This window comes from Xanthomonas sp. NCPPB 3570 (assembly GCF_056725115.1).
The window spans coordinates 4276969-4503510 of record NZ_CM161513.1; the positions used below are offsets into that span (position 1 = coordinate 4276969).

The window sequence follows — 226542 nt, forward strand, 5'->3', positions numbered from 1 at the left end:
CATGAGCTGCTTCCGTCTCGCTCCGCTCGCCCAGGCGACCGGCATGGTGCTGCTGCTCGCGCACGCCGTGGCGCAGGCACAGCATGTCCACGCGGCCGACAGCGGCGCCGATCTCCCTGCCGCGCCCTGCGCCTGCCCGGCGTCCGCTGCCAGCATGCCCATGGCGGACGCGACAACGGCACCGCAGCCCGACGCGGCAATAGACGGTGTCGTGGACCACGCAGCCATGGGCCATGCCGCGCACGCGCCGGCCATGCACGCCGCGCCTGACACGCAGACCACGGCGGAACACGCCGACGCCATGTCGCACGAGCACATGGACCACGCCACGATGGACCACGCGGCCGCGCCGGCGTCGCAGGTCGAGCATGCGCACTCCGCACACGACGGCGTGCATCACGACCGCATGGACCATGCGACGCCCTCGGCGCCCGAACCGACAGCGACAGCGACAGCGACAGCGTGCCACTGTCCCGCGAGCGCCGACACGTCGCTGCCGCGCGAGGCGATCCCGCCGATCACCGCTGCCGACCGGGCGGCGGCGTTCCCGGTGCTGCGCGACCACGGCATGGCGCACGGCGCGGCGCGCACCGGCTACCTGCTGGTCGATCGCCTGGAGGGCTGGGACAACGCCCACGGCAGCGGCCAGGCCTGGGAAGCGCGCGGCTGGTACGGCGGCGACATCGACCGGCTGTGGCTGCGCAGCGACGGCGAACGCGAGGGCGGCCGCACCACGGCGTCCGCGCTGGAACTGGCCTACGGCCGCGCGATCTCGCCGTGGTGGGACGTGCTGATCGGCGGCAGGCAGGCGTTCGCGCCCGGCCGCGCGCGGACCTCGGCGGCGTTCGGCGTGCAGGGCATGGCGCCGTACAAGTTTGAGGTCTCGGCGATGCTGTACGTCGGCGCAGGCGGCCATGCCAGCCTGCACCTGGAAGGCGAATACGACGTGCTGCTGACCAACCGGCTGATCCTGCAGCCACGGCTGGAGGCGGAACTGGCCGCGCGCGACGATCCGGCGCATCGCACCGGCAGCGGCCTTGCCACCGTGGAGGGCGGACTGCGCCTGCGTTATGAGGTCACGCGGCGGTTCGCGCCGTACGTCGGCGTCGACCACGTCCGCCACTTCGGCGACACCGCCGACCTGCGCCGTGGCGACGGCGAGGCGGTGCGCGAGACGCGTTGGGTCGCGGGCCTGCGGTTCTGGTTCTGACGGTTCTGCTGTCGAGCTGCGGGCGCGCGCTCCGGCGGCAAGGACGCGCCCCCGGAGCGACACGCGGCGTCGCCAGCAGAGCGATGCGCGTCTCGCGCCAGGTGCACGCACGGCAGACACCGCAATCGGCCGTGCGTCCATAGGAGCGGCTTCAGCCGCGACGGGCTTTCCCGGGAACGCCCGCCGCGGCTGAAGCCGCTCCTACGAGATGCGGCATCGGGGGTCCGGCACAGCGCATCAGGCACCGACGGCGACGGGCGTTCGAGGCGCCTCTTCACCGCTCATGCGTGCAGCGCCGCCTGCAATGCCTCCACTTCGTGCCGTGGCGGACGCAGCGCGCCCAGCGTGCGGACCAGCTCGCGATAGCTGCGCGCGAGTTGCCCGAACAGGCTGGCGTCGCTGTCGCGGGTTTCGGCAACTTCGGCGTAGGCGCCGCGGCCCAGGTCGATGAAGTAGTCCACGCTGACCCGGCGCCGTGCCGCCACGCCGGGGAACAGCCCGGCGATCAGCAGGCAGCCGTCGCCGACCTCACGCAAGGCGTCGGCACGTGCACGCCCCACCTGCTCCTGCGCATGCAGCCACGCCAGCGCCTGGATGCGCGCCAGCAACTGCGCGTCGCGCTGGTAACGCAGCAGCACGAACACCAGATAGTGCTCGCGCGATTCGTCCAGCGGCCGGCCCAGGCGCTGCCCGGCCTCGTGCACCAGCGCCTGCCACAGCTCGGCCGGCGCCCCCTGTCTGAAAGACTCGTACATGCGTCCTCCTGCGTGGTGGGAACCCTCGCAGGAAGCTTATGCATAACCCGCGCCACACTGCTGGCAATGTCCACGCGCAAGTGCCAGCGTTCGCGTGGTGATCAGCGGCGTCATGCGGCGCTCGCACCTGCGCGCTAGGTGCCACCTCGCGCAGCGCTCGTGCCCGGATCGTTCAGGACCTGCGGCGCTTGCGGACGTCGCAGGTCGTCGGCGCAGCGCCCTGCGCCAGGATGCCGGCGAGGATCAGGTCGATCCCGGCGACGAAATCCAGACGGTCGTCGTGCGTGCGCAGCGCGGCGGCCATGCTGCGCACGAACGGATACGCGGCCGGATCGAGCCGCGACCACATGCCCGCCATCGCGTCCAGGGCCTCGCTGCGGACAAGCCCCTGGGTCAGCGCCAACTGCGTGTTGGCCGCGTTCTGCCCGCTCACGCCGAGCATGTAGTTGAGCAGCGCGGACACCGCCGCCCACTGCGCGGTGTCGGCCACACCGAGCGCACGCAACGGCTGGCCCAGGCCTTCGATGATGCGCACGATCGGCAGCTGCCCCGGCGCCTGCCACAGGGCCGACCCGATCCAGGGATGCGCATCGATCGCGTCGAACATGGCCAGGGCCAGCGCGCGGATGGCGGCCTGCGGCGTGGCGCCTGCCGGTGGCGCCGACAGGCTGCGCGCGATGACGGCGTCGCAGGCGGCGGTCAGCAGATCGCGCTTGTCGGCGATATGGCCGTACAGGGCGCCCGGTCCGGTGGCGAGCCGTTCGGACAGCGCGCGGAAGGTCAGGCCGGCTTCGCCGTCGCGATCGAGCAGGGCGATCGCCGCGTCGACGATCTGCTCGCGCGACAACGCGGCATCGCGGCGGGACGGGCTGGGGCGTGGCTTGGCCATGGCCGATCTTGACACGGATGGAACGTCATTCCAAGATGATGGAACGACGTTCCATAGCCACGTGCCGCGCGCATCGCTGCACGCACTGCTCCCTTGAGGTCCCGGATGCACACTCCCATCGCAATCATCGGTGCCGGACTGGGCGGGCTCGCGCTCGCCCGCGTGCTGCACCTCCACGGCATCGCCGCGACGCTCTACGAAGCCGAGGCATCGGCCGAGGCGCGCCCGCAGGGCGGCCTGCTCGACATCCACGCGTACAACGGCCAACTGGCGCTCAAGGACGCCGGGCTGTACGCGCAGTTCCGCGCGCTGGTGTTGCCCGGCGCGGATGCGAAACGCGTCGTCGACGCGCACGGGACGCTGCTGGTGGAGCGGCCGGACATCGCCGCCGGCAGCCGGCCGGAGGTGGATCGCGGGCAGTTGCGCCGCCTGCTGCTCAATGCGCTTCCCGCCGGTGCGGTGCGCTGGGGCCACAAGCTCGCCGGCGTGTCGCCGCTCGGCGAGGGGCGGCATCGGCTGCACTTCGGCAATGGCGCCACGGTCACCACCGACCTGCTGGTGGGTGCGGACGGCGCCTGGTCGAAGGTACGGCCCCTGCTGTCCGCTGCGGTGCCCGCCTACAGCGGCACCACCTTCGTCGAGACCTGCCTGTTGCACGCCGACACCCGGTATCCGGACAGCGCGCACCTGGTCGGCGGCGGAACGCTGATGGCGGTCGCACCGGGCAAGGGCATCCTCGTGCACCGCCATGCCGACGGCATGTTGCAGGCCTATGTGGCGCTGGTCAGGCCGGAGACATGGTTCGACGGCGTCGACGTGGCCGTGCCGGCGAGCGCGATGGCGCGCATCGCCGCGGAGTTCGCCGGCTGGGCGCCGGCGCTGACCGCGTTGATCACCGCCAGCGACACGCCGCCGGTGCTGCGTCCGATCCATGCCTTGCCGGTCGAGCATCGCTGGGAACGCGTCCCCGGCGTGACCCTGCTCGGCGACGCGGCGCACCTGATGTCGCCGTTCGCCGGCGAAGGCGCCAATCTCGCGCTCTACGATGGCGCCGAGCTGGGCAAGGCCATCGCCGCGCATCCCGGCGCGATCGACGCCGCGCTGGCCATGTACGAAGCCGAGCTGTTCGCGCGCAGCGCGCCGTTCGCCCGCGAATCGCAGCGCAACCTCGCCCTGTTCTTCGACGACACCGCGCCGCAGAGCCTGGTCGATTTCTTCAACGGCATCGCCGCCTAGCGCTCAGCGGCAGCCCGGCGCCGCGGCGGACATGGCCACGGCGCTCAGCCTGCCCATCGCTCGCGCACCGAACGCGACTGAGCGCGCTTACTCCACCGTCACCGACTTGGCCAGGTTGCGCGGCTTGTCCACGTCGGTGCCGCGCGCCAGTGCGGTGTGGTAGGCGAGCAACTGCACCGGCACGGTGTGCAGCACCGGGCTGAGCACGCCGGCGTGGCGCGGCGTGCGGATCACGTGCACGCCTTCGGATTCGTTGAAGTTGCTGTCCTGGTCGGCGAACACGAACAGTTCGCCGCCGCGCGCGCGCACTTCCTGCATGTTCGACTTCACCTTCTCCAGCAGGGTGTCGTTGGGCGCGATCACCACCACTGGCATGTCGGCGTCGACCAGCGCCAGCGGGCCGTGCTTGAGTTCGCCGGCCGGGTAGCCCTCGGCGTGGATGTAGGTGATTTCCTTGAGCTTGAGCGCGCCTTCCAGGGCAATCGGGTAATGCAGGCCGCGGCCCAGGAACAGCGCGTTGTGCTTGTCGGCGAAGCGCTCGGCCCACACCGCGATCTGCGGTTCCAGGTTGAGCACGTGCTGCACGCTGCCGGGCAGGTAGCGCAGCTGCTCCAGGTACTCGGCCTCCTGCTCGGCGCTCAGCCGCCCGCGGCGCTTGGCCAGCACGCAGGTGAGCTGGAACAGGGCCGCCAGCTGGGTGGTGAAGGCCTTGGTCGAAGCCACGCCGACCTCGGCGCCGGCGCGGGTGTAGAGCACCATCGCGCTGGCGCGCGGGATCGCGCTCTCGGGCACGTTGCAGATCGACAGGGTCTTGGCATGGCCCAGTGACTTGGCGTACTTGAGCGCCTCCATCGTGTCCAGGGTTTCGCCGGACTGGGAGATGGTCACGATCAACTGCCGCGGGTTGGCGCAGGCATCGCGGTAGCGGTACTCGCTGGCGATCTCCACGCTGCACGGCAACCCGGCGATGCCTTCGATCCAGTAGCGCGCGGTCAGGCCGGCGTAGTAGCTGGTGCCGCAGGCCAGGATCTGCACGGCGTCCACGTCGGCCAGCAGCGCCTCGGCCTTGCTGCCGAACAGCGCGGTGTCGAAGCCGCCGGCGTCGAACAGCGCCTCCAGGGTGTCGGCCAGCGCGCGCGGCTGCTCGTGGATCTCCTTCTGCATGAAGTGGCGGTACGGCCCCAGCTCCAGCGAGGCCAGCGACACGTCGGAGACGTGCGGCTCGCGCTGCACCGGCTGGTCCTGCGCGTCGTACACCTGCACGCCGTCGCGGCGCAGTTCGGCGGTATCGCCTTCTTCCAGGAAGATCACCCGGCGCGTGGCCTGGATCACCGCCGAGACGTCGGAGGCGATGAAGTTCTCACCCTCGCCCAGACCGATCAGCAGCGGGCAGCCCATGCGCGCGCACACCAGCAGGTCCGGGCGCGACTTGCTCACCGCGGCCACGGCATAGGCGCCGGTCAGTTCCTTCACCGCCGCCTGCAGCGCGCCGAGCAGGTCGCGGCCCTGCTCGATGTAGTGGTGGATCAGGTGGGCGATGACCTCGGTATCGGTCTGCGATTCGAACACGTAGCCGAGCGCGGTCAGGCGCTCGCGCTGCTGTTCGTGGTTCTCGATGATGCCGTTGTGGACCAGGGCCAGGTCGCCGTGGCTGACGTGCGGGTGCGCATTGGCCTCGGTGACGCCGCCGTGCGTGGCCCAGCGGGTGTGGCCGATGCCCAGCGGCGCGTGCAGTCCCTCGGCCTGCGCGGCGCTTTCGGTCTCGGCCACGCGGCCGGTGCGGCGCACGCGGCGCACCTGTCCGTCGGCGATGGCGGCAATACCGGCCGAGTCGTAACCCCGGTATTCCAGGCGCTTGAGCCCTTCGATCAGGACCGGGACCACATCGCGATCCGCGATCGCACCGACGATACCGCACATAGCCACGCCCTTCCCGAAAAGTCCGCCATTCTAGCCAAGTCCGCTGAATGTCTTGCCGCTGTCCGCTGCCGGACACGGTGTCCGCGAACGTGTCCGCGGACACCCGGACACCTGTCCGCGCCGGCCGCCGCCATACAATTCAACGACTTGCAGTTGGCACGCATCGTGCGATGGAGTCCCCATCCTCACCGCTGCGACCGTCCGATGATCCGTGACACCTCCGCCCAGGACCAGGTTCTCGCCCGCCCCCGCTCCGCCGCCTGGCGCCGCTGGCTGTGGCCCGGGGCGATCGCCGCGCTGGTGCTGCTGGGCATCGCCTTCGCCGCGCGCGGCTGGATCGCCGGCAGCCGCTCTTTCGACGCGCAGCGCGTGCGCATCGCCACGGTGACCCGCGGCGACCTGGTCCGCGACATCTCCGCCGACGGCCGCCTGATCGCCGCCAACAGCCCCACCCTGTACGCCATCTCCGGCGGCACCGTGACCCTGAAGGTGGTCGCCGGCGACGTGGTCAAGCAGGGCCAGGAACTGGCCGAGATCGACAGCCCGGAGCTGCGCAGCAAGCTGGCCCAGGAAGAGGCCACCCTGGCCGGCCTGGAAGCGGAGGCCGGCCGCGCCGACCTGGACGCGAGCCTGGCCCGCGCCAACGCCAGCAAGCTGATCGACCAGGCGCAGATCGAGCGGCAGGCCGCCAGCCGCGACCTGGAGCGCTACCAGCGCGGCTACGCAGGCGGCGCGGTGCCGCAGGTGGAACTGGCCAAGGCGCAGGACACGCTGAAGAAGGCCGACATCGCGATGAGCCACGCGCAGAAGGATTCCGGCCTGCAGGCGCAGGGCGCCTCGCTGGACGCGCGCAACAAGCGCCTGCTCGCCGAGCGCCAGCGCGCGGTGGTGGCCGAGGTGCAGCGCCAGGTCGACCTGCTGACCCTGCGCTCGCCGTTCGACGGCCAGGTCGGCCAGGTGCAGGTGTCGCAGCACACCAACGTCGCCGCCAACGCGCCGGTGCTGAGCGTGGTCGACCTGTCCAAGTTCGAACTGGAGATCAAGGTGCCGGAGAGCTTCGCCCGCGACCTGGCGATCGGCATGCCGGCGCAGTTGACCAGCGGTGCCGGCGAGCCGTTCGCCGGGGCGATCTCGGCGGTGTCGCCGGAAGTGGTCAACGGCGAGGTCAACGCGCGCATCCGCTTCACCGACAAGCAGCCGCCGGGCCTGCGCCAGAGCCAGCGCATGAGTGCGCGGGTGCTGCTGGATACCCGCAAGAACGTGCTCAAGCTCGAGCGCGGCCCGTTCGTCGAACAGTCCGGCGGCCGCTATGCGTACGTCATGGACGGCGACTCGGCGGTACGCCGCCCGGTCGAACTCGGCGTCACCAGCCTGGGCGAAGTCGAAGTGCGCTCGGGCCTGCAGCCGGGCGACCGGGTGGTCGTCTCCGGCAGCGATCTGTTCGGCGACGCGCCGCAGGTCACGGTGCATTAGAAGCCGGGATTGGGGAATCGGGATTGGGGATTCGCAAGCCTCTCTCGTTTTCCTTTCCTGGCCACTGATTCCGAATCCCGACATCTCCAATCCCCAATCCCCGCTCCACCACCACAGGAACTCATGCCATGCTCGAAATGCGCGCCGTCTCCAAGGTCTTCCGCACCGAACAGGTCGAGACGCATGCGTTGCGCTCGCTGGACCTGCATGTCCGCGAGGGCGAGTTCGTCGCCGTCACCGGGCCGTCGGGTTCGGGCAAGACCACCTTCCTCAACATCGCCGGCCTGCTGGAGACCTTCACCAGCGGCCAGTACCTGCTCGACGGCCAGGACGTCAGCAACCTCAACGACGATGCGCGCTCGCGCATGCGCAACCAGAAGATCGGCTTCATCTTCCAGGGCTTCAACCTGATTCCCGATCTAAACCTGTTCGACAACGTCGACGTGCCGCTGCGCTACCGCGGCATGGGCGCAGCCGAGCGCAAGCAGCGCATCGAGGAGGCGCTGAGCCGGGTCGGGCTGGGCTCGCGCATGAAGCACTATCCGTCCGAACTGTCCGGCGGCCAGCAGCAGCGCGCGGCGATCGCCCGCGCCCTGGCCGGCAGCCCGCGCCTGCTGCTGGCCGACGAACCGACCGGCAACCTCGACTCGCAGATGGCGCGCGGGGTGATGGAACTGCTGGAGGAGATCAACGCGCAGGGCTCGACCATCGTCATGGTCACCCACGATCCGGAACTGGCCGCGCGCGCGCAGCGCAACGTGCACATCGTCGACGGCCAGGCCACCGACCTGCAGCGCGACCCGGTGCTGGTGCACGGGGGCAGCGACGCCGCGGCCACGCGCTGACCGGCACGGCGACGACGCGGAGACCGGCATGCTCGGCTACTACTTCCAGCAAGCGTGGCGCAGCCTGCGCCGCAGCCCGGTGCTCACCGCGCTGATGGTGCTGTCCATCGCCGTGGGCATCGGCGCGGCGATGACCACGCTGACGGTGATGCGGTTGCTCTCCGGCGACCCCTTGCCGGGGCGCAGCCAGCAGATCTTCTTCGCGCAACTGGATCCGCGCCCCAGCAACGGCGCCAACCAGAAGCCGTACGACAAGCTCGACTACCCCTCGGCCATGGACCTGTGGAAGCGCGGGCGCGCCGATCGCCAGGCCATGGTCGCCGAGAGCGAGATCAAGCTGCGTGCGCCGGACAGCGCCGCACCGGCCTTCATGACCCAGTTGCTGATGACCCAGGCCGATTTCTTCCCGATGTTCCAGGTGCCGTTCGCCTACGGCAGCGGCTGGCGCGCACGCGAGGACGAGGACCGGGCGCGGGTGGCGGTGATCTCCTCCGACCTCAACGCCAAGCTGTTCGGCGGACGCAACAGCGTCGGCCGCACGCTGCTGGTGCGCGGCACCGCGGTGCGCATCGTCGGCGTGCTGGCGCCGTGGCGGCCGTCGCCGCTGTTCTACACCTTGGCCGGCGGCAGCTTCGCCCATGGCGATACCGCCAGCTTCTATGGGCGGACACAGGACGTGTTCATGCCGTTGTCCAGCAGCCTGGAGGTCAACGACGGCCACATCCAGCCGTGGACCTGCTTCGGCAAGCCCGACGCGAACATGGACCTGCGCAGCGCCCCGTGCGTGTGGCTGCAGTTGTGGGTGCAACTGGACACGCCAGCGAAGGTCGCCGACTACCGCCGGCTGCTGGCCGACTACGCGGCGCAGCAGCATGCCGCCGGGCGCATCGGCCGCGCCGACACCGCCCGCCTGCTGTCGCTGCCGCAATGGCTGGACCACAACCGTGTGGTCCCTGGCGACGTGCGCCTGCAGAGCTGGCTGGCGCTGGCGTTCCTGGGCCTGTGCCTGTTCAACAGCGTCGGCCTGCTGCTGGCCAAGTTCCTGCGCCGCGGCGGCGAGATCGGCGTGCGCCGCGCGCTGGGCGCCTCGCGTCGCGCGATCTTCGCGCAGTGCCTGACCGAGGCCAGCGTGATCGGCCTGGTCGGCGGCATCGGCGGTTGGCTGCTGACCCTGATCGGCCTATGGAGCGTGCGCCAGCAGCCCACCGCCTACGCCGACCTGGCGCACCTGGACCTGACCACGTTCGCCGGCACCTTCGCCCTGGCGATCGCCTGCAGCCTCGCGGCCGGCCTGTTCCCCGCCCTGCGCGCCAGCCGTATCGCGCCAGCCATGCAACTCAAGAGTCTGTAACCGGGGCCCGCGACCATGCAGATCACGCCCATCCTCAGCGCGCTGTCGCGCCATCGCATTGCGGCCACGCTGATCGCGCTGGAAGTGGCGCTGGCCTGTGCGGTGCTGTGCAACGCCTTCTTCCTGATCGGCAACCGCCTGGACCTGGTGCATCTGCGCAGCGGCATCGACGAATCCGCGCTGGGCCTGGTGACGCTGTCCGGCTGCGACGGCTGCAACGATGCCGATGTCAACGCGCGCGCGCTGGATGCGGTGCGGCGCACGCCCGGCGTGCGCGCGGCCGGCGCCATCAACACCGTGCCGTTCGCGCCGCCGGCGTTCAACAACGGGCTGTGCCTGGACCAGGACTGCACCCAGGTCGGCGGCGTGCCGCACTTCTACATGCTCAGCCCGGGCGCTGTCGCCGCGCTGGAACTGAAGCCGGACAGCGGCCGCGCGTTCGCCGACGCGGACTACCAGCCGCTCGTCAACGGCATGCCGACCGCGGCCGGCGTGTGGATCACGCGAGCGCTGGCCACACACCTGTGGCCGGGCCAGGATCCGTTGGGCAAGGAATTCTGGGCCGGCGGCCATTTCCGCGTGATCGGCACGCTGGCGCACCTGGCGCGCCCCGACCCCGGCCGCAGCGAGGATGGCGTGATCGGCAGCGACTGGTCGGTGGTACTCCCGGTGCGCGAGGCGGAGCAGTCCGGCACCTACGTGCTGCGCGCCGATCCGCGCGACCTGCCACGGGTGTTGGCGCAGGCGCGCGCAGCGGTGGCGCGTGCGGTGCCAGAGGCGGTGCTGGACAACGCCAACAGCCAACCGCTGGACGCGCTGCGCCAGACCTATTTCCAGAGCGACCGCGCGATGACCGGGCTGCTGGTCGCGATCATCGTCGCGATGCTGCTGGTGACCGCGCTGGGCATCGTCGGCCTGGCCAGCTTCTGGGTGCAGCAGCGCACCAAGCAGATCGGCATCCGCCGCGCGCTCGGCGCCACCCGCCGCGACATCCTGCGCTACTTCCAGACCGAGAACCTGCTGCTGGTCGGCGCCGGCGTGGCGCTGGGCATGCTGCTGGCCTACGGCGGCAACGTGCTGCTGATGCAGGTGTTCGAGCTGGAGCGGCTGCCGGCCAGCTACCTGCCGGTCGGCGCACTGCTGCTGTGCGCGCTGGGCCAGCTCGCCGTGCTCGGCCCGGCCCTGCGCGCCGCCGCCGTCCCGCCTGCCACCGCCACCCGCAGCGCCTGACCCGGAGCCCGCATGTTCGCTTACTACCTCCGCCTGGCGCTGCGCAGCTTCGGCCGCAACCGCATCCTCACCGCGCTGATGGTGCTGGCCGTGGCGCTGGGCATCGGCGCGTCGATGACCATGCTGACCGTGCTGCATACGCTCTCCGGCGACCCGCTGCCCGGGCGCAGCGCCACGCTGTTCCATCCGCAACTGGATCCGCGTCCGCGCAACCTGCCCAGCGCCGACCCCGAGCCGCCGGACGAACTGACCTGGCAGGACGCGACCGCGCTGTACCGGGCGCAGGCGGCGCAGGCGCAGACCATGACCAGCGCGAACTGGCTGCCGGTGCGCCAGACCGTGCCCAACAGCCCCCTGCGCATGCTCACCACGCGGGCCGCCACGGCCGACCTGTTCGGCATGTTCGGCATGCGCTTCCTGTACGGCAGCGGCTGGAGCCGGCGCGACGACAGCCAGCGCGCGCCGGTGGTGGTGCTGAGCCGCAAGCTCAACGACGCGCTGTTCGGCGGCGCGGACAGCGTCGGCAAGACCCTGACCATCGCCACCCGCCCGTTCCGGGTGATCGGGGTGATCGACGCCTGGAACGCGCAGCCGCGCTTCTACGATCTCAACTCCGGCGCGTACACGCCGCCGGAGGAACTGTACATGCCGTTCGAGACCTGGCTGGACCTGCCGCAGGACTACGGCTACGGGCCGATGCAGTGCTGGGGCAAGGATGGCGAGGCCGGCCTGCACGATCCCAAGGCCGCGCAATGCACCTGGGTGCAGTACTGGGTGCGGCTGGACACGCCCGAGCAGGTGCGGCGCTACCGCGCGGCACTGGAGGCCTACAGCGCGCAGCAGCGCCAGCTCGGCCGCTTCGAACGCGCGCCCAACACCCGCCTGCGCAGCCTGGTCGACTGGCTGGACTACAAGCGGGTGGTGCCGGCCACGGTGCGCATGCAGACCTGGATCGCCTTCGGCGTGCTGCTGGTGTGCCTGCTCAATGCGGTCGGCCTGCTGGTCGCCAAGTTCATGCGCAAGGCCGGCGAGATCGGCGTGCGCCGCGCGCTCGGTGCCAGCCGCCGCGCGGTGTTCGCGCAATGCCTGGCCGAATCGGCGCTGATCGGCTGCCTGGGCGGCCTGCTCGGCATCCCGCTGACCTGGATCGGCCTGTGGCTGGTGCGCCAGCAACCGGTGGCCTACGCGCAGCAGGCACATGCCGATCCCGCGATCCTGGGCATCGCCCTGGCCGTGGCCACGCTGTCGGCGCTGGCCGCCGGCCTGTGGCCGGCCTGGCGCGCCTCGCGCATCGCCCCCGCCCTGCAGGTGAAATCGCTATGACCCCGTTGCCTCCGGTACGCCCCATCCTGTCCGCACTGGGTAGCCATCGCGCCGCGGTGGTGCTGATGGCCCTGCAGATCGCCCTGACCCTGGCGGTGCTGTGCAACCTGGTGTTCATCATCGCCCGCACCTACCAGCGCGTGCAGACCCCGACCGGGGTGATGGAACAGGACATCGGCCTGATCCAGAGCATCAGCGTGGTCGGCGAGCCGGGCAGCATCAGCAGCGTCGGCCGCAGCCTGGACCTGTTGCAGGCGGTGCCCGGCGTGGAAGCGGCGGCGTTCGGCACGCCGCCGCTGTGGGGCCCGACGCAGGCGCAACTGTTCCTGCAACCGCAGTCCACGCAACCGGTCGCCCGTGCCCGCCTGTTCCTCGGCAGCCAGGGCCTGAACCGTACGCTGGGCATCCGCATCGTCGCCGGCCGCGACCTGCGCGATGCGGAACTCACCGGCGCCTCGGACTTGTTCGGCGCGCCGCCGGAGATCGAGCGGCGCCTGCCGGCGCTGATCACGCCCTCGCTGGCCGCCAAACTGTTCCCCGGCGCGTCGCCGCTGGGGCGCACGCTCTACACCAGCGCCTTCAACCAGCCGGTGCGCCTGGACATCGTCGGGGTGATGGCGCCGGTCCGCGGCGAGATCACCGGCCACGCCGACGATGCCGATGCGCTGCTGACCGAGATCCGCATCGGCAGCGAAGGCTGGGGCGGCGGCTACGTGATCCGCAGCAAGCCGGGGCAACTGGCGCAGGCGCTGCCGCGCGCGGCCGCGGCGATGCAGCGCGCCAACCCGACCTATGTGCAGCAGCGCGTGAGCACCATGCAGGAGCTGCGGACCGAGTACTTCAAGAGCGACAGCGCGGTGGCGCGGATGCTGCTGGCGATCATCCTGATCCTGCTCACGGTCACCGCGCTGGGCATCGGCGGGCTGGCCAGTTTCTGGGTGCAGCAGCGCACCCGGCAGATCGGCATCCGCCGCGCGCTCGGCGCCACCCGCGGCGACATCCTGCGCTACTTCCAGTTGGAAAACCTGCTGATCGTCGGCGGCGGCGCCCTGCTCGGCGCCGTGCTCGCCTACGTCATGAACCAGTGGCTGATGCAGCGCTTCGAACTGGAGCGGCTGTCCTCTCCCACCGTGCTCACCGGCATCGTCGCGGTGTGGCTGCTCGGCCAGCTCGCCGTCCTCGGCCCGGCCCTGCGCGCCGCCGCCGTCCCACCCGCCACCGCCACCCGCAGCGCCTGACCCCGGAGCTCCCATGTTCGGCTACTACGTCCGCCTCGCCTTGCGCAGCTTCCGCCGCAACACCGTCCTCACCGCACTGATGGTGCTGGCCATCGCCTTGGGCATCGGCGCCAGCATGACCACGCTGACCGTGTTCTACGTGCTCTCCGGCGACCCGATTCCCCAGAAGAGCGATCGCCTGTTCTACGTGCAGGTGGATGCGCAGCCCAAGGCCGGTTTCCAGCCGGGCGAGGAACCGGATTCGCAGAACACGCGCTTCGATGCCGAGGCGCTGCTGCGCGAGAAGCGCGCCAAGCGCCAGGCGCTGATGACCGGCGGCAGCGTCGCGATCGAACCGACCAAGAGCGGTCTGAAGCCGTTCAAGTCGGAAGTGCGCTTCACGTCGGCGGACTTCTTCCCGATGTTCGACACGCCGTTCCAGTACGGCCACGGCTGGACCGGCACCGAAGACGAGCGCCACGACCGCGTGGTGGTCATCAGCCGGAAGCTCAACGAGAAGCTGTTCGACGGCGCCGACAGCGTCGGCCGCGAACTGCGCATGGACCAGAACACCTTCCGCATCGTCGGCGTGCTCGACACCTGGGAGGTCAAGCCGCGCTTCTACGACGTCACCAACACCTATGGGTCGGACGAACAGGCCTATCTGCCGTTCTCGGTGGCGATGGATCTGAAGATGGACCGCAACGGCAGCATGAACTGCTTCGGCGACAGCAACGGCGACCAGACCGCGCTCAATGCGCCGTGCGCCTGGGTGCAGTACTGGGTGGAACTGGAGAACCCGGCGCAGGCTGCCGACTACAAGGCCTACCTGGAGAACTATTCGGCCCAGCAGCGCGCCGCCGGCCGCTTCCAGCGCCCCAACAACGTGCGCCTGCGCAACGTCATGCAGTGGCTGGACCACAACGAAGTGGTACCCGGCGACGTGCGCCTGCAGCTGTGGCTGGCGATGGGCTTCCTGCTGGTGTGCCTGCTCAACACCGTCGGCCTGCTGCTGGCCAAGTTCCTGCGCCGCAGCGGCGAGATCGGCGTGCGCCGCGCGCTCGGCGCGTCGCGTGGGGCGATCTTCGCGCAGTGCCTGGTGGAAGCCGGCGCCATCGGCCTGGCCGGCGGCGTGGCCGGTCTCGGCCTGGCCACGCTCGGCCTGTGGGCCGTGCGCCAGCAGCCGGCCAGCTACGCCAAGCTGGCGCATCTGGATCCCAGCATGCTGGCGCTGACCTTCGCGATGGCGGTGGGCGCCAGCCTGCTCGCCGGCCTGTTGCCGTCGTGGCGCGCGATCCAGGTCGCGCCCGCCCTTCAGCTCAAGTCCTGATCCTGCGCGCACTGCGCCTTCCACGCCCTCTCACAAGGTCATCGCCATGGATATCCGCCCCATCCTGTCCACCTTGCGCCGGCACAAGACCGCCGCCGCGCTGATCGTGCTGGAGATCGCCCTGGCCTGCGCGATCGTCTGCAATGCGCTGTTCCTGATCGGCAACCGCATCGAGACCCTGCACCGGCCCAGCGGCATCGCCGAGTCGGAACTGGTGACGATCTCGCTGGGCGGCATCGGCCAGCAGGTCAACGCCGCCGCGCGCACCCGCGAAGACCTGGCCGCGTTGCGCGCGGTGCCCGGCGTACGCAATGCCACGCTGCTCAACCAGGTGCCGTTCGTGCACTACTCCTGGAACACCAGCCTGTCGCTGAGCGCGGACCAGGAGCGGCCCACCCTCAATGCCGCGCAGTACATGGCCGAGGAAGGCACGCTGAAGACCCTGGGCCTGAAGCTGGTGGCCGGGCGCGATTTCGCCCCCGACGAGTACATGGATCTGGAAGCCGCGCAGACCGACAAGCGGATCCAGGAGAAAGGCACCGCCATCATCCTCAACCGCGCCACCGCGGAGAAGATGTTCCCGGGGCAGAACGCGCTGGGCAAGACCGTGTACACCGGGCCGGTGGGCGCCCGCGTGGTCGGCATCGTCGAGACCCTGGCGCGGCCCACCGCGGCCAGCGGCCTGGCCGAGATCGACTACGCGATGCTGCTGCCGTTTCGCCTGAACTACACCGACGGGCTATACGTGCTGCGGGTCACCGACCCGGCGCGGCGCCAGGAAGTGCTGAACGCGGCCACCGCGGCGCTGATGAAGGTCGACAGCAGCCGACTGGTTCTCAAGCAGCAGACCTACAGCGAGATCCGCGACGCCTACTTCCAGGGCGATCGCGCGATGGTCTGGCTGCTCGGCGCGGTCTGCGTCGCGTTGCTGATCGTCACCGCGCTGGGCATCGTCGGCCTGGCCAGCTTCTGGGTGCAGCAGCGCACCAAGCAGATCGGCATCCGCCGCGCGCTCGGCGCCACCCGCGGGCAGATCCTGCGCTACTTCCAGACCGAGAACTTCCTGCTGGCCAGTACCGGCATCGTGCTAGGCATGCTGCTGGCCTACGCGATCAATCAATGGCTGATGGGCAAATACGAGCTGCCGCGGCTGCCGCTGGCCTACCTGCCGATCGGCGCGGTGGCGCTGTGGCTACTCGGCCAGCTGGCGGTGTTCGCGCCGGCGCGCCGCGCCGCCGACGTGCCGCCGGCCGTCGCCACCCGCAGTACCTGACCCATCCCCTTGGCCGGCTCCGGCCGGCCTTTTTTCTTCAGGACGCCCGATGTTCGGCTACTACTGCAAACTGGCGCTGCACAGCTTCGGTCGCAACCGCCTGCTCACCGCCCTGATGGTGCTGGCGATCGCGGTCGGCATCGGCGCGTCGATGACCACGCTGACCGTGTTCCACGTGCTGGCGGCCGATCCCATTCCCGGCAAGAGCGCGCAGTTGTTCAACGTCGAACTCAACGTCGAACCGGACGACCGTTACGATCCGAACGACACCGACCCACAGCAACTGACCCGCCGCGATGCCGAGGCGCTGCTGCGCGACAGGCGCGGCGACCGCCAGGCGATGATGTCGGCCGGCAGCGTGACGGTGGTACCGGCGCAGCCGCAGCTGACCCCGTTCGGCGCCGAAGCGCGCTACACCAGCGCCGACTTCTTTCCGATGTTCGCGGTGCCGATGCGCTACGGCCACGCCTGGACCGCGGACGACGATGCCCGACGCGCGCGCGTCGCGGTGATTTCGCGGCGGCTCAATACCCAACTGTTCGGCGACGCCAACAGCGTCGGCCGCCAGCTCCAGCTCGGCGATGCCGTGCTGCGCGTGGTCGGGGTGATCGACGCCTGGGACATGAACCCGCGCTTCTACGACCTGACCAACACCGAGTATGGCGACAGCGAAGACGTGTTCGTGCCGTTCTCCACCGCGCGCGACCTGGACCTGGACGTCAGCGGTTCGATGTCCTGCTGGGGCGACCATGCCGGCAACAGGACCAGTGCGAACGCCCCCTGCGCCTGGATCCAGTACTGGGTGGAACTGGACAGCCCCGCCAAGCGCGCCGCCTACCTGGACGCGCTGCAGGCCTATGCGCGGCAGCAGCGCGACGCGGGCCGCTTCCGCCATCCGCCGGACATCCGCCTCAGCGACGTGATGAGCTGGCTGGACCGCAACCACGCCGTGCCCTCCGACGTGCGCCTGCAGGTGGGGCTGGCGCTGGCGTTCCTGGGCATCTGCCTGCTCAACACCGCCGGGCTGATGCTGGCCAAGTTCCTGCGCCACAGCGGCGAGATCGGCGTGCGCCGCGCGCTCGGCGCCTCGCGGCGGACGATCTTCGCCCAGCACCTGATCGAAGCGGCGGCGATCGGCCTGGCCGGCGGCGCCGGCGGCCTGCTGCTGGCCTGGATCGGCACCTGGCTGGTGCGGCAGCAGCCGGCCGACTACGCCGCGCTGGCGCACCTGGATGGCCGCATGCTGCTGCTCGCCCTGGCGATGAGCCTGGGCAGCGCGCTGCTCGCCGGCCTGCTGCCGGCCTGGCAGGCAATGCGCGTGTCCACCGCCCTGCAGCTCAAGTCGCAATGACGCGCCGCGCGCGCCCTCTCCGCCAGGAACTCCCACCGTGTCCCTCCATCCCATCCTCTCCAGTCTGCGCAAGCACCGCGTCGCCGCCAGCCTGATCGTGCTGGAGATCGCCTTCAGTTGCGCCGTGGTCTGCAACGCGCTGTTCCTGATCGATCAGCGGCTCGAGCGCATGCAGCGGGCCAGCGGCGTCGCCGAGCAGGAGCTGGTGCAACTGCGCAGCCGCAGCGTGGTCAGCGACGGCAACAGCGCGGCGCAGACCCGCGCCGACCTGGACGCGCTGCGACGCATTCCGGGTGTACGCGAGGCCAGCATCATCAACCAGGCGCTGTTCGGCGACTCGCTCGGCTACAGCGGCGTGTCGCTGCGCCCGGACCAGGAGCGCAGCACCCTGCATGCGGTGCAGTACTTTGGCGACGCGCGGCTGCTCGATACCCTGGGGCTGCATCTGGTCGCAGGGCGCCGCTTCGCGGACGACGAGTTCATCGACGACGCGCAACTGCGCGATCCGGTGACCAAGCGCATCCCGCCCTCGGTCATCCTCAGCCAGTCGCTGGCGCAACGCCTGTTCCCCGGCCAGAACGCCGTGGGCCGCACCATCTACGTCTACGGCGAACACCGGGTCGTCGGCGTGGTGCAACGCTTGGTGCAACCCCGCGAAGGAGGGAACGTCGGCCACTACGAGGACACGATGCTGTTCCCGGTGAACGTTCCCTACGATCGCGGCACCTACCTGTTGCGCGTGCGCAACCCGGCGCAGCGCGAGTCCGTGTTGCGGCAAGCCAAGGCGACGCTGTCGCAACACGGTCCACGGCGGATGGTGAAGGGCGGCAAGACCCTGCAACAAGCGCGCGCGGACTACTACCGCGACGACCAGGCGATGGCCTGGCTCCTGGTCGGCGTGTGCGTCCTGCTGCTGTTGGTCACCGCGCTGGGCATCGTCGGCCTGACCAGCTTCTGGGTGCAGCAGCGCACCAAGCAGATCGGCATCCGCCGCGCGCTCGGCGCCACCTGCACGCAGATCCTGCGGCATTTCCAGCTGGAGAACTTCCTGCTCGCCAGCGCCGGCATCGTCCTCGGCATGCTGCTGGCCTACGCCGCCAACCTGTATCTGATGAGCGCCTACGAGCTGCCGCGGCTGCCGTTGTGGTACCTGCCGGTCGGCGCGTTGGCGCTGTGGCTGCTCGGCCAGCTCGCGGTGCTGCTGCCCGCGCGCCGCGCCGCCGCGGTGCCGCCGGCGGTGGCCACGCGCAGTGCCTGAGCGAACGCGGTCACCGTCCAAACGAGGAGAAGCAGGATGCTGAACCATTATCTGCTGCTGGCCTGGCGCAGCCTGCGGCGCACGCCGATCGCCACCGCGCTGATGGTGCTGGCGATCGGCCTGGGCATCGGCGCGAGCATGACCATGCTGACGGTGCTGCACGTGATGTCGCGCGACCCGCTGCCGGACAGGAGCGATGCGCTCTACACCCCGCATCTGGATCCGTTGCCGAGGAGCTACCCGGACAACCAGGAGTGGGGCGATCCGGCCGACAACCTCACCTGGCCCGACGCCATGGCGCTGCTGCGGGCCGCACCCGCCACGCCGCAGGCGGCGATGGCCGGCGGGCAGGTCTTGCTGTGGCCGCCGCGCGCGGCGCAAGCACCACTCGACCTGAGCGGCCGCTATGCCAGCGCCGGGTTCTTCGCCCTGTTCGGCATCCCCTTGCAGCGCGGCCACGGCTGGAGCGCGGCGGACGACCAGAACCACGCCCGCGTCATCGTGCTGAGCCGCACCCTGGCCGACACCCTGTTCGGTGCGCGCGATCCGATCGGCCAGCGGGTGGCGCTCGGGGAAAAGCGCATCAGCTTCGAGGTAATCGGCGTGACCGGCGATTGGGATCCGCAACCGCTGTTTTACGCCGACCCCGGCAGCAAGGGCGGTTTCGGCCAGCGCGACGATTTCTTCCTGCCGCTGTCGACCGCGATGGAACTGGCGCTGGACGTCAACAGCAACACCAGCAGTTGGAGCAGCTTCAACGGCGACGACGCGGCGCGACGCAAGGATCCGTCGACCAGTTGGCTGCAGTTCTGGGTGCGCCTGGACACGCCGCAGCAGGTCGCCGCCTACCAGCGCCTGCTCTACGACTACGCCGCGACACAGCACGCCAGCGGCCGCTTCCAGCGCCCGCCGGAGCGGGCGCGGCTGTATGCGTTGATGGACTGGCTGCGCCACCTGCGGATGGTGCCCGACGATGTGCGCCTGCAGACGCTGCTGGCACTGGGTTTTCTGTGGATCTGCCTGGTCAACGTGATCGCCTTGCTGCTGGCGAAATTCCTGCGCCGCGGTGGCGAGATCGGCGTACGGCGCGCGCTCGGCGCCCGCCGCGGCCACGTGTTCCTGCAGTTCGGCAGCGAAGCCGCGCTGATCGGGCTACTCGGTGGCGCAGTGGGCATCGCGATCGCCGAGTTGGGTCTGTGGAGCGTGCGCCAGCGCCCGGACGACTACGCCAGGCTGGCGCGGATGGACCTGCAGATGCTGCTCGCCACCGTGGCACTGGCGGTGATCGCCGCGCTGTTGGCCGGCCTGCTGCCCGCCTGGCGGGCCAGCCGGATCGACCCCGCCCTGCAGATCAAGGACCTGACATGAATCTGCCGATCCGCCCCATCCTCTCCAGCCTGCAGCATCACCGCCTCACCGCCGCGCTGCTGGCGCTGCAGGTCGCCCTGACCTGCGCCTTCGTCGCCAACGCCGTGTTCCTGATCGGTGGGCGCATCGAACGTCTGCGGGTCTCCAGCGGCTTGCCCGAGGAAGAACTGGCGCTGATATCGGTCCGCGGCGTCCAGAGCGATGGCAATGCGCTGGCCCAGCAACAATCCGATCTGCGGGCGTTGCGCAGCATTCCCGGTGTCATCGCAGCCGCCGCGATCGGCTTCAGCCTGCCGCTGTCCGGCGGTGCCAACGACTACGGCAACTGCCCCGACCGGCAGACGCTGGACCGCGCGATGGCGCGGCAGTCGATGGACGATACAGGGTGCATCCAGGCCACGTACTACAGCGGCTCGCCCGGTTTCGTGCAGGCCATGGGCGCGCACCTGATCGCCGGCCGCGACTTCCATGCCGACGAATATTCCACTGCTACGCCGAGCGCGGTGATCGTCACCCGCGCGCTGGCGCGGCAACTGTGGCCAAGTCAACCTGCGGTCGGCAAAACGCTGTATGGCGGAGCCCAGGGCGCCGTCGTCGTCGGCGTCGTCGACGACCTGCTGCGCACGACGCTGCGCGGCGCAGCGGTCGACCATCTGGCCGCGCTGTCGCCGCAGCTGCCCGTGGGCAACCAGGTGCAGTACCTGTTGCGCAGCGCGCCGCAGGACCGCGAACGGATCCTGGCCGCGGCGGCCGACGCGCTGGCACAGGCAGGACCGCTGCGGCTGATTCCGGCCGAAGGGCGCCGCAGCTACGCCCAGCTGCGGCAGCGCTACTTCCAGCGCGATGCCACCATGATCGGCTTGCTGCTCGCGGCGACCACGGGCCTGTTGTTCGTGACCGCCCTGGGCATCGGTGGGCTGGCCAGTTTCTGGGTGCAGCAACGCACGCGCCAGATCGGCATCCGCCGCGCCATCGGCGCGACCCGTGGCGACATCCTGCGCCATTTCCAGACCGAAAACCTGCTGATCGTGAGCGCCGGCAGCGCCGCGGGCATGGTGCTGGCATTGCTGCTCAATCAAGCGCTGTTGCAGCACTACGACCTGCCACGCCTGCCGCTGGGCTACCTGCCGACCGTCGCTGCGGCGCTCCTGCTGCTCGGCCAGCTGGCGATCCTGGCGCCCGCGCGCCGCGCCGCCGCGGTGCCGCCGGCGGTGGCCACGCGCAGTGTCTGAGGCGCCGATGCACGCAGGCACGACAATCTCCACGCAGACTGCGATGATGCCGCCTGGTCCGTTTTTCTTCGCCGGCGCGCCGTTCCGCGCCCAAGGTGCACGATGCCCTGCCTGCTGATCATCGACGACAACCCCGCGGTCGCCACCGCGCTGGAAGTGCTGTTCTCCCTGCACGACATCGACACCGTCTACGCCGACAGTCCGCAGGCCGGCCTGCAGCGCCTGGGCGAAGGCGACATCGACCTGGTTTTGCAGGACATGAACTTCACCGCCGACACCACCTCCGGCGAGGAAGGCGTGGCCCTGTTCGAGGCGATCCGCACGCGCCATCCGGACCTGCCGGTGATCCTGCTGACCGCCTGGACCCAGCTCAGCAGCGCGGTGGAACTGGTCAAGGCCGGCGCCGCCGACTACCTGGCCAAGCCCTGGGACGACCGCAAGCTGCTGACCACGGTCAACAACCTGCTGGAGCTGTCGGAGACGCGACGCGAACTGGAACGCCGCCGCGACGGCGAGCGCCGCCATCGCCAGCAATTGGCGCAGCGCTACGACCTGTGCGGTGCGGTGTTCGCCGACCCCGCCAGCGAGCGCGCGATCGCCCTGGCCTGCCAGGTCGCGCGTTCAGAACTGCCGGTGCTGATCACCGGCCCCAACGGCAGCGGCAAGGAGAAGATCGCGCAGATCATCCAGGCCAACTCCTCGGTGCGGCGCGGCCCGTTCGTGGCGCTGAACTGCGGCGCGATCCCGGCCGAACTGATCGAGGCCGAACTGTTCGGCGCCGAGGCCGGCGCCTACACCGGCGCCAACAAGGTGCGCGAAGGCAAGTTCGAGGCCGCCGACGGCGGCACCCTGTTCCTCGACGAGATCGGCAACCTGTCGCTGGCCGGGCAGATGAAGCTGCTGCGCGTACTGGAGACCGGCCGCTTCGAGCGGCTGGGCTCCAACCGCGAGCGGCAGGTCAAGGTGCGGGTGATCAGCGCCACCAACGCCGACCTCATCGGCATGATCCGCGACGGAACTTTCCGCGAGGACCTGTACTACCGGCTCAACGCGGTGGAACTGTCGCTGCCGGCGCTGGCCGAGCGCCCCGGCGACATCGTGCCGCTGGCCGAGCACTTCCTGTCCGGCGACAAGCCGCTGTCGGCCGGCGCCTGCCAGGCGCTGCAGCGCCACGCCTGGCCCGGCAACGTGCGCGAACTGCGCAACGTGGTGCAGCGCGCCGAACTGCTGGCCGGCGGCGCGCAGATCGAGGCCGCCGACCTCAACCTGCCCAAGCCCGCCGCGCCGCGCACGGCCACCGCCGCCGAACCCGACCGCGAGCGCATCGTGGCGGAACTGGGCCGTGCGCACGGCGTCATCGCCCAGGCCGCCGCCGAACTGGGCATGAGCCGGCAGGCGCTGTACCGACGCATGGACCGCTACGGCATCCCGCGCGAATGAAACTGCGCCGCTCCTTCACCGCCATGCTGTTCCTGCGCCTGCTGCCGGTGCTGGCGCTGGCCGCCGCCCTGCCGTGGCTGCTGGCCTACTGGATGGATCGCGGCTGGGAAGTGGTGACGGCCTCGGCGCTGGCCCTGCTGCTGCTGATGTGGTGGACCCTGCGCCGCGCCACCGCGCCGATGCGCTCGCTGTTCCGCGCCCTGGCCGGCACCGTCAGCAGCTACCGCGACGGCGAATACAACTTCGGCGTGCACTGGCGCGGCGACGACGAACTGGGCGAGATGGTCGCCGCGCACGCGCACCTGGGCGAGATCCTGCGCGAGCAGCGCCAGGGCCTGGCGCAGCGCGAACTGATGCTCGACACCATGGTGCAGAACACCCCGGTGGCGATGCTGCTCATCGCCAAGGGCGGCGACGGCCTGCGCCGCGTGGTGTTCTCCAACCTGGCCGCGCGCAAGCTGCTGCACAGCGGCTGGAAGCTGGAAGGCCAGCGCCTGGACGACCTGCTGCTGGGCGTGCCGGGGCCGTTGCGCGAGGCGATCTCGCGCGGCGGCGACAGCCTGTTCGCCATCGAGGGCGGCGACGAGGATCCGGACGAGGAGCAGATCTACCACCTGTCGCAGCGCCGCTTCCATCTCAACGGCCGCCCGCACGAACTGCTGCTGATCCGCCTGCTCACCGCCGAACTGCGCCGCCAGGAAGTGCACACCTGGAAGAAGGTGATCCGCGTCATCAGCCACGAACTCAACAACTCGCTGGCGCCGATCGCGTCGCTGGCGCATTCCGGCGCCGAGCTGGTGCGGCGGCAGAAGGTGGAGCGGCTGGAAGAGGTGTTCGGCACCATCGAGGAGCGCGCGCGGCACCTGGAAGGCTTCATCCGCGGCTACGCGCGCTTCGCCAAGCTGCCGCAGCCGCAACTGCAGACGGTGCACTGGGCGCAGTTCCTGGCCGGGCTGCAGCAGCACATCCCGTTCGCGCTGGAACTGGAGTCGCCGGACCTGCACAGCCGGGTCGATCCGGCGCAACTGCAGCAGGCCCTGCTCAACCTGGTCAAGAACGCCCACGAGTCCCTGCCGGAAGGGCAGACGCCGGTCGACGGCGTGCGCGTGCGCGTGTCCACCCGCCCGGACTGGCTGCGCCTGGAGGTGCTGGATCGCGGCAGCGGCATGAACGAAGCGGTGCTGCACAACGCGCTGATGCCCTTCTATTCGACCAAGCGCAACGGCACCGGCCTGGGCCTGGCCCTGACCCGCGAGATCGTCGAAGCCCACGGCGGCCGCCTGTCGCTGCACAACCGTGACGAAGGCGGACTGTGCGTGACGGTGCAGTTGCCGCAGGGCGAGCGCGCCTGATTTTTTGGGGCCGGTTGGGGATTCGGGATTGGGGACCCGGTTCCCTAGGAATGCAGCGGTCGCGGCGAGCTGAGAAGCGGCGAGCCGGCCGCGAGGCTCAGTGCGACGGCAGTGGGCAGCGCATCGCCACCCGCAAATGCATCGGGAAGCCGAGCGCGGCTTCCTGTTGCCAGGTCGCGCGCAGTTGCGGCCCCCACTGCGCAGGCGGCAACTCGACGAAGCCTTCGCTGGCGTAGAACGGCGCATTCCACGGCACATCGCGCAAGGTGGTCAGCAGCATGCACCGAAAGCCCGCCTCCATCGCGGCCGCGCGCGCATGCCGCAGCAGCGCGCGGCCATGGCCGCGGCGCCCGAAACGCGGATCGACATCCATCTGTTGCACGTGAAAGCCCTCGTCCAGGCGCCCGCCGAGCAGATAGCCCACGCACTGGCCGTCCTCGTCCAGCGCCACCCACAACTGCTCGCGCACCAGTCCAGCAAGCAACGCTTCCGCGTCCAGCGCGTGCGCTGCGAACACGGCCTGCGCCGCGTGGCCCTGCAGCAGGGCGCCGGCACGCCGCTCGATCTCCTGCAGCCGCGCCAACTCCTGCGCGCGCGCCAGACGAATGCGGCCGGCCATGCCTCAGTCGCGCTTACCTGGGCGCTTCCAGCCTTCGATGGTTTCCTGGCGCACCCGCGCCACGCTCAGCTTGCCGGCCGGCGCGCTGCGGGTGATCACCGAGCCGGCACCGATGGTGGCACCGTCGCCGATCTCCAGCGGCGCCACCAGCGCGCTGTTGGAGCCGACGAACACGCCATCGCCGATCGACGTCTGCGACTTGTTCACCCCGTCGTAGTTGCAGGTGATGACGCCGGCGCCGATGTTGACGCCGCTGCCGATGGTGGCATCGCCCAGATAGGTCAGATGATTGGCCTTGCTACCGACGCCGAGCACTGCCTTCTTGGTCTCGACGAAGTTGCCGATGTGCACGCCGTCGGCCAGCACCGTGCCCGGGCGCAGGCGCGCGAACGGGCCGATCTGCACCGCGCCCTCGGTGACCACGCCTTCCAGGTCGCAATGCGCACGCACCTCGGTCCCCGGCCCCAGCACCACGTCCTTCAGCCGCACGAACGGGCCGATGCTGACGCCGTCGCCCAGTTCCACCTCGCCTTCCAGGATCACGTTGGCGTCGATGCGCACGTCGTGGCCGGCGCGCACGCGGCCGCGCTGGTCCAGGCGGTTCGGGTCGATCAGTTGCACACCCTGTTCGCACAGCGCACGCGCCGCACGCAGTTGCCAGGCGCGTTCCAGTTGCGCCAGCTGCCACGGATCGTTGGCACCCTCGGCCTCGAGCGGCTCGGCCACCAGCACCATCTCGGCCGGGGTGAACTCGGCGGCGGCGGCGGCGAACACGTCGGTCAGGTAGTACTCGCCCTGTGCGTTGTCGTTGCGCAGCTGCGCCAGCCAGCGCTTCAGCGCGGTGGATTCGGCGGTGACGATGCCGGTGTTGATGGTGCGGATGCGCCGCTGCTCGTCGTCGGCGTCCTTCTGCTCGACGATCGCTGCGACCTTGCCGGCGGCATCGCGCACGATGCGGCCGTAGCCGGTGGGATCCTCCGGTTCGGCGACCAGCACCGCGACGCGTCCCGGCGCATGCAGCAGGCGGGTCAGGGTCTCGGCACGGATCAGCGGCACGTCGCCGTACAGGACCAGCACCGTGGCCGCGTCGGGCACGGCCGCCATCGCCTGCTGCACCGCGTGACCGGTACCGAGCTGCTGCGCCTGCTCGGCCCACAGCAGGTCCGGCTGGTCGGCGAACGCCGCCAGCACTGCCTCGCCGCCGTGGCCATGGACGATGTGGATCGCATCGGGCTGCAGGTGGCGCGCGGTCTCGATCACATGCGCCAGCATCGGCCGGCCGGCGATCGGCTGCAGCACCTTGGGCTTGACCGACTTCATCCGCTTGCCCGCACCGGCGGCGAGGATCACAACGTGCAGGGGCAGGCTCATTGGTGCGGTTCCGGTGCGGGTGGACGACGAATTCTAGAGGCTGCCGGCCACGTCTGCCGTCACGATCGCGCCACACGCGGCGGGCTGCACATCGGCGCCGCAGGCGCTAGCATGCGCGATCGTCTTCTCCTGCGGATGTTCATGGGTCTCCTGCGCCAGGGTAGCCAGTTCCTGCTGATCGGCCTGCTGCAATTGCTGGTCGACTGGAGCGTGTTCGTCGCCGCCACCGCGGCCGGCATGCCCACCGTGCCGGGCAACGTGCTGGGGCGCGTCTGCGGCGCCCTGCTCGGGTTCTGGCTCAACGGCCGCATCACCTTCGCCAACGGCGACGACGCGCGCCTAGGGTGGCGGCGCTTCGGCCGCTTCATGGCCATGTGGCTGGTGCTCACCGCGCTCAGCACCTGGCTGGTGGCGTTGTGCGCGCACGGGCTGGGCCTGCGCCTGGCCTGGCTGGCCAAGCCGCTGGTCGAAGGCATGCTGGCGGTGGTGTCGTTCTTCCTGGGCCGGCAATTGGTGTATCGCTAGCATTGGCGAGCACGGCCTGGAAGGTCGGTGATGCGTGCCATCAGCCTCCGCTCCGCGGCGACGGCTGTCGGGTGGGAACCCTCTCCCATGGAAGGCGCCCCAGATGCACCCGAGCTGCTCATGGGAACGATCTCCGATTGCCTCTCATCAAGCCTTTCCGCGACGAACGCGTTGCACCGTAGGAGCGGCTTCAGCCGCGACCGGGCGTTACCGGGAGAGCTTGTCGCGGCTGAAGCCGTTCCTACGAGTGCGCCTACTACTGCATGCCGCGAACAGCGAAGTCCGGGCAGCGATCGGCTTCGACAGCCGTCGGGGCTGAAGCCCCTCCCACAAGACCTGCGGGATGCAGCGAGCCCTGTAGGAGCGACTTCAGTCGCGACGAGCGCAGCGTAGACGGCCAGTATGGTTCGGGCCTGCAGAGCGCCAGAACGGCTCCAGTGCCGCTTCGGGCGCCGCCAGCGCGCCGCTGGCGCTGGCGGCTGACGACTCAGTGGCAGAAATCGCCCAGGCTGCGCACCAGTGCGGTGCGGTGCAACTGGTCCAGCTGCCAGCGCAGCGCATAGGCCTCGGCCGCACGCGCGGTCGTGGCCGGGCAATCCGGCGCCTGGCGCACCGCGGCGCTGGCCTGCAACGCATCCAGCATCTCGCCCTGCAACTGGTCCAGGCGCGCACGCAGCGCGGTCAGGTCGGGGCGCGGGCTGTCGGGCGCGCGGCCGCGCAGATGCCAGCGCGACAGCAGTTCGTACTGCACCAGCTTGTTGGATTCGATCTGCATGCCGAAGAAGCGCGCGGCATCGTCGGCATCCACGCCATGCGCCGGCGCCTGCTCGCGCACGCTGGCCAGCACCGCGGCCTCGCGCGTGGCATCCAGCACCGGCTTGCCGCTGTCCCACTTGCTCAGCGCGACCTGGTCGCCGATCGCATTGCGCTCGACGATGCGATCCAGCAGCGGTTCCAGCGGGGTTGCGCTGCGCGCGGGCAAGGCGCAGCCCATCAACATGGCGCCGGCCAGCACGGCGGTCAGGGCATGCGCACAGGGACGAGGAACGGAAGCGGACAGGCTCATCTCGGTTCTCCGGTAACCGTCTGCGGGTGGGGGATGGAGCGCAGATCGGGCCGCCATCTTGCCGCAGTCCACCGACCGCACGATGACCGCACCCGCGTCTTGTCGCATGGCGACACCGCCGAGTCAGCGACCAGCAAGCCAGCGCCGTGCGCGACGTCGCATTCCGCGCTGGCAACTTCACCGCGCGCCCGCGACCACCGCGCGCCGTGCGGTCCACCCGCCGCCTTTCCCAGACACGACAACGCCGGCAGAAGCCGGCGTCGTCATCGCGCATGCAGCCGCTGGGCTGCGTAGCGGGAACCCTCAGTGCTTGAGGTTCTTGCGCAGGCGCTCCAGCGCCTGCAACTGCGCGGTGACTTCGGCCAGCTTGGCCTGTGCCTCGGCCACGTCCATGCCTTCGCCGCGGTTGGCGAGCAGGCGCTCGGCTTCTTCCTTGGCCTTGCGCACCGACGCCTCGTCGATGTCCTGCGCGCGGATCGCGGTGTCGGCCAGGATCGTCACCACCTGCGGCTGCACCTCGAGGATGCCGCCGGAAATGGCGAAATCCAGCTGCTCGCCGCTCGCGGTGGTCACCACCACCTTGCCGGGCTTGAGCCGGGTGATCAACGGCGCGTGCTTGGGCGCGATGCCCAGCTCGCCCAGTTCGCCGGTCGCGACCACCAGGGTGGCGTCGCCGTGGTAGATCTCATGCTCGGCGCTGACGATGTCGCAACGGATGGTGCTCATGGTTACCTCGCTGGCGCGAGGCGGGATTGGGGATTGGGGATTGGGGATTGGGCAAAGCAGTCGCGCCGCCTTGTCCTCACTCCCACTCCCTCGTCCTCGATGCCGCCTTGCGAATCCCTAATCCCGAATGCCGAATCCCGGCTCTTACGCCTTCTCGGCCATCTTCTTGGCCTTCTCGACCGCTTCCTCGATGCCGCCGACCATGTAGAAGGCCTGCTCCGGCAGGTGGTCGTATTCGCCGTCGACGATGGCCTTGAAGCCGCGGATGGTGTCCTTCAGCGACACGTACTTGCCCGGCGAGCCGGTGAACACTTCGGCCACGTGGAACGGCTGGCTGAAGAAGCGCTCGATCTTGCGCGCGCGCGACACGGCCTGCTTGTCCTCTTCGGACAGTTCGTCCATGCCCAGGATCGCGATGATGTCCTTCAGTTCCTTGTACTTCTGCAAGGTGGACTGCACGCGGCGGGCGGTGTCGTAGTGCTCGTGGCCGATCACGTTCGGGTCCAGCTGACGGCTGGTCGAGTCGAGCGGATCCACCGCCGGGTAGATACCCAGCGAGGCGATGTTACGCGACAGCACGACGGTGGCGTCGAGGTGGGCGAAGGTGGTCGCCGGCGACGGGTCGGTCAGGTCGTCCGCGGGCACGTACACGGCCTGGATCGAGGTGATCGAGCCGGTCTTGGTCGAGGTGATGCGCTCCTGCAGCACGCCCATTTCCTCGGCCAGGGTCGGCTGGTAGCCCACCGCCGACGGCATGCGGCCCAGCAGCGCCGACACTTCGGTACCGGCCAGGGTGTAGCGGTAGATGTTGTCGACGAAGAACAGCACGTCGCGGCCCTTGCCGTTGGCGTCCTTCTCGTCGCGGAAGTACTCGGCCATGGTCAGGCCGGTCAGCGCCACGCGCAGACGGTTGCCCGGCGGCTCGTTCATCTGGCCGTACACCATCGCCACCTTGGACTTGCTCAGGTCGTCCTGGACGATGACGTTGGCGTCGCTCATCTCGTGATAGAAGTCGTTGCCCTCGCGGGTCCGCTCGCCCACGCCGGCGAACACCGACAGGCCCGAGTGCTCGGTCGCGATGTTGTTGATCAGTTCCAGCATGTTGACGGTCTTGCCGACGCCGGCGCCGCCGAACAGGCCGACCTTGCCGCCCTTGGCGAACGGGCACATCAGGTCGATGACCTTGATGCCGGTTTCCAGCAGTTCGGTGCTGGAGGACTGGTCGGCGTAGTCGGGCGCCTCGCGGTGGATTTCCCACTGCACGTCGGACTGGACCGGGCCGCGCTCGTCGATCGGCTCGCCGAGCACGTTCATGATGCGGCCCAGGGTGCCGGTGCCGACCGGCACGGCGATCGCCTTGCCGGTGTTGGTGGCGACCAGGTGGCGCTTGAGGCCGTCGGTGGAGCCGAGCGCGATGGTGCGCACGACGCCGTCGCCCAGCTGCTGCTGCACTTCCAGCGTGATGGCGGTGCCTTCGACCTTCAGTGCGTCGTAAATCTTCGGCACATCGGCACGCGCGAATTCGACGTCGACGACCGCGCCGATGATCTGAACGATCTTGCCCTGACTCATTTTGCTGCTCCGGTTAGCTTTAGTTCTGTCCGGATGGCCTGCGCCATCCCGTGGATTTCGTGATTGGGGATTCGCGATTCGGGATTCGCAAAAGCGCGCTGCGCTGCTCTTGCCACTCCCGACTCTCCAATCCCGAATCCCGGCACTTACACCGCCGCCGCACCGCCGACGATTTCGGAAATTTCCTGGGTGATCGCGGCCTGACGCGCCTTGTTGTAGACCAACTGCAAGGTGCTGATCAGCTTGCTGGCATTGTCGCTGGCCGCCTTCATCGCGACCATGCGCGCCGCATGCTCGGACGCCACGTTCTCCAGCACCGCCTGGTACACCAGCGACTCGATGTAGCGCGTCATCACGTGCTCGAGCACGCTCGCGGCATCGGGTTCGTACAGGTAGTCCCAGTCGTGGTGCGCGACCTGGCTCTCGGCCGCCGGCAGCGGCAGCAACTGGTCGAAGCTGGCCTTCTGCGTCATCGTGTTGACGAAGCGGTTGTAGACCAGATACACGCGATCCAGCTTGCCTTCGGTGAACGCGTCCAGCATCACCTTGATCACGCCGATCAACTGCTCCAGCTGCGGCAGGTCGCCGAGGTGGCTGACGCTGCCGACCATGTCCACCTTGATCCGGCGGAAGAACACCGAGGCTTTCTGGCCGATGGTGACCACGTCCACGCCCGCGCCCTGGTCCTGCCACTGGCGCACTTCGCCCAGCATCTTGCGGAACAGGTTGTTGTTCAGACCGCCGGCCAGGCCGCGATCGGAGGAGATCACGATGTAGCCGACGCGCTTGACGTTCTCGCGCTGCACCAGGAACGGATGCGTGTAGTCGGTGCTGGCCTGCGCCAGATGCCCGATCACCTGCTTCATCGCCTGCGCGTACGGACGCGAGGTCTTCATCCGATCCTGCGCCTTGCGGATCTTGGAGGCCGAGACCATCTCGAGCGCGCGCGTCACCTTGCGGGTGTTCTGCACGCTCTTGATCTTGGATTTGATTTCGCGTCCGCCTGCCATTACTCGCTCGCTCCGCTCGTGGGATTCGGGATTGGAGATTGGGGATTCGCCGAAGCTCCCAAACTCACCTCACCTACCACCCAATACCTGAATCTGGAGATCCGGAACGGTGATCGGGGATCGACCGCCCCCTGAACCACCGCTCTTACGAATCCCGAATGCCCAATCCCGAATCCCGGCTCTTTACCAGCTGCCCGTGGTCTTGAACTCGCCGATGCCCTTCTTGAACGCGGCCTCGATGTCCCCGTTCCAGTCGCCGGTGTCGTTGACCTTGGCCACCAGGTCGCCCTGGGTGTTGGCGAAGTGGGCGTGCAGGCCCTCTTCGAACGCCAGCAGCTTGTTGACCGGCACGTCGTCGAGGTAGCCCTCGTTGACCGCGTAGATCGACAGCGCCTGGTTGGCGATGGACATCGGCAGGTACTGCTTCTGCTTCATCAGCTCGGTGACGCGCTGGCCGCGCTCGAGCTGCTTGCGGGTGGATTCGTCCAGGTCCGAGGCGAACTGCGCGAACGCCGCCAGCTCACGGTACTGCGCCAGCGAGATGCGGATGCCGCCGGAGAGCTTCTTGATGATCTTGGTCTGCGCAGCGCCGCCGACGCGCGAGACCGAGATGCCGGCGTTCACCGCCGGGCGGATGCCGGCGTTGAACAGGTCGGTTTCCAGGAAGATCTGGCCGTCGGTGATCGAGATGACGTTGGTCGGCACGAACGCGGAGACGTCGCCGGCCTGGGTCTCGATGATCGGCAGCGCGGTCAGCGAACCGGTCTTGCCCTTGACCTCGCCATTGGTGAACTGCTCCACGTACTCCTCGGACACGCGCGCGGCGCGCTCCAGCAGGCGGCTGTGCAGGTAGAACACGTCGCCCGGGTAGGCTTCGCGGCCCGGCGGGCGCTTCAGCAGCAGCGAGATCTGGCGGTAGGCCACGGCCTGCTTGGACAGATCGTCGTACACGATCAGCGCATCTTCGCCGCGGTCCATGAAGTACTCGCCCATCGTGCAGCCGGCGTAGGCGCTGATGTACTGCATCGCCGCCGATTCGGAGGCGGTCGCGGCGACCACGATGGTGTGCGCCAGCGCGCCGTTCTCTTCCAGCTTGCGCACGATGTTGGCGACGGTCGAGGCCTTCTGCCCGATCGCCACGTACACGCACTTGATGCCGGTGCTCTTCTGGTTGATGACCGCGTCGATGGCCATGGCGGTCTTGCCGGTCTGGCGGTCGCCGATGATCAGTTCGCGCTGGCCGCGACCGATCGGAATCATCGCGTCGACCGACTTGTAGCCGGTCTGCACCGGCTGGTCGACCGACTTGCGCCACAGCACGCCCGGCGCCACGCGCTCCACCGGCGCGGTCTGGCTGGTGCCCAGCGGGCCCTTGCCGTCGATCGGCTCGCCCAGCGCGTTGACCACGCGGCCCAGCAGTTCCTTGCCCACCGGCACTTCCAGGATGCGGCCGGTGGTCTTGGCCACGTCGCCTTCGCGCAGATTCTCGTAGTCGCCGAGCACCACGGCGCCGACCGAGTCGCGCTCCAGGTTCAGCGCCAGGGCGTAGGTGTCGTTCGGCAGTTCGATCATTTCGCCCTGCATCACGTCGGCCAGGCCGAAGATGCGCACGATGCCGTCGGACACGCTGGTGACCGTACCTTCGTTGCGCGACTCCGCGGCCAGCTTGACCTGCTCGATGCGGTTCTTGATCAGTTCGCTGATTTCGGAGGGGTTGAGCGTGGTTGCCATCTTGGTTTCCTTCGGATCGTCCATCGCGCAGCGGCGGATGGCGACGTGTGGTTAGCTTCTTTGAGAATCGGGAATGGGGAATCGGGAATCGCGGGTGGCGTCGCCGCCGGGCCGGGTTCTCTCCTCTCTATTCGCCATTCCCGTTTCTTAGTGGGCCAGTGCGGATTGCAGACGCGACAGCTTGCCTTTCAACGAACCGTCGATGACCACGTCGCCGGCGTCGATCACCGCGCCGCCGATCAGCGAAGCGTCCACCGCCGTGGTGATCTCGACCTCGCGGCCGAAGCGCTGCTTCAGCGCCACCTTCAGCGAGGCCACCTCGGCATCGCTCAGCGCCGTCGCGGAGGTCACGTTGGCCTGCACCACGCGCTCGGCCTCGGCGCGCAGCTGGTCGTACAGCCCGGCGATCTCCGGCAGCAGCGGCAGCCGCTGGCCTTCGGCCAGCAGGCTCAGGAAGCGCTGGTACTGCTCGTCCGCCGCGTCCGGCGCCAGCAGCGACACCGCCTGCTCCCGCTGCAGCAGCGGGTTGTGCAGCAGCGCGGCCACGCGCGGGTCGGCCGCGACCTGGGCGGAGAACGCCAGCGCCTGCGACCAGGGCGCGAGCTTGCCAGCGTCGCTGGCCGCGGCGAACGCGGCGCGAGCGTAGGGACGCGCCAGTGTGAGGGCCTGGCTCATCTCAGATCTCCGCCGCCAGCTCGTCGAGCAGCGCCTTGTGGGCGTTGGCGTCGATTTCGCGCTTGAGCAGCTTCTCGGCGCCGCTCACCGCCAGCAGCGACACCTGGCGACGCAGGTCTTCGCGCGCGCGGTTGGCCGCGGCGTCGATCTCGGCCTGGGCCAGTTCCTTCTGCCGGGTGGCTTCGACGATCGCCTCGTGCTTGGCCGCCTCGACGATCTGGTTGGCGCGCGCATGTGCCTGATCGATGATCTCGTTGGCCTTGATGCGGGCGTCCTTCAACGCTTCGTTGACCTTTTCCTGCGCCTGCGCCAGATCCTTCTGACTGCGATCGGCGGCGGCCAGGCCTTCGGCGATCTTCTGTTGGCGCTCTTCGATGGCCTGCATCAGCGGCGGCCAGATCTTGGTCGCGACGATCCAGATCAGACCGGCGAACGCCAGCGCCTGGGCAAAGAGGGTGAGACCGATATTCATGGGGTACGCTCAGCCAATGGTGACGGGGTGGACGCGCCGCCAGCACGGCGACGCGTCCGAACCTTCATCCGTAGCGGCGGCCGCCGGTGGCGACCGCACGCCGGTACGACGGGATCAACCGCCCTGCGGCAGACGCGCGACGAACTCGCCGATCATCGGGTTGGCGAACGCGAACAGCAGGCCGACCGCGACGCTGATGATGAACGCGGCGTCGATCAGGCCGGCGGTGATGAACATGCGGACCTGCAGGACCGGGATCAGTTCCGGCTGGCGCGCGGCCGATTCGAGGAACTTGCCGGCCATGATGGCCAGACCGAGGCCGGCGCCCAGCGCGGCCAGGCCGATCATGATGCCGACGGCGAGGACGGTGGAGCTCTGGACTTGGGCGAGGTTGGTCAGGACGGCGAAGTACATGGTTTTCTCCAGGAACAAAGTTGCTTGAGGATGGTGAATCGAACGAAGGGTTGCTTAGAACGCGTGAAACAGAAACGTCAGTGGCTGTCTTCCGCCAGGCTCAGGTACACGATGGACAGCATCATGAAAATGAACGCCTGCAGCGGAATCACCAGCAGGTGGAACAGCATCCAGCCGAAGCCGAACGCGCCGCCGGCCAGCGCACCGAGGATGCCGGCACCGCCCAGCACCCAGATCAGCAGGAACACGATCTCGCCGCCGAACATGTTGCCGAACAGTCGCATCGCCAGCGACACCGGCTTGCTCAACCATTCGACGATATTGAGGATCAGGTTGAACGGCAGCATCCACTTGCCGAACGGCGCGGTGAGGAATTCCTTGGTCATGCCGCCTACGCCCTTGGAGCGCAGCGAGAAGAACAGCATCAGGAAGAACACGCTGATCGACATGCCCAGGGTGGCATTGACGTCGGCGGTCGGCACCGGCTTCCACGCATGCACACCAAGCAGTTCCAGCGGCTTGGCGATGAAGTCCGCCGGGATCATCTTGATGAGGTTCATCATCAGGATCCAGAAGAACAGGGTGATCGCGATCGGGGTCACCAGCTTGCTGGTGCCGTGGTAGGTGTCCTTGGCCTGGCGGTCGACGAACTCCAGCAGGATCTCCACGAACGCCTGCCACTTGCCGGGCACGCCGGCGGTGGCCTTGCGCGTGGCCAGCCAGAAGCCGAACACCATCAGCAGGCCCATCAGCAGCGACATCACCAGGGTGTCGACGTGCAATTGCCAGAACCCGCCTTCCTGCACCTGGAAAGTGAGGTTCTTGAGGTGGTGCTGGATGTAGGAGGTAGGGGTTAGTGCCTCGCCCGCCATGAGTCCTGAGCCTTTTCTTGATTCGATCAACGCCTGGCCAGAGCCAGAACCTGGAACATCAGCCCAACGGCGATACCCGCCAACAGGGCCAGAGGAGGCAACCGCCACCAGGCAAAGCCCAGCGCCAGCACCGCGAACACCAACACCCACTTCAGCACCATGGCCACGATCAACCGCGCCAGCGCCGAGCCTGCCGCCTGCACGCCGCCATTGAGCGCGGTGCGTGCGGCCAGCCATCCCCCTGCCACGGTCGCCAGCCCGGTTGCGGCGGCGCCCATCGCGTATTTCGGTCCCAGCAGCAGGAACAGCAGGGACACCACGGCCACCGCCACCAGCGGGTAAATCGCTGCGCGCAGCATCAGCCGCCGACCCGCATCAACGGAGTTCAGCACAGAAAATCCTGCAATTGGTGGTGGATTGAGGACGTCTTCGCGTCCGTCGAGCCGCGGAATTATAGCAATGGGACAATTTGCGAGACAACCGCCAGGAGTCCTGGCAGCGTCCGGATCCCCGTCCGCCCGTAGACGATAGCACGGTGGCCGTCCGCCACCGGCGTCGAATGCGGCATTGCAGCACGTGTTTGCGGGGGAACTTTCTGTCCGCCGCGCTGTCCGATCGGACATGGACTGCGCCCATCCTCGTCGGCCCACAGCGCAGTCCCACCGAGCCCCGGTCCTTCCGGGGCTTTTTTCGTGGCGCGTTTTGGGACAGCCGTGGCGGCTCGAGCCACCATACTTTCACGAATGGTGGACGCAAATTTAAGGATAGTGACGGCACGCGCTGGCACTGCCATCGACGCCTCATCCGAAAAAAATCCCAAGACGACGGAGTTTGTCCCCCATGAAACACCTGCTTGCCCTGGCGCTGCCCTGCGCGCTCGCCGCCGCTTACGCCCTGCCCGCCCACGCCGAAGACGGCGATGACCGCTTCACCCTGCGCGTCGGCGCGATGAACGTCGACAACGACAACACCCTGCGCGGCAACGCCGTGATCAACGGCAATGCCATTTCCGGTTCGCAGGACTTCAACTTCGGCGGCAAGGAGTGGGAGCCGCGCGTGGACGGCGTGTTCCGCCTCAGCACCCGCCAGCGCCTGATCTTCGACTACTTCAAGTTCGATAAGGATCGCCGCGAGGAACTGGGCCAGGACGTCAGCCTGGGCGGCGTGACCGTGCCGTCGGGCAGCTTCGTCAAGGGCGAACTGAAGTATCAGGTCGCCAGCCTGGTGTACGACTACTCGGTGATCGACAACCCGCAGTTCAGCATGGGCCTGCAGATCGGTGCCGAGTGGGCCAAGGTGCAGTCCAATGCCTACGCCGATCTGGGTCCGGTCTACACCGGCACCTTCCTGGACGAGAGCGAGGACGGCGCCGCGCCGGTGGTCGGCCTGCGCTTCACCGCGCACCCGAGCGAGCACTGGCTGTTCAACATCCAGGGCCAGTACCTCAACACCAAGTGGGGCGATTTCGGCGACTACGACGGCGACCTGAGCCGCGCCAACGCCATCGTCGAGTACCGCTTCACCCGCAACTTCGGCATCTTCGCCGGCTACGACTGGTTCAAGCTGGACGTGGACCGCAAGCGCGACAACGCCAGCGTCGGCCTGAAGCAGGAGTTCAAGGGCCCGGTCGCGGGCGTGACCTTCGCGTTCTGATCGACGCCGCACGCGCGCCGCAAGCGCGCGTTGCAAGCGAAAGGCCTGCCATGTGCGGGCCTTTCGCGTTCCTGCAGGGATGCAACGCCGTCGACGCGGCAGGTTCAGGGCGGCTTGGTCGCCCCGGCCACCAGCAAGTGCCGGTGCATGGTGCAGTAGCACTCATCGTGCCAGCCGTAGTGCGGGTCGGTGCAGATCGCGTGCTGCACCGTCGCCGGCAGCGACGCCACGTCGCTGCGCAGGTCGCGCTTCAGCGACACGAACACCGAGCCCGGATGCGGCCAGTCGGTCCGCTGCGGCGGCTCGGCGATGCGGTTGCCGCTGGCCAGTTCGCGCTGCAGCAGCGCCTGCAGTTCGGGACACAGGTTGGGCTGCCCCATGGCGACCTCCATGCGTCGAGTTCATCACCGCAGCGACCGCACCGCACGTGGCGGCACGGTCGCATGGAGCGGCGTCACTTCTTCTTGGGGATGTACAGGTCGGTGATGGTGCCGTCGTAGACCTCGGCGCTCATGCCGACCGACTCGCTCAGGGTCGGATGCGCGTGGATGGTGTGGCCGATGTCCTCGGCCTCGGCGCCCATCTCGATCGCCAGGCCGATCTCGGCCAGCAGGTCGCCGGCATGCACGCCGACGATCGCGCCGCCGATGATGCGGTGCGTCTCCTCGTCGAAGATCAGCTTGGTGAAGCCCTCGGTGCGGCCGATGCCGATGGCGCGGCCACTGGCCGCCCACGGGAACTTGGCCACGCCGACCTTCAGCCCCTTGGCCTTGGCCTCGGTCTCGGTGACGCCGACCCAGGCGATTTCCGGGTTGGTGTAGGCCACCGACGGGATTACCCGCGCCACCCACTCCTTCTTCTCGCCAGCAGCCACTTCCGCGGCCAGCTTGCCCTCGTGGGTGGCCTTGTGCGCCAGCATCGGGTTACCGACGATGTCGCCGATGGCGAAGATGTGCGGCACGTTGGTGCGCATCTGCCGGTCGACCGGAATGAAGCCGCGATCGGTGACGTTGATGCCGGCCTTGTCGGCGCCGATCTTCTTGCCGTTGGGCGCGCGGCCCACCGCGACCAGCACGCGGTCGTAGGTGGTGGCGGCCAGCGCCGGGGTCTCGCCCGCGGTGGCGGCCTCGAAGGACACGGTGATGCCCTTCTTGTCGGCCTTGACCTCGGCCGCCTTGGTCTTGAGGTGGACCTCCACGCCCTGCTTCTTCAAGCGATCGGCCAGCGGCTTGACCAGGTCCTTGTCGGCGCCCGGCATCAGCTGGTCCATGAACTCGACCACGGTGACCTTGCTGCCCAGCGCGCTGTACACGGTGGCCATTTCCAGGCCGATGATGCCGCCGCCGACCACCAGCAGGGTCTTGGGGATCTCCTGCAGTTCCAGCGCGTCGGTGGAGTCCATCACCCGCTTGTCGTCCCACGGGAAGTTCGGCAGCTTCACCGCCTGCGAGCCGGCGGCGACGATGCAGTGCTCGAAGCGCAGCAACTGGGTCTTGCCGTCGGCGCCGACGATCTCCAGCTCGTTCGGCGACACGAACGAGGCCACGCCGGTGACGGTGCGCACCTTGCGCTGCTTGGCCATGCTGGCCAGGCCGCCGGTGAGCTTGCCGACCACCTTCTCCTTGTACTCGCGCAGCTTGTCCAGGGTGATCTTGGGCTTGCCGAAGTCCACGCCGAAGTCGCCGGCATGGGCGACCTCGTCGATCACCGCGGCCGCGTGCAGCAGCGCCTTGGACGGAATGCAGCCGACGTTGAGGCAGACGCCGCCGAGGCTGGCGTAGCGCTCGATCAGCACCGTGTCCAGGCCCAGGTCGGCGGCGCGGAATGCGGCGGTGTAGCCGCCGGGGCCGGCGCCGAGCACCACCATCTTGCATTCGATGTCGGCGGGCTTGCCGCTGGCCAGCGCCGGCTTGGGTGCCGGCGGCTCAGCCGGGGCGCGGTGCGACGGCGCCACCGGCGGCTTGCTGGCCGGCACGTCGGCCGGGGCCGCGGCGGGCGCGCCGGCGGCGGCGCCATCGGCGGTCTCCAGCAGCGCGATCACCGCGCCCTCGGACAGGGTGTCGCCGAGCTTGACCTTCAGCTCCTTGATCACGCCGGCGGCCGCGGACGGCACTTCCAGCGTGGCCTTGTCCGACTCCAGCGTCACCAGGCCCTGGTCCTTCTTCACCGTGTCGCCGACGGCGACCAGCACCTCGATGACCGGAACGTCGCTGTAGTCGCCGATATCCGGGACCTTGACCTCAATGACCGCCATGCAGCTTCTCCTGTGGCCCTTCGCCTCAGCGTGGGGCGTTTGCAGTTCGTCGGCGCGACCGCGCAAACAGGCGGCGCGCGCAGGTGGGGGAAAACCGGCGCCGCGACAGCGGCGGCGCCGTGACGACAGGGCTTACAGCAGCACGCGGCGCATGTCCGCCAGCACCTGGCTCAGGTAGGTGGTGAAGCGCGCGGCGGCGGCGCCGTCGATGACCCGGTGGTCGTAGCTCAGCGACAGCGGCAGCATCAGCTTGGGCGCGAATTCCTTGCCGTTCCAGACCGGCTGGATCGACGACTTGGACACGCCCAGGATCGCCACTTCCGGCGCATTGACGATCGGGGTGAAGGCGGTGCCGCCGATGCCGCCGAGCGAGCTGATCGAGAAGCAGCCACCGCTCATGTCGGCCGGGCCGAGCTTGCCGTCGCGCGCCTTCTTGGCCAGTTCGCCGCTCTCGCGCGCCAGCTCGACCACGCCCTTCTTGTCCACGTCGCGGATCACCGGCACCACCAGCCCGTTCGGGGTGTCGGCGGCGAAGCCGATGTGGAAGTACTTCTTCAGGGTCAGGTTCTCGCCGCTGGCATCCAGCGAGGCGTTGAACTCGGGGAACTGCTTCAGTGCCGCGGCGCTGGCCTTGAGCAGGAAGGCGAGCATGGTCAGCTTGATGCCGGCCTTCTCGTTTTCCTTGTTCAGCGCCACGCGCAGCGCTTCCAGGTCGGTGATGTCGGCCTGCTCGAACTGGGTGACGTGCGGGATCATCGCCCAGTTGCGCGCCAGGTTGGCGCCGGAGATCTTCTTGATCCGCGACAGCGGTTTGACCTCGACCTCGCCGAACTTGGCGAAGTCCACCTTCGGCCACGGCAGCAGGTTCAGGCCATTGCCGCCCGCGGCGGGCGCGGCACCGGCGGCCACCGGCGCGGCGCCGGACAGCGCCGCCTTGACGTAGCGCTGCACGTCGTCCTTGGTGATGCGACCGCCCTGCTCCGAGCCGCTGACCTGGAACAGGTCCACGCCGAGCTCGCGGGCGAACACGCGCACCGCCGGGCTGGCGTAGGGCACCTTCTGCGGCAGCACGCTGTCGGCGTCGAACGCCACCGGCGGGCTGCTCTGGGTGGCGGACGGCGCGGCGGCCTTGGCCGGCGCCGTCGCCTGGACCTGGGCGATCTCGCGCTGGGCCAGCTTGTCCGGCGCGGAAGAGGCAGGCACCGGCTCCACGCCGCCGCCGGTCTCGGCGCTGGGCTGGACCGCGGATGCGGCCGGCGCGTCGGCATCGCTGCCGGCCACCTCGATCAGCGCCACCACCTTGCCCTCGGACAGGCTGTCGCCGACCTTGACCTTGAGTTCCTTGACCACACCGGCCACCGACGAGGGCACTTCCATCGTCGCCTTGTCCGACTCCAGGGTGACCAGGCCCTGGTCCTTCTTGACCGTGTCGCCGACCGCGACCAGCACTTCGATCACCGGCACGTCGCTGTAGTCGCCGATGTCCGGCACCCGCGCCTCGACCACGCCGGCGGGCGCGGCCGCGGCCGGCTTGACCGCGTTCTGCGGGGATGCGGCGGTCGGGGTGGCGGCCTGCTGGGCCGGCGCGGGCGTGGCCTTGGCGGCCGCAGGCGCGGCGGCTGCGGCACTGGCGCCGCCCTCGGCCACTTCGATCAGCGCCACCACCTTGCCCTCGGACAGGCTGTCGCCGACCTTGACCTTGATCTCCTTGACCACGCCGGCGAACGGCGACGGCACTTCCATCGTCGCCTTGTCCGACTCCAGGGTGACCAGGCTCTGGTCCTTCTTCACCGTGTCGCCGACGGCCACCAGCACTTCGATTACCGGGACGTCGCTGTAGTCACCGATATCGGGGACAAGTGCTTCCTTGATTTCGGCCATGCGGGGAACTCCGGCAACTGATGAGGGGGAAACCCCTATTGTGGCGGCCCGCAGCCGCAGCGCCAACCTTTGCCGGGCAAAAAAGCCCGATCGCCAGCGGGCGCGGGCGCTGCCGGCGGACAGTACGCCGGCGCATGTTGCGCACCCGCGGCGCCCGCCGCCGGTGCGCCGCCTTCACGGCGCCGCGGCTAGGCTCGGCGCAGATTTCCGGAGGGCGGGCATGCGGATCCTGGTGCTGTTGATGGCGTTGGCGATGCCGCTGGTCGCCTGGTTCGGGCAACGCGGTGCCTTCGGCCCGACCAATGGCGCCATTTCCGACCGCTACCCGACCCTGATCGTCGCCGCCGGCTATGCCTTCGCGATCTGGGGCGTGATCTTCCTGCTCGACCTGGCCTTCGGCCTGTGGCAGTACAGCGGGCGACGCCGTCGCGGCAGCGCGCTGGCGCAGGTGCGGGCACCGGCGGCGCTGGGCTTCGCGCTGACCGCTGCGTGGATGCCGGTGTTCTCGCAACAGCACTTCCTGCTGGCGCTGGCGGTGATCTGGACCGCGCTGGCGGCGACGCTGTTGGCCGCGCTGCGGCTGTCGCGCGATCCGTCAGCCGAGCCCGGCCAGACGCTGTGGGCGTGGCTGCCACTGTCGCTGCATGCCGGCTGGCTGTCGCTGGCGGCGTTCCTGAACACCGCGCAGGTGATCGTCGCCTATCGCTGGCTCTCGACCGAGCGGATGCTGCCGTGGAGCCTGGTGCTGTTCGCGCTGGCGGCGGCGCTGCTGCTGGGCGTGAACCGGGCGATGCGCGGCAACCTCGCCTATGCGGCGGCGGCGCTGTGGGCGCTGGCGGCGGTCTACGTCAAGCAGGCTGAGAGCACGCTGGCGGGTGCGCAGACCGCGGCATGGGTAGCGCTGTCGCTGGCCGTCGTGCTGGCGCTGCAGACCCTGTGGCTGCGCCTGCGCGCGCGGCGCTAATCGATCGGCGCAACGTCGACCTGTTGTCGCCTTATCGCCACGCAACGCGCTCTCGTAGGAGCGGCTTCAGCCGCGACAAAGTTATCGGGAGAGCCTCGTCGCGGCTGAAGCCGCTCCTACGCGTATGTGCCGCCTGCCGGATTAAAGGGCCTTTCAATCGCCGGCCGTTGGCGCACGCAGCCACTGCTGCAACGGCGCCCACGCCTGCAGCAAACGTGGCCAGGCGAAGGCGGCATTGGCCGGGCTGCTCGAAGGCAACGACAACAGCACCAGCGGCGGATCGCGCGGCGGCAACTGCGGCTGCACGAAGCGCGCGAACGCCTGCGCCGCTGCCGCGCCATTGCAGGCGACGACGCGCAATTGCGGCAACTGCGCGATGCGCTCGGGCAAGGCATTGGGCACTTCACTGCCGCGCACGATCGCCGTATCCAGGCTGCCGCGGCGCCGGCACTGGCCGATGACATCCCACAGGCCGACGCCGGCTTCGTGCAATGCCTGCACGCGCGCTTCTGTGTCGAGTGCCGGATCGAAACCGCACAACGCCGCCATCAGCGGCCAGAACCGGTTGCGCGGGTGCGCGTAGTAGCGCGCCTGCTGCAACGATGCCGCACCGGGCATGGAGCCGAGCAGCAGCACCCGGCAATCGTCGCGTATCTGCGCGGGCAGCCCCTGCAGCAGCGGCTGCGTCGTCACGTCGCGCGCATCTGGATGAACAGCCAAAAGTCTTAAAACCTCGTTATTTCAAGCGCAGAGCGCATGTGGCTGAACGTCGTCTGCATTGGTCCGGCGAGGGTCGGCAACGATTCATCTTCTCATCGATACGGTGTGCGCGCCCACTCCCGTGGCCCCACAAGAAAAAAGATGAGGAGATATCCCATGCGGTCCATTCAGATCCTGAGCCTGGCTGTCGTGTCCGCCCTTGCGTTTGCGCCCGCCGCATTCGCACAGGATGCCGATACCGCGTCCGGCAAGCACTTCTCCGTCGTCGGCAGCGCGACCCTGCTCGACCCGCACTCCAAGCCGGCGGCCGGCCTCGACGTCGATGGCGGCCCGGCGCCGACCATCAGCGCCAGCTGGCTGATCGACGACAACTGGGCGGTCGAACTGTGGGGCGCTGCCGACAAGTTCAACCACCGCGTCAAGGCCGACGGCATCGGCAAGGTCGGCACCGTCGAGCAGCAGCCGATCGCGCTGAGCGGCCAGTACCACTTCGGCCAGGCGGACAACGTGTTCCGTCCGTTCGTCGGCGTCGGTTACTACGAGTCCAACTTCAGCAACGAGAAGCTCGCCGGCCTCAACGCCGACCAGCACGTCAGCCTGGACACCGCCAAGGGCGCCATCGGCACCGTCGGCGTGGACATGAACATCAACTCCACCTGGTTCGCCCGTGCCGACGCGCGCTACATGCACTCGCGTCCGGAGCTGAAGGTGGCCGGCGAAGGCACCGGCGAAGACCTGAAGCTGGATCCGTGGCTGTTCAGCTTCGGCGTCGGCGCGCGCTTCTAAGCGTTCCGTCTCCAGTCGTGATGCAAACGGGCCCGCAAGGGCCCGTTTGTTTTTGCGCGTGCGCTGGACTGGGAGCGCGACCAGCGGAAACGGCATCGCGCGGGCCCGCAGGCGCGGCGGCCTTCAGCGCGGCGAGCGATCGAAACCGCGGTAGCGGTCGAAACGACGCAGGCGCCGCCGCAACAACCAGGCGTAGGCGCAGGCATAACCGAGCAGCAATGCGGCGGCGGCCAGCAGGCTGGCGTGGCTCATCCAGCCCTGGGTCGGCCAGGCCGCACCATCGACGAGGCTGCGCCAGCCCTGCCACAGCCCGGCGCCGATGCGCACCGCCACCAGCGCGGTCAGGCCCAGCACCAACCACAGGTTCGGCGTGTAGTGCAGGCCATGGGGCAGCGGTTCGAAGCGGGTGACGCCGATGCCGAGCGCACCCAACAGCACGCCGCAGCCCCAGCCCGCCAGTGCGTACATGGCGGCGTCCGGCCACCAGTGCCCGGCGATCACGGCAAAGACGAGCAGCATGCCGCTGGACAGCAGCGCCGACCACAGCTGCACCGCGACCAGCCAGCCACGCGCCTGACGCCGCGCAGTACCGACCCGAAAGCGCTGCAGCAGCGACAACGGCAACAGCACCGCGGTCACCGCCAGCGCGATCACGATCGCCAGCGGAATGGCCAGCAGCAGCGGCATGCGCGCAGGCCGATCAGAACGCCGGCAGTACGGCGCCCTGGTACTTGCGCTGGATGAAGGCCTTCACTTCCGGGCTGGTCAGCGCCTTGGCCAGCTTCTGCACGCGCGGATCGTCCTTGTTGTCGGGACGCGCAACCAGGAAGTTCACGTACGGCGAGTCCTTGCTCTCGATCGCCAGCGCGTCGCGGGTCGGGTTGAGGCCGGCGTCGAGCGCGTAGTTGGTGTTGATCAGCGCCAGGTCGACCTGGTCCAGCACCCGCGGCAGCATTGCCGAATCCAGCTCGCGGAACTTCAACTGCTTGGGATTGGCGACGATGTCGCGCTGGGTGGACAGCGCGTTGCTCGGATCCTTGAGCTTGATGACCCCGGCCTTGTCCAGCAGGATCAGCGCGCGGCTGTTGTTGCTGGGATCGTTGGGAATCACCACGTCGGCGCCCTGCGGCAGCGCGTCCAGCGACTTGTAGCGGCGCGAATAGGCACCGAACGGCTCGATGTGCACGCCGACCACGGTGACCAGGTTGCTCTTGCGGTCGCGGTTGTAGGCCTGCAGGTAGGGCTCGGTCTGGAAGTAGTTCACGTCGATCTGCTTCTGCACCACCTGGTCGTTGGGCTGCACGTAGTCGTTGAACACGCGCACGTCCAGGGTCAGCCCCTGCTGCTCCAGCATCGGCTTGACCACCTCCAGGATCTCGGCGTGCGGCACGGCGGTGGCGGCGACGCTGAGGTGGTCGCTGGCGGCGCCGGCATCGGGCTTGCCGCAGCCGCCGAGCACGAGCACGGCGCTGGCGAGCAGGAGGCGGAACGGGAATCGGGTCATGGCAGGTATCCGGGGAAACGGGGGGAGTGGAGGAGCGCGACCCGCGGCCGCGATGCATGCACGCTAGCAGACGGCCGTGCAGGTGGGGCGATCCATGCGCGCAGGAGCGGCTTCAGCCGCGACCGCTCACCTGTCGTGGTCGCGGCTGAAGCCGCTGCTACCGCGGTACGCAGGACATCAGCGCCGGCTGTAGTGCGCGACCAGGCGGTCGCCGAGCATCTGCAACGCCTGCACCAGCAGCAACAGGATCACCACCGTCACCAGGGCCACGTCGGCGTGCGAGCGCTGGTAGCCGTCGCGGTAGGCCAGGTCGCCGAGGCCGCCGGAGCCGATCGCGCCGCCCATCGCGGTGAAGCCGATCAGGGCGATGGTGGTCACCGTGGCGCCGGCGATCAGACCCGGCCGCGCTTCCGGCAGCAGCACCCGCGTCACCAGTTGCCAGGTGGTCGCACCCATCGCCAGGCTGGCCTCGACCACGCCGCGGTCCACTTCGCGCAGCGCGGTCTCCACCAGCCGCGCGTAGAACGGCGCCGCGCCGACCACCAGCGGCAGGATCGCGCCGCGCACGCCCAGCGAGGTGCCCATCGCCCACAGCGTCAGCGGGATCATCGCGATCATCAGGATGATGAAGGGCACCGAGCGCAGCACGTTGATGACCAGCGCCAGGCCGCCGTACAGCAGCGGCTTCTGGTGGGTCTGGCGCGGGCCGGTGAGGAACAGCAGCACGCCCAGCGGCAGGCCGATCAGCAGGGTCAGCGGCAGCGAGCCGCCGAGCATCAGCAGCGTATCGACGGTGGCGCGGCCGATCTCGCTCCACTTGCCGGCATCGAGATTGCGGAAGAACCCGGTGGCGGCGGTGGCGAACGGACTCATCGGCGCAGCTCCTGCACATGCACGCCGGCCGCGACGAATTCGGCCTGCGCCGCATCCATGTCGCCGCCGACCAGGGCCACGGTCAGCTGGCCGTAGGGGGTGTCCTTGATCCGGTCGATGCGCCCGGACAGGATGTTGTAGTCCACCGCGGTGGCGCGGGCGATGCGCCCGAGCAGCGGCGCGTAGGTGTCGGCGCCGAGGAAGGTCAGGCGCAGGATGCGGCCGTCCACCGCGGCGAGATCGCGGTACAGCTCGCCCTCGTCGACGTGCTCGGCTTCGGAGACGAAGCGCTTGGTGGTCGGATGCTGCGGATGCAGGAACACCTCGGTGACCGGCCCGCTCTCGACCAGGTGCCCGGCATCGAGCACCGCCACGCGATCGCAGACCCGGCGGATCACTTCCATCTCGTGGGTGATCAGCACGATGGTCAGGCCCAGCTCGCGGTTGATCTGCGCCAGCAGCGCCAGCACCGAGGCGGTGGTCTGCGGATCCAGCGCACTGGTGGCCTCGTCGCACAGCAGGATCCGCGGGCGCGTGGCCAGGGCGCGGGCGATGCCGACGCGCTGCTTCTGCCCGCCCGACAGCTGTGCCGGGTACTTGTCCGCATGCGCGGCCAGCCCGACCCGCTCCAGCAGCTCGGCCACGCGCGCGTCGATCTCGGCGCGCGGCGTGCCGGCCAGTTCCAGCGGGAAGGCGACGTTGCCGGCGACCGTGCGCGAGGACAGCAGGTTGAAGTGCTGGAAGATCATGCCCACGCGCTGGCGCAGCGTGCGCAGCCCGGCGCGGTCCAGCGCGGTGACGTCTTCGCCGTCGATGATCAGGCGGCCGCCGCTGGGTTCCTCGAGCCGGTTGATCAGCCGGATCAGGGTCGACTTGCCGGCGCCGGAATGGCCGATGATGCCGAACACCTCGCCGGCCTCGATGCGCAGGTCGAGCGGATGCAGCGCCGCGACCGGCTGGCCGGCGACGGAATAGGACTTGTGCAGGCGCTCGAACTGGATCAACGCGCGGAACCGGCAGCGACGGGGGGCGCAAAGCCTAGCAGGCCAGGATGGCGTGCGTTATTCCATTCGATTCTAACGTAGGCGCGCATCGCGGGGCCTAGGGCCGCGCCTGCGGCGGCGGATGCGCCACCGCGCGGACCCGCTCGCGATGCAGCAGGTACAGGCCGCTGGCGACGATGATCGCCCCGCCCACCCAGGTCCAGGCATCGGGCAGCTTGCGCCACAGCAGCCAGTCCCAGGGGATCACCCACAACAGGCCGCTGTACTCCAGCGGCGCGACCAGCGAGGCGTCGCCACGGCGGAACGCCTGGGTCAGCGCCACCTGGCCCAGCGCACCGGCCAGGCCCATGCCGGCGATCCATCCGGCGTCGGCCGGGCGCAGCGGGGTCCACTCCGGCAACGCCAGCGCACCGGCGCCCAGCGCCATGATCAGCAGGAACCACACCACCAGCGACTGCGAGGTGTCGGTGCGCGCCAGCAGGCTGACCAGCACCGAGGCCACCGCGTACGCGATAGCCGCCAGCAGCACCATCACCCCCGGCAGCGAGACGAAGCCGTCCATGCCGGGGCGCAGCACCACCAGCACGCCGACCAGGCCGACGCCGATCGCCGCCCAGCGCCGCGGGCCCACGTATTCGCCCAGCAGCGGCACCGACAGGGCGGCCACCAACAGCGGCGCGACGAAGTAGATGGTGTAGGCGGTGGACAGCGGCAGGCTGCGCAAGGCCCAGGCGAAGCAGCCGATCATGGCGATGCCGAGCACGCCGCGCAGCAGGTGCAAGCCCCAGCGCACCGGCCAGATCGCGCGCGGCCCGGCGCTGGCCAGCACCCACACCAGCACGAACGGCAGCGAGGCGCCGCCGCGCAGCGCCGCGACCTGCAGCGCCGGATAGTGCGTGCTGAGCTGCTTCATCGACGCATCCATCAGCGAAAAGAACGCGACCGCGGCGATCATCCACGCAGCGGCGGCGGCATTGGAACGGGACGTAGGCATCGGCGCATTATCGCCGCGATCGGCGACGTGCGTGGTGCGGGGGCATCGCGTCGGCACTGAAGTCCCTCCCACATGGCTCCAGCCGGCGCACCGGCCGATGCCGCTTCTTGTGGGAGCGACTTCAGTCGCGACGCGCGGCGCCCACCAACGCACGACATTGCGCAACGCGCCGGAACCGACATCCATCCCACCCTGCACGTGCCAGCCCCTGCGACACCTGCGCTGCCACTTCCCACCTGCCGCGCCCCACTCCTCGCCCGCACGTCTTACGATAGGCATCTTTGCCGAGGACTTGCCCATGCCTTCCTTCGATATCGTGTCCGAAGTCGACAAGCACGAACTGACCAATGCCGTCGATCAGGCCAACCGCGAGCTGTCGACGCGCTTCGACTTCAAGGGCGTGGACGCCAAGTTCGCGCTCGACGACCAGGTCATCACGCAATCGGCGCCCAGCGATTTCCAGGTCAAGCAGATGACCGACATCCTGCGCGCGCGCCTGCTGGCCCGCGGCATCGACGTGCGTTGCCTGGAGTTCGGCGACGTGGAGACCAACCTCGCCGGCGCGCGGCAGAAGATCACGGTCAAGCAGGGCATCGAGCAGAAGCTGGGCAAGAAGATCGTGGCCACGCTCAAGGAAGCCAAGCTCAAGGTGGAAGCCCAGATCAACGGCGACAAGCTGCGGGTCAGCGGCAAGAAGCGCGACGACCTGCAGGATGCGATCGCGCTGCTGAAGAAGAGCGATTTCGAGCTGCCGCTGCAGTTCGACAATTTCCGCGACTGAAGCCGCCGCGCAAACGCCTCGCGCGTCATCGCCATGCCGGTGCAAGGGTGCAGGACGACCACCGCGTGGCGATGGTCGTTCTGCAGTCGACCGCGCGATATCGTCGCCACGCTGCGTGAGTGCACACGGCTGCGCATCGCCTCGCCTTGCAGGGCGGCACGGCAGACAGGCGATACGCCCATGTCGCGACCTGCGCATGCCGTCCGGCCTGCGCAAGCAGGCATGCCGGCATGACCACGCGAGCGCATCCCGGCCATTGCAGCCATGCGAAAGCGACGCACTCCGCATCGGAACGAGACGACACCACGCAACGGCACTCCCGCCTCCGCGCCGGGACGCGGACGCCTAGCGCCGCAATTTCTTGCTAGGCACCCGCGGTGACGCCCGCGGCCAGCATCCTCCGCCCCTGCGCCACTTCGGCTTCCAGGTCGTGCGTCCAGATCCAGTCGAAGCGCTGCGCCAGCGTCTGCGCCAGCCGCGTATCGTCGGCGCCGGCCTGCGGATCGCGCAGTTCGTACAGCTCGCCGGCCTCGCGCGAGGTGCGCTGCACGCGGCAGGCGCGCGGCAGGCGCAGGCGCTCGTAGACCTGCAGCAGGGCCGGCAGATCGCCGCGCGTCAGGCCAGGCGTGGCCAGCAGTTGCGCCAGCAGATAGGCATCCTCCAGGCCCTGCCCGGCGCCGGCGCCCTGGTGCGGCAGCATCGCGTGCGCGGCATCGCCGATCAGCGCCAGCCGCCCATGCACATAGCCGGGCAGCTCGGCCAGATCGTGCAGCGCCCAGTGCGTGGGCGTGTCGATGCACTCCAGCAGCGTACGCGCCGCCTCGCCCCAGTGCGCGAACGCCTCCAGCATCTCGCGGCGGCTGGCCTCGCGTACCCAGGCCTGGCCAGCGCGCCATTGCGGCGCCGGCTCGCTGCGGTCGGAGACGAAGGCGACCACGTTGATCAGCCTTCCCTGCTTCACCGGGAAGGTCAGGATGTGCGCGTCCAGGCCCAGCAACATCTGCGGCACGTCGACCAGGTGCGCGTCCACGCCGCGGGCGGCGAAAGCGGCACGCAGCCGCGCGGCGTCGATCAGGCCGCGATAGGCGCAGGTGCCGGTGAAACGCGGTTCGGCCGGTGCATGGCCGAGCGCACGCAGCACTTCGCCGCGCATGGCGGACTTGATGCCGTCGGCGGCGATCAGCACGTCGCCTTCGTACTGGCTGCCGTCGGCGAAGCGCACGCGCGCCACGTCGGCGTCCTGCTCCACGTCGACTGCGCGTTTGCCGAACCTGGCCAGCCCGAACGGCAGGCGGGTAGCCAACGCATCGAGGAAGTCGGCGCGGTGCACCGACGACTGGCCGACGCCGGGCGCCAGGGTCTGGCCCAGCAGCCGCGCGTCCTCGCCGCGGCGCCATTCGAACCAGACGTCCTGCCATGGGGCGGGGGTGCGGTCGGCGAGTTCGGCATAGGGCTCGCCCATGCCCAGGCCGGCCAGCGCGCGTACCGCATTGGGGCCGAACGAGACGCCGGCGCCGATTTCGCCGAAGGCCGGCGCCGATTCGAACAGTTGCACGTCGAGATGGCGGTGCCGGCACAGGCCCAGGGCCAGACCGACGCCGGCGATGCCGCCGCCGACGATGCCGATGCGCAGGGGGGATGCAGGATTCATCTGGAGTCTCCGGTGGGGAATGTCAGTCGCGGCCAGCCAGCAGGATTTTCTCGGCCAGCAGCGCAGGCGCGCTGAAACACACTTCGTGGCTGCCCGGCAGGCTGACCAGACGGTAGCCGCCCAGGCGCGCGCTCAGCCGCGGATGCCAGCCGTACTCGCCCGGCGGCAATGCCACATCGTCGGTGGCATAGAGCCAGCTGCGCGGGATCTGCAGCTCGTGGAAACGCTTGAGCGGTACCGCGTCGAAATGGCTGCGCGCGGGGGTCGGACTCAACTGCGCGTACGCCTGCTGCGCCTGCGCCAGATCGGCGTCGCCGATGAAGCCGTCGCGCCAGATCGGAAACGGCAGCATGATGCCGCCGTCGGCATCGACCGCGTTCTTCCACAGCGCCTGGTAATGCGGCGGCAACAGGTCGAACAGCGCCTCGCCGTCGCGCAGCACGAAGGCGTTGTGGAAGATCAGCCGCTTGCAGCGCTCCGGCTCCTCCTCGGCCAGGCGTTGCACGATGCTGCCGCCCCAGCTGTGGCCGAGCACGACCAGGTCGCGCAGGTCGTGGCGGCGCACGTAGTCCACCACCGAGGCCACGCAGTCGGCGTGCGAGACGCGCTTGTCGGCGCCCACGCCATGCCCGGCGATGGTCGGTGCGTGCACCTGCACGCCGTGCGCGCGCAGATGGGCGGCGACGCCGTCCCAGGCGTGGCCGTCGTGCCAGGAACCGTGCAGCAACAGATAGGTTTGCATGGGGTCGTCTCCGTGTGGCTCAGCGGAAGGTCCAGCCGAGGCCGAAAGTGAGATAGGTGAGGTCGCGGGTCCCGGCCTGCACGCCGCCGCTGGCGACCGAACCGCCCGGTGCGTGGGTGACGCTGCCGGTCAGCGACAGCTGCGGCGACAGCCGCCAGGTCGCGCCAAGCGCGTAGTGGCTGTACTGCGCCAGCGGCGCCAGCACGGCCAACTGCGCCTGGCTGTCGGGGATCAGGCGGCTGCCGCGGGAATAGCCGGCCCGCAGCGACCAGGCATCGTTGAGGCGGTAGTCGGCCCCCAGGCGGAACACGCGCTGGCTACGCCAGCCGAAGCCCGGACCGTTCGGATCGCCGAACGCGCCGCCCTCATCGACGCGATTGCCGTAGGAGCGCTCGCCGGCCCAGTCGATCCACAGCCAGTCGGCCGCCACGGTCAGCGCATCGCTGGCCTGCCAGGCCAGACCGACACCGGCCTGCTGCGGCATGTTCAGACGGCCTTCCGGCAGCAGCGCACGGTAGCGCTGCATCTGGCCGAAGCGGATGCGGCTGGACCAGGTGACGCCGGCGCTCAGGCGCGGCGCGAGCTGGCCGTACCAGCCCACGGCGACACCGTACCCGTAGGCCGCATCGGCCCCGGCCGACTGGAAGCCGACCCCCTCCAGGCCGGCGACGTGCAAGCGCTGGTAGGCCAGCCGCGGCGAGATGCCCAGGTACTGGTGCTCGCCCACGCGCCAGGCCAGGGTCGGCGCAAACACCACCTGCTGCAGCTTGGACAGGGTGTTGTGGCTGCCATACACCGGAGCGCCGTAGTCCAGCGCGACGCCGTGGCCGAACACCGACACCCCCAGGCTCAGGTCGTCGTTGAGTTGATGGTTGTAGCCGGCGGTGGGCACCGGAACCAGCGCATCGTCGCCGTAGCGGTTGGGGCCGACCTGCGCGCGCACCGGCGCCGCGATCAAGGTGAGGTCGGCGTCCATGCGGTCGCCGACCGCGCCCATGCCGGCCGGGTTGTTGGCGGACGCCGCCGCGTCCAGCGGCAACGCGATCGAGGTGCCGGCCAGGCCCTGGGTCTGCGCGCCGTAGCCGGGCAAGGCGACGCCGTTGTTGGCGGCGGCACCACCCGAAACCGCCGCCACGGTCCACAGCAGCGTGGTCCAGCGTGGCGTGCCCTGTCGTTGCGCCCTGCGGCGCATTGGATGTGCGAACTGCTGCATGATCGAGCCCTCCCTCCGAGCCGATGCGTGGGTGCGGCCGCCGACCGGCGGCACGCGGGGTCCGCACTGCCGTCGTGACGACCGGCAGCGCGGGATGTTGGAAACGGCACTCATCCTTTGTGCACGCGTCGGCCGACACGGCGACGCGGTACGACGCGAACGCAAGACCGTGCGCGCGACCGGTACGGACGCTCGCGACGATCGAAGCAGGAGACGACTGACCTCGGCGATGCATCCATGCGTCCGACACTGCCCCGCATCACACCAGGCGTCCAAGACCATGTCAGTCTCGTTTCATACCCTGCTGGTATGTTCATCGCGCGATGCGCGCTAGCACTGGATCTTCCGCGATGCAACATGCGCGTTCGATGGCGTGCATGCCGACGCAGCGGCAGCGTCGTCGCAGGCGCACGCCCGCATCGCTTGCGCAAACGCCAACGCCTGGACGCGCACGCACACGCGCTCTGCGCCGCCTCGGCGAGCTTGCGCATGCCAGTGTCTGCATGCCACTGGACACCCCGCGCGCCGCAGCGCACAGACAGCCAGGCACGCGCAGCGCAGCGGCGCGCGGCGCTACACGGCACGGGCTTCATCGGGCGGCGGTGCGGTCCGGCAACGCAAGGAGGGCAACGCAGACACCGCTCGGGCGCTGCACTGCGGCGCAGCCTGGCACGCGCGCCGGCCTCCCGCGTCTCGGCCGAGGCAGGCAGGATGCCGGCGAACGCGCACGGCGAGGGCGCGATCAAAAAAAACGGCACCGGCATCGCCCACGGCAGCGTGTGGCGACGTCGGTGCCGAGGCAGGCGCGACGCCTGCTGCGGGGACACGCGCGACGGCAGCGCCGTCGCCAGCGCAAGGCTCAGCTGGCCATGCGCAGGATCGGCTTGAGGGTGATGCCGCTGCTGCTGTCGGCGGCGGCCTGGTTGATGTCGCTCAACGGATAGAACTTCACCAGCTTGTCGAACGGGAAGCGGCCCTGCTGGTACAGCGTCACCAGTTGCGGAATGAACACCTGCGGCACGCTGTCGCCCTCGACGATGCCGCGGATGCTGCGTCCGCCCAGCAGCAGGTTGTTGACGTCGAAACCGGCCATGGTGCCGAGCTTGGGTGCGCCGACCACGCCGATCGTGCCCAGGCTGGCCAACGCTTCGATGCCCGCCTCCAGCAACTGCGGACGCCCGGTGGATTCGAGCGCGAAGTCGGCGCCGCCGCCGGTGATCGCGCGCACCGCTTCCACCAGATCGCCTTCGCGGTTGTCGATCACGTGCGTGGCGCCCAGTTCCTTGGCCAGCGCCAGCCGCGACGGCACCACGTCCACGGCGATGATGCAGGCGGCGCCGGCCACGTGCGCGGCCATCACCGCGCTGAGTCCGACCGCACCGGCGCCGATCGCCACGAAGCTGCTGCCAGGACGCACCTTCAGCGCATTGATCACCGCGCCGGCTCCGGTCTGGATGCCGCAGCCCAGCGGGCCGAGCAGTTCCAGCGGCGCCTCGCGCGACACCCTGATCGCATTGTTCTCGCGCGCCAGCGCATAGGTGGCGAACGAGGACTGGGCGAAGAAGTGGTCGTGCAGCGGCTGCCCGTGCAGATCCTCGATGGCGGTATGGCCATGCGCGTCGGCACCGCCGAAGTTGCGCGGGAAGAACTCCTGGCAATACGCGGCATGCCCGCCATCGCAGGGATTGCAGTGGCCGCAGGCGCCATAGGTGAGCACCACGTGGTCGCCGACCTGCAGGCTCTTGACGTTGGGACCCAGCGCTTCGACCACGCCGGCGCCCTCATGGCCGAGCACCGCCGGCAGCGGCACCGGGTAGTACTGATCGCGCACGATCAGGTCGGTGTGGCACAGGCCGGTGGCCACCACCCGCACCAGCACCTCGTCGTCCTGCGGCGCGCGGATGCGCGCCTGCTCGATGGTGAAGGGCTGTTGCGGCGCGTGCGCGACCGCCACGGTGATCTCGCGTTTATCGGTTGCTGCGTTCATCGCACTGTCTCCTGGGGTTCAAAGCGGATAGGCGGGCGCTGCGCCCTTGACGGTCAACCACTGCCACTGGGTGAACTCTTCCAGGTTCGCCGGGCCGCCGATGCTGCTGCCGTTGCCGGAGGCGCCGACGCCGCCGAACGGATTGACCACCTCGTCGTTGACGGTCTGGTCGTTGATGTGCAGCAGGCCGGTGCGCAACTGCTCGCCCAGCGCCATTGCGCGGCCGACGTCGGCCGACAGCACCGCCATCGACAGCCCGTACTCGGTGTCGTTGGCCAGGGCGACGGCCTCGGCATCGGTGTCGAACGGCACCACCACCGCCACCGGAGCGAAGATCTCCTCGCGGAAGGCCGGGTTGTCGGGGGTGACGTCGCTGAGCACGGTGGGCTCGAAGAACAGGTCGCGGTAGCCGCCGCCGGCGGCGACGGTGGCACCGGCCTCGCGCGCGGCCGCGACCAGGCGCGCGGCGTGATCGCGCTGGGTCGCATCGATCAACGGGCCGAGCGCGACCTCGCCTCTGGCCGGGTCGCCGACGCTCAGGCTCCTGGCCTTGGCCGCCAGCCGCTCGACGAACTGCGGGTAGAGTGCGCGCTGCACCAGCACGCGGCCGGCGGACATGCAGATCTGGCCCTGGTGCAGATACGCGCCCCAGGCGGTGTTGGCGATCGCCAGATCCAGGTCGGCATCGTCGAGCACGATCAGCGAGTTCTTGCCGCCCAGTTCCAGCGACACCTTCTTCAGATGACGGCTGGCCGCCTCGCCGACCTTGCGCCCGGCCGCGGTGGAACCGGTGAACTGGATCATCGCCACGTGCGGATCGGCGGTCAGTGCGGCGCCGGCGCCGCCATCGCCGGGCAGCACGTGCAGCACGCCGGCCGGCAGGCCGGCCAGTTCGAACAGCCGCGCGATGACCGCGCCGCCGCAGATCGCGGTGCGCGGATCGGGCTTGAGCACCACCGCGTTGCCCAGCGCCAGCGCCGGCGCCACCGCGCGCATGGCCAGGTACAGCGGGAAATTGAACGGCGCGATGACGCCGACCACGCCCAGCGGACGGCGCCGCGCCAGACTCAGGCGCCCCGCCGCGGAGGGCAGCACCTCGCCGGCGCTGCGCGACGGCAGCGCCGCCGCTTCGTGCAGGGCGGTGGCGCACAGGGCCGCTTCGAAGCCGGCCTTGCCTTGGGTGGAACCGCTCTCGCGCACCAGCCAATCGGCGATCTCCTGCTGGAACCGCTCGGCCAGTTGCGCGGCCTGGCGCAGTACCTGCGCGCGTTGCGCATACGGCGCCGCGGCCCAGCCGCGTTGCGCCTGCGCAGCGGCGGCGGCCGAGACCGCGACCTGCGCCGGGCCAGCCAGGCCGACGCGGCCGAGCTGCTCTCCGCTGGCCGGCGCGATCGCCTCCGCGCTCTCGGTGGCGGCCTGCCACTGACCGGTGAAAAGCGCTCCGTGCCAAAAATCGTGCTGCAGCAAAAGCGTATCGTTCATGCGGGTGTTCTCCTGGGAATCGGGGTTGCCGGTCATGCCAGTCGCGCGCTCAGGAAGGCGGCGGCATGTTCGATGGCGCGCACGGCGGCCGGCAGCACGCCGGCCATTTCGACGAAGCCGTGCACCATGCCCGGCAGTTCGACGTACTCCACCGCCACCCCGGCCGTGCGCAGGGCATCGGCGTAGTGGCGGCCGTCGTCGCGCAGCACGTCGCAGGCGGCGGTGTAGATCAAGGCCGGTGGCAGTCCGCGCAGATCGGCCGCGCGCAGCGGCGACAGCCGGCTGTCGCTGGGGTCGTACTCGGCCACGAACGGCGCCGACATCGCCTGCATCACCGCCAGCGTCAGCGGCGGCACATGCGCGTTCTCGTGGCGCGCCGCAAAGTCCTGCGATGCCGGCGACAGATCCGTACTCGGATAGAACAGCGCCTGCGCGCGCAGCGCCGCCGCACTGCCGCGCAACTGCTGACAGGCCACCGCCGCCAGACTGCCGCCGGCGCTGTCGCCGGCCACGGCCAGGCGGCCGGCATCCAGGCCCAGCTCGCCGGCGTGCGCCGCCAGCCAGGCGATCGCCGCGACCACGTCCTGCGGGCCGGCCGGGGCCGGATGTTCCGGCGCCAGCCGGTAGTCCACCGCCACCACCGCGCACGCGGCCGCCTGCGCCAGGCGCCGGCAGACCGGATCGTGGGTGTCCAGATCGCCGGCACTCCAGCCGCCGCCGTGCAGATAGACGATGGCCGCGGTGGCCTGCGGCGCGCTGACCGGCCGATACAGGCGCAGCGGGATCGGACCGGCCGGCCCCGTGGCGGTCAGCGCACGGACCTCGGCCACCGGCAACGGCGTGCCGCCGAGCAGCGCGCCGATCTGACCGTAGGCCTGGCGCAGCTGCGGGATCGGCAGGGTCTCCAGCGGGGGCGCGCCGCTGGCGGCCATGCCTTGCAACACCGCCAGCACGTCCGGCGCCAGCCGCGAAGGGTCGAAGAGAGGGGACTGCATGGCGTTCGCTCCAGGAAAGGACAGAGGTGAGGACACGGGGGTCAGTGGGCGCCGCCGGTGCGTGGCGACAGGCCGCGGCGACGCGCGCACGGCGGGCCGGGCGGGTGGATCATCCCTGGTCGCCGCCGCCCACCGGCAGCACCGTCCCGGTGATGTAGGAAGCCTCGTCCGAGGCCAGGAACAGGATCGCCGCGGCCTGCTCGTCGAGCGTGCCGTAGCGTTTCATCAGGCTCGATTCCACGGTCTGCGCGACGATCTGCTGATACCAGGCCTGCGCCTGCGCGCTCTGCGCATCGGCATTGCGCGGCACCCGCCGCGGCGGCGCCTCGGTACCGCCCGGGGCGACCGCGTTGACGCGGATGCCATGCGCGGCGTGCTCGAACGCCAGGCACGCGGTCAGCGCGTTGACCCCGCCCTTGGCCGCGCCGTACGGCACGCGATGGATGCTGCGGGTGGCGATGGAGGAGACGTTGACGATCGCCCCACCGCCCTGCGCGATCATGTACGGCAGCGCCGCGCGGCATCCCCACAGCGCCGGGAACAACGAGCGCCGCACCTCGGCCTCGATCTGCGCCGGGGTGTATTCCTGGTACGGCTGCGCCCAGATGGTGCCGCCGACGTTGTTCACCAGCACGTCGATGCGGCCCATCTGCGCCTGCGCGAACTGCATCGCCCGCGCGTTCTCCTCGTAGTGTTCCAGGTCGGCCACCAGCGTGGCGACTTCGGCCGGCGCCAGTGCCTGGGACAGTTCGGCGACATGGGCGGCGCGGTCCACCAGCACCAGCCGTGCGCCCTCGGCGGCGGCACGCTCGGCCACGCGCAGGCCGATGCCCTGCGCCGCGCCGGTGACCACCACCACCTTGCCGGCGAAACGCGCGCTCATGCGGCCCGTTCCTGCACCGGCGCCACGGCGCTGGGGGTGAACTTCTCGTAGCGGAAGGCGGCCGGAACCAGCCCGATGCCGGAAAAATGCGTGCGCACCGCTTCGACCATCGGCGGCGGTCCGCACAGGTACACGTCCACGTCGCCGCCGTGCAGGGCGTGCGCAGGCAGGTGCTCGGTGACGTAGCCGGTGCGCGGATGCGCCGCCGCCGGATCGACCACGCAGGTATCGAACGTGAACCAGTCGGCCTGCTCGGCCAGCGCCTGCAGGCGCTCCAGCAGCACCAGGTCGGCGCCGCGGGTCACGCCGTACATCAGATGCACCGGATGCGCGCAGCCGCTGGCCTGCAATTGCGCCAGCATCGACAGGAACGGCGCCAGGCCGGTGCCGCCGGCCAGCAACAGCAGCGGCCGGGTGATCTCGCGCAGGTAGAAGCTGCCCAGCGGGCCGTTGAGGTCCAGGACCTGTCCCGGCGTGGCCGCGTCCAGGTAGGCGCTCATCAGGCCGCCGGGGACGCGCCGGATCAGGAAGGTCAGCGTGGACGCACCCGGCGCGGAACTGAAGGAATACGCGCGCAACTGGCCGCTGCCGGGCACGGCGATGTTGACGTACTGGCCGGGCAGGAAGGCCGGCGCCGGGCCGATCGTCTCCAGGGTCAGTTCCAGCGCGGCGTCGGCATGCGCGACCACCGCCGCCACCGTGGCCTGGAAGTGCACGCTCCCGGTCTTGCAGGCGAGCGAGGTCGCCGGCACCGCCACGGCGCAGTCCGACTGCGGCCGCATCTGGCAGGTCAGGACCATGCCGGCGGCGGCTTCATCGGCGCTGAGCGCGTCCTCGATGTAGTCCTCGCCCAGATCGTAGCGCCCACGTTCGGCGCGGCACTTGCAGGTGCCGCACACGCCGTCGGCGCAATCCATCGGCAGGTTGATGCGCTGGCGGAAGGCGGCGTCGAGCACCGTCTCGCCGTCGTTGCAGTCGATGAAGCGGGTGATGCCGTCTTCGAAATTCAGCGCGATGCGATAGGACATGGCGGTTGCTCGCAGGTGCGTGCCGATCAGACGTGGTAGACGTCGACGACCTGGCGGATGTAATCGTTCTTCAGCACGATGGTCTTGCGCGCGATGCGCAGCGCGTCGTCCTGCCGGCGCAGGGTCAGCGTCACCGTGCCGAAGAATTGGTCGGTGACCTTGTAGCGATGGCTGAGCGTGTGGAAATTGTGCCGCACCTCGATGTCCTGCCCGTGCTCGGACAGCACCTCGATGTTGCTCAGGTTGTGGCTGGTGCGCGGCTCCGGCGTGGAGGCGCCGGAGCGCTCGGTCTTGATGCGGAACACGCGGTCCTCCAGCCCGGAGCGATCGGCGTAGTAGATCAGCGAGATCTGCGACTGCGGATCGTCGGTGAGGCGGTCGTCGTCGTCCCAGGCCGGCATCCAGTACACCGCGTCCTCGGCGTACAGGGTCAGCCACTCGTCCCACTGGCGGTCGTCGAGCAGGCGCGCCTCGCGGTACAGGAAGGCGCAGATGGTCTGGTAGTCGGTGCTCATGCCGTACCCTCGCGTTCGCGTGCGATCGCCTCGCGCATCGCCTCCGCCCAGTACGCGTGCTGGCGCACGAACAGGCCTTCGTCCTCGCTGCGCTCGCCCGACAGCAGCGGCGCCAGTCCCATCCGCCGCGCATTCTCGTCGGGGCCGTCGATCCACAACGGCGCGCCGCGGCTGAGATCGTTCCACGGCGCCGCGCCGGCGGCGTAGCCGGCCTGGCACGCGCGGAACTCCTCCAGGTCGTCGGCGGTGCCCATCCCCGAGACGTTGAAGAAATCCTCGTACTGGCGGATGCGCAGCGCACGGTCGCGCGCGCTTTCGCCCTTGGGCGCGAAGCAGAAGATGCTGACCTCGGTCTTGTCCACGTCCAGCGGCCTGACCACGCGGATCTGCGTGGAGAACTGGTCCATCAGGAACAGGTTCGGATACAGACACAGGTTGCGCGTCTGCTCGACGATGAACGCGGCGCGGTCGGCGCCCAGGCGCTGCGCCAGTTCCTCGCGCTGCGCGTACACCGGGCGCACTTCCGGGTTCATGGTCTTGGTCCACAGCAGGATGTGGCCGTTCTCGAAGCCGTACACGCCGGCGACGCTCTTGCTCCAGCTGCCGGCATCGACCGCCGGGGTGCCTTCCTGCTTGCGCCGGCTCATGGTGGCGGCGTAATTCCAGTGCACGGTGCTGACGTGGTAGCCGTCGCAGCCGTTCTCCATCTGCAGCTTCCAGTTGCCGTCGTAGACATAGGACGAGTTGCCGCGCAGCACTTCCAGCCCCTGCGGCGCCTGATCGACGATCTGGTCGATGATGATCCGGGTCTGCCCCAGGAACTCGTGCAGTGGCGCCACGTCCTCGCGCAGGCTGCCGAACAGGAAGCCGCGGTAGCTCTCGAAGCGCGGCACGCGCTTGAGATCGTGGCTGCCGTCCTGGCCGAACTGCGGCGGGTACTGGGTGGTCTTCTCGTCCTTGACCTTGAGCAGCTTGCCGGTATTGGAGAAGGTCCAGCCATGGAACGGACAGGTGAAGCTGCCCTTGTTGCCGTGCTTGCGCCGGCACAGCATCGCGCCGCGATGCGCGCAGGCGTTGATGACCGCGTGCAGTTCGCCGTGCTTGTCGCGGGTGATCACCACCGGCTGACGGCCGATGTAGGTGCTGTAGTAGTCGTTCGGCGCGGGGATCTGGCTCTCGTGCGCCAGATAGATCCAGTTGCCCTCGAACAGATGCTTCATTTCCAGTTCGAACAGATCGGCGCTGGTGAAGATCTCGCGACGGCAGCGGAACTGTCCCGCGGCGGGATCGTCCTGCACGGCATTGGCGAGCAGGGTGTCGAGCGCGGCCGCAGGGTCGATGACGGCAGACATGGGGGTGTCTCCTGTGAGAATGGCGGCGGCCTGCGTTGGCAACCGCAGGCCGCGGCAGTGACCGGCACGGGGCGACGCGCAGCGTGCCCCGTGACGCGGCGGAAACTAGGCGGCGACGCGGCGGCGCAGCGGATTGGCCTGGTTGTCCACGCCTTCCACCAGTGCGGTGAGGCGGAAATCGAACTGGATCTCGGCAAACGGGCCGCTCAGGCCGTTGGCCTGGATGCTGGCCTCGTCGCTGCGTTCCACCAGATCCGGCACCAGGCCATCGCGGGTGGCGTAGGCGAAGTCGTCGTTGACCAGCGGGTCGCCGGCGATGTTGATCTGCGTGGTCAGCTTGCGGTGGCCGTCGGCGCCGACGAAGAAGTGGATGTGCGCCGGACGCTGGCCATGGCGGCCGAGCGCGAACAGCAGGCGTTCGGTCGGGCTGCCCGGCGGCACGCCGTAGCCCTTGGGCACGATGCTCTGGAAACGGTACTGGCCGTTGTCGTCGGCGACGATGGTGCGGCGCATGTTGAACGGCGCCTGCTTGCCGGTGGGATCGAAGTGCGAATAGAAACCGCGCGTGTCGCAGTGCCACACCTCCACCGTGGCGCCGGGCAGCGGGCGGCCGTCGGCGGCGTACACGGTGCCGTGCATGATCAGGGTATGGCCGTTTTCGTCGCTGCCGTCGTCGAGCCGGGCGAAGCCGTGCGCCACCGGCGCACCGGCCACGTACAGCGGCCCTTCGATGGTGCGCGGGGTCGGATTGTCGATGCCCAGTTCGGCGTCGATGGCGTCCAGGCGCAGGTCCAGGAAGTGGTCAACGCCCAGCCCGGGCGAGATCAGCCCGGCCTGACCGGCCGCACCCAGGTCGTTGAGCCAGGCGACGGCGGTCCAGTATTCGTCGGGGGTGACGTTCAGGTCGTCGATGGCCTTGAACAGGTCCGACAACAACCGGTGCATGATCTGCTTCGCCCGTGCGTCGCCGCCGGCCTGGTCCAAACCGCAGACCGACCGCAGAAATGCCTGCACGTTCGCAGTCTCGAAAATCTTGACGCTCATCGTATGGTCCCTTCTTTGCTCATGGTGGCGTTGGCTGCCTTGAGACGTTCCCCTCCCCAGGGAAGCGTCGTTGCTTCGGTTCTAGCGATCGTCCTCGTACAGCGAGGACGGGTGCCGGCACAGCGGCGTGACGGCGATACGCATGTAGGGAAACAGCGGCAGCGACAGCAGCAGGGCGTGCAACTGGGTGTTGTCGGCCACGTCGAAGATGCTGACGTTGGCGTATTGCCCGACCACCCGCCAGATGTGCCGCCACTGGCCGCTGCGCTGCAGTTCCTGGAAACGCGCCTTTTCCTGCGCCTTGAGTTGCTCGGCGCGCTCGGGCGGCATGTCGCCGGGCAGGTTCACTTCCATGGTCACGTGGAACAGCATGGTCATGGCTCCTGGCTGGGCGCGACCGGCACCGCCACGCGGCGGCGGTCGCGACGGAAGGCATCCACCCGCGCCTCGTCCAGGGCGATGCCCAGGCCCGGCGCGCGCGGTACGTGCAGATGGAAATCCTCGTAGCGCAGCGGCTCGGCGAGGATCTCTTCGGTCAGCAGCAGCGGCCCGAACAGTTCGGTGCCCCACTGCAGATGGGGGAAGGTGGCGAAGACATGGGCCGAGGCGATGCTGCCGATCGCCCCTTCCAGCATCGTGCCGCCGTACAGGCCGATGCCGGCGGCATCGGCGATCGCGGCGACCTTCTGCGCGGCGAACAGGCCGCCGGATTGTTCGATCTTCACCGCGAACACGTCGGCGGCGCCCTGCTGGGCGGCCTGGAAGGCGCTGTCCGGGCCGTTGAGCATCTCATCGGCCATCAGCGCGATCGGGAAGCGCCGCATCAGCCGCCGCATCGCCGCCAGCGACGCCACCGGCTGTTCGACCAGTTCGCAGCCGGCGTCGGCCAGCGCCGGCAGCGCGCGCACCGCCTCGGTCTCGCTCCAGGCCATGTTGACGTCCACCCGCACCGCGCCGCGCGCCCCCAACGCGCGCTTGATCGCCGCCACGTGGGCCACGTCCTCGGCGACGCTGCGCGTGCCGATCTTCAGCTTGAACACGTTGTGCCGGCGCTCGGCGAGCATGCGTTCGGCCTCGGCGATGTCGCGTTCGGTGTCGCCGGAGGCCAGCGTCCACGCCACCGGCAGGCGATCGCGCAGGCGCCCGCCCAGCAGCTCGGACACCGGCAGGCCGAGCCGCTGGCCGTGGGCGTCGAGCAGCGCGGTCTCGATCGCGCACTTGGCGAAATGGTTGCCCTTGACCAGGCCGCCGATCCGCTGCATCAGCGCCTGCACCGCGCAGGCATCGGCCCCGACCAGCAGCGGCGCGATGTAGCGGTCGATCGTCAACTGCATGCCTTCCGGGCTCTCCGCGCCGTAGGCCAGACCGGCGATCGTGGTGCCCTCGCCCAGCCCGACCACGCCGTCGCTGCAATGCAGGCGCACCAGCATCAGGGTCTGCCCGCGCATCGTCGCCATCGACAGGCGATGCGGGCGGATCGTGGGCAGGTCGAGCAGCAGCGTCTCGACGCGTTCGACGGTGGCGGTGGTGGGGTGCGGTGACATGGCGCCGATTCTTGGCCCGGCACGGCACTGCCGTCCAAGACTGAATGCAGCACCATTTCATACCCTGAAGATATAGTATGGCGGGAAACCTAGACGTTCATGATTTGCTGCAGCACAGCATACTTTGAATGTCATGTAACTTTCCGCCACAGCGAGCGTCTATGGATCTGCGTCAACTCCGCTACTTCGTGGCCGTCGCCCGCGAACGCAACTTCACCCGTGCCGCAGAAATCCTGCATATCGCGCAACCGCCGCTGAGCCGGCAGATCCAGCAGATCGAACAGCAACTGGGCGTGCCGCTGCTGGTGCGGCGGAGCCGCCCGCTGCGTCTCACCGACGCCGGACGGCTGTTCTACGAGGAAGCGCTGCAGGTGCTGGGCCGGGTCGAGCAGATGACCGAGGCCGCGCGCCGGCTCGGCCGCAGCGAGCGCCGCGTGGCCTCGATCGGTTTCGTCGCCTCCACCCTGTACGGCGGCCTGCCCACCGTGGTGCGACGCCTGCGCCAGGCGCGTCCCGACCTGGAGGTGCGTCTGGTCGAACTGATGTCCGGCCAGCAGGTGGAAGCGCTCAAGGAGGGCCGCATCGACCTGGGCTTCGGCCGCGTGCGCAGCAGCGACCAGCATGTGGAGCGCCTGGTGCTGCGCGAGGAACGCCTGGTGGCCGCGATCCCGATGGGCCACCCGCTGGCTGCGCAGGACACGCCGCTGGCGCCGGCGGCGCTGGCCGGGCAGCGCCTGCTGCTGTATCCCAACCACCCGCGCCCCAGCTTCGCCGATCAGGTGCTGTCCCTGCTGCAGGACCATGGCGTGCACCCCAGCGAACTGCAGGAAGTACGCGAACTGCAGACCGCGTTGGGCCTGGTCGCCGCCGAAAGCGGCATCTGCCTGGTTCCGGCCTCGGCGCGGTTCATGCGCAACGACCTGCGCTACCGCCTGATCGACGACGAACACGCGACCTCGCCGATCATCATGAGCTATCGCCGCAACGACGACTCCGGTCTGGTGGAACTGACCAAGCAGCTGATCCGCGACATGTACGCCGAACACCCGCCATGGCTGGACATCTCCTACAACCGCTGGCACGCGCCCTAGGGCGTGTCACGCATCCGGCATACACTTGCGCCACGCGCGCGCACCTGTTCGGGCGCACGCGATTCCTTACGCACACGCCGACGCCATGGACCCCACGCCTTCCGCCGCCACGCCCGATCCGCTCGCACTCACCCGCCACTGGCTGGAACGCGCGGTGATCGGCCTGAACCTATGCCCCTTCGCCAAGGCCGTGCACGTCAAGCAGCAGATCCGCTACGTGCTCAGCGACGCCAGTACCCCCGAGGCGCTGCTCGAACAACTGGCCGAAGAACTGGTGCTGCTGCGCGATACCCCGGCCGAGCAGATCGACACCACGCTGATCGTGCACCCGGACGTGCTGCAGGACTTCCTCGACTACAACGACTTCCTCGACAACGCCGACGCCGCGATCGAGGCGCTGGACCTGCAGGGCATCCTGCAGGTGGCCAGTTTCCATCCGCAGTACCAGTTCGCCGGCACCGCGCCGGACGACATCGGCAACTACACCAACCGCGCGCCCTACCCCACCCTGCACCTGCTGCGCGAGGACAGCGTGGAGCGCGCAGTAGCAGCGTTCCCGGACGCGGACGTGATCGTCGAGCGCAATCTGCAGACCTTGGAGAAGCTGGGGCTTGAGGGTTGGAAGCGGGCGCTTGACGGCCGGGATTAGGCATTCGGGATTCGGGATTCGTAAAAGCGGGATTCGCCGCGGTGCGAGGAGCATCGCGCCTTTGCCAATCCCGAATCCCCAATCCCTAATCCCGGCCCTCGAACAGCACCGCCACGTCCGCCGCCTCCAGCACCCGCCACTGCCCCGACGGCAGATCGCCCAGGCCGAAACCGCCGATGCGGCTGCGGTGCAGCGCCGCCACGTGGTTGCCGACGGCGGCGAACATGCGCCGCACCTGGTGGTAGCGGCCTTCGTGCAGGGCCACGCGCACCTGCCGCGGCCCCAGCGTCTCCAGTTCCACCGGCAGCAACGGCGTGGTCTCGCCGTCGAGCAGCAGCGTGCCGCTGGCGAATTGCGCCGCTTCGTCGCCGCGCAGGTCCTCGGCCAGGGTGGCCTCGTAGACCTTGGCCAGCCGTGCCTTCGGCGAGACGATGCGATGCAGCAGCGCGCCGTCGTCGGTCATCAGCAACAGGCCGCTGGTGTCGCGGTCCAGCCGCCCGACCGTGGACAGCAGCGGCGAGCGCAGGCGGAAGCGCGGCGGCAGCAGGTCGTAGACGATGCGCCCCGGGTCCTTGGTCGAGCAGGTGTAGCCGACCGGCTTGTGCAGCGCCAGGATCAGCCCGGGCGGCGGATCCAGCGCTTCGCCGTCGACCCGGATCGCCGCGTGCGGCACCTGGTCGTCGGCGTACAGCACCTCGCCGTCGGCGTCGGTGATGCGGCCTTCGCGGAACATCAGCGCCACCTGCTTGCGGCTGCCGTAGCCCAGATTGGCCAGGTGCTTGACCAGTTTCATCGGCGCGCTCCGCCGCGGCTGCGCACCGCATGGATCAGCTTGAAGCCGTCGCGGGTGGCGAGCACCTCGGTTTCGCCGAAGCTGGCGTCGAGCACCGCCTCGTAGGGCAGATGCCGGTTGGCGACCAGGAACAGCCGCCCGCCGGGCGCCAGCGCCAGCGCCGCCACCGCGATGAAGCGCCGGCCGATGTCCGGCCGCTCCATCCGTCCCGGCGCATGGAACGGGGGATTGCTGACGATGACGTCGTACTGCCCGGGCAATCCGGTGGTCACGTCGTGCCAGTGGAAGCCCAGCGTCGTCCCGGCCGGCGTCTGCGCCAGGTTGGCGCGGGCCAGCGCCAGCGCGCGCGCGTCGGCCTCGAACAGATCCAGCGCGGTCAGTTGCGGGCAGCGCGCCAGCAGCTCGGCCGACAGATAGCCGTAGCCGGCGCCGAGATCGGCGGCGCGGCCGCGCAGGTCGGCGGGCAGATGCTCGGCCAGCAGCGCCGAAGCCGGATCGATGCGGTCCCAGGCGAACACGCCCGGGCGGCTGCGGAAGCGCCCATCCAGGATCGACCGCACCGCGTCCAGCTTGGCCCAGCGCTGCTGCAGCGCGGCGTCGTGGCCGCCCTGCAGCGGCGCGGTCCAGTACACGCGGCAGTGGTGCTTGGTCAGCTTGCCGCCGAGGCCGGCCAGTTGCTGCAGGTCGTCCTCGCCGGAGCGCGCACCCTCGTTGTTGGCCTGGCAGGCCACCACCACGCCGCCCGGCGCGGTCAGCGCCACCGCGCGCGCCAGCAACGCCCGCGCTTCCTCGCGCTGGCGCGGCGGCAGCACCAGCACCAGCGCGTAGCCGCCGGCATCGGCATCGCCGTCCTGCTCGGCGCGCACGGTCCAGCCGCCTTGCTGCAGCGCGCTGGCGAAGGGTCGGTAGTCCTGTTCGCAAACCAGGTGCGCCGGCTGCGCGTGCTGGCGCAGCGCCCAGCCGTCGCGGGCGCGCAGGAACAGCACCTTGCCGGCAGGCCAGCGCAGCACGCCCTGGGCGAAGGGCAGGAACAGGGTCTCGAGGGGGGCGTCTTGCGCGGCCGGCATCGGGCGTGGTCGTCGGAACAGGGACGCGCATTCTACCGGCAGCCGGCGGCGGGCCCGGTTTTGCGCGAATCCAACGCATCATTGATGTTTCGGCAACATCGCCGCGCCTAGGCTGCAAGGCACCCAATGACTGGAGAGGCAGCATGCGCGCAGTGTTCATCGGCGGCGTCGTCGACAACAGCGAAGTGGATCTGGATGGCAGCCAGCCGCCGTTGCACTACCCGGAGAACACCGGCACCGGGCGCCCGCGCTACCGCCTGCACCAGCGCGGCGCACGCGACGACGGCAGCGTGGTCTACGCCGTCTATGCGGCGCCGGAACTGGGCGACAGCGAAGTGCAGCGCGTGTTCGACGAACGCGGCTACGCCCGCCGGTTCGGCGTGGAGCCGGCGCCGGTGGAGCACTGACGCCAGCCGGTTGGCGTCGTCCTTCCGAACTTGCGGTGTAGGAGCGGCTTCAGCCGCGACCTAGGCGTTCTCGGCAATGCCCAGGTCGCGGCTGAAGCCGCTCCTACGAGTGCTACGAGTGCATCCGCATCCTCCTCCAAGCACAGAGGGGTGCGAAGTACGTGGATCCTGTGCCGCACCGCGTGACCATGACTTTGGTAGGAGCGGCTTCAACCGCGACGGGATTCAAAAATTCTCCGACTGAAGCCGCTCTTACGACCGACAACGCCTGCCGTCACTTGCCCGGCTTGGGCGTCACCCGCCACACGATGTTGCCGACATCGTCGGCGACCAGCAGCGCGCCGGGCTTGTCCACCGCCACGCCGACCGGGCGGCCCTGCGCGCGGCCTTCGGCGTCGAGGAAGCCGGTCAGCACGTCCAGCGGCTTGCCGCTGGGCTTGCCGTTGACGAAGGGGACGTAGATCACCTTGTAGCCGGACGGCGGGTTGCGGTTCCAGGAGCCATGCTGGCCGATGAAGGCGCCGCCACGGTAGGTCGGCGGCAGCAGTGCGCCCTCGTAGAAGGCCAGCCCGAGCGAGGCGGTGTGCGGGCCCAGTGCATAGTCGGGCTTGATCGCGCTGGCCACCATCTCCGCGTTCTGCGGCTGCACCCGCTCGTCCACATGCTGCCCGTAGTAGCTGTACGGCCAGCCGTAGAAGCCGCCCTCGCGCACCGAGGTCAGGTAATCGGGCACCAGGTCGCTGCCGAGTTCGTCGCGTTCGTTGACCACGGTCCACAGCGTGTCGGTGCCGGGCTGCCAGGCCAGGCCCACCGGGTTACGCAGGCCGCTGGCGAACACGCGGGTGGCGCCGCTGGCCGCGTCCACTTCCAGGATCGCGGCGCGGTTGAGCTCCTGGTCCATGCCGTTCTCGGCGACGTTGCTGTTGGAGCCGACGCCCACATACAGCTTCTTGCCGTCGCGGCTGGCCAGCAGGCTCTTGGTCCAGTGGTGGTTGATGCCGCCGGGCAGGTTGGCGACAAAGCTGGGCGCGGCGGTGATCTGGGTATCGCCATCCTTGTACGGGAAGCTGACAAGCGCATCGGCATTGGCCACGTACAGGCGGTCGCCGACCAGGGCCATGCCGAACGGCGAATACAGGCCCTTGAGGAACTGCGTGCGCACCTCGGCGACGCCGTCGCCGTCGGCATCGCGCAGCAGGGTGATGCGGTTGGCGCTGGGCACGCTGGCGCCGGCCTTGGACATCATCGCGCCCTGGATCTTGTCGCGCAGGCCGCTACTCTCCTTTTCCGGGGCGGGCGGCTCGGCGGTTTCGGCGACCAGCACGTCGCCATTGGGCAGCACGTACAGCCAGCGCGGATGGTCGAGGTCGCGGGCGAACGCCTGCACCGCCAGGTCCGGGGCCGGCACCGGCGCGGCGCCATCGGCCCAGCGCTTGACCTCGGCGACCTTCACCGTGGGGATCATGCGCTTGACCGGATCCGGCAGCACCGGATCCGGTCCCATGCCGTCCTCAATGGCGTGCTTGGCGGTGTCGCCGCAGGCGGCGAGCAGGGCGGCAGTGAGTGCACACAACACCCAACGGGCACGAATCGGCGAAGACATGGCCATGCGTCTTGGATATCCGGGAACACGGGGGAACGCCGATGATGCCCAGCCACGCCGCGCGAAAAGTGAAAGATGCGTCAAGAGGCGGCGTCGCGCGGATCGACATCCCAGGGCCGTGGGGGAAGCTGGCGCACGCTGCGGATCTGGTCCAGCCACAGATAGCGATGCCGGGCCGGGTCGTCGAGGTCGTCGATGCGCACCTGCGCATTGCTGCCCTCGTTGCCCTCGGCGTCGCGGAACTGCTGGATGCTGGGGCGCACCGACACGGTGCCGAAGCACACGCTGCCATCGTGCAATTCGATGCGCACATGCGCCTGCCCGGGCAGTTGCAGGATCAACGCTTCCAGCGCCTGGATCTGCGCCTGGTCGGTGTGGATACGCTCGGCAAACTGGGTCATCGGCGGACTCCGTGTGGGGACCGCTGCAGCCTAGCGCCGCTTGCGTGAGCCAGCGGACAAGAGGGCCGGGACATCCGCTCGGTTGCCGCACATGTCGTGCTGGCTCGCGCGGGCGCGGCATGTCCGTCGATCGAGGACGCTCCCTAGCGTTGCCGCGCGAAGCGCACCGCGGACACCAGCTGCGCCACGCTGTAAGGCTTGGCCAGGTGCTCCTGGAAGCCGGCCTGCAGCGCGCGCTGGCGATCGTCGGCACGCGCCAGCGCGGTCACCGCCACCGCCGGCAGGTCGTCCGCGCCCAGGCCCATGTTCTCGCGCACGGTGCGGATCAGGCCGTAGCCGTCCATGCCAGGCATGCCGATGTCGGTGACCATCACGTCGATCGCGGCATGGCCGCCGCCGTCGAGCACCTCCAGCGCCTCGCTGGCCGAGCCCACCGCGACCACGTCGGCGCCCTGCTCCTCGAGCAGGCGCCGCAGGTAGTCGAGCATGTCCGGCTGGTCCTCCACCGCCAGCAGGCGCACGCCCTTGAGCGAATACGCCTCGACCACCTGCTCGGCCATCGCGAACGCGCGCACTTCGCGCAGCGGGCGCGAACCCGGCGCGTCGCGGTGCAGCGGCAGGCGCACGGTGAACACCGAGCCGCGGCCGCGGCCTTCGCTGGCCGCGCTGATCTGGCCGCCGTGCATCTCCACCAATTGCTGCACGATCGCCAGGCCCAGGCCGAGGCCGCCGTGCAGGCGCGTGGTGGTGCTGTCGGCCTGGCGGAAGCGGCCGAACAGATGCGGCAGGAATTCCGGCGGGATGCCGTCGCCGGAATCGCGCACGGCCACGCTGACGTGCTCGCCATCGTCCTCGAGTTCGATCGCCAGGGCGATGCGCCCATGCGCGGGCGTGAACTTGATCGCGTTGGAGAGCAGGTTCCAGAACACCTGCTGCAAGCGCGTGGCGTCGCCCAGCACCATGCACGGCTGCGAGGGCGCCTGCAGGGTCAGCGCCTGGTCCTTGCCTTCGGCCACCGGCTCCTGCGCACGCATCGCCTCGCGCACCTGCTCGGCCAGGTCCAGCGCCTCCACTTCCAGTTGCACCTTGCCCAGCAGCATGCTGCTGAGATCGAGCATGTCCGAGATCAGCCGCTGCTGCGCGCGCGCGCTGCTGGCGATCACCGACAGGCCCTTGCTGCTCGGGTCGCCCGGCGGCAGCCGCTGCAGCAGCAGGTCGCTCCAGCCGAGGATGGTGGTCAGCGGCGTGCGCAGTTCGTGCGACAGCGTCGCCAGGAATTCGTCCTTCAGCCGCGCCATGCTCTCGGCGGCGTTGCGCGCGCTGCGCTCGGATTCCAGCAGTTGCTCGCGCGCCAGTTCGATGTCGCGGCGTTCGGTCACATCCGGGCTGCTGCCGGCCAGGCCGATGAACTGGCCCTCGGCGGCATACCGCGGCACTGCAGTCATTTCCAGCCAGCGCCACTCGCCATCGTGGCGGCGCGCGCGCACCAGTGCGCGCAGGTTGCGCTGGTCGTGCAGCGCGCTGCGCAGCTCGTAGGCGAACACGCCCACGTCCTCCGGATGCAGCACGTCGCCCCAGCCCGGGCGCACCCCGTCGGCGTGTAGATCGATGCCGAAGAACTCGGCATAGGCGGTGTTGGTGAAGCGCAATTCGCCTTGGGCGTCGAGCACCCATACCGGCATCGGCAGGCCCTCGGCCAGCGCGCTGAAGCGCGCCTCGCTCTCGGCCAGGTCGCGCTCCATCCGCTTGCGCTCGGTGATGTCGAGGAACTGCACGGCGACCTGGCGCAGTTCCGGCGCGCCGACGCGGAACGAATCCACCGCCCACCAGCGATCCAGCGCGGTGGCGAAGTTCTCGAACTTGTCCGGACGGCCTGTCAACGCGACCGCGCCGTAGCGCTGGAACCAGTGCTCCTCGTGGGTCGGCGAGATGTCGCGCATGCGCCGCCCGACCACATCGCGCAGGCCGGTCTCACGCTCGAAGGCCGGATTGACCTGCAGGAACACGTAATCGACCGCGCGCTCGCCCTCGAACAGCATCTGGATGACGCAGAAGCCGGAATCGATCTTGTCGAAGATCTCGCGATACTGCAGGTCCGTCGCCTGCACGAACGAAGACGCGGTGGAGTCTGGACTGGCATGCATGACGGAGTAGCTCTGGAAGCGGCCTACGGCAACGGATGAAGACAGTGCCCGGCATCCGCGGCGCAACAACGACGCGCTAGGAACGGCGAGGCGGAACGCCCATCTTGTTAAGCCACTCCGCCGACGTCAAGCCGCCACACCGACCGGCCGTCGCCCAGCGGTCACCAATAGAAGGCGATCACCAGCACGATGCCCAGCAGCGACAGACCGATGCCGGCCAGCACCATCCACTGGGTCAAGCGCGCATTGCGCAAGGCCTGCTCTTCCAGCCAGCGCTCGGCCTCTTCGCGCCACGGCGGCGGCGACGCCTCCAACAATTGCTGCACGCGCGCCGGCCCCAACTGCCGGCATTGTCGGCGGAAATCTTCTGGGACGACGATTCGCTCGGGGGCGCTGACGACGGACATGCCAAGGTTCCTGAATTGCTCAGCCGAGCGTGAAACGCGGTGCGTCGCTGGCCAGTTCGTGCTCCACCGCCATCCGCGCCAGTCGCGTGTAGTTGGCGCGTGGGCCGGCGCCACGGCCGACGATCAGGCCCAGGTACTCCAGGCCGGTCCAGACCCGCGCCTTCCACTCCACACCGTCCTCGGCCAGCACCAGGGTCAGCGTGTAGCGAAAGCTCTGCCCCTGCGGGCTGCGGTAGTGGTAGCTGGGCGGGAACTGCACGGCCACGTCCTGCGCCTCGCCGAGCGAGACCAGGTAGCGCCGCAGCAGATGCCGCACGTCGTCGCCCGGATTCAGCCGCAACTGGCGTGCCGCCTCGTCCAGGTTGGCCTGATGCTCGACGAACGCGGCCGCACCGCTGGCCGGGCTGTGCCCGTGTCGCTTGGCCCAGTCGATGAATTGCAGGCGCACATCGCTGCCGGTGTGGGCCTGGTGGAACAGCGGCGTCTTCATGCGATCCCCGTCGTGCTCGAGTGGCTGCCATGCTCCCGCGCGCGCCGTGAAGCAGGCGGCGAGGCGATGTGAGCCGTCCGTCATGCCGGGCGGATGAATCCGCGGTCAACGGTCGCCGCCGCGCGGCTCGCCGCGATTGCGGCCGCGCCGGCACAGGCACACACTGCGCGTACGCCTCCTGGAGATCCGCCATGAAGATCCGCTATGCCTGGACGGCGCTGGCTGTTGCCTGCCTGTGGGCAGGCGGCGCCTCCGCCGAGATCCGCAACGTCACCGACCCGCAGGCGCCGCGCAGCCTGGCCAGCGATGGCCCGGTGCAGGTGAGCTGGGCCGACCCGGCCACCTTCAGCGAACTGCGGCAGAGCCGCAACCGCTGGGAAGCCGAACGCGGCGACTGGGTACAGGACCTGGCCGCCTACCTGCAGAAGCAGGCGGCCAAGCAACTGCAGCCCGGGCAGCGCCTGGACATCAAGCTGACCGACATCAAGCGCGCGGGCGACTTCGAGCCGTGGCACGGCCCCAACTGGAACGACGTACGGGTGATGCGCGACCTGTACCCGCCGCGGATCAGTTTCGACTTCACCCTGTACGGCGCCGACGGCCAGGTGCTGGCGCAGGGCCAGCCGAAACTGATGGACCCGAGCTACCTGTACAACAGCTCGGTCGGCCTGAGCACCGATCCGCTGCGCTACGAAAAGCGCATGCTCGACGAGTGGCTGCGCCGGCAGTTGCGCAAGGACAGCACGGTCGCCGAGCGCTGAGGCCCCGCGCGCGGCGTCGGCATCGCGCCGGCGCCGTCAGCCATTGGCTCATGCGTCGAGATAGACGCGCGGCGCGCGCTTGAGGCCGCACAGCAAACGGTAGGCGCTGGAACTGCAGCGCCCGGCCAGCGCATCGATGCGTGGCTGCTCGCCCCACAGCCGCACCTCGCTGCCGAGGCCGGCCTGCGGGTGGTCGGTCAGGTCCACGGTCAGCATGTCCATCGACACGCGTCCGATCAGTGCGCCGGGCACGCCGTCGATCAGCACCGGCGTGCCGTTGGGCGCGAACTGCGGATAGCCGTCGGCATAGCCGATCGCCACCACCCCGACCCGGGTCGGCCGCGTCGCGACGAAGCGCGCGCCGTAGCCGACCGGCTCGCCCGGCGCGATGTCGCGCACCGAGATGATCCTGGACTGGAGGGTCATGACCGGGCGCAGTTCGCCGGGCAGCGTGGCCGCGGCGGCGAACGGGTCGGCGCCGTACAGCATCAGCCCCGGCCGTCCCCAGTCGTTGCGCAACTCCGGCCAGCCGAGCAGCGCCGGCGAGTTGCACAGGCTGGTCTCGCCGGCCAGGCCGGCGGTGGCCTGGCGGAACACCTCCGCCTGCTCGCGCGTGCGCGCGCTGTCCAGTTCGTCGGCACGGGCGAAGTGGCTCATCAGCACCAGCCGCTCGACCTGCGGCAGCGCGCTCAGCCGCGCATGCGCGGCACGGAATTCGTCCGGCGCCAGGCCCAGCCGGTGCATGCCGCTGTCCAGCTTCAGCCACAGGCACAGCGGCTGCGGCGCGGCGAAGGCGGCGATCGCCTCCACCTGCCAGGGCGAGGCCACCGCGCACCACAGCCGGTGTTCGGCGACCAGCGGCAGTTCATCGGCGTCGAAGATGCCTTCCAGCAACAGGATCGGCGCGGCGATGCCGGCCTGGCGCAGTTCTAGCGCCTCCTCGATGCAGGCCACCGCGAAGCCGTCGGCCTCGCCGTCCAGCGCGCGCGCGCAGGCCACCGCGCCGTGCCCATAGGCATCGGCCTTGACCACCGCCAGCGCCTTACCACCGCTCAGTTGGCGGGCCAGGCGGTAGTTGTGGCGCAGCGCGCCGAGATCGATCACTGCACGGGCTGGGCGCACGCGACGGCCTCGGCAACGGACGCGGCGGAACCGCGGGAATAACGGAAGATGTCCAGGCCCTCGCCGCTGATCTGCGGCTGCCGCGAGACCATCAGGTCGGCCAGGTAGCGACCGGAGCCGCAGGCCATGGTCCAGCCCAGCGTGCCGTGGCCGGTGTTGAGGAACAGGTTGCGGTAGCCGGTGGCGCCGACCACCGGCGTGCCGTCCGGGGTGGCCGGGCGCAGCCCGGTCCAGAACTCGGCCGCGGCCAGGTCGCCGCCACGCGGGTACAGGTCGTTGACCACCTTTTCCAGGGTGGCGCGGCGACGCGCCGGCCGCGACAGGTCGAAGCCGGCCAGTTCGGCCATGCCGCCGACGCGGATGCGCGCGTCGAAGCGGGTGATCGCCACCTTGAAGCTCTCGTCGAGGATGGTGGAGGTGGGCGCCAGCGCCGCGTCGCGGATCGGCAGGGTCAGCGAATAACCCTTCAGCGGGTACACCGGCAGGCGGATGCCCAGCGGCGCCAGCAGGCCGGGCGAATAGCTGCCCAGTGCGACCACGTAGCGATCGGCGCGCTCCACCCGGCCGCCGATGCGCACGCCGTCGATGCGGTCGCCATCGGCCTGCAGCGCCTCGATGGTCTCGCCCTGGCGGAACTGCACGCCGGCCGCGGCGGCCATCGCCGCCAGGCGCTGGGTGAACAGGCGGCAGTCGCCGGTCTGGTCGTTGGGCAGGCGCAGCGCGCCGACCAGGCTGGCCGGCGCGCTGGCCAGGGCCGGCTCGACCCGGGCGATGCCGGCGCGGTCCAGCAGTTCATAGGGCACGCCGTACTCGCGCAGCACCTCGATGTCCTTGGCCGCGCCGTCCAGTTGCTGCTGGGTACGGAACAGCTGGGTGGTCCCGAGCTGGCGGCCTTCGTAGGCGATGCCGGTCTCGGCGCGCAACTGGTCCAGGCAGTCGCGGCTGTATTCGGACAGGCGCACCATGCGCGCCTTGTTGATCGCATAGCGCTCGGCCGTGCAGTTGCGCAGCATCTGCGCCAACCACAGGTACTGCTGCAGGTCGGCCGTGGGCGTGATCGCCAGCGGCGCATGGCGCTGGAACAGCCACTTCAGCGCCTTCAGCGGCACCCCCGGCGCCGCCCATGGCGATGCATAGCCGGGCGAGACCTGCCCGGCATTGGCGTAGCTGGTCTCCAGCCCCGCCGCCGGTTGGCGGTCGACCACCGTCACCTCGCAGCCGCTGCGGGCCAGGTACCACGCCGTGGTCGTGCCGATCACACCGCTGCCGAGAACCAGAACCCGCATGCGCCTACTCCGCTTGGATCAATTCCCTGGCTGGATGGCACCAGGGCAGAAGTTCGGTGCAGTATAGGCAGCGCAACCCAGAATTTTCCCCTGACTTCTGCCGGCCCTGCAGGCTAAACCCCTGAGACCCGCCCACATGGCCGCACGCCCCCGCGAACTGGACAAGATCGACCGCAAGATCCTGCGCATCCTGCAGCAGGAAGGGCGCATTTCCTTCACCGAACTGGGCGAGCGGGTCGGCCTGTCGACCACGCCCTGCACCGAGCGGGTGCGCCGGCTGGAACGCGACGGCGCCATCACCGGCTACTACGCGCGGCTGGACCCGCACTACCTCAAGGCCAGCCTGCTGGTGTTCGTGGAGATCAGCCTGGCCTACAAATCCGGCGACATCTTCGAGGAATTCCGCCGTGCGGCGCTGAAGCTGCCCAACGTGCTCGAGTGCCACCTGGTCTCGGGCGACTTCGACTACCTGCTCAAGGCCCGCATCAGCGAGATGGCGTCCTACCGCAAGCTGCTGGGCAGCACCCTGCTGACCCTGCCGCACGTGCGCGAGTCCAAGAGCTACATCGTCATGGAAGAAGTGAAGGAAACGCTCAGCCTGCCGATCGCCGACTGAGCGTTCCGCGCGGATGCGTGCGGGTCAGGAGACCAGCAGCTTCTCCAGGTCGTCGCGCGAGGAATTGGCATGGTTCTTTGCCAGTTCGGCCACCACCCGCTTCTGGACCTCCTTGTGCAGCAGCGGCCGCAACTGCCCCAGCGTGTGCGGATCGGCGACCAGCATCAGGTGCTCGACCTGCCCGCGCAGCGCGTCCTGGTACAGCCGCTCGGCGATCTGCCGCACGAACCCGGCCTCATCCATGGTCATCGGCCGGTCGCCGTCCTCCACGCCCTCGATGGGCGTCGGGTTCAGCACTTCGGTCTGCTCCAGCAGCGCGGTCTCGCCGGCCAGGTTGACCCGGAACAGGCGCGCAGTGGTGCGGTCGGCGACGACGATCAGGGTGTTGTCGGGAAGCTTGCTCATCGGTTCTCCTGCGAAAACATGGCGCCGCGGCAGTCGCGGCCGGTCCGCCAGTCTAGGAACCGATTTGTGAGGATGGCGGCCACGCGGCGTTCGCCGCGCGTTCGCCGCCCGCGCCCAGGCGCCTCAGTCCTGGATGCGCACCCCGTCGCCGCTGGGCACGGTGGTGTAATAACGGCCGGTGCGCGTATCCAGCGCGCGATTGGGCCCGACCTGCATCGCGCCGGGGATCAGCTGGCCGCGGCGGTCGTAGAGGCGCACCGGGCGGCGTGCGGACGGGTCGGCAACCGCGGCCGCCGGCACCGCCTGGCTGGCCGCGCGCTTGCGCTTGGCCTGCCCCTGCGGCCGGTCGTCCAGGTTGGAGGGGACTGGCGTCGCCTTGGGAGCGGAGGCCGATGCCGACGGACGCTCGTCGAGGCGGCTGGCCACCGAGGGCGCCGGCGCCGGTGCGGACCGCAGGGTGTTGGCGTCGCGATCGCTGGCCGGTGCGCCGGGGACTGGCTGAAGATGCTGCGCGGCGGCAAGCGCCGGCACGAGCAGGGCGATGGCAACGCAGGGCAGCAAGCGGTTCACGGTGGCTCCATCGATGGGCCGGCAAGAGCATTCCACGCTAGCGCATCGATCCGGCCGCGTCGACGCCACGCGGTGCGCTTGATCCGCCCGGTACAGCCCTCATGTTGTTTTCCCCTCTTCCGCCACGGGCCACGCCATGAGCCGATTCGACCTCACGCCTCCCACCGCTGCCGAGCGCGAGCAGTTGATCGGCGGACTGAACGCGGAGGAACGCCGGGTGCTGCTGCAGCACGGCACCGAGGCGCCGTTCTGCGGCGTGTTCCTGGACAACAAGCTGGAGGGCGTCTACACCTGCCGGCTGTGCGGGCTGCCGCTGTTCCGCTCCAGCGCCAAGTTCGATTCCGGCACCGGCTGGCCGAGCTTCTTCGCGCCCTACCACCCCGACCACGTGCGCGAACTACGCGACACCAGCCACGGCATGATCCGCACCGAGATCGTCTGCGCCCGCTGCGACAGCCATCTCGGCCACGTGTTCCCGGACGGCCCGCCGCCGAGCGGCGAGCGCCACTGCCTGAATTCGGTCTCGCTGCAGTTCACCGAACAGGGCCAGGCGCTGCCCAACCCGCTGCACCGCGGCGGCGGCGAGACCGAACCGGCCTGATTCCCGGCGCAGCCGCGCCGCCACAGGGAGACCATCGGTATGCGTCGCTCGTTGCTTCCCCTCTTGCTGCTGCCGCTCACTCTGGGCGCCTGCCAGCGCAGCCCCACCCCGCCGCCGGCACAGGCCGCGCCCGTCGCCGCCGCGCCGTCGCCCGCCAGCGCACCTGGCCTGCAGGCCGATGCCCTGCCCATGCAGTGGCGCTGCGGCGAGGAACTTGTGCAGGCGGCCGCCGATCCGGCGCGCGAGCGCCTGGCGCTGCAGGTGCGCGGCACCCGCCTGGACATGCAGCGCACCGATGCCGGTGCCGCCACCGGCGCGCGTTACACCGATGCGCTGGGCAATGTCTTTCTGCAGGCGCAGCCGGACCAGGCGACGCTGACCCTGGCAGGCCTGGGCGAGACGCTCAAATGCGTCCGGCATGACAGCGGCATGACCGGCTGAGCGGGCGGGCCGCCGCGGGGCCGCCAAAAACCCGGCACGGTTCACACCTTCAGAACGGCGGCGCCGGGCCGACATCTAGAGCGTCCCCGTTCCGGCCCGCAGGCTGCTCCGCCATGCTCATCATCGTTGGCTTCATCGTCGTCATCATCAGCGTGGTCGGCGGCTACGTGCTGTCGCACGGCAAACTTGGCGCACTGTGGCAGCCGTACGAGCTGATGATCATCGGTGGCGCAGCGCTGGGCGCGTTCCTGGTCAGCACCCCGGGCAAGATCGTCAAGGCCACCATTGGCGGCGTGCTGGGCGTGTTCAAGGGCCCGCAGTACAAGGCCGACGACTACCGCAGCACCCTGACCCTGATCTACGAACTGCTGAACAAGGCGCGCCGCGACGGCTTCATGGCCCTAGAAGACCATGTCGAGCGGCCGGCCGACAGCGCGATCTTCGGCAACTACCCCAAGGTGCTGGCCGACCATCACCTGCTCGACTTCATCACCGACTGCCTGCGCCTGATGATCGGCAGCAACATCGAGCCGCACGAACTGGAACCGCTGCTGGAACTGGAACTGGAGAAGCACCACCACGAAGCGATGGCGCCGGCGCATGCGCTGAGCAAGGTCTCCGACGGCCTGCCCGGCTTCGGCATCGTCGCCGCGGTGCTGGGCATCGTCATCACCATGGGCTCGATCGGCGGCCCGATCGAGGAGATCGGCCACCACGTCGGCGCGGCGCTGGTCGGCACCTTCCTCGGCATCCTGCTGGCCTACGGCTTCGTCGCGCCGCTGTCGGCGGCGATGGAAGCGCGCGCCGAGCAGGACAGCCGCATCTTCGAATCGGTGAAGACCGCGCTGCTGGCCTGCCTGCGCGGCTACAACCCGAAGATCGCCCTCGAATTCGCGCGCAAGACCCTGCCGACCGACGTACGGCCGAGCTTCGCCGACTTCGAATCGCATCTGAAGACGATCAAGTAACGCGGTCATGGCCGAGACCAAATCCACCGTCGTCATCCGCCGGGTCAAGAAGGTCCAGGGCGGCGGCCACCACGGCGGCGCGTGGAAGGTGGCCTATGCCGACTTCGTGACCGCGATGATGGCGTTCTTCCTGGTGCTGTGGCTGGTGGCGGCCACCACCAAGGAACAGCGCGCGGCGATCGCCGAATACTTCCGCAATCCCAGTCCGCTGGCCGGCAAGAGCCCGGCGCCGAGTCCCGGCATGGCCGGCCCCGGCGGCGCCAGCACCTCGATGATCAAGCTCGGCGGCGCCGGCGAGATGCAGCGCGGCAACAACAAGGATCCGTTCGGCAGCAAGAGCCTGAAGGGCGACGACAGCAAGACCACGCAGCGCGAGAAGGAAAAGCAACGCCTGGAAACGCTGATGCAGGAGCTGAAGGAAGCCATCGACAAGAGCCAGGCGCTGGAACCGTTCAAGGACCAGCTGCTGCTGGACCTGACCCCGGACGGCCTGCGCATCCAGATCGTGGACAAGGAGAACCGGCCGATGTTCGACCTCGGCAGCGCGGTGCTCAAGCCCTATACCCGCGGCATCCTCCACGAGCTGTCCGGCTTCATCAATCAGGTGCCCAACCACATCAGCATCACCGGCCACACCGACGTCACCCAGTACAGCGCCAAGAACGGCTACAGCAACTGGGAACTGAGCGCGGACCGCGCCAATGCCGCGCGCCGCGAGCTGGTCGCCGGCGGCATGGGCGAGGACAAGGTCTCGCGCGTGGTCGGGCTGTCCTCCTCGGTGCTGTTCGACAAGCAGGTGCCGAACAATCCGATCAACCGCCGCATCAGCATCGTGGTGATGACCAAGGATGCCGAGGACGCCGCCACCGCCGATGGCGACCACAGCGTCGCCCTGGGCACGGTGCAGCCCGACGCCGACACCAAGGTGCCGGACCTGAGCGCGGCAGCGACCGAAGCGGCCGCCGCGCCGGCCGCCGGCAAGGGTGCGCCCGCGGCGACGCCTGCCGCCGCGAACAGCGCTGCCCCGACGGCCCCGGCCGCGGCCTCCGGCAAGGCCTCGGTGCAGATCGTCGAACCGCGCACCACTTCGCCGGAGGCGGCCGCCGCCGCCGCGCGCGATGCCTTGCGCAGCATCAACGGCGGGGCGCCGGTGACGGCTGCCGCCGGCGCCGGCGGCACCGAGGCGACCAGCGCACGCTGATCGCAGCAGCGCTCGCTGTGCCGCCGGCGGCCAGGCAGACAGGCGCCGGCGGGACCGCACACGGCGCGGCGCTTACAATGGCCGCCACTTCGCCAACGAGACCGCCGTGTCCAAGCAATCCAAAGCCAAGCGCGACAAGCGCAAGAAGCAGCAGTCGCCGCGTCCCTTTGCCCGCCTGGGCCGCGAGCAGCCCATCGCCAACCACGCCGTGCTGCAGAACGAGAGCGGCCGCGTGCTGGCTGCGATCGGCCTGCAGGGTCGCCAGTGGTTGCTGTCGGTCGGCGGCCAGACCATGGGCAATGCCGACAATCCGGTGCCGATGCTGGCGATGCTCAAGCACCTGGCCAACCTGCAGGAGCAGGAAGGCAACACCATCACCCTGGACTACTCGGTGCAGCTGCAGCAGATGATCGACGCGCTGGCGGCCGAGGCCGGCCAGACCCCGACCGAGTACCTGGACGCGCTGGTTGCCGAGTTCGCCGCGGGCGATGGCGCGGCGGAGGATGCGGACGAGGACGGGGCCGACGCGGACGCCGCGGCGGAGACGGACGATGCCGCGCCGACCGAAGCCGACGGCAGCGCCACCGCGGAACCCGCGGCGGATGCCGACGGCACGCACAAGCCGGCCTGACCTGGCGCGTGGCGGTCTACATCGACGATGCGGTGCATCCCTGGCGCGGCCAGCGCTGGGGCCACCTGCTCGCCGACACGCTGGACGAACTGCACGCCATGGCGGCGCGACTGGGCATCCCCCGCCGCGCCTTCCAGAACAAGCTCAGCGGCGCGCACTACGACGTGCCCGCCGCCTTGCGCGACGAAGCGATCCGCCTGGGTGCGGTGCCGGTCTCGCGGCACAGCGATCGCGAACTGCTGAAAGCGCTGATCCGCAATGCGCGTGCGCAGGCGCGGGGCGAGGCGCAGTGACCGGGGCGGCCCGTTCGCCGCCACGCGTTTCGTAGGAGCGGCTTCAGCCGCGACAGGCGTTCCCGGGAACGCCTGTCGCGGCTGAAGCCGCTCCTACGGCACACCTTCCGTGCCGGCTGACGTCTGCCTAGAACGGATCGCTGCCCGGGCGCAGATCGATGCCCAGGATCGCGGCCAGGCGCTGCATGTCCTGGTCGTCGCGGCTGAGCGCCATCCAGCCGGCGCGGATCTCGCTGCCGGCGTCCCAGCACCAGATGCTGTAGCCGTGCTCGCGCAGGCGGTCGTAGGCCACCGCCAGCAGCGAGGCGCTGTCGTGGTCCTCGAGGAAATCGGCATCGTCGATGTCCCCGCCCCAGTCGATGCGCAGGTTCCAGCGCGCGGCCAGTTCGTCGATCGCACCGATCAGCGCCTCGCGGTCGTGGCCGTCGACGTAGAAGCCCGCCCGCCAGTCGATCGCGTCCTTCAGCGTCCACAGCCAGTCCGCGTCCTCGCGCTCGGCCTCACCGGCGGCCTCGCGGTAGGCGTCGAACTGGCGCAGCGCGCTTTCCTCGTCGCCGGGATTGATCAGCAGCAGCAGGTTCCAGATCAGGCCCTGCTGGGTGTCCGGATCGTCGTCGTCGTCGAACAGGTCGTCGGGATCGTCGTAGTCGGCGCTGTTGTCGGGCATGGCGGCGCATCGGGCAGCACGGGGGAGCGCCAGTGTGCCGCGCCCGGCGCGGCGACGGAAGCGCGGAACTCGGCAACGGCGCCGCGGGCGTTTATCCTTCGCAGCCCGGAAGACGGCGCTGTCCGCCGTCACGCGAAGCCACCACGATGTCCGACACGCCCCCCGACCGCCTGGCGGTCAGCCCGCAGAGCCCGTTCCACGATGCCGAGACGCTGTCGCGCGGCGTCGGCATCCGTTTCAACGGCGTGGAGCGCGACAACGTCGAGGAGTACTCGATCAGCGAAGGCTGGATCCGCGTGCAGGTCGGCAAGGCGCGCGACCGCCGCGGCAACCCGATGACCATGAAGGTCAAGGGCACGGTCGAGGCGTTCTGGCTCGACGCCAAGTAAGCGCGAGCGCCGGCAGGCACAACGCCCGCCGGCACGTTGCGACGCGCGGCCACACGCGGCGCGACCCTTGGGCCGCGCTCAGGGCTTGAGCCGGTAGCCGCTGCGGAAGATTGCCCAGACCACGCCCAGGCACAGCGCCAGGAACGCCAGGGTCATGCCCAGGCTGGTCGCGATGTGCACGTCGGCCTTGCCGTAGAACGCCCAGCGGAAGCCGCTGATCAGGTACACCACCGGGTTGAACAGGCTGATCTTCTGCCACAGCGGCGGCAGCATGTTGATCGAGTAGAAACTGCCGCCGAGGAAGGTCAGCGGCGTGATCACCATCAGCGGAATCACCTGCAGCTTCTCGAAGCCGTCGGCCCACACGCCGATGATGAAGCCGAACAGGCTGAAGGTCAGCGCGGTCAGCACCAGGAAACCGAACATCCACAGCGGATGCGCGATCTCGTACGGCACGAAGGCACGCGCGGTGAGCAGGATCAGCAGGCCCAGCAGCACCGACTTGCTCGCCGCCGCGCCGACATAGCCGATCACCACCTCCCACCACGCCACCGGCGCCGACAGCACCTCGTAGATGGTGCCGGCCCAGCGCGGCATGTAGATGCCGAAGGAGGCGTTGGAGATGCTTTCGCTGAGCAGCGACAGCATCACCAGCCCGGGGATGATGTAGGCGCCGTAGCGGATGCCGTCGATGTCGCCCATGCGCGAGCCGATCGCCGCGCCGAACACCACGAAGTACAGCGAGGTCGACAGCACCGGCGAGGCGATGGACTGGGTCAGCGTGCGGAAGGTGCGCGCCATCTCGAAGCGGTAGATCGCGGCGATCGCGTGCAGGTTCATGCGCGCACCTCCGCCGCGGCCGACGCCGGCCGCACCAGGTTGACGAAGATCTCCTCCAGCGAACTCTCGCTGGACTGCAGGTCCTTGATCTCCACGCCTTGCGCCTCCAGTTGCCGCAGCAGCGCGCCGATGCCGGTCTGCTCGGCCTGCGCGTCGTAGGTGTAGGTCAGCGTCGCGCCGTCGGCGGACAGCTCCAGCGGCTGCGTCGCCAGCGCCGCCGGCACCCTCGTCAACGGCGCCTGCAGGGTCAGCGCCAGCTGCTTCTTGCCGAGCTTGCGCATCAGCGTGCGCTTGTCCTCCACCAGCACCAGTTCGCCGCGATTGACCACGCCGACGCGGTCGGCCATGTCCTCGGCCTCCTCGATGTAGTGGGTGGTCAGGATGATGGTGGTGCCCTGCTCGCGCAGGCGCCGCACCATCTGCCACATGTCGTGGCGCAACTCCACGTCGACGCCGGCGGTGGGTTCGTCCAGGAACAGGATGGATGGCTCGTGGGCCAGCGCCTTGGCGATCAGCACGCGCCGCTTCATCCCGCCGGACAGGGTGGAGATGCGGCTGTCGCGCTTGTCCCACAGCGACAGTTCGCGCAGCACCCGCTCCAGGTGGGCGTCGTCGCGCGGCTTGCCGAACAGGCCGCGGCTGAAGCGCACCGTCGCCCACACCGTCTCGAACGCATCGGTGGCCAGCTCCTGCGGCACCAGGCCGATCTTGGCGCGCGCGGCGCGGTAGTCGCGCACGATGTCGTGGCCATCGGCCAGCACCCGGCCGCTGCTGGGGGTGACCAGGCCGCAGATGATGCTGATCAGCGTGGTCTTGCCGGCGCCGTTGGGGCCGAGCAGGGCGAAGATCTCGCCGCGGCGGATCTCCAGGTCGATGCCCTTGAGCGCCTGGAAGCCCCCGGCGTAGGTCTTGGTGAGCTGTTGCACGGAAATGATCGGCGACACGGGAACTCCCTGGGCGCGCGGCGGCTGCGGAAACGGCCCCCAGGGTAGAAGCCCGATCGTGATGGATAAATCCCGATCCGGCGGAAGCACTCTCCCGGATGCGGGACAGTGCGCCAGCCAGGGTCCGCAACCGCCGAGCGACGCCGCCGTGGCGCCGTGGACTAGCGCTCGCCGGTCTTGAGCCCGCTGGCAGGCGCCCGCGCCGCGCGCGGCCACGGCCACACGCGCCAGCCGAAGTTGACCCCGGCCGCCGCCAGCAGGATCAGCAACGCCCCGAGCACCTGCGTCCACGCCAGCGATTGCCCGAAGGCGATGCGATCGACCGCGATCGCCACCACCGGGTAGATGAACGACAACGCGCCGATCATCGCGGTAGGCAGTTTCTGGATGGCGCCGTACAGCAGCACGTACATCACCCCGGTGTTGACCACGCCGAGCACGACCAGATCCAGCCACTGGCCGGGGCGGGCCGGCAAGGCGTCGAAATGCACGAACGGCGCCAGCAACACGATGCCGATGCCCAGTTGCAGCAGCGCGAGCAGGTGCGGCGGCGTGCCTTTCAGGTGCTTGGTCACGAGCGACGACACCGCGTACAGAAACGCCGCGCCGAGCGCCAGGGCGACGCCCTGCAGATACTCCCCCGGTACTGCGAGCACCGCCGGGGCGATGCGCACCACCCCCACCAGCCCGACGAAGGCCACCGCCAGCCACGCCACGGTCGAGGCGCTGATGCGCTCGCGGAACACGAGCGCGCCCAGCCCGACCAGCATGAACGGCTGCGTGTTGTAGACCGCAGTGGCCATCGAGATCGAGGCGCGACCATAGGCGGCGAACAACAGCAGCCAGTTCGCCACGATCGCCACCCCGCCGAGCAACATCAGCGCCAGCATCCGCGGCGAAAACGCCTTGCGCCGCAACAGGCCCAGTGCTGCGCAGACGATGAGCAACGTGGCGGCGCCGAACAGGCAGCGGAAGAACACCACGTTGAACGGCGACTGCCCCGACGACACCACCAGCCAACCGATCGTGCCGGACATGAGCATGGCCACGACCATCTCGGCCGCCCCCCGGCGAATTTCGTTGGACGCCATCCCGGTTCCTTGCAATGCTGCGAATGGTCGTCATTGTAGGAACCACAACCGCTCGAAGACATGCATAAACTTAGGAAGGATGCAGCACTTCCCTTTTAAAAAAAGGTCATCATGCAAAATCGCCTTTCCGCCCCAATTGCTACCACGCTCGATGCGATCGACCGCGCCATCCTGGCCGCCCTGGCGCAGGACGCGCGCATGGCGACCAGCGAACTGGCCCGGCAGATCGGCCTGTCGGCGCCCGCCACCGCCGACCGCGTGCGCCGGCTGCAGCAGCAGGGCGTGATCGCCGGGTTCACGGTCGAACTCGACCCACGCGCGCTTGGCTACACCTTGCAGGCGATCGTGCGGGTCAAACCGCTGCCGGGGCAGTTGCACCTGGTGGAGGAACTGCTGCAGCGCATCCCGGAGTTCGTCGAGTGCGACAAGGTGACCGGCGAAGACTGCTTCATCTGCCGGCTGTACCTGCGCACCATCGCGCACCTGGACAGCATCCTGGCGAAAGTCACCGATCGCGCCGAAACCAATACCGCGATCGTGAAATCGACCCCGGTTCCCCGACGGCTGCCGCCGCTGGCCGAGGACGCCTAGCGCGATGCGCTAGCCACGCGGCTTGCAACAGACCACGCAGCGCCAATGGCGCAGGCGGAGTGCGCCCATGGCGGGCAGAAAGCGAAGAACAGTGGACCGGCGCGCGCCGAAAGCGGCATCGCGTCGAGCCCAAAACGGCGCCAGGTCCCCGCTTTCACGAATCCCAAATCCCGACTCCCCAATCCCGGCCCTCATCAACTCTTGCGCCGCGCCTCCAGCAGATCCAGGTTGCGGATCAGCCGGCGCGCGATCTCGTCGGAGATCTTGCGCTGGCGGGTCAGCTTGAACAGTTCCTGGCGTTCGGCCTGCAGGCCGGCATGGCGCAGCTGGCGCAGCACCGCATCCAGCCGCCGCGCCTCCTCCGGATCGCTCTCCATCGCCTCGCCGTGGTCGAGATGGCGCTGGTACAGCGCGCTGACCCGGTTGGCGGCCTCGTTGTACAGGTCGGCGTGCTCGCTGTCCTGCACCAGGCGCTGGCGCAGCTTCTCCACCGCCGCCAGCGCCGCGCGCGAAGACTCGCGGCGGGCCAGGTCTTCCTCCAGGCGATCGGTCGGCTCTTCCGGCAACTCCAGGCCGCGCAGCAACCGCGGCAGACCGATGCTGGCGACCAGCAGCGAGGTGACGATCACCGCGCTGGCCAGGAAGATCGCCAGGTCGCGCGCCGGGAACGCGGCGCCGCCGGGCAGGGCCAGCGGCAGGGTCAGCACGCCGGCCAGGGTGATCGCGCCGCGCACGCCGGCCAGCGAGGTCGCCACCACGATCCGCCACGGCGGGCTCTGCCGGTCCTCGCCGCGACGGCGCGCCTTGAGCAGGGTCCAGCGCAGCGACAGCCACACCCACAGGAAGCGCAGCAACAGCAGGCCGACGTAGATCGCCAGCGCATAGGCGGGCAGCCACCACGGGTCCAGGTGGCCGGCTTCGTCCATGTTGTGCATGGCGCCCTGCACGATGCCGGGCAACTGCTCGCCGAGCAGCACGAACATGATGCCGTTGAGGGTGAACTGCACCATGTCCCACACCGCCGAGCGCTGTACGCGCATGCTGCCCGGGGCGCGGCCGCTCAGCTCCACGTAGCTCATGGCGATGCCGGCGGCGACCGCAGCGAGGATGCCGGAGGCGTTGATCGCCTCGGCCAGCAGGTAGGCGGCGAACGGCAGCAACAGGTTGACCAGGATCGCCGCGCCCGGCTCCTCGCCGACCTGGCGCCACACCCAGCGCTGCGCCAGGCTGGTGCCGACCACCACCGCGATGCCGGCGGCCACGCCAACCAGCGCCACCCACAGGAAGGTCAGCGAGGCGTCGGCCAGCGAGAACGTGCCGGTGATCGCCGCGGCCACCGCGAACTGGAAGCAGACCAGGCCGGAGGCGTCGTTGAGCAGCGACTCGCCTTCCAGGATGTGCATCAGCCGCTTGGGGATCGGCGCGCGTGCGGCGATCGAGGACACCGCGATCGGATCGGTGGGCGACACCACCGCGGCCAGCGCGAACGCCACCGCCAGCGGCATGGTCGGGATCATCCAGTGGATCAGGAAGCCGGCGCCGATGACGGTGAACACCACCAGGCCCAGCGCCAGCTCCAGGATCACGCCCTTGTCGCGGAACAGGCCCTGCTTGGGGATGCGCCAGCCGTCCAGGAACAGCAGCGGCGGCAGGAACAGCAGGAAGAACAGCTCCGGCTCCAGCGCATAGCCCTTCTTGAACACGCCGGCGATGATCGCGCCCAGGCCGATCTGCACCAGCGGCAACGGCAGCGAGAACGGCAGGACACGCACGAGGTAGCCACTGGCCACCACCGCCAGCAACATCGCCAAGACCACTTCGATCGAATGCATGCTCGTCCGGACGGCGGCGCCACGCCGGCGGCGCCGCCCATGAATGGGGGAGCCTGCAAGCAAAGCGCACCGCGGCGGCGATGTCCAGTGGGGCGGGCGGCGTCCAGGCTACTATCCGGCGGCAGAGCCGGTGGCGGACACCGGCGCCTTTCCGCCGGAGACCGCATGCTCACCATCCAGGAACTCAACCGCTTCATCGACGAACACGCGGCGGAAGGCAGCATTCCGCGGATCTGGGAGCTGATCGGCGAGCACTTCGTGCAGGCCCAGGTCGGCCTGCCGGCCGAGCACGCGATGGAGCGGCGCGAGCTGTCCTTCCACGATCACGTGCGGCTGCTGGGTTATCTGTGCCTGCTGCTGGAGGGCGTGCCGGGCGATCTGGTGGAGATCGGGGTGTGGAAGGGCAAGTCGCTGGTGCTGATGAACGAGGTGTCTGGCCGCCAGCGCCGGGTGATCGGCATGGATCCGTTCGCGCTGCCGAACCAGTTCGAGGAGTTCAACCACTATCGGCAGCAGTTGCTGCCCAATGCGCGCTTCATCCGCGGCTATTCCGAATTCTGCGCCGAACATTTCTACGCCATGGAGCCGAAGGTGGCGCTGTTGCACATCGACGGCGGCCACACCGGGCGCAACGTGCTGCTGGATTTCCTGCTGTACGGACCAAGCGTGGTGTCCGGCGGGTTCGTGGTGTTCGACGACTACGGCGACTGGGAATACTCGCCGGAGGTCGGTCCCGCGGTGGACCTGCTGCGCGCCGCCGGCTACTTCGGCGACTTCCATGTGCTCGGCTGCGCCCACGGCTTCGAGAACAGCTACGTGCTGCAACGCCGCTGAGCCGAAGTGCCTTGGTCCTCCAGCGCGTGCCGGCAGCGCAAAGCGGCGTTCCGAGAACGGCATTGCCGGGATGATCCCGGCCAACCAACAGGACAAACATTTCCGACACACCGATCATCGATCCTGGACCCTGAGCCCGACAGCCACTCAGGGTGCGGACGTCGCGGCGCGTCCGAAGCTGCAGCCGCGCTCAACCATAACGGCATGGCAGATATCATGCCGCCAACTCATCGCCGAGGCGGCCACCCATGAAAAACACAACCGCCAAATGGCGAAACCATGAATATCTGGCCAGCATCATCGACAGCATCGATTCGATCGCGGCTGGACGGCCGATCATTCGCGACGCTGATCTTTCCGGCATCAGCATCGGCCCATCTGCCATCCTGGAGCAGTTAAAAGCCGCAAATCTCTTCGAATCGAGAATCAGCAACACCGATCTGTCTTACTCGAAAATATCCGGAAGTGCGAACGATAGTTTCTTCATGAATGTCAGCTTCGAAAGTGCCAGCTTGAACGGAGCCCTTTTGTGCAGATCGGAAATAAAAAACTGCAACTTTTCAAAAAGCAAGCTTGCGATCAACATGGATGATGCGATCTGCGAAAAAACCGATTTCGTCAAAGCCAGGTTTTCCGGTGGATCTTGCGGAGTGGAGTACGGCGGCCGCCGGGTAAAATTCATGGACTGCGATTTTACCGGCGCTGTCTTTGACAGAGTCGAATTCAGAGCATCCACATTCATCAACTGCATCTTTGCCGATGCGAAATTCAAGAAATGCGACTTGCGTGGCGCCAGGTTTGAGGCTGGCGTCCTGCCACTGGCAGCCCAATTCGAGGATATGGACATCCCTTCTCAGTGTCGGTGATCTCATCGATGCAGGCCGACAATGACGCACTACCTGCACTCGGGTAGACCATTCGCCGCAGCGCTGCCCGGCCTTGCGGCTGTACCACAGCGCGACAGTGCGCTCGCCTGAGCCGCCCTGGATGCGAGCGACGGTACCCGCCAGCCCCCCCTGTTCATCATTATCTGGATGGCGTGATGCAACCGCGCCGGCGCAGGCCGCGTAAAGACAGGTGCACGGCCAACTGGCCGGGCATCCCTTTCAAGGAGCAAGCCCATGAAGATCCACTTGCTGTCCCTGGCCCTCGCCGGCCTCGTCTCCCTGCCCGCCATGGCCGCCCCCAGCCAGGCCGCGATGCACGACCACGCCGCGATGAGCGAAGCCAAGCCGAATCCGATGGTCGGCGGCGCGCCGATGTACGCCACCAAGGACATCATCGACAACGCGGTCAACTCCAAGGATCACACCACCCTGGTCGCCGCGGTCAAGGCTGCCGGTCTGGTGGACACGTTGAAGGGCGCCGGCCCGTTCACGGTGTTCGCGCCGACCAATGCCGCCTTCGCCGCGCTGCCGGCCGGCACGGTGGACACCCTGCTCAAGCCGGAGAACAAGGAAAAGCTGACCCAGGTACTGACCTACCACGTGGTCCCGGGCAAGCTCGACGCGGCGGCATTGCTGGCGCAGATCAAGGCCGGCGGCGGCAGTGCCAAGCTGACCACCGTGCAGGGCGAAACGCTGATCGCCAAGGCCCGCGGCGGCAAGGTCACCCTCACTGACAGCAAGGGCAATACCGCGCATGTCACCACCGCCGACGTGATGCAGAGCAACGGCGTGATCCATGTGGTGGACAAGGTTTTGATGCCGTAAGCACGCGTCGGGGGGTGCATTGGCATCGCGGGGGCGGCTACGGCCGTCCCCGTTTTGCACGCCCATTCAGCCAACGGCGATCGCTCGCCACGCCGACAACGACCGGACCACGCGCACGAACCCTCAGTCGCCAGCACCGCCTGCGTGCAGCATCGGCACCTGCTCCGCCAATGCGCGCAAGTCGCGCACGAAGCCGTGATAGGCGGCCTCGCCTGCCTCGCCGCCACGCTGGCGCAGCACCCACGACGGATGCACGGTGGCCAGCGCGCGGGTGCCGTCGTCCAGCATCTGCCATTGCCCGCGCTGGGCCATCAGCTTGAAGCCGCTGCCCAGCACCGCGTGCGCCGCGGTCGCGCCCAGGCACAGCACGATGCGCGGGCGCACCCGCGCCAGTTCGCCGGCCAGCCACATCCGGCAGGCCTCGACATGGGCGCGCTCGGGATTGCGGTGCAGCCGCGCCTTGCCGCGCTGCTCGAAACGAAAATGCTTGACCGCGTTGGTGACGTACAGGCCTGCACGTTCGACGCCCAGTTCCTGCAGCGCGCGATCGAACAGGCGCCCGGCCGGGCCGACGAAGGGACGCCCGCTCAGGTCCTCCTCGTCGCCGGGCTGCTCGCCCACCACCATCACCGCGGCATCCTGCGGACCTTCGCCGAACACGGTCTGGGTCGCCGGCTGCCACAGCGGACAGCGGCGGCAGTCGCGCGCCGCCGCGCGCAGCGCGTCGAGGCTGTCGTCGGCGGCCACCACCGGCGCCGGTGCCGGCGCGGGAATGCGCCGCCGCACCGGCTCGGGCGCGCGCTCGGCCATCTCGCGCACGCGCTGCCCGGCGTCGCGGATCAGCGTGGGCAGCAGTTGCGCTTCCGACAGGTGCTTCCAGTATTTCTGCGGCATCTCCTGGCGCATCATCGTCGGGTTGAGCCGCGCCGGATTGAAGATGTTGGCGTAGTAGGTGCGCCACAGCGTGTCTTGCGCATCGTCGGCCGGCGCATCGGCGCGCTGGGCGCCCGCGCCGAACTGCAGCGTCTCGCCGTCCCAGCGCACGCTGCGGTACGGAGTGAGGATCGCCCAGCGCATCCCGGCGAAGCGCCGCGCGAAGAACGGCGCCACCCGATCGACGATGTGGTGCTCCGGCTCGAACCAGGCGATGTAGGCCTCCTGCTCGCCCGGCACCTCGCGGAAGCGCACGAACGCCTTCATCTTGTGGCTGTCGCGGCGCACCGCCTGCGCCCATTGCTGGGCGCGGTGCACGTCGGCATCGGTGACCCGCTGCAGCAGCGCGCGCTCGCCGCCGGCGATGCGCCACAGCAGGCGGTACAGCAGCGCATGCCGCTGTGGATCGCGATGGCACAGCACCGCACCGGCCAGCGCCAGGAACTCGGCCGACACCCGCGGCGGCGGCACCTGCGCCGACAGCGTGGCGACGTCGGTCCCGGCGAGCAGCCCGCCCTGCGCATCGCCGTCCCACGCCAGCGTCTCCGGCGCCACCTGCGCGCACCACGCCGCCCGCGCCACCGCCCGCCACGCCTCCAGGCTCCACGGCGGCGCCACCTCAGCCTGGAACATGCCCCGCTCCACGCATCAGCTCACCAAAACGAATGCAGAACACAGCAACACAACCGCCAACACAGCATCCGCAACCATCGCCGCGCGTGCAGATGTTGCTGTTGCTGTTGCTGTTGCTGTTGCTGTTGCTGTTGCTCGTGATGTTGCGTTTAAAACTTCCCGCCTTAAAGCGAGCCGAGCACCGGAGTGGCGAGCGGCCGAAGAGGCGCCCTTGTTTGAGCGAAGCGAGTTTGGGCGCCGTGCCGCTCGCCGCGAGGAGCGCAGGGGACCGGTGCGGCCGTATCGCACCGGCTCGTGTCAGGCGGGAGCGGTTTTGGTGACTTTTGCCAAGACAAAAGTCACTCGCGCCCGTAGGCGCGAAAGCCTTTGATGTTGCTGTTGCAGCTGCCGTTGCAGCAGGCATGGCAACACCCCACCCCACCGCGTCAATCAAACAAGCCCCCCTGCCGCGGCGCCGGCGCCAGTTGCGCACGCAGCCGCTGCGGATCGTCCAGCCGCTGCCGCGGATGGTGGTCCAGCACACTGACGAACGGCAGCAACTTCTTCAGCGGCACCCGCAGCCGCGCCAGATCCTCGACCCGCAGCCGCGCATGCCGCCGCGCCAGCAGCAAGCGCTCGACGTTGCGGGTGCCCAGCCCCGGCACGCGCAACAACAGTTCGCGCGCGGCGGTATTGAGATCCACCGGGAATCGCTCCGGGTTGCGCAGCGCCCACGCCAGCTTGGGGTCCACGTCCAGATCGAGCATGCCGCTGGTGGTGGGCGGGGCAATCTCCTCCACCGAGAAGTCGTAGAACCGCAGCAGCCAGTCGGCCTGGTACAGGCGGTGCTCGCGCTGCAACGGCGGCGCCTGCAGCGGCAGCTTGCTGGAGGCGTCGGGAATCGGGCTGAACGCGGAGTAGTAGACCCGGCGCAGGCGATAGTTGCCGTAGAGATTGTGGCTGGTGTGCAGGATCGCGCGATCGTCCGCGCCGTCGGCGCCGACGATCATCTGCGTGCTCTGTCCGGCCGGGGCGAAACGCGGCGGCTTGGCGCGCACCCGCGCCTCGGCCTTGCGCGCCTCCTTGCTCTCCTCGATGCGCCAGCGCAGCTCGCCCATCGCCGCACGGATGCCGCCGACGTTCTTCTCCGGCGCCAGTTGCGCCAGGCCGCGCTCGGTTGGCAGTTCCACGTTGATGCTGAGCCGGTCGGCGTAACGGCCGGCGGCGGCGAGCAGCTCCGGCGCCGCGTCGGGAATGGTCTTGAGATGGATGTAGCCGGCGAAGCGGTGCTCCTCGCGCAGTTGCCGCGCCACTTCCACCAGTTGCTCCATGGTGTAGTCGCTGTTGCGGATGATGCCGCTGGAGAGGAACAGGCCTTCGATGTAGTTGCGCTTGTAGAAATCCAGGGTCAGCTTGACCACTTCGGCCGGGGTGAAGCGCGCGCGGCGCACGTTGCTGGACACGCGGTTGACGCAGTACGCGCAGTCGAACACGCAGAAGTTGGTCAGCAGGATCTTCAGCAACGACACGCAGCGCCCGTCGGGCGTGTACGAATGGCAGATGCCCATGCCCTCGGTGCTGCCGATGCCGCCGCTGCGCAGGGAATGGCGCTTGTCGGCGCCGCTGGAGGCGCAGGACGCGTCGTACTTGGCCGCGTCGGCGAGCACGGCGAGTTTTTCGAGGGTATTCACCGGCCGACGATGCCGGGTCCGCGTCTCAAACGGTGAGACGCGGATGCGCTGCGGCCTTCACCGCGATGAATCGCTCAGGTCGATCTCCCGGCGTTCAGGCCGCCACGCGCGCCGCGGCGCCGTCGAAGCGGTAGATGTCCATCGCCAGCAGGCCGGCGTCGATCCCCGCATCGATGCGCTGCGCGCCCAGCCCATCCGCGCCGGCCGCACCCATCGCCACGTAGATCGGCAGCCAGTGCTCGTCGGTGGGATGCGCGCGCTCGGCGAACGGCGCCTGCCGGCGGTAGTCGAGCATCGCCGGCACGTCGTCGCGGCGCAACGCCTGCTCGGTCCATTCGATGAACGGACGCACGTAGGGCACTTCCTTGCCCTCGGCGTAGCGGCCGAAGTCGTGCAGGTTGTGGGTGATGCTGCCCGAGCCGATCACCAGCACGCCGTCCTCGCGCAGCGGCGCCAGTGCGCGGCCCAGCGCCAGGTGGTGCTCCGGCCCGAGTTCCGGCTGGATCGACAGCGGCACCACCGGGATGTCGGCCTGCGGGTACAGCAGCGACAGCGGCACCCACACGCCGTGGTCCAGCCCGCGACGCTCGTCCAGCACCGGCGCCAGCCCGGCCTGCGCCAACAGCTCGGCGACCTGCTGGGCCACGGCCGGCGCACCCGGCGCCGGGTACTGCATCGCGTACAGCGCCTGCGGGAAGCCGCCGAAGTCGTGGATGGTCTGCGGCTGCGCCGCGGCGCCGACCAGCGGCCGCCGGCCCAGCCAGTGCGCCGAGGCCAGCACGATGGCGCGCGGTCGCGGCAGCGTCGCCGCCAGTTCGGCCAGCCGCGTGCCGACCAGGCCGGGCTGCAGCGCGGTCATCGGCGAACCGTGCGAGATGTACAGGGAAGGCAAACGCGCCATGGCAGGTCTCCACGCAGTGGGGGGGCGGCACGGTGGCGCGCGCGGCCAACGCCGGGCGTTCGTGCAGGCGACCAGGGTATTTCCGCCATCTGCGGGAATAAATTACCCTGCCGCCGACGATCCATTTCAGGAACCGAAACAATGGACACGCTGGAGGCGATGCGGGTCTTTGTCGCCGTGGTCGACCGCAACGGCTTCAACGCCGCCGCCGACGCGCTGGGCATTTCCACCGCCAGCGTCACCCGCCAGGTGGCGTGGCTGGAACAGCGCCTGGGTTCGCGCCTGCTCAACCGCACCACCCGCCGGGTCAGCCCGAGCAGTGTCGGCGCGGCGTATTACCAGCGCTGCCAGTTGCTGCTGGCCGAGTTCGACGACATGGAGGCGGCGGTCGGCGAGCAGGCGCTGACGCCCTCCGGCACGCTGCGGATCAACGCACCGTTCAGTTTCAGCGTCGCCCGGCTGGGCCCGCGCCTGGCCGGCTACAGCGCGCGCTATCCGCAGGTCGCCCTCGATCTGTCGCTGTCCGACCGCCTGGTGGACATCGTCGAGGAAGGCTACGACCTGGCGATCCGCATCACCCGCCAGGTGGCGCCCACCTTGATCGCGCGCAAGCTCGGCGAAGTGCAGGCGTTCCTGTGCGCGTCGCCGGACTACCTGGCGCGTGCCGGCACCCCGCAGCTGGCCGCCGACCTCGCCGGCCACGCCTTCCTCAGTTACAGCTACGTGCAGGACGACCTGACCCTGCACGGCCCCGACGGCGCGACCCAGGTGCGGGTGGCCGGCACCCTGCGCGCCAACTGCGGCGACGTGCTGCGCGAGGCGGCCATCGCCGGCATGGGCGTCACCGTGCAACCGGACTTCATGGCCGAAGCGGCGCTGGAGGACGGCCGCCTGGTGCGGGTGCTGCCCGACCATGAGATCGGGCCGATCGGCGTCTACGCGGTGTACGCCAGCCGCAGCCACCTGGCGCCGAAGGTGCGCAGCTTCATCGACTACCTGGTCGAAGTGGGCATCGACCGCACGATGCGCTCCCCGGCCGAGAGCTGAACCGCGGCGCGCGGACCGGACACAACATCCCGCCGGTGGCGCTGATCGCGGCGGCCGCGCATGCGCACAATGCCCGCGCTTTTCCCCCTCACCCTCAGGAGTCCGCTTATGAGCAAGATCGCGATCGTCTACTTCAGCGGCTACGGCCACACCGTCAAGCAGGCCGAGGCCGTGCACGCCGGCGCCGCCAGCGTCGGCGAGGCCACGCTGTACCGCATCGACCAGGACGGCAACCTGCCCGACGGCGCCTGGGAGGCCATCGGCCAGGCCGACGCCATCGTCTACGGCAGCCCGACCTACATGGGCGGCCCGGCCTGGCAGTTCAAGAAGTTCGCCGACGCCAGCTCCAAGCCGTGGTTCTCGCAGGCCTGGAAGGACAAGATCGCCGCCGGCTTCACCAACTCGGCCTCGGTCAACGGCGACAAGTTCGCCACCATCGAATATTTCTGGACCCTGGCCCAGCAGCACGGCCAGATCTGGGTCGGCACCGGCCTGCTGCCGTCCAACACCAAGGCGCACGGCCCGAACGACGTGAACTGGACCGCCGGCTCCGGCGGCGCGCTGGCGATCTCGCCGTCCGACGCCTCGCCGGACGAGGCGCCGCGCAGCGGCGACCTGGAGACCGCGCGCCTGCTCGGCAAGCGCGTGGCCGAGTTCGCGGCCAAGCTCAAGGGCTGAGCCCCCTCGGTGCCGCCCGCGCAGGGCGGCACCCTGCATCGCGACGCAGCGGTGCTTGGGCAACGCACTGCCCTTCGGCGCCCGGCCTTGTCGGTCGGGCGCTTCTCGACGCAGCACTCACGGCTGCGGCACCACCGCCTGTTCCCTCTATCCCACTTCACCCGCCAGCCCTCGGCCAGCGCCATCGCTACGTCGTGCCACCCACTGCATGCGCCGCACGCAGATGATCGATGAACACGCGCAGCTTCGGCGGCAGGTGTTCGCGCGCCGGGTAGTAGATGTGCCAGCCGGCGAACGGCGCGTGCCAGTCGTCCAGTACCCGCTGCAGGCGGCCGGCGGCGACGTCGGCGGCCACCTGCCACTCGAACGCCTGGCCCAGGCCCAGACCGCGGCGCGCGGCGTCCAGGCCGACCGCGGTGTCGTTGACCACCAGCCGCCCGTTGACTTCGACCAGGAAATCGTGGCCGTCGCGGGTGAACTCCCAGGCCTGCAGGCGGCCGTCGGTGCGCCGCCAGCGGATGCAGTCGTGCGCCGCCAGTTCGGCCGGCGTGTGCGGTACTCCGTGCGCGGCGAAATACGCGGGCGCGGCCACCACCGTCTGCCGCTGCGGCGGCCCCAGCGGCACCGCGATCATGTCGCGCGCCAGGCTCTCGCCCAGGCGGATGCCGGCGTCGAAGCCGCCGGCGACGATGTCGGCCAGGGTCCGGTCCGAATACAGCTCGACGCTGACTTCCGGATAGCGCGCCAGGAACGCCGGCAGGTGCGGGCACACCAGTTGCTCGGCGGCCACCAGCGGCAGGTTGATGCGCAGCGTGCCGGCCGGCCGGTCGCGCAGGAAATCCAGGTCGGCGAAGGCCGCATCGATCTGCGCCAGGCCCGGCGCCACCCGCTGCAGGAAGCGCTCGCCGTGCTCGCTCAGGCCGACCCGGCGGGTGGTGCGGTTGAGCAGGCGTGCGCCCAGTTGCGCCTCCAGCGCGCGCAGCGTCTGCGACAGCGCCGAGGGCGAGACGCCCAGCTCCGCCGCGGCGCGGGTGAAGCTGCCATGGTGGGCAACGCGGACGAAGGCGACGACGGCGGACAGCGGCGAGGGACGGTGCATGGCGGGCGGGCAGCAAGGGAAGGACGGACGCGGCAGGCGCCGGTCATTGTGTAGCACAGCTTCAAAGCCCATGCGGATTACCAGGATTTATCCAGGGCACCGCGGCGCCTACAGTGCCCCGCACCCTCACCTGGAGATCGCCGCGATGGCCCTCGACCATTACCGCCTGCTCGGCCGTTCCGGCCTTCGCGTCAGCCCGCTGTGCCTGGGCACCATGACCTTCGGCGCCGACTGGGGCTGGGGCGCGGACGAAGCCGAGGCGCGCCGCCTGTTCGACCTGTACGTCGATGCCGGCGGCAACTTCCTCGACACCGCCAACATCTACACCAACGGCAGCGCCGAGACGCTGCTCGGCCGCTTCGTCGCCGGCCGCCGCGACCGCCTGGTGATCGCCAGCAAGTTCGCGCTCAACCCCTTCCCCGGCGACCCCAACGGTGGCGGCAACCACCGCAAGGCGCTGCTGCGCTCGGTCGACGCCAGCCTGGCGCGGCTGGGCACCGATTACCTGGACCTGCTGTACCTGCATGCCTGGGACGGCACCACCGGCATCGACGAGGTGATGCGCGGCTTCGACGATCTGGTGCGTGCCGGCAAGATCCTCTACGCCGGCATCTCCGACACCCCGGCCTGGCAGGTGGCGCGCATGCAGACCCTGGCCGACCTGCGCGGCTGGACGCCGTTCGTCGCCCTGCAGATCGAGTACTCGCTGGCGCAGCGCACGGTCGAGCGCGAACTGGTGCCGATGGCCGAGGCGCTGGGCATGTCGGTGCTGGCCTGGTCGCCGCTGGCGATGGGCGTGCTGACCGGCAAGTACGGCGCCGCCGATCTGGCGCGGGTGCGTGCGGCCGCCTCGGGCGGCGCGCAGGTCGATGGCGTGGGCCGCGCCGAGGTCGCGCATTCGCAACGCACGTTCAACGAGCACGCGCTGGCGGTGGCCGAGGCGGTGGTGGCACTGGCCGCCGAGCTGCAGCGCTCGCCGGCGCAGGTGGCGCTGGCCTGGCTGCTGGCGCGCGGGGCGATGCCGATCGTCGGCGCACGCAGCGTGACGCAACTGCAGGACAACCTGGGCGCACTCACCCTGCACCTGGACGCCGAGGCGCTGCAGCGGCTGGATGCAGCCAGCGCGATCGAACTGGGCTTCCCGCACGACTTCCTGGCCTCGCCCAACCCGCAGGCGTTGCTGAGTGGCGGCACCCGCATCCAGCCGCGCTGAGCGCGGCGACCACTTCCTTCACACACGAGGACCGTTCCATGACCGCTACAGCGCACGCATTGCCCGGCAGCACGACCCTGGCCGAGGCCGAAGCAGCCGGCATCGCGCAGATCGCCGCGCTGATGGGCCCGCAGCAGGGCGCGGCGATCCGCGCCCTGGCCGACGACTCGGACACCGCGCTGAGCGGCCGCGGCGCCGCCATCGCCTTCGCCGAGATCTACCGCGCCGACAGCGCGCTGAATCTGCGGACCCGCGAACTGGTCACGGTGGCGGTGCTGGCCAGCCTCGGCCACGCGGAACCGCAATTGCGCCTGCACCTGCGCGCCGCGCAGGCGGCAGGCGCCAGCCGTGCGGAGATCTTCGCCGTGCTCGACCAGTTGTACGCCTACGTCGGCTTCCCCACCGCGCTCAACGCCCTGTCCGTCGCCCGCGGCACGCTGGGCCCGTCCTCACCCTGAGCGAACCGCCCTGCGGCCACGCTTTCCCTCCCCTCCCCCTCAGGAGCATCCTCCATGCAAACCCGCACCCTCGGCCGCAACGGCCCCCGCGTCTCCGCCCTCGGCCTCGGCTGCATGGGCATGAGCGCGTTCTACGGCGGCCGCAGCGACGACGCGGCCGCGATCGCGGTCATCCATGCGGCGATCGAGCACGGCGTCAGCCTCATCGACACCGCCGACATGTACGGCCCGCACACCAACGAAGTGCTGGTCGGCAAGGCGCTGGCCGGGCGCCGCGACCAGGTCGTGCTGGCGACCAAGTTCGGCATCAAGCTCGACCCCAACGACCCGGCCGCGCGCGGCATCGACGGCCGTCCGGAGTACGTGCAGTCGGCTTGCGAGGCCAGCCTGCACCGGCTCGGCGTGGACCACATCGACCTGTACTACCAGCACCGTGTGGATCCGAACGTGCCGATCGAGGACACGGTCGGGGCGATGGCGCGGCTGGTGGAACAGGGCAAGGTACGCTTCCTGGGCCTGTCCGAAGCGGCTGCCGCCACCATCCGCCGCGCGCACGCGGTGCATCCGATCACCGCGCTGCAGAGCGAGTACTCGCTGTGGTCGCGTGACCCGGAACACGACGGCGTGCTGGAGACGGTGCGCGAGCTGGGCATCGGCTTCGTGCCGTACTCGCCGCTGGGCCGCGGCTTCCTGACCGGGGCGATCCGTTCGCCGGAGGACTTCGAGGCCGACGACTACCGGCGCCATTCGCCGCGCTTCCAGGGCGAGAACTTCGCCCGCAACCTGCAACTGGTGGAGCGCGTGCGCGAACTGGCGCAAGCCAAGGGCGTGACCCCGGGGCAACTGGCGCTGGCCTGGGTGCTGGCGCAGGGCGAGGACCTGGTGCCGATCCCGGGCACCAAGCGCCTGGCCTACCTGGAAGAGAACCTGGGCGCGCTGCAGGTGAAGCTGAGCGCCGAGGAGCTGGCGCAGATCGAGGCGATCTTCCCCGCCGATGCCGCCGCCGGCCATCGCTACCCCGCCGCCTCGCGCGGCGCGCTGCAGGGCTGAACCGCGCCCCCGGCCGCGGCGCGGGTCGATTGCCCGCGCCGCGCCGGCCCCGCATGATGCGGGGGTGATCTCCTTCATCGTCCCCGCGCACGACGAAGCCGCCCTGATCGGCGACACGCTGGCGTCGCTGCATGTCGCCGCGCAGGCGCTGCGGCTGGACTGCGAGACCCTGGTGGTGGCCGATGCCTGCCGCGACGCCACCGCCGAAATCGCGCGCCGCCACGGCGCGCAGGTGCTGGAGGTGGAGTTGCGGCACATCGCCGCCGTGCGCAATGCCGGCGCCGCCGCCAGCCGTGGCCGCCACCTGCTGTTCGTCGATGCCGACACCCGGGTCAACACGCCGCTGCTGGCCGCGGCGCTGCGCGCGCTGGGCACCGGCGCGGTCGGCGGCGGTGCGCAGGTGCGCCTGCTCGGCGACATCGCCTGGCACGAGCGCCTGGCGCAGACGCTGTTCGGCTGGCTGTTCCGCTGCACCGGCATCGCCCCCGGCTGCTTCCTGTTCTGCACGCGCAGCGCCTTCGTCGCCGCCGGCGGCTTCGACGAGCGCTACTACGCCGGCGAGGACGTGGCGCTGAGCCGCGCGCTGGCGCGGCAGGGCCGCTTCGTGATCCTGCGCGAGCCGGTGCACACCTCCGACCGCAAGCTGCGCAGCTTCAGCAAGCGCGAGCACCTGGGCCTGCTGCTGCAGTTGCTGCGCCGCGGCCGCGGCATGCTGCGCTCGCGCGACGGCCTGGGCTTCTGGTACGGGCAGCGCCGCGGGCGCTAGCGCACCGCCCATTCCGCACGAGTTGCGTCCGGTAGGCAAAGCGGTTGCGCCCGACGCGGGCGACTTCCTACGCTCTGCAAATGCGCGAGAACGGCACCCTGGACATCACAAACGCGGCAATGGCGGACCGGCAGGCGATCGTGGCGCTGATGGCGGCGCTGGACTATGCCGGTACCGAAGACTTCATCGAGACCCGCCTGGCGCAGCTCCTGGCGCATCCGGACGCGGCCTTGCTGGTGGCCACCGCAGGGGACGACGTCCTGGGTGTGTTGTCGCTGCACTTTCTGCCGCAGTTGGCATTGGCCAGCGACATCTGCCGCATCCGCTATTTCTGCGTCGACGATCGTGCGCGCGACGCCGGGGTGGGACAGCGTTTGCTGGCACAGGGCGAGGCGCTGGCGCGGCAGCGCGGCTGCGACCGCCTGGAGGTGCACTGCCACAGCCGGCGGGAACGGGCGCACGCCTTCTATCGGCGGGAAGGCTTTGTCGAAGCGCCCAAGTATTTCGCCAAGTCGCTGCGCGATTGAGGATTGTCTGAGGTCGCCAGCCGCAGACAGCGGCGCGATCTTCGCAAGGGCGGTTGCCGGCGCCGAGCTGCTGGCAGTACGCTGCGCGCCCCTTGTGCGAGCTTTACGGATGAGCGTCCACACCAGCAGGCCCATCGCGCTGCGCATCCTCGGCACGGGCGAGTATCTGCCCGCGCAGCAGGTGCCGGCGGAGGTCTTCGACCGGCGCTGGGGCAAGCCCGCCGGCTGGACCCTGCGGCATACCGGGGTCGCCACGCGCCACCATGCGGGCGCCGACGAGCCGGCCACCTTCATGGGCGAACGCGCCGCACGTGCGGCACTGGACGCGGCGCAGATGCAGGCGCACGAGATCGATTGCGTGATCAGCGCCTGCAGCCTGATGGAACAGGCGATCCCGTGCAGCGCGGCGCTGCTGCACGCGCGGCTGGGTCTGCAGGGCAGCGGCATCCCGGCCTTCGACATCAACGCCACCTGCCTGAGCTTCATCGCCGCACTCGACCTGGCCGCCTGCGCGATCGCCGCCGGCCGCTATCGCTGCGTGCTGATCGTCGCCAGCGAGATCGCCAGCGTCGGCCTCAATCCGGACGATGCGGACACCGCGCCGCTGTTCGGCGACGGTGCCGCCGCGGTGGTGCTCGGCGCAGACGACGGCGCCAGCGGTTCGCAGTTGCTGACCGCGCGCCTGGAAACCTATTCCGAAGGCATCGATCACTGCCGCGTGCGCGCCTGCGGCACCCGGCTGCGCCTGGATCACGGCGTCGAGGCATTGCGCGCCGGCTCGCAGTTCGAAATGAACGGGCGCGCCACCTACCGGCTGGCCGCGGCGAAGCTGCCCGGTTTCCTGCAGCGGCTGCTGGCGCAGGCCGGGGTCGAGCTGGCGCAGCTGCGGCGGATCGTGCCGCACCAGGCCAGCGCCAAGGCGCTGCGCCATCTGCGCGTGGCGCTGGGGCTGGCGCCGGATGCGCTGATCGAGGTGATCGGCCAGCGCGGCAACCAGATGGCCGCGTCGATTCCCGGCGCGCTGCACCAGGCGATCGCCAGCGGCCGCATCGTCCGCGGCGACCTGATCGGCCTGGTCGGCTCCGGCGCCGGACTGGCGTTCGGCGGCGCGGTGTTGCGCTACTGACATGGCCCGCGTCCTGGTCACCGGCGCGTCCGGTTTCATCGGTGCTTACATCGTCCGCGCCCTGGCCGAGGCCGGCGTGCCGGTGCGTGCCAGCGGCCGCGACACCACCAAACTGGCGGCCTTCGCTGGCGATCCGCGCATCGAGGTCTCGCCCACCGAACTGTGCCGGGACGACCTGGCGCCGTTGCTGCACGGCTGCGATGCGGTGATCCACTGCGCGGCGCTGTCGGCGCCGTGGGCCAGCGCCGAAACCTTCCGCCTGGCCAACGTGGTCGCCACCGAGCGCTTGCTCGCCGCCGCGCTGGCCGCGCGTGTGCGCCGCTTCGTGCATTTCAGTTCGCCGAGCATCTACTTTCGTTTCGCCGACCAATACCAGGTGCGTGAGGAGTTCACCCCGCCGGCACGCTGGATCGGCGGCTACCCGCAGACCAAGTGGGAAGCCGAGGAGAAGGTGCGCGCCGCCGCAGCGGCCGGACTGCCGGCGGTGGTGCTGCGCCCGCGCGCGGTGTTCGGCCAGGGCGACAATGCGATCGTGCCGCGCTTGCTGGCGGTGGCGCAGCGCGGCTGGTTCCCGCTGGTCCACGGCGGCCGCGCGATGATCGACGTGTGCTGCGTGGAGAACGCGGTGGCCGCGGCGCTGGCCGCGCTGCGCGCCGAACACATCGGCGACGGCCGCGCCTACAACATCAGCAACGGCGTGCCGATCGCCGTGCGCGACCTACTGACCGAACTGTTCGCGGTGCTGCGGCTGCGCGTGCGGCTGCTGCCGGTACCGCGCGGGCCGGCGCTGGCGCTGGCCACGCTCGGCGAGCAGATCGCGCTGCGCCGACGCGGGCAGCCGGAGCCGCGGCTCAGCCGCTACGGCATCGGCGTGCTCGGCTATTCGCAGACCCTGGACATCGGCCGCGCGCGCCGCGAGCTCGGCTACGTGCCGGTGCTGTCGACCGAGGCCGGGCTGGCCGCGCTGGGGCGGCCATGAGCGCGCCCAGGCTGCAGTGGCGGCTGTACGAGGCCGGCCACTGCACGCATCCGGAGCGCGCCACGCGCCGCGGCGCGCCGCTGGCGCCGTGTCCGTTTCCGGCGCTGGCGGCATTGCTGCAGCATCCGCAGCACGGCGACCTGTTGTTCGACACCGGCTATTCGCCGCACTTCTTCGACGCCACCGCGCGCTTTCCCGAGCGCCTGTACCGCTGGCTGACCCCGGTGCAGCTGGCGCCTGGGCAATCGCTGCGCGAACAACTCGCCCGCGACGGCGTGGATGCGGATCGCATCGGCTGGATCGTGCTGTCGCATTTCCATGGCGACCACGTCGGCGGCGTCGCCGATTTCCCGCACGCGCGCCTGGCCTGCGCGCAGCAGGCCTGGGACGATCTGCAGCGCCGCGGCAGGCTGGCCGCGCTGCGCGAAGGCTTCCTGCCGGCGCTGCTGCACGGCGCGCGTCCGCGCATGCGCTGGATCGAGGCGCTGCCCGCGGCACCGGTACCCGCGGAACTGCGCGACTTCGGCACGCCACGCGATCTGTTCGGCGACGCCAGCGTGCTGCTGGTGCCGCTGCCCGGACATGCGCCCGGCCATTACGGGCTGTGGTTCGAGGACGCACAGGGCCCGGTGTTCCTGATCGCCGATGCGGCCTGGTCCAGCGCCGCACTCGCCGACGGCACGCCACCGCCGGCGCTGGTCACCCATCTGCTCGGCGAGCATCGCGTGTACCGCGACACGCTGGCGCGGCTGCATGCGCTACGCCAGGCCGCGCCGCAGGTGCGCCTGGTGCCCTCGCACTGTCGGCAATGGCGGCCGACATCGGCGGAGCACACGCATGGCTGACGCACCCGGCGTGCTGATCACCGGCGCGCGCGCGCCGGTCGCCCTGGATCTGGCGCGCCGTTTCGCCGCGCAGGGATGGCGGGTGCACCTGGCCGACAGCGTCGCCAGCCGGATCTCCGGCTGGTCGCGCGCGGTGGCCGGGCATCACCGCATCGCACCGGCACGCGATGCGCCACGCGCCTGGCTCGCCGATCTCAACGCCCTGCTCGCGCGCCAGCGCATCGACGTGCTGGTGCCGACCTGCGAGGAAGTGTTCTACCTGGCCCGCTATCGCAGTGCGCTGCCGACGCAGTTGCAGCTGCCGTTGCACGACTTCGACACGTTGCGCACGCTGCACAGCAAGTACCACTTCATGGAACTGGCGCGCGGGCTCGGCAGCGATGTGCAGGTGCCCGCCAGCGCGCGCGTGCGCAGCCTGGCGCAGGCGCGCGAATGGACCGGTTCCCAACCGCTGGTGCTCAAACCGGAGTTCTCGCGCTTCGGCGTGCATGTGCGGCTGTACCCGAAAGGCGTACCCGCCGATGCCGCGCCGCTGCCGACGCAGGGCGACTGGGTCGCGCAGCGCTACTGTGCGGGCGAGGAACGTTGCTCGTATGCGCTGGCGCGCGACGGCGTGTTGCTGGCGCATGCGGTGTATCGCCCGCGCTATCGGCTGCGGCGCAGTTCCAGCTATTACTTCGACACGGCCCCGGATCCGCAGATCGAGCGTTTCACCGCGCAATTGGTGCGGGCGTTGCACTTCACCGGGCAGATCTCCTTCGACTGGATGGTGTCCTCGGAAGGGCGCTGCAGCGTGATCGAATGCAATCCGCGTGCGACCAGCGGCCTGCACCTGTTCGCCGCTACCGATCCGCTGGTGGCCTTGCTGTGCGGCGACGCGGGCGCGGCGCCGGCGCCGTTGCGCCCGGCCGATGACCGCGCAGCGATGCTGGGCATGCTGATGCTCGGCGCGGCCTTGCCGGCGGCGCTGGGCCAGGGCCGGCTGCGACAGTGGCGCCACGACTACGCACGCGCCGAGGACGTGCTGGCGCCGCGCGGCGACCGCTGGCCGCTGGTCGGCACGCTGTGCGACCTGGGCAGCCACGCGCGCCTGGCGCTGGCACAACGCTGCAGCGTGCGCGAAGCCGCCACCCGCGATACCGAGTGGGACGGCGAGGCACTGCCGCCGCCATGAGCCATGGCGACGTCGCCGCCGCAGCCGCCGACTACGCCGCGCAGCTGCAACGCTTCGCCGCGCTGCACGCCGGCGGCGACGCGCAGCAGTTGGCCGACAACGCACATGCGCGCATCGAGGTATTACAGGCGGGCGACCTGGCGCTGCCGGTGACGGTCGGCGAACGCCACCCCGGCAACGCCTGGGTCTGCTCGCCGCGCACCACCTACGCCGACTACGCCGCCGAGGAAGCCGCACGGCTGTTGCCGGGCACGCTGGCAGCGCCGGTGCGCGGGCTGTGCGGCGGCATCGGCGCCTGGCTGGACTGGGCACGGATCGACCGCGCAGTCACCCTCAACAACTGGCTGCTGTCCACCAACCTGTATCCGCCGCTGCCGCCGACCGGGCTGCGCACGCTGCTGGACGCCGCGCGCACGCGCTGGCCCGACCACGCGCTGTGGTTCCGCTCGCTCAACGCGGTGGACACGCCACAGTGGCTGCACGCGCTGCAGGCCGAGGGCTTCACCCTGATCGGCAGCCGCCAGGTCTATCTGTACGAGGACTGGCCGCAGTTGCTGCGCCATCGCGACCTGGCCCGCGATCTCAAGCTGGTGGATCGTCGCGACCTGCAGCGCTGCGGCAACGACGCCATCGGCGAGGCCGACTACCCGCGCATCGCCGCGCTGTATGCGCAGCTGTATCTGGAAAAATATTCGCGCTGCAATCCGGCCTACCACGCCGGCTTCCTGCGCACCTGGCACCGCGCCGGGCTGCTGCGCTTCGACGGCTTCCGCGACGACGCCGGGCAGTTGGTGTGCATCACCGGGCTGTTCGGTATCGGCGGCACCGTCACCGCGCCGATCGTCGGCTACGACCTGCAGCTGCCGCAGCGGCTGGCGTTGTACCGCACTCTCACCGCCTGCGGCATCGACCATGCGCGACGGTACGGCCAGCGCCTCAACCAGAGCGCCGGCGCAGCCAGCTTCAAGCGCCAGCGCGGCGGCGTGCCGGTCATCGAGTACAGCGCGGTCGATGCGCGGCACCTGCCGTTGCGGCGACGCCAGCCGATCGCCGCGCTCGGCACGCTGACCCGGCGCATCGGCGTGCCGTTGATGCGCCGCTATCGGCTGTGACTGGGGTCCGCACCCCGCGTTTTGCACTCCGTAACCGTTTTCAGCACGAACTCGGCGTGTCTTGCCGAATTCCAGGCACACACGCTGCCTTATACTTCGCCGCACCTGCAACACCCCATCGCCGCTGCGGCCCGGAACATCTGTGGAATGGATTGCGCATCTGGCCCATGCCGGCACCTTGCTGATCGTCAACGCATTGCTCGCGGCAGTGTCCTCGGCGATGTTCCTGGCCCTGTACGTCACCGGCCGCAAGGAACGGCACGCGCGCAGCCTGTTGCTGCTGGCGCTGAGCTACGGCGTGTTCGCCCTGGGCTTCGGCATCCTGCTGGCGCCGGCCTGGAACGTCACCAACTTCTGGGTCAACCACACCGGCAACGTCATCCTGGACGTGGCCACCATGCTGACGCTGGTGGCGGTGAACGCCTACCTGCGGCGTCCGCTGCTGCAATGGACGCTGCTGCTGCCGGTCGCGCTGCTGTGCGCGCTGGAACTCTACAGCCTGTACTACGCCAACCACGATCACCGGATCATGGTGATCTTCGGCGGCATGGTGCGCGGCCTGCTGACCGCCGCAACGGCCGTTGCGCTGTGGCGCTATGCCGACAGCGTGGTGCGCTCGGCGGCGCGCTTCACCGCCGTCTGCCATTTCCTGTGGGCGGGCATGGTGGGACTGCGGATCGCCTGGTGGGCGCTGCATCCCGATGCCGATACCGGCTACGACCCGACCACCAACTTCGGCCTGCTCTCGCGCATCGTGCTGACCGCCAGCATCACTCCCGGCTTCCTGTGGATGCTGACCCGCGAAATGAATGCGGAACTGCGCCGGCACGCCTCGCAGGATCCGCTGACCGGGGTGACCAACCGCCGGGTGATGTGGGAGCGTGGCGAGGCGGCGACCCACGATGCCGCGCGCAGGCAGGCCTCGATCGCGGTGCTGATGATCGACGTGGACCATTTCAAGGCGATCAACGACCGCTTCGGCCATGCGATCGGCGACCAGGTGCTGGTCGCCATCGCGCAGACGTTGGCGCAGCACATCCACACCCCCAACCTGCTCGCGCGCATCGGCGGCGAGGAGTTCATGGTGCTGATGCCGCATGGCGACGAGGCGCAGGTGCGCGACCTCGCCGAGCGCCTGCGGCGGCGCATCGAACAGCAGCAGATCGACGCCGCAGCGGAGGCATCGCCGGTGTGCACGGTGAGCATCGGCTATTGCCTGTCGCCGCGCGCGCAAGCGCCGTGGCAGACCCTGGTGCTGGCCGCCGACCAGGCGCTGTACGCGGCCAAGCGCGCCGGCCGCAACCGCATCGCCGGCACCAGCGTCGCATGAGCGCCCCGGGCGCGCGGCACGCCATGCGCGCCACGCCGCCGGCATGAGCGCCTGGCATCCGTCGCTGTACCGACACTGGTTCGCGGTCGCACCCGCCGCGGCGTTGCGGCGGCAGCCGCTGGCGGTGACGGTGATGGACCGGCATGCGGCGATCGCGCGTTGCGCCGACGGCCGCCTGCTCGCGCTGGAGGACCGCTGCCCGCACCGGCACGCGCCGTTGTCGGCCGGCTGCGCTACCGGCGACGGGCTGTCCTGCCCGTATCACGGCTGGCGCTTCGACCGCAGCGGCGCGCTGCGCGAGATCCCCGGCCTGCCGCCCGGGCAGACGCCGCCGGCCGTGCGGGTGCGCGCCTTCGCCGCACGCGAGCACGACGGTCTGATCTGGCTGCGCCCCGATCCCGAAGGCGCCAACGCGCCATCGCACCTGGTGCAGGCGCTGCAGCCGTCGGCGCGGCGCTTCCTGTGGCGCACCCGCTGGGACGCACACGTGGTCGATGCGCTGGAGAATTTCCTCGACCCGCTGCACACCCATCTGCTGCATCCGGGGCTGGTGCGGCGCGGCGGCGCGCGCACCGCGATGCGCGCCGAACTGCGCCACACCGAAGAAGGCTTCCACGTGGACTACCGCGGCGCCGCGGCACAGAGCGGCTGGCTGTACCGCTTGTTCGAGTCGCCGCGCACGCTGGAACGCGCGCACTTCGCCGCCCCCGGCAGCGCGCAGATCGAGTACCGCTACGCGCGCGGCGGCCGCGTGCGGATCAGCCTGCACTTCACCCCGCTCGACGTGCGCAGCACCGAGGTCTTCGCCAGCCTGCACGTGGAAGGGCGCTGGGCGCCGGCGTGGGCGGTGCGCCTGCTGGTGTGGCCGCTGCTGCGCCGGGTCGGCGAGCAGGACCGGCGCATGCTCGCGCTGCAGTCGCGCAACCTGCAGCGCTATCCCGGCGCACGCGGCGCCTCCACCGCGCTGGACCTGGTGCGCGAACCGCTGCGCCGCTACTGGGACGGCGAGCCGCTGCCGGCGCCGGGCAGCGGCCACGACGTGGAGATCATGCTGTGACCGCGCCGAGCCGCTGCAGCACCGTCGCCAATGGGACCGGACGCCCGAGCAGATAGCCCTGCACGCCGCCGCAGCCGTGCGCGCGCAACCAGCGCAGCTGCGCCTCGGTTTCCACGCCTTCGGCGACCACGTCCAGCCCCAGGCAATGGCCCAGGGTCAGCAGCGCCTGGCAGATCGAGGCATTGCGCGGATCGCGATCGACCTCGGCGACGAAGCTGCGGTCGATCTTCAGCGTGTCCAGCGGCAGGTCGCGCAGATACGCCATGCTGGAGAAACCGGTGCCGACATCGTCCAGGGCCACGCGCACGCCCAGCGCACGCAGTTGCCGCAGCACGTCGCCGGCCTGCTGCGGCTGCCGCATCAGGCTGCTCTCGGTCAGTTCCAACTGCAGGCCGTCGGCGGCCAGCCCGGCCTCGGCGCACGCCTGCACCAGGTCGGCGACCAGATCGCCATCGAAGAACTGCAGCGCCGACACGTTCACCGCCACCGGCAGGTTCGGCCATCCGTGGTCGGCCAGTGCGCGGCGCGCGCGCGCCGCCGCGTGCATCACCCAGCGCCCCAGCGGCAGGATCAGCCCGGTGTCCTCGCACAACTGGATGAACGCATCCGGCGCGATGAAGCCGCCATCGGCCTGCGGCCAGCGGATCAGCGCTTCCAGTTCGCGCGGCGCGCCGCTGACCGCGTCCATGATCGGCTGGAAATGCAGCTCGAATTCCTGCCGCTCGATCGCCTGCTGCAGGCGGCCGGCCAGGCGCAGGCGTTCGCCGGTACGCGCGGCCATGGCGCGGTCGAAGCGCACCAGGCTGCGGCCCTCGGCCTGCGCCGCATGCGCGGCCTGGGCGGCGCTGCCGATGGCCTCGTCGGCATCGGCGGCATCGTCCGGACACAGCGCCACGCCGATGTGGGCCTGCAGTTGCTGGGCGAACTCGCCGCCCTGTACCGGCGTATGCAGCGCCTCCTGCAGCGCCTGCAAGGCCTGCGGCAGGAGCTGGGGGTCCAGGATCGCCAGCACGAAGTCCTGCGCCGGCTGGTGCGCACTCAGGCCAAAGCGCTCGCCGAGCGTGCGGATGCGCATGGCCACCGTGCTGCGGACTGCATCGCCGGCGGCACGGCCAAGGGTGTCGCCGATCAGGGCCAGGCCGCGCACCTGGACGTAGGCGATGGCGTAGCCGCCGCGCTGCGCGCGCAGCGCCTCGGCCAGCGCATGCGGCTTGAGCAGACCGGTACCGAAGTCGTGGCGCGCGAGATAGGCCAGTTCGCGCTCGTGGGCCAGGCGTTCGGTGACATCCTCGGCCAGAATCAGCCGTGCCGGCACGCCGCCGAACTCCAGGTCGACGCTGTGGATGCACACCGACAACAGGCTGCCGTCCTTGCGTCGGTGGGTCCACACACTCGGCGCGTCGAAGCCGTCGCGCGGCTTGCGCACGTCCCGCAGCAAGCGCTCGGCGTCCTCCGCCGGGCGCAGGCCAAGCAGGTCCATCGCCAGGAATTCCTCGCGGCTGTAGCCGTACTGGCGCACCGCGGCCTGGTTCACTTCCAAAAAGCGCAGGCTGTCGACGGCGAACACCCAGTACGGCAGCGGATTGCGGTCGAACACCAGGCGGAACTGCCGCTCGGCATCGAGCAGGCGCGCCTGCGCCGCCACGCGATCGCTGACGTCCTGCACCGCGCCGGTCATGCACATGCCCGTGCGGGTGCGCACCAGCGCGCCGCGCGCGGCCAGCCAGCGCAGGCGCCCGTCGGGCAGGTGCATGCGATAGACGGTGTTGTAGTCCGCGCGCCCTTGCGCGGCGTCCTCGTACAACTGCTCCACCCGCGCGCGATCCTCGACGTGGAGCCGCTCCAGGAACGCCTCGATGGGCATCTGCATGCGTTGCAGGCCGAACATCGCCCCGGTCGGCTCGGACAGGCGCAGCACGCGCTGCGCGATGTCGATGCGCCAGGTGCCGATGCCGCCCATGCCATGGGCCAGGCGCAGGTCCTCGTCGCCGCGACGCAGCCGCTGCAGCAGGTGGCGCTGGCGCCGCTCGGCGCGGCGCAGGCTGCCGAGCAGATAGGCCAGGCCAAGCAGGTACAGCACGTACACCAGCGCCGCCGCCGCAACGAACCACCACCAGCCGGACAGCGTCTCGCGCAACCCCACGCCGGCCACGGCCAGCAACGGATACGCGCCGCCGCCACTCACCGCCAGGATCCGCGGCGTGGCATCGAAGACATCGCGACGCACGCCAAGCGCGCCGCCGTGCGGCATCGGCTGCGCCAGCGCCTGTGACAGGCGCGACTGGCCAGCGGCGAGCGGGCGGCTGGCGGCGAGCAGCAGGCCTTGCGCGTCGGTCAGCGCGACGATGCCGTCGCGCCCGCTGTCGGTGCCCTGCACGATGCGCTGCAGCGCGGCCACCCGCCATTGCGCATCCACCCAGCCGTCCGACCCCCAGGGCACGGCGACACGCACCACTGCCGTGCCGTCGGCCAGGTGCAGCGGCGGACTCACGCAGACCCGGCCGCCGCAGCGCGCGCGCGCCATCCAGGCGCGCAGGTCCGGATCGCCGGCACCGCCGAAGCGGCGTTGGCCCTGCGCATCCAGCAAGGCCACGTCGTGCAGCTCCGGATGCCGCGCCAGCAGGCCGTGCAGCGAGGCGTCGATCAGGTCGGGGGCGCGTGCCGGCGCCTCCGCCAGCAGCGCCTGTGCGCCCAGGCCCTCGCCATGCAGCGCCTGGCCGAGATTGTCCAGTTGCAACTGCAGCAGGCGGTCGGTGCCGGTGGCCAACGCCAGGCTCTGCCGCTGCGCCGCCGCCAGGCGGTGATGGCGGTCCTGCGCCAGCACCAGCACCAGGCCGGCCGCCAGCAGCACCGCCAGCACCAGCCCCCAGGTCGCGATCGCCCGCACCGGCGCGCGCGTGACGCGCCGCAGGCTGTGCCGAAAGCGATGGTCGCGCTTCCTGTCGGCGAGCGGGTTCGGCGGCATCGAAAAGGGAGGACTGGCGTAGGTGCTGGTTACAGCGGCCTGGGTCTGGCGATCTTGACCGTGCGTGACGCGATACTGCGTTCAGCGACACAGATAAATCATTCAGCGCACTGCGGCCACTGCGCCAGTGCCTGCGTCGGCAGCCCTACCCGCCGACACGCGCGCGCGGCGATGCCGTCGTGCAGTGCGACCCGGAACAGCGGCGCCACCTGCTGCAGCAGCCAGGCCGGCACCGCCGGGCCGGTGCGCTGCAGCCGTGCCTGCCGCAGCAGGGCGCTGGCCCACGGTGGCAGCAGTGCCGCGCCGGCCCCCAGGAACAGTTCCCGCGACAGCCCCGGCGCCGGCACCGGCAGGCGCAGGCCGGACAGCACCGCCAGCACCTCGCGCGAGCGCGCATCCACCCGCAGCAGCGGCCGCTGCTGCTCGAAATAGGCCAGCACCGCCGCCTCGCTGGCCGGAACCGCGCGCGCGCCCAGCGCTTCGGCCACGCGCCGGCCTTCGTCGTAGTAGCGGTCGGCGATCGCAGTCGGCACCGCGCGGCAATAGCGGCGGTAGCCCTGCAGGAAGCCGTAGGCCTCGGTCACGTGCACCCAGGTCAGCAGCGCCGGATCGTCGGCCGCGTAGGCGCGCCCGTCGGGCGTGTGGCCACGCACCCGCGCATGGATCGCACGCACGCGGGCGATCTGGCGCTGCGCCGCGTCCGTGGGCGCGTAGCTGGTGGCGGCGACGAACTGCGTGGTGCGGCGCAGGCGCCCGACCAGGTCCTCGCGGAAGTTGGAGTGGTCGTACACCCCGGCCAGCGCCAGCGGATGCAGGGTCTGCAGCAGCAGTGCACACAGCCCGCCGGCCAGCATCCCGGGAAACTCGGCATGGATGCGCCAGGTGACGCTGTCCGGACCGAACAGGCCCACATCGCCGAGCGGCTGGTCGTAGTCGATGGCATCGCGTTCGCGCGGGAAGGCGCCCAGCACCCAGCGGCGGATCTGGGTGGTGGCCGGAGCGGAAAGGGTGCGCAGCAGCGAAGGCATGCACCGATGGTAGCGGAGGCGGCGCCAGTGCCGTGCGATGGCGTATGGCGTGCGCGGGCCGCGCCGCATGTGCGACCGCAGCATGCACTTTGCGGCCGCTGTGCTAGAAAGAAGCTGCCTCAAGATCGCCCGCCGACGTTCCGCGTCCGTCACCGCATCTGCAAGGAGCCCGTCATGATCGCTTTGTTCAAGGGGTTGGGATTGCTGCTCGAGGACAACGCGCTGCACCAGCGCTCGTTTCCCGAACAGGTCGCGCACTGGCAGCACAAGAGCGAGGCGCAGATCCGCGAAGAGGTGGCGTTGCTGGCCAAGGCCAAGCAGCAGTGGCTGGTGGCCTCGATCATCGGCTGGCAGGCGATCTCGCTGATCCTGCTCGGCGTGATCACCGCGCAGTTGTGGCAGCACGACTACCACCTGACGTTCTCGCGCATCGTCATCGTGGTCACCTCGTGGGTGGCGATCCTGTTCGTGATCTGGTTCATCGCCAACATGTTCGACCGCACCGCCGGCTTCGAGCGCTGGCTCACCGCGTTCAACAGCCGCGAACCGCTGTCGGCCGATGCCGATACCGTGGAGTGCGTGGCCGACGCATTGAACATGGCGCGCAAGTACCCGGAGATCCTCGCCTACAAGCGCGAGGTGGTGGCCAACCGCGAACTGCGCCACGAGGACATCCGGATCATGCGCGAGATGGGCCGCATCCGCCTGCATGCCGAACTGGTCGCCTCGCTGATCCAGTTCGAAGGCACGCCGCCCGGCGGCCAGCCCGGCGTGTTCCGCGTCGCCGGCTGAGGCCGCCGCGCGCCCGCGCGACGGGCATCACCTCAACGGCGTCACCGCGCCGCAAAGCGACCGCACCGGCGGTCGCTTTGCGTTTGTGGACAGCGCGTGGCGATGCGCGGTGCCTGCGCTGAAGGCCGGCACAGCGCTGGTACGGCCTCCGATATCCAGGCATGCCGCGCAGCGGGCACTCCGCCGTGCCGCGGCCGCGGGCATTCCCAAGGCCGCTCTCGCGAAATATAATCATTCTCGATTAGAACTTTCGCCCCCACGGTCTCGATGACACTGCACCCCCTCTCCTGCGCCTGCCTGCTGGGCATGGCGCTGTCCCTGCCTGCGCATGCTGCCAGTGCCGACACTGCCACGGACGCCGACAGCGGCGCCGATGCCGCGCAGGCCACCGCCCTTCCCGCGGTGCAGGTGCGTGCCGACGCGCAGAGCGGTTTCCGCGCCACGGGGCCAGTGCAGGCCGACAAGTCCGATGCGCCGCTGGCGCAGACGCCGTTCTCGATCACCGTGGTGCCGCGCGCGCTGCTGGACAGCCAGCAGGCGCTGAGCCTGTCCGACGCCCTGCACAACGTCTCCGGGGTGGTCGCCAACACCTACGGCCGGCGCGGCTGGGACGATCTGATCATCCGCGGCCAGACCGCCTCCGATTCGCTGTTCGTCGATGGCCTGCGCACCGCCGACAGCAACCGCGTGGCCGAGCAGTTGTTCGGCGTGCAGCAGGTGGAAGTGCTGAAGGGCCCGGCCTCGCTGCTGTACGGGCAGGTGCTGCCCGGCGGCCTGGTCAACCTGATCAGCAAGCGCCCCGGCGCCGAGCCGATGCGGCGGATCGACCTGGGCGTGGGCAGCGACGGCCTGCGCCAGGGCAGCGTGGATCTCAACCAGCCGCTGTCGGCCGACGGCAAGGTGGCGCTGCGCCTCAACGGGCTGGCGATGAACAGCGACGACCCCACCGACCACGTGTATTTCCGCAGCCGCTGGATCGCGCCGTCGCTGTCGCTGGACCTGGGCCCGCGCACCGACTTCGTGCTGCTGACCAGCTACCAGGAACGCGACTACATCCGCCAGCAGGGCCTGCCCTGGGAAGGCAGCGCCGAACCCAACCGCAACGGCAAAATCGACCGCGCGCTGTTCACCGGCGAACCCGGGCAGCGGCCGTACCACAGCCACCAGAGCCGGATCGGCTACGTGCTCGATCATCGCTTCGACAACGGCTGGAGCCTGCACCACGCCGCGCGCTGGCAGAGCTTCGGCCTGGACGGCTTCCTGATCGCCAACAACGGCCTGGCCGGCAACCTGCGCACCCTGCGCCGCACCGCCACCCAGCAACAGTTCGACGGTCGCACCTGGGTGCAGGACACCTACCTGCAGGGCGGCTTCGCCACCGGCACCTGGCAGCACACCGTCACCGCCGGCCTGGACGCGTTCAAGACCTGGGAATGGAACGTGCAGTCGACCTGCCGCGTCGGCAACCTCGACGTGTACGCGCCGGTCTACGGCAGCGTCGTGGTCTGCCCGGCCCGGCCCACCCGCGACAACCTCAGCGTGGTGACCTCGGGCGGCCTGTACCTGCGCGACCGCATCCAGTTCGCACCGGACTGGCACTTGCTGCTTGGCCTGCGCCACGATCGCAGCCGCAACCAGAGCGAGGACCGGTTGGCCGGCAGCGACACCCGTACTGACAACAGCGCGACCACGGGCTCGGCAGCGCTGATGTTCGACGCCGGTGGCGGGCTGCGCCCGTATGTCAGCGTCGCCACCTCGTTCTATCCCAACGTCGGCGTCGACGCGCAGGGCGCACAGTTCGATCCCGAGCGCGGCCGCCAGGTGGAACTGGGCGTCAAGATGGAAGTGGGCAGCGGCACCAGCCTGAGCATGGCGCTGTACGACCTGCGCCGGCGCAACGTGCTGCAGAGCGATCCGTTCAACGACGGCTACAGCATCGCCGTGGGCGAACAGCGCAGCCGCGGCCTGGAGCTCAACGCCGCCGCCGACCTGGGCGATGGGCTGAGCCTGTTCGGCGGCTACGCCTACACCGATGCGGTGGTCACCGACGACGGCGGGCAACGCGTCAGCACGGTCGGCAGCCGCCTGTACAACGTGCCGCGGCACAGCGGCTCGCTGTGGCTGCAGTACACCGCTCACGGCATGGCCGACGGCTGGAGCGTCAGCGGCGGCGCCCGCGCCGAGGGCGAGAAGACCGCCTACGGCCACCGCATTCCCGGCTACCTAGTGTTCGACGCCGGCCTGGGCTACCGCCAGGGCCATTGGCGCTACGCGCTGAACCTGAAGAACGCTTTCGACCGCGACTACTTCACCGGCGGCCTGCAGCGCGCGGTGGCCCTGGGCGACCCACGCACGTTGCTGTTCTCGGTGGGCGTGGATTACTGAGTGGGTGGCGTCGCTGCCACGACGCGACGCCGTAGCTGAAAGCGCGGATGCCGGATCGCGGGGAACACCCTGTGGGAGCGACTTCAGTCGCGACACGAGACGTCATCCGGCAGTTCCGTTGCCGATGCGTCGGGACTGAAGTCCCTCCCACAACAGCGACGGGCTGATTGCGCCATTCGGATGCAAGGGCGGAGGCGGTGACGCGATGCATTGGTCGACCTCGCATCCGGGTCGCGGCTGAAGCCGCTCCTACGGTGCCAATCTCGGACCGCAGCAAGGCATCGCGTAGGAGCGGCTTTCAGCCGCGACGCACGACGTCATTCGACAGCTTCCAGGTAATGCCTCTCGGCGGCTTCAGCCGCAACGCAGGACGTCCGACAGCTGCGCGGCAACGCTTCCTGTGGGAGCGACTTCAGTCGCGACGCGGGACGTCGTCCGGCAGCTTCGTTGCACGCGCTGTCGGGACTGAAGTCCCTCCCACAACAGCCGCGGCCATCGTGACATCGCTGGACGTGTCGGAAGATCGTATCGATCGTTCCTTCCCTGACGTCCCTCACTCCCGTCCGCAGGCCGACGCCGAAGCATCCGACACCACGCACTGGCGGAAGTCGCGTGGCAGCCCGGCGATCTCGCGGCGCTGGCCGACCGCCAGATCGAAGGCCTGCAGCACGCGCGGACTGCATGCAGCGCGCTCGCTGCCGGGCGCCGCCTGCGGTGCCGTGCAGGCGGCATAGACCTGGTAGTGGCAGCGCCCGCTGCGGCTGTCGAGGCAACGGAACGTGGCCAGGCCATCGTGGTAGGTGGTCCGGCTGAAGATCAGCGGCACGCCGCGGTCGCTGGCCTGCACCACCGTCTCGCGGCGGGCGCCCGTGGACAGGTCCAGATCGGCATGTCCCTGGCAGCCGAACAGGCCGAGCAGGCACGACCACAGCAAGGAGAGCAGGCGCATGACCGAGATTCCTTTTCCAGGGCGAAGCGAAGGGGCTGCGCGGCTACATGCCGCGGAACAGGCTCATGTACGGCTGGCTGACGGTCAGGACCTCGTCGCGGTGGCGCAGCTTCAGCCGGCCCTTGCCGGTGTCCTCGCGCACCACCGAGGCCACCGCCTTGAGGTTGACGATGGTGGAGCGGTGAATCTGCCGGAACGCCGCCGGATCGAGCACGTCCAGCAACTCGCGCAGCGAGGTGCGCAGCACCGCCTCACCGTCGCGGGTGAGCACCGTGGTGTACTTGCTGTCGGCCTGGAAATACAGCACGTCGTCGAGCAGGATCAGCCGCGTCTCGCGGCCGCTGCTGGCGGTGACCCAGGCCAGCGGTGGCGGTGCCGACGGCGCGGCCGGGCGTTGCTGCAGGCGCTGCAGCAAGGCATCGAGCACCGCCGGATCCGGCCCCTGCGCCGCACGCGCCTGCAGCCGCTGCACCGTGGCCTGCAGGCGCTCGCGCACGATCGGCTTGAGCAGGTAGTCCACCGCGCCGTGCTCGAACGCATCGATGGCGTACTGGTCGTAGGCGGTGACGAACACCACCTGCGTGTGCGGGCTCAGTTCGCCCAGCGCACGCGCCACCTCGATGCCGCTCAGCCCGGGCATGCGGATGTCCAGGAACGCCACCTGCGGGCGCAGTTCGGCCAGGCGTTCCAGCGCGCTGGCACCGTCTTCGCACTCGGCGACGATGCGCAGCTGCGGCCACACCTCGCCCAGCAACGCGACCAGCGCGTCGCGCAGCAGGGTTTCGTCCTCGGCAACGATCGCGTCAGTCATGGTGCGCTCCCGTGTGCACCGCCGCCGGCGCCGGCGCTGGCGGCGGTGTCTGCGTCGTCCCCGCCGGCCACGGCAGGGTGATGGTGGCGGCCACGCCGCTGGGGAAGTTGGAGACGATGGCGAAGCTCGCCGCGCCGCCATAGGTCAGGCGCAGCCGTTCGCGCAGGTTCTTCAGGCCGATGCCGGTGCCGCTGGACTGGGTGTTGAAGCCCAGGCCGTCGTCGGCCACGGTCAGGGTGACGTGGTCGTCGACCGCACGCGCCAGGATCCAGATGGTGCCGCCGCCGGGCTTGGGTTCCAGGCCGTGCTTGATCGCGTTCTCCACCAGCGTCTGCAGCATCATCGACGGCAGCGGCAGCGTCTTCATCGTCTCCGGCACCTGCACCTGCAGTTGCAGGCGCGCGCCCATGCGGATGCGCAGGATCTCCAGGTAGGCCTGGGTCCGTTCCAGTTCGTCGCCGAGCGAACTCATCGCATCCTCGGTACTGGGCAGCGAACGCCGCAGGTACTGGATCAAGTAACCCAGCATCAGGTCGGCGCGCGGCGGATCGGTGCGCGCCAGCACCTGCGCACTGGCCAGGGTGTTGTAGAGGAAATGCGGCTCGACCTGGGCGTGCAGCAGGTTCAGCCGCGCCACGGTCAGTTCCTGCTCGGTGGCGGCCTGTGCGGCGGCGGCCTGCTCGTCGCGGCGCAGCTCGGCCACGCGCCGGGCCAGCGCGCGGCCCAAGGCTTCGGCGTTCTCGTAGTTGCTGCCCTCGTCGACCGCGAACAGGTCGATCCAGGCGCTGGCATCCGGCTCCAGCAGCAGGGTCAGGCTGCTGGTGCCGGTGCCCGGAGTCACCGTCGCCAGCACCTGATTGCGCTTGACCGCGAAGCGCGCGGCCAGGTTCCAGCGCGACGGCGGGCGGCCGTTGTAGGGATCGATGCGGCGCACCTTGGCGCGCACCTGCAGACTGTCCAGCGTGCTTTCCACCTCCTCCACCCGCGGCAGCTCGCGCACGGCCGCATCCAGCAGTGCGAACGCCTCGCGGGTGTCCAGCGGGATCTCGATCTGGCGCCGCTGGCGGCTGGCCAGGGTGCCCCAATCCAGGCGTCCTGCGATCAGCCAGACCTTGCGCAGATGAGTGATGCCGGCGATCAGCGCCGACAGCATCAACAGCATCGCCAACAGGCCGAACAGCCAGCCCGGCCCGGAATTCATGCCGTAGAATAACCCGGCCCAGACGAAGGCGGCCACGATCACCGCCCCGGCCCAGGCGCACAACAGGCGAACGAGGAAGAACAGGCTGGCGAGCATGGCGGCCGGGGATTGGGGAGTTCCGGCGAGGATAGCCGCGGCGTCGCGCAGCGCCAGCGGCGTGCGACGAAACTGCCGCTGGCATGGATGGAGCCCGACCTTGGCAGGACGAAACCGCAGCCCAGCCGCACGCAAAGGCGGCGGCGCCATTCCAGGCGACAGCGCGCCCTACAGCCGGCTGACGCTGCGGATGCGGATCTCGCTGCTGTCCACCCCGTGGCGTTGCGCCGCCTGCGCGCGCAGGCGGCCCAGCAGCCGCTCCGGATCCAGCGGCGCCGGCTCGGCCCAGGTGTGCGCCAGCGTGCCCCAGGCCACGCGCTGGCCGAAGCTGTAGGCCTCGTAGTCGGCCAGGTAGTGGCGCGCGCGCTCAGGTACCGACGTGGACATCGCCTTCGTAACCGTTGCAGCCCAGGTGTTCGAGCGCGATCGACAGCGCCAGCGCGTAGCCCTGCGCGCAGTAGCCGCCGACCTGGCCTAGCCGCTGCCCCGAGGCCGCGCACAGGCAGGCTTCGCGGCGATCGCTGGCATCGTCGTGCACTTCCACGTAGGGCCGGCGCAGATGCGCCACCGCGTCGGCGGTGACGGCGCTGTCCGAACACGCGCCCGGATCCAGCAGCAGCATCTCCACCCCGGCCTGGTCGGCCTGGGCCAGCGCCTGCAGCAGTTCGCGCTCGCTGGCGCAGCCGCGCACGGCCAGGGTCTTGCCGGCGCGGCCGGCATGGGCGAGCAGTTGCCGCATCACCGGCGCGGCGATGCGCGCCGGGCGGCCGCGATGGCCGGCCACGCAGTCCGGACCACGGAGCAACAGGATCGACATGGCGGCGCCCTCAGTTGGCCAGCGCCGCGCGCGCGCCGAGCCGGCGCTGCGCCACGCCCAGCGCGATCGCATAGCTGTCGGCGAGCGCACCGTTGGCGATCACCGTCAGCAACGGCGCGTGCCGCGGCTGCAGCAGCGGTTCCAGCGCCTGCGCGCTGGCGTCGTGCACCTCGATGTACGGGTGGCCCAGCGCCTCCAGCGCCGCGCACAGCTGCGCGCCGTGGTCGGCCAGCTCCGATGCAGGCAACTCGCCGGAGTCCAGCAGCACCAGCTCGGTGTCGTCGCACGCGCCTTGCCGCAGCCGCGCCACGATCTGCGCGGCATCGGCGCAGGCCACCGGCACCACCTGCGCGGCGTGGGACGCGGCCAGACACTGCGCCGCGGCAATGGCCGACGCATCGCGATGCGGGCCCTGGATCAGCAGAATCGACATGGAACACACCCATCGGGGAAGACGGAGCGCAGTCTGTGCCTGAGCGGCGTAAGCGTTCCATGCCGATGGAGGGCGTGGGGCGTAAAGCTTGCGTAAGGCGGGAATCGGGAATGGAGAATGGAGAATCGTTGAGCGCAAACCGGGAACGTTCAGCCAACGACACGCCGCTTTTCCGATTCCCCATTCCCCAATCCCCATTCCCGGCTTTATGCGATCATCCCCGGCTTCCCGCAGCCACCGCCGCCCGGACCCGCCATGACCCAAACCGCTCTGCGCCGCGATGTCGGCCCGTTCGCCCTGATGCTGACCGGCCTGGGCTCGATCATCGGCTCCGGTTGGCTGTTCGGCGCCTGGCGTGCCGCCGGGCTGGCCGGTCCCGGTGCGATCTGGGCCTGGGTGCTGGGCGCGGCGATCGTCACCACCATCGCCCTGGCTTATGCCGAACTGGGCGCGATGTTCCCCGAGTCCGGCGGCATGGTCCGCTACAGCCACTACTCGCACGGCTCGCTGGTCGGCTTCATCGCAGGCTGGGCCAACTGGATCGCGATCGTGTCGGTGATCCCGGTGGAGGCCGAGGCCTCGGTGCAGTACATGGCGTCCTGGCCGTGGCAGTGGGCGCAGGATCTGTACGTGCAGCAGCCCGGCGGCGCCGGCGAACTGTCGGTGCCCGGGCTGTGCATCGCCGCGGTGCTGGTGCTGGTGTATTTCCTGCTGAACTTCTGGAGCGTCAAGCTGTTCGCCCGCTCCAACAGCCTGATCACCGTGTTCAAGCTGGTGGTGCCGGCGCTCACCGGCGTGGCGCTGATCGCCAGCGGTTTCCACAGCGAGAACTTCAGCGTCGGCCTGCACGGCGGCAGCCACACCATCGACTTCGCCGCGGTGCTCACCGCGGTGGCCACCGCCGGCATCGTGTTCAGCTTCAACGGCTTCCAGAGTCCGGTGAACCTGGCCGGCGAGGCGCGCAATCCCGGGCGCAGCATCCCGTTCGCGGTGCTCGGCTCGATCGCGCTGGCCACGGTGGTCTACGTGCTGCTGCAGGTCGCCTACCTGGGCGCGGTGCCGCCGGACCTGCTGGCCAAGGCCGGCTGGCACGGCATCGATTTCCGCTCGCCGTTCGCGCAGCTGGCGATCATCGTCAACCTGCACTGGCTGGCGATGCTGCTGTACGTGGACGCCTTCGTCAGCCCCAGCGGCACCGGCATCACCTACACCGCCACCACCGCGCGGATGATCTACGGCATGGAGCGCAACGGCACCATGCCCAAGGTGCTCGGCCGGGTGCATCCGACCTGGGGCGTGCCGCGCCCGGCGATGTTCTTCAACCTGCTGGTGTCCTACCTGTTCCTGTTCTTCTTCCGCGGCTGGGGCACGCTGGCGGCGGTGATCTCGGTGGCCACCATCATTTCCTACCTGACCGGCCCGATCAGCGCCATGGCGCTGCGCAAGCACGCGCCGGAGATGCACCGCCCGCTGCGCATCGCCGGCCTGCCGGTGCTGGCCGCCGCCGCCTTCGTGCTGGCCACCGAACTGCTGTACTGGGCGCGCTGGCCGCTGACCGGCGAGATCATCCTGCTGATGCTGGTGGCCCTGCCGGTGTACGCCTACTACCAGCAGCGCGACGGCTGGAAGGATTTCCGCCGGCACCTGCGCGGCGCCAGCTGGCTGATCGCCTACCTGCCGACCATCGCCCTGCTGTCGTGGGCCGGCAGCACCACCTTCGGCGGCCACGGCTACCTGTCCTACGGGCCGGACCTGGTGGTGGTCGGCGTGGTCGCGCTGGGCTTCTACTTCTGGGGCGTGCGCGCCGGCTGGCGCACCCCGTCGCTGCAGCAGGCCAGCGGCGGCTGAGCCGCGGCGGCGCTCAGCCGCCGCGCAGGAATTGCAGCGCGCGCGACAGCAGCGCGGCGCCGACGAAACCGGCCAGGGCGCACAGACCCACCGCGATGACGCCCTGGTGCGACGGGTCGTCGCGTCTGTCGAACAAGGCCAGCGCCGCGGCGACGCAGACCGCCGAGGTGCCGGCGCCGATCAGGCCGATGCGCAGATGCGCACGCCAGCCGCGCAGGCGCGGCCAGGCGCGTGCGGCGAACAGACCGGTCAACAGCGCCGGCAAGGCGCCGAAGACATAGGAAAACATCGCCATCAGCAGGAGCAGCAGCAGCGGAGCGCTGACGCTGCCCTCTCCCCAGGTCATCGCGATCGCCACCGGCAGCCCGACCACCACGGTCCCGAGCGGCGGGCCGACGAACAGGAAGGTCATGACCACGCCGACGCCGACCAGCCAGCGCGGCAGCGGGTCGTTGCCCGCTTCCGCGTCGAGCGGGTCGACCTCGTCCGCGCGTGCCTCCGGGGCCGCCTGCGACGCAGGCGGCAACGGGTCGTGGCTCACTGCTTGGCGGGCGCCGCCTGGCGCTGCGCGGCGCTGGCGTCGCGGGCGGCGCGGAACTCAGAGTCGCGGCTCCAGTTCGGCCACTGCGGCGAATTGGCCAGTTCCTCGCCCAGGGTGTACAGCACCTGCATGTCGCGCGCGGCGCCGGCGAAGGTCCAGTTCGGCTGCCATTCGTCGCCGGGCTGGTGGTAGCGCTTGGCGGTGTAGTCGTCCGAGGCGGCCTTGCCGGCGGCGACGCCGCCGTCCACCCAGTCCTGGCCGGCGGCGAAGGACAGCGCCGGCACACCGCGCTTGGCGAAGGAGAAGTGGTCGGAGCGGAAGAAGTAGCCGGCTTCCGGCTTGGGATCGGGCGTGTAGCGCAGGTCCCAGCCCTTGGCCACGCGCTTGAGGTCGTCGAGCAGTTCCAGCTTGGCGGTACCGTAGATGCCGAAATCGCGCGAAGGGCCGAACGGGCTCATGCCGTCCATGTTGATCACCGCCACCGTGCGCGCCAGCGGATACAGCGGCTTGGAGGCGTAGTACTCCGAGCCGAGCAGGCCCTTCTCCTCGGCGGTGACCGACATGAACACCACCGAGCGCTGCGGCGCCGGGCCCTTGGCGAAGGCGCGGGCCAGTTCCAGCAGCGCGGCGACGCCGCTGGCGTTGTCCAGCGCGCCGTTGAAGATGCGGTCGCCCTTGGCGTCGGGCGCGCCCACGCCCAGGTGATCCCAGTGCGCGGTGTAGATGAGGGTCTCGTCCGGCCGGGTCTTGCCGGGCAGGCGCGCGACCACGTTGTGCGAGGTGATCACCTCCGACTTCACCGCGTAGTCGGCGTACAGGCGCTCGCCCTTCAGCTCCACCGGCTTGAAGTCGCGCGACTGCGCCTGCTTCTTCAGCGCATCGAAATCCAGCCCGGCGCGCTTGAACAGGTCCACCGCCAGGTCGCGCTGGATCCAGCCCTCCAGTTCCGGGTGCACCGACTTGGGATCGTCGCGGACCACGTCGAACATGCTGTTGGTGTTGGAGTTGGCCACGGTGGCCCAGCCGTAGGAGGCCGGTGCGGTCTCGTGCACGATCAGCACGCCGGCCGCGCCCTGCCGCGCGCCTTCCTCGAACTTGTAGGTCCAGCGGCCGTAGTAGGTCATGCCCTTGCCGTCGAACGCGCCCTTGCCGGTCTCGAAATCGGGGTCGTTGATCAGCACCACCGCGATCTTGCCCTTCAGGTCCACGCCCTTGAAGTCGTCCCAGCCGCGTTCGGGCGCCTTGACGCCATAGCCGACGAACACCAGCGGCGCCCCGTCCAGACTGACCTGGCTGCTGCCGTCGAGCGCGGCGCGCACGGCGATCTGCTGGCCCTGGGTCAGGGCCTGGCGCTGGTCGCCGCTGGCGATCGCCAGGCGCGGGGTACCGACGATGTCGGCGCGGCGCAGCGGCACCGCCTGCGTCCACAGGCGCTTGCCGTCGCGCAGGTCGCCGCCGGGCTGCAGGCCGGCCGCCTGGAACTGCGCGCTCAGGTAGGCCACGGTCTTCTCCTCGCCCGCCGAGCCCGGGGCGCGGCCCTCGTAGGCGTCGGAGGCCAGGGTCTTGACGTCGGCGGACAACCGCTTGGTGTCGAAGGTCGGCGCGGGCGGCGGTGCCGCCAGGCAGGCGCCGGACAGCGCCAGGGCCAGCAGGCTCACGATCGGTTGTTTCACGGGGTTCCCCTCGGCAGACACAAAGAGCGTCGAGTGTAGCGGCGCCCGCCCCGGGCCGGGGTGTGTCGAATGATCGCCGTACGTGCGCTGTCGCAAAAATTTATTGTGATAAACCGCTCAAATACGAACCTGAACATGGTCTAATGCCGCGCTCGCGCATCCCGGGGCCATGCCGATCCGGTGGCCCAGGCCGATCCGCGTGCGCATGGCGGCTTCCACCCGAGCCGCGCATGGCGTCCGTTGTCCCCACCCTCACTAGGCCGCTCCGACTGCGGGGCCGGCCCGCTTCCGGAGACCTGCAGAGATGGCGATGTCCCCCTTCACCCGCATCACCCGTTGCGCGCTGGCCGCCGCGCTGCTGGCCGCCAGCGGTTCGGCCTGGAGTTACGCGGTCAGCAAAGGCACGGTGGTGGACGACCGCGGCAACGCGGTGCAGTTGCGCGGCGTCAACTGGTTCGGCTTCGAAGGCAGTGCGCACACCGTGCACGGCCTGTGGGCGCGCAACTGGAAGGACATGATCACGCAGATGCAGGGCCTGGGCTTCAACGCCGTGCGCCTGCCGTTCTGCCCGCAGACCCTGCGCGGCGTCGCCCCCACCAGCATCGACTACGGCCGCAACCCGGACCTGCAGGGCCTGAACTCGTTGCAGGTGCTGGACAAGGTGATCAACGAATTCAGCAGCCGCGGCATGTACGTGCTGCTGGACCATCACTCGCCCGATTGCCAGGGCATCTCCGAACTCTGGTACACCGACTCCTATAGCGAGCAGCAGTGGATCAGCGACCTGAGCTTCGTGGCCAAGCGCTACGCGTCGGTGCCGGGCGTGATCGGCATCGACCTGAAGAACGAGCCGAACGGGCGCAACACCTGGGGCACCGGCAACCTCAAGACCGACTGGAACAAGGCGGTCGAGCGCGCCTCGGCAGCGGTGCTGAAGGTGACGCCGAAGTGGCTGATCGTGGTCGAGGGCATCACCGACAATCCGACCTGCTCCAGCAGCTACGGCTACTGGTGGGGCGGCAACCTGGAACCGCTGACCTGCACCAAGCTCAACGTGCCGGCCAACCGCCTGCTGCTGTCGCCGCACGTGTACGGCCCGGACGTGAACTGGCAGCCCTACTTCGGCGACAGCAGCTTCCCGGCCAACATGCCGGCGATCTGGGAGCGCCAGTTCGGCCAACTGACCCAGCGCGGCTACGCCATGATGATCGGCGAGTTCGGCGGTAACGAAGGCCGCAACCAGGCGCAGGACCCGATCCTGCAGAAGGCGCTGATCGACTACCTGATCAAGAAGAACATCCGCAGCGGTTTCTACTGGGCCTGGAACCCGAACAGCCGCGACACCGGCGGCGTGCTCGACGACGACTGGACCACCGTGCGCACTGAGAAGATGACCGGGCTCAAGCGGCTGTGGGGCGACACCAGCAGCACCACGCCGACCCCGACTCCGACTCCGACGCCCACCCCGGAGCCGACGCCGACCCCCACGCCGACCCCGGCCCCGGGCAGCGCCAGCTTCAGCACCAAGATCATCGTCGACAGCGACTGGAACGCCGGCTACTGCGAACGCGTGCAGGTGACCAACAGCGGCAGCGCCACCGGCAACTGGGCGGTCACCCTGTCCATCAGCGGCACCGTCAACAACCTGTGGAACGCCACCTGGACGCAGTCGGGCACCACGCTCAGCGCCAGCGGCGTGGACTGGAACAAGACCCTGGCCCCCGGCGCCACCGCCGAGTTCGGGTTCTGCGCCGCCCGCTGAAGGCCGCGCCATCGCCCCGCGCACCCCGCGGGGCAACACCCCGACGGCAGCGTCCCACGACGCTGCCGTTGGCGTTTCTGCGCTCCCCATCACCGCCCGGCCGCGGCCAGGCGCCTGCGCATCGGCCGGCCATGTGCAATCGGTGGACAAGCGCCTCTTCTGCAACCGCAGTCACGGCCGCCGCGGCGGACACTGCCGATCATCGCCGCCGAGCATCCGCCCCCCTTTGGCCGGCGCGCTCCGCACCGGCCGCCATCGGAGCATCGCAATGAACAGGTCCCTGCATTCCCGCATTACCCGCTGCCTGCTGGCCGCGGCGCTCGTGGCCGCCAGCAGCCCGGCCTGGAGCTACGCCATCAACCAGGGCAAGGTGGTGGACGACGCCGGCAACGCCGTGCAGCTGCGCGGCGTCAACTGGTTCGGTTTCGAGACCTCGCAGCACACCGTACACGGCCTGTGGGCGCGCAACTGGAAGGACATGATCACGCAGATGCAGGGCCTGGGCTTCAACGCCGTGCGCCTGCCGTTCTGCCCGCAGACGCTGCAGGCGGTGTCGCCCGGCAGCATCGACTACAGCCGCAACCCGGACCTGCAGGGGCTGAACTCGCTGCAGATCCTGGACAAGGTGGTCAACGAACTCAGCAGCCGCGGCATGTACGTGCTGCTCGACCATCACACGCCGGACTGCAACGCCATCTCCGAGCTCTGGTACACCGGCAGCTACAGCGAGCAGCAATGGCTGGACGACCTGACCTTCGTGGCCAAGCGCTACGCGTCGGTGCCGGGGGTGATCGGCCTGGACCTGAAGAACGAGCCGCACGGCGCCGCTACCTGGGGCAGCGGCAATGCCGCCACCGACTGGAACAAGGCCGCCGAGCGCGCGGCGGCGGCGGTGCTGAAGGCAGCGCCGAACTGGCTGATCGTGGTCGAAGGCATTTCCAACACGTCGACCTGCTCCAGCGACACCGCGCACTTCTGGGGCGAGAACCTGGAACCGCTGGCCTGCACCGCGCTGGCCATTCCGGCCAACCGCCTGCTGCTCGCCCCGCACGTGTACGGGCCGGACGTCTACATGCAGCCTTACTTCAGCGCCTCCAACTTCCCGGCCAACATGCCGGCGATCTGGGAGCAGCACTTCGGCCAGTTCGCCCAGGCCGGCCACGCGCTGCTGCTGGGCGAGTTCGGCGGCAAGTACGGCCAGGGCAACCCGCTGGACGTGCAGTGGCAGAACGCGCTGGTCGACTACCTGATCGGCAAGGGCATCCACAGCGGCTTCTACTGGTCGTGGAACCCGAACAGCGGCGACACCGGCGGCATCCTCAACGACGACTGGAGCACGGTGCGCACCGACAAGGTGACCCTGCTGAAGAAGCTGTGGGACGGCGACGGCAGCAGCACGGGCGGTGGCGGTGGTAACGGCGGTGGCAATGGTGGAGGTGGAGGCGGTGGTGGTGGTGGCGGCAACGGCGGCGGCGGAACGCCCACGCCGCCGCCGTCCGGCAGCAGCTTCAGCACCAAGGTGCTGGTCGACAGCGACTGGAACGCCGGCTACTGCAACCGCGTGCAGGTGACCAACACCGGCGGCAGCAGCGGCGACTGGAGCGTCACCCTGTCGATCAGCGGCACGGTCAACAACCTGTGGAACGCCACCTGGACCCAGTCGGGCACCACGCTCAGCGCCAGTGGCGTGGACTGGAACAAGACCCTGGCCCCCGGCGCCACCGCCGAGTTCGGCTTCTGCGCCGCACGCTGAGCGCTCTACGGCTTGCCTGACGTAACGCGCCCGGCCACTCCCTCGGGGGATGGCCGGGCGCGCGGCCGGCCGGCCGCCAGCGCACCGCGCTGTGCCATCAGTCACGTTCCCGCTGCCGCCGCCGGCCCTCTATGCTGGCGCACTGTCCACACTCAGGCCCGGCCCATGCTCCGACCCTTGTCGCTGTTGATCTCCAGCATCCTCACCCTCGGCACCGGCGCCGCCCTGGTCGCCGCGCCGTCGGCCCTGGCCGCGGCCACGCCGGGCCAGGCGACCGCGCCGGAGATCGCCTACACCCGCTTCACCCTGCCCAACGGCCTGACCGTGGTGGTGCACGAGGACCACAAGGCGCCGGTGGTGGCGGTGAGCATCTGGTACCACATCGGTTCGGGCGACGAGCCGGCCGGCAAGACCGGCTTCGCGCACCTGTTCGAGCACCTGATGTTCTCCGGCTCGGAAAACCACAAGGGCACCTACTTCCAGCCGTTCGAGAAGGTCGGCGCCACCGACATGAACGGCACCACCTGGTTCGACCGCACCAACTACTTCGAGACCGTGCCGACCACCGCGCTGGACACCGCGCTGTGGATGGAATCGGACCGCATGGGCCACCTGCTCGGCGCGATCGGCCAGAAGGAACTGGACACCCAGCGCGGCGTGGTCCAGAACGAGAAGCGCCAGGGCCAGAACCGCCCCTACGGCCGCGTCGACGAAAACATCCTGGCCAACATCTTCCCGGCCAACCACCCGTACCAGCACGACACCATCGGCTCGATGGCCGACCTCGACGCGGCCTCGCTGGACGACGTCAAGCAGTGGTTCCACGACAACTACGGCGCCGCCAACACCACCCTGGTGCTGGCCGGCGACATCACCGTGGCGCAGGCCAAGGCCAAGGCCGAGCAGTACTTCGGCGACATCCCCGCCGGCCGCCCGGTGCCGCGCCAGCAGCCGTGGATCACCCCGCTGGCCAAGCAGACCCGCGGCGTGCAGCACGACCACGTCGCGCAGCCGCGCATCTACCGCACCTGGGTGGCGCCGCAGTTGGGCACCGACGACGCGGTGCTGCTGGACCTGGCCACCACCGTGCTCGGCGGCGGCAAGACCAGCCGCCTGTACCAGCGCCTGGTCTACCGCGACAAGCTGGCCGACGACGTGTCCGCCGGGCTGCAGTCGTTCGCGCTGGCCAGCCAGCTGCAGATCACCGCCGACGTGAAGGAAGGCGTGGACCCGGCCAAGGTCGAGGCCGCCATCGCCGACGAACTGCAGAAGTTCCTGGCCGAAGGCCCCACCGCCGACGAACTGCAGCGTGCGCAGGTGGGCTACCGCGCCGGCTTCGTGCGCGGCCTGGAGAAGGTCGGCGGCTTCGGCGGCAAGGCCACGGTGCTGGCCGAGGGCCAGGTCTACCGCAACGATCCGGGCGCCTACAGGAAGGACCTGCAGCGCGCGCAGGACGCCACCGTCGCCAGCGTGCGCAAGGCCGCCGACACCTGGTTCGGCAAGGGCGACTACCTGCTGACCGTGCTGCCGGCGCCGGAGGGCTTCGATCCGGCGGCCGAGGACAAGGCGGTCAAGCCGCTGCCGGCGGCTCCGGGCAAGCCCGCGCCGAAGGTGCCGGCCAAGGGCAACTACAGCGTCGGCAAGACCCAGGTCGATCGCGCCGCCGGCGTGCCGGAGACCACCCAGTTCCCGAGCCTGAGCTTCCCGCAGCTGCAGCGCGGCAAGCTCAAGAACGGCATCGAGGTGGTGCTGGCCGAGCGCCACACCATCCCGGTCACGCAGATCCAGCTGCTGTTCGATGCAGGCTATGCGACCGACCGCGGCAGCAAGCTCGGCACCGCCAACTTCACCGCGGCGCTGATGAACGAGAGCACCCGCAACCTGGATTCGGTGGACGTGGCGCAGCGCCGCCAGCGCCTGGGCGCGATGACCAGCGTGTCCTGCGAACTGGACAGCTGCGATGCCTCGCTCAACGCGCTCAACGACCAGTTGGCGCCGTCGCTGGCGCTGTTCGCCGACATCGTGCGCAACCCGGCGTTCAAGGCCGACGACATCGAGCGCATCCGCGGCCAGTGGCTGGCCTCGATCGCGCAGGAGAAGACCCAGCCGCAGGGCCTGGCGCTGCGCACTCTGCCGCCGCTGCTGTACGGCCCCACCCATCCGTACGGCGTGCCGCTCACAGGCACCGGCACCGAGGCGGCGATCAAGAGCCTGACCGCGGGCGACCTGAGCGCGTTCCAGAACAACTGGCTGCGTCCGGACAACGTGCGCATCCTGGTCGCCGGCGACACCACCCTGGACAAGATCATCCCGCAGCTGGATGCCGCCTTCGGCGACTGGCAGGCCCCGGCCGGCAAGCGCCCGACCAAGCGCCTGCCGCAGGTGGCCGCGCAGCCCAAGCCGCGCGTGTTCCTGATCAACCGCGACGACGCCCCGCAGTCGCTGATCCTGGCCGGCCTGCTGGCGCCCTCGACCAAGGCCCCGAACAACCTCGCCATCGGCGTGGCCAACGGCGCCTTCGGCGGCACCTTCACCTCGCGCCTGAACATGAACCTGCGCGAGGACAAGCGCTGGGCCTACGGCGCCAACAGCTTCATGATCGACGCGATCGGCCAGCGCCCGTTCCTGTTCTTCGCCCCGGTGCAGACCGACAAGACCGCCGAATCGGCCGCCGAGATCCTCAAGGAAGCCAAGGCCGTGGTCGGCGACAAGCCGCTGACCGCCGACGAGATCGCCAAGATCAAGGAACAGCGCGTGCGCGCCCTGCCGGGCAGCTTCGAGACCACCGGTGCGGTGCTCGGCGCGATGGAAGGCATCGTCCAGTACGGCCGCCCGGACGACTACGTGCAGACGCTGAAGACGCGCCTGGAAGCGGTCGACCAGCCGGCGGCGGAAGCGGCGATCAAGGAGATCGTGGCGCCGCAGGCGATGACCTGGGTCATCGTCGGCGACCTCAAGCAGATCGAAGCGCCGGTGCGTGCGTTGAAGCTGGGCGAGGTGCAGGTGCTGGACAGCGACGGCCAGCCGGTCAAGGCGAAGGCCGCGGCCAAGCAGTAACGCCGCACACGCATGGCGGGGCTGCCCCGCCATGCGCCACGCGCCACGCGCCGACGCCAGCATGGGGCGTCGGCGCCATCGCAACGCATCGCCGTCGCGCGATGCGACATGCGACGACAGTGAGTGAACGCGCAGGTTGCGCTGCGGCGCAGCCTGCAGGCATCGATCTTCCCTCGCATGCGTGGGTCGCGGATGGGTCGCCAAGGCGGCGCGCCGCGCCTGTCCTTCACGGCGCCTGGCCGCAACGCTTGGTATCCGCAAGGCCTGTCCTGGCCTGCCACCGCCGATGCCGACCGCTTCTCCCCGCTGCGTCGCCGCTCCCCGCATCCGCGTCGGCTGCGCCGGCTGGTCGATCGCCAGCACGCAACGCGCCCTGGTCGGCGACGGCGCCAGCCAGTTGGCGCGCTATGCCACCCGCTTCGACGCGGTCGAGATCAACTCCACGTTCTACCGCGCCCACCGCGCCAGCACCTACCAGCGCTGGGCCGACAGCGTGCCGACGGGGTTCCGCTTCTCGGCCAAACTGCCACGCACCATCACCCACGACGCGCGCCTATACCGCGTCGCGCCACTGCTGCAGACCTTCCTCGGCGAGGTCGGCCACCTCGGCGACAGGCTCGGCTGCCTGCTGGTGCAACTGCCGCCAAGCCTGGCCTTCGATGCGCGCATCGCCACCACGTTCTTCGCGATGCTGCGGCGCCGCTGGCAGGGCGGCATCGCCTGCGAACCGCGCCACGCCAGTTGGTTCAGCGCACGCGCCGAGGCGCTGTGGCAGCGCCACCGCATCGCGCGCGTGGCCGCCGACCCGGTCCTCAACGCCAGCGCCGCGCAGCCGGCCGGCGCGGCGGTGCCGGCCTACTGGCGCTGGCACGGCGCACCGCGCATCTATTACAGCGACTACGCCGACGCCACGCTGCGCGGCCTGGCCGAGCGGGTCGTCGCCGCCACGCCGCACCCGCACGACGCCTGGGTGATCTTCGACAACACGGCGCTGGGCCACGCCCTCGACAACGCCGCCACGCTGCAGGCGCAGCTGCGCGCGCTCGGCGTCGGTGCCGCCGACTGATCGCCAACGCGTGGCCGTCGGCCGCCTGGCGTGCGCCGCGTCACGCTTGCGCGCTTGTCCACGCGACCTCGCCACGCCCTGCGGTATGGTGCTGCGCCTCGCGATCCGCGCCAGACCCGACGCCGCCCCATGACCGATGAAGCCCAGCGCCAGCGTGTCCTCGACAGCTACCGCATCGTCGACAGCCTGCCCGAGGCCGCATACCAGGACATCGTGCAGATCGCCGCCGCGCTGTGCGACACGCCGATCGCGCTGCTGTCGCTGCTGGACCGCGACCGCCAATGGTTCAAGGCACGGATCGGCCTGGAGCTGCCGCAGACCGAGCGCAGCCAGGCGGTATGCGACCACGCCATCCGTGAGCCCGAGCACATGCTGGAAGTGCCCGACCTCGCCGACGACCCGCGCTTCGCCGACCTGCAGATGGTGCGCGGCGACACCGGCGCGCGCTTCTACGCCGGCATGCCGCTGGTCACCGAAGAGGGTGTCGCGCTGGGCACGGTCTGCGTGCTGGACACCGCGCCGCGCCAGCTCACCGAGACCCAGCGCGACGGTCTGCGCGCGCTGGCGCGCACCGCCATGCGCCTGCTCGACGAACGCCGCCGCGCGCTGCAGCGCGAACGCGAGGCGCTGCTGCAGGCGCATCCGGCCGCCAGCGCGGACGCCCCCGCCGACGGCCGCTACCGGGTGGTGATCCTGGAAGTGCAGGAACTGGCCGCGCTCGCCGAGCGGCAGAGCGAACGCCTGCTGGGCGCCACCCTGCAGCAACTCGACCGCGCCCTGGCCAGCTACGTGCACGACGGCGGCGCCGACACGGTGGACCGCGCCACCGAGCACGCCGAGTTCATCGTCATGCTGCACGGCGCCGATGCCGAGCAGAAACTGCGCGGCCTGCGCGAGATCGCCGCGCGGCAACAGGCGCTCGGGCTGACCGTGCTGGTCGGCGACGCCCAGGCCACGCGGGCGGACGAGCCGATCGGGCAGGTGTTCCTGCGCGCCGAGGCCGCGCTCAGCGCCGAGAAGGATCGCCAGCCGCCGCAAGCGCCCTGACCGGCGCGTGTGGCGCGCTGGTAGCCCTGATCGGCGCAGCGGCCGCGTACTCACGCGCACCGGCCCTGGCCGCGCGCTGGACGACCCGCCGCCCCGATCCGGCAGGCGGCGCCACCCATCCGGCTGAAGAGGCCTCCCGGCCGCCGACCGGGCGACGGACACCCGCCCCGCCTCAGCGGCCCCGTTCTTGCATCCCCCCAGGCGTTGCGGTCCCTCACCGGTGCGAGCCGGGCGGCGCGCGGCCGCCAGGGCAGGATCGGCAGCCGCGCCTTGCGGATCCGGCCGCGCGCCCCGTCCCCGCTTCGGTCGTTTACCATGCCGCACGCATCCTGCTCTGGACCCGACATGAGCCATGCCGCTCCTCCCTGCTGCACCCCGCTGCTGAGCCTGTCGCTCGGCCTGTTGCTCGGCACCGCCGATACCGCCATGGCGGAGGCCGCGCCGGCGACCACGCTGACCGCCCCGGCACCGCCGCCGCAGACGCCCGACCTGGCCTACCCGGAACTGTTCCAGGCGGTGCAGCAGCAGGAACTGTTCGACGACCAGAAGCACTTCGTCGACGCGCTGCCGCTGCGCGACCCGGCGCTGATCAACGCCGACTATCTGGCGCAGCGCCAGCAGCCCGGTTTCGACCTGCGCCGTTTCGTCGCCGCCAACTTCGAGGAATCCGGCCCGGTGCAGACCGAGGCGATCCGCCAGGACACCGGCCTGCGCGAGCACATCGACGCGCTGTGGCCGCTGCTGGTGCGCCGCCAGGTCGACGTGCCGCCCTACAGCAGCCTGCTGTCGCTGCCGCACCCCTACGTGGTGCCGGGCGGGCGCTTCCGCGAGGTCTACTACTGGGATTCCTACTTCACCATGCTCGGCCTGGTGGAGAGCGGCGAACACGAACGCAGCCGGCAGATGCTGGACAACTTCGCCTACCTGATCGACACCTACGGGCACATCCCCAACGGCAACCGCACCTACTACCTGAGCCGCTCGCAGCCGCCGTTCTTCTCGCACATGGTGCAGTTGCAGGCCAAGGTCGAAGGCGATGCCGCCTACGCGCGCTACCTGCCGCAGTTGCAGAAGGAATACGCGTACTGGATGGAAGGCGCGCAGACCCTGGCCCCGGGCAGCGCGCATGCGCACGTGGTGCGCCTGGCCGACGGCAGCCTGCTCAACCGCTACTGGGACGCCCGCGACACGCCGCGCCCGGAAGCCTGGCTGCACGACGTGCGCACCGCCGCCGAGGCCAAGGACCGCCCCGCCGCCGAGGTCTACCGCGACCTGCGCGCCGGCGCCGAGAGCGGCTGGGACTATTCCAGCCGCTGGCTCGGCGACCGCAAGACCCTGGCCAGCATCCGCACCACCGCGATCGTCCCGATCGACCTCAACAGCCTGCTCTACCACCTGGAGACCACCCTGGCCCTTGCCTGCGCCAAAAACCCAGGCGCGCCCGGCTGCGACACCGACTATGCCGCCCTGGCCAGCGCGCGCAAGACCGCGATCGACAAGCACCTGTGGAGCGATGCCGGCTACTACGCCGACTACGACTGGCAGCAGCGCCGGCTTCGCGAACAGGTCACCGCCGCGGCGCTGTACCCGCTGTTCGTCGGCGTTGCCTCGCCGGCGCGGGCCAAGCGCACTGCCGACACCGTGCAGGCGCAGTTGCTGCGCCCCGGCGGCGTGGCGACCACGCGCCTGCACACCGGCCAGCAGTGGGACGAACCCAACGGCTGGGCGCCGCTGCAATGGATCGCCGTGGACGGCCTGCGCCGCTACGGCCAGGACACGCTGGCGCAGCGCATCGGCAGCCGTTTCCTGGCGCGGGTGCAGGCGCTGTTCGCGCAGCAGCACAAGCTGGTGGAGAAGTACGGCGTGGACGCGCAGGCCAAGGGCGGCGGCGGCGGCGAGTACGCGTTGCAGGACGGCTTCGGCTGGACCAATGGCGTCACCTTGCTGCTGATGGATCTGTACAACGCCCCGGCCGCAACCGCGCCCACCGCGCCGCAGCCGCGCACGCAGCCGGAACCGGAGCCGGCATTGCCCTGAGTCGCCCGCGGTCCACACCTCGCCCGGCCATGGCAAACGCCTGGCGCCGAACGCGCCACGGGGCGTGGCGGCCTGCGCAGGGCCGGCAGGAGCGTGGGCGATGACCGCGACCGGCGCCGCCGACGTCGGCGACGTGGCCGACCGGGAGGCGGCCGCACAGGCTGCCGTGCTGCGCGGCCTGCCGTCGCAGGCGCAGCTGTGGCACTGGATCGAACGCCTGAACGGGTTCGGCCCACGCCTGACCGGCAGCCCGGCGCACGCCGCGGCGATCGACTACCTGGCCGCCGAACTGCAGGCGCTGGGCCTGCAGGTCCAGCGCGACCACCTGCCGCTGCGCCGCTGGACGGCGCATGCCACGCAGCTGACCCTGGACGACGGCAGCGCGATCGCGGTCGCCGCGCCCCTGCCCTACTCCGGCGTCACCCCGCCCGACGGCCTCGCCGGCGAACTGGTCTGGTTCGACGGCCGCCCGCGCTCGTTCCGCAAGGCGCGCGGCAAGATCGCGGTGGTGGCCCTGCGCCGTCGCGACCTCGATCGGACCTTGCTGACGCTGGCGTTCAAGCGCAAGGCGCGGCTGCCCGACGGCGACGCCGACGTCGCATCGCCCATCACCACCCCGCTGCTGACCGGCCTGCAGGCGGTGGCGCTGGACAAGGCGCGCCGGCACGGCGTGCGCGCCGTGATCTGCGTGTTCGAGGGCGTTTCCGAGGCGCAACTGCACGGCCAGGTGCTGCCGTTCATCACGCCGTACCGCGATCTTCCGGCTGTGTGGGTGAGTGCGCGCCACGCCGAGGCGTTGCGTGCCGCGGCCGCGCAGCGCAGGCAGGCGCGGCTGACCCTGCACGCCACGCTGCAGGGCACCACCACCGACACGCTGTATGCGGTGCTGCCCGGCCGCGCGCAGGACGAGACGCTCATCGTCAACACCCATACCGACGGGCCGAACGCCTGCGAGGAGAACGGCGCGGCCGGCGTGCTGGCGCTGGCCCACGCCTTCGCCGCGCTGCCGCGCGCGGCGCGTCGCCGCACCCTGGTGTTCGTGCTGGTCACCGGCCATTTCCAGTTGCCGCAGATCGGCGTGCACGGACGCCAGGCGACCTCGGCTTGGCTGCAACGGCACCCGCAGCTGTGGGACGGCCGCGGCAGCCACGCGCGCGCGGTGGCCGGCATCACCATCGAACACCTCGGCTGCACCGAATGGCGCGACGACCTGGCGGCCGGCGCGCCGGCGCCGACCGGCAAGCTGGAACGGGACCTGGTGTACACGGCCACGCCGGCACTGGATGCGCTGTACCGGCAGGCCTGCGCCGGGCGCAGCAAGCTGCGCGCGCTGACCCTGTCGCCGCGCCTGGAGGTGGCGATGCTCGGCGAGGGCCAGCCGCTGTACCAGGCCGGCATCCCGGTCGTGGCCACCTGCCCGATCCCCGACTACCTGTGCCAGGTCCTGCCGGAGGGCGGCATCGCCCGCCTGGACCCGGCGTATGCGCAGCAGCAGGTGGAGACCTTCGCACGGCTGCTGGCGCGGCTCGACCAGCGCGACGCCGCACAGATCGGACGTATTGCGCTCACGCCAGGCCGGCTGCTGTCCCGCCTGATCGAACGCCTGCGCTGAGCCGCCGCGCTACTGCGCCGGCGTCTCCACGGCGATGCCCATCGCAGTGCGATAGCGCTGGTACAGCGCCATCACCTTGTCGATGTACTCCCGGGTCTCCGCGTACGGCGGCACGCCGCCATAACGCGTCACCGTGCCGATGCCGGCGTTGTAGGCGGCCGCGGCCAGCACCCGATCGCCAGCGTAGCGACGCAGCAGCGCGCGCATGTAGCGTGCGCCGCCGGCGATGGACTGATCGGCCGCGAACGGATCGCGCACGCCGTATTCCTTGGCCACCTCCGGCAACAGCTGCATCACCCCCTGCGCGCCCTTGGGCGACACCGCGGCGGCGTCGAAGCCGCTCTCGGCATGCGCGATCGCGCGCAGCCACGGCTCGTCCACCCCGGTGGCGCGCGCCGCGGCGCGGAACTGTTTGGCATGCGCCTGCAGTTGCGGCGCCCCGAGCTTGCCCAGGCCGGCGTGCGCACTCTCTCCCAGCGGCGTCACCGCAGTGAAGCGCAGGTAGGGCCGCGAGCCCGGCAGGTTGCGCGTGGAGTAGACCAACCGCCCATCCTGCTCGCGCTCGTACAGGGTGCCGCTGAACACGCCCAGGTTGCCCCACAGGTTGGGCGTGGCGATCGCCGCATCGTCCAGTTCCTTCGGCGTGCAGCGCGAGCCCGGTTCCGGTGCGGTGGCCAGGCTGACCGTGCCCTCGCGCACGCAGCGGTACACCGTGCGCGCGGACGCGCCGGCGGCGACACCGCAGCACAGCAGCAGGCACAGCGCGGCACGGGCAAGCGACATCGGCGACACGCTCGGATGGGGCGGGCGCGCATCATCGCGCAGCGCGCGTCGAGGCGAGTGATGGTGGCGTTCGGCACGCTGTCCGACAGCGCCCCCCCTCGTAGGAGCGGCTTCAGCCGCGACCACGGTTTCCCTGCAACGCCATCGCGGCTGAAGCCGCTCCTACAGCAATCCGCGGCAAGCCGGCTGGGTGCACTGTGGGAGGGACTTCAGTCCCGACGCTGCCAAGCTCGAATCACCGCCTACGGCGCACACGCCGCCAGTTCCTGGTCGGCGTACCACAGCGCGCGCCGCGCCAGGTCGTAGGCGCTGTCGGCTTCGCGCGGCAGCAGTTGCTGCGCGCGGATCGGGTCGGCGCCCTTGGCCATTGCGGTTTCCACGTGCAGCAACGCGTCCAGGTGCTCGCGCACCGGCGTCAGCAGGCGCTCGCGCTGCGCCGCCGGGCAGGCGCCGCGCCGCTGCTGCAGGTCGGCCAGGGCCTGGCGAATCCGCCGGCTGGCTTCGCCGTCCAGTCCGGGTGCCTTCTCGAACGCGATCGGGGCGGCCTTGTAGGCATCGCCGGTGGCCTCGCTGCCGAGGTCGCTGGGGCGTTCGTGCAGCGCCGGGTTGAAGCGCACGTCCGGCGGCGGCCGCGCCACCGCCGACTGGTGCGTGCTCTTGGGCAACAGTTGCTTGATCGCGCGGTTGATGCCCTGCACGGCGACGTCGCCGAGGGTGCCGTCGCTGGCCCAGTCCTTGTCGAAGCGGGTGGACCGGTAGTCGATCGGATTGGGTCGCTCGAGCAGGCGCTTGGACTTGGCGACATCGCGCGGATTGAGCGTCCCAGGCGGCGTGCCCTGCGCCTGCGCGAACGGATCCACCCCCACCCCATCGGGCAGGCGCGGATGGCCATCGCCGGTGTAGAGCGTCGCCGCCATGCCCGTCGTGGGCGCGGCTGCAGCGGGCGCGGTCGGCGTCGACGAAGACGGCGGGGCGGCGGCGCGCGGTTGCCGCGCCTCGGCCGGCATGCGCGCGGCCGTCGAGGGCGCACGCGTGGACGCCGGCGGCGGGACCGGCGCGCGGCGCGCCGGTTGCCGCGGCAGGAACACCAGGCGCAGCGCATCCTCGGCCGCCGCGCGCGGCGGCGCCGACGGCGCGCCCCACAGCAGGCGCCCTAGCAAGGCCAGGATCATCGCGGTCGCCAGTGCCGCCCACAGCTGCAGCCAACGGTCTTGCGCAGGGAGGGCGGTCACGACGGTCGAGGATCCATGGGCAGGCGGCTGGGGCGAGTGTGGGGGGACGGACCGGTACAGCGTGCCGGGAGTTCCGTTGCCGGCGCGTGCCGCCGCGCGCGGCGGGCCGCGACACGCCGCCATCTGCCGCCGCTGCGGACACGCAAGGCCTTGTCGCGCCAGGGATTGCATCGGCGCACGAGGAAACCGGCTAAGGTGACGCGCCCGGCCGGCGCGACAGCCGGCGTACAGACAGCGGGCACCGACACCCGCCCCGCCGCAGGAGAACCGCATGACCCGACGCTTGGCCACCGCCCTGCTCGGCGCTGCGCTGGCGTTGCCCGCGCACGCCGCGCCCTCGCACCTGGACAGCGTCCTGCAACGCGGCACGCTGCGCGTGTGCACCACCGGCGACTACGCGCCCTACAGCCGCCTGCGCGCCGACGGCGGCTACGACGGCATCGACATCGCCCTGGCGCAATCGCTGGCCGACAGCCTGGAGGTCACGCTGCAATGGGTGCCCACGCGCTGGCCGACGCTGCTGCCGGACCTGCGCGCCGACCGCTGCGACATCGCCGTCGGCGGCATCTCGGTGTCGCTGCCGCGGCAACGCCAGGCTTGGTTCAGCGCGGTGCTGGAGGTCGACGGCAAGATCCCGCTGGTGCGCTGCGCCGACCAGGCGCGCTACCGCGACATCGCCCAGATCGACCGCCCCGAGGTGCGGGTGATCGAACCGCGCGGCGGCACCAACGAGGCGTTCGCCCGCCGCGAACTGCCGCATGCGCAACTGCTCCTGTCCGACGACAACCCCGCCATCTTCCGCGACCTGCGCGAGGGCCGCGCCGACGTCATGATCACCGACGCCTCCGAGGCGCGCTTCCAGCAGCGCCAGGTGCCCGGTCTGTGCGCGGTGGCGCCGCAGCGGCCGCTGCAGTACAGCGAGAAGGCGTTCCTGCTGCCGCGCGACGATATGGCCTGGAAGGCCTACGTCGACCAGTGGCTGCACCTGAGCAAGGCCAGCGGCGCCTATGCACGGATCGTGGCGGCGTGGCTGGGCGATCCGGAACCAATTCCCTGAACCTACCGCCTGCCCGCGCCCAGCCGCTATGCTGCCGCGGCCGGCGGCGTTCGCCCCGGCATGGGGACCCAACAAGGAGAGAGCATGAAACTGCAATGGAAAACGCTCGCGCTGCTGAGCGTGATGTTGCTGGCGACCGGCTGTGCGACCAACAGCGTGGTGCACCAGAGCTACAAGGCGACCACCGCCGAAACCTACTGGTACCAGCTCACCGGCAACGACGACACCGATGCCGAGAGCCTGGCCATGTTCCGCCGCCAGCTCGACGCGCAACTGGACGCGGCGCACCTGCACGGCACACAGGGCCAGGCCAATGCGCGCAAGATGACCATCGTCATCGATCACTACTACATGCGCAGCAATGGCGCGCGTTTCTGGGCCGGCATCATGGCCGGGCGCGACAAGGTCAAGAGCCGCATCAGCGTCGCCGATGCCAACGGCAAGACCGCCGCGCAGTTCGATGTGGAATCGACCAACAGCACCGCCTGGGGCACCTCCGAAGGCCTGATCGAGCGCCACGCGCAGGAGATCGTCGCGCGGCTCAAGCAACTGCAGTAGTGCTTACCGCCCGTGCAGAACCGCAGCGGTCCTGCGCGGGTACAGAGGCAAAATGCCGCGCTGTCTGCAGCGCCCCTCGCATCATCTGCTCCCACGACACGCACGCCGGATGTAGCTTTCTCCGTAGGAGCGGCTTCAGCCGCGACGGAGCGTTCCCGGTAAAGCCCGTCGCGGCTGAAGCCGCTCCTACGACACGCGCTTCGACGTGATGCGAGATGCGCTGTCGTCGATCAAGCAGCCGCACGTCAGATGCGCAAGGCGGCCCGCGCAGTACCAGTAACGCTCAGCCGGCCAGGCCCAACTGCTCGGCCAGGTCGCTGCGTGGCGAACGCCCGTACAGCCGGCTGTATTCGCGACTGAACTGCGACGGGCTCTGGTAGCCGACGCGGTAGCCGGCCGCGCCCACGTCCATGCGTTCGACCACCATCAGCCGCCGCGCCTCGCGCAGGCGCAACTGCTTCTGGTACTGCAACGGCGTCATCGCCGCGACCGCGCTGAAATGGTGATGCAGCGAGGACACGCTCATGTTGACCTGGCGCGCCAGATCCTCGATCCGCAGCGGCTCGGCGTAGTGCTGGCGCAACCAGGCGATGGCCTTGGCGATGCGGTTGCTGGGGCTGTCCTCCTGGGCGATGCGCAGCAAGTTCGGCCCGCATGGTCCGACCAGCAGGCGATACAGGATCTCCTGTTCGATCAGCGGCGCCATCGCCGCGATGTCGGCCGGACGTTCCAGCAGCCGCAGCATGCGCAGCGTCGCGTCCAGCAGGTCCGGGCAGGCGGTGTTGACCGACACCCCGCGCGGGCGTTCGGCGCCGACCTGCGGCGGCAACGGAATCCGCTCGAGCAGTTCGCGCAGCCGGTCCGGCCGGATCGACATGCCCACGCCCAGCAGCGGCTGTTCCGGGCTGGCCTGGGTGATGCGCGAGACCACCGGCAGATCCAGCGTCACCAGCAGAAAGGTGCCGACGCCGTAGCGGTACTCCTCGTTGCCCAGGGTCAGGCACTTCTCGCCCTGCAATACCAGCGCGAAGACAGGCCACTGCGCGGTGTGCGTCTTCGGCGACGGCGCGGAGCGGTAGGAACAGAAGAAGCCCTCGATAGCGGTCTCGTGGTCGCCATCGGGCGTGGCCAATCGGGCAACCAGGGCGGCCATTTCCTGGTAGCGGTGGGCGAGCGCGGTCATCGGCAAAGGCGCCGTAGCGTGCGAAAGGAGGAAGGCAAGCTTGCACGATGCTGCGCCGGCGCGGACCACGGCGCGACGCGGCTTGCAGGATCGTACAAGAATTCCGTTGGATCGCGCTAACGCGCTGGCGGCGCAGGCCAGCATCCTGTCTCGGCCGGTTCCCCTACCGGCGCCGTCCCGGAACGCCCGCCCCCGCCCGCCTGTTCCGGCCGTACGGCCCTGTCCCTTCCCCATGCCCCTCGTCGCGCTGTCGCGTCGCTGCCAGCGTGCCATGCGGGCGATGCAGACCGCAGGAGAGACCGATGCATCCCCATACCGAAGCCCTGGAAATCGCCACCTTCCGCCTGCTCGACTGCACCTGGCGCACCTTCCTGCGCGCCAATGCCGAGGTCGATGCCTGGCTGCAGCGCCAGCCCGGCTTCCGCTCGCGGCGCATCGCCCGCCGCCGCGACGGCAGCGTGGTCGACATGGTGCTGTGGGACAGCGTGGCGCACGGCACCGCGTCGGCGCGGCGGCTGATGCGCGAACTGCAGGGCGCGGCGATCCACGCCCTGATCGATCCGGACACGGTGTCGTGGGACATCGCCGCGGTGCAGCACGTCAGCGGCGAGGAAAGCGACCGGGAGGAGGACGCCGCCGAGGCCGACAGCCTCGCCGCGTGACCTGCGCGGCCGGCGCCGCGCGCGGCTGGTCAGACCCAGCCGCGCCGGCGGAACCAGGCCAGCGGCAGCAGCATGCTCAGCGCGATCACGCCCAGCGCCCAGTAGTAGGCGTCGTGCCATTTCAGCTCGGGCATATGCGCGAAGTTCATGCCCCAGATGCCGACCAGCACCGTCGGCGGAATGCCGACCACCGAGGCCACCGCCATCACCTTCATCACGTTGTTCTGGTCGACGTTGATCATGCCCAGCACGCTGTCGAGCAGGAACTCGATGCGGTCGTCCAGGTGCTGCTCGAATTCGATCAGGGTGGCCAGATCCTTGTGCAGCAGGCCGATGCGCTTGGCCGCGTCCTCGCCAAACCAGTCCGGCGCCGCATCGTCCAGGTAGGTAGCCACGCGCAGCAGGCCGTGGCCGGCGTTGTGCATGCCGCCCAGGCGCCGGCCCATGTCGCCGACGTCGTGCAGCATCCGCTCCAGGTGCCGCGACTTGTGCCGCGCATGCGGCTTGGCGAACGCCGCGCGCGTGGTCTCGGTGATCTGCGCCTCCAGCGCTTCCAGGCGGTCGGCCAGGCGCCCGACCAGTTCGTCGAGCAGGCGCAGCAGCAGGTCGTCGCTGCTGCGGCAGGGGCTGTGCTGCAGCTGCGCGGCCACCGCATCCAGCGAGGCCATCGGCTGCTCGCGCTGGGTCACCAGCACCCGCGGCGACACCGCGAACCCGAGCGGCGCGGTCGGACCGTCCTCGTCCTGGAAGCGCGGCACGTTGAGGAACAGCACCTCGCCTTCCACCCGCACCCGGCTGCTGAACTCGATCTCGCCGATGGCCGCGCGCGTCGGCACCGCGAAACCGACCTTCTCGTCGACCTCGGCCAGCTCCGCCTCGCTCGGCCGGCACAGGTCCACCCAGCACACCGGCGTATCGGAAGTGCCGCCGAGGCGGTGGATGGTGATCATCGGGACGGGCTCGCGCAGGAAAGGCCGCGAGCATCCGTCAGCGCGCGCGGAGCGTCAACGACCGCCGCGCGCACCGGTTCAGGCACTGCGGCGCTTCAACGCGTAGCCCACGCCCAGCAGCAGGAACCACACCGGGCTGGCGAACAGCGCCTGGCGGGTGTCGGCCTGCAGGGTCAGCAGCGCCAGCACGAAGGCGAAGAACGCCAGGCACACGTAGCACATGACCACCCCGCCAGGCATCTTGAACGCGGAGGCCGCATGCAGTTGCGGGCGCTTGCGCCGGTAGGCGATGTAGGCGCACAGGATCAGCGACCAGACGAACATGAACAGCACCGCGGCCAGGGTAGTGACCAGGGTGAAGGCGGTGACCAGGTTCGGGATCAGGTACATCAGCACGGTGCCGCCGAGCAGGCAGGCGCAGGAGAACAGCAGTCCACGCGCCGGCACCGCCGCGCGCGAGAGCCGGGCGAAACCACGCGGCGCGTGGCGCTCCTCGGCCAGGCCGTAGAGCATGCGACTGGTGGAGAAGATGCCGCTGTTGGCCGAGGACGTGGCCGAGGTCAGCACCACGAAGTTGATCAGGCTGGCCGCGGCCGGCACGCCGGCCAGCACGAACAGCTCCACGAACGGGCTCTTGCCCGGCACCACCTCGCGCCACGGCGTCACCGCCATGATCGCCACCAGCGCCAGCACGTAGAACACCAGGATGCGCACCGGGATCGAGTTGATCGCCTTGGGCAGGTTGCGGCGCGGGTCGGCGGTCTCGGCGGCGGTGGTGCCGACCAGTTCGATGCCGACGAAGGCGAACACCGCGATCTGGAAGCCGGCGAAGAACCCGCCCAGCCCCATCGGGAACATGCCGCCGTCGTTCCACAGGTTGGCCAGCGAGGCCACGTGCCCGGACGGCGACTGGAAGCCCCAGGCGACCAGTCCCGCGCCGGTGAGGATCAGCGCGCAGATGGCCACGATCTTGATCAGCGCGAACCAGAATTCCATCTCGCCGAACAGCTTCACCGTCACCAGGTTCAGCCCCAGCAGCAACAGCACGCACAGCATCGCCGGGATCCAGGGCGCCAGCGTCGGGAACCAGAACTGCGCGTAGGCGGCGATCGCGATCACGTCGGCGATGGCGGTGATGATCCAGCAGAACCAGTAGGTCCAGCCGCAGAAGAACCCGGCCCAGGGCCCCAGCAGATCGGTGGAGAAGTCGATGAACGACTTGTACTCCAGGTTCGACAGCAGCAGCTCGCCCATCGCGCGCATCACGAAGAACAGCATCACGCCAATGATCAGGTACACGAACAGGATCGACGGCCCGGCCAGGCTGATGGTCTTGCCCGAGCCCATGAACAGGCCGGTGCCGATCGCCCCGCCGATCGCGATCAGCTGCAGGTGGCGGTTGGAGAGGCTGCGCTGCAGGTGGTCGGGCTGGGCGGACGGATCGGTCATGGGCGCAGGCCATCGCGGGGGATTAGCCTGCAAACATAGAAGATGGCGGCAGTGCGCGCCAGCCGCGCGTGCGCCGGGTGGCGCCCGCGTCGGCACGGACGGCGCCGCATGCCGTCCGCCCCGCCGCGGGGGCCGTCGCTCAGGCCAGCGCGCCGCCCTGCCCGATCGCCACGAAGCTGAAGTCGCGGTCGGACTGGTTGCCGCCGCCGTCGCCGGTCTTCAGCAGCACCTGGCCCGCATCCAGGCGGATGATCACCGCGTTGTCGCAGGTGCTGCCGTCGCCCGGATAGATCTGGGTCACCGAGACCCCGTCCAGCGCCTGGAACGGCGGCTGGAAGCTCACCAGGTAATGCCCGGTGCTGACGTGCGCCACCGTATATCCCGCGCCGTTGTGGACCGCACCGTCCGCGCCGACCACGCCTGCCACCACCCGCACGCCCGCATGGGTGGCGGCGTCGCGCAATTGTTCCATCGCATTGTTGATCATGCCGTTCTCCGATCTTGATAAGGAAAGTCCGATGGCGCGGCGACCGCTGCGCTCCGTCGCGGCCACGCGCCGCTGCCCTGCCTCGTCCATGAGCCGGCAGCATCGCCGCGCTGCGTGCGCGGCCGTATCGGCGATTTCCTGATCGGCGCCGGTGTGGCGACCGAGATCGGCTCAGGCGGCCGCGCTCACACCAATTTGGTGCGCCGCCACCACCGCGTGACCTTCTCTTCGCGCACCAGGGTGAACAGCCCGGCGCCCAGGATCAGCGCGATGCCTACCGCCATCGGCCAGTCCAGGTGATCGTGGAACAGCCAGTAGCCGAACCCGATCGCCCACAGCATCTGGCTGTACTGGGTCGGCGCCACCGCGCTGATCGGCGCCGACCGCGAGGCGTACATCATGAAGATCGCGGCCAGGCCGGCGAGCAGGCCGTAGCCGGCCAGCAGGATCCACTGCTGCCAGGTCGGCCAGACGAAGGTCGGCAGCATCAGCAGGCCGCCCATCAGCAGCGGGCCGAGCACGCCGGCGCCGTACAGGGTCAGGCGCTTCTCGCCGGGCCCGGCCATGCGCAGGCTGATCACCGACACCGCCCCCACCAGACCGCAGACGATCGCCGCGACATGGCCCTGGCCCAGGTGCCGGAACCCCGGCCGCAGCACCACCAGCACGCCGATGAAGCCGACGATCACCGCCAGCCAGCGCCGCCAGCGCACCTCCTCCTTGAGCAGCAGCACCGACAGCACGGTGACGAAGATCGGCATCAGGAAGATCAGCGCGAACGCCTCGGCCATCGGCAGCAGTGTGAACGCGGTGACCGCGGACAGATTGCCGGCCGCGCCGGTGAACGCGCGCAGCAGCCAGATGCTGGGCCGCTGCGCCACCACCACCTCGCGCCAGCGATCGCCCGGCTTCTTCAGGAACGGCAGCGCAGACAGCATCAGCAGTGCGCCGAAGAACACCACCTCGTAGGCCGGCAGCGAGCCTTCCAGCCCCTTCACGAAGGCGTCGCTGATCGAATAGGCGGCGTAACAGGCGAAACCGAGCAGCACACCCTTGAGCATCATGAGCCTCTTGCGATCGAACGGCGCCCCCATACCGGGCACGCGGGAACTGGCGCCCATTATGCGGGGGGAACGGAAGCAGCGACCGCGCGAACCGTCCAGGACACGACAAATTCTTAAGCAATGCGTTGCTATAAGCCTCAGCGCAACCAAGGGTGCCCCCGCGGTTGCATCCAGGGAGCGGGAGTTGCCTCCGTGTCAGGAAGACGCGAACCCAAGACCGCCTCGTCGGCCTCCCTGCTGCCTTGAACCCGATCGCAACGCGTCCGTTGCATGCAGCCAGAGACCGCCCGATGCCATCACTGCCACGTTGTCTGCCTTTCCTCCTTGCGGCAAGCCTGATCGGCTGCCAGCCGTCCGCGCAAACCACACCGGCCGACCACGCCGCCAACGGCGGCACGGACTCGCCCTCCCCTGCTCCAACGACCGACAAGGCGCCCGCTTCGCCGGCGGCGTCGCTTTCCGGGGAGGCGTCCCTGCAACCCTTGCTCAAGCCGGGAGACCAGATCCTCGCCTTCAAACAACACGACCTGACCGGCAACGGTGGGACCGATGCCGTGGCCATCGTCCGCCACGCCAATGCCGATGCGTCAGGCAATACCTGTGAGCTGCTGGTCCTGCAACAGGCGAATGCGGCATGGAACGTGGCCGACCGTAGCCCGCAAGCGGTCGACTGCCTCTACAACGATGTGGCGCGCAACGCGAAGCGCCTGGACGACAACCTGAGCCTGAAGACGCAGGAAATCGTCTACGTCAACCAGCAGACGCGCAGCAATGTCACCTACACGCTGAAGTACGACTCGGCCAAGAAAGCCTGGTATCTGGCGGAAGCGAGCAGCACGGCGCCGGCAGAGAATCCGCAGAGCGGCGCGATGGAGGTCTTCCGCGGAACCGCCAGTTATCCGGCGGACTTCGCATGGACCCCGATTTCGCAGATCGACCCAGAAAAACTGCAGGACGCCATGGACAAGCACCGCGCCGTCGTCCAGTAATCCGATTCCAAGGAGAGAACCATGCCCCGTTTCAACGAAAGCTCGGCATTGCTGCTCAAGACCGCGGTCGATTCCGGCATCACCTCGCCGACGGAACTGGCCAACCTGATGGGAAACGCCGCCGTCGAGACCGGCCACTTTCGCCGCATGCACGAGAACCTGGGCTATACCTCGGCCGACAGCGTGATCGCCGCGGTCTCCTCGGCCGATGACCGCTTCACCCGCAAGCAGGTGGAAGACGCCGTCGCCAGCCGCGACCCGCAGCGCATTGCCACCGTGATGTACGAAAACCGCGCCGATCTCGGCAATACCGAACCCGGCGACGGCTGGCGGTTTCATGGCCGCGGCTATCTGCAGTACACCGGCCGCGACAACTACGAGCGCTACGGCCAGCGCTTCAATGTCGATCTCGCCAACAACCCGGACCTGGCGGCCGAACCGCAGACGGCGGCCAATCTCGCGGTGGCCTATTGGCGGGATCGCGTACCGGAGAACCTGCGCGACAACGCCCGTGCAGCGGGCCGCATCATCAATGGCGGCGACAACGGTGCCAACGAACGCGTGCAGGCCGCGAACCAATGGGCCCAGACCATCACGCCAGAGCTGGTCGCCGACATCCGGAGCGGCAAGGTCTCGCTGCAGCAGCTGGCCAGCATGGGTGGAGATGAGCGCAGCCAGCAAACCCGGGCACTGCAGGAACAGTTGGCTGAACTGGGCTACCGGGGCGCGGACGGCAAGCCGTTGAAGCCGGACGGCGACTTCGGACGCAATACGCGCCATGCCCTGAAAGAGTTCCAGCGCGCGCATGGCCTGGATGACGATGCCGTCGTCGGACGCGACACACGGGCAGCTCTGGCCGAGGCCAAGCGTTCGCCGCTGGTCTCCGAAGCCACGCATGCCGACCATCCGTTCTTCAACGCGTTGCGCGAACGCATGCCCGGCGCCACCGACGCGCAAGTCGCGCACACCCTGCAAGCGGCCAAGGCCGAGGGCATCCAGGGCCCGCAGCAACTGCAGACGGTCACGGTACAGGACAAGGTTGCGTTCGTCGCCGGCACCACGCCAGGGTTTCGTGCGCGTGTCGATCTGGACCAGGTGCCGACGCTGCAGGAAAGCACCCGCCAGGTGAATGCGCAGAATCAGCAGCGCGATCAAGCATTGCAGCAGCCGGCCCAGCAGCAGGAACCTGCGCAGGCACGCGGTGGCATGGCGCATTGAACGAAGCCGCCGCGCTGCTCGCACATCCCATCGGCAACTCGGTCCCGATGGGATGTGCACCGGGGGGCAAAGCGCTTCTGCCGGAGTAGCGCGTTGGTCCGGTGCCGCAATCCTGCCGATACGTTTCGCACGTAGCAATGTCACATGCGGCGCTTGCCCGTCGCAGTCACCCCCTCTCGGCGCCGCGTCGGTTACGATGCGCTCCCGCATCCGAGCCCCGCGCCGCGCCCTTGCCGCCGGCAGATCCCCCGTGACCCGCTATTCCGGCCCCCTGCTCACCCGTCCGCTCGCCACCGCATTGCTTGCCGCGCGCGATGCCGGCGCCGCCACCTGGTCCGGTTCGCTCGACCTGGAGCGCAGCCACGGCCAGGCGCTGCTTGGCGCTGAAGGCTGGCAATGGCAGGGGCACGACTATCCCTATCCGGGCAAGCTCAAGGATCGCACGCTCTACTATTGGGACGGCGAGGACTTCGCCGCGGTGTCGCGCTTCGGCGGTGCGTTGATCAAGCTGGTACCGACCGAGTGGGGAGCGCCGACGTTCGAGATCGACGGCATCAAGATGTTGCCCAGCGCACAGCTGTCGCCGTTCGAGGACGCGCGGCGCAAGGTGGCGCTGGTGGAACCGCGCGGCAAGCAGGTGCTCGATACCTGCGGCGGCCTCGGCTATTTCGCCGCCTGCGCGCTGGAAGCCGGCGTGGCGCGTCTGCATTCGTTCGAAAAGAACGCCGACGTGCTGTGGCTGCGCACGCTCAATCCGTGGTCGCCGGATCCGGCCGCCAGCGATGGCCGTCTGCAGCTGACGCATGGCGATGTCGGCGCCGCCATCGGCGGAATCGCCGATGCGTCGATGGATGCGATCCTGCACGACCCGCCGCGCTTCGGCATCGCCGGCGAACTCTACGCACAAACCTTCTACGACCAACTCGCGCGGGTGCTGCGCCGCGGCGGCAGGCTGTTCCACTACACCGGCAGACCGAACAAACTCACCAGCGGCCGCGACGTGCCGCGCGAGGTGGCCAAACGCCTGGAGAAGGCCGGCTTCGCCGCGCAACTGGCGTTGGACGGGGTGCTGGCCACGCGCCGCTGAGGCGGCAGCGCGTCCAACGCGATGTCAGATCGACGCGAGAATGTGCTCGCGCAACCAGCGGTGCGCCGGATCGCGGTGCACGCGCTCGTGCCAGAGCATGGCCATCTCGTAGCCGGGCAGTTCCAGCGGCGGCGCGCACACCCGCAGGCCGGGCTGGTCGCGCACCAGGCGCTCGGGCAGCATCGCCACCAGGTCGCTGCGCTGGAGCGCGGCAACCACGAACTGGAAGTGCGGCACCGACAGCACCACACGCCGCTGCAAGCCGTACGCGCGCAGCGCGGCATCGGTGACGCCGCTGAAGCCGCCGCCATCGGGCGAGACGATGACGTGTTCGAGCGCGCAGAACTGCGCCAGGCTCGGTCGACGTCGCAACCGCGGATGGCCGGCCCGACCGACCAGCACGTAGTGTTCGGCGAACAGCGTGCGCCGGCGCAGGCCGGGCGGCGCGTCGGCGACGGTGTGCAGGGCCAGGTCGATCTGGCCCTGTTCGGCCTGCTGCGCGATCGTCGGCGGCGCCAACTGCAGCACCGCCAACGTTGTGCCCGGCGCCACCCGGCGCAAGGCGGCGATCGCCGGCAGCAGCACGGTGGACGCACCGTAGTCGCTGGCCGCTACCCGCCACAACGTCTGCGCGCGCGCCGGATCGAACGGTGCGTCCGGTGCCACTGCCTGCTGCAGCGCCTGCAAGGCCTCGCGCAACGGGACGCGCAGCGCTTCGGCGCGGGCGGTGGGGCGCATGCCGCGCGGCCCAGGCAGCAGCAGGGGATCGCCCAGCGCCTCGCGCAGCTTGGCCAGGTGCACGCTGACCGAGGGCTGCGACAGATGCAGGCGCGCCGCGGCGCGGGTCACGTTGTGCGTGTCGAGCAACGTGTCCAGTGTCAGCAGCAAGTTGAGATCCAGGCGCCGCAGATCAGCCATCGTAATAACGGACATTAAGGCAATTCATTTCCACTATAGCGAACGACGGCCTAGCGTGGAGACCTTCCCTCATTGAGCACCCGCATGAACGTCTTGTTGGTCTACGCCCATCCCGAACCCGCCTCGCTCAACGGCGCCCTCAAACAGGTGGCGGTGCAACGCCTGCAGGAGGCCGGCCACCACGTCCAGGTCTCGGATCTGTACGCCATGGACTGGAAGACCACGGTCGACGCGCAGGACAGCCTGGACGGCGCCGCGGACGCACGCTTCGATCCCTCGCGCGACTCGCAGCGCGCCTTCGCCAGCGGCCGCCAGCGCGCGGACATCGCCGCCGAACAGAACAAGCTGCGCTGGGCCGACGCGGTGCTGCTGCAGTTCCCACTGTGGTGGTTCTCGATGCCGGCCATCCTCAAGGGCTGGGTGGACCGGGTGTATGCCTGCGGCTTCGCCTACGGGGTCGGCGAACACTCCGACACGCACTGGGGCGATCGCTATGGCGAAGGCATGCTCGCCGGCAAGCGCGCGATGCTGATCGTCACCGCCGGCGGCTGGGAATCGCACTACGCGCCGCGCGGCATCAATGGCCCCATCGACGACCTGCTGTTCCCGATCCAGCACGGCATCCTGCATTACCCGGGCTTCGATGTGCTGCCGCCGTTCGTGGTGTACCGCAGTGGCCGCATGGATGCGGCGCGTTTCGCACAGACCAGCGCGGCGCTGGGCGAACGGCTGGACACGCTGTTCAGTACCGCGCCGATCGCATTCCGCAAGCAAAATGGCGGCGACTATGCGATCCCTGCACTGACGCTGCGGGAGGATCTCGCCCCAGGCCGCAGCGGCTTCGGCATCCATGTGCTCGACGCGGACACGCAAGCGGCGGCGACCTCCAACCGCACAGCGTCGACGCCGACGACGTAGGCGCGGTGCCGACAGCACACCTGTAGGATGCAGGCGACCGCCACTCCGTTGGAACCGCCGCGCCGATGTCCACCGACGTCTTCGTCCGCCTGCTCGCCGTGTGCAGCGCCGCCTTGCTCGGCGCCTGCGCCACGCAGGCGCCGCGCGTGCCCGAGCGCACGCCCAGCGAGGTCAAGGCCGACATTGCCCGGCGCATCCCGGCGACGGTGCCCGATCGCCGCGGCTGGGCCGACGACGTCTACGTGGCCCTGGCCTCGCAGAGTCTGGGCACCAATGCCGAGAACATCTGTGCGATCCTTGCGGTCATCGAACAGGAATCGACCTACCAGACCAATCCGCCGGTGCCGGGGCTGGGCAAGATCGCCCGGGCGGAACTGCAGCGGCGCGCGGCGGCGGCGCATGTGCCGGCGTTCGCTGTGGATGCGGCGCTCAAGCTGCGCGGGCCGGATGGGCGCAGCTATGCCGAGCGCCTGGCCGCTGCGCGCACCGAACAGGATCTCAGCACCATCTTCGAGGACATCGCCGGCAGCGTGCCGCTGGGCCAGCGCCTGTTCGGCGACCTCAACCCGGTGCACACCGCCGGGCCGATGCAGGTGAGCATCGCCTTCGCGCAGGCGCATACCGACGGCTATCCGTATCCGCTGAGCGACGGCGTGCGCCACGCGGTGTTCAGCCGCCGCGGTGGCATCTGGTTCGGCACCCGCCACCTGCTCGGCTACCCGAACGAAGCGGCGATGCTGTACCGCTTCGCCGACTTCAACGCCGGCTGGTATGCCAGTCGCAATGCCGCGTTCCAGGCTGCGCTGGCGCGTGCCAGCGGCATCTCGCTCGCCCTCGATGGCGATCTGCTGACGCCAGGCGCCGACCTCGACACGCCCGGCGCCACCGAGCGCGCCGCACGCAGCCTGAGCACGCAACTGGGCATGGACGCGCGCACCATCCGCCGCGAACTGCAACGCGGCGGCGAAGCGGATTTCGCCGACAGCGCGCTGTATCGCCAGGTGTTCGCGCTGGCCGACCGCGATGCCGGCAAGCCACTGCCACGCGCGGTGCTGCCGGGCATCGCCCTGGAAAGTCCGAAGATCACCCGCAAGCTCACCACCGCCTGGTTCGCGCAGCGCGTGGCCGAGCGGTGGCAGCGCTGCCTGGCCAAGTGATCGCCGCGACACGCCGATGGCAGCGCACTACTTCGGCTTGCGCAACGCCATCAGCGCCCAGCCCGTGGCGATGGCCAGCGCCAGCAACACGAGACAGAGCATGCTGTCCCACGCGATCGAGAACCAATAGTGGTCTGGATCGGTCGCCAGCAGATAGATCCGCTTCGGCCCGGCTCTCGGTACGCCAATGTAGACGCCGCTCTGCAGCGCTTTGGCCAACAGGTACAGCTTCATCGCGGCGGCCGCCACCATGACCGCCGCCATCAACATCAACACCGGCCGTTCCAGACGCGCGACCAACCGCTGCAGGCGCGTGGGTGTCGGCATTGGTGGGGGCGGTCGTCGTTTGCGTTTGCCCATGGCCTCCTCGCCTGCGCTAGCCACTGCAGTCTAGAGCGATGCCGGAGAACGCCGGCACAACGCGCCGCAGCGCACACCGCGACGTGCTGCGCCGAAGCGCAGCACTAGGCAGCTGTGCGCCGCCCTGGCGCGCCGAGCAGGCCGATCCGGCGAAACCACAGTTCCAGCGGCACCGTGACCAGCGGCGGCAGCGCCGCCAGCAGGCTCAACGCCCACGCCCACCACGGCCAGCGCAACCGCAGCGCCGCGAGCAGGCTGGCGACCACGTACAGCAGGAACGCCACGCCATGCAGACGGCCGAACAGCCACACGCCCAGCTCGGTGGTCTGGGTGCCGTACTTGAGCAGCATGCCGAGCAACAGGCCAGCCCAGGTCAGGCCTTCGAACACGGCGGCAGCGGCGAACAGCCGGCCCACCGGCGACAACGGACGGGAAGAAGACAAGGACACACGCAACTCCAGTGACGGGGACGAGGCCGCGACGCGATGGCGGCGGCGACGCCCGCTGGCCGTTGCATTGTAGAGCGTGTCCTTGCGCGTGGCGCACAGGCGCGACGCGGGCACGGCGAGCGCGGCACAGGTAGACCCATCGCACCGATCCGTCATCGCGTGGCCGGCAGTGCGCCGCAGCGCACCGCGGCAGTTCTCAGCGGCGCTGTTCCAGCACCGCCACGTCGTCCGGCGCCAGCTGCACCGTGTCGTTGCTCGGCGCCGGACCCAGCAGCGCGCGCATCGACGCCGGCAGCCGCACGGTGTGCGCGGTGGCGCCGTGGTTGATCAGCACCACGATGCGACGCGCGCCATCGCTGCGCACCCCCACTTCCACATCTTCCGGCACGTCGGCCAGTGGCGCCTGCACCCCGGCGTCGCGCAACCAGTCACCGGTGAGGCGATCCAGCGTGGCGTCGTCGAACCAGCCGCCAACATAGCTGATGCGGCCCTTGCCGACGCGCCGGGTCAGCAGCGCCGGCGCGCCATCCAGCCAGCCGTTTGCCGCGCCGTAGCGCAGCGGCGCGGTGGTGTCGGCGGCAGTGGCCTGCAACTGTTCGGCCCAGATTTTGGCGCTGCCGTCGGCGCCCGCGCCGACCAGCGGGATCGGCTTGTCCAGCGCATAGAACTGCTCCACGCGTCCGCCGAGCAACGCCGCCAGCGGACCGGGCTGGCGCTGCGGATGCAGGCCATTGTCGATGTTCTTCATACCGCTGCGCGGCCCCAGCACCAGGTGCCCGCCGTGTTCGACATAGGCCTTCAGCCGCTGCGCCTGTTCCTCGGTCAGCACGTTCAGCGCCGGTGCCACCACCAGCTTGTAGCGCTCCAGCGGCGCCATCGCCGAGACCACGTCGACCACCTGCGCCTGCTGCCGCAGCGGACGGTAGAAACTCTTCATCTGCACGACCGGATCGAAGTCGGCCGCGTGCTTCTGGAAGCCGATCGCCCAGCGGCTGTCGAAGTCGTTGATCAGCGCCACCTGCGCCTGCGGCGTGGTGCCAGCCAACGCCGGACCGGCCTTGGCGAACTCCGCACCGACCTGCTGGATCTCCGCATACACCGGCACCGGCGTACCGTCGGCGCCGACCAGGGTGCCGTGGTATTCCTCCTGGCCGTTGGGCGCGGCGCGCCACTGCCAGTACGAGACCGCATCGGCGCCATGCGCCACCGCCTGCCACGCCATCGCCCGCACCTGGCCCTTGCGCAGCGCCACGTTGGTCGCGCGCCAGTTGACGAAGCCCGGCTGGGTTTCCATCACCCAGTAGTTGCGCTGCTTGTAGCCGCGGGTCAGATCGTGGCGCGCCGCATTGTCGACCCAGTCATAGCGCTCGCCGGCGACGTAGTCGTCCCAGGCGGCGATGTCGAGCACGCCGTGCACGGTGTAGGCGTCGAAGCCGGCGAACCAGCCCATGGTGTTGGTGGTGATGAACTGGCGCGGATCGGCATGCGGGCGGATCGCATCGATCTGGTTGCGCGAATAGTCGGCCCAGGTATCGCTGACGAAGCGCTTCCACTCCAGCAGCAGCGCCGGATTTTCCTCGTCCTCGCGCACCGGGATCTGCGCGAAGTCGTTGTAGGTCTGGCTCCAGTAGGCGGTGGCCCAGCGCTGGTTGAGCGCGTCGATGCTGCCGTACTTGCGCTGCAGCCAGGCGTGGAACTGCGCCTTGGCCTCTGGATCGAACGAGGACTGCGCGTACTCGTTGTCCAGTTGCCAGCCGACCACGTGCGGGTTGTGCCCGTAGCGCTGCGCCATCTGCTCGGCGATGGCATGCGCGAAGCGCCGGTAGCGGGTGCTGGCGAAAGAGAACTGCTGGCGATTGCCGTGCTCGTCGCGCACGCCGTCCTGGCTGACCCGCAAGGTGTCCGGATAGGCCTGGGTCAACCACGCCGGCGGCGCCGCGGTCGGCGTGCCCAGCACCACCACCATGCCGTGGCGCGCGGCCGCGGCGATGGCGCGATCCATCCAGTCGAAGTCGTACTGCCCCTCGCGCGGCTCCATCCGGCTCCAGGCGAACTCGCCGATCCGCACCACGCGCACGTGCGCCGCCTGCATCAGCGCCAGATCGTGCTCCCATTGCGCCTCCGGCCACTGCTCCGGATACCAGGCCACGCCGAGCAACAGCGGCGCGACGTCGCGATAACGGGTGGCCTGCGCCTGCGCCAGCATCGGCAGGCAGAGCAGGATCGACAGCATCGCAGCGAACAGGGCAACGCCGCAGCGTTGCGGAACACGGAACAGTGGCATGCGCAAGACCTTCGCAAGAGGAAACGCCGGCACGCCCCCTGCGCTGTGCCAGCGCCTGCATTGTGCGCAGTTTTGCCATGCGCGCACTTGTGCATCTTGCGGCGTTTGCACGCGCAACTGCGCACAATCCGCACGCCGTACCTCACGCCGCGGCCGGGTGGTGCACCGCGCTGCAACGCGTTGCATTCGCCCATGTGGAGTGGGGAGCCGGTTGCGCTTGGCGTGCGCCGCCGGTCTCACTTGCCGGCTTTGGACGATGGCGACATTGAAATGGTCATCTGCGCTGGCTAGCGTCACGCCTCCCCCACTGCTGGACACGCCATGAAGACCCCCCGTTTGCTCGGCACCTTGCTCGCCGCAGCCGCCACGCTGTTCTCGGCCGGCACCGCCCTGGCACAGACCGTCACCGTGACCCCGAGCGAAGTCCACCAGACCATCCAGGGCTTCGGCGGCATGAACGGCGCCGGCTGGATCGCCGACCTCACCCCGGCCCAGGTCGACCTGGCGTTCGGCAGCGACACCGGGCAGATCGGCCTGTCGATCATGCGCATGCGCATCGATCCGTCCAGCTCCGGCTGGAGCCAGCAGGTGCCCTCGGCGGTGCGGGCCCGCGCGCACGGCGCGGTGCTGCTGGCCACGCCGTGGTCGGCGCCGGCCTACATGAAGTCCAACAACAACCTCAACAACGGCGGCAAGCTGTTGTCGCAGTACTACGATGCCTACGCCAAGCACCTGCTGGATTTCACCGCCTACATGGACAGCAAGGGCGCGCCGATCTACGCCCTGTCGCTGCAGAACGAGCCGGACTGGCATCCGGACTACGAGTCGGGCGACTGGAACGGCACCGACTTCCTCAACTTCATCAGCGCGCAGGGCGCGAAGTTCGGCAAGTTCAAGCTGCTCGCCGCCGAGTCGCTGGGCTTCAACACCGCGCTGACCGACCCGGTGCTCAACAGCAGCGCCGCCCAGTACCTGTCGATCATCGGCGGCCACTTGTATGGCGTGCAGCCCAAGGACTATCCGCTGGCGCGCAGCAAGGGCAAGCAACTGTGGATGACCGAACACTACACCGACAACACCGACGGCAACGCCTGGCCGTCCGCGCTCGGCGTGGGCAGCGAACTGCATAACAGCATGCTCGCCAACTACAGCGGTTACATCTGGTGGTACATCCGCCGCAGCTACGGGCTGATCGCCGAGAACGGCACGGTAAGCAAGCGCGGTTATGTGATGTCGCAATACGCGCGCTTCGTGCGTCCGGGGTCTGTACGCATCGGCGCCACCGCCGCGCCGTATAGCGATGTCGCGGTCAGCGCCTACAAGACCCCGGGCGGCAAGCTGGTTCTGGTGGCGGTCAACACCGGCACCCAGCATCGGCAGCTCACCGTGCGCGTGCCCGCCGGCAGCGCCACCGCGTTCACCAAGTACAGCACCTCGTCCAGCCTCAACGTCGGCTACGGCGGCAAGTACAGCGTCGCCTCGGGCCAGACCGTGGTCTACGTCGACCCGCAGAGTGTGGCGACGCTGGTCGGCGAGTGATCGTCGCGATGGTTTGATTCGGTCGGATCGACCCGCGGCAGCCGAGCGCTGCCGCGGGTTGGTTCTACCTGCTGCCTAGTTGCGTCGTCGCGGCGCCACGCCTTGCGCGTCGGCACCACGATACGCGCCAGCGGTCAGCCCAGCTTGGCCAGGAACCCGAGCAGCGCCTGATTGAACTCTTCGGCATGGCTGGTGTTGCAGCCATGCGGCGCATCCTTCAGCAGCACCACGTCGCTGCCGGCGATGACGCGATGGGTGCGCTGGCCCGAGCCCTCGTACGGCACGGTCGCGTCGGCATCGCCGTGCAGCACCAGGGTCGGCACGTCGACCTTCTTGAGATCCTCGCGGAAATCGGTGGTGCCGAATGCCTCCATGCAGCCGAGCGCCGCAGTCTGGTCGCTCTGCAGGCACAGCGCGATCGCCTCCTGGCGCTGCGCCTCGCTCACCTTCAGCGTGCCGTGGGCACTGAAGAAGCCGCGGGTGAAGTCGTCGAAGAAGGTCTCGCGCGAGGCCTTCAGCCCCTGCTCCATTTCCTGCGCCTGCTCCTTGCTCAGCGGCCCTTCCGGGTTGTCCTCGGTCTTGAGCATGTACGGCGGCACCGCGGAAGCGAACACCACGCCGGCGAGCTTCGCGGTGCCATGCCGCGCGACGTAGCGCGCCACCTCACCGCCGCCCATCGAGAACCCGACCAGCACCGCGTCGCGCAGCTGCTTGTCCTCGATGATGCCGGCCAGGTCGTCGGCCAGGGTGTCGTATTCGTAGCCGTCGGCCGGCTTCTCGGAACGGCCGAAGCCGCGGCGGTCGTAGGCGATGACCCGGTAGCCCGCCTGCTGCAGCGGCCCGACCTGGTCCTTCCACGCCTCCGCCGACAGCGGCCAGCCGTGGATCAGGATCACCGGGCGACCGGCACCGCCGGTATCTTCGACATGCAGGCGGACACGTGCGCTGGTTGCAGCCATGGGGCAAGACCTCGTGGTGGGGAGTCGCCGCAGCTTCCACGGTCGCATGTCCGGCCCGCGTGAGGGCGATGTGTCGGGTGATTTAACGCTGCGCGAAAGCGCTCAACCGATCCGCGATACGGCGCGGGTCAACTGCGCCAGCGCATCCCGCGCGATGCTGTGAAATGCTGCGGACATGTGCGCGTCCTCGATGACGCGCTCCCAGAACGTCACCGCCATGCCGGCCGCTGCGCGCCAGTCGTCGCGCTGGTCCGGTGTCGGCAACGGCAGCACATAGGCGCGCTCCACCACCTCGCCGCTGGCCGCAGGACGGAACGCCATCGGCAACATGTCGTAGATCGGCGCCAAGGCCAGCGGCAAGACATCGCCCAGCATCAGGCCCGCGTTGCCCAGATGCATGTCGTTGTTGCCGATCAGTGCGCCGAACCAACCGCACACACGCAGGCGCTGCGCGTCTGCGTCGCTCAGCCAGCCTTCGCGCTGCAGCTGCGGTGCGAACGACCACCAGTCGATGCGCCCATGGCCGAAGTAGGCCGCATCCACCGCGGCCAGCGAGACGAAGCCGCGCCGTCCCAGCACAGGCGTGCGGTCGAACCGCGTCGATTGCAGGAACACGCGACCGTCGCTCTCGAGGAGTTCGCTCTCGGCGGCGGCGATACCGTGCGCACGCAGGACGTCGCTGGCCAGGTGCTCACACCGCAGCAGGTCGCTCCAACGCTGCGCGGCCGGCGTGCCGGCACGCTCGCTGAACTTGACGATGACCGCCGTGTAGCCGCCTTCCGTGTGCAGGATTGCGGTGAATTTCGGTTGTTCGCCTCCTGCCGACGAGCCCACCGCCTCGCCCAGCAACGCCTGCTCGGCATGCTGCGGATACAGACCACGCCGCTCCGCCTGCGGTATCACATCCACTGGTTGCAGCGCAGCCTGCTGTGCGCGCTGCAATGCAAACTCGCCCAGCACCAAATCGCCCGGTTGATCGTCGCCGTGCCGCAACAGAGCCAGCACCACATCGTCAGGCTGCCAACGTTGCAAGTCCTGCGGCGCACCGATGTCCTCAGCCACGCGCCTCGCGAAGGCCCGACCAAGGAAGCCCTGCGGACGCTGGTCGTCCAGAAACCACGGCAGCCCTGGAAACAGTCCACTGGCAAAGTCGCCATGGATCAGCGCGGGGCAGGTGACCTGTGGAACGAACAGGTAGCCATCACCGTGCATGGCGTGCAGATGACCGAGCGTTTCGGCACGACCGCGCGAATCGATGCGGAACAACGGCCAACGATGGCCCGCCCGGCCCAGCGACCGGGTGAGCACATAGCGTGTCGCCCGAGCTTTGCCGATCCGCAGCACCTGCTCGCCAGCACTGGCCAACAGGCGCGATACCGTCGGTTGACTGATCTGCAGCACATCGCCGATGCGGGCCGCCGTCACGACCTTTTCGCTGCGCAAGAGGGCAACAAGATCGCGTAGCCGGTCATCGCTCATGCCGACATTGAATAGATTTATGAATTAATAGTCAAGCCAGTCAGCGACTGAGAGCAGTTGCTTCTGCGGCCAAAGCAGGCTTGCAGGCTCGAATCAAACGCAATTCTTGAATAGATAAAGAATTGATTTTTGCGCTACCGACGGCGAGCGCCAGACTGCGATCTGCTTCGCAGATCGCAGTCTGGCGCTCGCCGTCGGTGCTGTCAACTCTTTGAAACGCAAATAAAAGCGTCTGTCAGCTAGATGGTGTGTGCAACTAAATGACGACGCGCCCTGCAGGCTGGTGCGTCTTAGACCCAGTTATCGTTACCGAAGTCGCCGTCGTCCTGGAAGTCCTGGCCCATGTCCTGCTGCGGCGTGTCGTCGTAGTAGTTGTTGGTGATGTTCTCGACCACCGTTTCCTGCGGCGCGCCGCCGCCGAACAAACCGCCGCCGTGGTGGCCACCCAGCAGGCTTTCCACGCCCTCGAAGAGGAACATGCCGCCGGCCACGCCGGCCGCCGTGGTGGCGGCGGTGCTGAGGAAGCTGGGGCCACGCGCGGCGGCCGGCGGCGGCGTCGGCTCCGCGGCCGCGGCACCGCCACCGAACCAGCGCTCGCGCCAGCCGGGCGCACCGGCGCCCGCGACGCCTGTGGCGGCGGGCGCCGGGGGCACCGGCGGCGGCGCCGCATTGAAGCCCTGGCCCAGGAAGCTGGCCGGCGGCGGTGGCGGCGCGGCCTGCTGCTGCAACTGCGCGATCTGCGCCTTGGCGGCTTCCAACGCGTGCTCCAGCAGCAAGGTGCGCTGCACCAGCAGATACACGGCATCGGGTTGATCGGCCAGGCGCGCGTGGATCAGCGCGTCGGCCTGCGGATCTTTGGCCACCCCGCCGGCGCTGCGCAGGCGCGCCAGGAAGTCTTCGAGAAGCTGCTGTTCTTGCGGAGTCATACCCGTACCTGGATGCGATGACCGGCCCAGTGCCGGCACGGCACGGTATGGGCATGGTCAGGGTGGCGCCAAGGGCACGGCCTGCGCGTCAGTGCGCCGGCATTCATCCAGGCGCCGTCGGCGCAGAGCCCGCGCATGACTTCCGACAGGTCCGGACCTGGCGCGACATGACTACATTTGTAGTCAAACGGGACGGAGAGCACCGATGCGCGGACGCAACACGCGATGGGCAGCCATATTGGGCTTGGCCGTGCTGACGGCCGCCCCGGCCTGGGCCGGCGAACAGTGGATCGTGGTGACCGATCTGTGGGGCAACCGGCTGTACCAGACGCTGGAGCTCGAAACCCACGGCAACCGGCTGCAGGGACGGCTTGACGCCGACCCCATCCAGGGCACCCGCAACGGCAAGGCGATCGCCTTCACCACCACCGGCACCGATGGCCGTCTGTCCCGCTTCGATGGACGCGTGGATGGCGCGCACATGCAAGGCCGCAGCACGCGTCCCGATCCCAATGCCGCCGACGTGCGCGCCACGCATGCCTTCGATGCGTGGCGCGTCCCGACGCGCACGAGCGCGGCGGCGCAGACGCATGTCTTCGTGCCCCGCGACTACGCCAACACCTTCAGCGCCGACCGGGCACCGGCGCTGGTGCTGTGGCCGGGCGACAGCGTGCGCACCCAGACCCTGGACTCCGGCGGCGTGGATGCCGATGGCAAGACCCGCGCCCTGTACGGCAATCCGCAGGTCGGCCCGTTCTTCGTCGTCGGTGCCGAACCGGGCGACATGCTCGCCGTGCACCTGGTCGCGCTGCGGCTCAACCGCGACACCGCCGACAGCCTCGACGGCCTGGTCGGCCGCCTGCAGACCCCGTACATGGCGACGCAGGCGGCCGGCCTCGGCAAGCATGTGCGCTGGCACCTGGATCGCGACGCCGGGACGGCCCGCCCACTCGATGCCGACGGCCCGATGCGCACCTTTGCCGTACCGGTGCAGCCGATGCTTGGCGGGCTGGCGGTGGCGCCGGGGTTCGGCAGCGCGGCGCTCTCCACCGGCGACACCAGCGTCGGCGGCGGCAACATGGACTTCAACGCGGTGGCAGCGGGCAGCACGGTGCACCTGCCCGTGCAGCAGCCCGGCGCGCTGCTGTACATGGGCGATGGCCATGCCGTACAGGGCGACGGCGAAACCACCCAGTGGGCACTGGAAACCTCGCTGGACGTCGAGTTCCGTGTCGAGCTGGTGAAGCGCCATCCGATCGCGATGCCGCGCGTGGAATCCCCCGAGCAGATCGCCGTGCTCGGCCAGGCCGGTTCCAGCGACGACGCGCTGCGCCTGGCCACCTCCGGCCTGCTGCGCTGGCTGCAGCAGGATTACGGCCTGTCGCTGGCGCAGGCGACGCAAGTGCTGGGTGTCGCGGCCCGCTATCGCGTGGCCAATCTGGCCGGACGCAGCGTCGGCGTGGCCGCCAGCATCGACAAGACGGTGCTGCGCACCTTGCAGCCGGTATCGGCACCAGCGACGGATCGCCCCGACACAAGGCCGGCCGCGCGCTAGGTCTGCTCAGGCGCGCGACCCGCCCCACCCATTCGGCCCTACTTCGACTTGGCGGTGCTGGAGGACGAGGCGTCGCGTGGCAGCCGCGCGGCCCACATGTTGTCGACCAGGTTCGGATACGGGCGGCCGTTCTCCTCGGCGCGCTGCTTCGCGGCTTCCTTCTGCGCCGACGACAACGGCTGGCTGCGCTGACCGCGCGGATTCGGCTTCTTCCACGGAGGCGTCTTGGACGAGGGCATGGGGGTCACGGTGGGCGGAGAGGCGCCATCGTGATCCGGCCATGCGTGCGTGGATAGTGAAGGGACGCCCACATCGCCCGGCAAGTCCGCGATCGCTGCGCTACTCAGCATCCACCCCAGCCAGCGCGAACACCCAGCGCGGCACCACGGGTTCGCCGGCATAGAAATCCTTCGGCTTGTCCTCGGCCATCGCCCAGCGGTGCAGCCAGCTGATCCCGCCAGGGCCGGTGTAGCCCTCGGCGTGGGTGTAGGCCGGATCGCGCAATGCCTCCTCCAGACCGATGAAGGCGTAGCCACGGCGGCGCGTGGCCGCGACCAGCTCGGGGAAAGCAGCGGCGTTGAGCGCGTTGGCGTGCATCAGCCACACCTGCGGGATGCGGCGGCCGAACAGGGCCTGCGATTCGCGCTCGAAATAATCCAGCTTGTTGAGCATGTACGGCACGTAGCCATTGCGCAGGCGCAGCAGCATGGCGTCGCGCGCCGGGCCTGCCGGCTCGTCCAGCACATGCGCATAGGCGAACGCCCAGACCCACTCGCCGCTGTCCACGGTGACCGGCGCAATGCGGTAGCCATGCGTGGCCAGGAAGCCGTTGACCGCCTCACGGTCAGCGACGCTGCGGCCGGTGGCCAGATACGGATGACGGAACCACTGCAACGACTGGCCACGCTCGGCCAGCAACGGCCGCAACGTGCGCTCGCCGCGCACGATCGCATCCTCGTATGCCGACACGCCGACCTGGTGCAGGTTCACGTGGCCGTAGGTGTGATTGCCCAGCGCATAGCCGGCGTCCAGCCAATCGCGCAGCATCGCCACGCGTTGCGGCTGCACCTGGCCGTCCTGCTCCAGCTTGTCCTCGTTGACGAAGCCGACGATCGGCACCTGCGCCTGCCGCAGCGAGGTCATCAATTGCGTATGTAGTGCCGGCAATTGCGCCGGCGGCGTCTGCTCGATGCGCTGCCACGGCAGGTCGTCGATGGTCACCGCGATGCGGCGCGTGTCGTCGTCCTGGGCCTGGGCGAGTGCGGTGATGCACAGCAGGGCCGGCAGCAACAGGCAGCGAAGTACTCTCATCGGACGTCCCCGGTATGGAGCTGCCAGTCTATACGCCCGCCTACAGACCACACCAAGGAGCATCTTTCATCTAGTCGCGCGCGCTGCCTGGCCGACTCACCGGCAAGAGCCAGGCACCGAAGATTCAACGACCTGCGTGCGCATCGCCACGATATGGCGAGCAGGATAAAGGAGAGCGGCGTTCCAGGTTCCGAGCCAGCGCCCTCACCAGCTGCTCGCGCGCCAAGCGCTTTCGTGCAGGCGACAGGGCCGGCAGGATCTCCACAAGCGCATCGCTGAGCGGCAGCGACCAAGTCGCCTTGGGGCCATCTATCGCCCCATCTCTTCGGACCCCAGGCATACCGTGGATCCACGCCAGCATGAACGGCTTCTGCGACTGCGAATGGAACTCCAGCGGCGCCCCACGTTCGGGCACGATGCGGACCGTCATGGACGGGCTATCGTCTGTCCATGGGATAGTTTCGCGATAGAGTTGTTCGAGCTCTGTCCTCACGCTACCGGCAGTCGCTTGTGCGGCGCGCCACTGACGTTGCTGCAGAGGTGAGCAATCCCGAGCAGCAAACATCGTGTTGCGGATTCTGGCGATGGTCGCTGGCGCCATCGCCCGCTGCTGCAACACGTCCAGCCCGGTCGCGCGGTCGATGCGAGGCGCGCGTGCCGCCGCGAACAGCGCCATCACCTTGTCCGTAGCGACCCGCTGCTCGGCGTGCCTCGCCCCATCCTTGTTCGTCCAGCGCATGACGAATCCCATGCCGCTGCGCGCCGGAACCAAGTGGAACACTTCATCGACGTAGCCCCACCCCATGTACGTATAGTGGATGGAGACCGAAGCGATCTTGATGGAGTTTTGCTGCCTGCCCGGTGCTTGAGTACGGTCGGCGGCAAACAGACAAAAGGACGCCAAGGCGATGACGACGACCAATGCATTGCGCATGCGATTCCCCCAAGTGCAAGCACGGTAGTCCACCTCGCACAAAGAAGGAAGGGCCGCGCCGGCAACTCGATGGCCTGGAATCGGCATTCGCACACATTCGCGATGCGGCGCTCGACAGCTGGCACGAACAGCACCGCTATTACCTGAGTCCCGATGCCGTAGCGGATCTGCAAACTCAATACTTCAACGCGTCCGCCGTCGGCGCCAATGGCGCGAAGCGCGCACCGCTGAAATCGTGCAGCAACTGGAAGGCCTGCTCACCCCGCTGCGCCACCTCGCGGAAGTCGCTCTTGCGCAGGCGATAGAGCCTGCCCTCGCGCGCGAACACCAGGTCACCGCCATCCCAGTCGGCCCAGTCGCTGCCCGGCAGGTCGACCAGCACGGTGCCGTCGCGGTCCAGCACCCGGTGATCCAGGCCATACCAGGCATGGTTTTCCTGGCCGACCGCATGCAGCAGCGACTGCAGGCGGCGGCCATGGGCGCCGAGCTTCTCGCGCACGCGCGGGCGGCTGAAGCGGAACAATGCGCCGCTGCGCAGCCCGCCACGTTCGCCCTCGCCGTCATCGCGCAACTGCCAGCCATCGCGTTCGCGCAACACGCCATCGATCGGCTCGTCCTCGCCGCCGCCCGAATGCGTGCCGAACGGCCGCACCTGCAGATGGTGCGGCAACTGGAAGCCGGTCGGCATCGGAAAAGGATCCCGCCCCTCGCGTGGCCGGTGGTTCAACAACAAGGTCCGCTCGTCCTCGAACATCCCGCCGCCGCCCCAGCAGTCACCCTTCGGCCACAGCGCCAGTGCGGTGAAGAAGGGCGGCCGCGACAGCGCGGTCCAGGTGCCGAAGTCGCCGCGCTGCTTGGAGGCGAAGTACACCAGCAGCCGCCCCGACGGCGACAGATCGCAGCGTCGCTCGTAGATGCGGCCCTTGAACCACTGGCCGTGCACGAAGCTGTCGTCACGCAGATCCCAGTGGATCAGCTGCACCTGCTTGCTCGGCCCGCGGCGGAAGATCACCCCGGTGCGCGCCTCGCGGGCCAGCAGGGCGAACAGGCGGGTCGCCGGCGGGCGTTGCGACACGGGAGACGGAATGGATTCCATCTGCGGATCTCCTCGCAGGACTCAGCCGTCACAGTGGCAGACCCGCGGCACCGCGACAACCGCCGCCGGCGCGTCGCATTCGCGACGCGCATGCCACCACCGATGTGCGCGAACGGCGGGCCACCCCAGCCCGCCTTTACCGCGTCGCGCTACTTGGCGATCACCGACGTTCCCGACGGCACCATGTAGCAGGCCTGCGCCTTGGCACAGGCCTCGGCGTTGATCTCGGCGATCTGGCTGGCCAGGTACTGTTCCGGGGTCAGGCCCATGCGGTTGCGGTAGGCGTTGTCCGCATCGGCCTTGGCCACCTGCTCCTGCTCGCGCTGGCGCTCGGCGGTGGTGGCTTCCACCAGCGTCTTGACCCGCTGCTGCTGCGCGGCGGTCAGGTTCATCTGCTGCAGCACGTCGGGATTGGGGCGGGCGCGGCCGAGGGTGATGTTCTGGATCTGGATCGGCAGGCCCTGTTCCTTGACCAGGGCACGCACGTTCTCGGTCACCGAATCGTCGATCTTCCGCGCCGTGTCCGGGTCGCTCATCATCCGCGTCATGTCGTAGCGCTTGACCTGGTCGCGCACGATCGCCGCGTACTGGCTGGCGACGTTGTTCTTGAACCAGTCCTGGCCGAAGCCGGACAGCAGCCGCGCCGGCGCGGTGATCCGGTATTGGATCTGCGTGGAGAAGTCCAACAGGATGTTGTCGCTGGACGAGAAGTCGTCGAAGGCCACCTGCACCGTCTGCGGCGTGGTGTCCACGTACACCGCCGACGTCGTCATCCACGTGTAGGTGCGGCCGGGATCGCGCACGTCGTCCAGGCGGATGCCGCCCTTGCCGAACAGCAGCGGCTTGTCCACCAGCACCGCCTGCTGCCCCGGATCGGGCGACACCACGGTGCAGCCGCACAGCAAGGCCGCCACGGCGGCGGCCAGCAGGAAATGTTTCATCGATGTCCCCCTGAAGAGACGGCGCCGCGCGCCGTCGTGTGCGGGGGATGCTAGCGCATCGTGGGAGACGAGGCATCTGCTTGGGTATGGGCAGATAGGCCGCTCATGGACCTACATGAGATTCGAATAGTCACCAATCTGGTTGCAAACCTCTCTCGGCGGATCATCCAACTTCACTATGCGGCGCTTGCGAGCATCCGCTTCTCCCTTGGGAGACACGATGCCGTACAGCAAGTAAAAGCCATCCATGGATTTCCATAGGCCGAAGCTGGAGAGGCCCGAGAACTGGTAGGTCGTGCCATCCGACCGGCGAGCAGTGAAGACGCACTCTGCGTAGCTCCCCCATCCGCAGCTAGCGTCCAGCGTCTGCAGTCCGGCGCTTCTGTGCAGATCGAAATGATAGGTACGGCCTGCATCACTTTCCACGACCATCGGGGTCATCTGTTTTACCTCCACCGACGCTCCATCAGTCCAATCGCTGGCCTGGCTGCAAAGTAGGTCGCCCCGATCTACTTCGACGGCGCGGGCAGCAGAAACATTCATGCCCCCACACAGGAAGGCCGCGATCAGCCACCATCGCACTTCCGTCATTCTTCCCCGCCTTAGTCGATCTGTCATCTGTGAAATTGCGCTTCCGACCAGCCAAAGCCTGACCTGCCATGGGCCATCGTCAGGCACGCTCCTATTTCGCCTTACTCGTGAAGGCGATCAACAGTTCCGATCCGGCTTCCTCCAAGGCACCGACGTTACCCTCGAAGCGGACAGACACCCGGTATCGGCCCGGCGGCGTATCCCGTATAAAAGCCATGTCCAATTCGCGGTAGGTGACATTCGGAGCAATCAACCCCGCGGCTTCCATCGTTGTGACGTCCGCATCTGTCGCGAAGATACGTGGCACATGCCCATCGGGGCCCAAGGCCACGACTCGATACTCGGTACGCCCTATTTCTTCGCTCCGCTGCAATACCACCGGCTGCTCGCCTGTCTCTGTCAATCGATAGAGGTGCAACTGAGCGGTCACGCCGGCATCGCGTAGGCGATCGACCTTGGCCGCTGCAGCCTCCCCATCTGCAGCAGCGACCCGCAATCCGATGAAGATCGGCGGCTCGGGATCATCCTCCTGGGGCGGAACAGCGAAATCGAGCGTGATGGCATCAGACAGGAGTTGCGGACTGAGTTTCCTGACCAGCGGCACGGTCGTCCTCGCTGCAGGCGCCTCCTTGCGATGGAGCACCTGGGTGGACGCCACTGATTGAGCCGATTCGGGCTGGCATGCTGTCAGTTGCAACGTCGCGGCGATGAAGACCATGCAAAGCGCTTGCTTCGATTTCTTCATGAAATCACCTCAATGTTTATGCCATAGAAGCGCCGAATTGCATTCTCGCGCTAGCGCTCAGGGACGCTTATTGCTTCGGGTGCAAGGAACTGTCAGGGCGGGTCGAGCCCATCGTCTTGATCCATGCATTCTTGATCGAAAGGCACATCATTCCCTGCGACACTAGGATGAAGCGCAACGTCGCGCCGATAACCGGAACCGTACTTCTGATAACGAACAAGCAGTCCATTTTGTAGCCGGAACCGATCTTCTGGTCCTGAGAACGCGGGGCATGCGGCGAAGCCGCTTCCTCCATCTTCGCTGCAATAGCGGATATACAACGTGCCCCCGCGTACTTCCCCCTGCAACTGCCCATCATGGCCGTGCGCGTTGGTTCCCTCGCTCCAATCTCCGGTGACGCGATCGCCATGCTGCTGCAGATGCAGGCCCACGTAATGGCCCAGGTCGCATCTCTTGGCGTAACCCCACTCGCCGGAGAATGTGGTGGACTTGCTTGCGTAAGCGGAACCCGCACACGAGGTCATCAACCCCATCGCCACAACTCGCGCGACCAGCGACAAGCGCCACCCGCGTCGGTGCTGCTTCATCATCGGTCACCCCTTGTACATGGCCTGCGGTTCGTAGGCAGGGAAGATAGCAATCGGTCTCCTTGCGTTCCACCGACCTCCCGCCAGGTATCCACCCGCCGGCCAGCCCGCGCAGGGGCACACCGACTTGACGCATAGCCGCATCGCGCGTTAAAGAGCCGCAGGGAAGACAGGAGCGGCGAAAGGATATGGCGAAAACACTCCCGCTGAAGATGACCTGGCTGGTCTGCGCTGCGATCGCCACGCTGTCCACAGCCGCCTGTTCGGCACAACCACCGGCCGCTGCCCCGAAGCCGGGAGCGCGCGAGGAACAGCCTGCCCCGGCGGCGCCGCAAGTTGTGTCCGAAAGCACTCCTCCGCCTGGCGAGTACATCACCGACAAGGGATGGGGTCGCCTGCTGATCAAGCAGCAGAACGGAGCATTGACCTTCTCCCTGGAAAGCACCACGGGGGAAGACGTGTGCGAGCTGAATGGCGCGATAGAGGGACACACCGGCGTCGCCAAGGGGAACCAGGGCCAACCCACCTGCCAAGTGAAGTTCGCCAGTACGCCGCAGGGCATTGACGTGGCGGCCGCCACACCCACCGCGTGCAAGACGTTCTGCGGCTACAACGGGGATTTCGAGGCCCCCTACCTGCGGGTCAAAGAGGGCTGTGGCCGAGACGCGCTGGACCGCACACGGACGACCTTCCAGCGTCTCTATGATGCGAAAGACTACAAGGCGGCGCTCGCCACCTTGTCGCCAGTCGTGCCGAGTTGCCTGCCGACGCTGGAATGGGAAGACGAAGGCGCCATTCGTAACGATCTGGCCATCACCCAGTACAAAAACGGCTTGTATTCGCAGTGCCTTTCCACACTCGACACCTATGCGGAGGACGCCGCCAAGGACGACGACGCGGCCGTGAAAGGGTGGACGCCAGTGCTGGCGGACCGCTACCTGGCGATCGTCCGTGCGGCAAGAACGAACATCGGTTTGTGCCGCAAAGGCAACATCAAAAGAGGAGGCCGAGGCGAGGGTCCATAGCGGAAGCAGCGCCATGCCGTATGCGCCCCCAAGGATTTCGAATCGCTAAGCCTTCATGGACGCCCTTGGCTTCCAGGGTCATCGCGATTGGGCTACTTGCCAGCAGGGCGCTCACGCGACACGCCGAAAGCACGCCGACGAAGTTGAGGAAATCGTGGCTCAGTGCCACCTCGTCGTCGGCTCCAGCCTGGGAAGGAACCTAGATGTAAGGAGGGCGCCGCAGTTCCCTCCCACCGCTAGCGCTGGTTTTTGCACCCTGGGACATCGCTGCACGTCCCATCCGAGCTGGATCGCGCGATGCGCAGCAGTGCGGCGCCTTTTTCACTCACGATTCGCTCTCCTTCAGTCTCTGAGATCAATCGCGCGTGTTAGAAACCAGCACCCCTTGCTTCGCTTGAAAAGATACGTCTGCATCTCGTACTCCATGCCGAAGGCAACCTTGCGTCCATCGTCTCGCTCTACCGAGATGGCTACCGGGTAAGGCACGGTTTCCTGCCTCGGCGTTTGATCGTCTTGCGGATCAATGCGATCAAAAGCCTGTGCATTCTTGAAATAGCGATAAGGGAAGAGCTTCAAACGTGACGGTCCGCTCTGCCGGCTGACATGGGTAGGCGGAGAGCGCACGGTTTCGTCCTCCACCGTATGCGTCGGGACTTCATACTCAAGCGGATCTTCAGTGAAGCGCGTGCGCACACGATCATCCTCCGCGTCTGCATAGCGCTGAAGGAAGGTAGCGAAACTCTGCGATGGACAAGCATCAGAAGATGCTGCCTTTTCATACAGACCCGCTTTACGGACTCCAGCGGGATGTGCGAAAGCCGAAGACGCGCATCCAAGAAGCAGCGCACACAGCGGCAGCAAATACGCGATGCGAACCTTTCGGATACTTTGCCATGCTTTCATCTTGACTCCTTGTCGGTCCGACCGGCGCAGCATAGCGACAATCCTACTAACGCGAATGCAGAGCCGCACCTGCAGAGGCGCCCCCGCCTCAGTGAAGCCAAGTCGAGCTCAATGGAGCCGGTCGCCCGCAAGCTGCGGCGCGACTCGTTCCACCGCATAGACCGCCCGCTCTTCGCGGACGCGGTTCGACGGCGGTTCGCGCAGCGGCTGGCGTGCGATCTGCAGCAGCAGTTCACGCACGTCGTTCGCTGCGGCGCAGAGCGTGTTGCCCACTTCTGGCAGCGTCTGGCCGGCACGCTCGGCCGCATCGCCGGCCGCCAACATCTGGGCATTGGCCAAGACGGTGTCAGCCAGCTGAGTGAGCCTGTCGATCTGTTGCTGCGTCACGCGGAACGTGCTGCTGCCGGCATCCGTTGCTGCCTGGTCAGTGGCATCGGGCCAGGTACCGTGCGTGGTGTCGGTCCGCTGGGCGGGATAGAACAGCGCGTCCAGCACCAGCTCCACCTGTTCGGCCAACAGTTCCAGGCAGAGCGCGAGGGAGAAAACGGATTGCTCTAGCGCACCGTCAGTCGCGACGGACCACCGACGCGAGCATGCGACCGGGCATTTCGCAGATCGCCTCAACGCGGCCCTGTAGTTCGGATCAGTTCGGCGTCCCAGGTCATCAGCGGAGCCAGGTTTCAGCGACCGGCTGCAGCCATTGATCGAACGTGGCACAGACCGCCGCGGAGGATTCGCAGCGCACCGCGTAGGTACGCGTTTCGTTTCGATAGTCATCCAGGATCAGGACGGCCGCGGTGGCGCGTCCATGATGCTCATCGAACAGCCACCAGATCCTGGCGGTCTGCATCGGCTCGTCCCAGGTGGCGTACATCGTGAACGACTGACTGGCGTCGTCCTTTTTGAATGCGTCATCGGCCTGCAAACGTGCCGCGATCTCGGCGACGCTGCCGCGTGGCATCAGACGGTCATCACGTTGCACCGCGTGGGGACCGGGCTGCATGAGCCTCGCCTTCGCCCATAACGGGAAATGGCTGATGGCAAAGCGCGGTAGCGCCTGCTGGCCGGGATCCGGGCCTGCGTCCGGCGCCTCCATCGCGATCTCGACCCTCGCCCAACGCTGCGCTTCCGGCACGCTCGGCGGACAGACATAGCGCCATTTAAGCGCCGTCTGCTGCGCGATCCGATCGAGGCTGCGATTGCGTGTAGAGCGCTGCACCTGCGAGGTGGTCGCCTGCAGTCCGGCAAGCTCCGTCGGTTCGGATCCGGCCGACGGCGGGGGCACCGCCGTCGTGTCCGCCGCCTTGAGCGCGAGCGCGACATCGACCACCGCGGTGACTATGACACCCGAAGTCCCTACGGCGTCCGGGGACTGCGGAGGATTCGCCGTCTTGCTGGCCTCATCGACCCAACACGGAGCAACATCAGACAGCGACTTTCCCAGCGTCACGAACGGCTCGGCGCCGACGGCATTGGCCGAGATGGCGAATGCGGCCAAGAGCAGGCCGAGACGGGGAAGCGTGAGGTGGCTCGCGCGCATGGGATTGGCCTCTCTTAATGTGTCTTTGCCGGCGCGCCCAGCTCCAGCTACCGCACGCGCCACCGATACTGCTGGAAGGTCGCTCCCGAGTTCTACTCGCACCCCTTGGATGCCGGCGCCACCTCGACCGGGGTCACTTGTCCATCCGGGTTCACGCGATTGACCGCCAGTACACAGACCGAATTACGGAAATCGAGGTTCAACGCAACCTCGTAGTCGGCACCCGCCTGCGGAACGAAGGTCGATGTCAGCAAGGCGCCGCAGCTCCGTCCAAGATTGAATCCTGGCGTCTGGCTCCAGTGTGCTGGCGAACTGGCGCCAGCCTCGACGACAACGGGCTTGCCTGCTTCCAGCGCCAGCTCTTTGTAGAACGGCTTGGAGCCGATCATCTTGCGGTCCTGCAAGTTCCTTGTGTTCTGTGTCTCCGGGATGCCAATCCCCTCGTTCTTCACCGAGCCGAACAGGGAACCGAACGCACTGCCAAGCGATCCGGATACACGGATCTTTTCGCCATATTGGGCAGTACATACGGCATCCTTGTACAACACGATGCCAACACCATTCTGACCAAACAGGCGAATTCGCGCACCGGCGGACTCCACTTGCGGCGTGGGCTCCTGTGCCAAGGCAGGCATCGCGCATGCACTGGCGATCAGCGCCAACAAAATCCGATTGCTTACTTTCAAAGTATTCCCCTCATTGGATCGCTGGTTCCGCAAACGTCCACGTCTAGCGGCAGACGCTGGAATTTCTTGATGTAGCTTCCCTAGAAAATTCCTGTAATCGGACGCAGTTCACACCAACCCAGCTTCAAGGCAGGCAACAGGCCAGGGTGCAAGGGCTACAAGGACGCAGAACCAGGAAGAGCGCGGGCAGGTCCACTTTTACGCAGCCACCTTGAACATGACATCGAGTCTGAGAGTCAACGCTTCGCTGGCGTCAGATCCGCTCGTCGGTCACACAAATCCAACACGCCCATCAGTAATTCAACCCGACCCCGTTACTCCACGCCAATGTAGCCAGGATCAATGTAGCCACCCGCCTCCCGCAGGCGGCGCCTCGGATTCCAGCGCATAGACTGCCCGCGCCTCGCGCACGCGGTTCGACGGTGGTCCGGGCAACGGCTGGTGTGCGATCTGTAGCAGCAGTTCACGCACGTCGTTGGCTGCGGCACAGAGCGTGCTGCCCACTTCCGGCAGCGTCTGGCCGGCACGCTCGGCTGCATCGCCGGCCGCCATTATCCGGGCATTGGCAGAGACGGCCTCGGCCAGTTGAGTGAGCCTGTCGATTTGCTGCTGCGTCACGCGGAACGTGCCGCTGCCGGCGTCCGGCGCTGCCTGAGCAGTGGCATCGAGCCAGGCGCCGCGCGTCGTGTCAGTCCGCTGGGCGGGATAGGACAGCGCGTCCAGCACCAGGTTCACTTGCTCGGCCAGCAGTTCCAGGCAGACCGCCAGTTCGCTCATACGCACCTTGGGTTCGGCGGCACGCTCCTCGGCCTGTGTGCGCGGCTGCGCCAGCCGGACCAGGAAGCGCGCGTGATCGCGCAGCTTCGCCAGGCGGAACTGGCTGTCCTCCGGCAGGAAATAGCCGGGCATGTCGTCGTCGTCCAAACGGTCGTGCGCCATCGTTGCCTCCTCGTTCCATGAAGGGGTCCGGCCGCCACGCACGGCGGACGGGAAGTCGGGAGGTTCGAAACCGCACAGAGCCGGCGGGCGTATTTCCCCGAAGGGGTGTTGTATTAGCCGCCCTCCCGACGCAGGCATCGCGTCGGCTTGCGCCCGAGCATCGGGCACAAAAAACCCACCGGTTTGTCGGAGGTGGGTACCGCTCTGTGGGGAGTTTCGACGCTCCTTGCTCAGGAGCTTGCATCTGGACCAGAAGGGTTGTCAACCTCCAAAATAGCTATGCAGAGGGTGGCTTTGATTTGCTATTTCCACACACCAAGTTGGTGACCTGGTGCGGAGCTAAGATAACTATGACCCATGCTATTTTTACTGCCTCCGAAAGCTCCGCGTACGACGACAGGATCGAGGAGCGTTACCACTTTCCTTCAACTTATCTTCGCGCAGTCGAGGCGGCGATTGGCGATTTGATCATCTACTACGAACCTAGACGAACTTCCGGTTCGAACAGGGCTGCCGGCCGTAGCGCCTACTTTGCTTGCGCACGCGTGCTCTCCGTCGATCCAGATCAGAAGCGACAAGGGCACTTCTACGCCCGTCTAGGAGAGTTCATCGAATTTGATCACGCGGTCCCGTTTTCCCAGAATGGCTATTACTACGAATCCGTTCTTAGGAAGGAAGACGGGTCAACAAACAAAGGAGCGTTCGGACGGTCCGTGCGCGGCATTAGTCACGAGGAGTTCGATGCGATTCTCAGGTTGGGCATCTCATCGACTATCGAGGCGTGGGAGCCTCAAGATGCCGAGATCGATTCGACAGTGAGCAGAATTAGTGAGGGCGAAGCACCCTTCTACGTGGAGAGAAGCATTGTTCAGCGGCTAACAAACAGAGTGTTCCGGGACGTGACATTTCGTAGGCATGTTAGGAATGCGTACGAGAACACCTGCTCGGTTACCGGATTGCGGCTCATAAACGGTGGCGGCAGGCCGGAGGTACAGGCAGCACATATTTGCCCGGTCGAAGCGAACGGCCCAGATACGGTGCGTAACGGCATTGCGCTCACAGGGACTGCCCATTGGTTATTCGACCGTGGCCTGATCTCGATTTCGCCAGACTATGAAATCCTCGTCTCGCCACACGGGGTTCCCGGTGAACTCGATAGGCTAATCGTCAAAGGGCATCGCCTTATTCTTCCAAAAATTTCGAAGTTGCGACCGCATCAAGCCTATCTAGAATGGCACAGGAAAAATCGCTTCAAGCTCTAGGACCCGTGTAGAACTTTTACTTTGGTTTCTTTTTGACTTTACGAGCATTGCGAGAGGCCATCCCGTCTCCAATGCCCAACCACTCCGCAGCCCGACCAGCGCCTTTCAGTTGATCGCCACTGATCAGACATGCGCTTGCGCCGATGGTAGCAAGTGCAACGTATACCCAAGCGACAAAAACAAACTGCTGCGCAATTTTTTCAGCCACGATCCAATAAGCTAAGAGAAGTCCCGGGCAACCAAGTAAGAAATATCCAAAATTGAGTATCAAGACCTTGCGCTTACGAGCTCTAGCCTTGACGTGCCGTGGATTACGCCAACGTACTTGCAATGTCGCCACGTCGAAAGTGAATAGATCCCAACCGTTCGAGACATCAAGCAATGCTCTCCCAGGATTCGGAGCAACCATCAACCTGCGGATTAAGTTCGTCGGTAGGTACTTTCCAAATAAATGGCGAACGCTTACGCACAGCCACAGGTCGCTGCGCCCATCAATATCCTTGAAAGTGTCAAGAAAATCCTTCCTATCCGCGCTTCGCGAGCGATGCAAGCTAAAGCCGCCCTTTACAAGAATGCTTCCAAATACAACAACAATCATTGGGACAGCTAGCGATAGACCACTCGCCTGCAGTAGTTGCTTAATTACCTCATCCATGCGTCACGACTCCCATCAATGACCAAATATTTGCGGCCGATATCAAAAATCGTTAGCCTTCAACAAAGAAGACATGGCAACAGAGACAATTGATAAGCAAGCGTCCAGCACTTAGCAGGGCACATGGAGTTGACACCCAGGCGTGCTTCCACATCCACCCTGGATGAAAACGTAGACATACCCTAGCAAGTTTTACAGTGAGACCCGCCACTATCAATCCTTCGTCTTTTCAGCGCCTGCCATCAACTTAGCTAGGTGGGTGCAAGGTGCGTTTCGCATCTCTTTTATAGAGTCAAGAGACGAAACCTCAGCTTGCACCTCTCTACTCGCCATTAATGAGTAACCCTGGGAAACAAGGGCTTCCATTCAGCATTTCCTGACCTAGAAGCGGTGTGCAAAATCGGCAAGCTATTATTGGGCGTGTTAGTCGGAAAAACGAGCAGGATGCCAGCACCACCATATCCAAGCGAGTTGTTTTTATATATTCTTTTCCCAAGGTCATTGCAAAGCGCGAACGCTCGCTCCTTCTCCTCTTTACTCCCCCATATACCATTAGATTCTGTAAAAGCAAATAGATCCTCACCCACTACCTCGCAAGGGCGGAAATCTATATTAGCTCTAGACATTTTTTGCAAGCCACCCAATATTCGACCTTGACCTTCCGAGGTCGCAAAGAGAGAAATTATTCTTACTGGCACATCAACGGGAATGCAAGCCTCGTTCTTTCCGAGAAAATCACCCAAGTTTTTCAGCATCGACTTCCCGGTCCCAACGAAGTCGTCAATGATTACCACACAATCAACCTGCTCCGTTAACAAATGTTTCGCAAATCTCCTGTCAAATTCCCCAGGAGGAAAGATACAATCGGAAGATATCAGATTTTCCTCGGCAAATATTGAAGCGTAACTTGCCCCGCTCTTACCTTCGCCGTCAACATAAGTAACTACGACGTTCTTTCTGCGATCTGACTTTCGCCTTATAACAAATGGAGGCAGGGGCTGCAAAAAACTAAACGAGCTCTTGAGCATTTCCCGAACCCTGCTCTCACTAACTATACGCACGTTTCTAAGAAGCTCGAAAAGAAGCCTTTGATCTTTTTGACTTTCAACTTGTTGCAACCAAGCTCGAACGTCGTCGGTACCAATATGCTTACCTCTGTACGTCGGCCAGCTCCTCACCAGATTCGCTATTTCATCAGATCTAACGGTGGCTGCAAGCTCTTCCATAACCGATATAGTCGCCAGCTCCGCAGTTAATGAGTCGGCTGCAAGTTGATGAGCTCCAGTATCTATCAACCATTTCCTAAACATCGGCAGGACCATGTCATAAGTGCCCTTTGTTTCACTAAGAACCTCTCTCCTTACCAAATCTTTTAATACAGCTGACAACTCTGCTTCGGATAGCGATGCTGCACGACAATCGTAGATGTTCGCCTGATTTGTTTCCATGCCTTTGTTTATACATCTGGCAAGTGCAACTAGCGTGCGCGATCTCAAGAGATACTCAGGCTCACGCTCGGAAATCGGCTTTGGAATACCGTCTTGCCAGAGATGTGAAAAAGAATTCGAACCTAGGAGCGGCACCTTATAGTCGCCTGCGAATCTAACCTCATCTAGGCCAATGTCTGCGTCACGCGCTATTATTGCGTTCTCTAACGCCGCAGAGCATAGTAGTTTTGCGAAATATGGATTCCCGTTGCTTGAGTTGAACACCTCCCCTATCGCGTCTTCGTGCCAGATAACGACATCTGATGAAGGATCCTGGACTAGAGACTGAAAGTCCGACCACTCACGCCCCCTATCATAATAGTTCAAGCTGATTCTTGAAAAATTATTGAGTTTCTGCCCCTGCCTTTCCATCACATAGGGCATATTTTCACCACCTATCAATATTATGCACAGGTTCTTGCAGCGGGATAGAGCTCTTAGATTTGCGAAGAATGTCTCCGCTAAATTCCCATAAAGGTAGAGCTCTTGGTGAATCTCATCAAACTCATCAATAACGACAACAAAGCGCTTCTTTTCATTCAACCGGAAGGCCATGTCAAATAGCCTGGTTAATCCCGCGAGAGAGCCATTTAGATCTAGGGGAGGCAGTTCACGTATAGCGGGTACTGAGTCTTTCAATAGGTCTTCAATACTCTTACCCAGCTTTTCCAAGGAACTCTTTGGATCTTCATGGGCAAAGCTTCCCCATAGATTAAAGGATGGCTCATAATACGCCCCCTGAGCATGAGTCTTCGCAAATTCTATACATGCATGCGCCAGAGATGTTTTACCCACCCTCTTCTGACCTGTTATGTAGAACGACTCCATTGGGATCCTTAGCAACTTTGCCGCCAAAGATTTAACCTTATCCAATCTTCCGATAAAATCTGCCCCCTCTACGGGCTCGGTAGTATAAGGGTTCCAGTACTCATATGCGCTCCATTCAATATCGCTACGCTGCCCCTCAATATCGAATTCCAATATTTCAGATTTAACCGCAGACTCACCTATCTCTCCCCATTCAAGAAGTATGGTAGCTGAAAGTCGCGCTGCAGGTTCGATAGTCAAAACGTCTAGAATTACGGAAAAATTGCCAGGCGGCACATTTCCCATAATAATAATTTTATTATTTAATAGTACACTTTCTGATTCTAGTGACGTAGTAACCTTGAGAGAGGTGAGAAGGCCAGGCCCCATATTTTTCAGCGGCACTGAAATTTGAAGCTCTCTTTCAATCTCATGCAGAGGATATCTTTTCTTAAGCGCACCATTGAATCTAGGTTCAACCTTGGTGCCAAAACGCTGTTTGCTCTTTTTTAAGAAATCATCCAGCACGATTGAGAAATTCGAAATCAGGGGGCTTAAATAAAATTTTGCGAGGAATGTCCCGTTCTCAGAGCTAAATTTACTTGCCGCATTAATTGCACTCCGAGCAGCATCCACATCCTCAAGGAAATTCACCCCCGAATCAAAGACGCATTTTAATTTATGGAAGCAATTCTCAACAGATGACTTTATTTGCTTTATTTCGTAAGGCTCGCCATATTTCTGCAAAATCCCATGATTAAGGGCACCCATTATTGACTTCCGAGCCGCCATCAGTTCAACAATGCTGGGGGCGCCCTGTTTTAATGGCTCAAGTATTTCACAGACTTCTCTGTGAGCATCTTTAAGTCTCTCAACTTTTTTGTAATTTTGAGCCTTTATATCAATCCGTAAAAACGCAATAAGCTCCGAAAAGTATCTTTCACAGATATTCGCAACTGCTCTTGAGAGCTCATTATTTGTTTCGATTTCCGGAAGCAGTCCACCATCAATCGATCTTAACAACACCGGAACCACTTGCCTATTTGATCCAATCTTTTCAAGGAGACAAATTAATTCGACTATACTGTTTTCCCGGCTCGGATCGTCCACCTTTGAACGAAGCCAAGTTAGTAGCGCGCCCCTGACCGGCTTTCCGCCTATCCTTGAGGTTTCCTCAATTTGATTTTCAATCTCAGCTAACAGCTGTATTTCCTGATGCTCGACTGCATCTTCAGAAGTTACATTCTTAAAAATATCGGAATTTACGTCCATTTAAACCTCCCCTTCCGTATCTCTTAAGCTGTTCGGTCGAATTTCGCACTCTTTCTTACAGAAAAAACTTGGTCACTTACTTTTAACTGCATCATCCAGATTTTTCAATAGAAAAGCCGTGCCTAATCAAAATTTTCTGATCAGGCATTTCGCCGGTGAAGAGTTGACGGGAAGTTTGGGAGTTACCGCGCAGGCGCAGCTTGATTCTTATGCATAAAAAAGGCGGCCGTAAGGCCGCCTTTTCTAGCTACTGGGCGCGCCGCAATCAAACCCCAACCGGATTAGCCTTCTCAGGATCAATCTTGTACTGCTTGATCGCCCGAGCCACATCCTTGCCCGTCATCTTCCCCTCCTTCGCCAACGCCGCAATGGCGGCATGCGCGATGTAGTAGCGATCGACCTCAAAGAACCGGCGCAGGTTCGCACGCGTGTCCGAACGACCGAAACCATCGGTGCCCAGCACGGTGTAGTGCATCGGCACGAAGGCGCGGATCTGGTCGGCGAAGGCGCGCACGTAGTCGGTGGCGGCGATGGCCGGGCCCTGGCGGCCTTCCAGCAGCTGGGTGACGAACGGCTTGCGCTGTTCGCCTTCCGGGTGCAGGCGGTTCCAGCGCTCGGCGTCGAAGCCGTCGCGGCGCAGTTCGTTGAAGCTGGGGCAGGACCAGATGTCGGCGGTGACGCCGAAGTCCTTGTCCAGCAGTTCCGCCGCGGCGATGGCTTCGCGCAGGATGGTGCCCGAGCCCAGCAGCTGCACGCGCAGTTCGCCCTTCTTGGGCTTGCCGGCGTCCTTGAGCAGGTACATGCCCTTGATGATGCCGTCTTCCGCGCCCGCCGGCATTTCCGGGTGGGCGTAGTTCTCGTTCATCAGGGTGATGTAGTAGTACTCGTCCACCTGCTCCTGCATCATCCGCTGGATGCCGTACTGCATGACCACGGTGACTTCGTAGCCGAAGGTGGGGTCGTAGCTGCGCACGTTGGGGATGGAGCCGGCGATGACCTGGCTGAAGCCGTCTTCGTGCTGCAGGCCTTCACCGTTGAGGGTGGTGCGGCCGGCGGTGCCGCCGAGCAGGAAGCCGCGGGTGCGCATGTCCGCCGCCTGCCAGGCGATGTCGCCCACGCGCTGGAAGCCGAACATGGAGTAGTAGATGTAGAACGGCAGCATCGGCACGTTGCTGACCGAGTAGCTGGTGCCGGCAGCCATCCACGAGGAGATCGCGCCCGGCTCGCTGATGCCCTGCTGCAGCACCTGGCCGGACTGGTCTTCGCGGTAGAACATCAGCTGGTCGGCGTCCACCGGCTTGTACTTCTGGCCGAACGGGGCGTAGATGCCGATCTGCCGGAACATGCCTTCCATGCCGAAGGTACGCGCTTCGTCGGCCACGATCGGCACGATGCGCGGGCCCAGTTCCTTGTCGCGCAGGGCGATGTTGAGGCTCTGCACGAAGGCCATGGTGGTGGAGTAGGTGCGCTCGCCGCTGTCCTTGAGCAGGCGCTCGAACTTGTCCAGGCCCGGGGCCGGGATGGACAGGTCGGCCTTGCGGCGGCGCTGCGGCAGGTAGCCGCCGAGGGAGGCGCGGCGCTCCTGCAGGTACTGCACTTCCGGCGAGTCCGGGCCGGGGTGGTAGAACGGCACCTGCTCGGCATCGGCCAGTTGCTTGTCGCTGAGCGGGATGTTGAAGCGGTCGCGGAACGCGCGCACGGCGTCGTCGTCCAGCTTCTTGGTCTGGTGGGTGGGGTTCAGCGCTTCGCCGGCCGAACCCATGCCGTAGCCCTTGACGGTCTTGGCCAGGATCACGGTGGGCATGCCCTTGGTGTTCACCGCCTGGTGGTAGGCGGCGTAGACCTTGTGCGGGTCGTGGCCGCCGCGGTTCAGGCGCCAGATGTCGTCGTCGGACAGGCCGGCGACCATGGCCGCGGTCTCCGGGTACTTGCCGAAGAAGTTGGCGCGGGTATAGGCGCCGCCGAAGGCCTTGCAGTTCTGGTACTCGCCGTCGACGGTTTCCATCATTAGCTTCTTGAGGACGCCGTTGGTGTCCTTGGCCAGCAGGGCGTCCCAGTAGCCGCCCCACAGCAGCTTGATGACGTTCCAGCCGCCGCCGCGGAACACGCCTTCCAGCTCCTGGATGATCTTGCCGTTGCCGCGCACCGGGCCGTCCAGGCGCTGCAGGTTGCAGTTGACCACGAAGATGAGGTTGTCCAGACCTTCGCGGCCGGCCAGGGCGATGGCGCCCAGGGTCTCGGGCTCGTCGCTCTCGCCGTCGCCGATGAAGCACCACACCTTGCGGTCGGACTTCTCGATCAGGCCGCGGTGCTCCAGGTACTTCATGAACTGCGCCTGGTAGATGGCGCTGAGCGGGCCCAGGCCCATCGACACGGTGGGGGTCTGCCAGAAGTCCGGCATCAGCCACGGGTGCGGATAGGAGGAGATGCCCTGCCCGTCCACTTCCATGCGGAAGTTGTTGAGCTGGTCTTCGCTGATGCGGCCTTCCAGGAAGGCGCGGGCGTAGATGCCGGGGGAGCTGTGGCCCTGGATGTACAGCAGGTCGCCGGGGTGCTTGTCCGAGGGCGCGCGCCAGAAGTGGTTGAAGCCCACGTCGTACAGGGTGGCGCTGGAGGCGAAGGAGGCGATGTGGCCGCCCAGGTCGCCCGGCTTGCGGTTGGCGCGGACCACGGTGGCCATGGCGTTCCAGCGGATGATCGAGCGGATCTTCCACTCGATGGCCGCATCGCCCGGGCTCTTGGCCTCGTTGGCGGGGGCGATGGTGTTGACGTACTCGGTGGTCGGCGAGAACGGCAGGTAGGCGCCGGAACGACGGGTCAGCTCGACCATGTCCTCCAGCAGCTGATGCGCGCGCTCGGGGCCTGCGACATCGATGACGGCCTTGAGCGATTCGATCCACTCCTGGGTCTCAGTGGGGTTCGGATCGTTCTGCAGCACCTCGTTCAACCAGTTCATAACGCTCCCGTAGGTCGCACGCACGCGCGCGATGGCATGTGTTTTCTCGAAGCCTGCAAGTGTAGCGCAACCGCCCCGCAGGACCTCGTACGCCAGCGTATGGAACGGACTGTCACATTGGCCCGGGACACCCCGCGGGACAGCCGCCGCGGCCGCTGTGCCGGGCGGCCGCGGCTGCGCTTATGATCGGGCTCCAGGCCCCCGTGGAGCGCCGCCATCGCCCTTGCCTCGTCAGCGCAGGACGCCTCCGCGGTCGCCTGGCGGCACAGCCTGCGCACCCGGCTGCTGCTGTGGGGCAGCCTGCTGCAGGTGGCGCTGCTGCAGGGCCTGGCCCTGCTGTTCTACCTGGGCGCGCGCGAGGTGATGGTGCGCAACGCCCGCGAGGAGGTGGCCGGGCTGACCCAGCAGACTGCGCGCAGCCTGGACGCCACGCTGGGTTCGGTGCAGGTGAGCGGGCGCACCCTGGCCGCCACCGCGGCGGGACTGGGCCGGCAGCCGTTCAACCTGCGCACCCTGCTGCAGGCCACGCTGCAGGGCGACCCGGACATCGCCGGGGCCCTGCTGGTGATCGAGCCGGGCGCGCTGAAGGACGACGGCCGCGGCTTCGCCTGGCACCTGCGGCGCACCGCCGGCGGCGTGCAGGAGCAGTCGGCGGAGGCGCTGGGCTTCGACCTGCACAGCATGCCGTGGTACCGGCGCACGCTGACCGCGCCGGCGCCGTGGTGGTCGGAGCCGTACAGCGACGCCGGCAGCGGCGGCGCCTACCTCACCACCTACAACCTGCCGCTGCGCCTGCCCGGCGACGGGCCGCAGGCGCCGGCGATCGGCATGGTGAGCGTGGACGTGCCGCTGCAGCGCCTGCAGGCCATCGTCGCCGAACTGCCTGCCAACAGCGGGCTGCAGCCGATGCTGCTGTCGCCGGACGGGCTGTTCGTGCTGCATCCGGACCCGGCATTGCGCTTCCGCCGCACGCTGGAGGCGCACGTGGCGCGGGCGCGGCCGGACCTGTCGCCGCTGGCGCAGGCGGCCGACACCCACACCGCAGTGCGGTTCGAGCACACCGCGCCGGACGGCACCCGCTACCTCACCCAGAGCGCCGCGGTGGGCGACACCGGCTGGACCTTCGCGCTGAGCGTGTCGGAGGACTACATCCTGGCCGGGCTGGACCGCATCGTGCTGTGGGGCGCGCTGGCCGGCGCCGCCGCGCTGGCGCTGTGGCTGTGGCTGCTGCATCGCTACACGGTGCGGCTGGTGCGGCCGATCGAGGACCTGACCGACTCGGCGCTGCACTTCAGCCAGGGCGCGTTCGACTATCCGCTGCGGCATGTGGAGCGCGCGGACGAAGTGGGGGTGATGGCGCGCGCCTTCGACAGCGCGCGGGGCTCGATCAAGCGCCAGCTGGACGAGATCGCCACGCTGGCGCAGGCGCGGCAGCGCATGCAGAGCGAGCTGTCGATCGCGCGCGACATCCAGCAGGCGATGCTGCCGGTGGGGCGCACCTTCGACAGCGCCCACAAGCACCTGGAGACGCATGCGCTGCTGGAACCGGCGGAGATGGTCGGCGGCGACTTCTACCAGTTCTTCGAGACCGAGCCGGGGCTGCTGTGGTTCGTGGTCGGCGACGTGTCCGACAAGGGCGTGCCGGCGGCGCTGTTCATGGCGCGGGCGATGACCGTGCTGGAGATCGCCGCGCGCCGGCACACGCGCCCGGACGCGATCCTGATCGCGGCCTCGCAGCGGCTGGTGGAAGGCAACGAACCGTGCATGTTCGCCACCGTGCTGTGCGGGCTGATCGACGTGCACAGCGGCGACTACTGGCTGTCCAGCGCCGGCCACGAGCCGCCGCTGCTGCTCGGCGCGGACGGCCACGCGGAACTGCTGCCGCTGGAATCCGGCCCGCCGCTGGGGCTGGAGCCGCAGTCGCGTTATCCGGTGGTCCATGGCCGCCTGGCCGCCGGCGCCACCCTGCTCAGCTACACCGACGGCATCACCGAGGCGATGGATGCGCAGGAGCAGCCGTACGGCGAAGCCAGGCTGCTGGCGGCGCTGCAGCCCGGCGCCGACGCGCAGGCGCAGTGCGCCGCGGTGCTGGCCGACGTGCAGGCGTTCACCGCACCGGCACCGCAGTCCGACGACATTACGCTCCTGGCGATCCGGCTGCGCCAGGATCCGGCACGGGAGGCGACGCGATGATGCTGCGATGGCAGATGGAACCGGCAATCGACGCACTGGCGCAGTTGAGCGACAGCGTGGAGGCGGCGCTGCGGCGCCACGGCGTGAGCGGCGAACAGGTCAGCCGCACCCGGCTGATCGTCGAGGAACTGGCCTGCAACAGCCTGGAACACGGCCACCTGCGTCGCGCGCCGCTGCCGGTGGACGTGATCGTGCACCTGCAGCCCGATGCGCTGGTGCTGGAGTTCCACGACAGCGGCCCGGCCTTCGACCCGCGCGACGCGCCGGTGCCGGACCTGGACGCGGACATCGCCGAACGCCCGATCGGCGGCCTCGGCCTGCACCTGGTGCAGCAACTGGCCGATCGCCTGGACTACCGCCACGACGCCGGCCGTAATGTGGTGCGCATCGTGTTGCTGCAACCTGCCGATCCCCCTCTTCAGGAGTCGCCCGCATGACCACGTTGAGCCTGCAGATCGACCCGGCGCAGGACAAGCGCCAACGCCTCACCCTGAGCGGGCGGCTGGACACGCACACCTACCAGGCCCTGGACGAGGCGCTGGCGCCGCTGCTGGCCACCACGATCACCACGTTGGTGCTGGACCTGTCGCACCTGGACTACATCAGCAGTGCCGGCATCCGCTCGATCTTCAAGGCGCGCAAGGTGCTGGCCGCGCGCGACGGGCGGGTGCTGGTGGTGAACCCGCAACCGCAGATCCGCAAGGTGTTCGACGTGGTCAAGGCGGTGCCGTTGAACGAGATCTTCACCTCGGTGCAGGAACTGGACGAGTACCTGGACGAGATGCAGCGGCGGGTGCTTGCCGATGGCGCAATGCGTCGGGACTGAAGTCCCTCCCACAGTGCACCCGGCAAGCGCGCTGCAAGACCCTCTTTTGACGCACGTCAACTGGCATGCGGCCGCGATGCGCGAAGCGGCGCGCCTGCCGATGGCGCAACGCGTCGGGACTGAAGTCCCTCCCACAGTGTGCCCGGCGAGCCCGCTGCAAGGCTCTCTTTTGACGCACGTCGACTGGCATTCGGCCGCGATGCGCGACGCGGCGTGCGTTCCGATGGCGCAATGCGTCGGGACTGAAATCCCTCCCACAGTGCGCCCGGCGAGCGCGCTGCAAGGCGCTCTTTTGACGCACGTCGACTGGCATGCGGCCGCGATGCGCGACGTGGCGTGCATTCTGATGGCGCAACGCGTCGGGACTGAAGTCCCTCCCACAGTGCACCCGGCGAGTTCGCTGCAAGTTTCCACACAAGCGGCCTCAGCCGCGACGGGATTTGCTGGTACAGCCCGTCGCGGCTGACACCGCTCCCACAGGAATGGGCTGAGCATCTTTGTGGGAGGGACTTCAGTCCCGACGACGGAGGGTGTCAGTCGGCGTACGGCTTCGCGTGTCGCAGCTGCATGGCAATTGATTCCCACACGGGCCACCCCTGGCCGGTGCAACCTAGGGCAGCGCACGCCCGCAGAACTCCAACCCGCACCGAACCCACGCGCACGTCGCAAACGCGTTCTGGCGTCCTGACTGAACCAATCCCCCAGCGCTCCAGCGCCCACCCTGCCAGGCGCTTGCCGGCCACCCAACTTCGATATATCGTTTCTCCACCAGATTCGACATATCGAAATGCCACGACCCCATACCCCCGGCCCGCACCCCGCGCACCGCCTGTTCGAGGAAGACCGGGCCGGCCGCGGCCGCAGCGCACGCGGCCCCCGCCCGCTCGGCCACGGCGACCTGCGGCTGTTGCTGCTGGCGATGATCGAGACCCAACCGCGCCACGGCTACGAGCTGATTCGCGCGGTCGCCGAGCTGTTCCATGGCCTGTACACGCCCAGCGCCGGCACGGTCTACCCGACCCTGGCGCAACTGGAGGCGCAGGGCCTGGTGCAGGCCGATGCCGACGCGACCCGCAAGCGCTATGCGATCACCGCGGCCGGCAAGGCCTTCGTGCAGGCCGAGCGCGCGCAGGTGGAGGCGGCGCTGCAGCGCACCCATCACAGCGCGCGGGCGCTGGTGCGCGCCAACGTGCCCGCACCCGTACGCGAGGCGATGCATCGCATCAAGCACGGCCTGCTGGCGCGACACGGGCGCTGGGACCCGGACGAGATCGAGCGCGTCGCCGCGCTGTTGCATGCCGCCGCCGATGGCATGGATGGCAGCACTCCCTGACTCCCTTCCAGCCAGCGCGCGGGTGCTTGTGAGGTTTCGCCCCGCGTCGCGCGCCAATCCCCTCCCCCACGTTTCGAGGATTCCCATGGCGACCCACGAACACCGCCTGCTGCGCCACCCGCTGCGCCTGCGTCATCTGCAGGTGCTGCGCACGCAACCGTTGACCCCGCACATGCGCCGCATCGTCGTCGGCGGCCCCGAGCTGGACGGCTTCGTCAGCGCCGGGCCGGACGATCACGTCAAGCTGTTCTTCCCCAATCCGGAAGGCGCGTTCGTGCTGCCGACGATGACCGAGCACGGCCCGGTGTATCCGGCCGATGCGCTGCCCTCGCCCGCCCGCGACTACACCCCACGCCACTACGATGCAGACGCGCAGGAACTGACCCTGGACTTCGTGCTGCACGGCGATGGCCCCGCCTGCCGCTGGGCGGCGCAGGCCGACCCGGGCGATGCGCTGGTGGTCGGCGGGCCGCGCGGCTCGTTCGTGGCCGCCGACGATTTCGACGCCTACGTGCTGATCGGCGACGAGACCGCGCTGCCGGCGATCGGCCGCTGGCTGGAAACCCTGCCGGCCGACGCGGAGGTGGACGCACTGATCGAGATTCCGGGCTACGCCGACCGGCAGACGCTGGATTGCGACGCCGAGCTGCGCGTCACCTGGCTGGAGCGCAATGGCGTGGACCCGCGCAGCAGCCAGCTGCTGGAAGGCGCACTGCGCGACTTCGATCCGCCCGATGGCGATGCGTTCTACTGGATCGCCTGCGAATCGGCGCGTGCGCGGATGATGCGCAAGTTCGTCGAAGGCCACCTGGGCGTGCCCAAGGAGTGGATTCGCGCGACGGGGTATTGGAAGGCGGGCGGGGACGCGGCCGAAGACTAAGGGCGTTTCATGACGGCAGGAAGCACACGCGTAGGAGCGGCTTTCAGCCGCGACGAGGCGCTCCCGCCAAAGCGGTCGCGGCTGAAGCCGCTCCTACGCAGGATGGCCGGCGCCGACGGCAGCCGCTCTTTTTTGCTGGCCCTGTCCGGACGAAACGAACGCAATAGCCCCTCTCCCACCGGGAGAGGGGTTGGGGTGAGGGTAAGGACGCGGCTGGCACTTCGGGCGCATGTAGCTTCGCCCAGGGCATCGCGGTCAGGCCATCGCGGCTGAAGCCGCTCCTACGTGCACCATTCGGCCCTGGTGAGGTTGCCGCGCGCAGTTCCATTGCACGGCACACAGCGAGATCCGAAAAACACAAACGCCCGCCGAATGGCGGGCGTTTGCGTTGCGGCGAACGACGGCGCACGAAGCCCCGTCGCCGCGACGGCACGCAGGCTTACTTGGCCGCGTTCAAGGTCGCTTCGGTGGTGATGCGGATCTTCACTTCGTCGCTGACGTTCGGCACGTAGGCGCCCAGGCCGAAGTCGCTGCGCTTGATCGTGGTGGTGGCGTCGAAGCCCAGCGCCGGCACCTTCTTCATCGGGTGCGGACCGGCACCGTTGAGGGTCACCGCCAGCACCACCGGCTTGGTCGTGCCCTTGATGGTCAGGTCGCCGGCGACGGTCAGCTTGTTGCCGCCGGCCGAGGTCACCTTGGTGCTCTTGAAGGTGGCGGTCGGGAACTTGGCGGCGTCGAAGAAGTCGCCGCTCTTCAGGTGCTCGTCGAACTTGGCGGTGAAGCTGTTGAGGCCGGACAGCGGCAGGGTCACGTTGACGCTGGACTTGCTCACGTCCTGGGCGTTGTAGACCAGGGTGCCGTCGACATCGCCGAAGTGCGCGGACGGGTTGGAGAAGCCGAAGTGGCTCCACTGCACCAGCACGTCGGTGTGGGCCGGGTCGAGGGTGTAGGTGCCGGAGACGCCCTTGGCGGCGGCAGCGGCGGCGGCCGGCGCGGCGAAGGCGCTGGTGGCGGGCTGGGCAACGACGACGGCCAGGGCCATGGCGAGCGGGAGCAGCAGTTTGCGGGTCTTGGTCATGGTGGAACTCCTTGGAGGGGTGATGGGACGAAACTGCGGCAGGCGCGGGCCTGCGGTGGGACAGGGAAGCGAAACGCGCGCGCTCACTCGATGCGCGCGGCCTCGTCGAAACTCAGCCGCGGCAGGCGCGGGAACAGGCCGCTGGGGTCGCCGTAGCCGAGGTTGACCAGGAAGTTGGATTTGATCGCAGTGCCTGCGAAGAACGCGGCATCGACCTTGGCGTTGTCGAAGCCGGACATGGGACCGGCATCCAGGCCCAGCGCACGCGCGGCCAGGATCAGGTAGGCGCCCTGCAGCGAGCCGTTGCGGAACGCGCCTTCGCTGCGGCCTTCGCGCGGGCCGTCGAACCAGCTCTTGGCGTCGGTGTGCGGGAACAGGTACGGCAGCTTCTCGTGGAAGTCCTCGTCGTGGGCGACGATCACCGTGACCGGCGCGGCCAGGGTCTTGGCCAGGTTGCCCTCGGACAGCGCCGGCTTGAGCTTTTCCTTGGCCTGCGGCGAGGTGACGAAGACGAAACGCGCCGGGCTGCCGTTGGCCGCGGTCGGGCCCCACTTCACCAGGTCGTAGAGGGCACGCAGGGTGGCTTCGTCGACTGGCTTGTCCAGGAACGCGTTCTGGGTGCGCGCGGTACGGAACAACTGGTCGAGGGCGGCGTCGTGCAAGGCGTCGGACATGGAGGAAGTTCCTTGATCGAGGGAAGCGCCAGGATGCCGGTGGGGCCGTCCCGATGCGAGGCGGCCAGTGTAGAGTGGCGCGATTGTCGCAACACCCGGCCGCGATGCAACGGATTACTACCAAACGTGAAACGATCGGACGCGACCTGGGCGATTAGCGATGGCCGCGCCGGCAACGCCCGCCAGGCCGAGGCGCTGGCCGCCGCGTTGGCGCTTCCGACCGCGACACCGATCCAGGCGCAGGTGTTGCAGCCGCACATGCCGTGGCGCTGGTTGGCGCCACGCTGGCTGCCCGGCGCGACCCGCGCTTACGGCGCGGCCTTCGCCGAGGCGTTGCGGCAACCGCCGCCGCTGGCCGTGGGCTGCGGCCGCCAGGCGGCGCTGGCGACGCGGCTGCTACGTGCGCGCGGCAGCCAGGTGGTGCAGATCCTGGATCCGCGGCTGGATCCGCGGCATTGGGACGTGGTGGTGGTGCCGGCGCACGATCGCCTGCGCGGCGCCAACGTGCTGACCCTGCTCGGCAGCCTGCATCCGATCGACGACGCCTGGCTGGCCGCAGGACGCGCCACGTTTCCTGCGCTGGGCGCATTGCCCTCGCCGCGTGTCGGTCTGTTGGTGGGTGGCCCGTCCGGGCTGGCACCGTGGAGCGAGGCGCAGGCACACGCCGCCTTCGCCGACATCGCCGCGCAGTTGCGCTTGCACGGGGGCAGCATTCTCGCCAGCGCATCGCGGCGCACGCCGCCCGCGGTGGCCGCGGCCTTGCGCCGCACGTTCGCGGACATGCCAGGCATGGTGTGGTGCGGTGCGGACGATGGCGCCAATCCCTACGCCGGCCTGCTCGGCTGGGCCGAGCGTCTTGCCTGCACGCCGGATTCGGTGAATCTGCTGTCGGAAGCCTGCGCCACGCGCGTGCCGGTGCAGGTGCTGATGCCGGAGACGGCGCGCGGCCGCGCCCTGGATTTCCATCGTGCTTTGCAGGCGCGTGGACGCCTGCTCCCGGCGCAGGATGCCGGCGACGCGTACGCCGCCGGCATCGCACCGCTGCGCGAAACCGCGCGGATGGCCGCGCTGATCCGCGACCGGTTGGCGCTGGCCTGATCGGCCGCCGCGCCGGCGTCGCTGCCACGACACCGGCACGGCAACCGGGCCCAACGCGTCACATCACGCTATGTCAGGGATTGCTCGGCGAGCGCGGCACGCCCGCCGGCGCCGCATCCAGCGCACCGATCAGCAGCCGCACCACCGGCGTGCCCACGCCGACCGTGTAGTTGTACTTGCCCTTGATCGGCTGGTTGTTGTCGACCACGCCGTTGTAGCCGGGGATGCCGCGATGCAGCGCCTCCGGGCCATTGGCGGCCAGGCGGTACAGGTAGTCGTTGAGATTGCCCTGGCGGCCCTGCTTCTCCACCAGCAGCGCGACCGCGCTGGCGAACTCCGGCGCGGCGACGCTGGTGCCGATCACCGCCGAGAGTTTGCCCTTGAAGTAGGTGGCCACCGAGCTATCGCCGTCGCGGCAGGGCTGGGTCGCGATCGCCGGGCAGCCGCCGACCAGCATGCCGATGTCCGGCAGCGCGCGCATGGACGTGCGCGTGCCGCCGAGCGCACGCAACTGGTAGGCCGGACGCTGGAACAGCGTGCTGACGCCACCGCCGGCGCCCCAGTAGCCGCCGGCCAGGTTCGCGCCGATGCCGTAGTAGTCGGCGGTCTCCAGCGGATCGCCGTAGGCGCTTTCGCTCTTGTAGCCCGACTCCAGGCTGCCCTTCTTGTAGGCGGTGAGCAGATTGCCGCCGCCGACCGCGGTCACGTTCGGGCTGGCCGCCGGGTGTTCGACACCGGGAATGAAATGTCCGTCCTTGCCGTCGACCAGGTACTGCGTGTCGGCGCAGCCCAGGCCGGCGTTGTCGCCGCTGGAGGCGACGAAGGTGATGCCCTGCGCATTGCCCTGCTTGAACACCGCTTCGTAGGGACGCAGCAGCGGGGTGAAATCCTTGCCGCCGTTGTAGGCCGCGGTGTAGTACAGCTCGCAGACGCCGAACGAGGCGCTGACCACGTCGGCCTGGTTGTCCTGGACGATCTGCCGGTAGCCGGCGAGCACGGAGGCGTCGCTCAGGTCCGGGATCACGTACAGCAGCACGTGCGCACCGGGCGCGCCGCCGAGCGCCATCTGCACGTCGAGCGCGGCCTCGCCGCCCGCGGCGTCGTTGCCGTCCTGCAGGCCCGGCTTGGCGCCGGCCACGTAGTGGCGCGCGTACAGGGCCGGATCGGCATGGTTGGCGGCGTAGCGACTGAAGTTCTCGTGGTCGAACATCGCCTTGATGTCCGAGTCCAGCACGTCGCTGCTGATCAGGATGGCGATCGTGCTGCCGGTGCCATCGAGCCGGCGTTGCCCGCCCGCCGCGCCGGTGGTGGCCTGGTAGGACGGATAGCCGTAGGCCTGCTTGAGGTCGTTGTACCAGTAGGTGGTGCCGCCGGCGCCGTAGCGGTTGGATGGATTCTTGACGGCCGACCGCTGCCAGTTGACGTGCATCGCCGGCGCGCCGCGGGTCAGGCCGGTCACCGTCGCCCCGGTGTCGCGCAGCGCGGCCGGCAACTGCAACGGCGCGGCCGCGGCGAGGCGGGCCTGGGTCCCCTGCTGCACCTCGGCGGTCAACGGCACCGCGAACAGCCGCTCGACGTTGTCCGCGCTCGCGCTGACATGCAGGGTGGCGCCCTGCTCGACGACGTTCATGTGCGCGGCCTGCAACGCGGCGCGCACCTGCGCGATCTGCGTCGGCGCCGGCGCGAAGCGGCGCTGGAACTCGGCCGGCGTCAGCCAGTGGTGGTACTGCGGCGAGACCGGATCCTGGATGTCGGCCAGCAGGGCGTCCAATCCGGCCTGGTCGCGCAAGGGCAGGTGCACGTCGAAGGTGACCGGCGCGCTGCGCAGGGTGGCGGTCATCGCCGCGATGGAGGCGTCGGGCGCGGCACTGGCAGTGCTGAGCGCGCACAGCAGGGAAGCGGACAACACGGCAGCCAGCAACGGCCGACGGCGGATGCGATCAAGCATGGGCGTCTCTCCGGGGGTAGAGCGAGTGGGACGAGGCCGTGGCGGCCTCGCGGTGGGAAATCGATGGCCCCTCTCTGCACGGGAGAAGGGTTGGGGCGAGGGTGCGGCGCGCGAAGTGCATGCGTGGTTCGCTGCTGCGAGGCTGCGCCCGTACCCTCATCCGCCCCTGCGGGGCACCTTCTCCCGAGGGGAGAAGGGAGAAGCCTGAGCCCCTCTCCCACCGGGAGAGGGGTTGGGGTGAGGGTACGGCGCGCGAAGCCCCCGCGCCGCCATCTCCATGCAAGGACCCAGCGCGGCACGAAGACAGCGATCCGATCGATGCGGGTGCACTGTGCTTCCTGCTCATGTCTGCACGCATCGGCATGCCACCGGGCCTGGACGAGGCGTGATGATTGAGGAGGATTGCGCCACAAAACTTTGACGGCGCGCGCCGTTTTTTATTTTGTAAACAGGCCATTTCAGCGCGTTGCCGACACATGCGCGTACATGTGTTCCCTACCCGCGATTCGTGGCACTTGATGGCACGGTGTAACGACTTGATGTCGACCCGCTTGCATGCGGCCGCCACGATGACGGAGCCGATCGCGCGGTCGTCGCCGCACCATCATTGCTCCCAATCACGGTGGCGCTCGTCGACGCACGCCAGCGTGCCATTGCATGACAAACGCAACGCCACTGACGCCAACCTGCAACGTCGCTGTCGCATCGTCTGCGCACTTCCTTTACGAATTCTCCCGCGCATGCCTCTCCATTCCCTGCTGAGCACGGCGATCCTCGCCGCCCTGTTGTCGCCCTTCGCCGCCACCGCCGCAGAACCCGCCGCCGATGGCGCCGCGGCCGACGTGCAGCAACTCGATGCGGTGTCGGTGATCGGCCAGGGTGAAACCCGCCAGGTGCAGCGCATCACCACCCAGGACGTGGCGGTGCTGCCGCCGGGCACCAGCATCCAGAAGCTGCTCAACCGCATTCCCGGCGTCAACGTGCAGTCCAACGACGCCTTCGGCGCCAATGAGGAATCGCAGACGATCAGCCTGCGCGGCTTCAACGGCGTGCGCCTGGGCTACACCCTCGACGGCCTGCCGCTGGGCGACAACGCCTACGGCAACTACAACGGCCTGAACATCAGCCGCGCGCTGATCGCCGAGAACTTCGGCGGCGTGGAACTGGCCTCGGGCATCGGCAGCCTCGGCACCGCGTCCACCAGCAATCTCGGCGGCACCGTGCAGTACTACTCCGACGATCCGTCCACCGAGGTCGGCGTGCGCCTGGCGCAGACCGTGGGCTCGGACAGCAACCGCCGCACCTACCTGCGCCTGGATACCGGCGAGCACAACGGTTTCTCCGCCTACCTGTCCGGCATCTACGCCGACGCCGACATGTGGGCCCCGCCGGGCTCGCCGACCCACACCGCGCAGTTCAACGGCAAGGGCGTGTACCAGTTCGAAGGCGGCAAGATCACCGCGTTCGTCGACACCTCGCGCACCTCGCAGGCCGACTACGCCTACCTGTCCAAGAGCGGCCTGCACCGCGGCCTGGGCTGGGACTGGAACCTGTACGCGCCGGACTGGCAGCGCGCGCTGGCCGCGGCCTATTGCGCGCCGGCCACGCGCAACCCCAGCCGCTGCGGCTACAGCGGCGGCGTGGACAACATCGACGACGCCTACTACCAGAGCCGCGCGCTGCGCAACGACGACCTGTACTACCTGGCCGGCGACTTCCAGCCGTCCGATGCGGTGAGCGTGCACACCCAGGTCTACCACCACGAGAACGAAGGCCAGGGCCACTGGTGGTCGCCGGGCCAGCCGTCCTACCCCGGCACGCCGCAGGCGCTGCCGATCTCGATCCGCAGCACCAACTACACCATCAACCGCACCGGCGGCATCGCCTCGCTGGGCTGGGACATCGGCCCGCACCACCTGGAAGCGGGCGTGTGGTACGAGCGCAACAAGCACCACGTGGAGCGCAACTTCTACTGGATCGACGGCCCGATCGACGACGACATCTTCCTGAGCAACCCGAACCGCCGGCTGTTCTCGCAGGACTACGTCATCACCACCAAGCAGGCCTATGTGCAGGGCACTTTCAAGCTGCTTGACGAGCGCCTGACCCTGGACATCGGCGCCAAGAGCCCACACACCACCATGACCGCGCGCGAGACGCCGGGGATCGCGGTGGAGTCGCCGGTGGCCAACGGCGAGCTGAAGGCCAGCAAGGCGCTGCTGCCGCAGGCCGGCCTGAGCTACCGCCTGGCCGAGGGCCAGGAAGTGTTCGCCTCCTACGCCGAGAACATCGCCGCGTTCCAGGGCGGCGGCGCCGGCGGCCCGCTGCTGGTGACGCAGGCGTCGTTCGACGCCAGCGTCGGCGCGCTGCAGCCGGAGAAGTCCAAGACCTTCGAAGCCGGCTACCGCCTGGTGCGCGACCAGTTCGAGGCCTCGCTGGTCGGCTACGACGTGACCTTCGACAACCGCCTGCTGTCGCTCAACCCGTGCCCGAGCATCCAGCAGGGCACCACCCCGGCGTGCACCACGCGCTTCTTCAACGTCGGCTCGGTGAGCAGCCGCGGCGGCGAGCTGACCTTCATCTGGAAGCCGACCGCGCACCTGCAGTGGTACAACTCGGCCTCGATCAACCGCTCCACCTACGACGACAACTACGTGCAGAACGGCGCGGTGATCCCCACCGCCGGCAAGTACACCGTGGACACGCCCAAGCGCATGTTCGCCAGCGAACTCAGCTGGACCTGGAACGGCTGGAACGCCAACCTGCGCGGCAAGTACACCGGCCAGCGCTACTACACCTACACCAACGACCAGGGCTTCGGCGGCTACACCTCCTTCGATGCCGGCGCCGGCTACGATTTCGGGGCGGTGTCGTTCCTGCGGGACCTGAAGCTGTCGTTGAACGTCACCAACCTCACCGACAAGCGCTACGCCTCCAACCTCACCGCCTTCAGCAACAGCGACCCGAACGGCCGCTCGCTGGCCTTCCACGCCAGCGCGCCGCGGCAGGCGTTCCTGACCCTGGACGCGCGCTTCTGAGCGCGTCCATCCTGTCCGTCCGCCCCCGAACCGGAACGCATGCGATGATCCGATCCACCTCCTGGTTGTTGGGATGCGCGATGGCCGTGTTGGCGACCACCGCGGCGGCCGCACCGGCCGCCGCCCCGGGCGAGCACAAGCCGCTGGTGATCGGCCACCGCGGCGCCAGCGCGCTGCGCCCCGAGCACACCCTGGCGTCCTACGCCAAGGCCATCGCCGACGGCGCCGACTTCATCGAGCCGGACCTGGTCTCGACCAAGGACGGCGTGCTGGTGGCGCGCCACGAGAACGAGATCGGCGGCACCACCGACGTGGCCGCGCATCCGGAGTTCGCCGCGCGCAAGACCGTCAAGCAGATCGACGGGCAGCGCGTGGAAGGCTGGTTCACCGAAGACTTCACCCTGGCCGAGCTGAAGACCCTGCGCGCGCGCGAGCGCCTGCCGCAACTGCGCGGCACCGCCTTCGACGGGCAGTTCCAGGTGCCGACCATGGACGAGATCATCGACTTCACCGCGGCCGAGTCGGCCACGCGCGGGCGGCCGATCGGGCTGATTCCCGAGATCAAGCACGGCACCTACTTCCGCGGGCTTGGCCTGGCGATGGAAGACAAGCTGGTGGCCACCCTCGATGCGCATGCCTACACGCGCAAGGCGCCGGTGGTGATCCAGTCGTTTGAGATCGGCAACCTGGAATCTCTGCACGGCAAGCTCGGCGACACCCATCCGAACGTGCGCCTGGTGCAGTTGCTGGGCGATCCCAAGGAGCGCCCGGGCGACCAGTTGCGCAATGGCCCGACCTACGCGCAGATGGGCAGCGCGCAGGGCCTGCGCGCGATCGCCAAGTACGCGCAATTGGTCAGCCCCAACCTGCGCGCGATCGTGCCGGTGAGCGCCGACGGCGCCCTGGCCGCGCCCACGTCGTTCGTTGCCGATGCGCATGCGGCGGGCCTGCAGGTGATTCCGTACACGTTCCGGCCCGAGAACTACTTCCTGCCCAAGCAGTTGCAGGACGCGCGCGGCCCGGCTGCGGTGAATGCGGCCGGCAGCATCACCGAAATGCGCGCGCTGCTCGACGCCGGCATCGATGGCTTCTTCACCGACGACCCGGCCGTGGGCCGCGCGGCGGTGGATGGGACGGCGCTGTCGCGGTGAAGCCGAGAATGGGGAATGGGGAATGGGGAATCGCAACAGCGGTTCCCAGCGCGGAGTTCCATTTGTAGGAACGGCTTCAGCCGCGACGCGTGGAGCTTGGAGACACGTCGTGCGAAGCGGAGGCATCGTCGGGTCGGGACTGAAGTCCCTCCCACAGTGCAATCTCCGGCAGTGCCGGTGCGGTGAAGCCGGATTGGGGAATCGCAACAGCGGTTCCATCGTGGGGGTTTCCCACGGTAGGAGCGGCTTCAGCCGCGACCACGCGAGGTCGAGAAATGCCCTGTCGCGGCTGAAGCCGCTCCTACGACGCACGTGTGCGTTGAGATCGTCCACACGCCCGGCATTGGTCATCGCGCGTCCGGGCCGCGATAATGCGCGCCCGCCGCCCCTGCCCCGACCGCCGTGCCGTTCGTTGCCGCTCCCTCGCCCACTTTCGCCGCGCTGACCCCGCGCGCGCTGCTGCTGTCCGTGCTGGCGATGGGGGCGGTGGTGCTGCTGTCGAACGTGCTGGTGCAGTTCCCGATCAACGACTGGCTGACCTGGGGCGCCTTCAGCTATCCGCTGGCGTTTCTGGTCAGCAACCTGATCAACCGCCGCTTCGGCCCGCGTGCGGCGCGGTGGGTGGCCTGGTGCGGTTTCGCGCTGGCGGTGCTGCTGTCGATCTGGATCGCCACCCCGCGCATCGCCGCGGCCTCGTGCCTGGCCTTCATCGCCGCGCAATTGCTGGACATCACCGTGTTCGACCGGCTGCGCCGCGGCCGCTGGTGGCGCGCGCCGATCGTCGCCACCACCTGCAGCGCGACACTGGACACCACGATCTTCTGGTCGATCGCCTTCGCCGGCTCGGCGCTGCCGTGGCTGAGCTGGGCCGCCGGCGACCTGGCGGTGAAGCTGGGCATCGGCGTGTGCCTGCTGGCGCCGTTCCGCGCGCTGCTGTGGCGGATGGCACCGACGCGCTAGCGGCGGACAGGCGGGCGGCGCCGGCTTCACAAACGACTGCGGCCAACGTTGAATGGTGATCGGCGGCGCGCCTCCCGTGCGCCGCGCCTGCGACGAGACCACGCCCATGCCGCACGACGTCACTCCCGCCCTCGCGCTGAGCGCGCTCAACGCCACTTTGGCGCAACTGCAGCCGGCCGGTACGGCGCTGGCCACGCTGACCACGCCCACGGTGTCCTGCCCGGAGTGGTCCTGCAACACCTTCGCCCCGCTGATGCTGGAGATGGTGCTGCTGCGTCGTGACCGGCCCCTGCGCACCCGGCTGTACCTGGCGGACGCGGCGCTGCCGACCTTCGGCGACGGCGACTTCGTCAACATCGTGCTGCTGGGCGATCCGTCGCAGTTGATCCACAACTTCAACATCCTGGTGGCCGGCGAGCGGGTTTACCTGTTCCAGTCCTACCTCGAGCAGGTCGTGGACGTGGTGCGGGTGTTCGAGTCAGTGACCTTCCATGCGCTGTGGCACGACCTGTGCGCCGGCCGCACCGGCCTGTGGAAGCGCGCCTACCAGGGGCTGTTCGGGGTGGATCCCGACCAGGTGGTGGACACGGATCCCGACGCGGTCTGGTTCCAGACTCAGTACGTCAGCGCGTAGCAATCGCGCCACCACGGAACGGCATGCCGGCGCCGATCGCCGCGGCCATGGCGGCGTGTTTGCGGTTGCAGCACGGCTGCATGCCCATTCCCTCCGGTCGATTGCAGCCAGCGCCGACGGCACGCTTTCTGCCGCGACTCGGCGAGACGCGGCGTTGCCGGAGAAGCATGTCGCCACCGACACCACGCGTGCGCGCCTGCGCCTGCCGTCAAGGACCGCGCGAGTGCGCCGCGTCGCCGTCCGCACGGCCATCGACGAACACCAGGTCCAGGGCGACCGCCGCCTGCCGAATCGCCGCACGCGCCGCGGCGATGTCGGCGGTGGGCGCGGTCAGGCGCGGACGCCGATCCAGCGTGCAGGCCAGGCCCGCTTCCACCAGCGTGGCGTGGGCGGCATGCAGGCGCTCGGCGATGGAAGGCGACAGCCAGCCGCTGTGCGCCAGCGCGTCGAGCAGCGCCGGCGTGTCGCGCGGCGCCACCAGTGCCGGCTGCTGCGCGGCGCCGAGCAGCACGCCGGCCTGCACCAGGAATTCCAGGTCGACCAGGCCGCCGGCGCCCTGCTTGAGATCGAAACGCGCGGCATCGCTGCGGTCCAGTTCGGCGCGCATGCGCGCACGCATCTTGCGCACTTCCTCGCGCAGCGCTGCGGGCTCGCGCGGGCGTGCCAGGGTCTGCGCGCGCACCTGCTCGAACTGCTGCAGCAGCGGCGCATCGCCGGCCACGCCGCGGGCGCGCACCAGCGCCTGGTGCTCCCAGGTCCAGGCGCGCTCGCGCTGGTACTCCCGGTAGCTGGCCAGCGACGACACCAGCGCGCCCTTGCCGCCGTCCGGGCGCAGGCGCACGTCGATGTCGTACAGGCGGCCGCCGCCGGTGACCGCGCCGAGCAACGCGATCACCTTCTGCGCCAGCCGCGCGAACCAGCGCCCGCTCTCCAGCGGCCGCGGCCCGGCCGACGCTTCGACGCCCGGCGGATGGTCGTACAGGAACACCAGGTCCAGGTCCGAGCCGATGCCCAGTTCCACACCACCGAGGCTGCCGTAACCGACGATGGCGAAACTGCCGCCGGGCACCTCGCCATGCGCCGCGACCAGATCGGCACGCGCCAGGCGCAGCACGGTCACGACCACCGCCTCGGCCAATTGCGCGAGCTGGCGCGCGCTGTCGAGCGCGGGCTGGCGCCGGTCCAGCGTCGCCAGGGCGATGCGGAAACTCAGCGCCTGGCGCGCTTCGTTGAGGCCGCGCAAGGCCGCTTCCGGATCGTCGCCAGCGGTGGCGATCGCGGCATCGCACAGCCGCTGCATCGCCGCCAGGTCCGGCATCGGACCGTCGACGCGGCTGTCGAGCAGTTCGTCCAGCAGCAGCGGATGCGCAGCCAGCCGTTCGGACAGGAACGCGCTGCGCGCCAGCACGTCGACCAGCCGCGCCAGTGCGCTGGGCTGTTCGTCGAGCAGGGCCAGATAGCTGGCCCGGCGCAGGATCGCCTGCAGCAGGCCGAGCACGCGGTGCAGGGCGGCATCGGCCTGCGCCGAGCGCGCCGCGGCATGCAGCAGCGCCGGCAGCACCCGGTCCAGGCGCGCACGCGCGGCATCGGACAAGGTGCGCACGCCCAGCGACTGCACGAAACCGCGCAAGGCCTGGTCGGCGCCGTCGGCATCGGCGAAGCCGGCGGCGCGCAGCACCTGTGCCTGGCCGGCGTCGGGCAGGCCGCGCCAGTAGTCGGCCAGTGCATCGGGCGCCAGCGCGCGCTCGCGCGGCGCCAGCAGTTCGGCGAACTCGGCGGCGACGCGATCGCGCTGCACCTGCAGCGCCGCGTGCAGCGCGGTCCAGTCGGGATAGCCGAGGCCGAAGGCGATGCGTGCGCGGTCCAGCGGATCCTCCGGCAGCGCGTGGGTCTGCGCGTCGCGCAGCATCTGCAGGCGGTTCTCCACCTGGCGCAGGAAGCGATACGCCTGCGCCAGCGCCGCGCCATCCTCGGCGGCGACCTGGCCGGCGGCGACCAGCGCGTGCAGCGCCGGCAACAGGCGGCGTTCGCGCAGTGCGGGTTCGCGGCCGCCGCGGATCAACTGCAGCGACTGCACCAGGAACTCGATCTCGCGGATGCCGCCGGCGCCGCGCTTGATGTCGTCCAGGCGGTCGTGGCGCGCGACTTCGGCGGTGATCGCCGCCTTCATCTCGCGCAGGCCGTCCAGCGCGGTGTAGTCGAGATAGCGCCGGTACACGAACGGGCGCAGCGCCTGCAGCCATTCCTCGCCGGCGGCGATGTCGCCAGCCACCGCGCGCGCCTTGAGCCAGGCGTAGCGCTCCCAGTCGCGGCCTTCGCGCTGGAAGTACTGGTCCATGCCGGCGAACGACAGCGCCACCCGGCCGGCGGTGCCGAACGGGCGCAGGCGCAGGTCCACGCGATGCGCGAAGCCGTCGGCGGTGGTCTCGTCGAGCAGCCGCGCCAGGCGCTGGCCGAGCCGCGCGAAGTATTCCTCGGCGGCCAGCGCGCGCGTGCCGTCGGACTCGCCGCCCTGCGGGTAGGCGTAGACCAGGTCCACGTCGGAGGAGAAATTCAGTTCGCCGCCGCCGAGCTTGCCCAGGCCGAACACCACCAGCCGCTGCACGCTGCCGTCGGCAGCACGCACCACGCCATGGCGCGCAGCGAACTCGCCTTCCAGCGCCTGCAGCGCCAGCGCCAGGCAGTCCTCGGCCAGCTGCGTGCTGCCGGCCAGCGTCGCATCGACCTCGTCCAGGCCCAGCACGTCGCGCCACACCAGCCGCGCCGAGGCCGCGGCGCGGTAGCGACGCAGTTGCGCCGGCCATGTGGCGGGCTGCGCCGGATCCAGTTGCGGCAGCGGCAACGGCGGTGGGTCCGGCTGCGCCAGGTGCGCGAGCAGCGACGGCTGCCGGCACAGCGTATCGAGCAGGAAATCGCTGGCCAGCAGCGCGCGCGCCAGCGCGTCCTCGAAACCGGGATGAGACGGCCACGGCTGCGCGGCCACGGCCTGGCGCAGGCGTGCCATGCTGCGTTCGAGCGTGGGTTGCAGGACGTCGGGAACCACGAAGGGAGCAGAAGCCATCGGCCGATGATGGCATCCCGCGGCGACCGCGGACAGGACCGCGGCGTCGAGGCAATCACGCACCATGGCGCACTGCACTGTGGGAGCGACTTCAGTCCCGACCCGACGGCGCATCCGGCGCCGCAAAGTCGTTCCACCGTCGCACGTTTTGACGGAGGTCACCCGCACGGCTCCCAAAATCCACGCAGAACGCAGCTTTTCGGCACTTTTCGCAACGTTTCGCAGACCTTGCCGCCAGCCCCTTCACGACGATGGTGTATCATGGCCACCTCGACGGAGCACCTGTGCGCCCTGCGCCGCCCGCTCCGTCCTTCGATCCTGCAGCGCCGTGGAGTTGACGCGGCCATCCGGGATCGCCCCCGCAGACCAGTGCGGCGCCTGTGGCGCCCTGTCGTTCTGTCTTGCTTGCCTGCCGCGTGCAGGCCGGGGGTCATGACCTCACCGTTTCAGGACAGGAGAAGACATGTCGGAGTTCCACGCCCATTTCGGATGGTTCAAGCGCCGCCGCCAACTGCAGGTGGAAGAAGTCACCGTCGTCGACAAACCCATGCTCAAGCGGGCCGTCGGCGCGGCGGCGCTGGGCAATGCGATGGAATGGTTCGACTTCGGCGTGTACGGCTACCTGGCCGTGACCCTGGGCCACGTGTTCTTTCCCAGCACCAACCCGACCGCGCAACTGATCGCCACGTTCGCGACCTTCACCGTGGCGTTCCTGGTGCGCCCGCTGGGCGGGCTGGTGTTCGGCCCGCTGGGCGACCGCTACGGCCGGCAGAAGGTGCTGGCCGCGACCATGATCCTGATGGCGCTGGGCACGTTCTCGATCGGGCTGATCCCCCCCTACGAGCGCATCGGCATCTGGGCGCCGATCCTGTTGCTGGTGGCGCGGCTGGTACAGGGATTTTCCACCGGCGGCGAATACGGCGGCGCGGCGACCTTCATCGCCGAGTACTCCACCGATCGCAACCGCGGCTTCATGAGCAGCTGGCTGGAGTTCGGCACGCTGGGCGGCTATATCGCCGGCGCCGCCACGGTGACCGCACTGCACTTCACGCTCAGCGATGCGCAGATGCACGACTGGGGCTGGCGCGTGCCGTTCCTGATCGCCGGCCCGCTGGGCCTGCTCGGCCTGTACATGCGCATGAAGCTGGAGGAAACCCCGGCATTCCAGGCCTATGCCGAAGAGGCGGAAAAGCGCGAGCACGATGCACCGGGCCTGGGCGCACTGTTCCGCGTCCACTGGCCGCAGTTGCTCAAGTGCGTGGGTCTGGTGCTGGTGTTCAACGTCACCGACTACATGCTGCTGACCTACATGCCCAGCTACCTCAGCGTCACCATGGGCTATGCCGAGAGCAAGGGCCTGCTGCTGATCATCATCGTGATGCTGGTGATGATGCCGCTCAACGTGCTCGGCGGGTTGTTCAGCGATCGCCTGGGCCGCAAGCCGATGGTGATCGGCGCCTGCATCGCGCTGCTGGTGCTGGCGGTGCCGTGCCTGCGGCTGGTCGGCACCGGCAACGACTGGCTGATCTTCCTCGGCCTGATGCTGCTGGGCGTGGCGCTGGTGTGCTTCACCAGCTCGATGCCGTCGACCTTGCCGGCGCTGTTCTACACCCCGGTGCGCTATAGCGCGCTGTCGATCGCGTTCAACGTGTCGGTATCGCTGTTCGGCGGCACCACGCCGCTGGTCACCGCGTGGCTGGTCGAGCGCACCGGCGATCCGCTGGTGCCGGCCTACTACCTGATGGGGGCGGCGGTGGTGGGCATCGCGACCATGGCCTTCGTGCGCGAAACCGCCGGCCTGCCGCTGCGCGGCTCGCCGCCGGCGGTGGCCAGCGAAGCCGAGGCGCATGCGCTGCTGCGCAGCGACGAGCCGCTGACCGTGGACCCGACCCGCCCCGAACTGCCGCCGTCGCCGCACGCGACGTCGCAGGCGATGCCGACCTGACCCGAGCGCCGGCTGCGCGCGCTGCGGCGCAGGCATCCACGGGACGCGACCCGGCAATGTCGCTGTCACGGAAGCGTGTTATCGATACCTCACGCCAGGCCATCGCATCGCCCGCAGCGGCAGGCCCGGAAACGGGCAATAAAAAAGCCCGCTGGCAGCGAACTGCTAGCGGGCCTTGCTCCCTCCCCCACGTCGGGATGCAGGGCGATCTTGGGCGCTTTTTTGAGACATTGCACGCTGCAGTGCAAAACGATACTGGGCGGTACATTCTGCGGCGTTGGGGGAATGGGGAAACGGGAATAGGGAATGGGAAAAGCGGGCGGACGTGCACCCTGCGCGTGCCTGCACATTTCCAGCGCCGCGATGCATTGCCTAGCCTTGCCTACACAAGAGCACGACGCGTTCGTCGTCGCGTCAGGGCGATGCCGCCGGCGCCGGTGCCTCCGGCAGCCACGCCGGTTGCCGGTCGTACCACTCGCGCGCGCCGAGCAGATGCCATTGCCGTTGTTCGCCGCGCAAAGCCACGCCCACGCCGAGCACGCCCCAGCGCGCGTACAGATCGCCCTGCGTGCCGGCATCGCCCACGCGCAGACGCGCGCGCAAGGCCACCCGTTCGTTCTCGGCGGCGACCCGATCCAGCCACAGTGCATCCTTGCGCCAGCGCAGCTGCCCGCTGGCCTGCAGTTGCCCGGCGTCGGCCAGCTTCAGCAACCACGCCGGCGCATCGCTGTGCTGCGCGAACACCGCCAGCACCGGGCCGGCGTCGCGCATCTGCATCTGTACCTGCGCATCGGCCTGCACCGGCGCCGCCGCAGCGATGCGGCCCTGCGGAATCCGTAGCGTCGCCCACCAATCGCCCTGTTTGGGCTGGGCGCCGTAGCGCACGCCCTGCAGGCGCAGCGTGCTGCCGCTGAGATCAAAGCGCTTGTCCTGCAGCTCGGCGCGCCGCAGCCGCGCGTCCAGGTCGAGATTGCCGGCCAGCTCCAGGCCCGCGGTCTGCAGCCGCGCCTGGCGGCCGAGTACGCGCAACGTTCCCTGGCCGACCTGGCCGGACGCGTCCAGCTGCAGGTCGCCGCTGAGCCGGCCATCGCCGCCGAGCACCCGCACCTGCGCCGCCGGCAGGTAGCGGTTGTAGGCGCGCAGATCCGGCACGCGCGCGTCGGCGAAGCGCAACCGCGCCTGCAACGAGTCGCGCAGGGTGGCCAGCGCGCCATCGCCCTGCAAGTCCAGTTGCAGGTTCTCGCCTTCGACGAAGCTGGCCTTGGGCTCGTCCAGCGGCGCCAGCGCGAAGCGACGCATGCGCACGTCCAGTTGCGTGCGCGGCTGGTCGGCCGTGCCGACGATGCGCCCGGCCGCCTGCGCCTTGCCGCTCAGCCGCACGCGCATGATCTCCGCCACCGCCTGCACGTCGGGCACGTCGAGGCGGCTGCCCGGCTGCAGCGCGCCCTGCCGCAACTGCAGATCGGCGGCGACGTCGCCGCCGCCGTCGAGCTGGAACCACGGCTTGCGCACCAGCAGGTCGCTGATCCAGTTCAACGATTCGAAATGCCAGCGTCCCTGCACGCGGCCGGAGGTGCGCGGCAGCAGCGCCGCCGGGTCGTCGAACGGCACCTGGCGCCCGGCGATGTGCAGATCGGCATCGAGCATGCTGCGCGGATCGACCTTGCCGGGCAGGCGCGCACGCGCGTGGATGTCCTCGCCCTCCACGTCCAGCAGCAGCGTCAGCACGCCACGATCGGTGGCGCCGACGCCGGCATGCAGCGGCACCCGCCAGTTGAGCGTGCTGCCAGGCTGCAGCGCGCCGCGCAGCAGGTGCAGATCGGCCTGCACGTGGCCCAGACCGGGTTCGGTGCTCAGCTTGGTGGTGTCGCCGGCGGTGTCGATGCGCAGGGCCACGCTGCGCCCGTGCACGCGCAGCGCCAGGTCGGTGATGCCCAGCTTGCGCAACCCCGGCGCCTGCGCGCGGTAGTGGCGCGGGAACGAGAAGCGCGCGTCCAGCGTGGCCTGGTCCGCGATCTGGCGCTTGCCGTAGCGCACGCTGGCGTCCTCGAACACGATCTGCGAGCGGAACAGTTCCGAGGGGCCGCCACGCAACTGCTTGAGGAAGCCGACGGTACCGTGGCCCTTGCCCTCGACCGCAAAATCACCGAAGCGTGCGCGGCGCAGCGTGCCGCTGTGGATCGCATCGAAGCGCAGCGTCCAGCCCTGGTCGCTGGGCGGCGGTGGCGGGATCATCTCCTCGACGCGGTCCATCTCGCCGATCACGTTCACCGCTTCCATCCACGGCAGGCGCACTTCGCGGTGCAGCAGCGGCAGCAGCGCGATGCGCGCGCTGGCGCGGTCGGCGCGCACCTGCCAGACATTGCGCTGCACATGGCCGCGCATGCGCACGTTCCAGGCGGTGATGAAGCCGGGCAATACGGTGATCGCCGGCCCGGTGTGCATGCGGAACTTCTCCGGCTTACGGTTGGTGGCTAGGTCGAACAGCGGCGTGTTGAGGAACACGTTGCCGGCCAGCAAGTACAGCAGGTAGGCGATCAGCAGGCCGCGCAGGAGCAGGCGCCAGCCGCGCGGCAGACGCCGGTAGCGTGCGTGGACGGCGGTCAGCGGGCGGGCGAAAGGCGGCACCGCCGCACTATCGCCGCGGCGCGGCGTGGAGCGCGTGAAAGCGACGGTGGCAGACACCCGGTGTTGCGCCGACTGCATGCGCGTTGCGTCCTGCCGTCGCAAGCCAGAGCCCACCAGGAAAACGAGAACCAAGCGCCCCTCTCCCACCGGGAGAGGGGTTGGGGTGAGGGTCGGGCGCACGAAGCGCCGCACACGTCGCTCACACCATGGCGTACGTCCTCATCGCTGCGCTCCGTCGCGCCCGCATGCGCCGCCGCGCGACAGGCGCAGAAAGTGGGGACGCGCCCCAGCGCGAGCCCCGGCCCGATCCGCGATAATTGCCATCCCCTTCCCACGCCCTGGTCGCCGCATGTCCGCCGAACGCATCCTCCATCCCCGCCTGCGCGAGCGGATCGTCAGCGCCGAGGCCGCGGCGGCGTTGATCCAGCCCGGCGAGACGGTGGCGATGAGCGGCTTCACCGGCTCCGGCTATCCCAAGGCGGTGCCGATGGCGCTGGCGCAGCGCATCGAGGCGGCGCACCTGCAGGGCCAGTCGTTCAAGATCCAATTGCTGACCGGCGCCTCCACCGCGCCGGAACTGGACGGCGCGCTGGCCAAGGCCGACGGCATCGCCCTGCGCATGCCGTTCCAGTCCGACCCGGACGCGCGCCAGCGCATCAACGCCGGCACGCTGGACTACATCGACATCCACCTCAGCCACGTCGCCCAGCACGTGTGGTTCGGCTTCTACGGGCAGATCGACACCGCGGTGGTGGAAGTGGCCGGCATCCGCGAGGACGGCAGCCTGATTCCGTCGACCTCGGTCGGCAACAACAAGACCTGGCTGGATCTGGCGAAGAAGGTGATCGTCGAGGTCAACGACTGGCAGCCGGCCGGCATCGACGGCATGCACGACGTGTACTACGGCACCGCGTTGCCACCACACCGTAAGCCGATCCCGCTGCTGCACGCCGACGACCGCATCGGCGAACCATCGCTGCGCTGCGACCCGGACAAGATCGTGGCGGTGGTGCGCACCCATGGCCCCGACCGCAACAGCCCGTTCACCCCGGCCGACGCCACCAGCCAGCGCATCGCCGAGCACCTGATCGCGTTCTTCCAGCACGAGGTCGGCAAGGGCCGGCTGCCGCCGAACCTGCTGCCGTTGCAGTCCGGCGTGGGCAACATTCCCAACGCGGTGCTGGCCGGCCTGGCCAGCAGCGGCTTCCGCGACCTCAGCGCGTTCACCGAGGTGATCCAGGACGGCATGCTCGACCTGCTGCGCAGCGGCGTGTTGAAGGTCGCCTCGTGCACCGGCTTCGCGTTGAGCCCGGAGGCCAACGAGGAGTTCAAGCGCAATATCGACTTCTACCGCGAGCGCATCATCCTGCGCACGCAGGAGATCTCCAACCATCCGGAACTGGTGCGGCGGCTGGGCTGCATCGGCATGAACGGCATGATCGAGGCCGACCTGTACGGCAACGTCAATTCCACCCACGTGATGGGCAGCCGCATCATGAACGGCATCGGCGGCTCTGGCGACTTCGCCCGCAACGGCTTCCTGTCGATCTTCCTCAGCCCCAGCACGGCGAAGAATGGCAGCATTTCCTCGATCGTGCCGATGGTCAGCCACGTCGACCACACCGAGCACGACGTCTCCATCATCGTCACCGAGCACGGCCTGGCCGACCTGCGCGGCCTGCCACCGCGGCAGCGCGCGCAACAGTTGCTCGCGCACTGCGTGGACCCGAGCTACCGCGCGCAGTTGCAGGACTATGTCGACCGCGCCCTGCACGCCAGCTACGGCAAGCACACCCCGCACCTGCTGCCCGAGGCGCTGTCCTGGCACCAGCGCTGGCTGGATACTGGGACGATGCACGCGGGAGGCTGAGCGGCGCCGGCAGCGGGTATGCTGCGCCGATGCTGACCACCCTGGCGGTTTCCTCCTATCGTTCCCTGCGCGAGCTGGTGCTGCCGCTGGCGGGGCTGACCCTGATCACCGGCGCCAACGGCAGCGGAAAGTCCAACGTCTACCGCGCGCTGCGCCTGCTCGCCGACACCGCCCAGGGCGGCGTGATCGCCGCACTGGCCCGCGAGGGCGGCTTGCCGTCGGCGTTGTGGGCCGGCCCGGAGACGCTGAGCCGCGCGGTCCGGCGCGGCGAGCATCCGGTCGAGGGCACGGTGCGGCAGCAGGCCGTCGGCCTGAAATTGGGCTACGCCAGCGACGCATTCGGCTATGCCATCGACCTGGGCCTGCCGATGCCGTCGGCGTCGGCCTTCGGGCTGGATCCGCAGATCAAGCGCGAATGCATCTGGGCCGGCCCGTGGCTGCGCCAGTCCAACCTGCTGGTGGACCGCAACGGACCGGCGGTGTGCCTGCGGACCCAGGACGACGGCTGGACCGATGCCGGCGCCAGCATCGCCAGTTTCGACAGCGTGCTGGCGCAGTTCTCCGATCCGCGCGCTGCACCGGAGATGCATGAGGTCCGCGAGAACATCCGCCGCTGGCGCTTCTACGACCACTTCCGCACCGATGCCGCGGCACCGGCTCGCATGGCGCAGATCGGCACGCACACGCCGGTGCTGAGCAACGACGGCGCCGACCTCGCCGCGGCCCTGCAGACCATCCTGGAGATCGGTGATGCCGACGGCCTGCATGCGGCGGTGGACGATGCCTTCCCCGGCGCGCGGTTGACGATCGAGGTGCATGCCGGGCGCTTCGACCTGGCGATGCATCAGCATGGCCTGCTGCGGCCGCTGTCGGCAGCCGAACTGTCCGACGGCACCTTGCGCTATCTGCTGTGGATCGCCGCCCTGCTGAGCCCGCGCCCGCCGGAACTGCTGGTGCTCAACGAACCGGAAGCGAGCCTGCATCCGGACCTGCTGCCGGCGCTGGCGCGGCTGATCGGCAGCGCCACGCGGCAGGCACAGATCATCGTGGTCTCGCATGCCAGCCGGTTGATCGCGGCGCTGGAGCAGCAACCCGATTGCCTGCACCACCTGCTGATCAAGGAGCACGGCCAGACCGACGTGGCCGGCCTGCGCGCGCTCGATCGGCCGGCATGGCATTGGCCCAGCCGCTGAGGCGGGGTGTGCATCGGGTGTGTCTGCTGCGTACAGCGGCATGCCCCATGGGGCGGTGGTCGCGTCGTTCGGGTTCGTCGCGTCGGGACTGAAGTCCCTCCCACAGTGCGGTCCTCTTGCATCCGAAATCCACGCGAATGTGCGGCATCGTCGTAGGAGCGGCTTCAGCCGCGACGGGCTTGTCATGGGGCGCGCTTGAAAGCGCTCCTACAACGGCTGGCAGTGGCCCCGTTGGGGGCTCGACGAGCAGTTGCGGGACAGCGCGTCGGGACTGAAGTCCCTCCCACAGTGCAGTCCTCTTGCATCCGAGATGCGCGCGAATTGCGGCATCGTCGTAGGAGCGGCTTCAGCCGCGACGGGCTTTACCGGTCACGCCTGTCGCGGCTGAAGCCGCTCCTACAACACCGCTGCGGATTCGGCTGTCGTTTGCAGGTTGTCGGCGCCAGATACGGGGTCGGGCACGGCGAGGAACGCCAGCTTGCGACCGCGCGGCAAGCGCTTGAGTGCGTATTCGGCGCGCGAGGCGGCGGCACGGTCGGGGTAGGCGCGACTGGCCAGCAGCCGTACCGGCGGGTTGGCGCGGGTGTACTTGGCGCCGGCGCCGCGCAGGTGCGCCTGGAAGCGCGCCTGCAGGTCCGGGGTGATGCCGGCGTAGTAGCTGCCGTTGCGGCATTCGAGCAGGTACAGGAACCAGGGCGAGTCGGCGGCCATGCAGGCATTATCGACACGGTGGCCGGTTTCGCCAGCAGCGGTGTCCGCACATGCGCGCTTGCGACCTCGGGCAACACCTATTGGCCACATCTCGATGTCGTCCGACGCGGCGCTGGCGGCATCGGCCAGTCGCCGGCCTTCGGTCAGTTTGACCCCACCGCATGGCGCTGGAACAGCGTGGCGCCTAGCAGGGCCTGATACGTCTGGCAGGCAATCGCCGCTATGCCCCGGCCCATCAATGCGTAGCGTGTACATCCCATCGCGCCACTTCCACGCCGTCGCGCTGAACCGGCGACAACAGGTCTTAACGCCCCGCCAACACCTTGCCAGCCGCTGCCACACAGCGGCATACCGTGGTCACCGAATGGGCGGATAACGTCTTCACCGGCACGCAGCCGTCGATACCGAAGCTCTCTCCCTTCGCATTCGGCGGCGCGTCCGGCCCCTCTTCCGGGCCTCCCCCGCCCCCCAACGCACGCAGCCGGTCAGGCTGCGTGCGTTTTTCCCACCACGAGCTCAGGCCGCCTGCGCCACGCGCGCCTGGCGCCGCGCGCGCACCGCCTGCGCCAGCCGCTCGAGCACCTGCAACGAGGTGTCCCAGTCGATGCAGCCGTCGGTGATGCTCTGGCCGTAGACCAGCGGCTGGCCCGCGACCAGCTCTTGGCGGCCACCACGCAGGTGGCTCTCCACCATCGCGCCGACGATGCGGGACTGCCCGGCCTCGAGCTGGCGCGCGATGTCCTCGATCACCTTGGGCTGGTTGTCCGGGTTCTTGCCGCTGTTGGCATGGCTGGCGTCGACCATCAGCCGCGCCGGCAGGCCGGCCTTCTCCAGCACCTGCGCCGCCGCGGCGACGCTGTCGGCATCGTAGTTGGGCTGGGTGCCGCCGCGCAGGATCACGTGGCAGTCCGGGTTGCCGGCGGTGGCCGCCACGGCGGTCTGCCCGTCCTTGGTCACCGCCAGGAAATGGTGCGGATGCGAGGCCGCGCCGACCGCATCCACCGCGATCTTGACGTCGCCGCTGGTGCCGTTCTTGAAGCCCACCGGGCACGACAGGCCCGAGGCCATCTCGCGGTGCACCTGGCTCTCGGTGGTGCGCGCGCCGATCGCGCCCCAGGCCACCAGGTCGGCGATGTACTGCGGCGAGATGATGTCGAGGAACTCCACGCCGGCCGGCAGGCCCAGGCGGTTGATGTCGCGCAGCAGGCCGCGCGCCAGGCGCAGACCCTTGTTGATGTCGAAGCTGCCGTCGAGGTTGGGATCGTTGATCAGGCCCTTCCAGCCGACCGTGGTGCGCGGCTTTTCGAAGTACACCCGCATCACGATCTCCAGCGCATCGCCGTAGGTCTCGCGCAGCGGACGCAGGCGCTGCGCGTACTCCATCGCCGCGACCGGGTCGTGGATCGAGCAGGGGCCGATCACCACCGCCAGGCGGTCGTCGCGGCCGTGCAGGATCTCGTGCAGCGCCGCGCGCGCGGCAGTGACGGTCTGTGAGGCTTCTTCGTCGCAGGGCAGCAGCGCCTGCAGCTGGGAGGGCGGAGTCAGCGGTTCGATCTTGCGGATGCGCAGATCGTCGGTGTGCGGGGCCATGTGCGTGTCTCGTCGGGGGGGCTGGGTGGGGGCCAGATCCGGCGGCATGAAAAAAGCCGCCAGGTTCGCTGGCGGCTTTCGGGATTGCGGCTGAAGTTTCCTTCAGGATGAACGCGATCCTTCCTCCGCCAGCGGCATCGGAAAACCGTAATACCAAAAGTAAAAGCTGCGGCAGGACGTGTTCATGGGACGTAGTGATAGCACAGGGTTTGCGGCAGCGCCACAGTTGCATCAGCAACTTGTGGAGCCGGGAAAGGGGACCGGGAATGGGGAATCGGAAAAGCGGTTCAACGCGGCGGGAGGGCCATGATGTCGCCGTCATCGCGTAGGAGCCTTTGAGGCGCAGGTTCTTACGTGGCGCTGCCCGCTCCGGACCCTCACCCCAACTTCTCTCCCGCAGGGAGAGGGGCTAGTGCACTTCCCTTCTCCCGCCGGGACCATGGCCCCCTTTTCGGGGGAAGGTGCCCCGAAGGGGCGGATGAGGGTACGGCAGCAAGCGATCCAATCTCCACAAGCACACGCCTATGCGTTCTTGCGTGGCGCTGCGCGCTCCGGACCCTCACCCCAACCCCTCTCCCGGTGGGAGAGGGGCTAAAGCGCGTTCCTGTCGCATGTTGCGTAGCGCCGCGCCGAATTCAGCGCTACCAAAACCAATCCCGAATCCCCACTCCCGAATCCCGGCCCCTCAGAAATCCAGCACATATTCCATCGCCACCTCGCGGCCGATCGCGTCGTACAGGGTGGTGTTGTAGAACTGGTAGCCGTAGTAGCGCTCCTTGTTGTCGTAGCCGACGGTGTTGAGCACGTTGTTGATGTACAGGTTGACCTTCATCTTCGGGGCGATGCGGTAGCCGGCGGTGAGATTCCAGTACAGCGCCGGGCCGACGCGGCCGAAGTAACGCGTGGTGCTTTCGCCGAAATGGCGGTTGCCGCTGTCGGTGACGCGGCAGGCGTCGGAAGGGCTGGGCTGGTAGCCGTCGTCGAAGCGGGTGCAGGTACCCCAGTTCACCGCCTGGGTAGACCCGAAGCGCTTGGCGTACACGGTCAGGTCCAGCGGTCCGCCGTTCTCCCAGTGCACGCTGCCGCGCAGCTTGCTGCGGATCTTCTGGTCGCGCAGGTTCTTGTCGTCGTCGGTGCGGTAGGTCTGCTCGTGGTAGCCGATCAGGTTGTTGTAATCCAGGGCGAAGCTGAAGTTGCCCCAGCGCGCGGTGTTGAGCCGGTACTTCAGCGAGGCATCGACGCCGGACACGTGCATCTGCGCGATGTTGATCGGTCCCTGCTCGATGCCGGTGACGCGGCCGTCGGCATCGCGCGACACGCGCGAGAGGATGCGGGCGCAGTATTCGGCGCCGCCGGGATTGACCCACACGCCGCCGGCAGTGGTCAGGCCGGTGCGGCAGCCGGCTTCGGCGCTGAGCACTTCGTCGCGGTTGAGATCCTTGATCATGTCCTGCAACCGGATCTTGTAGTAGTCCGCGGTCAGCGACAGGCCCTCGGCGATGTCCCAGACGAAGCCGGCGGTGACCGAACGACCGTGCTCCGATTCCAGGTCCGGGGTGCCGCGGCGGTTGACCTGCATCAGGTAGAACACGTCGCTGTTCTCGGCGCTGCAGCCGCCGGTGAGGTAGTAGCCCTTCTGGATGCAGCGGTATTGGTCGATCACGGTCTGCTGGGTGGAGCTGGGCTCGCCGAGCACGTAGTGCATGTCAGGAGCGCGGAAGCTGGTGGCGACGCTGCCGCGCAGCAGCAGCGTGCTCAGCGGCCGCCACTCCAGGCCGGCGCTCCAGGTGGTGTCGCGCTGGGTGCCGATCGCCGCACCGAGGTCGCTGCCGTAGGCGCGGTAGTCGCCGTAGCGGTCGTGCCGCGCGGCCAGGCTGGCGTTGAGCGTGGACAGCAGCGGCACGTCGAACTCGATGCCTCCCGAGTAGCGCAGGCGCTCGCCGCCGCCGTAGTCGACCACGTCCAGCGGATAGCAGGTGTTGGCGCAGGGATCGGGCGACAGCCGGTAGCCCTGCTTGGCCACTTCGCCGACCGCGGCGAACTTGATCGGCCCGGCCCAGCCCTGCAGCAACTCGCCGGTGATGTTGGCGCTGGCCTGGTTGACCCAGGAATCGGCGCGGTTGTGCGCCTTCACCGCCAGGTCGTTGTACTGCGCGCCGGTCAGCGGCTGGTACCAGCGTTCCTCGTTGAGATCGTAGATCGGCGTGCCGTCGGCGGTGCTGCCCAGTTGCGGGCCGAGGAAGTAGGCGGTGGCCTTCTGCGTGTCCACGGTGCGCACGTATTCGTCCACGGTGTAGCGCGCGCGGCCCACCGCCACTTCCCAGTCGAAGCGATCGGCGAGGCGGCCCTTGAGGCCGGCGCTCAGGTCCCAGGACAGTTCCTTGGTGGTGTTGGCCAGGTTCTTCCAGCCGCCGGATTCGAAGCGGGTGAGCTGGCGGATCGCGTACAGGTCGCGGTCGCTGCCGGTGTCGTGGAACGGGCCGAGGTAGACGTAGGGCGGGTCGTAGGTCCAGTAGCCCAGGCTCTTGGTCGTGGACAGCGTGCTCCAGGCCTGCACGCCGTTGTCGAAGTCGAAGGTGCCGTACAGATACGCCGAGCCGCTGTCGCCGCCGCTGGCGGCCAGCCAGTCGGCGTAGTCGTGGGCCATGCCGCAATAACCGCCGAGATTGCGCACGGTATCGCTGTTGTAGTCGTAGCTCAGCCGCTGCGCATCGATGAACTGGCCGCCGAAGCGTGCGCAGGTGCCGCTGGGCGGCGCCAGGCGCGTGTTGTTGCCGGCGTCGACCAGGCTCAGGCCGGTGAACGGATTGAAGCCGTACTTGCGCGCCTGCGCGGTCCAGTTGCTGTAGGACTCGTCGTCCTGGTCGTCCATCTTCGGTCGCTCGCCGACCGAGAGCGGATCGCGCCGGGTCCACTGCAGCGCGTAGGTCAGATTCCACTTGTCGCCGCTGCGGCCACCGACCCAGGACAGGTCGACCACGTCGCGCCCGCCGGCGGTGGCAGTGCCGCCGCGCAGGCGCACCTGGTTGCCTTCGTAGCCCTGCTTGAGGATCACGTTGATGACGCCGGCGACCGCGTCCGAGCCGTAGATGGCCGACGCGCCGCCGGTGAGGATTTCGATGCGTTCCACCGCCGCGGAGGGGATGTTGGCGTAGTTGGCGAAGTTGCTCTCGCCGGCGTAGGGCTGCGGGTAGTCGGCGACGCGGTGGCCGTTGACCAGCAGCAGCGTGCGCCCGGGACCGAGATCACGCAGGCTCACCGGCGAGGCATTGGGCGTGTGCGAGCCGTATTTGGTGTCGGCCTCGACGCTGCCCTGCTGGTTGAGCGTGCTGAGCACGTCGTAGACGGTGAGGAAGCCTTCCTGCTGGATCTGCTGCGCACTGATCGTCAGCACCGGTTCGGCGCCCTCCACCTCCGAGCGCTTGATCCGCGAGCCGGTGACCACGACCTGGCCCAGGTCGGTGGCGGCGGCCTTGGGCGCGGCGGTGTCGGCATCGGCGTCCTGCGCGCGCGCCTCGCTGGCGCCGTACAGCGCCAGCACGATGCCGAACGCGAGGGTGGTGAGTGGGCGACGTGGCATGCGGTGTCCTCTGCAGCGGATGGAAGCGACGCCGTGCACGCACGACGTCCGGCGTCCCCTTCGCTGCGCCGCGCCCACGACCGTGCGCGCATGCCGCAGGCACACGCCACCCTGCGCCGGTCGCGACGCACAGAAGAAGACGAACATGCGGGCGTGCAGATCCCCCTGGACGCCCGTGCGTCCTAACCTGCATGGCGCCGACACCCGCTGTCAACACACTGCCACGCATCGCGCGTAGACGCTTGTCGGTTATGCGCGATTCGCCGCATCGCGCGCGGAATCGTGCCGCATCGCCGCGGCGGGGCACGGCGGCCCGCTCAAGCGGACGATGACCCCTGCGTGGCGTGGCGCCCGCTGGCATACGGACCATGCACGGCCAGCACCGTATCCGACTCGTCGCTGTTGTCGGTGACCACGATCCGGTATTGCCCGCCACCCGGCGCGACCCGCACCACCACGTGGCCATTGGTGCTGGTCATCTCGCGGATGCGCTTGTTGGCGACGATATTCTCCGGCTTCATCGCGGTGGCGTAGATGTCGCGCGGACCCGGGTACAGGCGTTCGCTGAGCATGTTCTCCAGCGGCGACACCGACGGATGCGCCGAGTCGTTGGTGAGGATGACGAACGCACGCGGGCGCAATGCGCGCACGCAGGCCGGGCCCATCGCGTCGGCATAGGCGTGATGGTTGGCCACCGCCACGTCGACCGCACCGGTCACCTGCGCCACCGGCGTTTCCACGTCGCGCCAGGGGTCTGCGTCGTAGTAGTTGATGCTGTTGGAGAGGTCGCCGCCGCTGTAGTAGGTGAACGCGCCGTAGTGCAGGCGCAGCGCCGCCGAGCACTGGTTCTCCGTCGGCACGGCACCGGGCGGGAACAGGGCGCGCGTGCGCTCGCCATCGCCGGTCCACACCTCACCGTTGACCGCCAGGTTGCGGATGGCGAAGCCGGGATAGGCCGCGGCGTCGCGCCGCAGCCGCAGTTGGTCGGCGGCACCGGCACGGAAGCGCTCGACCTGCGCGCCGCGGGCGCGCTCGTGCTGGATGAAGGCGCGGTAGTTGCGCTGGTTGGGATCCTCCAGCGCTTGCGGAAACGCATAGTCCGGGTAGCCGCGGTCCAGGTAGCGGCGGATCGGCAATAGTTGCGCCACGTCGGTCACGCCGGTCAGGGCGTAGTGCCCACCCGGCGCCAGCGGCGTGTCCGGCAGGCATTCGCCCATATGGTCGCGGTGGAAGTGGGTCAGGATGAACTCGTCGAGTTCGTGTCGCCCCGCCTGCGCCAGATGCCGGCGCGCGTAGCGGCCGACCCACTCGCCCGCACGCCGGCTGGCGTTGGGCAGCTCGTCGATCAGGTATTTGTCCAGGCCGTCGATGGCACCGGCGTCGATCATCATCGCGGTGCCGTCGGGGCAGACGATCAGGGTGGCGTTGCCGCGGCCGGTCCCGATGTGGTGGATGTCGAGCATGCCCGGGATCCAGCCGCTGAGCGGTTCGCGGATGCGATCGACCGAGGCGGAAGGCGTGGCGGCGGCGCGCTGCGCCCAGCCGGGGAGCGGCAGCATGCCGGCGGCGAGCGCCGTGCCGAGGCCGCCGAGGAAGCGACGGCGGGTGAAATGCGGAAGCGTCATCGAAGAATCCTGGCGATCAACGAAACATGCGCACGTGGCATCGCCGCGCGCTGGCGGCGACCCACGTGCGACTCAGGGCGCGTGTCACCACGCCCATTGCAGCGAGGCGACGTAGCTGCGGCCGAAGATCGGCCGGCCCACGGTCGCGTCCGCCTGCACCAGGTCGCCGGACACGCCCGGCGCGCGCGCATTGCCTTCGGTGAGACCGTGCGCATCGGTGACGTTGGTGCACAGCAGTTGCGCGCTGAGGTTGGCGTCGAGCTGCAGATGCAGTCCCAGGTCCAGGGTGCGATAGGCCGGCAGCACGCTGGCGTTGGTGAAGTCCTGGAAGCGCCGGCCGATGCCGAACCAGGTGGCGTAGGCGCGCGCATCCACCCCGCCGACCTGGAAGCGGTAGCTCGGTTGCAGCGACCAGCTGTACTTGGGCACGCGCGGAATCTCGTTGTCGACCAGCGCGGCACCGGACAGGCCGCTGAAGGTGTCGGCACCGCTGATGCGCGGATCCTGCAGGGTCACCGAGCCGGTCAGCTCGAACCCGCCCAGCGGCCGCCACGTGCCTTCGAACTCCACGCCCTTGGTACGCGTGTCGATCAGCAGCGGCACGTTGACCAGCAGGCCGTTGGCGTTGGCGACATAGGTGCTCGAATTGAGTTTCCTGAAATCGCTGTAGAAGCCGATCAGCACCAGTTCCAGCGGCCGCGTGGCGTACTTCACGCCGAGCTCGGCCTGGCGGATCGGGGTCACCGGCGTGGCGCTGCCGTCGGGCATGCGCCCGCCGACGCCGTTGACCACGTTGCCCCATTGCTCGCTCAGCCGCGGGAAACTGAAGCTCTCGGTATAGCGCGCGAAGACATTGACCGGGTCGGCGAGCTTGTACGAGGCGCCCAGCGTCCACGAGGTGCCGGCCATGTCCTTGCTGTAGGGCACGCTGCCGACCAGGCCGGTGACGGTGCGCGCGGCCAGCGGACCGCTCGTGGCGATGGTCTGGGTGCCGATCACGCCGCGGTTGCCCTCTTCGCGGCGCCACACCCGGCGCAGGCCGGCATCCACTTCCAGCGCATCGTTGAGCTTCCAGGTGTCGGCCGCGTACAACGCCGTCGCGGTCCCGTGGCTGTCGCCGATCAGGTCGCCGCTGCCGTAGCTGGTGAAGCCGTTCTCGGTGACGTTGCCGAGCACCTGCCCGGCCGCGTTCAGGGCCTGGATGTCGAGCGCGTCGGGATTGCTCTTGACGTCGGTCAGCAGCGCATTGCCGATCTGCTGCTGGCGCAAGGTGAAGTGGCTGAAGCTCAGGCCCAGCGACACGTCGTGGCTGCTGCCGCCGGACATCTCGAACAGCCGTCCCAGGCGCAGGTCGTTGACGAAGTCGCTGTAGTGGGTCTGCGTGCTCGACCAGGTGTTGATCATGGTCAGGCCGGCGGTGGAGGCCGGATCGAATGGGGTGTTGGTGCCGGCCAGCACGTAGCGCAGCGAGGCGGTGCCCGGGAACGCGGCGCGCGCGGCGGCCAGGCGGCTGCTGAGCACGCTGGCCGCGTCCACCGGAGACCCGTTGAACAGCGCGTTGAAGCCCACGTCGCCATCGACGTAGCGCGCCTTGTCGCTGAGCCGCCAGCCGTTGGCGAACTCGGTGTCGCCGCCCACGGTCAGGGTGCGGGTGACCGGATGCACGCCATCGGCCAGGTCGCGCGTCTCCACGCGGTTGCCGCCGTTGCCGTCCAGCGTGCGGATACGCACGTTGCGGAAGCTGTCGCTGACGAGCGTGCCGGTGGACGGGTCGATCAGGTCGGCCAGCGAATCGCCGTTGCGCGGATCGGCCAGCGGGATCGCGCTGTAGAACACGCCGCGGTCGTTGAGGTATTTGAAGTCGGCGAAGAACTTGCCGAAATCGAACTTGTAGGTGCCGCCGACCTTGATCTGCCCACCCTGGTTGCCGTTGCCGAAGCCCGGATCGCGCAGGCCGTCGCTCTGCCGGTAGAAGCCGCTGATGGCATAGAGCAGATTGTCGTTGCCCTGCACCGGCCCGGACGCGGTGGCATCCATGCGCGCCAGCGCGTTGGCCCCGCCGGTCAGCTTGACCGCGCCCTTGGCGGTGTCGGTGCCGTGGTTGGTGATGAAGTTGAGCACGCCGCCGGAGGCGTTGTTGCTGTAGATCGGCGCGGTGCCGCCGCGCACGATCTCCGCATCCTGGGTGCCCAGGTCCAGCCGGTACACCTCGTCGATCTGCAACTGGCGCTCATAGTTGGACTCGAACAGCGGCAGGCCGTCTTCGAGCACGTCGAGCAGGCGGAAGCCGGACCACGGCAGGCCGCGGATCACCACGTTCTCGCCGCCGGCTTCGCCACCGGAATTCTCCACGGTGACACCGGGCACCGAGCGCAGCATGTCGACCATGCTGCGCGGCGCCTGTCCGGCGATCGTCTCTGCGCTGACCGTGGAAATCGCGTACGGGGCGAGGAATTTCGGTCCCTGGGTGGCGGTGCCGGTCACCACGATCCGGTCCAGGTCGATGGCACCGGCGGCAGCCGGGGAGGCGGTCGCGCTGGTGGCGGGCACTGCAGCCGCGTGCACGATCACCGTGTCGCCGTCCAGGCGGAAGCCCAGATCGGTGCCTCGCAGCAGGCCGCTCAGCGCCTGCCGTGGATCGCCGGCGACGCTGCCGCCGGGGCTGCGCTTGTCGCGCAACAGCGCCGGATCGGCGATCACCTGCAGGCCGGTGGCGCGCGAGAACGCGGCCAGGGTGGCGCCGAGATCGCCGGGCGGCAGGGTCGCGGCGGCCGGCGTCGCGGCGGCGGCCGACGGTGCGATGGCGGGCAGCGCCACCAGCGCGGCCAGGGCAGCGGCCAGCGCGGTGGCGCGCGGAGAACGGATGGCACAACGGAAGGAGCGGCGGGGCGGCATGAGCAAGGTCGTCGTCGGGTCGCCAACGTGGCGTGGCAAAGGACAAAGACGCCGCAACGCGCCGATCCCGACAGGGGATTGCATGAATTTTTTGTGACGCGTCGCAGCACCTCACGGTCGCTTGGCCGGCGAACCGGCCGCGTGGACAGGCGCCGCGCGTCGTCGCGCGGCCGTTCGCTCCAGCGCGATCACTGATGCGCGATGGCGCCCGCCGGCCACTCCACCGTCGCGTGCACCATCGCGTTGCCCTGACACTGCCGGCGACGGCAGCCAGACCCGGCACGTCGCGCCTGCCCGCGCACGCAACGCCGCGACGGCGACGGCGACTACTGTGGCGCGGCGGCGCGTTCCACGCGGATGCCGTCGGCGCGCCGCTGCAGTTGCAGCGGATACAGCTGCGCCAGGTGCATGAGGGTCTGCTCCGGCCGGTCCAGGCGGAAGCGTCCGGACACCTGCAGCGCACCCAGCGCCGGATCGGCGAGCACGATTGGCTGCGGCGAGCGCCGATTGAGTCGCTCGATCAGCCGCGCCAGCGGAATGCCAGCAGTCTGCAGCCAACCCTCGCGCCAGTCGCCGGCCTGCGGATCGAAGCGCGCCAGCGCGCCCAGGCCGGTGCCGGCCGTGTCGATGCGCATGCCGGCCGCCAGCACCTGGTGCGCGGCGCCGTTGTCGATCTCCACCCGCCCCGAATACACCGACAGTTCGCTGGTGGCGCCATCGCGCGCCAGGTTGAAGACGGTGCCCAGCACCCGTACCCGCGCCGGGCCCAGATCCACCTGGAACGGGCGCTGCGGATCGTGGGCGACATCGAAGAACACTTCGCCGCGCTCCAGCGCCACCTCGCGCCGCTGCGCGCGTAGTTGCACCCGAACCCGGCTGGCACCGTTGAGGGTAAGCACGCTGCCATCGTCCAGGCGCAGCACCTGGGTCTGTCCGGGCGCGGTCGTGGCCACGATCGGTGCCGGATCCGGGCGCAGCCGCGGCCACAGCAGCACGGCCAGCATCGCCAGGCCGGCGGCCAGCGCCGCCGCCAGCGACCGCCAGTCGCGGCGCGGACGTCGTGCGCCGCTTGTCGGCGCGACGGCTCCGGCGACGGCGGACGCGGCCGACTCGTGGACGGCAACGGCAGCCACCCCGGTCGCCTGCGCTGGCGCCTCGGCCTGCACGTGGTAGGCGGCCAGCGCCTCCAGCAGCGCCGCATCGTGGGCCAGCACCCACAGCGCATCGAAGGCAGCGCGATGCGCCGGATCGGCAGCCAGCCAAGCTGCCAGCCCGGGCGGATCGCCGCCCGTCGTAGCCAGCGCGCGCGCCACCCAGTCGGCCGCGGCGTCCTGCACCGCGTCGTCGGCGGTGTTACTGTCCGGCCTCATGCCGCGTCCTCCGGGCCACGTCGGCGCGGCGTGGTGGCAGGTGGCGGCACCGCGTCGCCGCGCGCCACCGTTTCCTGCAGCCAGCGCAGGCCGCGGCTGACGTGCTTCTCCACCGCCGCCTCGCTCAGCCCCAGCGCCTCGCCGATCTCGCGGTAGCTCTGCCCGCGCAGGCGGCTGCGCACGAACACCTCGCGGCGCAGCGGCGGCATGCCCTGCAGCGCGCGGGCAAAGGCCTCCACGCGTTGCCGCTGCATCGCCGCTTCCTCCACGCCCGGCGCCGGGCTGGGCACCTCGTCGTCGATCGGCTCGGTACGCTGGCGCTGGCGGCGGCGCAGGTGGTCGTTGAGCAGGTTCAGCGCGATCGCGCGGGCCAGCGCGGCCAGGTCGGTGACCGCGTGGTCGCGCGCGTACACGACCACGCGCAGGAGGGTCTCCTGCACCAGGTCCTCGGCCAGCGACCAGTCGCCGGTACGGCGGAACAGGAAGCGCTGCAAGGCCGGCCGGTGCTGGTCCAGCCGATGCGGATCGAGTTGGCAGACCGGGGCGACCATGACCGCTCGCAGAGGCTGGGCGAGCGCAGCTTATAGCGCATCGGGGTTCCACCACGATGACCGTCACGCGGTGCGGCAGGCCGCCATGCCGCCGGCACAAAAAAAGAGCCCCGCATCGCTGCGGGGCTCCTTTCGACTGCGTGGAACGGGTCGGCCGAGGCCGGCTGGATCAGAAATCCATGCCGCCCATGCCGCCCATGCCGCCGCCCATGCCGCCCGGAGCGGCCGGCTCTTCCTTCTTCGGGGCCTCGGCCACCATCGCTTCGGTGGTGATCATCAGGCCGGCGATCGAGGCGGCGTTCTGCAGCGCCGAACGGGTCACCTTGGTCGGATCCAGGATGCCGAACTCGACCATGTCGCCGAACTCGCCGTTGGCGGCGTTGTAGCCGAAGTTGCCGCTGCCTTCCTTGACCTTGTTGAGGATCACGGACGGCTCTTCGCCGGCGTTGGTGACGATCTCGCGCAGCGGCGCTTCCATCGCGCGCAGCGCGATCTGGATGCCGTGGGTCTGATCTTCATTGGCGCCCTTCAGCTCGCCGATCGCGCTCAGCGCGCGCACCAGCGCCACGCCGCCGCCCGGGACCACGCCTTCTTCCACCGCCGCACGGGTCGCGTGCAGGGCGTCTTCGACGCGCGCCTTCTTTTCCTTCATCTCGATCTCGGTGGAGGCACCGACCTTGATCACCGCCACGCCGCCGGCCAGCTTGGCCACGCGCTCCTGCAGCTTCTCGCGGTCGTAGTCCGAAGAAGTCTCTTCGATCTGCGCCTTGATCTGCTTGATGCGCGACTCGATCGCCGAGGTGTCGCCGGCGCCGTCGATGATGGTGGTGTTCTCCTTGGAGACCTGCACCTTCTTGGCGCGGCCCAGGTCCTTGATGGTCGCCTTCTCCAGCGCCAGGCCCACTTCCTCGGAGATCACGGTGCCGCCGGTCAGCACGGCCATGTCTTCCAGCATCGCCTTGCGACGGTCGCCGAAGCCCGGAGCCTTGACCGCCACGACCTTGACGATGCCACGGATGGTGTTGACCACCAGGGTCGCCAGCGCCTCGCCTTCCACTTCCTCGGCGACGATCAGCAGCGGCTTGCCGGCCTTGGCCACGCCTTCCAGCACCGGCAGCAGGTCACGCACGTTGGAGATCTTCTTGTCGTGCAGCAGCACGAACGGGTCGTCCAGGTCGGCCTGCTGGCTCTGCTGGTTGTTGATGAAGTACGGCGACAGGTAGCCGCGGTCGAACTGCATGCCCTCGACCACGTCCAGCTCGTTCTCCAGGCCCGAGCCTTCCTCGACCGTGATCACGCCTTCCTTGCCGACCTTCTTCATCGCGTCGGCGATGATGTTGCCGATCGACTCGTCGGAGTTGGCGGAGATGGTGCCGACCTGGGCGATGGCCTTGTCGTCGGCGGTGGGCTTGCTGATCTTCTTCAGCTCGGCCACGGCGGCCACGACGGCCTTGTCGATGCCGCGCTTGAGGTCCATCGGGTTCATGCCGGCGGCGACCGCCTTGGAACCTTCGCGGATCAGCGCCTGCGCCAGCACGGTGGCGGTGGTGGTGCCGTCGCCGGCGTTGTCGGAGGTCTTGGACGCGACTTCCTTCACCATCTGCGCGCCCATGTTCTCGAACTTGTCGGCCAGTTCGATTTCCTTGGCGACGGAGACGCCGTCCTTGGTGATGGTCGGGGCGCCGAAGCTCTTCTCGAGCACGACGTTGCGGCCCTTCGGGCCCAGGGTGGCCTTGACGGCATTGGCGAGGATGTTGACGCCGCGCACCATGCGCGAACGGGCGTCTTCACCGAAACGGATATCTTTGGCAGCCATGTTGAGTTACCTCGGGAATAGGGAATGGAGAACAGGGAATAGGCAGATCAAGAGCGGGCGGTCGGGACGGGATGGAAATCGCGGGCGACGAAGGCGCCTTGCCGATTCCCGATTCACCATTCCCGATTCCCGCGATCGGCGGCGCTGTTAGCCGACGATCGCCAGCACGTCGTCTTCGCGCAGCACCTTGTACTCGACGCCTTCGGCCTTGTAGCTGGAACCGGCGTACTGGCCGTAGATGACCTTGTCGCCGACCTTCAGCGCCGGGGCGCGTACGCTGCCGTTGTCCAGCGGCTTGCCGGCGCCGACGGCCACGACTTCACCCTTGGTGGACTTTTCCTTGGCCGAATCCGGGATCACGATGCCGCCGGCGGAGATTTCGTCGGCTTCGATCGGCTTGACTACGACGCGGTCGTGAAGCGGCTTGATGCTCATTGAGTGAGACCTCTTAAGTGATTGATTGGTCTAGGAAAGGCCGGCGATGTTAGCACTCGCACATGACGACTGCCAGCAACGCTCGCGAAAAAACCCGGTAAGGCCGGGATGCGCCTGATGTAGTGCCGTGGCGGGGGCTTTCAAGGGCCAGGGGCAAAAATTTTTTGCCGAAGACGTGCGTTGCATGCCAAGCAGTGACCGAATCCTGTCACAGTGTCACAGAGTCGGGCTAGGCTGGGCGGACCCAGGGGGGATCCATCACCAAAAGGAGTTGTCGATGAAGCCATCCGCCGTTGCGCTGCCGCTGGCCTGCCTGCTCGCCCTTGCCGGGCCGGCCCAGGCCGCCGTGTTCATCAACGAATTGCATTACGACGATGCCACCGCCGCCGGCGACACCGGCGAAGGCGTGGAGATCGTCGCCACCGCCGGGGAGAGCCTGAGCGGCTACCGCGTCTACCTGTACAACGGCAGCAACCCCGGCTCGGCCACCGTCTACGCCAACAGCGCGGTGCCGGCCGGCAACCTGGTCAGCTGCGGCGGGCAGGTACGCATCGCCACCGTCAGCTATGCCAGCAACGGCATCCAGAACGGGCCCAACGACGGCCTGGCGCTCGTCGACGGCAACGGCCAAGTGGTGCAGTTCCTCAGCTACGAGGGCGCCATCACCGGCGGCGGCGGCCCCGCCGCGGGCATGACCAGCCAGAACCTGCCGGTCAGCGAGAGCAACAGCACCCCGGCCGGCACCTCGCTGCAGCTGCGCGGCAACGGCAGCGCCGCGGCCGATTTCAGCTGGAGCGACAGCGCCACCAGCACCTTCGGTGCCTGCAACAACGGCCAGACCTTCGCTGGCGGCGGCGGCAGCAATGCCGCGCCGACGGTGACCGCCACCACCCCGACCCAGGGCGCCACCGACTTCCCCGCCGCCGGCGACCTGGCGGTGACCTTCAGCGAGGCGGTGAGCCTTGCCAGCGGCGCGTTCGGCCTGAGCTGCCAGCAGTCCGGCAGCGTGGCGCTGACCTACCCCAGCAGCGGCACCCAGTTCGCGCTGTCCACCAACACCGCGCTGAAGGCCGGCGAGAGCTGCACCCTGAGCATCGTCGCCGCACGCGTGAGCGATGCCGACGGCGCGCATCCGGCGCAGGATCGCAGCGTCGCCTTCACCGTGGCCAGCGGCTCGGGCGGCGGCAGCGGCGCCGGCACCTACTATTCGCACGTCAACACCTCCAGCCCCAGCCAGCTGCGCTGCTCGCTGCACGAGACGATCAAGGGCCACACCGTCTATCCGTACAGCAGCAGCTCCGGCACCGATACCTGGGCCATCCTGGAGATCGCCGACGAGGATCCCAACAACAGCCAGCGCGTCCTCGACGCCTACCGCAACCGCAGCTACGCCAAGGGCACCGATCGCGCCGGCAGCGGCAGCGGCCTGAAGTACAACCGCGAGCACAGCTGGCCGAACTCGCTGGGCTTCGGCACCGCCACCGGCAACAAGGGCCTGCCCTACGCGCCGTACACCGACACCCACATGCTGTACCTGACCGACGCCACCTGGAACGCCGACCGCGGCAACAAGCCCTACGCCAAGTGCGACAGCAACTGCGGCGAGCGCGCCACCGAGGCCAACGCCGGCTTCGGCGGCGGCAGCGGCCGCTACCCGGGCAACTCCAACTGGGTGCGTACCCCGGACGGCAACAGCGGCACCTTCGAGGTGTGGGACCACCGCAAGGGCGACATGGCGCGTGCGGTGATGTACATGGCGATCCGCTATGAAGGCGGGGTCGACGCCAAGACCGGGCAGTCCGAGCCGGACCTGGAGCTGACCGACGACCGCAGCAAGATCGTCAAGACCTCGTCCTCGCCGGCCTACATGGGCCTGCTGTCGACGCTGATCGCGTGGAGCCAGCAGGACCCGCCGGACGACGCCGAGCGCGCCCGCAACGAGGTGATCTACAGCTTCCAGGGCAACCGCAACCCGTTCATCGACCACCCGGAGTGGGCGACCTCGTCGCTGTTCACTTCCGCCAAGCCCGCCAGTTGCCAGTTGGTCAACTGAGCCGTTGTCTCGCCCGCTGCATTTGCAGCGGGCGGGATTCGGGATTCGGGATTGGGGATTCCGAGCGGCGCCGGCTTTCCCCACGGGCGCCGCCAAAGCGCGGCCGGCATCCCTATACTGTCGGCCGCATGTCCGCGCCCGCCCTCCGCTTGCTGCTCAGCACCTGCCCCGACCCGGCCAGCGCCGCGCGGGTCGCCCAGGCGCTGGTCGACGAGCGCCTGGCCGCCTGCGTCAGCCGCCTGCCCGGCGTGCAGTCCACCTACCGCTGGCAAGGCGAGGTGGAACAGGGCGAGGAAGTGCTGCTGCTGATCAAGACCGCCGCCGACCGCCTGCCCGCCCTGCGGCAGCGGCTGTGCGCGTTGCACCCCTACGAGGTCCCCGAACTGGTCGAACTCGAGGTGACCGGCGGCCTGCCGGCCTACCTGCAATGGGTGCATGCCGAAACCCGTGAGGAACCGTAAGCCGATGACCCTGCTGCACCGCCTCGCCGCCCTGTGCCTGCTGGCCGTGGCCGCCTTCCCCGCCCTGGCGATCAGCGAAAAGGACTTGCTGCCGGTGGACCAGGCCTTCGCGCTCAGCGCGCAGGCGCCCGAACGCGGCCGCATCGCGCTGCACTGGGACATCGCCAAGGGCTACTACCTGTACCGGCACCGCATCGCGGTGAAGGTGATCGGCGGCTTCAGGCCCAACCCGACCCTGCAGTTGCCGGCCGGCCACAAGAAGACCGACCCGTACTTCGGCGAGGTGGAGACCTACCGCGACGCGTTGAACGCGGTGCAGAGCGGCATCGCCGACCCCGGCACCGACCGCGTGCAGGTCGAGGTGCGCTACCAGGGCTGCGCCGATGCCGGCGTGTGCTACCCGCCGCAGAAGCGCCTGCTCGAAGTGACCCTGCCGGCTGCCACTGCCACTGCCACCGCCACCGCCGATGCCGCGCCGCCGGCGGCGACGGGCGGGCTGCCGGGCAGCGGCCCGGGCGCGGGCAACGGGGCCAAGCCGCTGTTCGGTCCCGGCCCCGGCGCCGCTGCGGTGCAGGGTCTGCCGCTGCCGTCGGACCAGGCGTTCCATTTCGAAGCCATCGCCAACGACGGCAATACGCTGTTGCTGCGCTTCACCCCGGCGCCCGGCTACTACCTCTATCGCGACCGCACCGCGCTGGCGCTGGAGGGCGCGCCCGGCATCCGCACCGGTATGCCGCGCTGGCCGCAGGGCAGCTCGCACCAGGACGAACACTTCGGCAAGGTGGTGGTGTACTTCGACCAGACCGAGGTCACCGTGCCGCTGCAGCGACAGCGCGCCGATGCCGCCGCCGCGACCCTGGTGGCGACCTTCCAGGGCTGCCAGACCGACGGCATCTGCTATCCGCCGATGACCCGGCGGGTGAAGCTGGCGCTGCCCAAGGGCACCGTCACCCCGGCCGACCAGGCCGAGGTCAGCCCGCTGCTGGTGACGCCGCTGGACAGCCGCCAGGCCGACGCCAACGACGCGGCCGCGGCCACCGATGCCGATGCCTTGCCGGCGACGCCGGACGCCTCCGCGCACAACGCCGCGCGCAGCGCCGCACCGCCGCCGGCCACGCAGAACCTGCTGTGGATCCTGCTGCTGGCGCTCGGCGGCGGCCTGCTGCTGAACCTGCTGCCGTGCGTGCTGCCGATCCTGTCGCTGAAGGTGCTGGGCCTGGCGCAGAGCGGCGAGAGCCGCGGCCGCGCCCGCAGCCATGCGCTGTGGTACACGCTGGGCGTGCTCGCCTCCTTCGCCGTGATCGGCGGCATCGCCGTGGCCGCGCGGCTGCTGTGGGGCTTCCAGCTGCAGCGCCCGGGCTTCGTCGCGGTGCTGGTGTACCTGATGTTCGTGGTCGGGCTGAGCCTGTCGGGCGTGTTCACCCTCAGCGCCAACCTCGGTGGCGTCGGCCAGTCGCTGTCCACGCGCAGCGGCCCGGTCGGCGACTTCTTCACCGGCGTGCTGGCCTGCGTGGTGTCCAGCGCCTGCATCGGTCCGTTCATGGGCCCGGCGCTGGGCTATGCGCTGACCGCGCCGGCGGCGGCAGCGATGCTGGTGTTCCTGACCCTGGGCCTGGGCCTGGCGCTGCCGTTCCTGCTGATCGGCTTCGTGCCGTCGCTGGCCAGGCGCCT

201 protein-coding genes (2 of these 201 cut by a window edge) are annotated in these 226542 nt (G+C 68.9%); 90 read left to right on the forward strand and 111 right to left on the reverse strand.

The window, feature by feature from the left end; translation table 11 throughout:
* Together AC1PLR_RS18365 and AC1PLR_RS18370 are read left to right on the forward strand one after the other, a co-directional pair.
* Positions 1–5 carry the end of a copper resistance system multicopper oxidase gene (locus AC1PLR_RS18365; RefSeq protein ID WP_481101902.1) on the forward strand. It extends 1813 nt beyond the left edge of the window, so 5 of the gene's 1818 nt are visible here — the last part of the coding sequence; its start codon lies beyond the left edge, outside the window; it ends in the stop codon at positions 3–5.
* Positions 2–1210, forward strand: coding sequence for a copper resistance protein B (locus AC1PLR_RS18370; protein WP_481101903.1), 1209 nt, complete (start codon positions 2–4; stop codon positions 1208–1210). The genes AC1PLR_RS18365 and AC1PLR_RS18370 overlap by 4 nt, the downstream gene beginning before the upstream one ends.
* Before the next feature lie 281 nt (positions 1211–1491).
* Here AC1PLR_RS18370 and AC1PLR_RS18375 read toward each other — a convergent pair whose 3' ends face one another.
* Positions 1492–1965 carry a hypothetical protein gene (locus tag AC1PLR_RS18375; protein WP_209032510.1) on the reverse strand — a complete coding sequence of 158 codons (474 nt, stop codon included), beginning with the start codon at positions 1963–1965 and terminating at the stop codon, positions 1492–1494.
* A gap of 172 nt (positions 1966–2137) precedes the next feature.
* The gene (locus tag AC1PLR_RS18380; RefSeq protein ID WP_481101904.1) at positions 2138–2854 is read right to left on the reverse strand and encodes a TetR/AcrR family transcriptional regulator; all 717 of its coding nucleotides are present in this window, start codon (positions 2852–2854) and stop codon (positions 2138–2140) included.
* Positions 2855–2959: 105 nt separating this feature from the next.
* On the opposite strand from AC1PLR_RS18380, the gene AC1PLR_RS18385 reads away from it, so the two are divergent.
* The gene (locus AC1PLR_RS18385) at positions 2960–4090 is read left to right on the forward strand and encodes an FAD-dependent oxidoreductase (protein WP_481101905.1); all 1131 of its coding nucleotides are present in this window, start codon (positions 2960–2962) and stop codon (positions 4088–4090) included.
* Positions 4091–4177: 87 nt separating this feature from the next.
* Here AC1PLR_RS18385 and glmS read toward each other — a convergent pair whose 3' ends face one another.
* Positions 4178–6010 carry a glutamine--fructose-6-phosphate transaminase (isomerizing) gene (gene glmS, locus AC1PLR_RS18390; RefSeq protein WP_481103638.1) on the reverse strand — a complete coding sequence of 611 codons (1833 nt, stop codon included), beginning with the start codon at positions 6008–6010 and terminating at the stop codon, positions 4178–4180.
* Between the two features lie 204 nt (positions 6011–6214).
* Between glmS and AC1PLR_RS18395 the strand changes: the two genes are divergently transcribed.
* The 14 genes from AC1PLR_RS18395 to AC1PLR_RS18460 all read left to right on the forward strand — a co-directional run bounded on the left by AC1PLR_RS18395 (position 6215) and on the right by AC1PLR_RS18460 (position 24053).
* Positions 6215–7483 carry an efflux RND transporter periplasmic adaptor subunit gene (locus AC1PLR_RS18395; RefSeq protein WP_010343805.1) on the forward strand — a complete coding sequence of 423 codons (1269 nt, stop codon included), beginning with the start codon at positions 6215–6217 and terminating at the stop codon, positions 7481–7483.
* Positions 7484–7611: 128 nt separating this feature from the next.
* Positions 7612–8328, forward strand: coding sequence for an ABC transporter ATP-binding protein (locus AC1PLR_RS18400; RefSeq protein ID WP_019800633.1), 717 nt, complete (start codon positions 7612–7614; stop codon positions 8326–8328).
* A gap of 28 nt (positions 8329–8356) precedes the next feature.
* Positions 8357–9679, forward strand: coding sequence for an ABC transporter permease (locus AC1PLR_RS18405; protein WP_481101906.1), 1323 nt, complete (start codon positions 8357–8359; stop codon positions 9677–9679).
* Positions 9680–9694: 15 nt separating this feature from the next.
* Entirely contained in the window at positions 9695–10909 is a 1215-nt protein-coding gene (locus AC1PLR_RS18410) for an ABC transporter permease (protein WP_481101907.1), read from the forward strand.
* A gap of 12 nt (positions 10910–10921) precedes the next feature.
* A complete protein-coding gene (locus AC1PLR_RS18415; protein ID WP_481101908.1) occupies positions 10922–12232 on the forward strand; it encodes an ABC transporter permease in 1311 nt (436 codons plus the stop codon).
* On the forward strand, positions 12229–13470 hold the full coding sequence (locus AC1PLR_RS18420; protein ID WP_481101909.1) for an ABC transporter permease: 1242 nt from the start codon (positions 12229–12231) through the stop codon (positions 13468–13470). Before AC1PLR_RS18415 ends, AC1PLR_RS18420 begins: the two co-directional genes overlap by 4 nt.
* Before the next feature lie 13 nt (positions 13471–13483).
* Complete coding sequence (locus AC1PLR_RS18425) at positions 13484–14779, forward strand: ABC transporter permease (protein ID WP_019800053.1); 1296 nt, start codon at positions 13484–13486, stop codon at positions 14777–14779.
* A gap of 46 nt (positions 14780–14825) precedes the next feature.
* Positions 14826–16052, forward strand: a complete 1227-nt coding sequence (locus tag AC1PLR_RS18430; protein ID WP_481099096.1) for an ABC transporter permease — start codon at positions 14826–14828, stop codon at positions 16050–16052.
* A gap of 49 nt (positions 16053–16101) precedes the next feature.
* The gene (locus AC1PLR_RS18435) at positions 16102–17403 is read left to right on the forward strand and encodes an ABC transporter permease (RefSeq protein WP_481101910.1); all 1302 of its coding nucleotides are present in this window, start codon (positions 16102–16104) and stop codon (positions 17401–17403) included.
* Positions 17404–17440: 37 nt separating this feature from the next.
* Positions 17441–18661 carry an ABC transporter permease gene (locus AC1PLR_RS18440; protein ID WP_481101911.1) on the forward strand — a complete coding sequence of 407 codons (1221 nt, stop codon included), beginning with the start codon at positions 17441–17443 and terminating at the stop codon, positions 18659–18661.
* A gap of 36 nt (positions 18662–18697) precedes the next feature.
* On the forward strand, positions 18698–20029 hold the full coding sequence (locus AC1PLR_RS18445; RefSeq protein ID WP_481101912.1) for an ABC transporter permease: 1332 nt from the start codon (positions 18698–18700) through the stop codon (positions 20027–20029).
* The gene (locus tag AC1PLR_RS18450) at positions 20026–21261 is read left to right on the forward strand and encodes an ABC transporter permease (protein ID WP_481101913.1); all 1236 of its coding nucleotides are present in this window, start codon (positions 20026–20028) and stop codon (positions 21259–21261) included. Before AC1PLR_RS18445 ends, AC1PLR_RS18450 begins: the two co-directional genes overlap by 4 nt.
* 102 nt (positions 21262–21363) lie before the next feature.
* Positions 21364–22701 carry a sigma-54-dependent transcriptional regulator gene (locus AC1PLR_RS18455; RefSeq protein WP_481101914.1) on the forward strand — a complete coding sequence of 446 codons (1338 nt, stop codon included), beginning with the start codon at positions 21364–21366 and terminating at the stop codon, positions 22699–22701.
* Positions 22698–24053, forward strand: coding sequence for a sensor histidine kinase (locus AC1PLR_RS18460; RefSeq protein WP_481101915.1), 1356 nt, complete (start codon positions 22698–22700; stop codon positions 24051–24053). Before AC1PLR_RS18455 ends, AC1PLR_RS18460 begins: the two co-directional genes overlap by 4 nt.
* Positions 24054–24150: 97 nt before the next feature.
* Here AC1PLR_RS18460 and AC1PLR_RS18465 read toward each other — a convergent pair whose 3' ends face one another.
* Together AC1PLR_RS18465 and glmU are read right to left on the reverse strand one after the other, a co-directional pair.
* Entirely contained in the window at positions 24151–24672 is a 522-nt protein-coding gene (locus AC1PLR_RS18465) for a GNAT family N-acetyltransferase (protein WP_481101916.1), read from the reverse strand.
* Between the two features lie 3 nt (positions 24673–24675).
* Positions 24676–26043, reverse strand: coding sequence for a bifunctional UDP-N-acetylglucosamine diphosphorylase/glucosamine-1-phosphate N-acetyltransferase GlmU (gene glmU, locus AC1PLR_RS18470; protein ID WP_481101917.1), 1368 nt, complete (start codon positions 26041–26043; stop codon positions 24676–24678).
* 141 nt (positions 26044–26184) lie between these two features.
* On the opposite strand from glmU, the gene AC1PLR_RS18475 reads away from it, so the two are divergent.
* Complete coding sequence (locus AC1PLR_RS18475; protein WP_209247675.1) at positions 26185–26568, forward strand: GtrA family protein; 384 nt, start codon at positions 26185–26187, stop codon at positions 26566–26568.
* Positions 26569–27055: 487 nt separating this feature from the next.
* On the opposite strand, the gene AC1PLR_RS18480 is transcribed toward AC1PLR_RS18475, so the two are convergent.
* The 10 genes from AC1PLR_RS18480 to AC1PLR_RS18525 form a co-directional block, all read right to left on the reverse strand.
* Positions 27056–27634, reverse strand: coding sequence for a chorismate mutase (locus AC1PLR_RS18480; RefSeq protein WP_481101918.1), 579 nt, complete (start codon positions 27632–27634; stop codon positions 27056–27058).
* 303 nt (positions 27635–27937) lie between these two features.
* Positions 27938–28360: a F0F1 ATP synthase subunit epsilon gene (locus AC1PLR_RS18485; RefSeq protein WP_017910296.1), complete on the reverse strand. Its 423-nt coding sequence runs from the start codon at positions 28358–28360 to the stop codon at positions 27938–27940.
* Positions 28361–28504: 144 nt separating this feature from the next.
* Positions 28505–29932: a F0F1 ATP synthase subunit beta gene (atpD, locus tag AC1PLR_RS18490; protein WP_420008027.1), complete on the reverse strand. Its 1428-nt coding sequence runs from the start codon at positions 29930–29932 to the stop codon at positions 28505–28507.
* Positions 29933–30078: 146 nt separating this feature from the next.
* Entirely contained in the window at positions 30079–30942 is an 864-nt protein-coding gene (gene atpG, locus AC1PLR_RS18495; RefSeq protein WP_019800261.1) for a F0F1 ATP synthase subunit gamma, read from the reverse strand.
* 183 nt (positions 30943–31125) lie between these two features.
* Positions 31126–32673 carry a F0F1 ATP synthase subunit alpha gene (atpA, locus tag AC1PLR_RS18500; RefSeq protein ID WP_010340678.1) on the reverse strand — a complete coding sequence of 516 codons (1548 nt, stop codon included), beginning with the start codon at positions 32671–32673 and terminating at the stop codon, positions 31126–31128.
* A 147-nt stretch (positions 32674–32820) separates the two neighbouring features.
* Positions 32821–33348 (reverse strand): F0F1 ATP synthase subunit delta, encoded by a 528-nt coding sequence (locus AC1PLR_RS18505; RefSeq protein ID WP_010340679.1) that lies wholly within the window; start codon positions 33346–33348, stop codon positions 32821–32823.
* A 1-nt stretch (position 33349) separates the two neighbouring features.
* The gene (locus tag AC1PLR_RS18510; RefSeq protein WP_010340680.1) at positions 33350–33820 is read right to left on the reverse strand and encodes a F0F1 ATP synthase subunit B; all 471 of its coding nucleotides are present in this window, start codon (positions 33818–33820) and stop codon (positions 33350–33352) included.
* A 114-nt stretch (positions 33821–33934) separates the two neighbouring features.
* Positions 33935–34234, reverse strand: coding sequence for a F0F1 ATP synthase subunit C (gene atpE, locus AC1PLR_RS18515; protein WP_010340497.1), 300 nt, complete (start codon positions 34232–34234; stop codon positions 33935–33937).
* A gap of 77 nt (positions 34235–34311) precedes the next feature.
* The gene (gene atpB, locus AC1PLR_RS18520) at positions 34312–35106 is read right to left on the reverse strand and encodes a F0F1 ATP synthase subunit A (protein WP_150411110.1); all 795 of its coding nucleotides are present in this window, start codon (positions 35104–35106) and stop codon (positions 34312–34314) included.
* A 26-nt stretch (positions 35107–35132) separates the two neighbouring features.
* Complete coding sequence (locus tag AC1PLR_RS18525; RefSeq protein WP_026143249.1) at positions 35133–35498, reverse strand: ATP synthase subunit I; 366 nt, start codon at positions 35496–35498, stop codon at positions 35133–35135.
* 448 nt (positions 35499–35946) lie between these two features.
* Between AC1PLR_RS18525 and AC1PLR_RS18530 the strand changes: the two genes are divergently transcribed.
* Positions 35947–36759, forward strand: coding sequence for a hypothetical protein (locus tag AC1PLR_RS18530; protein WP_481101919.1), 813 nt, complete (start codon positions 35947–35949; stop codon positions 36757–36759).
* A 104-nt stretch (positions 36760–36863) separates the two neighbouring features.
* Here the strand turns inward: AC1PLR_RS18530 and AC1PLR_RS18535 are convergent, their stop codons facing one another.
* From AC1PLR_RS18535 to aceF, 3 genes are all read right to left on the reverse strand, one after another.
* Positions 36864–37151 (reverse strand): hypothetical protein, encoded by a 288-nt coding sequence (locus AC1PLR_RS18535; RefSeq protein WP_481101920.1) that lies wholly within the window; start codon positions 37149–37151, stop codon positions 36864–36866.
* Between the two features lie 62 nt (positions 37152–37213).
* Positions 37214–39013, reverse strand: a complete 1800-nt coding sequence (gene lpdA, locus AC1PLR_RS18540; RefSeq protein ID WP_481101921.1) for a dihydrolipoyl dehydrogenase — start codon at positions 39011–39013, stop codon at positions 37214–37216.
* A gap of 132 nt (positions 39014–39145) precedes the next feature.
* Entirely contained in the window at positions 39146–40894 is a 1749-nt protein-coding gene (gene aceF / locus AC1PLR_RS18545) for a dihydrolipoyllysine-residue acetyltransferase (RefSeq protein ID WP_481101922.1), read from the reverse strand.
* Positions 40895–41114: 220 nt separating this feature from the next.
* Between aceF and AC1PLR_RS18550 the strand changes: the two genes are divergently transcribed.
* Positions 41115–41858 (forward strand): hypothetical protein, encoded by a 744-nt coding sequence (locus tag AC1PLR_RS18550; RefSeq protein ID WP_481101923.1) that lies wholly within the window; start codon positions 41115–41117, stop codon positions 41856–41858.
* Between the two features lie 153 nt (positions 41859–42011).
* Here AC1PLR_RS18550 and AC1PLR_RS18555 read toward each other — a convergent pair whose 3' ends face one another.
* Positions 42012–42551, reverse strand: coding sequence for a DNA-deoxyinosine glycosylase (locus AC1PLR_RS18555; RefSeq protein ID WP_481101924.1), 540 nt, complete (start codon positions 42549–42551; stop codon positions 42012–42014).
* A gap of 183 nt (positions 42552–42734) precedes the next feature.
* Between AC1PLR_RS18555 and AC1PLR_RS18560 the strand changes: the two genes are divergently transcribed.
* Complete coding sequence (locus AC1PLR_RS18560; RefSeq protein WP_242159666.1) at positions 42735–43364, forward strand: OmpW/AlkL family protein; 630 nt, start codon at positions 42735–42737, stop codon at positions 43362–43364.
* Between the two features lie 123 nt (positions 43365–43487).
* On the opposite strand, the gene AC1PLR_RS18565 is transcribed toward AC1PLR_RS18560, so the two are convergent.
* The 5 genes from AC1PLR_RS18565 to AC1PLR_RS18585 all read right to left on the reverse strand — a co-directional run bounded on the left by AC1PLR_RS18565 (position 43488) and on the right by AC1PLR_RS18585 (position 47739).
* Entirely contained in the window at positions 43488–44051 is a 564-nt protein-coding gene (locus AC1PLR_RS18565; RefSeq protein ID WP_481101925.1) for a DUF1453 domain-containing protein, read from the reverse strand.
* A 13-nt stretch (positions 44052–44064) separates the two neighbouring features.
* On the reverse strand, positions 44065–44868 hold the full coding sequence (locus tag AC1PLR_RS18570; RefSeq protein WP_481101926.1) for a MetQ/NlpA family ABC transporter substrate-binding protein: 804 nt from the start codon (positions 44866–44868) through the stop codon (positions 44065–44067).
* Positions 44869–45045: 177 nt separating this feature from the next.
* Positions 45046–45741, reverse strand: coding sequence for a methionine ABC transporter permease (locus AC1PLR_RS18575; protein ID WP_010343279.1), 696 nt, complete (start codon positions 45739–45741; stop codon positions 45046–45048).
* Positions 45738–46745 (reverse strand): methionine ABC transporter ATP-binding protein, encoded by a 1008-nt coding sequence (locus AC1PLR_RS18580; RefSeq protein WP_481101927.1) that lies wholly within the window; start codon positions 46743–46745, stop codon positions 45738–45740. The genes AC1PLR_RS18575 and AC1PLR_RS18580 overlap by 4 nt, the downstream gene beginning before the upstream one ends.
* A 97-nt stretch (positions 46746–46842) precedes the next feature.
* The gene (locus AC1PLR_RS18585; protein ID WP_481101928.1) at positions 46843–47739 is read right to left on the reverse strand and encodes a DMT family transporter; all 897 of its coding nucleotides are present in this window, start codon (positions 47737–47739) and stop codon (positions 46843–46845) included.
* A gap of 298 nt (positions 47740–48037) precedes the next feature.
* On the opposite strand from AC1PLR_RS18585, the gene AC1PLR_RS18590 reads away from it, so the two are divergent.
* Positions 48038–48520 carry a YajQ family cyclic di-GMP-binding protein gene (locus AC1PLR_RS18590; RefSeq protein ID WP_017913076.1) on the forward strand — a complete coding sequence of 161 codons (483 nt, stop codon included), beginning with the start codon at positions 48038–48040 and terminating at the stop codon, positions 48518–48520.
* 364 nt (positions 48521–48884) lie between these two features.
* Here the strand turns inward: AC1PLR_RS18590 and salA are convergent, their stop codons facing one another.
* From salA to AC1PLR_RS18655, 13 genes are all read right to left on the reverse strand, one after another.
* Positions 48885–50171 (reverse strand): salicylate 1-monooxygenase, encoded by a 1287-nt coding sequence (salA, locus tag AC1PLR_RS18595; protein ID WP_017908787.1) that lies wholly within the window; start codon positions 50169–50171, stop codon positions 48885–48887.
* A 22-nt stretch (positions 50172–50193) separates the two neighbouring features.
* The gene (locus AC1PLR_RS18600; RefSeq protein WP_017915018.1) at positions 50194–50913 is read right to left on the reverse strand and encodes an alpha/beta fold hydrolase; all 720 of its coding nucleotides are present in this window, start codon (positions 50911–50913) and stop codon (positions 50194–50196) included.
* Positions 50914–50932: 19 nt separating this feature from the next.
* Positions 50933–52126 carry an OmpP1/FadL family transporter gene (locus AC1PLR_RS18605; protein ID WP_017913079.1) on the reverse strand — a complete coding sequence of 398 codons (1194 nt, stop codon included), beginning with the start codon at positions 52124–52126 and terminating at the stop codon, positions 50933–50935.
* 859 nt (positions 52127–52985) lie between these two features.
* Positions 52986–54113, reverse strand: a complete 1128-nt coding sequence (locus tag AC1PLR_RS18610; protein WP_017913080.1) for an NAD(P)-dependent alcohol dehydrogenase — start codon at positions 54111–54113, stop codon at positions 52986–52988.
* An 18-nt stretch (positions 54114–54131) separates the two neighbouring features.
* Positions 54132–55595 carry a benzaldehyde dehydrogenase gene (locus AC1PLR_RS18615; protein WP_481101929.1) on the reverse strand — a complete coding sequence of 488 codons (1464 nt, stop codon included), beginning with the start codon at positions 55593–55595 and terminating at the stop codon, positions 54132–54134.
* Between the two features lie 32 nt (positions 55596–55627).
* On the reverse strand, positions 55628–56590 hold the full coding sequence (locus AC1PLR_RS18620; protein WP_481101930.1) for an alpha/beta hydrolase: 963 nt from the start codon (positions 56588–56590) through the stop codon (positions 55628–55630).
* Positions 56591–56699: 109 nt separating this feature from the next.
* Positions 56700–57473, reverse strand: a complete 774-nt coding sequence (locus tag AC1PLR_RS18625) for a 1,6-dihydroxycyclohexa-2,4-diene-1-carboxylate dehydrogenase (RefSeq protein ID WP_017908781.1) — start codon at positions 57471–57473, stop codon at positions 56700–56702.
* Positions 57470–58501: a benzoate 1,2-dioxygenase electron transfer component BenC gene (gene benC, locus AC1PLR_RS18630; RefSeq protein ID WP_481101931.1), complete on the reverse strand. Its 1032-nt coding sequence runs from the start codon at positions 58499–58501 to the stop codon at positions 57470–57472. Before benC ends, AC1PLR_RS18625 begins: the two co-directional genes overlap by 4 nt.
* 26 nt (positions 58502–58527) lie before the next feature.
* Complete coding sequence (gene benB, locus AC1PLR_RS18635; protein WP_017908779.1) at positions 58528–59016, reverse strand: benzoate 1,2-dioxygenase small subunit; 489 nt, start codon at positions 59014–59016, stop codon at positions 58528–58530.
* Positions 59013–60368 (reverse strand): Rieske 2Fe-2S domain-containing protein, encoded by a 1356-nt coding sequence (locus AC1PLR_RS18640; RefSeq protein ID WP_043093403.1) that lies wholly within the window; start codon positions 60366–60368, stop codon positions 59013–59015. Before AC1PLR_RS18640 ends, benB begins: the two co-directional genes overlap by 4 nt.
* Positions 60369–60473: 105 nt before the next feature.
* On the reverse strand, positions 60474–61412 hold the full coding sequence (gene catA / locus AC1PLR_RS18645) for a catechol 1,2-dioxygenase (protein WP_481101932.1): 939 nt from the start codon (positions 61410–61412) through the stop codon (positions 60474–60476).
* Between the two features lie 81 nt (positions 61413–61493).
* On the reverse strand, positions 61494–61784 hold the full coding sequence (catC, locus tag AC1PLR_RS18650) for a muconolactone Delta-isomerase (RefSeq protein WP_170268170.1): 291 nt from the start codon (positions 61782–61784) through the stop codon (positions 61494–61496).
* A gap of 2 nt (positions 61785–61786) precedes the next feature.
* On the reverse strand, positions 61787–62956 hold the full coding sequence (locus tag AC1PLR_RS18655) for a muconate/chloromuconate family cycloisomerase (RefSeq protein WP_148828006.1): 1170 nt from the start codon (positions 62954–62956) through the stop codon (positions 61787–61789).
* Between the two features lie 161 nt (positions 62957–63117).
* Between AC1PLR_RS18655 and AC1PLR_RS18660 the strand changes: the two genes are divergently transcribed.
* Both AC1PLR_RS18660 and AC1PLR_RS18665 read left to right on the forward strand, forming a co-directional pair.
* Positions 63118–64047 carry a LysR family transcriptional regulator gene (locus tag AC1PLR_RS18660; protein ID WP_279362398.1) on the forward strand — a complete coding sequence of 310 codons (930 nt, stop codon included), beginning with the start codon at positions 63118–63120 and terminating at the stop codon, positions 64045–64047.
* 85 nt (positions 64048–64132) lie between these two features.
* On the forward strand, positions 64133–64696 hold the full coding sequence (locus AC1PLR_RS18665) for a DUF1415 domain-containing protein (RefSeq protein WP_481101933.1): 564 nt from the start codon (positions 64133–64135) through the stop codon (positions 64694–64696).
* Positions 64697–64781: 85 nt separating this feature from the next.
* On the opposite strand, the gene AC1PLR_RS18670 is transcribed toward AC1PLR_RS18665, so the two are convergent.
* The gene (locus AC1PLR_RS18670) at positions 64782–65489 is read right to left on the reverse strand and encodes a pseudouridine synthase (RefSeq protein WP_481101934.1); all 708 of its coding nucleotides are present in this window, start codon (positions 65487–65489) and stop codon (positions 64782–64784) included.
* Positions 65486–66556 carry a class I SAM-dependent methyltransferase gene (locus AC1PLR_RS18675; protein WP_481101935.1) on the reverse strand — a complete coding sequence of 357 codons (1071 nt, stop codon included), beginning with the start codon at positions 66554–66556 and terminating at the stop codon, positions 65486–65488. The genes AC1PLR_RS18670 and AC1PLR_RS18675 overlap by 4 nt, the downstream gene beginning before the upstream one ends.
* Before the next feature lie 143 nt (positions 66557–66699).
* Between AC1PLR_RS18675 and AC1PLR_RS18680 the strand changes: the two genes are divergently transcribed.
* On the forward strand, positions 66700–66963 hold the full coding sequence (locus AC1PLR_RS18680) for a hypothetical protein (protein WP_371182978.1): 264 nt from the start codon (positions 66700–66702) through the stop codon (positions 66961–66963).
* A gap of 274 nt (positions 66964–67237) precedes the next feature.
* On the opposite strand, the gene AC1PLR_RS18685 is transcribed toward AC1PLR_RS18680, so the two are convergent.
* The 5 genes from AC1PLR_RS18685 to AC1PLR_RS18705 all read right to left on the reverse strand — a co-directional run bounded on the left by AC1PLR_RS18685 (position 67238) and on the right by AC1PLR_RS18705 (position 72008).
* A complete protein-coding gene (locus AC1PLR_RS18685) occupies positions 67238–68572 on the reverse strand; it encodes a PQQ-dependent sugar dehydrogenase (RefSeq protein ID WP_481101936.1) in 1335 nt (444 codons plus the stop codon).
* A 74-nt stretch (positions 68573–68646) separates the two neighbouring features.
* On the reverse strand, positions 68647–68967 hold the full coding sequence (locus AC1PLR_RS18690; protein ID WP_209247723.1) for a DUF3247 family protein: 321 nt from the start codon (positions 68965–68967) through the stop codon (positions 68647–68649).
* Between the two features lie 143 nt (positions 68968–69110).
* Positions 69111–71111: a PAS domain-containing hybrid sensor histidine kinase/response regulator gene (locus AC1PLR_RS18695; RefSeq protein ID WP_481101937.1), complete on the reverse strand. Its 2001-nt coding sequence runs from the start codon at positions 71109–71111 to the stop codon at positions 69111–69113.
* A 161-nt stretch (positions 71112–71272) separates the two neighbouring features.
* Positions 71273–71518, reverse strand: coding sequence for a hypothetical protein (locus tag AC1PLR_RS18700; RefSeq protein ID WP_481099118.1), 246 nt, complete (start codon positions 71516–71518; stop codon positions 71273–71275).
* 19 nt (positions 71519–71537) lie between these two features.
* Positions 71538–72008, reverse strand: a complete 471-nt coding sequence (locus AC1PLR_RS18705; protein WP_010343261.1) for a hypothetical protein — start codon at positions 72006–72008, stop codon at positions 71538–71540.
* A 191-nt stretch (positions 72009–72199) separates the two neighbouring features.
* Between AC1PLR_RS18705 and AC1PLR_RS18710 the strand changes: the two genes are divergently transcribed.
* Entirely contained in the window at positions 72200–72769 is a 570-nt protein-coding gene (locus AC1PLR_RS18710; RefSeq protein ID WP_010343260.1) for a DUF3016 domain-containing protein, read from the forward strand.
* A 48-nt stretch (positions 72770–72817) separates the two neighbouring features.
* On the opposite strand, the gene alr is transcribed toward AC1PLR_RS18710, so the two are convergent.
* On the reverse strand, positions 72818–73891 hold the full coding sequence (gene alr, locus AC1PLR_RS18715; RefSeq protein WP_481099120.1) for an alanine racemase: 1074 nt from the start codon (positions 73889–73891) through the stop codon (positions 72818–72820).
* Entirely contained in the window at positions 73870–75177 is a 1308-nt protein-coding gene (locus AC1PLR_RS18720; RefSeq protein WP_481101938.1) for a D-amino acid dehydrogenase, read from the reverse strand. Before AC1PLR_RS18720 ends, alr begins: the two co-directional genes overlap by 22 nt.
* A gap of 136 nt (positions 75178–75313) precedes the next feature.
* Between AC1PLR_RS18720 and AC1PLR_RS18725 the strand changes: the two genes are divergently transcribed.
* Entirely contained in the window at positions 75314–75793 is a 480-nt protein-coding gene (locus tag AC1PLR_RS18725; protein ID WP_010343257.1) for a winged helix-turn-helix transcriptional regulator, read from the forward strand.
* Positions 75794–75817: 24 nt separating this feature from the next.
* Here the strand turns inward: AC1PLR_RS18725 and AC1PLR_RS18730 are convergent, their stop codons facing one another.
* Entirely contained in the window at positions 75818–76198 is a 381-nt protein-coding gene (locus AC1PLR_RS18730) for a baeRF12 domain-containing protein (RefSeq protein WP_010343256.1), read from the reverse strand.
* Between the two features lie 123 nt (positions 76199–76321).
* Positions 76322–76768: a hypothetical protein gene (locus AC1PLR_RS18735; protein WP_481101939.1), complete on the reverse strand. Its 447-nt coding sequence runs from the start codon at positions 76766–76768 to the stop codon at positions 76322–76324.
* 136 nt (positions 76769–76904) lie between these two features.
* Between AC1PLR_RS18735 and msrB the strand changes: the two genes are divergently transcribed.
* The 6 genes from msrB (at position 76905) to AC1PLR_RS18765 (ending at position 80903) form a co-directional block, all read left to right on the forward strand.
* Positions 76905–77369, forward strand: a complete 465-nt coding sequence (gene msrB / locus AC1PLR_RS18740; protein ID WP_420008051.1) for a peptide-methionine (R)-S-oxide reductase MsrB — start codon at positions 76905–76907, stop codon at positions 77367–77369.
* Positions 77370–77408: 39 nt separating this feature from the next.
* Positions 77409–77810, forward strand: coding sequence for a hypothetical protein (locus AC1PLR_RS18745; RefSeq protein WP_209247738.1), 402 nt, complete (start codon positions 77409–77411; stop codon positions 77808–77810).
* 113 nt (positions 77811–77923) lie between these two features.
* On the forward strand, positions 77924–78778 hold the full coding sequence (gene motA, locus AC1PLR_RS18750) for a flagellar motor stator protein MotA (protein WP_010340275.1): 855 nt from the start codon (positions 77924–77926) through the stop codon (positions 78776–78778).
* 7 nt (positions 78779–78785) lie between these two features.
* Complete coding sequence (motB, locus tag AC1PLR_RS18755; RefSeq protein ID WP_481101940.1) at positions 78786–79979, forward strand: flagellar motor protein MotB; 1194 nt, start codon at positions 78786–78788, stop codon at positions 79977–79979.
* 106 nt (positions 79980–80085) lie between these two features.
* On the forward strand, positions 80086–80610 hold the full coding sequence (locus tag AC1PLR_RS18760) for a hypothetical protein (protein WP_481101941.1): 525 nt from the start codon (positions 80086–80088) through the stop codon (positions 80608–80610).
* A gap of 8 nt (positions 80611–80618) precedes the next feature.
* Positions 80619–80903 (forward strand): DUF4031 domain-containing protein, encoded by a 285-nt coding sequence (locus AC1PLR_RS18765; protein ID WP_010340278.1) that lies wholly within the window; start codon positions 80619–80621, stop codon positions 80901–80903.
* Positions 80904–81030: 127 nt separating this feature from the next.
* On the opposite strand, the gene AC1PLR_RS18770 is transcribed toward AC1PLR_RS18765, so the two are convergent.
* The gene (locus tag AC1PLR_RS18770; protein WP_481101942.1) at positions 81031–81570 is read right to left on the reverse strand and encodes a DUF6630 family protein; all 540 of its coding nucleotides are present in this window, start codon (positions 81568–81570) and stop codon (positions 81031–81033) included.
* Between the two features lie 146 nt (positions 81571–81716).
* On the opposite strand from AC1PLR_RS18770, the gene AC1PLR_RS18775 reads away from it, so the two are divergent.
* Positions 81717–81959 carry a DUF3297 family protein gene (locus AC1PLR_RS18775; protein ID WP_010343635.1) on the forward strand — a complete coding sequence of 81 codons (243 nt, stop codon included), beginning with the start codon at positions 81717–81719 and terminating at the stop codon, positions 81957–81959.
* A gap of 78 nt (positions 81960–82037) precedes the next feature.
* Here AC1PLR_RS18775 and AC1PLR_RS18780 read toward each other — a convergent pair whose 3' ends face one another.
* The 3 genes from AC1PLR_RS18780 to AC1PLR_RS18790 form a co-directional block, all read right to left on the reverse strand.
* Positions 82038–82799 (reverse strand): ABC transporter permease, encoded by a 762-nt coding sequence (locus AC1PLR_RS18780; protein ID WP_010343636.1) that lies wholly within the window; start codon positions 82797–82799, stop codon positions 82038–82040.
* Entirely contained in the window at positions 82796–83743 is a 948-nt protein-coding gene (locus tag AC1PLR_RS18785; RefSeq protein WP_010343637.1) for an ABC transporter ATP-binding protein, read from the reverse strand. The genes AC1PLR_RS18780 and AC1PLR_RS18785 overlap by 4 nt, the downstream gene beginning before the upstream one ends.
* 161 nt (positions 83744–83904) lie before the next feature.
* Positions 83905–84834: a DMT family transporter gene (locus AC1PLR_RS18790; RefSeq protein WP_481101943.1), complete on the reverse strand. Its 930-nt coding sequence runs from the start codon at positions 84832–84834 to the stop codon at positions 83905–83907.
* Positions 84835–84945: 111 nt separating this feature from the next.
* Here AC1PLR_RS18790 and AC1PLR_RS18795 point away from each other — a divergent pair, with 111 nt between their 5' ends.
* Positions 84946–85425 carry an Lrp/AsnC family transcriptional regulator gene (locus AC1PLR_RS18795; RefSeq protein ID WP_481101944.1) on the forward strand — a complete coding sequence of 160 codons (480 nt, stop codon included), beginning with the start codon at positions 84946–84948 and terminating at the stop codon, positions 85423–85425.
* A 194-nt stretch (positions 85426–85619) separates the two neighbouring features.
* Here AC1PLR_RS18795 and AC1PLR_RS18800 read toward each other — a convergent pair whose 3' ends face one another.
* Positions 85620–87257, reverse strand: a complete 1638-nt coding sequence (locus AC1PLR_RS18800; protein ID WP_017907651.1) for a Na+/H+ antiporter — start codon at positions 87255–87257, stop codon at positions 85620–85622.
* A gap of 165 nt (positions 87258–87422) precedes the next feature.
* Between AC1PLR_RS18800 and AC1PLR_RS18805 the strand changes: the two genes are divergently transcribed.
* The 3 genes from AC1PLR_RS18805 (at position 87423) to AC1PLR_RS18815 (ending at position 89803) form a co-directional block, all read left to right on the forward strand.
* Positions 87423–88091: a class I SAM-dependent methyltransferase gene (locus tag AC1PLR_RS18805; protein ID WP_481101945.1), complete on the forward strand. Its 669-nt coding sequence runs from the start codon at positions 87423–87425 to the stop codon at positions 88089–88091.
* Between the two features lie 248 nt (positions 88092–88339).
* Positions 88340–88957, forward strand: coding sequence for a pentapeptide repeat-containing protein (locus AC1PLR_RS18810; protein ID WP_267112715.1), 618 nt, complete (start codon positions 88340–88342; stop codon positions 88955–88957).
* A gap of 255 nt (positions 88958–89212) precedes the next feature.
* On the forward strand, positions 89213–89803 hold the full coding sequence (locus AC1PLR_RS18815) for a fasciclin domain-containing protein (protein ID WP_017914789.1): 591 nt from the start codon (positions 89213–89215) through the stop codon (positions 89801–89803).
* Positions 89804–89926: 123 nt separating this feature from the next.
* On the opposite strand, the gene AC1PLR_RS18820 is transcribed toward AC1PLR_RS18815, so the two are convergent.
* From AC1PLR_RS18820 to AC1PLR_RS18830, 3 genes are all read right to left on the reverse strand, one after another.
* Positions 89927–91369 (reverse strand): UdgX family uracil-DNA binding protein, encoded by a 1443-nt coding sequence (locus AC1PLR_RS18820; RefSeq protein WP_481101946.1) that lies wholly within the window; start codon positions 91367–91369, stop codon positions 89927–89929.
* A gap of 425 nt (positions 91370–91794) precedes the next feature.
* Positions 91795–93039 carry a putative DNA modification/repair radical SAM protein gene (locus AC1PLR_RS18825; protein ID WP_043093429.1) on the reverse strand — a complete coding sequence of 415 codons (1245 nt, stop codon included), beginning with the start codon at positions 93037–93039 and terminating at the stop codon, positions 91795–91797.
* A 94-nt stretch (positions 93040–93133) separates the two neighbouring features.
* Entirely contained in the window at positions 93134–93940 is an 807-nt protein-coding gene (locus AC1PLR_RS18830; RefSeq protein ID WP_148828025.1) for a DODA-type extradiol aromatic ring-opening family dioxygenase, read from the reverse strand.
* A 141-nt stretch (positions 93941–94081) separates the two neighbouring features.
* On the opposite strand from AC1PLR_RS18830, the gene AC1PLR_RS18835 reads away from it, so the two are divergent.
* Positions 94082–94987, forward strand: a complete 906-nt coding sequence (locus tag AC1PLR_RS18835) for a LysR family transcriptional regulator (RefSeq protein WP_017909607.1) — start codon at positions 94082–94084, stop codon at positions 94985–94987.
* A 108-nt stretch (positions 94988–95095) separates the two neighbouring features.
* Positions 95096–95665: a flavodoxin family protein gene (locus AC1PLR_RS18840; RefSeq protein ID WP_209031548.1), complete on the forward strand. Its 570-nt coding sequence runs from the start codon at positions 95096–95098 to the stop codon at positions 95663–95665.
* A 187-nt stretch (positions 95666–95852) separates the two neighbouring features.
* Here the strand turns inward: AC1PLR_RS18840 and AC1PLR_RS18845 are convergent, their stop codons facing one another.
* A complete protein-coding gene (locus AC1PLR_RS18845; RefSeq protein WP_420008063.1) occupies positions 95853–96764 on the reverse strand; it encodes a LysR family transcriptional regulator in 912 nt (303 codons plus the stop codon).
* A 145-nt stretch (positions 96765–96909) separates the two neighbouring features.
* Between AC1PLR_RS18845 and AC1PLR_RS18850 the strand changes: the two genes are divergently transcribed.
* The 12 genes from AC1PLR_RS18850 (at position 96910) to AC1PLR_RS18905 (ending at position 108401) form a co-directional block, all read left to right on the forward strand.
* Positions 96910–97977: an aldo/keto reductase gene (locus tag AC1PLR_RS18850; protein ID WP_481101947.1), complete on the forward strand. Its 1068-nt coding sequence runs from the start codon at positions 96910–96912 to the stop codon at positions 97975–97977.
* A 38-nt stretch (positions 97978–98015) separates the two neighbouring features.
* A complete protein-coding gene (locus tag AC1PLR_RS18855) occupies positions 98016–98435 on the forward strand; it encodes a carboxymuconolactone decarboxylase family protein (RefSeq protein ID WP_481101948.1) in 420 nt (139 codons plus the stop codon).
* A gap of 54 nt (positions 98436–98489) precedes the next feature.
* The gene (locus AC1PLR_RS18860; protein WP_481101949.1) at positions 98490–99485 is read left to right on the forward strand and encodes an aldo/keto reductase; all 996 of its coding nucleotides are present in this window, start codon (positions 98490–98492) and stop codon (positions 99483–99485) included.
* A gap of 64 nt (positions 99486–99549) precedes the next feature.
* A complete protein-coding gene (locus AC1PLR_RS18865; RefSeq protein WP_481101950.1) occupies positions 99550–100251 on the forward strand; it encodes a glycosyltransferase in 702 nt (233 codons plus the stop codon).
* A 44-nt stretch (positions 100252–100295) separates the two neighbouring features.
* Positions 100296–100778 carry an N-acetyltransferase family protein gene (locus AC1PLR_RS18870; protein ID WP_481101951.1) on the forward strand — a complete coding sequence of 161 codons (483 nt, stop codon included), beginning with the start codon at positions 100296–100298 and terminating at the stop codon, positions 100776–100778.
* 109 nt (positions 100779–100887) lie between these two features.
* Positions 100888–101904 carry a 3-oxoacyl-[acyl-carrier-protein] synthase III C-terminal domain-containing protein gene (locus tag AC1PLR_RS18875; RefSeq protein ID WP_481101952.1) on the forward strand — a complete coding sequence of 339 codons (1017 nt, stop codon included), beginning with the start codon at positions 100888–100890 and terminating at the stop codon, positions 101902–101904.
* A gap of 1 nt (position 101905) precedes the next feature.
* Positions 101906–102883 carry an NAD-dependent epimerase/dehydratase family protein gene (locus AC1PLR_RS18880; protein ID WP_481101953.1) on the forward strand — a complete coding sequence of 326 codons (978 nt, stop codon included), beginning with the start codon at positions 101906–101908 and terminating at the stop codon, positions 102881–102883.
* Positions 102880–103728: an MBL fold metallo-hydrolase gene (locus AC1PLR_RS18885; protein ID WP_481101954.1), complete on the forward strand. Its 849-nt coding sequence runs from the start codon at positions 102880–102882 to the stop codon at positions 103726–103728. The genes AC1PLR_RS18880 and AC1PLR_RS18885 overlap by 4 nt, the downstream gene beginning before the upstream one ends.
* Positions 103721–104902 carry an ATP-grasp domain-containing protein gene (locus AC1PLR_RS18890; protein WP_481101955.1) on the forward strand — a complete coding sequence of 394 codons (1182 nt, stop codon included), beginning with the start codon at positions 103721–103723 and terminating at the stop codon, positions 104900–104902. The genes AC1PLR_RS18885 and AC1PLR_RS18890 overlap by 8 nt, the downstream gene beginning before the upstream one ends.
* Positions 104899–106014 carry a hypothetical protein gene (locus AC1PLR_RS18895; protein ID WP_481101956.1) on the forward strand — a complete coding sequence of 372 codons (1116 nt, stop codon included), beginning with the start codon at positions 104899–104901 and terminating at the stop codon, positions 106012–106014. Before AC1PLR_RS18890 ends, AC1PLR_RS18895 begins: the two co-directional genes overlap by 4 nt.
* 142 nt (positions 106015–106156) lie before the next feature.
* The gene (locus AC1PLR_RS18900; RefSeq protein WP_481101957.1) at positions 106157–107344 is read left to right on the forward strand and encodes a GGDEF domain-containing protein; all 1188 of its coding nucleotides are present in this window, start codon (positions 106157–106159) and stop codon (positions 107342–107344) included.
* 43 nt (positions 107345–107387) lie between these two features.
* Entirely contained in the window at positions 107388–108401 is a 1014-nt protein-coding gene (locus AC1PLR_RS18905; RefSeq protein WP_481101958.1) for a Rieske 2Fe-2S domain-containing protein, read from the forward strand.
* On the opposite strand, the gene AC1PLR_RS18910 is transcribed toward AC1PLR_RS18905, so the two are convergent.
* Both AC1PLR_RS18910 and AC1PLR_RS18915 read right to left on the reverse strand, forming a co-directional pair.
* Positions 108391–111288 carry a bifunctional diguanylate cyclase/phosphodiesterase gene (locus AC1PLR_RS18910; protein ID WP_481101959.1) on the reverse strand — a complete coding sequence of 966 codons (2898 nt, stop codon included), beginning with the start codon at positions 111286–111288 and terminating at the stop codon, positions 108391–108393. The two genes, AC1PLR_RS18905 and AC1PLR_RS18910, sit on opposite strands and share 11 nt — an antisense overlap.
* Positions 111289–111464: 176 nt before the next feature.
* Positions 111465–112394: an oxygenase MpaB family protein gene (locus AC1PLR_RS18915; protein WP_481101960.1), complete on the reverse strand. Its 930-nt coding sequence runs from the start codon at positions 112392–112394 to the stop codon at positions 111465–111467.
* A gap of 174 nt (positions 112395–112568) precedes the next feature.
* On the opposite strand from AC1PLR_RS18915, the gene AC1PLR_RS18920 reads away from it, so the two are divergent.
* Complete coding sequence (locus tag AC1PLR_RS18920) at positions 112569–113186, forward strand: hypothetical protein (protein WP_010343666.1); 618 nt, start codon at positions 112569–112571, stop codon at positions 113184–113186.
* 267 nt (positions 113187–113453) lie between these two features.
* The gene (locus AC1PLR_RS18925) at positions 113454–115571 is read left to right on the forward strand and encodes a TonB-dependent siderophore receptor (protein WP_481101961.1); all 2118 of its coding nucleotides are present in this window, start codon (positions 113454–113456) and stop codon (positions 115569–115571) included.
* Positions 115572–116124: 553 nt separating this feature from the next.
* Here AC1PLR_RS18925 and AC1PLR_RS18930 read toward each other — a convergent pair.
* The 6 genes from AC1PLR_RS18930 to AC1PLR_RS18955 form a co-directional block, all read right to left on the reverse strand.
* A complete protein-coding gene (locus AC1PLR_RS18930; protein WP_481101962.1) occupies positions 116125–116520 on the reverse strand; it encodes a hypothetical protein in 396 nt (131 codons plus the stop codon).
* 43 nt (positions 116521–116563) lie between these two features.
* Positions 116564–117331 carry a LytR/AlgR family response regulator transcription factor gene (locus AC1PLR_RS18935; protein ID WP_267106185.1) on the reverse strand — a complete coding sequence of 256 codons (768 nt, stop codon included), beginning with the start codon at positions 117329–117331 and terminating at the stop codon, positions 116564–116566.
* The gene (locus AC1PLR_RS18940; protein WP_481101963.1) at positions 117324–118628 is read right to left on the reverse strand and encodes a sensor histidine kinase; all 1305 of its coding nucleotides are present in this window, start codon (positions 118626–118628) and stop codon (positions 117324–117326) included. The genes AC1PLR_RS18935 and AC1PLR_RS18940 overlap by 8 nt, the downstream gene beginning before the upstream one ends.
* A gap of 168 nt (positions 118629–118796) precedes the next feature.
* Complete coding sequence (locus AC1PLR_RS18945) at positions 118797–119015, reverse strand: hypothetical protein (RefSeq protein WP_029562193.1); 219 nt, start codon at positions 119013–119015, stop codon at positions 118797–118799.
* Positions 118996–119445, reverse strand: coding sequence for a type II 3-dehydroquinate dehydratase (locus tag AC1PLR_RS18950; protein ID WP_010343672.1), 450 nt, complete (start codon positions 119443–119445; stop codon positions 118996–118998). The genes AC1PLR_RS18945 and AC1PLR_RS18950 overlap by 20 nt, the downstream gene beginning before the upstream one ends.
* A 10-nt stretch (positions 119446–119455) precedes the next feature.
* A complete protein-coding gene (locus AC1PLR_RS18955) occupies positions 119456–119878 on the reverse strand; it encodes a hypothetical protein (RefSeq protein WP_010343673.1) in 423 nt (140 codons plus the stop codon).
* A 255-nt stretch (positions 119879–120133) separates the two neighbouring features.
* Here AC1PLR_RS18955 and AC1PLR_RS18960 point away from each other — a divergent pair, with 255 nt between their 5' ends.
* Complete coding sequence (locus tag AC1PLR_RS18960; RefSeq protein ID WP_209230687.1) at positions 120134–121726, forward strand: APC family permease; 1593 nt, start codon at positions 120134–120136, stop codon at positions 121724–121726.
* A 13-nt stretch (positions 121727–121739) separates the two neighbouring features.
* Here the strand turns inward: AC1PLR_RS18960 and AC1PLR_RS18965 are convergent, their stop codons facing one another.
* Both AC1PLR_RS18965 and AC1PLR_RS18970 read right to left on the reverse strand, forming a co-directional pair.
* Positions 121740–122267: a hypothetical protein gene (locus tag AC1PLR_RS18965; RefSeq protein WP_481101964.1), complete on the reverse strand. Its 528-nt coding sequence runs from the start codon at positions 122265–122267 to the stop codon at positions 121740–121742.
* Positions 122264–123940, reverse strand: a complete 1677-nt coding sequence (locus tag AC1PLR_RS18970; RefSeq protein WP_481101965.1) for a M28 family metallopeptidase — start codon at positions 123938–123940, stop codon at positions 122264–122266. The genes AC1PLR_RS18965 and AC1PLR_RS18970 overlap by 4 nt, the downstream gene beginning before the upstream one ends.
* 310 nt (positions 123941–124250) lie before the next feature.
* Between AC1PLR_RS18970 and AC1PLR_RS18975 the strand changes: the two genes are divergently transcribed.
* The 7 genes from AC1PLR_RS18975 to AC1PLR_RS19005 all read left to right on the forward strand — a co-directional run bounded on the left by AC1PLR_RS18975 (position 124251) and on the right by AC1PLR_RS19005 (position 136274).
* Positions 124251–125702 carry a cellulase family glycosylhydrolase gene (locus AC1PLR_RS18975; RefSeq protein ID WP_481103639.1) on the forward strand — a complete coding sequence of 484 codons (1452 nt, stop codon included), beginning with the start codon at positions 124251–124253 and terminating at the stop codon, positions 125700–125702.
* A gap of 268 nt (positions 125703–125970) precedes the next feature.
* The gene (locus AC1PLR_RS18980; protein ID WP_481101966.1) at positions 125971–127455 is read left to right on the forward strand and encodes a cellulase family glycosylhydrolase; all 1485 of its coding nucleotides are present in this window, start codon (positions 125971–125973) and stop codon (positions 127453–127455) included.
* 165 nt (positions 127456–127620) lie between these two features.
* Positions 127621–130512: a M16 family metallopeptidase gene (locus AC1PLR_RS18985; RefSeq protein ID WP_481101967.1), complete on the forward strand. Its 2892-nt coding sequence runs from the start codon at positions 127621–127623 to the stop codon at positions 130510–130512.
* Positions 130513–130798: 286 nt separating this feature from the next.
* Positions 130799–131578: a DUF72 domain-containing protein gene (locus tag AC1PLR_RS18990; RefSeq protein ID WP_481101968.1), complete on the forward strand. Its 780-nt coding sequence runs from the start codon at positions 130799–130801 to the stop codon at positions 131576–131578.
* 129 nt (positions 131579–131707) lie between these two features.
* Positions 131708–132625, forward strand: a complete 918-nt coding sequence (locus AC1PLR_RS18995; protein ID WP_481101969.1) for a GAF domain-containing protein — start codon at positions 131708–131710, stop codon at positions 132623–132625.
* Positions 132626–132970: 345 nt separating this feature from the next.
* Positions 132971–134662 (forward strand): alpha,alpha-trehalase TreA, encoded by a 1692-nt coding sequence (treA, locus tag AC1PLR_RS19000; protein WP_481101970.1) that lies wholly within the window; start codon positions 132971–132973, stop codon positions 134660–134662.
* Positions 134663–134762: 100 nt separating this feature from the next.
* Positions 134763–136274, forward strand: a complete 1512-nt coding sequence (locus AC1PLR_RS19005) for a hypothetical protein (protein WP_481101971.1) — start codon at positions 134763–134765, stop codon at positions 136272–136274.
* 9 nt (positions 136275–136283) lie between these two features.
* Here AC1PLR_RS19005 and AC1PLR_RS19010 read toward each other — a convergent pair whose 3' ends face one another.
* Both AC1PLR_RS19010 and AC1PLR_RS19015 read right to left on the reverse strand, forming a co-directional pair.
* A complete protein-coding gene (locus AC1PLR_RS19010) occupies positions 136284–137057 on the reverse strand; it encodes a lytic transglycosylase domain-containing protein (protein WP_481101972.1) in 774 nt (257 codons plus the stop codon).
* A gap of 242 nt (positions 137058–137299) precedes the next feature.
* Entirely contained in the window at positions 137300–138229 is a 930-nt protein-coding gene (locus AC1PLR_RS19015) for a hypothetical protein (RefSeq protein ID WP_481103640.1), read from the reverse strand.
* A 331-nt stretch (positions 138230–138560) separates the two neighbouring features.
* On the opposite strand from AC1PLR_RS19015, the gene AC1PLR_RS19020 reads away from it, so the two are divergent.
* Together AC1PLR_RS19020 and AC1PLR_RS19025 are read left to right on the forward strand one after the other, a co-directional pair.
* Positions 138561–139346, forward strand: a complete 786-nt coding sequence (locus AC1PLR_RS19020; protein ID WP_481101973.1) for a transporter substrate-binding domain-containing protein — start codon at positions 138561–138563, stop codon at positions 139344–139346.
* A gap of 84 nt (positions 139347–139430) precedes the next feature.
* Entirely contained in the window at positions 139431–139904 is a 474-nt protein-coding gene (locus tag AC1PLR_RS19025; RefSeq protein WP_481101974.1) for a DUF4410 domain-containing protein, read from the forward strand.
* Positions 139905–140187: 283 nt separating this feature from the next.
* Here AC1PLR_RS19025 and AC1PLR_RS19030 read toward each other — a convergent pair whose 3' ends face one another.
* Complete coding sequence (locus AC1PLR_RS19030) at positions 140188–141087, reverse strand: AraC family transcriptional regulator (protein WP_010340295.1); 900 nt, start codon at positions 141085–141087, stop codon at positions 140188–140190.
* A gap of 302 nt (positions 141088–141389) precedes the next feature.
* Here AC1PLR_RS19030 and AC1PLR_RS19035 point away from each other — a divergent pair, with 302 nt between their 5' ends.
* On the forward strand, positions 141390–141749 hold the full coding sequence (locus tag AC1PLR_RS19035) for a hypothetical protein (RefSeq protein WP_010340294.1): 360 nt from the start codon (positions 141390–141392) through the stop codon (positions 141747–141749).
* 29 nt (positions 141750–141778) lie between these two features.
* Here AC1PLR_RS19035 and AC1PLR_RS19040 read toward each other — a convergent pair whose 3' ends face one another.
* The 4 genes from AC1PLR_RS19040 to AC1PLR_RS19055 form a co-directional block, all read right to left on the reverse strand.
* Complete coding sequence (locus AC1PLR_RS19040; RefSeq protein WP_019799335.1) at positions 141779–142699, reverse strand: CorA family divalent cation transporter; 921 nt, start codon at positions 142697–142699, stop codon at positions 141779–141781.
* Positions 142700–142777: 78 nt separating this feature from the next.
* Positions 142778–144148 (reverse strand): D-serine/D-alanine/glycine transporter, encoded by a 1371-nt coding sequence (gene cycA / locus AC1PLR_RS19045; RefSeq protein WP_010340292.1) that lies wholly within the window; start codon positions 144146–144148, stop codon positions 142778–142780.
* Between the two features lie 139 nt (positions 144149–144287).
* The gene (locus AC1PLR_RS19050; protein ID WP_010340291.1) at positions 144288–144635 is read right to left on the reverse strand and encodes a hypothetical protein; all 348 of its coding nucleotides are present in this window, start codon (positions 144633–144635) and stop codon (positions 144288–144290) included.
* Positions 144636–144820: 185 nt separating this feature from the next.
* Complete coding sequence (locus tag AC1PLR_RS19055) at positions 144821–145696, reverse strand: DMT family transporter (protein WP_010340290.1); 876 nt, start codon at positions 145694–145696, stop codon at positions 144821–144823.
* Positions 145697–145989: 293 nt separating this feature from the next.
* Here AC1PLR_RS19055 and AC1PLR_RS19060 point away from each other — a divergent pair, with 293 nt between their 5' ends.
* The 3 genes from AC1PLR_RS19060 (at position 145990) to AC1PLR_RS19070 (ending at position 148993) form a co-directional block, all read left to right on the forward strand.
* On the forward strand, positions 145990–146688 hold the full coding sequence (locus AC1PLR_RS19060; RefSeq protein WP_481101975.1) for a hypothetical protein: 699 nt from the start codon (positions 145990–145992) through the stop codon (positions 146686–146688).
* Positions 146689–146709: 21 nt separating this feature from the next.
* Positions 146710–147906, forward strand: a complete 1197-nt coding sequence (locus tag AC1PLR_RS19065) for a peptidoglycan-binding protein (RefSeq protein ID WP_481101976.1) — start codon at positions 146710–146712, stop codon at positions 147904–147906.
* Between the two features lie 250 nt (positions 147907–148156).
* Positions 148157–148993, forward strand: a complete 837-nt coding sequence (locus AC1PLR_RS19070; RefSeq protein ID WP_481101977.1) for a class I SAM-dependent methyltransferase — start codon at positions 148157–148159, stop codon at positions 148991–148993.
* 24 nt (positions 148994–149017) lie between these two features.
* Here AC1PLR_RS19070 and AC1PLR_RS19075 read toward each other — a convergent pair whose 3' ends face one another.
* Positions 149018–149911 (reverse strand): LysR family transcriptional regulator, encoded by an 894-nt coding sequence (locus AC1PLR_RS19075; RefSeq protein ID WP_481101978.1) that lies wholly within the window; start codon positions 149909–149911, stop codon positions 149018–149020.
* Positions 149912–149995: 84 nt separating this feature from the next.
* Between AC1PLR_RS19075 and AC1PLR_RS19080 the strand changes: the two genes are divergently transcribed.
* Positions 149996–150829, forward strand: a complete 834-nt coding sequence (locus AC1PLR_RS19080; RefSeq protein WP_481101979.1) for an NAD(P)H-dependent oxidoreductase — start codon at positions 149996–149998, stop codon at positions 150827–150829.
* 65 nt (positions 150830–150894) lie between these two features.
* On the forward strand, positions 150895–151986 hold the full coding sequence (locus AC1PLR_RS19085; RefSeq protein WP_481101980.1) for a DUF1615 domain-containing protein: 1092 nt from the start codon (positions 150895–150897) through the stop codon (positions 151984–151986).
* A 27-nt stretch (positions 151987–152013) separates the two neighbouring features.
* Here the strand turns inward: AC1PLR_RS19085 and AC1PLR_RS19090 are convergent, their stop codons facing one another.
* From AC1PLR_RS19090 to AC1PLR_RS19100, 3 genes are all read right to left on the reverse strand, one after another.
* Positions 152014–152346, reverse strand: coding sequence for a hypothetical protein (locus AC1PLR_RS19090; RefSeq protein ID WP_481101981.1), 333 nt, complete (start codon positions 152344–152346; stop codon positions 152014–152016).
* A 104-nt stretch (positions 152347–152450) separates the two neighbouring features.
* Positions 152451–152771: a DUF3817 domain-containing protein gene (locus tag AC1PLR_RS19095; RefSeq protein ID WP_481103641.1), complete on the reverse strand. Its 321-nt coding sequence runs from the start codon at positions 152769–152771 to the stop codon at positions 152451–152453.
* Between the two features lie 220 nt (positions 152772–152991).
* Positions 152992–155079 (reverse strand): beta-galactosidase, encoded by a 2088-nt coding sequence (locus tag AC1PLR_RS19100; RefSeq protein WP_481101982.1) that lies wholly within the window; start codon positions 155077–155079, stop codon positions 152992–152994.
* A 321-nt stretch (positions 155080–155400) separates the two neighbouring features.
* Here AC1PLR_RS19100 and AC1PLR_RS19105 point away from each other — a divergent pair, with 321 nt between their 5' ends.
* Positions 155401–156618: a glycoside hydrolase family 30 beta sandwich domain-containing protein gene (locus AC1PLR_RS19105; RefSeq protein WP_481101983.1), complete on the forward strand. Its 1218-nt coding sequence runs from the start codon at positions 155401–155403 to the stop codon at positions 156616–156618.
* A 134-nt stretch (positions 156619–156752) separates the two neighbouring features.
* Here the strand turns inward: AC1PLR_RS19105 and AC1PLR_RS19110 are convergent, their stop codons facing one another.
* From AC1PLR_RS19110 to AC1PLR_RS19120, 3 genes are all read right to left on the reverse strand, one after another.
* Positions 156753–157577: an alpha/beta fold hydrolase gene (locus AC1PLR_RS19110; RefSeq protein ID WP_481101984.1), complete on the reverse strand. Its 825-nt coding sequence runs from the start codon at positions 157575–157577 to the stop codon at positions 156753–156755.
* A gap of 102 nt (positions 157578–157679) precedes the next feature.
* Positions 157680–159056: a type II toxin-antitoxin system HipA family toxin YjjJ gene (gene yjjJ / locus AC1PLR_RS19115; RefSeq protein ID WP_481101985.1), complete on the reverse strand. Its 1377-nt coding sequence runs from the start codon at positions 159054–159056 to the stop codon at positions 157680–157682.
* Positions 159057–159346: 290 nt separating this feature from the next.
* Positions 159347–159982 carry a DUF2076 family protein gene (locus AC1PLR_RS19120; protein WP_481101986.1) on the reverse strand — a complete coding sequence of 212 codons (636 nt, stop codon included), beginning with the start codon at positions 159980–159982 and terminating at the stop codon, positions 159347–159349.
* 250 nt (positions 159983–160232) lie between these two features.
* Here AC1PLR_RS19120 and AC1PLR_RS19125 point away from each other — a divergent pair, with 250 nt between their 5' ends.
* Positions 160233–161537, forward strand: coding sequence for an acetamidase/formamidase family protein (locus AC1PLR_RS19125; protein ID WP_481101987.1), 1305 nt, complete (start codon positions 160233–160235; stop codon positions 161535–161537).
* A 38-nt stretch (positions 161538–161575) separates the two neighbouring features.
* Here AC1PLR_RS19125 and AC1PLR_RS19130 read toward each other — a convergent pair whose 3' ends face one another.
* From AC1PLR_RS19130 to AC1PLR_RS19165, 8 genes are all read right to left on the reverse strand, one after another.
* On the reverse strand, positions 161576–161776 hold the full coding sequence (locus AC1PLR_RS19130) for a hypothetical protein (protein WP_420008102.1): 201 nt from the start codon (positions 161774–161776) through the stop codon (positions 161576–161578).
* Between the two features lie 100 nt (positions 161777–161876).
* On the reverse strand, positions 161877–162848 hold the full coding sequence (locus AC1PLR_RS19135) for a polysaccharide deacetylase family protein (RefSeq protein ID WP_481101988.1): 972 nt from the start codon (positions 162846–162848) through the stop codon (positions 161877–161879).
* A 124-nt stretch (positions 162849–162972) separates the two neighbouring features.
* A complete protein-coding gene (locus AC1PLR_RS19140) occupies positions 162973–163782 on the reverse strand; it encodes a hypothetical protein (RefSeq protein WP_420008104.1) in 810 nt (269 codons plus the stop codon).
* Between the two features lie 175 nt (positions 163783–163957).
* Positions 163958–164878: a hypothetical protein gene (locus AC1PLR_RS19145; protein ID WP_481101989.1), complete on the reverse strand. Its 921-nt coding sequence runs from the start codon at positions 164876–164878 to the stop codon at positions 163958–163960.
* Between the two features lie 149 nt (positions 164879–165027).
* Entirely contained in the window at positions 165028–165807 is a 780-nt protein-coding gene (locus tag AC1PLR_RS19150; RefSeq protein ID WP_019797028.1) for an SPFH domain-containing protein, read from the reverse strand.
* Between the two features lie 123 nt (positions 165808–165930).
* The gene (locus tag AC1PLR_RS19155; protein ID WP_481101990.1) at positions 165931–166410 is read right to left on the reverse strand and encodes a hypothetical protein; all 480 of its coding nucleotides are present in this window, start codon (positions 166408–166410) and stop codon (positions 165931–165933) included.
* Between the two features lie 91 nt (positions 166411–166501).
* Positions 166502–167155, reverse strand: a complete 654-nt coding sequence (locus tag AC1PLR_RS19160; RefSeq protein WP_481101991.1) for a hypothetical protein — start codon at positions 167153–167155, stop codon at positions 166502–166504.
* A gap of 92 nt (positions 167156–167247) precedes the next feature.
* Complete coding sequence (locus AC1PLR_RS19165; protein ID WP_481101992.1) at positions 167248–167745, reverse strand: hypothetical protein; 498 nt, start codon at positions 167743–167745, stop codon at positions 167248–167250.
* Between the two features lie 185 nt (positions 167746–167930).
* Here AC1PLR_RS19165 and AC1PLR_RS19170 point away from each other — a divergent pair, with 185 nt between their 5' ends.
* Entirely contained in the window at positions 167931–168767 is an 837-nt protein-coding gene (locus AC1PLR_RS19170) for a hypothetical protein (protein WP_481101993.1), read from the forward strand.
* A 342-nt stretch (positions 168768–169109) separates the two neighbouring features.
* On the opposite strand, the gene AC1PLR_RS19175 is transcribed toward AC1PLR_RS19170, so the two are convergent.
* The 5 genes from AC1PLR_RS19175 to AC1PLR_RS19195 form a co-directional block, all read right to left on the reverse strand.
* A complete protein-coding gene (locus AC1PLR_RS19175; RefSeq protein ID WP_481101994.1) occupies positions 169110–169670 on the reverse strand; it encodes a hypothetical protein in 561 nt (186 codons plus the stop codon).
* 108 nt (positions 169671–169778) lie between these two features.
* Complete coding sequence (locus AC1PLR_RS19180; protein WP_481101995.1) at positions 169779–170186, reverse strand: hypothetical protein; 408 nt, start codon at positions 170184–170186, stop codon at positions 169779–169781.
* A gap of 148 nt (positions 170187–170334) precedes the next feature.
* A complete protein-coding gene (locus AC1PLR_RS19185) occupies positions 170335–171210 on the reverse strand; it encodes a hypothetical protein (protein WP_481101996.1) in 876 nt (291 codons plus the stop codon).
* Between the two features lie 92 nt (positions 171211–171302).
* On the reverse strand, positions 171303–171845 hold the full coding sequence (locus AC1PLR_RS19190; protein WP_481103642.1) for a hypothetical protein: 543 nt from the start codon (positions 171843–171845) through the stop codon (positions 171303–171305).
* 390 nt (positions 171846–172235) lie between these two features.
* On the reverse strand, positions 172236–172835 hold the full coding sequence (locus AC1PLR_RS19195; protein ID WP_481101997.1) for an XAC0095 family protein: 600 nt from the start codon (positions 172833–172835) through the stop codon (positions 172236–172238).
* A 350-nt stretch (positions 172836–173185) separates the two neighbouring features.
* Here AC1PLR_RS19195 and AC1PLR_RS19200 point away from each other — a divergent pair, with 350 nt between their 5' ends.
* Positions 173186–174097: an HNH endonuclease gene (locus AC1PLR_RS19200; RefSeq protein WP_481101998.1), complete on the forward strand. Its 912-nt coding sequence runs from the start codon at positions 173186–173188 to the stop codon at positions 174095–174097.
* A gap of 16 nt (positions 174098–174113) precedes the next feature.
* On the opposite strand, the gene AC1PLR_RS19205 is transcribed toward AC1PLR_RS19200, so the two are convergent.
* The 3 genes from AC1PLR_RS19205 to aceE all read right to left on the reverse strand — a co-directional run bounded on the left by AC1PLR_RS19205 (position 174114) and on the right by aceE (position 181274).
* Positions 174114–174752 carry a hypothetical protein gene (locus AC1PLR_RS19205; RefSeq protein ID WP_481101999.1) on the reverse strand — a complete coding sequence of 213 codons (639 nt, stop codon included), beginning with the start codon at positions 174750–174752 and terminating at the stop codon, positions 174114–174116.
* A gap of 332 nt (positions 174753–175084) precedes the next feature.
* Positions 175085–178318: a phosphoribosyltransferase-like protein gene (locus AC1PLR_RS19210; RefSeq protein WP_481102000.1), complete on the reverse strand. Its 3234-nt coding sequence runs from the start codon at positions 178316–178318 to the stop codon at positions 175085–175087.
* Between the two features lie 265 nt (positions 178319–178583).
* Positions 178584–181274 (reverse strand): pyruvate dehydrogenase (acetyl-transferring), homodimeric type, encoded by a 2691-nt coding sequence (aceE, locus tag AC1PLR_RS19215; RefSeq protein WP_481102001.1) that lies wholly within the window; start codon positions 181272–181274, stop codon positions 178584–178586.
* 216 nt (positions 181275–181490) lie between these two features.
* Between aceE and AC1PLR_RS19220 the strand changes: the two genes are divergently transcribed.
* The 5 genes from AC1PLR_RS19220 (at position 181491) to AC1PLR_RS19240 (ending at position 186506) form a co-directional block, all read left to right on the forward strand.
* The gene (locus AC1PLR_RS19220; protein ID WP_481103643.1) at positions 181491–183467 is read left to right on the forward strand and encodes a SpoIIE family protein phosphatase; all 1977 of its coding nucleotides are present in this window, start codon (positions 181491–181493) and stop codon (positions 183465–183467) included.
* Entirely contained in the window at positions 183464–183904 is a 441-nt protein-coding gene (locus tag AC1PLR_RS19225) for an ATP-binding protein (protein WP_481102002.1), read from the forward strand. The genes AC1PLR_RS19220 and AC1PLR_RS19225 overlap by 4 nt, the downstream gene beginning before the upstream one ends.
* Positions 183901–184293 (forward strand): STAS domain-containing protein, encoded by a 393-nt coding sequence (locus AC1PLR_RS19230; RefSeq protein WP_481102003.1) that lies wholly within the window; start codon positions 183901–183903, stop codon positions 184291–184293. Before AC1PLR_RS19225 ends, AC1PLR_RS19230 begins: the two co-directional genes overlap by 4 nt.
* 787 nt (positions 184294–185080) lie before the next feature.
* Positions 185081–185626 (forward strand): PadR family transcriptional regulator, encoded by a 546-nt coding sequence (locus tag AC1PLR_RS19235; protein ID WP_481102004.1) that lies wholly within the window; start codon positions 185081–185083, stop codon positions 185624–185626.
* 85 nt (positions 185627–185711) lie between these two features.
* Positions 185712–186506: a siderophore-interacting protein gene (locus AC1PLR_RS19240; RefSeq protein ID WP_371180920.1), complete on the forward strand. Its 795-nt coding sequence runs from the start codon at positions 185712–185714 to the stop codon at positions 186504–186506.
* A gap of 439 nt (positions 186507–186945) precedes the next feature.
* On the opposite strand, the gene AC1PLR_RS19245 is transcribed toward AC1PLR_RS19240, so the two are convergent.
* The gene (locus AC1PLR_RS19245) at positions 186946–187584 is read right to left on the reverse strand and encodes a YceI family protein (protein WP_010343091.1); all 639 of its coding nucleotides are present in this window, start codon (positions 187582–187584) and stop codon (positions 186946–186948) included.
* Positions 187585–187667: 83 nt separating this feature from the next.
* The gene (locus tag AC1PLR_RS19250; RefSeq protein WP_010343089.1) at positions 187668–188258 is read right to left on the reverse strand and encodes a malonic semialdehyde reductase; all 591 of its coding nucleotides are present in this window, start codon (positions 188256–188258) and stop codon (positions 187668–187670) included.
* A 126-nt stretch (positions 188259–188384) separates the two neighbouring features.
* Here AC1PLR_RS19250 and AC1PLR_RS19255 point away from each other — a divergent pair, with 126 nt between their 5' ends.
* A complete protein-coding gene (locus AC1PLR_RS19255; protein WP_481102005.1) occupies positions 188385–189356 on the forward strand; it encodes a mitochondrial fission ELM1 family protein in 972 nt (323 codons plus the stop codon).
* A gap of 73 nt (positions 189357–189429) precedes the next feature.
* Here the strand turns inward: AC1PLR_RS19255 and AC1PLR_RS19260 are convergent, their stop codons facing one another.
* Positions 189430–191304 carry a S53 family peptidase gene (locus AC1PLR_RS19260; RefSeq protein WP_481102006.1) on the reverse strand — a complete coding sequence of 625 codons (1875 nt, stop codon included), beginning with the start codon at positions 191302–191304 and terminating at the stop codon, positions 189430–189432.
* A 740-nt stretch (positions 191305–192044) separates the two neighbouring features.
* On the opposite strand from AC1PLR_RS19260, the gene AC1PLR_RS19265 reads away from it, so the two are divergent.
* The 4 genes from AC1PLR_RS19265 to AC1PLR_RS19280 all read left to right on the forward strand — a co-directional run bounded on the left by AC1PLR_RS19265 (position 192045) and on the right by AC1PLR_RS19280 (position 197087).
* Positions 192045–194342: a TonB-dependent receptor gene (locus AC1PLR_RS19265; RefSeq protein ID WP_481102007.1), complete on the forward strand. Its 2298-nt coding sequence runs from the start codon at positions 192045–192047 to the stop codon at positions 194340–194342.
* 80 nt (positions 194343–194422) lie between these two features.
* Complete coding sequence (locus AC1PLR_RS19270) at positions 194423–195493, forward strand: glycerophosphodiester phosphodiesterase (protein ID WP_481103644.1); 1071 nt, start codon at positions 194423–194425, stop codon at positions 195491–195493.
* Between the two features lie 402 nt (positions 195494–195895).
* Entirely contained in the window at positions 195896–196453 is a 558-nt protein-coding gene (locus AC1PLR_RS19275; protein WP_481102008.1) for a queuosine precursor transporter, read from the forward strand.
* Between the two features lie 106 nt (positions 196454–196559).
* Positions 196560–197087, forward strand: coding sequence for a hypothetical protein (locus AC1PLR_RS19280; protein ID WP_481102009.1), 528 nt, complete (start codon positions 196560–196562; stop codon positions 197085–197087).
* A 208-nt stretch (positions 197088–197295) separates the two neighbouring features.
* Here AC1PLR_RS19280 and glnE read toward each other — a convergent pair whose 3' ends face one another.
* Positions 197296–200148 (reverse strand): bifunctional [glutamate--ammonia ligase]-adenylyl-L-tyrosine phosphorylase/[glutamate--ammonia-ligase] adenylyltransferase, encoded by a 2853-nt coding sequence (gene glnE, locus AC1PLR_RS19285; RefSeq protein ID WP_481102010.1) that lies wholly within the window; start codon positions 200146–200148, stop codon positions 197296–197298.
* 463 nt (positions 200149–200611) lie between these two features.
* Between glnE and proP the strand changes: the two genes are divergently transcribed.
* On the forward strand, positions 200612–202093 hold the full coding sequence (proP, locus tag AC1PLR_RS19290) for a glycine betaine/L-proline transporter ProP (RefSeq protein ID WP_481102011.1): 1482 nt from the start codon (positions 200612–200614) through the stop codon (positions 202091–202093).
* A gap of 414 nt (positions 202094–202507) precedes the next feature.
* On the opposite strand, the gene AC1PLR_RS19295 is transcribed toward proP, so the two are convergent.
* Positions 202508–204700 carry an AsmA family protein gene (locus AC1PLR_RS19295; RefSeq protein WP_481103645.1) on the reverse strand — a complete coding sequence of 731 codons (2193 nt, stop codon included), beginning with the start codon at positions 204698–204700 and terminating at the stop codon, positions 202508–202510.
* 370 nt (positions 204701–205070) lie between these two features.
* Here AC1PLR_RS19295 and AC1PLR_RS19300 point away from each other — a divergent pair, with 370 nt between their 5' ends.
* A complete protein-coding gene (locus AC1PLR_RS19300) occupies positions 205071–206591 on the forward strand; it encodes an acetyl-CoA hydrolase/transferase family protein (protein ID WP_481102012.1) in 1521 nt (506 codons plus the stop codon).
* A gap of 29 nt (positions 206592–206620) precedes the next feature.
* Positions 206621–207784, forward strand: coding sequence for an AAA family ATPase (locus AC1PLR_RS19305; protein ID WP_481102013.1), 1164 nt, complete (start codon positions 206621–206623; stop codon positions 207782–207784).
* A gap of 396 nt (positions 207785–208180) precedes the next feature.
* On the opposite strand, the gene AC1PLR_RS19310 is transcribed toward AC1PLR_RS19305, so the two are convergent.
* The 9 genes from AC1PLR_RS19310 to AC1PLR_RS19350 all read right to left on the reverse strand — a co-directional run bounded on the left by AC1PLR_RS19310 (position 208181) and on the right by AC1PLR_RS19350 (position 222357).
* Complete coding sequence (locus tag AC1PLR_RS19310) at positions 208181–208495, reverse strand: GIY-YIG nuclease family protein (RefSeq protein ID WP_481102014.1); 315 nt, start codon at positions 208493–208495, stop codon at positions 208181–208183.
* A gap of 516 nt (positions 208496–209011) precedes the next feature.
* Positions 209012–210085, reverse strand: a complete 1074-nt coding sequence (locus tag AC1PLR_RS19315) for a 3-deoxy-7-phosphoheptulonate synthase (RefSeq protein ID WP_481102015.1) — start codon at positions 210083–210085, stop codon at positions 209012–209014.
* A gap of 685 nt (positions 210086–210770) precedes the next feature.
* The gene (locus AC1PLR_RS19320; RefSeq protein ID WP_481103646.1) at positions 210771–213686 is read right to left on the reverse strand and encodes a TonB-dependent receptor plug domain-containing protein; all 2916 of its coding nucleotides are present in this window, start codon (positions 213684–213686) and stop codon (positions 210771–210773) included.
* 296 nt (positions 213687–213982) lie between these two features.
* A complete protein-coding gene (locus AC1PLR_RS19325; protein ID WP_481102016.1) occupies positions 213983–215290 on the reverse strand; it encodes a ComEC/Rec2 family competence protein in 1308 nt (435 codons plus the stop codon).
* Between the two features lie 84 nt (positions 215291–215374).
* Positions 215375–218185: a TonB-dependent receptor gene (locus AC1PLR_RS19330; protein WP_481102017.1), complete on the reverse strand. Its 2811-nt coding sequence runs from the start codon at positions 218183–218185 to the stop codon at positions 215375–215377.
* A 326-nt stretch (positions 218186–218511) separates the two neighbouring features.
* Positions 218512–219555, reverse strand: coding sequence for a FecR family protein (locus AC1PLR_RS19335; RefSeq protein ID WP_481102018.1), 1044 nt, complete (start codon positions 219553–219555; stop codon positions 218512–218514).
* Positions 219552–220106: an RNA polymerase sigma factor gene (locus AC1PLR_RS19340; RefSeq protein WP_481102019.1), complete on the reverse strand. Its 555-nt coding sequence runs from the start codon at positions 220104–220106 to the stop codon at positions 219552–219554. The genes AC1PLR_RS19335 and AC1PLR_RS19340 overlap by 4 nt, the downstream gene beginning before the upstream one ends.
* Before the next feature lie 169 nt (positions 220107–220275).
* Positions 220276–221922 (reverse strand): chaperonin GroEL, encoded by a 1647-nt coding sequence (groL, locus tag AC1PLR_RS19345; RefSeq protein ID WP_010340980.1) that lies wholly within the window; start codon positions 221920–221922, stop codon positions 220276–220278.
* Positions 221923–222069: 147 nt separating this feature from the next.
* Positions 222070–222357: a co-chaperone GroES gene (locus tag AC1PLR_RS19350; protein WP_010340979.1), complete on the reverse strand. Its 288-nt coding sequence runs from the start codon at positions 222355–222357 to the stop codon at positions 222070–222072.
* A 277-nt stretch (positions 222358–222634) separates the two neighbouring features.
* On the opposite strand from AC1PLR_RS19350, the gene AC1PLR_RS19355 reads away from it, so the two are divergent.
* From AC1PLR_RS19355 to AC1PLR_RS19365, 3 genes are all read left to right on the forward strand, one after another.
* Complete coding sequence (locus tag AC1PLR_RS19355) at positions 222635–224410, forward strand: endonuclease (RefSeq protein WP_481102020.1); 1776 nt, start codon at positions 222635–222637, stop codon at positions 224408–224410.
* Positions 224411–224538: 128 nt separating this feature from the next.
* Positions 224539–224871, forward strand: coding sequence for a divalent-cation tolerance protein CutA (gene cutA / locus AC1PLR_RS19360; RefSeq protein WP_481102021.1), 333 nt, complete (start codon positions 224539–224541; stop codon positions 224869–224871).
* A 4-nt stretch (positions 224872–224875) separates the two neighbouring features.
* Positions 224876–226542, forward strand: partial view of a protein-disulfide reductase DsbD family protein gene (locus AC1PLR_RS19365; RefSeq protein WP_481102022.1) — the 5' portion only. It continues 631 nt past the right edge of the window; only the first 1667 of its 2298 coding nucleotides appear in the window; its start codon is at positions 224876–224878; its stop codon lies off the right edge, out of view.

Excerpts from the sequence above, each read along its gene's own strand:
- AC1PLR_RS18370 (WP_481101903.1), top strand. The coding sequence starts at position 2 with ATGAGCTGCTTCCGTCTCGCTCCGCTCGCCCAGGCGACCGGCATGGTG.
- AC1PLR_RS18375 (WP_209032510.1), bottom strand. The coding sequence starts at position 1,965 with ATGTACGAGTCTTTCAGACAGGGGGCGCCGGCCGAGCTGTGGCAGGCG.
- AC1PLR_RS18380 (WP_481101904.1), bottom strand. The coding sequence starts at position 2,854 with ATGGCCAAGCCACGCCCCAGCCCGTCCCGCCGCGATGCCGCGTTGTCG.
- AC1PLR_RS18385 (WP_481101905.1), top strand. The coding sequence starts at position 2,960 with ATGCACACTCCCATCGCAATCATCGGTGCCGGACTGGGCGGGCTCGCG.
- glmS (WP_481103638.1), bottom strand. The coding sequence starts at position 6,010 with ATGTGCGGTATCGTCGGTGCGATCGCGGATCGCGATGTGGTCCCGGTC.
- AC1PLR_RS18395 (WP_010343805.1), top strand. The coding sequence starts at position 6,215 with ATGATCCGTGACACCTCCGCCCAGGACCAGGTTCTCGCCCGCCCCCGC.
- AC1PLR_RS18400 (WP_019800633.1), top strand. The coding sequence starts at position 7,612 with ATGCTCGAAATGCGCGCCGTCTCCAAGGTCTTCCGCACCGAACAGGTC.
- AC1PLR_RS18405 (WP_481101906.1), top strand. The coding sequence starts at position 8,357 with ATGCTCGGCTACTACTTCCAGCAAGCGTGGCGCAGCCTGCGCCGCAGC.
- AC1PLR_RS18410 (WP_481101907.1), top strand. The coding sequence starts at position 9,695 with ATGCAGATCACGCCCATCCTCAGCGCGCTGTCGCGCCATCGCATTGCG.
- AC1PLR_RS18415 (WP_481101908.1), top strand. The coding sequence starts at position 10,922 with ATGTTCGCTTACTACCTCCGCCTGGCGCTGCGCAGCTTCGGCCGCAAC.
- AC1PLR_RS18420 (WP_481101909.1), top strand. The coding sequence starts at position 12,229 with ATGACCCCGTTGCCTCCGGTACGCCCCATCCTGTCCGCACTGGGTAGC.
- AC1PLR_RS18425 (WP_019800053.1), top strand. The coding sequence starts at position 13,484 with ATGTTCGGCTACTACGTCCGCCTCGCCTTGCGCAGCTTCCGCCGCAAC.
- AC1PLR_RS18430 (WP_481099096.1), top strand. The coding sequence starts at position 14,826 with ATGGATATCCGCCCCATCCTGTCCACCTTGCGCCGGCACAAGACCGCC.
- AC1PLR_RS18435 (WP_481101910.1), top strand. The coding sequence starts at position 16,102 with ATGTTCGGCTACTACTGCAAACTGGCGCTGCACAGCTTCGGTCGCAAC.
- AC1PLR_RS18445 (WP_481101912.1), top strand. The coding sequence starts at position 18,698 with ATGCTGAACCATTATCTGCTGCTGGCCTGGCGCAGCCTGCGGCGCACG.
- AC1PLR_RS18450 (WP_481101913.1), top strand. The coding sequence starts at position 20,026 with ATGAATCTGCCGATCCGCCCCATCCTCTCCAGCCTGCAGCATCACCGC.
- AC1PLR_RS18455 (WP_481101914.1), top strand. The coding sequence starts at position 21,364 with ATGCCCTGCCTGCTGATCATCGACGACAACCCCGCGGTCGCCACCGCG.
- AC1PLR_RS18460 (WP_481101915.1), top strand. The coding sequence starts at position 22,698 with ATGAAACTGCGCCGCTCCTTCACCGCCATGCTGTTCCTGCGCCTGCTG.
- AC1PLR_RS18465 (WP_481101916.1), bottom strand. The coding sequence starts at position 24,672 with ATGGCCGGCCGCATTCGTCTGGCGCGCGCGCAGGAGTTGGCGCGGCTG.
- glmU (WP_481101917.1), bottom strand. The coding sequence starts at position 26,043 with ATGAGCCTGCCCCTGCACGTTGTGATCCTCGCCGCCGGTGCGGGCAAG.
- AC1PLR_RS18475 (WP_209247675.1), top strand. The coding sequence starts at position 26,185 with ATGGGTCTCCTGCGCCAGGGTAGCCAGTTCCTGCTGATCGGCCTGCTG.
- AC1PLR_RS18480 (WP_481101918.1), bottom strand. The coding sequence starts at position 27,634 with ATGAGCCTGTCCGCTTCCGTTCCTCGTCCCTGTGCGCATGCCCTGACC.
- AC1PLR_RS18485 (WP_017910296.1), bottom strand. The coding sequence starts at position 28,360 with ATGAGCACCATCCGTTGCGACATCGTCAGCGCCGAGCATGAGATCTAC.
- atpD (WP_420008027.1), bottom strand. The coding sequence starts at position 29,932 with ATGAGTCAGGGCAAGATCGTTCAGATCATCGGCGCGGTCGTCGACGTC.
- atpG (WP_019800261.1), bottom strand. The coding sequence starts at position 30,942 with ATGGCAGGCGGACGCGAAATCAAATCCAAGATCAAGAGCGTGCAGAAC.
- atpA (WP_010340678.1), bottom strand. The coding sequence starts at position 32,673 with ATGGCAACCACGCTCAACCCCTCCGAAATCAGCGAACTGATCAAGAAC.
- AC1PLR_RS18505 (WP_010340679.1), bottom strand. The coding sequence starts at position 33,348 with ATGAGCCAGGCCCTCACACTGGCGCGTCCCTACGCTCGCGCCGCGTTC.
- AC1PLR_RS18510 (WP_010340680.1), bottom strand. The coding sequence starts at position 33,820 with ATGAATATCGGTCTCACCCTCTTTGCCCAGGCGCTGGCGTTCGCCGGT.
- atpE (WP_010340497.1), bottom strand. The coding sequence starts at position 34,234 with ATGTACTTCGCCGTCCTGACCAACCTCGCCCAAGTCCAGAGCTCCACC.
- atpB (WP_150411110.1), bottom strand. The coding sequence starts at position 35,106 with ATGGCGGGCGAGGCACTAACCCCTACCTCCTACATCCAGCACCACCTC.
- AC1PLR_RS18530 (WP_481101919.1), top strand. The coding sequence starts at position 35,947 with ATGAAACACCTGCTTGCCCTGGCGCTGCCCTGCGCGCTCGCCGCCGCT.
- AC1PLR_RS18535 (WP_481101920.1), bottom strand. The coding sequence starts at position 37,151 with ATGGAGGTCGCCATGGGGCAGCCCAACCTGTGTCCCGAACTGCAGGCG.
- lpdA (WP_481101921.1), bottom strand. The coding sequence starts at position 39,013 with ATGGCGGTCATTGAGGTCAAGGTCCCGGATATCGGCGACTACAGCGAC.
- aceF (WP_481101922.1), bottom strand. The coding sequence starts at position 40,894 with ATGGCCGAAATCAAGGAAGCACTTGTCCCCGATATCGGTGACTACAGC.
- AC1PLR_RS18550 (WP_481101923.1), top strand. The coding sequence starts at position 41,115 with ATGCGGATCCTGGTGCTGTTGATGGCGTTGGCGATGCCGCTGGTCGCC.
- AC1PLR_RS18560 (WP_242159666.1), top strand. The coding sequence starts at position 42,735 with ATGCGGTCCATTCAGATCCTGAGCCTGGCTGTCGTGTCCGCCCTTGCG.
- AC1PLR_RS18565 (WP_481101925.1), bottom strand. The coding sequence starts at position 44,051 with ATGCCGCTGCTGCTGGCCATTCCGCTGGCGATCGTGATCGCGCTGGCG.
- AC1PLR_RS18570 (WP_481101926.1), bottom strand. The coding sequence starts at position 44,868 with ATGACCCGATTCCCGTTCCGCCTCCTGCTCGCCAGCGCCGTGCTCGTG.
- AC1PLR_RS18575 (WP_010343279.1), bottom strand. The coding sequence starts at position 45,741 with ATGAGTCCGTTCGCCACCGCCGCCACCGGGTTCTTCCGCAATCTCGAT.
- AC1PLR_RS18585 (WP_481101928.1), bottom strand. The coding sequence starts at position 47,739 with ATGCCTACGTCCCGTTCCAATGCCGCCGCCGCTGCGTGGATGATCGCC.
- AC1PLR_RS18590 (WP_017913076.1), top strand. The coding sequence starts at position 48,038 with ATGCCTTCCTTCGATATCGTGTCCGAAGTCGACAAGCACGAACTGACC.
- salA (WP_017908787.1), bottom strand. The coding sequence starts at position 50,171 with ATGAATCCTGCATCCCCCCTGCGCATCGGCATCGTCGGCGGCGGCATC.
- AC1PLR_RS18600 (WP_017915018.1), bottom strand. The coding sequence starts at position 50,913 with ATGCAAACCTATCTGTTGCTGCACGGTTCCTGGCACGACGGCCACGCC.
- AC1PLR_RS18605 (WP_017913079.1), bottom strand. The coding sequence starts at position 52,126 with ATGCAGCAGTTCGCACATCCAATGCGCCGCAGGGCGCAACGACAGGGC.
- AC1PLR_RS18610 (WP_017913080.1), bottom strand. The coding sequence starts at position 54,113 with ATGAACGCAGCAACCGATAAACGCGAGATCACCGTGGCGGTCGCGCAC.
- AC1PLR_RS18615 (WP_481101929.1), bottom strand. The coding sequence starts at position 55,595 with ATGAACGATACGCTTTTGCTGCAGCACGATTTTTGGCACGGAGCGCTT.
- AC1PLR_RS18620 (WP_481101930.1), bottom strand. The coding sequence starts at position 56,590 with ATGCAGTCCCCTCTCTTCGACCCTTCGCGGCTGGCGCCGGACGTGCTG.
- AC1PLR_RS18625 (WP_017908781.1), bottom strand. The coding sequence starts at position 57,473 with ATGAGCGCGCGTTTCGCCGGCAAGGTGGTGGTGGTCACCGGCGCGGCG.
- benC (WP_481101931.1), bottom strand. The coding sequence starts at position 58,501 with ATGTCCTATCGCATCGCGCTGAATTTCGAAGACGGCATCACCCGCTTC.
- benB (WP_017908779.1), bottom strand. The coding sequence starts at position 59,016 with ATGAGCACCGACTACCAGACCATCTGCGCCTTCCTGTACCGCGAGGCG.
- AC1PLR_RS18640 (WP_043093403.1), bottom strand. The coding sequence starts at position 60,368 with ATGTCTGCCGTCATCGACCCTGCGGCCGCGCTCGACACCCTGCTCGCC.
- catA (WP_481101932.1), bottom strand. The coding sequence starts at position 61,412 with ATGAGCGTCAAGATTTTCGAGACTGCGAACGTGCAGGCATTTCTGCGG.
- catC (WP_170268170.1), bottom strand. The coding sequence starts at position 61,784 with ATGCTGTTCCACGTGACCATGGAAGTGAACCTGCCCGGCGACATGCCG.
- AC1PLR_RS18655 (WP_148828006.1), bottom strand. The coding sequence starts at position 62,956 with ATGTCACCGCACCCCACCACCGCCACCGTCGAACGCGTCGAGACGCTG.
- AC1PLR_RS18660 (WP_279362398.1), top strand. The coding sequence starts at position 63,118 with ATGGATCTGCGTCAACTCCGCTACTTCGTGGCCGTCGCCCGCGAACGC.
- AC1PLR_RS18665 (WP_481101933.1), top strand. The coding sequence starts at position 64,133 with ATGGACCCCACGCCTTCCGCCGCCACGCCCGATCCGCTCGCACTCACC.
- AC1PLR_RS18670 (WP_481101934.1), bottom strand. The coding sequence starts at position 65,489 with ATGAAACTGGTCAAGCACCTGGCCAATCTGGGCTACGGCAGCCGCAAG.
- AC1PLR_RS18675 (WP_481101935.1), bottom strand. The coding sequence starts at position 66,556 with ATGCCGGCCGCGCAAGACGCCCCCCTCGAGACCCTGTTCCTGCCCTTC.
- AC1PLR_RS18680 (WP_371182978.1), top strand. The coding sequence starts at position 66,700 with ATGCGCGCAGTGTTCATCGGCGGCGTCGTCGACAACAGCGAAGTGGAT.
- AC1PLR_RS18685 (WP_481101936.1), bottom strand. The coding sequence starts at position 68,572 with ATGGCCATGTCTTCGCCGATTCGTGCCCGTTGGGTGTTGTGTGCACTC.
- AC1PLR_RS18690 (WP_209247723.1), bottom strand. The coding sequence starts at position 68,967 with ATGACCCAGTTTGCCGAGCGTATCCACACCGACCAGGCGCAGATCCAG.
- AC1PLR_RS18695 (WP_481101937.1), bottom strand. The coding sequence starts at position 71,111 with ATGCATGCCAGTCCAGACTCCACCGCGTCTTCGTTCGTGCAGGCGACG.
- AC1PLR_RS18700 (WP_481099118.1), bottom strand. The coding sequence starts at position 71,518 with ATGTCCGTCGTCAGCGCCCCCGAGCGAATCGTCGTCCCAGAAGATTTC.
- AC1PLR_RS18705 (WP_010343261.1), bottom strand. The coding sequence starts at position 72,008 with ATGAAGACGCCGCTGTTCCACCAGGCCCACACCGGCAGCGATGTGCGC.
- AC1PLR_RS18710 (WP_010343260.1), top strand. The coding sequence starts at position 72,200 with ATGAAGATCCGCTATGCCTGGACGGCGCTGGCTGTTGCCTGCCTGTGG.
- AC1PLR_RS18720 (WP_481101938.1), bottom strand. The coding sequence starts at position 75,177 with ATGCGGGTTCTGGTTCTCGGCAGCGGTGTGATCGGCACGACCACGGCG.
- AC1PLR_RS18725 (WP_010343257.1), top strand. The coding sequence starts at position 75,314 with ATGGCCGCACGCCCCCGCGAACTGGACAAGATCGACCGCAAGATCCTG.
- AC1PLR_RS18730 (WP_010343256.1), bottom strand. The coding sequence starts at position 76,198 with ATGAGCAAGCTTCCCGACAACACCCTGATCGTCGTCGCCGACCGCACC.
- msrB (WP_420008051.1), top strand. The coding sequence starts at position 76,905 with ATGAGCCGATTCGACCTCACGCCTCCCACCGCTGCCGAGCGCGAGCAG.
- AC1PLR_RS18745 (WP_209247738.1), top strand. The coding sequence starts at position 77,409 with ATGCGTCGCTCGTTGCTTCCCCTCTTGCTGCTGCCGCTCACTCTGGGC.
- motA (WP_010340275.1), top strand. The coding sequence starts at position 77,924 with ATGCTCATCATCGTTGGCTTCATCGTCGTCATCATCAGCGTGGTCGGC.
- motB (WP_481101940.1), top strand. The coding sequence starts at position 78,786 with ATGGCCGAGACCAAATCCACCGTCGTCATCCGCCGGGTCAAGAAGGTC.
- AC1PLR_RS18770 (WP_481101942.1), bottom strand. The coding sequence starts at position 81,570 with ATGCCCGACAACAGCGCCGACTACGACGATCCCGACGACCTGTTCGAC.
- AC1PLR_RS18775 (WP_010343635.1), top strand. The coding sequence starts at position 81,717 with ATGTCCGACACGCCCCCCGACCGCCTGGCGGTCAGCCCGCAGAGCCCG.
- AC1PLR_RS18780 (WP_010343636.1), bottom strand. The coding sequence starts at position 82,799 with ATGAACCTGCACGCGATCGCCGCGATCTACCGCTTCGAGATGGCGCGC.
- AC1PLR_RS18790 (WP_481101943.1), bottom strand. The coding sequence starts at position 84,834 with ATGGCGTCCAACGAAATTCGCCGGGGGGCGGCCGAGATGGTCGTGGCC.
- AC1PLR_RS18795 (WP_481101944.1), top strand. The coding sequence starts at position 84,946 with ATGCAAAATCGCCTTTCCGCCCCAATTGCTACCACGCTCGATGCGATC.
- AC1PLR_RS18800 (WP_017907651.1), bottom strand. The coding sequence starts at position 87,257 with ATGCATTCGATCGAAGTGGTCTTGGCGATGTTGCTGGCGGTGGTGGCC.
- AC1PLR_RS18805 (WP_481101945.1), top strand. The coding sequence starts at position 87,423 with ATGCTCACCATCCAGGAACTCAACCGCTTCATCGACGAACACGCGGCG.
- AC1PLR_RS18810 (WP_267112715.1), top strand. The coding sequence starts at position 88,340 with ATGAAAAACACAACCGCCAAATGGCGAAACCATGAATATCTGGCCAGC.
- AC1PLR_RS18815 (WP_017914789.1), top strand. The coding sequence starts at position 89,213 with ATGAAGATCCACTTGCTGTCCCTGGCCCTCGCCGGCCTCGTCTCCCTG.
- AC1PLR_RS18820 (WP_481101946.1), bottom strand. The coding sequence starts at position 91,369 with ATGTTCCAGGCTGAGGTGGCGCCGCCGTGGAGCCTGGAGGCGTGGCGG.
- AC1PLR_RS18830 (WP_148828025.1), bottom strand. The coding sequence starts at position 93,940 with ATGGCGCGTTTGCCTTCCCTGTACATCTCGCACGGTTCGCCGATGACC.
- AC1PLR_RS18835 (WP_017909607.1), top strand. The coding sequence starts at position 94,082 with ATGGACACGCTGGAGGCGATGCGGGTCTTTGTCGCCGTGGTCGACCGC.
- AC1PLR_RS18840 (WP_209031548.1), top strand. The coding sequence starts at position 95,096 with ATGAGCAAGATCGCGATCGTCTACTTCAGCGGCTACGGCCACACCGTC.
- AC1PLR_RS18845 (WP_420008063.1), bottom strand. The coding sequence starts at position 96,764 with ATGCACCGTCCCTCGCCGCTGTCCGCCGTCGTCGCCTTCGTCCGCGTT.
- AC1PLR_RS18850 (WP_481101947.1), top strand. The coding sequence starts at position 96,910 with ATGGCCCTCGACCATTACCGCCTGCTCGGCCGTTCCGGCCTTCGCGTC.
- AC1PLR_RS18855 (WP_481101948.1), top strand. The coding sequence starts at position 98,016 with ATGACCGCTACAGCGCACGCATTGCCCGGCAGCACGACCCTGGCCGAG.
- AC1PLR_RS18860 (WP_481101949.1), top strand. The coding sequence starts at position 98,490 with ATGCAAACCCGCACCCTCGGCCGCAACGGCCCCCGCGTCTCCGCCCTC.
- AC1PLR_RS18875 (WP_481101952.1), top strand. The coding sequence starts at position 100,888 with ATGAGCGTCCACACCAGCAGGCCCATCGCGCTGCGCATCCTCGGCACG.
- AC1PLR_RS18880 (WP_481101953.1), top strand. The coding sequence starts at position 101,906 with ATGGCCCGCGTCCTGGTCACCGGCGCGTCCGGTTTCATCGGTGCTTAC.
- AC1PLR_RS18885 (WP_481101954.1), top strand. The coding sequence starts at position 102,880 with ATGAGCGCGCCCAGGCTGCAGTGGCGGCTGTACGAGGCCGGCCACTGC.
- AC1PLR_RS18890 (WP_481101955.1), top strand. The coding sequence starts at position 103,721 with ATGGCTGACGCACCCGGCGTGCTGATCACCGGCGCGCGCGCGCCGGTC.
- AC1PLR_RS18895 (WP_481101956.1), top strand. The coding sequence starts at position 104,899 with ATGAGCCATGGCGACGTCGCCGCCGCAGCCGCCGACTACGCCGCGCAG.
- AC1PLR_RS18905 (WP_481101958.1), top strand. The coding sequence starts at position 107,388 with ATGAGCGCCTGGCATCCGTCGCTGTACCGACACTGGTTCGCGGTCGCA.
- AC1PLR_RS18915 (WP_481101960.1), bottom strand. The coding sequence starts at position 112,394 with ATGCCTTCGCTGCTGCGCACCCTTTCCGCTCCGGCCACCACCCAGATC.
- AC1PLR_RS18920 (WP_010343666.1), top strand. The coding sequence starts at position 112,569 with ATGATCGCTTTGTTCAAGGGGTTGGGATTGCTGCTCGAGGACAACGCG.
- AC1PLR_RS18925 (WP_481101961.1), top strand. The coding sequence starts at position 113,454 with ATGACACTGCACCCCCTCTCCTGCGCCTGCCTGCTGGGCATGGCGCTG.
- AC1PLR_RS18930 (WP_481101962.1), bottom strand. The coding sequence starts at position 116,520 with ATGCGCCTGCTCTCCTTGCTGTGGTCGTGCCTGCTCGGCCTGTTCGGC.
- AC1PLR_RS18935 (WP_267106185.1), bottom strand. The coding sequence starts at position 117,331 with ATGACTGACGCGATCGTTGCCGAGGACGAAACCCTGCTGCGCGACGCG.
- AC1PLR_RS18940 (WP_481101963.1), bottom strand. The coding sequence starts at position 118,628 with ATGCTCGCCAGCCTGTTCTTCCTCGTTCGCCTGTTGTGCGCCTGGGCC.
- AC1PLR_RS18945 (WP_029562193.1), bottom strand. The coding sequence starts at position 119,015 with ATGTCCACGTCGGTACCTGAGCGCGCGCGCCACTACCTGGCCGACTAC.
- AC1PLR_RS18950 (WP_010343672.1), bottom strand. The coding sequence starts at position 119,445 with ATGTCGATCCTGTTGCTCCGTGGTCCGGACTGCGTGGCCGGCCATCGC.
- AC1PLR_RS18955 (WP_010343673.1), bottom strand. The coding sequence starts at position 119,878 with ATGTCGATTCTGCTGATCCAGGGCCCGCATCGCGATGCGTCGGCCATT.
- AC1PLR_RS18960 (WP_209230687.1), top strand. The coding sequence starts at position 120,134 with ATGACCCAAACCGCTCTGCGCCGCGATGTCGGCCCGTTCGCCCTGATG.
- AC1PLR_RS18975 (WP_481103639.1), top strand. The coding sequence starts at position 124,251 with ATGTCCCCCTTCACCCGCATCACCCGTTGCGCGCTGGCCGCCGCGCTG.
- AC1PLR_RS18980 (WP_481101966.1), top strand. The coding sequence starts at position 125,971 with ATGAACAGGTCCCTGCATTCCCGCATTACCCGCTGCCTGCTGGCCGCG.
- AC1PLR_RS18985 (WP_481101967.1), top strand. The coding sequence starts at position 127,621 with ATGCTCCGACCCTTGTCGCTGTTGATCTCCAGCATCCTCACCCTCGGC.
- AC1PLR_RS18990 (WP_481101968.1), top strand. The coding sequence starts at position 130,799 with ATGCCGACCGCTTCTCCCCGCTGCGTCGCCGCTCCCCGCATCCGCGTC.
- AC1PLR_RS18995 (WP_481101969.1), top strand. The coding sequence starts at position 131,708 with ATGACCGATGAAGCCCAGCGCCAGCGTGTCCTCGACAGCTACCGCATC.
- treA (WP_481101970.1), top strand. The coding sequence starts at position 132,971 with ATGAGCCATGCCGCTCCTCCCTGCTGCACCCCGCTGCTGAGCCTGTCG.
- AC1PLR_RS19005 (WP_481101971.1), top strand. The coding sequence starts at position 134,763 with ATGACCGCGACCGGCGCCGCCGACGTCGGCGACGTGGCCGACCGGGAG.
- AC1PLR_RS19010 (WP_481101972.1), bottom strand. The coding sequence starts at position 137,057 with ATGTCGCTTGCCCGTGCCGCGCTGTGCCTGCTGCTGTGCTGCGGTGTC.
- AC1PLR_RS19015 (WP_481103640.1), bottom strand. The coding sequence starts at position 138,229 with ATGATCCTGGCCTTGCTAGGGCGCCTGCTGTGGGGCGCGCCGTCGGCG.
- AC1PLR_RS19020 (WP_481101973.1), top strand. The coding sequence starts at position 138,561 with ATGACCCGACGCTTGGCCACCGCCCTGCTCGGCGCTGCGCTGGCGTTG.
- AC1PLR_RS19025 (WP_481101974.1), top strand. The coding sequence starts at position 139,431 with ATGAAACTGCAATGGAAAACGCTCGCGCTGCTGAGCGTGATGTTGCTG.
- AC1PLR_RS19030 (WP_010340295.1), bottom strand. The coding sequence starts at position 141,087 with ATGACCGCGCTCGCCCACCGCTACCAGGAAATGGCCGCCCTGGTTGCC.
- AC1PLR_RS19035 (WP_010340294.1), top strand. The coding sequence starts at position 141,390 with ATGCATCCCCATACCGAAGCCCTGGAAATCGCCACCTTCCGCCTGCTC.
- AC1PLR_RS19040 (WP_019799335.1), bottom strand. The coding sequence starts at position 142,699 with ATGATCACCATCCACCGCCTCGGCGGCACTTCCGATACGCCGGTGTGC.
- cycA (WP_010340292.1), bottom strand. The coding sequence starts at position 144,148 with ATGACCGATCCGTCCGCCCAGCCCGACCACCTGCAGCGCAGCCTCTCC.
- AC1PLR_RS19050 (WP_010340291.1), bottom strand. The coding sequence starts at position 144,635 with ATGATCAACAATGCGATGGAACAATTGCGCGACGCCGCCACCCATGCG.
- AC1PLR_RS19055 (WP_010340290.1), bottom strand. The coding sequence starts at position 145,696 with ATGCTCAAGGGTGTGCTGCTCGGTTTCGCCTGTTACGCCGCCTATTCG.
- AC1PLR_RS19060 (WP_481101975.1), top strand. The coding sequence starts at position 145,990 with ATGCCATCACTGCCACGTTGTCTGCCTTTCCTCCTTGCGGCAAGCCTG.
- AC1PLR_RS19065 (WP_481101976.1), top strand. The coding sequence starts at position 146,710 with ATGCCCCGTTTCAACGAAAGCTCGGCATTGCTGCTCAAGACCGCGGTC.
- AC1PLR_RS19075 (WP_481101978.1), bottom strand. The coding sequence starts at position 149,911 with ATGGCTGATCTGCGGCGCCTGGATCTCAACTTGCTGCTGACACTGGAC.
- AC1PLR_RS19080 (WP_481101979.1), top strand. The coding sequence starts at position 149,996 with ATGAACGTCTTGTTGGTCTACGCCCATCCCGAACCCGCCTCGCTCAAC.
- AC1PLR_RS19085 (WP_481101980.1), top strand. The coding sequence starts at position 150,895 with ATGTCCACCGACGTCTTCGTCCGCCTGCTCGCCGTGTGCAGCGCCGCC.
- AC1PLR_RS19090 (WP_481101981.1), bottom strand. The coding sequence starts at position 152,346 with ATGGGCAAACGCAAACGACGACCGCCCCCACCAATGCCGACACCCACG.
- AC1PLR_RS19100 (WP_481101982.1), bottom strand. The coding sequence starts at position 155,079 with ATGCCACTGTTCCGTGTTCCGCAACGCTGCGGCGTTGCCCTGTTCGCT.
- AC1PLR_RS19105 (WP_481101983.1), top strand. The coding sequence starts at position 155,401 with ATGAAGACCCCCCGTTTGCTCGGCACCTTGCTCGCCGCAGCCGCCACG.
- AC1PLR_RS19110 (WP_481101984.1), bottom strand. The coding sequence starts at position 157,577 with ATGGCTGCAACCAGCGCACGTGTCCGCCTGCATGTCGAAGATACCGGC.
- yjjJ (WP_481101985.1), bottom strand. The coding sequence starts at position 159,056 with ATGAGCGATGACCGGCTACGCGATCTTGTTGCCCTCTTGCGCAGCGAA.
- AC1PLR_RS19120 (WP_481101986.1), bottom strand. The coding sequence starts at position 159,982 with ATGACTCCGCAAGAACAGCAGCTTCTCGAAGACTTCCTGGCGCGCCTG.
- AC1PLR_RS19130 (WP_420008102.1), bottom strand. The coding sequence starts at position 161,776 with ATGCCCTCGTCCAAGACGCCTCCGTGGAAGAAGCCGAATCCGCGCGGT.
- AC1PLR_RS19135 (WP_481101988.1), bottom strand. The coding sequence starts at position 162,848 with ATGAGAGTACTTCGCTGCCTGTTGCTGCCGGCCCTGCTGTGCATCACC.
- AC1PLR_RS19140 (WP_420008104.1), bottom strand. The coding sequence starts at position 163,782 with ATGCGCAATGCATTGGTCGTCGTCATCGCCTTGGCGTCCTTTTGTCTG.
- AC1PLR_RS19145 (WP_481101989.1), bottom strand. The coding sequence starts at position 164,878 with ATGGAATCCATTCCGTCTCCCGTGTCGCAACGCCCGCCGGCGACCCGC.
- AC1PLR_RS19155 (WP_481101990.1), bottom strand. The coding sequence starts at position 166,410 with ATGACGGAAGTGCGATGGTGGCTGATCGCGGCCTTCCTGTGTGGGGGC.
- AC1PLR_RS19160 (WP_481101991.1), bottom strand. The coding sequence starts at position 167,155 with ATGAAGAAATCGAAGCAAGCGCTTTGCATGGTCTTCATCGCCGCGACG.
- AC1PLR_RS19165 (WP_481101992.1), bottom strand. The coding sequence starts at position 167,745 with ATGATGAAGCAGCACCGACGCGGGTGGCGCTTGTCGCTGGTCGCGCGA.
- AC1PLR_RS19170 (WP_481101993.1), top strand. The coding sequence starts at position 167,931 with ATGGCGAAAACACTCCCGCTGAAGATGACCTGGCTGGTCTGCGCTGCG.
- AC1PLR_RS19175 (WP_481101994.1), bottom strand. The coding sequence starts at position 169,670 with ATGAAAGCATGGCAAAGTATCCGAAAGGTTCGCATCGCGTATTTGCTG.
- AC1PLR_RS19185 (WP_481101996.1), bottom strand. The coding sequence starts at position 171,210 with ATGCGCGCGAGCCACCTCACGCTTCCCCGTCTCGGCCTGCTCTTGGCC.
- AC1PLR_RS19190 (WP_481103642.1), bottom strand. The coding sequence starts at position 171,845 with ATGCCTGCCTTGGCACAGGAGCCCACGCCGCAAGTGGAGTCCGCCGGT.
- AC1PLR_RS19195 (WP_481101997.1), bottom strand. The coding sequence starts at position 172,835 with ATGGCGCACGACCGTTTGGACGACGACGACATGCCCGGCTATTTCCTG.
- AC1PLR_RS19200 (WP_481101998.1), top strand. The coding sequence starts at position 173,186 with ATGACCCATGCTATTTTTACTGCCTCCGAAAGCTCCGCGTACGACGAC.
- AC1PLR_RS19205 (WP_481101999.1), bottom strand. The coding sequence starts at position 174,752 with ATGGATGAGGTAATTAAGCAACTACTGCAGGCGAGTGGTCTATCGCTA.
- AC1PLR_RS19210 (WP_481102000.1), bottom strand. The coding sequence starts at position 178,318 with ATGGACGTAAATTCCGATATTTTTAAGAATGTAACTTCTGAAGATGCA.
- aceE (WP_481102001.1), bottom strand. The coding sequence starts at position 181,274 with ATGAACTGGTTGAACGAGGTGCTGCAGAACGATCCGAACCCCACTGAG.
- AC1PLR_RS19225 (WP_481102002.1), top strand. The coding sequence starts at position 183,464 with ATGATGCTGCGATGGCAGATGGAACCGGCAATCGACGCACTGGCGCAG.
- AC1PLR_RS19230 (WP_481102003.1), top strand. The coding sequence starts at position 183,901 with ATGACCACGTTGAGCCTGCAGATCGACCCGGCGCAGGACAAGCGCCAA.
- AC1PLR_RS19235 (WP_481102004.1), top strand. The coding sequence starts at position 185,081 with ATGCCACGACCCCATACCCCCGGCCCGCACCCCGCGCACCGCCTGTTC.
- AC1PLR_RS19240 (WP_371180920.1), top strand. The coding sequence starts at position 185,712 with ATGGCGACCCACGAACACCGCCTGCTGCGCCACCCGCTGCGCCTGCGT.
- AC1PLR_RS19245 (WP_010343091.1), bottom strand. The coding sequence starts at position 187,584 with ATGACCAAGACCCGCAAACTGCTGCTCCCGCTCGCCATGGCCCTGGCC.
- AC1PLR_RS19250 (WP_010343089.1), bottom strand. The coding sequence starts at position 188,258 with ATGTCCGACGCCTTGCACGACGCCGCCCTCGACCAGTTGTTCCGTACC.
- AC1PLR_RS19260 (WP_481102006.1), bottom strand. The coding sequence starts at position 191,304 with ATGCTTGATCGCATCCGCCGTCGGCCGTTGCTGGCTGCCGTGTTGTCC.
- AC1PLR_RS19265 (WP_481102007.1), top strand. The coding sequence starts at position 192,045 with ATGCCTCTCCATTCCCTGCTGAGCACGGCGATCCTCGCCGCCCTGTTG.
- AC1PLR_RS19270 (WP_481103644.1), top strand. The coding sequence starts at position 194,423 with ATGGCCGTGTTGGCGACCACCGCGGCGGCCGCACCGGCCGCCGCCCCG.
- AC1PLR_RS19280 (WP_481102009.1), top strand. The coding sequence starts at position 196,560 with ATGCCGCACGACGTCACTCCCGCCCTCGCGCTGAGCGCGCTCAACGCC.
- glnE (WP_481102010.1), bottom strand. The coding sequence starts at position 200,148 with ATGGCTTCTGCTCCCTTCGTGGTTCCCGACGTCCTGCAACCCACGCTC.
- proP (WP_481102011.1), top strand. The coding sequence starts at position 200,612 with ATGTCGGAGTTCCACGCCCATTTCGGATGGTTCAAGCGCCGCCGCCAA.
- AC1PLR_RS19300 (WP_481102012.1), top strand. The coding sequence starts at position 205,071 with ATGTCCGCCGAACGCATCCTCCATCCCCGCCTGCGCGAGCGGATCGTC.
- AC1PLR_RS19305 (WP_481102013.1), top strand. The coding sequence starts at position 206,621 with ATGCTGACCACCCTGGCGGTTTCCTCCTATCGTTCCCTGCGCGAGCTG.
- AC1PLR_RS19310 (WP_481102014.1), bottom strand. The coding sequence starts at position 208,495 with ATGGCCGCCGACTCGCCCTGGTTCCTGTACCTGCTCGAATGCCGCAAC.
- AC1PLR_RS19315 (WP_481102015.1), bottom strand. The coding sequence starts at position 210,085 with ATGGCCCCGCACACCGACGATCTGCGCATCCGCAAGATCGAACCGCTG.
- AC1PLR_RS19325 (WP_481102016.1), bottom strand. The coding sequence starts at position 215,290 with ATGACGCTTCCGCATTTCACCCGCCGTCGCTTCCTCGGCGGCCTCGGC.
- AC1PLR_RS19330 (WP_481102017.1), bottom strand. The coding sequence starts at position 218,185 with ATGCCGCCCCGCCGCTCCTTCCGTTGTGCCATCCGTTCTCCGCGCGCC.
- AC1PLR_RS19335 (WP_481102018.1), bottom strand. The coding sequence starts at position 219,555 with ATGAGGCCGGACAGTAACACCGCCGACGACGCGGTGCAGGACGCCGCG.
- AC1PLR_RS19340 (WP_481102019.1), bottom strand. The coding sequence starts at position 220,106 with ATGGTCGCCCCGGTCTGCCAACTCGATCCGCATCGGCTGGACCAGCAC.
- groL (WP_010340980.1), bottom strand. The coding sequence starts at position 221,922 with ATGGCTGCCAAAGATATCCGTTTCGGTGAAGACGCCCGTTCGCGCATG.
- AC1PLR_RS19350 (WP_010340979.1), bottom strand. The coding sequence starts at position 222,357 with ATGAGCATCAAGCCGCTTCACGACCGCGTCGTAGTCAAGCCGATCGAA.
- AC1PLR_RS19355 (WP_481102020.1), top strand. The coding sequence starts at position 222,635 with ATGAAGCCATCCGCCGTTGCGCTGCCGCTGGCCTGCCTGCTCGCCCTT.
- cutA (WP_481102021.1), top strand. The coding sequence starts at position 224,539 with ATGTCCGCGCCCGCCCTCCGCTTGCTGCTCAGCACCTGCCCCGACCCG.